At 63.2% G+C, this 225910-nt stretch carries 219 protein-coding genes, 1 tRNA gene and 6 pseudogenes (2 of these 226 running past the window's edge); 109 read left to right on the plus strand and 117 right to left on the minus strand.

The annotated features are described in order from the left end of the window. Both hpnC and AB3X86_RS08670 read left to right on the plus strand, forming a co-directional pair. Positions 1 to 102: the final stretch of a squalene synthase HpnC gene (gene hpnC / locus AB3X86_RS08665; RefSeq protein ID WP_368595629.1), read on the plus strand. Its footprint begins 765 nt before the window's first position; only the last 102 of its 867 coding nucleotides appear in the window; the start codon falls outside the window, past its left edge; its stop codon occupies positions 100 to 102. Next, positions 102 to 1274 carry a glycosyltransferase gene (locus AB3X86_RS08670; protein ID WP_368595630.1) on the plus strand — a complete coding sequence of 391 codons (1173 nt, stop codon included), beginning with the start codon at positions 102 to 104 and terminating at the stop codon, positions 1272 to 1274. The genes hpnC and AB3X86_RS08670 overlap by 1 nt, the downstream gene beginning before the upstream one ends. Positions 1275 to 1366: 92 nt before the next feature. Here AB3X86_RS08670 and AB3X86_RS08675 read toward each other — a convergent pair whose 3' ends face one another. Both AB3X86_RS08675 and hpnA read right to left on the minus strand, forming a co-directional pair. Continuing rightward, positions 1367 to 1921 (minus strand): hypothetical protein, encoded by a 555-nt coding sequence (locus tag AB3X86_RS08675; RefSeq protein WP_368595631.1) that lies wholly within the window; start codon positions 1919 to 1921, stop codon positions 1367 to 1369. Positions 1922 to 2020: 99 nt separating this feature from the next. Beyond that, positions 2021 to 3031: a hopanoid-associated sugar epimerase gene (gene hpnA, locus AB3X86_RS08680; RefSeq protein ID WP_176107060.1), complete on the minus strand. Its 1011-nt coding sequence runs from the start codon at positions 3029 to 3031 to the stop codon at positions 2021 to 2023. Between the two features lie 138 nt (positions 3032 to 3169). On the opposite strand from hpnA, the gene AB3X86_RS08685 reads away from it, so the two are divergent. After that, positions 3170 to 3463, plus strand: coding sequence for an acylphosphatase (locus tag AB3X86_RS08685; protein ID WP_013092809.1), 294 nt, complete (start codon positions 3170 to 3172; stop codon positions 3461 to 3463). Between the two features lie 104 nt (positions 3464 to 3567). Here the strand turns inward: AB3X86_RS08685 and egtD are convergent, their stop codons facing one another. Continuing rightward, positions 3568 to 4551 carry an L-histidine N(alpha)-methyltransferase gene (gene egtD / locus AB3X86_RS08690; protein WP_368595632.1) on the minus strand — a complete coding sequence of 328 codons (984 nt, stop codon included), beginning with the start codon at positions 4549 to 4551 and terminating at the stop codon, positions 3568 to 3570. Positions 4552 to 5107: 556 nt separating this feature from the next. Between egtD and rarD the strand changes: the two genes are divergently transcribed. Then, positions 5108 to 5998 carry an EamA family transporter RarD gene (gene rarD / locus AB3X86_RS08695; protein ID WP_368595633.1) on the plus strand — a complete coding sequence of 297 codons (891 nt, stop codon included), beginning with the start codon at positions 5108 to 5110 and terminating at the stop codon, positions 5996 to 5998. Between the two features lie 20 nt (positions 5999 to 6018). On the opposite strand, the gene AB3X86_RS08700 is transcribed toward rarD, so the two are convergent. From AB3X86_RS08700 to AB3X86_RS08800, 21 genes are all read right to left on the minus strand, one after another. Further along, positions 6019 to 6558 (minus strand): DUF962 domain-containing protein, encoded by a 540-nt coding sequence (locus tag AB3X86_RS08700; protein ID WP_368595634.1) that lies wholly within the window; start codon positions 6556 to 6558, stop codon positions 6019 to 6021. Between the two features lie 129 nt (positions 6559 to 6687). Continuing rightward, on the minus strand, positions 6688 to 7005 hold the full coding sequence (locus AB3X86_RS08705) for a hypothetical protein (protein WP_368595635.1): 318 nt from the start codon (positions 7003 to 7005) through the stop codon (positions 6688 to 6690). A 240-nt stretch (positions 7006 to 7245) separates the two neighbouring features. Next, positions 7246 to 7641 carry a hypothetical protein gene (locus AB3X86_RS08710; RefSeq protein ID WP_368595636.1) on the minus strand — a complete coding sequence of 132 codons (396 nt, stop codon included), beginning with the start codon at positions 7639 to 7641 and terminating at the stop codon, positions 7246 to 7248. 148 nt (positions 7642 to 7789) lie between these two features. After that, on the minus strand, positions 7790 to 9784 hold the full coding sequence (locus AB3X86_RS08715) for a putative bifunctional diguanylate cyclase/phosphodiesterase (RefSeq protein ID WP_368595637.1): 1995 nt from the start codon (positions 9782 to 9784) through the stop codon (positions 7790 to 7792). Between the two features lie 136 nt (positions 9785 to 9920). After that, entirely contained in the window at positions 9921 to 10646 is a 726-nt protein-coding gene (locus AB3X86_RS08720; protein WP_368595638.1) for a GGDEF domain-containing protein, read from the minus strand. A gap of 1 nt (position 10647) precedes the next feature. Next, positions 10648 to 11043 carry a DUF1987 domain-containing protein gene (locus tag AB3X86_RS08725; protein WP_176107051.1) on the minus strand — a complete coding sequence of 132 codons (396 nt, stop codon included), beginning with the start codon at positions 11041 to 11043 and terminating at the stop codon, positions 10648 to 10650. Positions 11044 to 11062: 19 nt separating this feature from the next. After that, entirely contained in the window at positions 11063 to 11626 is a 564-nt protein-coding gene (locus AB3X86_RS08730) for a SiaB family protein kinase (protein WP_368595639.1), read from the minus strand. 12 nt (positions 11627 to 11638) lie between these two features. After that, entirely contained in the window at positions 11639 to 12754 is a 1116-nt protein-coding gene (locus tag AB3X86_RS08735; protein ID WP_368595640.1) for a SpoIIE family protein phosphatase, read from the minus strand. Positions 12755 to 13063: 309 nt separating this feature from the next. Then, positions 13064 to 13324 (minus strand): hypothetical protein, encoded by a 261-nt coding sequence (locus AB3X86_RS08740; RefSeq protein WP_184225405.1) that lies wholly within the window; start codon positions 13322 to 13324, stop codon positions 13064 to 13066. Continuing rightward, positions 13317 to 14066: a DNA/RNA non-specific endonuclease gene (locus tag AB3X86_RS08745; RefSeq protein ID WP_368595641.1), complete on the minus strand. Its 750-nt coding sequence runs from the start codon at positions 14064 to 14066 to the stop codon at positions 13317 to 13319. Before AB3X86_RS08745 ends, AB3X86_RS08740 begins: the two co-directional genes overlap by 8 nt. A 319-nt stretch (positions 14067 to 14385) precedes the next feature. Continuing rightward, positions 14386 to 14745: a DUF3564 domain-containing protein gene (locus AB3X86_RS08750; RefSeq protein WP_013092796.1), complete on the minus strand. Its 360-nt coding sequence runs from the start codon at positions 14743 to 14745 to the stop codon at positions 14386 to 14388. Between the two features lie 216 nt (positions 14746 to 14961). After that, a complete protein-coding gene (locus tag AB3X86_RS08755; protein WP_368595642.1) occupies positions 14962 to 16674 on the minus strand; it encodes an acid phosphatase in 1713 nt (570 codons plus the stop codon). Between the two features lie 101 nt (positions 16675 to 16775). Then, positions 16776 to 17072 (minus strand): hypothetical protein, encoded by a 297-nt coding sequence (locus AB3X86_RS08760; protein ID WP_176378777.1) that lies wholly within the window; start codon positions 17070 to 17072, stop codon positions 16776 to 16778. 192 nt (positions 17073 to 17264) lie between these two features. Then, the gene (locus AB3X86_RS08765; protein WP_184225400.1) at positions 17265 to 17726 is read right to left on the minus strand and encodes a GNAT family N-acetyltransferase; all 462 of its coding nucleotides are present in this window, start codon (positions 17724 to 17726) and stop codon (positions 17265 to 17267) included. 142 nt (positions 17727 to 17868) lie between these two features. Then, a complete protein-coding gene (locus tag AB3X86_RS08770) occupies positions 17869 to 18072 on the minus strand; it encodes a DUF3562 domain-containing protein (RefSeq protein WP_176120895.1) in 204 nt (67 codons plus the stop codon). Between the two features lie 236 nt (positions 18073 to 18308). After that, positions 18309 to 19607, minus strand: coding sequence for a TAXI family TRAP transporter solute-binding subunit (locus AB3X86_RS08775; protein ID WP_368595643.1), 1299 nt, complete (start codon positions 19605 to 19607; stop codon positions 18309 to 18311). Between the two features lie 346 nt (positions 19608 to 19953). Then, positions 19954 to 20388, minus strand: coding sequence for a hypothetical protein (locus AB3X86_RS08780; protein WP_368595644.1), 435 nt, complete (start codon positions 20386 to 20388; stop codon positions 19954 to 19956). Beyond that, positions 20389 to 20901, minus strand: coding sequence for an STY0301 family protein (locus AB3X86_RS08785; protein ID WP_368595645.1), 513 nt, complete (start codon positions 20899 to 20901; stop codon positions 20389 to 20391). It abuts the gene before it with no gap. After that, on the minus strand, positions 20828 to 21298 hold the full coding sequence (locus tag AB3X86_RS08790; RefSeq protein ID WP_368595646.1) for an Hcp family type VI secretion system effector: 471 nt from the start codon (positions 21296 to 21298) through the stop codon (positions 20828 to 20830). The genes AB3X86_RS08785 and AB3X86_RS08790 overlap by 74 nt, the downstream gene beginning before the upstream one ends. A gap of 264 nt (positions 21299 to 21562) precedes the next feature. Then, on the minus strand, positions 21563 to 22045 hold the full coding sequence (locus tag AB3X86_RS08795; RefSeq protein WP_184225399.1) for a DUF2778 domain-containing protein: 483 nt from the start codon (positions 22043 to 22045) through the stop codon (positions 21563 to 21565). A 146-nt stretch (positions 22046 to 22191) separates the two neighbouring features. Continuing rightward, positions 22192 to 23118 carry a LysR substrate-binding domain-containing protein gene (locus AB3X86_RS08800; RefSeq protein ID WP_176366437.1) on the minus strand — a complete coding sequence of 309 codons (927 nt, stop codon included), beginning with the start codon at positions 23116 to 23118 and terminating at the stop codon, positions 22192 to 22194. 125 nt (positions 23119 to 23243) lie between these two features. On the opposite strand from AB3X86_RS08800, the gene AB3X86_RS08805 reads away from it, so the two are divergent. Together AB3X86_RS08805 and AB3X86_RS08810 are read left to right on the plus strand one after the other, a co-directional pair. Further along, positions 23244 to 24338, plus strand: a complete 1095-nt coding sequence (locus AB3X86_RS08805; protein WP_368595647.1) for a tartrate dehydrogenase — start codon at positions 23244 to 23246, stop codon at positions 24336 to 24338. A 178-nt stretch (positions 24339 to 24516) separates the two neighbouring features. Then, positions 24517 to 25827, plus strand: a complete 1311-nt coding sequence (locus tag AB3X86_RS08810; protein WP_368595648.1) for an MFS transporter — start codon at positions 24517 to 24519, stop codon at positions 25825 to 25827. An 82-nt stretch (positions 25828 to 25909) separates the two neighbouring features. Here AB3X86_RS08810 and AB3X86_RS08815 read toward each other — a convergent pair whose 3' ends face one another. Continuing rightward, positions 25910 to 26521 (minus strand): hypothetical protein, encoded by a 612-nt coding sequence (locus AB3X86_RS08815; RefSeq protein WP_368595649.1) that lies wholly within the window; start codon positions 26519 to 26521, stop codon positions 25910 to 25912. A 589-nt stretch (positions 26522 to 27110) separates the two neighbouring features. On the opposite strand from AB3X86_RS08815, the gene AB3X86_RS08820 reads away from it, so the two are divergent. Next, a complete protein-coding gene (locus AB3X86_RS08820) occupies positions 27111 to 27389 on the plus strand; it encodes a hypothetical protein (protein WP_368595650.1) in 279 nt (92 codons plus the stop codon). Positions 27390 to 27515: 126 nt separating this feature from the next. Here AB3X86_RS08820 and AB3X86_RS08825 read toward each other — a convergent pair whose 3' ends face one another. From AB3X86_RS08825 to AB3X86_RS08835, 3 genes are all read right to left on the minus strand, one after another. Then, on the minus strand, positions 27516 to 27851 hold the full coding sequence (locus tag AB3X86_RS08825; RefSeq protein WP_368595651.1) for a DUF4148 domain-containing protein: 336 nt from the start codon (positions 27849 to 27851) through the stop codon (positions 27516 to 27518). A gap of 217 nt (positions 27852 to 28068) precedes the next feature. Further along, positions 28069 to 29604 carry a M81 family metallopeptidase gene (locus tag AB3X86_RS08830; protein ID WP_368595652.1) on the minus strand — a complete coding sequence of 512 codons (1536 nt, stop codon included), beginning with the start codon at positions 29602 to 29604 and terminating at the stop codon, positions 28069 to 28071. 74 nt (positions 29605 to 29678) lie between these two features. Next, positions 29679 to 30968, minus strand: a complete 1290-nt coding sequence (locus tag AB3X86_RS08835) for an MFS transporter (protein WP_368595653.1) — start codon at positions 30966 to 30968, stop codon at positions 29679 to 29681. A gap of 183 nt (positions 30969 to 31151) precedes the next feature. On the opposite strand from AB3X86_RS08835, the gene AB3X86_RS08840 reads away from it, so the two are divergent. Continuing rightward, positions 31152 to 32075 (plus strand): LysR family transcriptional regulator, encoded by a 924-nt coding sequence (locus AB3X86_RS08840; RefSeq protein ID WP_176120901.1) that lies wholly within the window; start codon positions 31152 to 31154, stop codon positions 32073 to 32075. Positions 32076 to 32086: 11 nt separating this feature from the next. On the opposite strand, the gene AB3X86_RS08845 is transcribed toward AB3X86_RS08840, so the two are convergent. Together AB3X86_RS08845 and AB3X86_RS08850 are read right to left on the minus strand one after the other, a co-directional pair. Next, positions 32087 to 32698, minus strand: a complete 612-nt coding sequence (locus tag AB3X86_RS08845; RefSeq protein ID WP_368595654.1) for a hypothetical protein — start codon at positions 32696 to 32698, stop codon at positions 32087 to 32089. Positions 32699 to 32705: 7 nt separating this feature from the next. Then, a complete protein-coding gene (locus AB3X86_RS08850; RefSeq protein ID WP_368595655.1) occupies positions 32706 to 33725 on the minus strand; it encodes a helix-turn-helix domain-containing protein in 1020 nt (339 codons plus the stop codon). Between the two features lie 199 nt (positions 33726 to 33924). On the opposite strand from AB3X86_RS08850, the gene AB3X86_RS08855 reads away from it, so the two are divergent. Then, positions 33925 to 36192: a glycoside hydrolase family 3 C-terminal domain-containing protein gene (locus AB3X86_RS08855; protein ID WP_368595656.1), complete on the plus strand. Its 2268-nt coding sequence runs from the start codon at positions 33925 to 33927 to the stop codon at positions 36190 to 36192. Between the two features lie 105 nt (positions 36193 to 36297). Here the strand turns inward: AB3X86_RS08855 and AB3X86_RS08860 are convergent, their stop codons facing one another. Next, the gene (locus AB3X86_RS08860) at positions 36298 to 36702 is read right to left on the minus strand and encodes a DUF3224 domain-containing protein (protein WP_368595657.1); all 405 of its coding nucleotides are present in this window, start codon (positions 36700 to 36702) and stop codon (positions 36298 to 36300) included. 64 nt (positions 36703 to 36766) lie between these two features. After that, positions 36767 to 37717: a LysR family transcriptional regulator gene (locus tag AB3X86_RS08865; protein ID WP_368595658.1), complete on the minus strand. Its 951-nt coding sequence runs from the start codon at positions 37715 to 37717 to the stop codon at positions 36767 to 36769. An 82-nt stretch (positions 37718 to 37799) separates the two neighbouring features. Between AB3X86_RS08865 and AB3X86_RS08870 the strand changes: the two genes are divergently transcribed. Further along, a complete protein-coding gene (locus tag AB3X86_RS08870) occupies positions 37800 to 38519 on the plus strand; it encodes an SDR family oxidoreductase (RefSeq protein ID WP_368595659.1) in 720 nt (239 codons plus the stop codon). Between the two features lie 32 nt (positions 38520 to 38551). Here AB3X86_RS08870 and AB3X86_RS08875 read toward each other — a convergent pair whose 3' ends face one another. The 3 genes from AB3X86_RS08875 to AB3X86_RS08885 form a co-directional block, all read right to left on the minus strand. Further along, positions 38552 to 39952: a DHA2 family efflux MFS transporter permease subunit gene (locus tag AB3X86_RS08875; protein ID WP_368595660.1), complete on the minus strand. Its 1401-nt coding sequence runs from the start codon at positions 39950 to 39952 to the stop codon at positions 38552 to 38554. A gap of 55 nt (positions 39953 to 40007) precedes the next feature. Beyond that, positions 40008 to 41270, minus strand: a complete 1263-nt coding sequence (locus AB3X86_RS08880) for a multidrug effflux MFS transporter (protein ID WP_368595661.1) — start codon at positions 41268 to 41270, stop codon at positions 40008 to 40010. Positions 41271 to 41457: 187 nt separating this feature from the next. Then, positions 41458 to 41661, minus strand: a complete 204-nt coding sequence (locus AB3X86_RS08885; protein ID WP_368595662.1) for a hypothetical protein — start codon at positions 41659 to 41661, stop codon at positions 41458 to 41460. Positions 41662 to 41663: 2 nt separating this feature from the next. Between AB3X86_RS08885 and AB3X86_RS08890 the strand changes: the two are divergent. Next, positions 41664 to 42005 (plus strand): annotated as a pseudogene (locus AB3X86_RS08890) (LysR family transcriptional regulator substrate-binding protein); the annotation flags it as partial. 9 nt (positions 42006 to 42014) lie between these two features. Here AB3X86_RS08890 and AB3X86_RS08895 read toward each other — a convergent pair. Further along, the gene (locus AB3X86_RS08895; RefSeq protein WP_368595663.1) at positions 42015 to 42659 is read right to left on the minus strand and encodes a glutathione S-transferase C-terminal domain-containing protein; all 645 of its coding nucleotides are present in this window, start codon (positions 42657 to 42659) and stop codon (positions 42015 to 42017) included. Between the two features lie 143 nt (positions 42660 to 42802). Here AB3X86_RS08895 and AB3X86_RS08900 point away from each other — a divergent pair, with 143 nt between their 5' ends. Next, a complete protein-coding gene (locus AB3X86_RS08900; protein WP_368595664.1) occupies positions 42803 to 43435 on the plus strand; it encodes a TetR/AcrR family transcriptional regulator in 633 nt (210 codons plus the stop codon). 21 nt (positions 43436 to 43456) lie between these two features. Here AB3X86_RS08900 and AB3X86_RS08905 read toward each other — a convergent pair whose 3' ends face one another. Continuing rightward, on the minus strand, positions 43457 to 44440 hold the full coding sequence (locus AB3X86_RS08905) for an aldo/keto reductase (RefSeq protein ID WP_368595665.1): 984 nt from the start codon (positions 44438 to 44440) through the stop codon (positions 43457 to 43459). Between the two features lie 179 nt (positions 44441 to 44619). Here AB3X86_RS08905 and AB3X86_RS08910 point away from each other — a divergent pair, with 179 nt between their 5' ends. The 6 genes from AB3X86_RS08910 to AB3X86_RS08935 all read left to right on the plus strand — a co-directional run bounded on the left by AB3X86_RS08910 (position 44620) and on the right by AB3X86_RS08935 (position 50110). Beyond that, entirely contained in the window at positions 44620 to 45597 is a 978-nt protein-coding gene (locus AB3X86_RS08910) for a LysR substrate-binding domain-containing protein (RefSeq protein WP_368595856.1), read from the plus strand. Positions 45598 to 45717: 120 nt separating this feature from the next. Further along, a complete protein-coding gene (locus AB3X86_RS08915) occupies positions 45718 to 46317 on the plus strand; it encodes a cytochrome b (RefSeq protein WP_368595666.1) in 600 nt (199 codons plus the stop codon). Between the two features lie 63 nt (positions 46318 to 46380). Next, a complete protein-coding gene (locus AB3X86_RS08920) occupies positions 46381 to 47832 on the plus strand; it encodes a glycosyltransferase (protein WP_368595667.1) in 1452 nt (483 codons plus the stop codon). 225 nt (positions 47833 to 48057) lie between these two features. Continuing rightward, a complete protein-coding gene (locus tag AB3X86_RS08925; RefSeq protein ID WP_368595668.1) occupies positions 48058 to 49248 on the plus strand; it encodes a Rieske 2Fe-2S domain-containing protein in 1191 nt (396 codons plus the stop codon). Between the two features lie 230 nt (positions 49249 to 49478). After that, positions 49479 to 49604, plus strand: coding sequence for a hypothetical protein (locus AB3X86_RS08930; protein WP_368595669.1), 126 nt, complete (start codon positions 49479 to 49481; stop codon positions 49602 to 49604). Between the two features lie 71 nt (positions 49605 to 49675). After that, a complete protein-coding gene (locus tag AB3X86_RS08935; RefSeq protein WP_368595670.1) occupies positions 49676 to 50110 on the plus strand; it encodes a rubredoxin in 435 nt (144 codons plus the stop codon). A gap of 33 nt (positions 50111 to 50143) precedes the next feature. Here the strand turns inward: AB3X86_RS08935 and AB3X86_RS08940 are convergent, their stop codons facing one another. Both AB3X86_RS08940 and AB3X86_RS08945 read right to left on the minus strand, forming a co-directional pair. After that, positions 50144 to 50998 (minus strand): oxidoreductase, encoded by an 855-nt coding sequence (locus AB3X86_RS08940; RefSeq protein ID WP_368595671.1) that lies wholly within the window; start codon positions 50996 to 50998, stop codon positions 50144 to 50146. A gap of 216 nt (positions 50999 to 51214) precedes the next feature. Continuing rightward, positions 51215 to 52153, minus strand: coding sequence for a LysR family transcriptional regulator (locus AB3X86_RS08945; protein WP_368595672.1), 939 nt, complete (start codon positions 52151 to 52153; stop codon positions 51215 to 51217). Between the two features lie 119 nt (positions 52154 to 52272). On the opposite strand from AB3X86_RS08945, the gene lysA reads away from it, so the two are divergent. Further along, the gene (gene lysA / locus AB3X86_RS08950) at positions 52273 to 53529 is read left to right on the plus strand and encodes a diaminopimelate decarboxylase (RefSeq protein ID WP_368595673.1); all 1257 of its coding nucleotides are present in this window, start codon (positions 52273 to 52275) and stop codon (positions 53527 to 53529) included. A gap of 10 nt (positions 53530 to 53539) precedes the next feature. Here lysA and AB3X86_RS08955 read toward each other — a convergent pair whose 3' ends face one another. After that, positions 53540 to 54460 (minus strand): LysR substrate-binding domain-containing protein, encoded by a 921-nt coding sequence (locus AB3X86_RS08955; protein ID WP_368583390.1) that lies wholly within the window; start codon positions 54458 to 54460, stop codon positions 53540 to 53542. Positions 54461 to 54574: 114 nt separating this feature from the next. Between AB3X86_RS08955 and AB3X86_RS08960 the strand changes: the two genes are divergently transcribed. From AB3X86_RS08960 to AB3X86_RS08970, 3 genes are all read left to right on the plus strand, one after another. Next, entirely contained in the window at positions 54575 to 55342 is a 768-nt protein-coding gene (locus AB3X86_RS08960; protein ID WP_368595674.1) for a transporter substrate-binding domain-containing protein, read from the plus strand. 36 nt (positions 55343 to 55378) lie between these two features. Then, on the plus strand, positions 55379 to 56494 hold the full coding sequence (locus AB3X86_RS08965; protein WP_368595675.1) for a succinylglutamate desuccinylase/aspartoacylase family protein: 1116 nt from the start codon (positions 55379 to 55381) through the stop codon (positions 56492 to 56494). Positions 56495 to 56819: 325 nt separating this feature from the next. Further along, entirely contained in the window at positions 56820 to 57737 is a 918-nt protein-coding gene (locus tag AB3X86_RS08970; RefSeq protein WP_368595676.1) for a dihydrodipicolinate synthase family protein, read from the plus strand. 75 nt (positions 57738 to 57812) lie between these two features. Here AB3X86_RS08970 and AB3X86_RS08975 read toward each other — a convergent pair. Both AB3X86_RS08975 and AB3X86_RS08980 read right to left on the minus strand, forming a co-directional pair. Further along, positions 57813 to 58133: pseudogene (locus AB3X86_RS08975) on the minus strand (phospholipase domain-containing protein); the annotation flags it as partial. Continuing rightward, positions 58120 to 58326: a twin-arginine translocation signal domain-containing protein gene (locus AB3X86_RS08980; RefSeq protein ID WP_368595677.1), complete on the minus strand. Its 207-nt coding sequence runs from the start codon at positions 58324 to 58326 to the stop codon at positions 58120 to 58122. The gene AB3X86_RS08980 and the pseudogene AB3X86_RS08975, both read right to left, overlap by 14 nt. A 210-nt stretch (positions 58327 to 58536) precedes the next feature. Here AB3X86_RS08980 and AB3X86_RS08985 point away from each other — a divergent pair, with 210 nt between their 5' ends. The 5 genes from AB3X86_RS08985 (at position 58537) to AB3X86_RS09005 (ending at position 66609) form a co-directional block, all read left to right on the plus strand. Then, positions 58537 to 60507: an amylo-alpha-1,6-glucosidase gene (locus tag AB3X86_RS08985; protein ID WP_368595678.1), complete on the plus strand. Its 1971-nt coding sequence runs from the start codon at positions 58537 to 58539 to the stop codon at positions 60505 to 60507. 52 nt (positions 60508 to 60559) lie between these two features. Continuing rightward, positions 60560 to 63331, plus strand: coding sequence for a glucosidase (locus AB3X86_RS08990; RefSeq protein ID WP_368595679.1), 2772 nt, complete (start codon positions 60560 to 60562; stop codon positions 63329 to 63331). A gap of 110 nt (positions 63332 to 63441) precedes the next feature. Further along, positions 63442 to 65061, plus strand: a complete 1620-nt coding sequence (gene zwf, locus AB3X86_RS08995; protein ID WP_368595680.1) for a glucose-6-phosphate dehydrogenase — start codon at positions 63442 to 63444, stop codon at positions 65059 to 65061. 65 nt (positions 65062 to 65126) lie between these two features. Next, complete coding sequence (locus tag AB3X86_RS09000; RefSeq protein ID WP_368595681.1) at positions 65127 to 65951, plus strand: ROK family protein; 825 nt, start codon at positions 65127 to 65129, stop codon at positions 65949 to 65951. A gap of 91 nt (positions 65952 to 66042) precedes the next feature. After that, a complete protein-coding gene (locus tag AB3X86_RS09005; RefSeq protein WP_368595682.1) occupies positions 66043 to 66609 on the plus strand; it encodes a YbhB/YbcL family Raf kinase inhibitor-like protein in 567 nt (188 codons plus the stop codon). Positions 66610 to 66656: 47 nt separating this feature from the next. On the opposite strand, the gene AB3X86_RS09010 is transcribed toward AB3X86_RS09005, so the two are convergent. Further along, positions 66657 to 67652: an aldo/keto reductase gene (locus AB3X86_RS09010; RefSeq protein WP_368595683.1), complete on the minus strand. Its 996-nt coding sequence runs from the start codon at positions 67650 to 67652 to the stop codon at positions 66657 to 66659. Positions 67653 to 68127: 475 nt separating this feature from the next. Here AB3X86_RS09010 and AB3X86_RS09015 point away from each other — a divergent pair, with 475 nt between their 5' ends. The 5 genes from AB3X86_RS09015 (at position 68128) to AB3X86_RS09035 (ending at position 72965) form a co-directional block, all read left to right on the plus strand. Then, positions 68128 to 70332 carry a TonB-dependent receptor gene (locus tag AB3X86_RS09015; protein ID WP_368595684.1) on the plus strand — a complete coding sequence of 735 codons (2205 nt, stop codon included), beginning with the start codon at positions 68128 to 68130 and terminating at the stop codon, positions 70330 to 70332. Positions 70333 to 70411: 79 nt separating this feature from the next. Next, positions 70412 to 71095, plus strand: coding sequence for a Fe2+-dependent dioxygenase (locus AB3X86_RS09020; protein WP_368595685.1), 684 nt, complete (start codon positions 70412 to 70414; stop codon positions 71093 to 71095). Then, positions 71092 to 71814 carry a PepSY-associated TM helix domain-containing protein gene (locus tag AB3X86_RS09025; RefSeq protein WP_368595686.1) on the plus strand — a complete coding sequence of 241 codons (723 nt, stop codon included), beginning with the start codon at positions 71092 to 71094 and terminating at the stop codon, positions 71812 to 71814. Before AB3X86_RS09020 ends, AB3X86_RS09025 begins: the two co-directional genes overlap by 4 nt. Positions 71815 to 71924: 110 nt before the next feature. Beyond that, positions 71925 to 72614 (plus strand): nitroreductase, encoded by a 690-nt coding sequence (locus tag AB3X86_RS09030; protein ID WP_368595687.1) that lies wholly within the window; start codon positions 71925 to 71927, stop codon positions 72612 to 72614. A 36-nt stretch (positions 72615 to 72650) separates the two neighbouring features. Then, positions 72651 to 72965, plus strand: a complete 315-nt coding sequence (locus tag AB3X86_RS09035) for a high-potential iron-sulfur protein (RefSeq protein ID WP_368595688.1) — start codon at positions 72651 to 72653, stop codon at positions 72963 to 72965. Positions 72966 to 72991: 26 nt separating this feature from the next. Here the strand turns inward: AB3X86_RS09035 and AB3X86_RS09040 are convergent, their stop codons facing one another. After that, positions 72992 to 73342, minus strand: a complete 351-nt coding sequence (locus tag AB3X86_RS09040; protein WP_176110502.1) for a DOPA 4,5-dioxygenase family protein — start codon at positions 73340 to 73342, stop codon at positions 72992 to 72994. A 48-nt stretch (positions 73343 to 73390) separates the two neighbouring features. Beyond that, a complete protein-coding gene (locus tag AB3X86_RS09045; RefSeq protein ID WP_368595689.1) occupies positions 73391 to 73876 on the minus strand; it encodes an N-acetyltransferase family protein in 486 nt (161 codons plus the stop codon). Positions 73877 to 74223: 347 nt separating this feature from the next. Between AB3X86_RS09045 and AB3X86_RS09050 the strand changes: the two genes are divergently transcribed. The 5 genes from AB3X86_RS09050 (at position 74224) to AB3X86_RS09070 (ending at position 78219) form a co-directional block, all read left to right on the plus strand. Continuing rightward, positions 74224 to 74496, plus strand: coding sequence for a DUF1488 domain-containing protein (locus AB3X86_RS09050; protein ID WP_176107001.1), 273 nt, complete (start codon positions 74224 to 74226; stop codon positions 74494 to 74496). 697 nt (positions 74497 to 75193) lie between these two features. Continuing rightward, positions 75194 to 75667: a hypothetical protein gene (locus AB3X86_RS09055; RefSeq protein WP_176366462.1), complete on the plus strand. Its 474-nt coding sequence runs from the start codon at positions 75194 to 75196 to the stop codon at positions 75665 to 75667. A 315-nt stretch (positions 75668 to 75982) separates the two neighbouring features. Continuing rightward, positions 75983 to 76336, plus strand: coding sequence for a YciI family protein (locus AB3X86_RS09060; RefSeq protein WP_176106999.1), 354 nt, complete (start codon positions 75983 to 75985; stop codon positions 76334 to 76336). Positions 76337 to 76514: 178 nt separating this feature from the next. Further along, positions 76515 to 76928, plus strand: a complete 414-nt coding sequence (locus AB3X86_RS09065) for a YciI family protein (RefSeq protein ID WP_176106998.1) — start codon at positions 76515 to 76517, stop codon at positions 76926 to 76928. A 16-nt stretch (positions 76929 to 76944) separates the two neighbouring features. Beyond that, positions 76945 to 78219, plus strand: a complete 1275-nt coding sequence (locus tag AB3X86_RS09070; RefSeq protein ID WP_368595690.1) for an RNA polymerase sigma factor — start codon at positions 76945 to 76947, stop codon at positions 78217 to 78219. A gap of 25 nt (positions 78220 to 78244) precedes the next feature. Here AB3X86_RS09070 and AB3X86_RS09075 read toward each other — a convergent pair. The 8 genes and pseudogenes from AB3X86_RS09075 to AB3X86_RS09110 all read right to left on the minus strand — a co-directional run. Then, a pseudogene (locus tag AB3X86_RS09075) lies at positions 78245 to 78367 on the minus strand (LysE family translocator); the annotation flags it as partial. 17 nt (positions 78368 to 78384) lie between these two features. Continuing rightward, positions 78385 to 78972: a DUF4337 domain-containing protein gene (locus AB3X86_RS09080; protein ID WP_368595691.1), complete on the minus strand. Its 588-nt coding sequence runs from the start codon at positions 78970 to 78972 to the stop codon at positions 78385 to 78387. A gap of 149 nt (positions 78973 to 79121) precedes the next feature. Beyond that, complete coding sequence (locus AB3X86_RS09085; protein WP_368595692.1) at positions 79122 to 80090, minus strand: zinc-binding alcohol dehydrogenase family protein; 969 nt, start codon at positions 80088 to 80090, stop codon at positions 79122 to 79124. 95 nt (positions 80091 to 80185) lie between these two features. Continuing rightward, positions 80186 to 83254 carry an efflux RND transporter permease subunit gene (locus AB3X86_RS09090; RefSeq protein ID WP_368595693.1) on the minus strand — a complete coding sequence of 1023 codons (3069 nt, stop codon included), beginning with the start codon at positions 83252 to 83254 and terminating at the stop codon, positions 80186 to 80188. 16 nt (positions 83255 to 83270) lie between these two features. Further along, positions 83271 to 84422 carry an efflux RND transporter periplasmic adaptor subunit gene (locus tag AB3X86_RS09095; RefSeq protein WP_368595694.1) on the minus strand — a complete coding sequence of 384 codons (1152 nt, stop codon included), beginning with the start codon at positions 84420 to 84422 and terminating at the stop codon, positions 83271 to 83273. Positions 84423 to 84476: 54 nt separating this feature from the next. After that, positions 84477 to 85994, minus strand: a complete 1518-nt coding sequence (locus tag AB3X86_RS09100) for an efflux transporter outer membrane subunit (protein ID WP_368595695.1) — start codon at positions 85992 to 85994, stop codon at positions 84477 to 84479. Between the two features lie 290 nt (positions 85995 to 86284). Beyond that, positions 86285 to 86947: a VC0807 family protein gene (locus AB3X86_RS09105; RefSeq protein ID WP_368595696.1), complete on the minus strand. Its 663-nt coding sequence runs from the start codon at positions 86945 to 86947 to the stop codon at positions 86285 to 86287. Positions 86948 to 87155: 208 nt separating this feature from the next. Beyond that, complete coding sequence (locus AB3X86_RS09110) at positions 87156 to 87890, minus strand: GNAT family N-acetyltransferase (RefSeq protein ID WP_176378728.1); 735 nt, start codon at positions 87888 to 87890, stop codon at positions 87156 to 87158. Between the two features lie 93 nt (positions 87891 to 87983). On the opposite strand from AB3X86_RS09110, the gene AB3X86_RS09115 reads away from it, so the two are divergent. The 3 genes and pseudogenes from AB3X86_RS09115 to AB3X86_RS09125 form a co-directional block, all read left to right on the plus strand. Continuing rightward, positions 87984 to 89585, plus strand: a complete 1602-nt coding sequence (locus AB3X86_RS09115) for a PLP-dependent aminotransferase family protein (protein WP_368595697.1) — start codon at positions 87984 to 87986, stop codon at positions 89583 to 89585. Positions 89586 to 89778: 193 nt separating this feature from the next. Next, entirely contained in the window at positions 89779 to 90114 is a 336-nt protein-coding gene (locus tag AB3X86_RS09120) for a hypothetical protein (RefSeq protein ID WP_368595698.1), read from the plus strand. A 46-nt stretch (positions 90115 to 90160) separates the two neighbouring features. Next, a pseudogene (locus tag AB3X86_RS09125) lies at positions 90161 to 90466 on the plus strand (flavin reductase family protein); the annotation flags it as partial. A 39-nt stretch (positions 90467 to 90505) separates the two neighbouring features. Here the strand turns inward: AB3X86_RS09125 and AB3X86_RS09130 are convergent. The 4 genes and pseudogenes from AB3X86_RS09130 to AB3X86_RS09145 form a co-directional block, all read right to left on the minus strand. Next, positions 90506 to 91003, minus strand: coding sequence for a GNAT family N-acetyltransferase (locus AB3X86_RS09130; RefSeq protein WP_176121093.1), 498 nt, complete (start codon positions 91001 to 91003; stop codon positions 90506 to 90508). Between the two features lie 142 nt (positions 91004 to 91145). After that, the gene (locus tag AB3X86_RS09135) at positions 91146 to 92072 is read right to left on the minus strand and encodes a PQQ-binding-like beta-propeller repeat protein (protein WP_368595699.1); all 927 of its coding nucleotides are present in this window, start codon (positions 92070 to 92072) and stop codon (positions 91146 to 91148) included. A gap of 92 nt (positions 92073 to 92164) precedes the next feature. Continuing rightward, positions 92165 to 92731 (minus strand): annotated as a pseudogene (locus tag AB3X86_RS09140) (PQQ-binding-like beta-propeller repeat protein); the annotation flags it as partial. Positions 92732 to 93040: 309 nt separating this feature from the next. Then, positions 93041 to 93424, minus strand: coding sequence for a hypothetical protein (locus tag AB3X86_RS09145; protein WP_176110499.1), 384 nt, complete (start codon positions 93422 to 93424; stop codon positions 93041 to 93043). 149 nt (positions 93425 to 93573) lie between these two features. Here AB3X86_RS09145 and AB3X86_RS09150 point away from each other — a divergent pair, with 149 nt between their 5' ends. Beyond that, on the plus strand, positions 93574 to 94446 hold the full coding sequence (locus AB3X86_RS09150; protein WP_368595700.1) for a GyrI-like domain-containing protein: 873 nt from the start codon (positions 93574 to 93576) through the stop codon (positions 94444 to 94446). A gap of 355 nt (positions 94447 to 94801) precedes the next feature. Further along, a complete protein-coding gene (locus tag AB3X86_RS09155; RefSeq protein WP_368595701.1) occupies positions 94802 to 96166 on the plus strand; it encodes an MFS transporter in 1365 nt (454 codons plus the stop codon). A gap of 48 nt (positions 96167 to 96214) precedes the next feature. Here AB3X86_RS09155 and AB3X86_RS09160 read toward each other — a convergent pair whose 3' ends face one another. From AB3X86_RS09160 to AB3X86_RS09225, 14 genes are all read right to left on the minus strand, one after another. After that, complete coding sequence (locus tag AB3X86_RS09160; protein WP_368595702.1) at positions 96215 to 97048, minus strand: GyrI-like domain-containing protein; 834 nt, start codon at positions 97046 to 97048, stop codon at positions 96215 to 96217. A 45-nt stretch (positions 97049 to 97093) separates the two neighbouring features. Further along, positions 97094 to 98587 carry a DHA2 family efflux MFS transporter permease subunit gene (locus AB3X86_RS09165; protein WP_368595703.1) on the minus strand — a complete coding sequence of 498 codons (1494 nt, stop codon included), beginning with the start codon at positions 98585 to 98587 and terminating at the stop codon, positions 97094 to 97096. Between the two features lie 317 nt (positions 98588 to 98904). Further along, a complete protein-coding gene (locus tag AB3X86_RS09170) occupies positions 98905 to 100128 on the minus strand; it encodes a dienelactone hydrolase family protein (protein ID WP_368595704.1) in 1224 nt (407 codons plus the stop codon). A 33-nt stretch (positions 100129 to 100161) separates the two neighbouring features. Next, on the minus strand, positions 100162 to 101802 hold the full coding sequence (locus tag AB3X86_RS09175) for an AMP-binding protein (RefSeq protein ID WP_368595857.1): 1641 nt from the start codon (positions 101800 to 101802) through the stop codon (positions 100162 to 100164). Positions 101803 to 101886: 84 nt separating this feature from the next. After that, positions 101887 to 102282, minus strand: coding sequence for a RidA family protein (locus tag AB3X86_RS09180; RefSeq protein ID WP_368595705.1), 396 nt, complete (start codon positions 102280 to 102282; stop codon positions 101887 to 101889). Further along, entirely contained in the window at positions 102282 to 102722 is a 441-nt protein-coding gene (locus tag AB3X86_RS09185) for an acyl-CoA thioesterase (RefSeq protein WP_368595706.1), read from the minus strand. The genes AB3X86_RS09180 and AB3X86_RS09185 overlap by 1 nt, the downstream gene beginning before the upstream one ends. After that, positions 102719 to 103930, minus strand: coding sequence for an acyl-CoA dehydrogenase family protein (locus AB3X86_RS09190; protein ID WP_368595707.1), 1212 nt, complete (start codon positions 103928 to 103930; stop codon positions 102719 to 102721). Before AB3X86_RS09190 ends, AB3X86_RS09185 begins: the two co-directional genes overlap by 4 nt. Position 103931: 1 nt before the next feature. Then, on the minus strand, positions 103932 to 104783 hold the full coding sequence (locus AB3X86_RS09195; protein WP_368595708.1) for an enoyl-CoA hydratase family protein: 852 nt from the start codon (positions 104781 to 104783) through the stop codon (positions 103932 to 103934). Between the two features lie 19 nt (positions 104784 to 104802). Beyond that, positions 104803 to 105345: a MarR family winged helix-turn-helix transcriptional regulator gene (locus AB3X86_RS09200; RefSeq protein ID WP_368595709.1), complete on the minus strand. Its 543-nt coding sequence runs from the start codon at positions 105343 to 105345 to the stop codon at positions 104803 to 104805. 8 nt (positions 105346 to 105353) lie between these two features. After that, positions 105354 to 106127: an SDR family NAD(P)-dependent oxidoreductase gene (locus AB3X86_RS09205; protein ID WP_368595710.1), complete on the minus strand. Its 774-nt coding sequence runs from the start codon at positions 106125 to 106127 to the stop codon at positions 105354 to 105356. Continuing rightward, positions 106124 to 108508, minus strand: a complete 2385-nt coding sequence (locus AB3X86_RS09210; RefSeq protein ID WP_368595711.1) for a bifunctional salicylyl-CoA 5-hydroxylase/oxidoreductase — start codon at positions 108506 to 108508, stop codon at positions 106124 to 106126. The genes AB3X86_RS09205 and AB3X86_RS09210 overlap by 4 nt, the downstream gene beginning before the upstream one ends. 257 nt (positions 108509 to 108765) lie before the next feature. Beyond that, positions 108766 to 109380 (minus strand): hypothetical protein, encoded by a 615-nt coding sequence (locus AB3X86_RS09215; protein WP_368595712.1) that lies wholly within the window; start codon positions 109378 to 109380, stop codon positions 108766 to 108768. Positions 109381 to 109429: 49 nt separating this feature from the next. Next, complete coding sequence (locus tag AB3X86_RS09220) at positions 109430 to 110224, minus strand: molybdopterin-dependent oxidoreductase (RefSeq protein WP_368595713.1); 795 nt, start codon at positions 110222 to 110224, stop codon at positions 109430 to 109432. Between the two features lie 3 nt (positions 110225 to 110227). Further along, positions 110228 to 110809, minus strand: coding sequence for a cytochrome b/b6 domain-containing protein (locus AB3X86_RS09225; protein ID WP_368595858.1), 582 nt, complete (start codon positions 110807 to 110809; stop codon positions 110228 to 110230). Between the two features lie 442 nt (positions 110810 to 111251). Between AB3X86_RS09225 and glnH the strand changes: the two genes are divergently transcribed. Genes glnH through AB3X86_RS09250 form a run of 5 tightly spaced genes read left to right on the plus strand, consistent with a single transcriptional unit; the run spans position 111252 to position 115446 of the window. Next, positions 111252 to 111998 (plus strand): glutamine ABC transporter substrate-binding protein GlnH, encoded by a 747-nt coding sequence (gene glnH, locus AB3X86_RS09230; protein WP_368595714.1) that lies wholly within the window; start codon positions 111252 to 111254, stop codon positions 111996 to 111998. Between the two features lie 27 nt (positions 111999 to 112025). Beyond that, a complete protein-coding gene (glnP, locus tag AB3X86_RS09235; protein WP_018438276.1) occupies positions 112026 to 112682 on the plus strand; it encodes a glutamine ABC transporter permease GlnP in 657 nt (218 codons plus the stop codon). Next, on the plus strand, positions 112679 to 113416 hold the full coding sequence (gene glnQ, locus AB3X86_RS09240; RefSeq protein ID WP_018438275.1) for a glutamine ABC transporter ATP-binding protein GlnQ: 738 nt from the start codon (positions 112679 to 112681) through the stop codon (positions 113414 to 113416). The genes glnP and glnQ overlap by 4 nt, the downstream gene beginning before the upstream one ends. Before the next feature lie 10 nt (positions 113417 to 113426). Beyond that, complete coding sequence (locus AB3X86_RS09245) at positions 113427 to 114512, plus strand: C45 family autoproteolytic acyltransferase/hydolase (RefSeq protein WP_368595715.1); 1086 nt, start codon at positions 113427 to 113429, stop codon at positions 114510 to 114512. Then, on the plus strand, positions 114448 to 115446 hold the full coding sequence (locus AB3X86_RS09250; protein WP_176106948.1) for a MurR/RpiR family transcriptional regulator: 999 nt from the start codon (positions 114448 to 114450) through the stop codon (positions 115444 to 115446). The genes AB3X86_RS09245 and AB3X86_RS09250 overlap by 65 nt, the downstream gene beginning before the upstream one ends. A gap of 53 nt (positions 115447 to 115499) precedes the next feature. Here AB3X86_RS09250 and AB3X86_RS09255 read toward each other — a convergent pair whose 3' ends face one another. Beyond that, on the minus strand, positions 115500 to 116714 hold the full coding sequence (locus tag AB3X86_RS09255) for an MFS transporter (protein WP_368595716.1): 1215 nt from the start codon (positions 116712 to 116714) through the stop codon (positions 115500 to 115502). A gap of 234 nt (positions 116715 to 116948) precedes the next feature. On the opposite strand from AB3X86_RS09255, the gene AB3X86_RS09260 reads away from it, so the two are divergent. Continuing rightward, positions 116949 to 117902, plus strand: a complete 954-nt coding sequence (locus AB3X86_RS09260; RefSeq protein ID WP_368595717.1) for a LysR substrate-binding domain-containing protein — start codon at positions 116949 to 116951, stop codon at positions 117900 to 117902. On the opposite strand, the gene AB3X86_RS09265 is transcribed toward AB3X86_RS09260, so the two are convergent. Beyond that, the gene (locus AB3X86_RS09265; protein ID WP_368595718.1) at positions 117863 to 119845 is read right to left on the minus strand and encodes a phosphatase PAP2 family protein; all 1983 of its coding nucleotides are present in this window, start codon (positions 119843 to 119845) and stop codon (positions 117863 to 117865) included. The two genes, AB3X86_RS09260 and AB3X86_RS09265, sit on opposite strands and share 40 nt — an antisense overlap. A gap of 652 nt (positions 119846 to 120497) precedes the next feature. On the opposite strand from AB3X86_RS09265, the gene galU reads away from it, so the two are divergent. The 3 genes from galU to AB3X86_RS09280 all read left to right on the plus strand — a co-directional run bounded on the left by galU (position 120498) and on the right by AB3X86_RS09280 (position 123556). Next, entirely contained in the window at positions 120498 to 121397 is a 900-nt protein-coding gene (galU, locus tag AB3X86_RS09270) for a UTP--glucose-1-phosphate uridylyltransferase GalU (RefSeq protein WP_368595719.1), read from the plus strand. A 377-nt stretch (positions 121398 to 121774) separates the two neighbouring features. Further along, positions 121775 to 122431 (plus strand): peroxiredoxin, encoded by a 657-nt coding sequence (locus AB3X86_RS09275; protein WP_176120989.1) that lies wholly within the window; start codon positions 121775 to 121777, stop codon positions 122429 to 122431. A gap of 57 nt (positions 122432 to 122488) precedes the next feature. Next, the gene (locus AB3X86_RS09280; RefSeq protein WP_368595720.1) at positions 122489 to 123556 is read left to right on the plus strand and encodes a rhodanese-like domain-containing protein; all 1068 of its coding nucleotides are present in this window, start codon (positions 122489 to 122491) and stop codon (positions 123554 to 123556) included. A gap of 30 nt (positions 123557 to 123586) precedes the next feature. On the opposite strand, the gene AB3X86_RS09285 is transcribed toward AB3X86_RS09280, so the two are convergent. Together AB3X86_RS09285 and AB3X86_RS09290 are read right to left on the minus strand one after the other, a co-directional pair. Continuing rightward, the gene (locus AB3X86_RS09285; RefSeq protein WP_368595859.1) at positions 123587 to 124591 is read right to left on the minus strand and encodes a DMT family transporter; all 1005 of its coding nucleotides are present in this window, start codon (positions 124589 to 124591) and stop codon (positions 123587 to 123589) included. A 445-nt stretch (positions 124592 to 125036) separates the two neighbouring features. Beyond that, complete coding sequence (locus AB3X86_RS09290; protein ID WP_368595721.1) at positions 125037 to 125981, minus strand: LysR family transcriptional regulator; 945 nt, start codon at positions 125979 to 125981, stop codon at positions 125037 to 125039. 124 nt (positions 125982 to 126105) lie between these two features. Between AB3X86_RS09290 and AB3X86_RS09295 the strand changes: the two genes are divergently transcribed. Then, a complete protein-coding gene (locus AB3X86_RS09295) occupies positions 126106 to 127323 on the plus strand; it encodes an FAD-dependent monooxygenase (RefSeq protein ID WP_368595722.1) in 1218 nt (405 codons plus the stop codon). Positions 127324 to 127484: 161 nt separating this feature from the next. Here AB3X86_RS09295 and AB3X86_RS09300 read toward each other — a convergent pair whose 3' ends face one another. After that, positions 127485 to 127817: a hypothetical protein gene (locus AB3X86_RS09300; protein WP_176106930.1), complete on the minus strand. Its 333-nt coding sequence runs from the start codon at positions 127815 to 127817 to the stop codon at positions 127485 to 127487. 73 nt (positions 127818 to 127890) lie between these two features. Next, positions 127891 to 128109 carry a hypothetical protein gene (locus AB3X86_RS09305; protein ID WP_368595723.1) on the minus strand — a complete coding sequence of 73 codons (219 nt, stop codon included), beginning with the start codon at positions 128107 to 128109 and terminating at the stop codon, positions 127891 to 127893. A gap of 40 nt (positions 128110 to 128149) precedes the next feature. Between AB3X86_RS09305 and AB3X86_RS09310 the strand changes: the two genes are divergently transcribed. Then, positions 128150 to 129367, plus strand: coding sequence for a TIGR03118 family protein (locus AB3X86_RS09310; RefSeq protein WP_368595724.1), 1218 nt, complete (start codon positions 128150 to 128152; stop codon positions 129365 to 129367). 55 nt (positions 129368 to 129422) lie between these two features. Here the strand turns inward: AB3X86_RS09310 and AB3X86_RS09315 are convergent, their stop codons facing one another. Beyond that, on the minus strand, positions 129423 to 130160 hold the full coding sequence (locus AB3X86_RS09315; protein WP_368595725.1) for a transporter substrate-binding domain-containing protein: 738 nt from the start codon (positions 130158 to 130160) through the stop codon (positions 129423 to 129425). Then, positions 130157 to 130375, minus strand: a complete 219-nt coding sequence (locus AB3X86_RS09320; protein ID WP_368595863.1) for a hypothetical protein — start codon at positions 130373 to 130375, stop codon at positions 130157 to 130159. Before AB3X86_RS09320 ends, AB3X86_RS09315 begins: the two co-directional genes overlap by 4 nt. Here AB3X86_RS09320 and AB3X86_RS09325 point away from each other — a divergent pair. From AB3X86_RS09325 to AB3X86_RS09335, 3 genes and pseudogenes are all read left to right on the plus strand, one after another. Next, a complete protein-coding gene (locus tag AB3X86_RS09325) occupies positions 130299 to 130880 on the plus strand; it encodes an RNA polymerase sigma factor (protein ID WP_176106926.1) in 582 nt (193 codons plus the stop codon). The genes AB3X86_RS09320 and AB3X86_RS09325 overlap by 77 nt on opposite strands. Positions 130881 to 130892: 12 nt before the next feature. Then, entirely contained in the window at positions 130893 to 131201 is a 309-nt protein-coding gene (locus AB3X86_RS09330) for a hypothetical protein (protein ID WP_176120997.1), read from the plus strand. An 82-nt stretch (positions 131202 to 131283) separates the two neighbouring features. Beyond that, positions 131284 to 131418: pseudogene (locus tag AB3X86_RS09335) on the plus strand (SAM-dependent methyltransferase); the annotation flags it as partial. Between the two features lie 130 nt (positions 131419 to 131548). On the opposite strand, the gene AB3X86_RS09340 reads toward AB3X86_RS09335, so the two are convergent. Beyond that, positions 131549 to 132097, minus strand: coding sequence for a carboxymuconolactone decarboxylase family protein (locus tag AB3X86_RS09340; protein WP_368595726.1), 549 nt, complete (start codon positions 132095 to 132097; stop codon positions 131549 to 131551). A 324-nt stretch (positions 132098 to 132421) separates the two neighbouring features. Between AB3X86_RS09340 and AB3X86_RS09345 the strand changes: the two genes are divergently transcribed. Beyond that, complete coding sequence (locus tag AB3X86_RS09345; RefSeq protein WP_176121000.1) at positions 132422 to 132838, plus strand: plastocyanin/azurin family copper-binding protein; 417 nt, start codon at positions 132422 to 132424, stop codon at positions 132836 to 132838. Between the two features lie 120 nt (positions 132839 to 132958). On the opposite strand, the gene AB3X86_RS09350 is transcribed toward AB3X86_RS09345, so the two are convergent. Together AB3X86_RS09350 and AB3X86_RS09355 are read right to left on the minus strand one after the other, a co-directional pair. After that, on the minus strand, positions 132959 to 134374 hold the full coding sequence (locus tag AB3X86_RS09350; protein WP_368595727.1) for a UbiA family prenyltransferase: 1416 nt from the start codon (positions 134372 to 134374) through the stop codon (positions 132959 to 132961). A gap of 147 nt (positions 134375 to 134521) precedes the next feature. After that, the gene (locus AB3X86_RS09355) at positions 134522 to 134692 is read right to left on the minus strand and encodes a hypothetical protein (protein WP_368595728.1); all 171 of its coding nucleotides are present in this window, start codon (positions 134690 to 134692) and stop codon (positions 134522 to 134524) included. A 574-nt stretch (positions 134693 to 135266) separates the two neighbouring features. Between AB3X86_RS09355 and AB3X86_RS09360 the strand changes: the two genes are divergently transcribed. Next, the gene (locus tag AB3X86_RS09360; RefSeq protein ID WP_368595729.1) at positions 135267 to 136871 is read left to right on the plus strand and encodes a hypothetical protein; all 1605 of its coding nucleotides are present in this window, start codon (positions 135267 to 135269) and stop codon (positions 136869 to 136871) included. 189 nt (positions 136872 to 137060) lie between these two features. On the opposite strand, the gene AB3X86_RS09365 is transcribed toward AB3X86_RS09360, so the two are convergent. Together AB3X86_RS09365 and AB3X86_RS09370 are read right to left on the minus strand one after the other, a co-directional pair. Further along, the gene (locus AB3X86_RS09365; RefSeq protein WP_368595730.1) at positions 137061 to 137327 is read right to left on the minus strand and encodes a hypothetical protein; all 267 of its coding nucleotides are present in this window, start codon (positions 137325 to 137327) and stop codon (positions 137061 to 137063) included. A gap of 194 nt (positions 137328 to 137521) precedes the next feature. Next, positions 137522 to 138433, minus strand: a complete 912-nt coding sequence (locus AB3X86_RS09370; RefSeq protein WP_368595731.1) for a CHAD domain-containing protein — start codon at positions 138431 to 138433, stop codon at positions 137522 to 137524. Positions 138434 to 138672: 239 nt separating this feature from the next. Between AB3X86_RS09370 and AB3X86_RS09375 the strand changes: the two genes are divergently transcribed. Beyond that, positions 138673 to 139041 carry an NUDIX hydrolase gene (locus tag AB3X86_RS09375; RefSeq protein ID WP_176121004.1) on the plus strand — a complete coding sequence of 123 codons (369 nt, stop codon included), beginning with the start codon at positions 138673 to 138675 and terminating at the stop codon, positions 139039 to 139041. Between the two features lie 66 nt (positions 139042 to 139107). On the opposite strand, the gene AB3X86_RS09380 is transcribed toward AB3X86_RS09375, so the two are convergent. After that, positions 139108 to 140349 carry a cystathionine gamma-synthase family protein gene (locus AB3X86_RS09380; protein ID WP_368595732.1) on the minus strand — a complete coding sequence of 414 codons (1242 nt, stop codon included), beginning with the start codon at positions 140347 to 140349 and terminating at the stop codon, positions 139108 to 139110. Positions 140350 to 140551: 202 nt separating this feature from the next. Here AB3X86_RS09380 and AB3X86_RS09385 point away from each other — a divergent pair, with 202 nt between their 5' ends. After that, a complete protein-coding gene (locus AB3X86_RS09385) occupies positions 140552 to 142177 on the plus strand; it encodes a DHA2 family efflux MFS transporter permease subunit (RefSeq protein WP_368595733.1) in 1626 nt (541 codons plus the stop codon). Positions 142178 to 142187: 10 nt separating this feature from the next. On the opposite strand, the gene AB3X86_RS09390 is transcribed toward AB3X86_RS09385, so the two are convergent. Together AB3X86_RS09390 and AB3X86_RS09395 are read right to left on the minus strand one after the other, a co-directional pair. Then, positions 142188 to 142586 (minus strand): hypothetical protein, encoded by a 399-nt coding sequence (locus tag AB3X86_RS09390; RefSeq protein ID WP_368595734.1) that lies wholly within the window; start codon positions 142584 to 142586, stop codon positions 142188 to 142190. A 93-nt stretch (positions 142587 to 142679) separates the two neighbouring features. Further along, complete coding sequence (locus AB3X86_RS09395; protein WP_368595735.1) at positions 142680 to 143675, minus strand: aldo/keto reductase; 996 nt, start codon at positions 143673 to 143675, stop codon at positions 142680 to 142682. Between the two features lie 233 nt (positions 143676 to 143908). On the opposite strand from AB3X86_RS09395, the gene AB3X86_RS09400 reads away from it, so the two are divergent. The 8 genes from AB3X86_RS09400 to AB3X86_RS09435 all read left to right on the plus strand — a co-directional run bounded on the left by AB3X86_RS09400 (position 143909) and on the right by AB3X86_RS09435 (position 152053). Next, the gene (locus tag AB3X86_RS09400; protein ID WP_368595736.1) at positions 143909 to 144505 is read left to right on the plus strand and encodes an isochorismatase family cysteine hydrolase; all 597 of its coding nucleotides are present in this window, start codon (positions 143909 to 143911) and stop codon (positions 144503 to 144505) included. Positions 144506 to 144589: 84 nt separating this feature from the next. Continuing rightward, on the plus strand, positions 144590 to 145111 hold the full coding sequence (locus AB3X86_RS09405) for a hypothetical protein (RefSeq protein ID WP_368595737.1): 522 nt from the start codon (positions 144590 to 144592) through the stop codon (positions 145109 to 145111). Between the two features lie 117 nt (positions 145112 to 145228). Beyond that, positions 145229 to 146074 carry an AraC family ligand binding domain-containing protein gene (locus tag AB3X86_RS09410; RefSeq protein WP_368595738.1) on the plus strand — a complete coding sequence of 282 codons (846 nt, stop codon included), beginning with the start codon at positions 145229 to 145231 and terminating at the stop codon, positions 146072 to 146074. A 45-nt stretch (positions 146075 to 146119) separates the two neighbouring features. Beyond that, complete coding sequence (locus AB3X86_RS09415) at positions 146120 to 146527, plus strand: DUF2000 domain-containing protein (protein WP_013092622.1); 408 nt, start codon at positions 146120 to 146122, stop codon at positions 146525 to 146527. 616 nt (positions 146528 to 147143) lie between these two features. Continuing rightward, positions 147144 to 148535: a class I SAM-dependent methyltransferase gene (locus AB3X86_RS09420; protein WP_368595739.1), complete on the plus strand. Its 1392-nt coding sequence runs from the start codon at positions 147144 to 147146 to the stop codon at positions 148533 to 148535. Between the two features lie 22 nt (positions 148536 to 148557). Continuing rightward, the gene (locus tag AB3X86_RS09425) at positions 148558 to 149913 is read left to right on the plus strand and encodes a sensor histidine kinase (protein ID WP_368595740.1); all 1356 of its coding nucleotides are present in this window, start codon (positions 148558 to 148560) and stop codon (positions 149911 to 149913) included. 8 nt (positions 149914 to 149921) lie between these two features. Further along, positions 149922 to 151046 (plus strand): hybrid sensor histidine kinase/response regulator, encoded by a 1125-nt coding sequence (locus AB3X86_RS09430; RefSeq protein WP_176366341.1) that lies wholly within the window; start codon positions 149922 to 149924, stop codon positions 151044 to 151046. Further along, complete coding sequence (locus tag AB3X86_RS09435) at positions 151046 to 152053, plus strand: response regulator (protein WP_176366340.1); 1008 nt, start codon at positions 151046 to 151048, stop codon at positions 152051 to 152053. Before AB3X86_RS09430 ends, AB3X86_RS09435 begins: the two co-directional genes overlap by 1 nt. 130 nt (positions 152054 to 152183) lie before the next feature. Here AB3X86_RS09435 and AB3X86_RS09440 read toward each other — a convergent pair whose 3' ends face one another. Beyond that, entirely contained in the window at positions 152184 to 153074 is an 891-nt protein-coding gene (locus AB3X86_RS09440) for a 2OG-Fe(II) oxygenase (protein WP_368595741.1), read from the minus strand. A gap of 439 nt (positions 153075 to 153513) precedes the next feature. Between AB3X86_RS09440 and AB3X86_RS09445 the strand changes: the two genes are divergently transcribed. The 13 genes from AB3X86_RS09445 (at position 153514) to AB3X86_RS09505 (ending at position 172635) form a co-directional block, all read left to right on the plus strand. Beyond that, complete coding sequence (locus AB3X86_RS09445; protein ID WP_368595742.1) at positions 153514 to 154785, plus strand: efflux RND transporter periplasmic adaptor subunit; 1272 nt, start codon at positions 153514 to 153516, stop codon at positions 154783 to 154785. Positions 154786 to 154800: 15 nt separating this feature from the next. Beyond that, the gene (locus tag AB3X86_RS09450; RefSeq protein ID WP_368595743.1) at positions 154801 to 157926 is read left to right on the plus strand and encodes an efflux RND transporter permease subunit; all 3126 of its coding nucleotides are present in this window, start codon (positions 154801 to 154803) and stop codon (positions 157924 to 157926) included. After that, positions 157923 to 161237 carry an efflux RND transporter permease subunit gene (locus AB3X86_RS09455; protein WP_368595744.1) on the plus strand — a complete coding sequence of 1105 codons (3315 nt, stop codon included), beginning with the start codon at positions 157923 to 157925 and terminating at the stop codon, positions 161235 to 161237. The genes AB3X86_RS09450 and AB3X86_RS09455 overlap by 4 nt, the downstream gene beginning before the upstream one ends. Further along, positions 161234 to 162862 (plus strand): efflux transporter outer membrane subunit, encoded by a 1629-nt coding sequence (locus AB3X86_RS09460; protein ID WP_368595745.1) that lies wholly within the window; start codon positions 161234 to 161236, stop codon positions 162860 to 162862. Before AB3X86_RS09455 ends, AB3X86_RS09460 begins: the two co-directional genes overlap by 4 nt. Positions 162863 to 162871: 9 nt before the next feature. Next, positions 162872 to 163495, plus strand: coding sequence for a chromate transporter (locus AB3X86_RS09465; RefSeq protein ID WP_176106903.1), 624 nt, complete (start codon positions 162872 to 162874; stop codon positions 163493 to 163495). 44 nt (positions 163496 to 163539) lie between these two features. Further along, positions 163540 to 164076 (plus strand): chromate transporter, encoded by a 537-nt coding sequence (locus tag AB3X86_RS09470; protein ID WP_368595746.1) that lies wholly within the window; start codon positions 163540 to 163542, stop codon positions 164074 to 164076. Between the two features lie 234 nt (positions 164077 to 164310). Then, entirely contained in the window at positions 164311 to 165708 is a 1398-nt protein-coding gene (locus AB3X86_RS09475; RefSeq protein WP_176378678.1) for a PLP-dependent aminotransferase family protein, read from the plus strand. Between the two features lie 182 nt (positions 165709 to 165890). After that, complete coding sequence (gene eutB / locus AB3X86_RS09480) at positions 165891 to 166922, plus strand: hydroxyectoine utilization dehydratase EutB (RefSeq protein WP_368595747.1); 1032 nt, start codon at positions 165891 to 165893, stop codon at positions 166920 to 166922. After that, complete coding sequence (locus AB3X86_RS09485) at positions 166919 to 167923, plus strand: cyclodeaminase (protein ID WP_368595748.1); 1005 nt, start codon at positions 166919 to 166921, stop codon at positions 167921 to 167923. The genes eutB and AB3X86_RS09485 overlap by 4 nt, the downstream gene beginning before the upstream one ends. A 53-nt stretch (positions 167924 to 167976) precedes the next feature. Further along, a complete protein-coding gene (gene doeB, locus AB3X86_RS09490) occupies positions 167977 to 169002 on the plus strand; it encodes a N(2)-acetyl-L-2,4-diaminobutanoate deacetylase DoeB (protein ID WP_368595749.1) in 1026 nt (341 codons plus the stop codon). A 7-nt stretch (positions 169003 to 169009) separates the two neighbouring features. After that, positions 169010 to 169501, plus strand: a complete 492-nt coding sequence (locus tag AB3X86_RS09495) for an Lrp/AsnC family transcriptional regulator (protein WP_013092605.1) — start codon at positions 169010 to 169012, stop codon at positions 169499 to 169501. A gap of 168 nt (positions 169502 to 169669) precedes the next feature. Next, positions 169670 to 171193: an NAD-dependent succinate-semialdehyde dehydrogenase gene (locus tag AB3X86_RS09500; protein ID WP_368595750.1), complete on the plus strand. Its 1524-nt coding sequence runs from the start codon at positions 169670 to 169672 to the stop codon at positions 171191 to 171193. Positions 171194 to 171237: 44 nt separating this feature from the next. Next, the gene (locus AB3X86_RS09505; RefSeq protein ID WP_176121028.1) at positions 171238 to 172635 is read left to right on the plus strand and encodes an aspartate aminotransferase family protein; all 1398 of its coding nucleotides are present in this window, start codon (positions 171238 to 171240) and stop codon (positions 172633 to 172635) included. Between the two features lie 56 nt (positions 172636 to 172691). Here the strand turns inward: AB3X86_RS09505 and AB3X86_RS09510 are convergent, their stop codons facing one another. From AB3X86_RS09510 to doeA, 5 genes are all read right to left on the minus strand, one after another. Further along, positions 172692 to 173096: a hypothetical protein gene (locus tag AB3X86_RS09510; RefSeq protein WP_368595751.1), complete on the minus strand. Its 405-nt coding sequence runs from the start codon at positions 173094 to 173096 to the stop codon at positions 172692 to 172694. Positions 173097 to 174267: 1171 nt separating this feature from the next. Further along, a complete protein-coding gene (locus AB3X86_RS09515; RefSeq protein ID WP_176366328.1) occupies positions 174268 to 174831 on the minus strand; it encodes a paar repeat-containing protein in 564 nt (187 codons plus the stop codon). Continuing rightward, positions 174824 to 175273, minus strand: coding sequence for a hypothetical protein (locus AB3X86_RS09520; protein WP_368595752.1), 450 nt, complete (start codon positions 175271 to 175273; stop codon positions 174824 to 174826). Before AB3X86_RS09520 ends, AB3X86_RS09515 begins: the two co-directional genes overlap by 8 nt. A 224-nt stretch (positions 175274 to 175497) precedes the next feature. Continuing rightward, positions 175498 to 176589, minus strand: coding sequence for an alcohol dehydrogenase family protein (locus AB3X86_RS09525; RefSeq protein WP_368595753.1), 1092 nt, complete (start codon positions 176587 to 176589; stop codon positions 175498 to 175500). A 65-nt stretch (positions 176590 to 176654) separates the two neighbouring features. Then, positions 176655 to 177875, minus strand: a complete 1221-nt coding sequence (gene doeA / locus AB3X86_RS09530) for an ectoine hydrolase DoeA (RefSeq protein WP_368595754.1) — start codon at positions 177873 to 177875, stop codon at positions 176655 to 176657. A 330-nt stretch (positions 177876 to 178205) separates the two neighbouring features. On the opposite strand from doeA, the gene ehuA reads away from it, so the two are divergent. The 5 genes from ehuA to eutA all read left to right on the plus strand — a co-directional run bounded on the left by ehuA (position 178206) and on the right by eutA (position 182208). Further along, positions 178206 to 179108, plus strand: a complete 903-nt coding sequence (gene ehuA, locus AB3X86_RS09535; protein WP_368595755.1) for an ectoine/hydroxyectoine ABC transporter ATP-binding protein EhuA — start codon at positions 178206 to 178208, stop codon at positions 179106 to 179108. An 82-nt stretch (positions 179109 to 179190) separates the two neighbouring features. Further along, entirely contained in the window at positions 179191 to 180033 is an 843-nt protein-coding gene (gene ehuB / locus AB3X86_RS09540; protein WP_176121034.1) for an ectoine/hydroxyectoine ABC transporter substrate-binding protein EhuB, read from the plus strand. Positions 180034 to 180107: 74 nt separating this feature from the next. Next, on the plus strand, positions 180108 to 180767 hold the full coding sequence (ehuC, locus tag AB3X86_RS09545; RefSeq protein ID WP_368595756.1) for an ectoine/hydroxyectoine ABC transporter permease subunit EhuC: 660 nt from the start codon (positions 180108 to 180110) through the stop codon (positions 180765 to 180767). A 4-nt stretch (positions 180768 to 180771) separates the two neighbouring features. Beyond that, the gene (gene ehuD, locus AB3X86_RS09550) at positions 180772 to 181431 is read left to right on the plus strand and encodes an ectoine/hydroxyectoine ABC transporter permease subunit EhuD (protein WP_368595757.1); all 660 of its coding nucleotides are present in this window, start codon (positions 180772 to 180774) and stop codon (positions 181429 to 181431) included. Between the two features lie 3 nt (positions 181432 to 181434). Next, positions 181435 to 182208 (plus strand): ectoine utilization protein EutA, encoded by a 774-nt coding sequence (eutA, locus tag AB3X86_RS09555; RefSeq protein ID WP_368595758.1) that lies wholly within the window; start codon positions 181435 to 181437, stop codon positions 182206 to 182208. Positions 182209 to 182235: 27 nt separating this feature from the next. Here the strand turns inward: eutA and AB3X86_RS09560 are convergent, their stop codons facing one another. Beyond that, entirely contained in the window at positions 182236 to 182955 is a 720-nt protein-coding gene (locus AB3X86_RS09560; RefSeq protein WP_368595759.1) for a poly(3-hydroxybutyrate) depolymerase, read from the minus strand. Here AB3X86_RS09560 and AB3X86_RS09565 point away from each other — a divergent pair. Further along, the gene (locus AB3X86_RS09565) at positions 182954 to 183121 is read left to right on the plus strand and encodes a hypothetical protein (protein WP_368595760.1); all 168 of its coding nucleotides are present in this window, start codon (positions 182954 to 182956) and stop codon (positions 183119 to 183121) included. The two genes, AB3X86_RS09560 and AB3X86_RS09565, sit on opposite strands and share 2 nt — an antisense overlap. Before the next feature lie 485 nt (positions 183122 to 183606). Further along, the gene (locus tag AB3X86_RS09570) at positions 183607 to 184962 is read left to right on the plus strand and encodes an MFS transporter (protein WP_368595761.1); all 1356 of its coding nucleotides are present in this window, start codon (positions 183607 to 183609) and stop codon (positions 184960 to 184962) included. A gap of 126 nt (positions 184963 to 185088) precedes the next feature. Here the strand turns inward: AB3X86_RS09570 and AB3X86_RS09575 are convergent, their stop codons facing one another. The 7 genes from AB3X86_RS09575 to coxB form a co-directional block, all read right to left on the minus strand. Continuing rightward, a complete protein-coding gene (locus AB3X86_RS09575) occupies positions 185089 to 185427 on the minus strand; it encodes a hypothetical protein (protein WP_368595762.1) in 339 nt (112 codons plus the stop codon). An 18-nt stretch (positions 185428 to 185445) separates the two neighbouring features. Beyond that, positions 185446 to 186027 (minus strand): arabinofuranosidase catalytic domain-containing protein, encoded by a 582-nt coding sequence (locus AB3X86_RS09580; protein WP_368595763.1) that lies wholly within the window; start codon positions 186025 to 186027, stop codon positions 185446 to 185448. Between the two features lie 80 nt (positions 186028 to 186107). Next, positions 186108 to 186806, minus strand: a complete 699-nt coding sequence (locus AB3X86_RS09585) for a hypothetical protein (RefSeq protein ID WP_368595764.1) — start codon at positions 186804 to 186806, stop codon at positions 186108 to 186110. 20 nt (positions 186807 to 186826) lie between these two features. Beyond that, the gene (locus AB3X86_RS09590; protein ID WP_368595765.1) at positions 186827 to 187597 is read right to left on the minus strand and encodes a tetratricopeptide repeat protein; all 771 of its coding nucleotides are present in this window, start codon (positions 187595 to 187597) and stop codon (positions 186827 to 186829) included. Between the two features lie 192 nt (positions 187598 to 187789). Beyond that, entirely contained in the window at positions 187790 to 188125 is a 336-nt protein-coding gene (locus tag AB3X86_RS09595; RefSeq protein ID WP_176366321.1) for a hypothetical protein, read from the minus strand. Further along, on the minus strand, positions 188122 to 190659 hold the full coding sequence (gene ctaD, locus AB3X86_RS09600) for a cytochrome c oxidase subunit I (RefSeq protein ID WP_368595766.1): 2538 nt from the start codon (positions 190657 to 190659) through the stop codon (positions 188122 to 188124). The genes AB3X86_RS09595 and ctaD overlap by 4 nt, the downstream gene beginning before the upstream one ends. Further along, on the minus strand, positions 190656 to 191342 hold the full coding sequence (gene coxB, locus AB3X86_RS09605; RefSeq protein WP_368595767.1) for a cytochrome c oxidase subunit II: 687 nt from the start codon (positions 191340 to 191342) through the stop codon (positions 190656 to 190658). The genes ctaD and coxB overlap by 4 nt, the downstream gene beginning before the upstream one ends. 51 nt (positions 191343 to 191393) lie before the next feature. Between coxB and AB3X86_RS09610 the strand changes: the two genes are divergently transcribed. After that, entirely contained in the window at positions 191394 to 191906 is a 513-nt protein-coding gene (locus AB3X86_RS09610; RefSeq protein ID WP_368595768.1) for a DUF2231 domain-containing protein, read from the plus strand. On the opposite strand, the gene AB3X86_RS09615 is transcribed toward AB3X86_RS09610, so the two are convergent. The 3 genes from AB3X86_RS09615 to yfcF form a co-directional block, all read right to left on the minus strand. Then, positions 191870 to 192382 carry a CopD family protein gene (locus AB3X86_RS09615; protein ID WP_176121045.1) on the minus strand — a complete coding sequence of 171 codons (513 nt, stop codon included), beginning with the start codon at positions 192380 to 192382 and terminating at the stop codon, positions 191870 to 191872. The genes AB3X86_RS09610 and AB3X86_RS09615 overlap by 37 nt on opposite strands. Beyond that, positions 192379 to 193104 carry a cytochrome c oxidase assembly protein gene (locus AB3X86_RS09620; protein ID WP_368595769.1) on the minus strand — a complete coding sequence of 242 codons (726 nt, stop codon included), beginning with the start codon at positions 193102 to 193104 and terminating at the stop codon, positions 192379 to 192381. The genes AB3X86_RS09615 and AB3X86_RS09620 overlap by 4 nt, the downstream gene beginning before the upstream one ends. Before the next feature lie 593 nt (positions 193105 to 193697). Continuing rightward, entirely contained in the window at positions 193698 to 194330 is a 633-nt protein-coding gene (gene yfcF / locus AB3X86_RS09625) for a glutathione transferase (protein ID WP_368595770.1), read from the minus strand. A gap of 534 nt (positions 194331 to 194864) precedes the next feature. On the opposite strand from yfcF, the gene AB3X86_RS09630 reads away from it, so the two are divergent. After that, positions 194865 to 194949, plus strand: a tRNA-Leu gene (locus AB3X86_RS09630). A 121-nt stretch (positions 194950 to 195070) separates the two neighbouring features. Here the strand turns inward: AB3X86_RS09630 and AB3X86_RS09635 are convergent. The 5 genes from AB3X86_RS09635 to AB3X86_RS09655 all read right to left on the minus strand — a co-directional run bounded on the left by AB3X86_RS09635 (position 195071) and on the right by AB3X86_RS09655 (position 200253). After that, a complete protein-coding gene (locus tag AB3X86_RS09635; RefSeq protein WP_368595771.1) occupies positions 195071 to 196090 on the minus strand; it encodes a D-cysteine desulfhydrase family protein in 1020 nt (339 codons plus the stop codon). A 73-nt stretch (positions 196091 to 196163) separates the two neighbouring features. Continuing rightward, positions 196164 to 197360 carry an aminotransferase class V-fold PLP-dependent enzyme gene (locus AB3X86_RS09640; protein ID WP_368595772.1) on the minus strand — a complete coding sequence of 399 codons (1197 nt, stop codon included), beginning with the start codon at positions 197358 to 197360 and terminating at the stop codon, positions 196164 to 196166. Between the two features lie 27 nt (positions 197361 to 197387). Then, the gene (locus AB3X86_RS09645) at positions 197388 to 197861 is read right to left on the minus strand and encodes a RidA family protein (protein WP_368595773.1); all 474 of its coding nucleotides are present in this window, start codon (positions 197859 to 197861) and stop codon (positions 197388 to 197390) included. 104 nt (positions 197862 to 197965) lie between these two features. Then, positions 197966 to 198877, minus strand: a complete 912-nt coding sequence (gene gcvA / locus AB3X86_RS09650; RefSeq protein WP_368595774.1) for a transcriptional regulator GcvA — start codon at positions 198875 to 198877, stop codon at positions 197966 to 197968. Positions 198878 to 198957: 80 nt separating this feature from the next. After that, positions 198958 to 200253, minus strand: coding sequence for an L-fuconate dehydratase (locus tag AB3X86_RS09655; RefSeq protein ID WP_176121051.1), 1296 nt, complete (start codon positions 200251 to 200253; stop codon positions 198958 to 198960). Positions 200254 to 200446: 193 nt separating this feature from the next. Between AB3X86_RS09655 and AB3X86_RS09660 the strand changes: the two genes are divergently transcribed. The 9 genes from AB3X86_RS09660 (at position 200447) to AB3X86_RS09700 (ending at position 210560) form a co-directional block, all read left to right on the plus strand. Continuing rightward, entirely contained in the window at positions 200447 to 201208 is a 762-nt protein-coding gene (locus AB3X86_RS09660) for a GntR family transcriptional regulator (protein ID WP_176106845.1), read from the plus strand. Between the two features lie 90 nt (positions 201209 to 201298). Continuing rightward, positions 201299 to 202816 (plus strand): sugar ABC transporter ATP-binding protein, encoded by a 1518-nt coding sequence (locus tag AB3X86_RS09665; protein ID WP_368595775.1) that lies wholly within the window; start codon positions 201299 to 201301, stop codon positions 202814 to 202816. A 13-nt stretch (positions 202817 to 202829) separates the two neighbouring features. Then, positions 202830 to 203858: an ABC transporter permease gene (locus tag AB3X86_RS09670; protein ID WP_013092574.1), complete on the plus strand. Its 1029-nt coding sequence runs from the start codon at positions 202830 to 202832 to the stop codon at positions 203856 to 203858. A gap of 119 nt (positions 203859 to 203977) precedes the next feature. Next, the gene (locus tag AB3X86_RS09675; RefSeq protein ID WP_176382976.1) at positions 203978 to 204919 is read left to right on the plus strand and encodes an ABC transporter substrate-binding protein; all 942 of its coding nucleotides are present in this window, start codon (positions 203978 to 203980) and stop codon (positions 204917 to 204919) included. Positions 204920 to 205237: 318 nt separating this feature from the next. Further along, positions 205238 to 207187: a putative bifunctional diguanylate cyclase/phosphodiesterase gene (locus AB3X86_RS09680; protein WP_368595776.1), complete on the plus strand. Its 1950-nt coding sequence runs from the start codon at positions 205238 to 205240 to the stop codon at positions 207185 to 207187. Between the two features lie 29 nt (positions 207188 to 207216). Further along, positions 207217 to 207639: a hypothetical protein gene (locus AB3X86_RS09685; protein ID WP_368595777.1), complete on the plus strand. Its 423-nt coding sequence runs from the start codon at positions 207217 to 207219 to the stop codon at positions 207637 to 207639. A gap of 115 nt (positions 207640 to 207754) precedes the next feature. Further along, on the plus strand, positions 207755 to 207979 hold the full coding sequence (locus tag AB3X86_RS09690) for a hypothetical protein (RefSeq protein WP_176121057.1): 225 nt from the start codon (positions 207755 to 207757) through the stop codon (positions 207977 to 207979). Positions 207980 to 208212: 233 nt separating this feature from the next. Continuing rightward, positions 208213 to 209919: a fibronectin type III domain-containing protein gene (locus AB3X86_RS09695; RefSeq protein ID WP_368595778.1), complete on the plus strand. Its 1707-nt coding sequence runs from the start codon at positions 208213 to 208215 to the stop codon at positions 209917 to 209919. A gap of 200 nt (positions 209920 to 210119) precedes the next feature. Further along, positions 210120 to 210560, plus strand: coding sequence for a hypothetical protein (locus AB3X86_RS09700; RefSeq protein WP_368595779.1), 441 nt, complete (start codon positions 210120 to 210122; stop codon positions 210558 to 210560). Between the two features lie 66 nt (positions 210561 to 210626). Here AB3X86_RS09700 and AB3X86_RS09705 read toward each other — a convergent pair whose 3' ends face one another. Continuing rightward, the gene (locus tag AB3X86_RS09705; protein WP_368595780.1) at positions 210627 to 211778 is read right to left on the minus strand and encodes a peptidyl-alpha-hydroxyglycine alpha-amidating lyase family protein; all 1152 of its coding nucleotides are present in this window, start codon (positions 211776 to 211778) and stop codon (positions 210627 to 210629) included. A gap of 264 nt (positions 211779 to 212042) precedes the next feature. On the opposite strand from AB3X86_RS09705, the gene AB3X86_RS09710 reads away from it, so the two are divergent. Next, positions 212043 to 212336, plus strand: coding sequence for a DUF1330 domain-containing protein (locus AB3X86_RS09710; protein WP_176106837.1), 294 nt, complete (start codon positions 212043 to 212045; stop codon positions 212334 to 212336). A gap of 47 nt (positions 212337 to 212383) precedes the next feature. Here the strand turns inward: AB3X86_RS09710 and AB3X86_RS09715 are convergent, their stop codons facing one another. The 3 genes from AB3X86_RS09715 to AB3X86_RS09725 form a co-directional block, all read right to left on the minus strand. Further along, complete coding sequence (locus AB3X86_RS09715; RefSeq protein ID WP_368583022.1) at positions 212384 to 213235, minus strand: carbohydrate ABC transporter permease; 852 nt, start codon at positions 213233 to 213235, stop codon at positions 212384 to 212386. Next, on the minus strand, positions 213232 to 214122 hold the full coding sequence (locus AB3X86_RS09720) for a carbohydrate ABC transporter permease (protein WP_176121060.1): 891 nt from the start codon (positions 214120 to 214122) through the stop codon (positions 213232 to 213234). Before AB3X86_RS09720 ends, AB3X86_RS09715 begins: the two co-directional genes overlap by 4 nt. A 167-nt stretch (positions 214123 to 214289) precedes the next feature. Continuing rightward, positions 214290 to 215522, minus strand: coding sequence for an ABC transporter substrate-binding protein (locus tag AB3X86_RS09725; protein ID WP_368595781.1), 1233 nt, complete (start codon positions 215520 to 215522; stop codon positions 214290 to 214292). Between the two features lie 316 nt (positions 215523 to 215838). Between AB3X86_RS09725 and AB3X86_RS09730 the strand changes: the two genes are divergently transcribed. The 4 genes from AB3X86_RS09730 to AB3X86_RS09745 all read left to right on the plus strand — a co-directional run bounded on the left by AB3X86_RS09730 (position 215839) and on the right by AB3X86_RS09745 (position 220350). Then, on the plus strand, positions 215839 to 216612 hold the full coding sequence (locus tag AB3X86_RS09730; RefSeq protein ID WP_368595782.1) for an SDR family oxidoreductase: 774 nt from the start codon (positions 215839 to 215841) through the stop codon (positions 216610 to 216612). A gap of 64 nt (positions 216613 to 216676) precedes the next feature. Then, on the plus strand, positions 216677 to 217759 hold the full coding sequence (locus AB3X86_RS09735) for an ABC transporter ATP-binding protein (RefSeq protein WP_368595783.1): 1083 nt from the start codon (positions 216677 to 216679) through the stop codon (positions 217757 to 217759). A 70-nt stretch (positions 217760 to 217829) separates the two neighbouring features. Continuing rightward, positions 217830 to 218693 (plus strand): MurR/RpiR family transcriptional regulator, encoded by an 864-nt coding sequence (locus AB3X86_RS09740; RefSeq protein ID WP_176106831.1) that lies wholly within the window; start codon positions 217830 to 217832, stop codon positions 218691 to 218693. Positions 218694 to 219114: 421 nt separating this feature from the next. Beyond that, positions 219115 to 220350, plus strand: a complete 1236-nt coding sequence (locus AB3X86_RS09745; protein ID WP_368595784.1) for a YbfB/YjiJ family MFS transporter — start codon at positions 219115 to 219117, stop codon at positions 220348 to 220350. 23 nt (positions 220351 to 220373) lie between these two features. Here the strand turns inward: AB3X86_RS09745 and AB3X86_RS09750 are convergent, their stop codons facing one another. Genes AB3X86_RS09750 through AB3X86_RS09765 form a run of 4 tightly spaced genes read right to left on the minus strand, consistent with a single transcriptional unit; the run spans position 220374 to position 223872 of the window. Next, on the minus strand, positions 220374 to 220748 hold the full coding sequence (locus AB3X86_RS09750) for a GtrA family protein (RefSeq protein WP_176121064.1): 375 nt from the start codon (positions 220746 to 220748) through the stop codon (positions 220374 to 220376). Further along, positions 220745 to 221494 carry a class I SAM-dependent methyltransferase gene (locus AB3X86_RS09755; protein WP_368595785.1) on the minus strand — a complete coding sequence of 250 codons (750 nt, stop codon included), beginning with the start codon at positions 221492 to 221494 and terminating at the stop codon, positions 220745 to 220747. Before AB3X86_RS09755 ends, AB3X86_RS09750 begins: the two co-directional genes overlap by 4 nt. Positions 221495 to 221511: 17 nt before the next feature. Next, positions 221512 to 222573 carry a glycosyltransferase family 2 protein gene (locus AB3X86_RS09760; protein WP_368595786.1) on the minus strand — a complete coding sequence of 354 codons (1062 nt, stop codon included), beginning with the start codon at positions 222571 to 222573 and terminating at the stop codon, positions 221512 to 221514. Positions 222574 to 222594: 21 nt separating this feature from the next. Then, positions 222595 to 223872 (minus strand): glycosyltransferase family 87 protein, encoded by a 1278-nt coding sequence (locus AB3X86_RS09765; protein WP_368595787.1) that lies wholly within the window; start codon positions 223870 to 223872, stop codon positions 222595 to 222597. A gap of 673 nt (positions 223873 to 224545) precedes the next feature. Between AB3X86_RS09765 and AB3X86_RS09770 the strand changes: the two genes are divergently transcribed. The 5 genes from AB3X86_RS09770 to cpaB form a co-directional block, all read left to right on the plus strand. Further along, the gene (locus AB3X86_RS09770) at positions 224546 to 224755 is read left to right on the plus strand and encodes a hypothetical protein (protein WP_368595788.1); all 210 of its coding nucleotides are present in this window, start codon (positions 224546 to 224548) and stop codon (positions 224753 to 224755) included. Positions 224756 to 224865: 110 nt separating this feature from the next. Continuing rightward, positions 224866 to 225036, plus strand: a complete 171-nt coding sequence (locus AB3X86_RS09775) for a Flp family type IVb pilin (RefSeq protein WP_368595789.1) — start codon at positions 224866 to 224868, stop codon at positions 225034 to 225036. 67 nt (positions 225037 to 225103) lie between these two features. Next, on the plus strand, positions 225104 to 225274 hold the full coding sequence (locus AB3X86_RS09780) for a Flp family type IVb pilin (RefSeq protein ID WP_368595790.1): 171 nt from the start codon (positions 225104 to 225106) through the stop codon (positions 225272 to 225274). A 30-nt stretch (positions 225275 to 225304) separates the two neighbouring features. After that, positions 225305 to 225847 carry a prepilin peptidase gene (locus tag AB3X86_RS09785; RefSeq protein WP_368595791.1) on the plus strand — a complete coding sequence of 181 codons (543 nt, stop codon included), beginning with the start codon at positions 225305 to 225307 and terminating at the stop codon, positions 225845 to 225847. A 36-nt stretch (positions 225848 to 225883) separates the two neighbouring features. After that, positions 225884 to 225910, plus strand: the 5' portion of a protein-coding gene (gene cpaB, locus AB3X86_RS09790) for a Flp pilus assembly protein CpaB (protein ID WP_368595792.1). It continues 798 nt past the right edge of the window; only the first 27 of its 825 coding nucleotides appear in the window; the start codon lies at positions 225884 to 225886; its stop codon lies beyond the right edge, outside the window.

A 225910-nucleotide genomic window follows, 5' to 3' on the forward strand; every position in this document is an offset into this window, starting at 1 on the left:
CTCAATCTGTTCGACTGGTGCGTGGTGGCGGCACGCACCCTGACAATGCAACTATCCAGGCGCGTCGGCATGGCGGCGCGCTCAATCGAGGGTAATGCTTAATGGCGGCGGTCCTGTTCATTCTTTCGTGTGTTTCCCTGCTGATCTGGTGCGTGCTGCTGTTCGCGCGCGGCGGCTTCTGGCGCGCGCGCCCCGCCGCGCCGCTGACCATCGCGGCGCGCGAAGCATGGCCGGCCGTCGCGGCCGTCGTACCGGCGCGCAATGAAGTCGACGTGATCGCCGTGGCGGTGACGTCACTGCTCAAGCAGGACTATCCGGGCGCGTTCCACGTGATCGTCGTCGACGATCACAGCACCGACGGCACCGCCGACGCCGCGCGTGCCGCCGCGCTGCAGCTGCAATGTCCGGAGCGCCTCACCGTGCTGAGCGCTAAGCCGTTGCCGCCGGGCTGGTCCGGCAAGGTGTGGGCGCAGTCACAGGGCATCGAGGCGGCGCGCACGCTCGATCTGCCGGCCGAGTTCCTGTTGCTGACCGATGCCGACATCGGCCACCCCGCCGAGGCGTTGACGCAGCTCGTCGCGCGCGCGAATGCCGAAAAGCGCGACCTCGTCTCGCTGATGGTCAGGCTGCGCTGCGATTCGTTCTGGGAAAAAGCGCTTATTCCGGCCTTCGTGTTCTTCTTCGCGAAGCTGTATCCGTTCGCGTGGGTCAACAATCCGCGCAACCGTACGGCGGCCGCGGCGGGCGGCTGCATGCTGGTGCGCCGCGCGGCGCTCGAGGAGGCGGGCGGCATCGAGTCGATCCGTGGCGAACTGATCGACGATTGCAGTCTCGCCGCGCGCATCAAGCATCGCGGCACCGGGCGTCATCCGATCCGCCTCGACGTGGCGGCGAAGAGCGTGTCGCTGCGTCCGTACGATAGCTGGCGCGACATCTGGAACATGATCGCCCGCACCGCGTTCACGCAGTTGCGCTACTCGCCGCTGCTGCTCGCGGGCACGCTGGTGGGAATGGCGATCATCTATCTGTTGCCGCCGGTCGCGGCGTTGATTCTCGGGCCGCTCGGCTGGCCGGCCTGGATCGCGTGGGCGGCGATGTGCTGCGCGTATGCGCCGATGCTGGTCTACTACCGGCGCTCGCCGCTGTGGGCGCCGTTTCTGCCGCTCGTGGCACTGTTCTATGTCGGCGCAACGTTCGCGTCGGCGGTGCGTTACTGGCGTGGCAAGGGTGGACAGTGGAAGGCGCGCGTGCAGGCGCCGATGCAGGAGCGGTGAATTCGTTTGGCGCAGGCCAATGCTGCTCCCGGCAGAATGCAGACGTAAAAAAAGCGGCTCCTGGCCGCTTTTTTTACGTCACGCGCTTCTCATCACGCGTTCGTCAGCATCATGTACATCCGGATCACGACGTCCGGCGAGAACGTAAACGGCACCCAGCCGTGGCCGGTGTGGCGCATCACGAGCAAACGGTCGCCGCTCGACTGCTTCTGCACGGCCATCATCGGATTCTTTGTCGACACGAATTGCCAGCCCGGCGGGATGCCCTGCGGCTGCTCCGGCGTCATCGACGCGCGCGCGTTCGACAGTTCCTCGATCAGCCGGCTGATCTGCTCGGGGCGCAGCGCGACGGTCTGGTTGCCGATCGTCATCGTGATTTCGTCACGCGCCGGGCGGTTGATTTCGAGCGTCGGCTGCAATTGCGGGGCGGCCGGTTTATCGATCGCTGCGGCGTTTGCTGCGGGGCTCGCGGGCTGTTCCGCTGCCGCTTGCGCCGCTGTGTCGTGCGCGGCATGCTCCGCCGCCGCGGGCGAGGCCGCCGCGTCAGCGTTTGTCTCGGGAGTGTTCTCGGCCTCCGTGGCCACGACAGCCTGAATGAGCTGATCGACGCCCATTTCCAGCGCGCCGAGCTGTTCGTGAAGATTCATGCGAGGTTTCTCAGGTAGGACCCGCGATTTTACCCGCTGCACGCGGGCTTGGACCCGTCGCCGGCGCGGGACTTGTAACAAATTGCTTACCCCTGTCGCTTACCGCTTCAGATACCCCGCCTGCCGGAACCATTCGAGCGCATCGCCGAGACCCTCGCGATAAGGCCGCGCGCGATACCCCAGCTCGCGTTCCGCCTTCGCCGACGTGAAATACATCTTGTTCTTCGACATCTTCAGTCCGTCGACGGTGACGAACGGTTCGCGCTTCGTGAACTTGGCGACCGCTTCCGCGCCCATCGCGAGCGGATACAAAGGCCAGCGCGGCAGGCTCAGTGTCGGTGCCTTGCGGCCCGTCAACGCCGCGATGTCGGCGAGCATCTGCTGCAGCGGCAGATTTTCGCCGCCGAGAATATAGCGCTCGCCGATCTTGCCGCGTTCGAGCGCGAGGAAGTGGCCGGCGGCGACATCGTCGACGTGCACGAGGTTCAGCCCGGTATCGACGAATGCGGGAATCTTGCCGAGCGCCGCCTCCAGGATGATGCGGCCGGTCGGCGTCGGCTTCACGTCGCGCGGGCCGATCGGCGTCGACGGATTGACGATTACCGCGGGCAGGCCGTCCTCGGCGATCATGCGCTCGACTGCGCGCTCGGCGAGCACCTTGCTGCGCTTGTAGACGCCGATCGCCTGGTCGGCGCGAAGCGGCGAGGTTTCGTCGGCGGACTGACCGGAGCTCGTCACCTTCAGCGTCGCAACGCTGCTCGTGTACACGATGCGTTCCACGCCTTCCTTCAACGCCGCGCGCATCGTCGCCTCGGTGCCTTCGAGGTTCGCGCGCTCGATCTCGCCGGGGTCCGGCGCCCACAGCCGATAATCGGCGGCCACGTGCAGCAGATAGCGCACGCCGCGCAGCGCGTTGCGCATCGATGCTTCGTCGCGCATGTCGCCGACGACGATTTCCGCATCGAGCGATTCGACGTTCTTGCGCGGACTCGTCGCGCGCACCAGCACGCGCACACGAAAGCCTTTGCTCTGCGCAATGCGCGCCACCGACGAGCCGACGAAGCCGGACGCGCCGGTCACGAGCACGAGATCGCGATTCTGTTCGGTCATTGTGTTTCCATTTCCTGCGTGACGGTCGACGGATTGTACGTGGCGCACGCGAGGGATGGGTGTTGTCGAGCACGCTCGCCGCGACACGACTAGAATGCCGGCTTGAAAGACTGTCAGGCATTAAAAGGAGGTAGCGGCATGGCCCCGGATCTGGATGAGCGGATCGAAACGTATTACGCGCGGGTGCGCGGCACCGTGCAGGGCGTTGGCTTTCGCCTCGCGACGGTGCGCCAGGCGCACGCGCTCGGCATCAAGGGATGGGTCGCGAATCTCGACGATGGTTCGGTCGAGGCGATGTTGCAGGGACCGGCCAATCAGATCGACCGGATGCTGTCCTGGCTGCGTCATGGACCGCCGGCGGCGCGCGTGACCGAGGTGAGCGGCGAGGAGCGCGCAACCGACAAGCGGTACGAGCGCTTCGAGCAGCATTGAGTGTCGAGCCAAGCGGGTTAAAAAAGCGGCGCGCCGTCCAGAGGAGGGCGCACCGCTTTTTCGTTGATGCCTTGATCGGCCGTGGTTCACCGCGTGCTCAGCGCTTAGCGCGCCACCAGCAAACTCTCCGCGAATCCCCACTCATCCTCGATCCATTGATGGCTGCACACGAAGCCGGCGTCATCGGCGATCGCGGGCAATTCGTCCGCGCGATACTTGTGGCTGCTTTCGGTCCAGATCGTCTCGCCTTCCTTCAGCGACACCGTCAGCTTTGCCGCGCGCACGTGAGCGGTGATATCGCGCTTTGCGCGCAGATGCATCTCGATGCTGCGCGCGTCCGGATTGAAGCGCGCGACGTGCTCGAACTCATCGAGCGGAAAGTCGCCGCCGAGTTCGCGGTTGATGCGCGCGAGCAGGTTCAGATTGAACGACGCGGTCACGCCGACCGCGTCGTCGTAGGCGGCGATCAGCACGGGGGTCGGTTTGATCAGATCGGTGCCGAGCAGCAGCGCGTCGCCGGGCGCGAGCATGTTGCGGATGTCGCGCAGAAAACGCGTGGCCGCGAGCCGGCCGAAGTTGCCGATCGTGCTGCCGAGAAACAGCACGAGCAAGCGGTCGCCGGGCGCGCGCTGCCGGCTCACCTCGGCGAGACCGGCCAGATAGTCACGTTCATAGCCGACGATCGAAATCCGCTCGATGTCGCCGAGTTCGCGCCGGCACAACTGCAAAGCACTGCGCGATATTTCAATCGGGCAGTAAGAAGTAGGGCGCTTTTTACACAGCGCCTCGAGAATGCGCCGCGTTTTGCGGCCGCTGCCGCTGCCGAGTTCGGCGACCGTCACGTCATGCGGCAAATGCTCGACGATGTCGGCCGCGTGCTTCGTGAGCAGCCGTTCTTCGGCGCGCGTGACGCCGTATTCGGGCAATACGGTAATCACTTCAAAAAGTGCGGAGCCGACTTCGTCGTACAGATACTTCGACGGCAGCTCTTTTTGCGGCGTGTGGGTGAGGCCGGCGTATACGGCGGCGGCGAAGGCGCGGCGCAGTTCGGAAGGCGAGTTGCTAAGCGATAGGGCTGGCTGGGTCATGCTGGCTCCAGTAGTCACATTCGATGAGCGGGATTGCTGCCGGGTGGTGGCATGCGCGGTGAAACGCGGTTGACGCGTGCCGTGGGCGAGATGCGCGGACGTCGGTTCATGGCGCCCTCCAAGACTATGCTCGGAGTTGCATTCGCCGACCCGGCTCGTGGGTGCTGCTGGTTTCGTGCCGCTGTGGCCGTCGTTGTCGTGGGTGATGCGGCCACAGCGTGCAAAACTGGTAGCAAGATTCGCGCACGGCGCTGACGAACGTACATGGGTTCGTCGGCCGCGCGCATGAAATTATGTTCTAGTGCATTGACGCGCAATGCGCACGACTAATTGCAGCCGATTGACGAAAAAGCGCAGGCCCATCGGCGACTAACCCGTCTAGAATGCCCGTTTTCCGGCTTTTTTGCAGAGCCGCTTCAGAACAACAATGCAGCGTCGGCCGCTTTGCCCGCATGCCTGCTTGCTCACGAGACATCATATTCATGACGACAACGAACGCCGCGAGCCTGGGTCGCGCGCCACAAGCCCAAGCGTCACACCGATTCCGGACCGCGTAATGACTCACAACGACTTCAGGCGCGGGATCGCATTGTCGGTCGGTGCGTCGGCGATGTTCGCATTGCTGTCCGCTTACGCGACGCTGCTGAAACCGCTTTCGGGCCTCGACATCTTCGCGTGGCGCATCGTGTGGACCGTGCCCGGCGCGCTGCTGCTCGTCGCGGTGCGCAAGCGTCTGCCGATTCTGCGCGCGCTCGTTGTGCGGATGATGAAGCAGCCGAAGCTCGGCATCGCGATGAGCGTGACCGCGGGCTTGCTCGGCGTGCAGCTCTGGCTGTTTCTGTGGGCGCCGCTGCATGGGCGCATGCTCGAAGTGTCACTCGGTTATTTCCTGCTGCCACTCGTGATGGTGCTGGTCGGGCGCTTCCACTATCACGAGCGGCTCGACGCGTTGCAGTGGCTCGCGGTCGCCTGCGCTGCGGTTGGCGTCGCGCACGAGCTGTGGGTGACCGGCGCGTTTTCGTGGCCGACGCTCGTCGTCGCGCTCGGCTATCCGCCTTATTTCATGCTGCGCCGTCAGATCAATCACGATTCGCTCGCGATGTTCACCGTCGAAATGGCCTTGCTGCTGCCGGTGGCGATCGTGTTCATTCTCGTCGGCGGTTCGCTGCAAGCGATCGCCGGACGCGCGGAAATGTGGTTTCTGCTATTGCCGGGCCTCGGCGCGTTGAGCACGCTCGCGCTTGCTTCGTATCTGAAGGCGAGCCGCCTGCTGCCGGTCGCGTTGTTCGGCATCCTCGGCTACGTCGAGCCGGTGCTGCTCGTGTTCGTATCGATCACGCTGCTGCGCGAAACGCTGAGCGTCGCGCAACTCGCGACCTATGTGCCGATCTGGATCGCCGTTGCGCTGACCGCGCTGCACAGCGTGCGCTTCGTACGGTTTGCGTAGAGCTGAACGGCGACGCCCGCTCAGCGATGCGCTTCGGTCCGCTGCGGATTGATGCGCGTCGGGCCTACCTGCGCCTCGATCGCGTCGCGCAGTTCGGGACGCCAGCCGACACCGAACAGCGCTTCGGCGAGCACGAATAGCGGGCCGATCAACAGGCCGATCACGTCGTCGACGAAGGCCGGCTTGCGATGTTCGTACGCGACGTGACCGACGAACTGGAACCCCCAGCCGATCACGAAGAAGCCAATGCCGGTCGCGAGCCACACGAGCGTCGTTTGCGCGGCGATCCACTCGCCGAATCCGACACAAAGCGCCGAGATGCAGGCCATCAGCACGCCGAGCGGCACGTCGAGCGCGAGGTAATAGACGGTCGCCGCCACGAACAACAGCCACGCTGGCGACAACGTGATCGGAAACATCCCGGCACCGAACGACGGGCGGCTCAGCAACACCGCGAGCGCGAGCACGATCATCGGAATGCCGACGAAGTGCGTGGCGATATTGCGCCGGTCGCGGTGGTAGGCCGCGTATTGCGCGAGTTGCTGCGTCAGTGTTCTCATCAGTGCCGCTCCTGTGTCAACGTCAGCATAATCGCGCGCAGCGGATTTTCAAATCATCGGGTAGCCGGCGATCAGCGACGATCGCCCGCGGATGCTGTCCATGGTTTGTACTGTCCTCGTCGAGCGCGTTTAACGCGCACCCGGGTGACCGACCCGACGGTTCAATGCGCCGATCGTCGCGGCGGGCAACGTGGTGAGCAGCGTGTGCAACGTGAAGTCGAGGTCTTCGCGCGCGATGTCGAGTTGCACGCGGACTTCTCCGCGCACGGTTTGCGTGTTGATGACATAGACGCCGAGCGGCGAATGAAGCAGTGCGCGCAGGTGAGGGCGCGGCAGCGTCACGAGTAGAAGCGAGCGCGCCGACGGAAACGGAATGACGTTGCTGTGTTGAACCTGCTTGCTGGCAGGTTGCGCAGAGAGCGTGTCGAGCGATTGCGTGAGAGCCATGTGATGCGGCGTTCGTGTAACGCGATGGTGAATTGGAACAATTCGAGCGTAATCGCCCGCGGGTAAAGACGGTGCAAAAATTCGCGGCTCTGTCGACAAAAAGATACGACACGGCATGGCACACGGCGTAAAAAAAGCGAGTCATAAGACTCGCCCTCCCTGAACGGCACGGCCCGGCTTCGATCAGCTTCTATTTGAACAGCACCTGGATGGCCGGTCAGCGCCGAAACCGATCACGTGTTATTGCGTTTTGGTCGTGTCGGCTTGTGCGCTGTCGGCTTTCGCCGGGGCAGTGCTGGCCTCTTTCGCACTCTCCGTTTTAGTCTTCGCGGCGCTCGTTTCGACGGCATGTTTGCCCGTGGACTTGTGGGCCTTCTTCGTATGGGCGGAAGTCTTTTTCACGTGCTTTTGCGTGGCGGCTTCGGCGGGCGCTTTCGCTGCGGCCGCGCTGTCGTCCGTCGCACCGGCTTGTACCGCGGTGCTTGCTTTCAGACTCGCCTGGCCGGCAGTCGGCAGCTGCGTGGCTTGCGCGGGTTGCGCGGGTTGTGCGGGTTGTGCGGCGGACGGTGCGGCCGTTTGAGCAAATGCGGTCGACACGAGCAGTGCGGAAGCAACAGCGGCGAAAAGCGTCTTCATGATGTGACTCCTGGTTGAATCGGTGGATTCGTTTGTCGCGGCTGAATTATTTCAGCGCTGCCGGTTTAACGTAGGGCGGAATACAGGAGTTGACGCTGCGCTGGTGACAAAACGTAAGTAGTGCGTCAGCGCGGATACATCTTGCGGCTCACAAAGCGAATCCACGGAAAGTCGCCACGCTCAATGAAGACGCGACCGCGGTCTTGCCGAGCAATTGCGCTAAAGCCTCCGGCGAGACCGCCGGGCTAAACAGGAAACCCTGGGCCACCGTGCATCCGTGGCGGACCAGAAACTCGCGCTGGACCTCGAGCTCGACCCCTTCCGCGACCACATCGAAGCTCAGCGTTTCAGCAATCGCGATGATCGCAAGCGACAGCGCTTCGAGCTCCTTGTCTCTGCCGATTTCGCAAACGAAGGCGCGATCGATCTTGATGCGATCGACGCTAAAGCGTTTCAGATAGCTGAGGCTCGAATAACCGGTGCCGAAGTCGTCGATAGCGATGGAAACACCGAGTTCGCGCAGCTCGCGAAAAGCCCGTTGCGCTTCTTCCGCGTTGCGCATCAGCGTGCCCTCGGTGACTTCGAGTTCCAGCAGTTCGGCGGGCCAGTTGGCGTCCTCGAGTGCCGAGCGCACCACGCCGGGGAGGTCCGCCCGTTCGAGTTGAAGTGGCGAAACATTGACCGAGATGCGCACGGGGGGAAGCCCCGAGTGCACCCACGCGCTCGCCTGCAGGCACGCCTGCCGCAATACCCAGGTGCCGATGCTCTGAATCAGACCGGTTTCTTCGGCAAGCGGGATGAAGACGGCCGGCGACACCTCACCGAGTTCGTCGTCGTGCCACCGCAACAGCGCCTCGGCACCGACGATGCATCCGGTTTTCATGTCGATCTGCGGCTGATACGCCAGATACAACTCATTGGCCTTCGCCGCGCGCCGCAGTCGCGTCGTGAGCCGCAACTTCTCGGCGGCCGCCCGGCTCAACTCCGGCTCGTAGAATTGATAGCCGTTTCGCCCGCGCGATTTCGCCACGTACAGCGCGGCATCGGCATTGCGCGTGAGCAAATCCGGCTTCGCGCCGTCTTGTGGAAACGTACTGACGCCGATGCTTGCTTCGAGATAAAGCTCGTGCTCGCCGATGCCATACGGCTCGCTCATCTCATGAATCAGCGAGTCCAGCATTTCGGTGAGTTGCGTCGCGTCGGCTCGTTCCGCGACGATGACGAATTCATCGCCCCCGTAGCGCGCGACGAAATCCGTCGCGCGCAGCAGGCGCTGAAGCCTTCGCGCCACGGCTTGCAGCAGCAAATCGCCGATGCGGTGTCCGAGCGAATCGTTGACGTCCTTGAACCGGTCGAGATCGAGGAACAGGACGGAAACGTTCTGGCCTGTCGACGCCGCGCGCGCCAGCGACGCAGAAAGATGTTCGCCGAGCAGCACCCGGTTCGGCAGCTCGGTCAGGGCATCGTATCTGGCTTGATGCTCGAGTCTTTTGAGCGAGCGGCGAAGATGCGCTCCAATGCGGCCGTTCCAGTGAATCAGCGAAAGCAGCAACAAGGCCGAAGCGACGCCGCAGCCCAACAGCATGCGCGTAAACCACTTCACGTCCAGCGAGGATTTGCTGACGACTGAAGCGACCTTGGCATCGGCCGCGAGTCGTACGTCGACTACCCGTTCGAGGACGCTATAGAAATAGGCGTCGATTTCCTCGAGTCGGGGGTCGCCCACTGCCACGCTGCCGGGATGCTCCGCGATCATGCGCGCAAGACCGAAGCTCTGCTCGCTGAGTCTGCCGATCATGTCGTCCAGGTCCGACAGCCGCGATATGCATTCCTGATTCTCGCTGCAGCTCTCGCGCGCGTCGCGCGTCAACGCGAGCAGTTCCAGCATCGGAAAGCTATAGGCCGCGCGGTTGTATAGCGGCACCGTGGCTATCGAGGTGTAGAGCGTCGCATGCTCATCGAGCATGACATGCTGAACCTGGTCGAGGTCGTGGCGCAACCGACCGGAAGCCTGGATCGTCCGAAGCGAACTGTCCTGCTCGCTGCTCTGGCGGATTGCGAGGAAGGTACTCGTCGCAATGACAGCGAGAATGGCAAGCACGGCTATGACAGTACCGGCTTTGCGCGTTGCTTCCTGTCCCAAGGCGCTTCCTTTCCGTCAACCCGGCGCGGGCGAAAACCGGCCCGCCCGGATAGTGAATGTTCAGGTGGCTGCATGACTTGCCTTAGGGCGCTGGGGATCTACCCGGTAATGGCGCGCTATGGCTCTGCTTATCCGCCTATCGATCGGCAAATTCCACGCGGTTGCGACCGCTTCGCTTGGCGCGGTACAGAGCCGCATCGGCGAGACCGTATGCGGTGTCGAAACAGGTTCCGACTGCGTTGATGCTGACGCCAAAGCTGGCCGTGATGCGGCGCTCGACCGGCGGAACGACCAGCGAGTCACTGATGGCTTCTCGCATGCGCTCGGCAAGAATGGCGCCACTGGCCGGTTCATGACCGGGCAGCAGCACCGTGAACTCCTCACCGCCCACTCGCCCGATGAAGCCTTGTTCCCCCACGATTCCGCGCAGACAATCGACGACCCCCGAAATGACCGCGTCTCCAGTGGGGTGGCCGTAGTCGTCGTTGATCCGCTTGAATTCGTCGATGTCGAGGATGATCATCACCGCGCTGTTGGTGCGCAAGACCTTGGTGGTCCGCTCGATCACGGCGCTGCGGTTCAGTACGCCCGTCAACGCGTCGTGCGAGGCGCGATACGCCAACTGCTGAGCCAGCACCTGCATCTCGCGTTCTGCCCGGTCGCTGCGGCCGATCAGGCGCCGTGTTTCGCGCATCAGGCGCTGGAAGTGCTCGATCAGTTCGCCCAGCGACTGGCGATACTCCGCGGCATCCGCATCGATGATCGAATGCATCGCGCGGGCCTTTGCCAGCGCCGTGCTCTCGTTCTGGAACAGATCGGGTGCGCCGCCCGAGGACACGTCACGGGAAGAGGTCGAACGCACCTTATTTTCCTTGCTGCGCGATGGGACGATCGGTGAACTCGATCGCGCGGAAATCGGCCTTCAGTTCTTCACCGAATTCGGCAATGGTCTCGTCTTCCTCGTCGCGATACCAGTTCATCGACACGCGGCTCCCCGATTCCGCCGCCTGATCGAGCGCGTCGAAGATGCTGAACAGCATCTTGGTGCTCGAGCTGTTGAAGTACGTCAACGCGACGTCGATGGTGATTTCGGCCCCGGTGTTCGCTGCGAGGTACTTGCGCATCTGCTCGATGATCGGCGCGTAAAAAGCGGCTGCATTTTCCGGGTAGGACTCACCCTTGATCGACAACGCGTGTTGGTCGAAGCGAAAGTCGACTTCGGGCGACGTCGTCGTCGCGGGGATGTGTAGGTTTTCCATTGTTCTTGTGCCTTCCTGCTCAGATGATGGCCATGAGGCAAAACAGCGTGGTGCCGGGTTCGTCGGCACGCGGATGAAAAGCGAATTCAAGCGGCGCGCTCGCATCGCGCGCCATCGTCAGGAAGCCAAGGCCGGCGCCCTTGCTGTCCTTCGGCGCGTCGGCGCGCAATGTCACCTTGTACGCCTGCTTGATTTCTTCGAGCGACATGCTGCGCAGAGGCTCCAGCCTGTTGCGCAGGCCCTCGACCTCGTCGGTCGCGATGGGATTGACGCACAACATCACGTGATGCTCGCCGTGCCTGGAGATGCACACCGCGCCCTCGCGTATCGCGCCCGTCCCTTCGCCGCCTGGCTCCAGCGCGTTCGACGAGTAATGAACGATGTTCTGTGCCAGCTCGATAAAAGACGAGAAGAGTTTGCGGCGGGTCGGACCGCTGACGCCGGCGACTTCGAGTTGCAGTTTCACGACTTCGCCCATCGACGCGACGATGTTATGGGAGAAGTAGCCCTTGTGATAGAAGAGCACATTGCGCCGCTGCGCGAGTTCGAAAAAGGCGCTGTCTTGTTCTAGTAGTTGAGACATTCTGGGAATTCACTAAATGCGGGCACAGAAAAGCGTGACGTCGTCACGGCGCGGTTGATTGCCTTGCCATTCCGCGAGCGCGAGCCGGACGCGCTCGCAAATCGTCGCTGGGGTTTCGGCGCGGTTTTCGAGGATCACGTCGAGCGCACGGCGCCGGCCGAAAGAAATGTTGCGCGGACCGCCGATCTGATCGGCGAGGCCGTCGGTATAGATGAACAGCAGGCTACCCGCCGTGACCGGAATCGAGCGCAAGCTCCACGCATAGTCGGCGCGACTGTCCACGTAACCGACGCCCATGCGGTCGGCGCTGATCGTCTCGAACTCCGCGGCATGGGGTGACAGGATGTGCAGCGCGATCCTCGCGCCGGCAAAACGCAGCATGCTCTCCGTCGCATCGAACCAGAAGAGTGCCGTGTCCAGGCCGTCGTTGGATTGGGTTCCTTCCTCGGCACTGTTCACTTGCCCCAGCAAGGCCTTGACGTTGCGATTGACGGCCGCCAGCAGCGCGGCGGGGTCGCGCGGCCCGATCTGTTCGAGCGCCTTCGACAGTGAAGCCGAAGCAAGCAAGGTCATGAAGGCGCCGGGAACGCCATGTCCGGTGCAATCGGCAACTGCGCCGAACCAGCCGGTCGGAAAGGCCGCGAAATGATAGAAGTCGCCGCCGACTACGTCGCGAGGTTCCCAGACCATCGCCGCGTCGCGCAGCTTCATCGACAGCGTCTCGCTGGAAGCGCGCAACATGGCGCGCTGGATCACGCTGGCGTACTCGATACTCTGCATGATCTGGCGGTTCTTCTCCGCCTGCATTTCCGCGACCGCGCTGATCAGTTGCAGACCACTGCCGAGACCTGAGAAGAGTCCGTCGCGCGTCACGATGAAACCATCGACCAGTGCTTTTTCTCCGGCCTCGACGGTCCTGAACGTCAGCGCTTCGATGCTCACGTCGGCATCGACAATGAGCGGGTCCTTGTCCATGAACGCGATGCAACTCTTCTTGTCGTAGAGCTCGCGATGGAACGGCTTGCTCATCTGCGACATGAAGATATCGCGGTTGATCAGGCCGATTGGACGGTGGTCATTGATGACAGCGAGACTCTGCATGTCGCGGCGCGCCGAGAAGATCTCCATGACCACGGAGTTGGGGTCTTCAACGTCTACGGATGGAACTTCGTGGCACAAGTCTCCGGCTGTGCGCGGATTCCCCTGTGCGGAAGAACGGCGAAATCTCGAGAACGCTGGATGCATGGCGACGCCAGTCGATGTATGAGGAAACCTCGCAAGCTAAGGTTTCTCCATGTACTTTATGTGACAGAGCGGAGGCGATCCACTCGATTGGCGCGAGATTAGAAAACGAGTGGTCACGCAAAGGTTTGCGTGACCGACATCAGTAAAACTTGCGGGCTGCGAGTTGCGCAAATGCAACGCCGACGGGTCCGGTTATTCAAACGGATTCCGCACGACACCCGGCTTGGCATCCGGCTCGTCCTGCACCTTCGCCGGCAAATCCTTCTGCGCCTGAAGACTCGCGACGATCGCATCGAGCGCTTCCTTCAGCGCGAGCGCCGCCTTCAATCCGCGTTGATCGCGCGTCAATTCGAGCGTGCCGTTCAGCACGACACGCGTCGTGCCGTTGCTGAGCGTGAGCGCATCGCCCTGAATGTTGAGCACGTCGTCATCGTTCGAATAGGGCTTAAACACCTTTTAGTCCTCCTGGCCGCTGGTCCTTCAGGTTATCCGGAATGCCCGGAAAGCGGATGCCCGACATCGCTTCGAGCTCGTGAATCGTGCGCATGTCGTAGCGGTTGGTCGCTACATTATCAACCACGACTGCGAATGCCAGTTGACGCGACGGCACATAGACGACCTTGTACAACTGGGTCGGCACGAACACGCGCGTCGGTCCGATCGTCTGCAATTGCTGTCCGGTGAACAGCGGTCCGGTGACGACGTACGTGTCGTCGTAGGCTAGTGCGATCTTACGCACCGCGGTTTCGATGCGCGCCCACAATCGTTGGTTGTTCTGACGGTCTTGCGGCACGATGTTCGCGAGCGAGAACGATTGCGCCATCGCCTCATTGTTCCAGCGATTGCCCGCCGGACTCATATGGCCGCGATCGAAGCCGCTGCGTTTGTAGTCGGCGAGTGTCGCGCCTTCGCCTTCGGGCAGACGCGAGTCTTCGAAGAACTTGTTGGTACGTACCATGTCCTTCGCTTCTTCGATGTGCTCGCGCGTCAGATGCTCGGCCGACCACAGCGGACCGTGCGTGATACCCGAATGCAGCACCGCGAAATCGCTATAACAAAGCATGCGCGCTTTGGGCGCCATCTTCTGATTGGTGAGGATGGGCCATTGCGCATTCGGCGTGAAACTGGTGCAGGAGGGCGCCGCGCCCGCATGAGCGGCGACGGCGAGGAACAGACAGGCAAGCCACTTCTTCATGTGTCGGTGGTTCGATGAAAGGGGACGCAAGTATAGCGTCGCGGCCCGCATCGAGCGACCGCACCAAGCGAATCAAAGAAAGGGGATGGGAAACAGAAGAGGCAGCGTGCGCCGCACAAAAAAGTGGGCCGCTTTGCAGCGACCCGAATGCGTGGACTTCCGACTCTACTCACGCAATCTTAAGAAGGTCTTAAGACCTGCGTTCTCGCGGTACGTTATGTTCGTTTGCGCACGAACAGATTTACGCGCCCGAGCAGTGCTCGCACAACGAGCCGGAAGTTTCGACCGGAAAAGAGAGCGCGGCGAAGCGCGCCGGAGATTAATTACCGAACACGCTGTTTTCAGCGCGAGTTTTTTGACGATCCACCGCCTGCAAACGCCAGAAGCCGCTAGTCGCCTTGCGGGTTCGCAGCGCGGTCCATGCTGCGGCGCCTTGCGCGGCGCTCACTCGTTCCTTGCGATCGACGTGCAGACCGCGCAACGTACAGAGCGGCGCGTCGGCGCTCGGTGCGCACAGCGTAGTCACGCCGTTCTCGTCGCGCAGTTCACCCCAAGGGGGCAAGTCGATCCCTTGATGCGCTTCTCTCGACCACCGATGTTCATCAGTATCGAGCCAGAGCACAGCGTAATCATGGCTTACGGTGGGATCGGAACCGTTGATCAGGATGGTCAGTCGCATAGCAGTTCCGTTCATAATTTGCGAAGGGCTTTACCAGTCTAGGCGGCGCGGCGCTTTATGCAAGACAAAGGCATGATTTGCGAATGGAAAATAATTCGCCAAACCGTGGGGGGAGGTATGGGGCATGCTCAACGCCGCGCGGCGCACGCGATAGGCATGCTGTAACGACCACATGCACATCGCGAGCCGCGCCAAATCAACGCAGCCGACAGGCGTTCAAGCGAGATCGAGCGAAGCGGTCAGATCGCCGAGCGGCGCGAGTCCGTTGCTGGCGAATGCCTTGTCGCGCGCGACCACGCCATCGAGCGGAACGAGTCCATGCACACGACTAATAAAACGCAGAATTGAGTTCGTGTCGTACACCGTGTGATCGACGTAACCCTTCTTCGCGAGCGGCGAGATCACCAGCGCGGGAACGCGCGAACCCGGCCCCCAGCGATCCCCGATCGGCGGCGCGACGTGGTCCCACCACCCGCCGTTCTCGTCGACGGTGACGATCACGACCGTGTTCTGCCATTGTGGCCCGCGCTGAATATGCTCGATCAGCGTCGCGATGTGACGGTCGCCCGAGGCGACGTCCGCATAGCCCGCGTGCATGTTCAGGTCGCCCTGCGGTTTGTAAAACGTGACGGTCGGCAAACGTCCCGCGTCGATGTCGGCGATCAGGCGATTGGTCGACGCGTCGTTGCCCATCCCGCCGTCGCGCAGATAGCGGCGGCGCGCGGCCGTGCCCGGCGCGTAATTGGCGAAGTAGTTAAACGGCTGATGGTGATACTGAAAGTCGGGCATCGATCCCGTATCGCGATGATCGAGCGCGAATTGCCATGCGCCGCTGTACCACGCCCAGTCGATGCCCTTGGCGGTCAGCCGGTCGCCGATCGTCGCGTAATTCTGCGGCGGCATCACGCGCGGGTCCGACGGATCAGCAAATGCCGGGTCGCCGCCTTCGGCCGGACGCACGCTGCTCGGCTGATACGGCGGAGCCATCGTGTTGACTGCGTAGCCGTCGGCGGTGAAAGCGCCGTCATTGACGAACTTTGGCGGACCGTCGAGCGCCGACGCAGGCGAATTGGGCGCGAGCTTCAAACGGGTGCCGGTCGGATCGTCGCCTTCCACGACCGACACCATCTTCCTCGCCGGGCTGTTGTGGACGTCCGGGTAGTACGGCGCCTGCGCCGAGATCAGGAAGATGTGGTTCAACCACGAGCCGCCGAAAGCGGCCATGAAGAAGTTGTCGCACAGCGTGTACTGCTGCGCCAGATTCCAGAGACGCAGTGAGTCGGCGGAATTGCGGTAGTGCCCCATCACAAGCCCGCCCGAATCGCCCCACGCGGCGAACTGGTTGTTGCGCCCCGCGTTGATCTGCATCTGGTTCTGATAGAAGCGATGGATCAGGTCGCGGGTGATCACGCCGGTCGGCAGCGGCGCGCCGTGCGCATCGACGATCTCGAACGGCCGGTTGCGCAAATGATCGAGATCCTTTTCGCCAATCATATAGCGCTTGCCGTCCACTTCCTGCGCCTGCGGCACGAGCCCGCCCCAGATCGCCGGCAGCCGCGGCAGCGGCGTCTTGCCATCGCGGTCGAGCTGGACGTACTGCTCGGCGGTGACCGCGTCGAGCGGATGCTGGACACCCGGGTAGTTGCCGTACAGGTTCGCGAAGCTGCGGTTCTCGGCGTAAATCACCACGATGTTCTTCACCTGATCGTGCAGCGCAGCGTCGAGCCGCAAGTCGGCGGCGCTGCGCGGCGGGCCGTTGCCCGCGAGTGCCTCGCCCGTTTTGCAGCCGGGCAGCGCGAGGCCGAGGCCGACTGCCGCGAGACCGGTCAGGACGCGCCGGCGTTCGGGATCGTCGGGGGCGTCGTTGGTGTTGTCGATTGAATCGGGGTTGTCCAGTTTCGGCGGCAGGTGAGGATCGTGGTCGGTCATCGGTGAGTTCCGAAGGAGACGTGACGGTCGCTTCGGCGCCGCTGGAGGCGGCGCGCGCGACACCGGTTATGGGTCCGCCGAGGCCGGCAGGCCTCGCGGCTTTACGGCAGCCGACGCTTCACGCGCCAGCTGTGATGCGTGGCATCGACAGCCAATAGTAGCCAGTGCCGTGCGTCGACCGGATGACGCTTTTGCGTCGCGTAACGGTCGACGGTCAATTCGAGTTCGTCATGCGCGCGCCGATGATAGGTGGCGTGCGCGCCGGAGCCATCCGCGAACTCGACGCGCGCCTCGGCGAAGTTCGGCGCGCCGGCCGGTTCGGGAAGTTCGGCGATGCGCACCGCGCAGCCCGGATAAAGATGCGAGTCGGCAACCTGAATCTGGATCGCGTTGGGCATGACGTGGCCTCCTACGCTTGGACGGCGCGAGCGCGCGGCTGGGACACACCGCGCCGCTGGACCGGATCAAAGGATAGCACCGCGCGGCCGAATCGCCGCATGCTTCGCGCTATCGTCCTGAATTGAATCGGATGAACCGCATAGCGCGACGCGATCGGGCTCGGCACGCATCCGCTGAGCCGCGATCAGGCGTCAAAGCGTTTTCCGATAAACCACGAAGCCGGACTTGTCCGCTACCTTGTCATAGAGCTGCATCGCGGTGTGGTTCGTCTCGTGGGTCTGCCAGTAGACGCGTTGCGCGCCGTCGGCTTTTGCCCGCGCATAGACGGCCTCGATCAGCGCACGGCCGACACCCTTGCCGCGCTCGCTATCGAGCGTGTATAGATCCTGCAGATAGCAGATCGGTCCCGCCATCGTCGTATGGCGGTGATACAGAAAATGCACGATGCCCTGCAATTGCCCGGCGCGTTCGGCGACGAACGCATGCATCGGCTCGTAGCCATCGAAAAAGCGATTCCAGGTGATTTGCGTGATCTCGCGCGGCAACGCGGTCTCGCCCGAGCGGCCATAAAACGCGTTGTAGGCGTCCCATAGCGGCAGCCATGCATCGAAATCGTCACGGGTGACGGCGCGAATCTGCAGCGGGGCGGACATGTGGGCGGCTCCTGTGGAAAGCTGTGGAACCGCCAGCATAGAAAATTTGCGACGTGATTGTTAGCTCCACCATGAACGCCAAATCTGGAGCCACGACGCTTGCGGCAGTGCGGTGAGCCGATGCATCACCGCCTGCAGCGAGTCAGTGCTTGCGAGGATGCTTCTGGCGAAGCTCGTTGCGGACCTTCTTCGCGGCGAACAGCGGCACGTAGTCGAACACGCGCGCCTCGCTCCGGAATTCGGCGAGCGAATCGGCGTACATGCGGGACACCGTTTCGGTCGGCGTGTCGGTTTCTTCGGCGATGCTGCGGACTATTTCGTCTACATTCGGCTCGGGCTGCGACATGGACGTTCTCCGGGTAGTGTGCGGCAGACTGGATGGACGGTACGCGCACGGCAGGAGTCCATTACAGGATGCGATTCGCGAGCATGCCAATTAAATTGGCCTATCGTCCGACCGATTTCACAGAGATTATCTTCTTGCGCTGCGGCAAGCGACCCTGCGGCGAGGGCGCGCGGAAAATCAACCGGTACGGCGGTGGTGAATACCCGGGAAACGCGCAGGGGTAAGGAGCGGCGTCTCTACTTCTCCATCTTCTGCGCTACGTGCGCGATCCGGTCGCGCACGACGCCGATCGCCTGCTTCAGCGCGTAAACGTCCTGAAAGTAGCGGTACGGAATCCGGATCTGGCTAGCGTTCGCGTCGATGTTTTCGATCTCGTCGCTCCATTGCGCGACCTGCGCGCGAGTCGGCTCGGCGTTCTTCCATACTTCGTCCTCGAGCGCCTTGATCGCGCGGTACCACACGAACAGGCGTTTCTTCATACGCGCTTCGAGCACGCGCGGCAGCGCCTGGGCGAGGCCAATCAGCAGCGCGAGGAACGGCACGAGGATCAGCAGCCGTCGCTCGATCAGACTCGCGAGCCAGAACGGCAGGTAGCGATACAGAAACGGCCGGCCCGATTTGAAGTAGCGCACGCTTTCGTCGGAGATCGGGAATTCTTCGGTGTTCAGGTTCGGGAACGTGCCGAGCGGCGTGAAGTAGTCCTCGCCGCCGTGCACCGTGCGCGCGGCGTCGAGCAGCAGATAGACGAGCGCCGGATGCAGCGTGTCCTTCGACACCAGCAGCGCCGTCGCCGCGAGCAGCGTGACGTCGCTGCGCGGCAGATCGTCGGCGACGCTCGTCGAGGCACGCGGCAATACGATCTTCGACAGCGACGGGAATTTTTGCGCCAGTGCATCGGCCTGAGCGAAGCTCATCAGCTTCAGGTTGCTGGTTAGCAGCGCGTGCTGCATGTCGGCGTCGGGCCGGCCGATGAAGAACGCCGCGTCGATCTGACCGCTTTCGAGCCCTTCGTATGCGGCGTTCGCGTCCATCTGCAGCAGCGTCGAGTTCTGGCTCGTGACGCCGCTGTAGCCGAGCAGCACCTGGGAGACGTTGAGCAGCCCGCTGCCCGGCACGCCTATCGAAATGCGCTTGCCGCGCAGTTGCGACAGCCGGTCGATCGTCGCGTCGCCGCGATAGAACACCCAGATCGGCTCGTACGACACGGCGGCGATGGTTTGCAGATTGTCCGTGTCTTTCGGACTGGTCGTGCCCGACTGGATGAAGCCGACCTGATAGGCGCTGTCCGGGTCAGCGAGGCGCTGGTAGTTTTCGACCGAACCCGACGAGCTGCGGATGTCGAGCTTGATGCCTTCGCGCTTGAGCAGCGGCGCGTAGCGATCTGCAAAGCCGCGATAAATGCCGCCGTCTGCGCCTGAGGTGATGACGATCGTGCGCTGGAACGCGGGCTCGAGAATCAGCGCGACCATCCAGCCGAACGCGGCGACCAGCACGATCGCGCCGATGATCAGAAGACGCCGGCGCCGCCGTGTCATCGGTGTTCTCGGGCTGCGGTACGGCGCGGGGTCTGGTCTCGGCATCGTTGCCCGGTTTGGTCAGGTCCGGCCTTGGGGAGTGGGATCGGGGTTTGGTTCCTCAACTTTACGATATCAGGGAGTTTTATTCGATAGCCAGTGATGTGCACTGAAAAGAGGCGGGGTCTGTTACAGACTGTGGGGATCGCGATTTTCGTGCTACAGATTCCAGTCGTACAGGCCGTTCCGGCGCACGAACACGCGCGTCGTTCGTTCAGTCAGAGGGAGTTGCGGTGTTGGAGGCACCTTCGATCCCATTAGCAAGGCGCAGCACATATGCACGCACGCGTAGCCGTCGCAGCGGTTACTAATCGGCCTGCGACGCGGCATTGGCCAATGCTGTACACAGTGGACTTATGCCTTTGGGACAAGATCTCGTAGAAAGCGTGATGATTTTTGCGAGGTCGTCAGTATCAAGCGTTGAGTTAATGTGACGTCGCACGAACGATTCTAGCGGCGGATTGAGCTTAATTTGTTTATCAAGTTCTGGTAACGCTTTCCAGTGGTCAATCAGCAATCGCGCGATTGCCTCAGAATAGCCTTCAGCAATCCCGCCATCGTCGCATTGTCCATACTTGCTGAATGCGCTATTGATCTGAGCCCAGCCATGAAGATGGTCCACCATCGCGTCCGCCGCAGCAGCATCCTTTTCCGTGCAAACTTTGCCGTGTGCCAACGGCATCCACGCAGCAACCGCAGCGACTATAAGCCGGGTCGCCATTTTGCGGTTATCCCAGTCCATTTAACGAGAGGTGCAGTGAACAGCAAAGGGTTTACTGGTGGCTTCGCAGGTCCGAGCACCAACAGCATGAATCACGAAAGTGCTGTTAGTGCCGTGATAGCGGCATACCAGATAGGGGTCGACGCCCGTTAAATCCCACTGGTCAGACGTTTTTCCTGGCTCAGGAACAAGGTCCGACTCCTCCTCTGGAGGGCCATCGAACAGGGATGCGTTATTCAGAACATGATGTTGCCGTCCAGCAGAAAGGACGCTTGGGCATTTGAACCGGACCCGTGTTGGCGACGCACACGCGGCGCTTGTTGCCACGAGGCAAACTGCCAGGAAAAGCGCCTTATTCGACAACATGGTTTCGGCTGCCGTTATTATCGGGTGTGCCAATGCAGGTCCGGCCTTGGTGAGTACGGGAGCGGGCCCGGTCTTTAGTTCCACTTTACGACTGTCATCGAGAAACAGCCCGGTTGCCCCTGATGTCGAAGATCCCGGTAACCACGCCGTTGCTGCCGCCTTGGGCATTTTGAACGATGTATTCCTGCTTGATCCTAGCGAAAGAGAGGCGAACCTGTTCGTGTTGCGCGGTCATCTCTACGCCGGTGATGAATACATCGCTCATCGTGAGCCTGAGGAAATCGAGGGGGCTGCCACCCGCCCTACGCATGGTAAGAACCGCTTTCGAAACGTGTGTGCCGGTCAGGCAATAGGACATCAGGCTGGGACTCGCCCGGTCGACGTTGTGAAAGAACACGAGATCGTCGACCGAGGCGCTGCCGACGCCACTTCCTGTTCCGGACATAATGGAAAGCCGCTGTGCCATCTTCCACGTCCAGTTGATTACCTCGATTTCGTTTGGATGTGCCGTGTCCTGCGACTCACCCGTAATCCCGTCGATTTTTATGAAAACGTCATTTGACATCAAGGCGACTCCTCGTTCTAACTAAAAGCACAGACCCGCCCCACGAGAGCCACCAGCAAAATAGGAAACTGACTACGAGCAGCAGCGTAACCACCACGTCCTCTTCGCCCTCCATACCAACGGCACCAACGAGCTTGAAGAGGGGGCGAAGCCTTTCTGACGTGGACTCGCTGCCAACCCAGCGTGCAAGCGGGTCGATCGTCGACAATGCGAGACAGACTGGGACAGTCAGCACGAGGGCCACAAAAATCCGCAGGACATTTTTCATTGCACCAGTACCGTGCCGTAGTACTGCAGTGTTGTGCCGGGTATCGTCCGGGTCGGGTGCGACAGCAAGAACGAGCGTAAGCGATCGAACTGGGACTGGTCCGTGACCGTGATGCATCCTTCACTTTCGCCCCAACGACCTGTTGGATGCAGGCGGAAGTTGCCTCGCTTCACGCCATTGATAAATGTCCAGTCGTCAATCGCACCGTCGTTTCGATAAAGCGCGAACCAGGTCGAATGATCGACATTTGACCACGCGTCCTTGACAAGGTCATACAGCCATCCCAGATGACCGCCACTCTGTCGGTCCACGATGTAGTACAGGCCTTGCGGAAGCGGACCGCTTTCGGCGATCGCCGTGTCTGCGGGGTTGTTGACATGGGCGGGTTTGCCAGAAAAGGCAGACACGTTGCCAAAGCCTTTGCAGGTCAATACAGAGATGAGTCGGCGGTTGAGCGTGAAATAGCACTCGGCGGGCATGGTATCCAGATCGAAAAGGCGATCACTCCGTGGTGCGACGAAGCGAGCCGCCGAGACCGAGGAGACAGGTGACGCGAGGTAACGTTCGTGACACCGACAGCTTCGCCGAAGACGCGACCATGCTCAATCAGACGACTCGGAAAACGCTACCCAACCACCCCCACCTCACCCCCCAACTCCCGCGCAATAAACTCGACAAACGCGCGAATCCGATTCGACATCTGATGCCGCGGCGAATACACCGCGAAGATGTCCGCATTCGGCGTGTCGTGATCAGGCAGCAACTGAACGAGCGACCCCTCCGCCAGATACTGCCGGATATCCCATTCCGCGCGCATCAGGATGCCGTGTCCTTCGAGCGCCCATTTGACGGCGATCTCGCCGTCGTTGGTGGTCAGCGTTCCCTTGATGCGCACCGCCTCGGTCTTGCGCGCGGCGCCGCGACCCGACGTCAGCCGCCACACGCCATACGCTTCGTCTCCCTGCCGAATGCCGATGCAGTTGTGGCGCGTCAGATCGTGCGCAGTGAGCGGCGTGCCGTGCGCCGCGAGATATGACGGCGCCGCGCACAGCAGACGCCGGTTCGGCGCAAGCCGGCGTGCGACCACGCGCGTATCGGGCGGCTCGCCGAAGCGGATGCAGACGTCGAAGCTGTCGTCGGTGAGCGGCGGGGGCGTGACCGACAACTGCAGTTGAACCGACACTTGCGGATACCGCGCGACGAAGCGCGAAATCGCCGGTCCGATATGGCTGCGCCCGAAGCCGAGCGTCGCGTTCACGCGCAGCAAACCCTTCGGTGTCTTCTTCGCCGAGCCGAGCAGTTCGGCCAGCTCGTCGATCTCGTCGAGAATCCGCCGCGCGCGTTCGAGGTATAGCTCGCCTTCGGGCGTCAGCATCATGCGGCGCGTCGTGCGGTTCACGAGCGCGACGCCCGCGCGCTGCTCCATCTGCGTGAGGCGCTTGCTGACGGCGGCCGCGGTCAGCCCCAGTTCGCGGGCGGCCGCGCTGAGGCTGCCGCTCGCGGCGAGCGTCGAGAAAAAGCTCAGATCCGCTGGCTGCACGGTGTCGCGCATCGTCTTTTCCACGCCTTCGCATTTGTGAATGAAAGTTAAAGATGCTTTGAGTTTAGCACCGGTTTTTACCCAGACGATCGCGCTAGAGTCCCACTGACGCCATTCACCAAGCACAGGACGCAGACATGAAGACCTATCGCATCGCAACCATTCCCGGCGACGGCATCGGCAAGGAGGTCGTGCCGGCCGGCGCGCAGGTGCTCGAAGCGCTCGCGAAGACCACGCGCGCCTTCACGTTCGAGTTCGAGAACTTCGATTGGGGCGGCGACTACTATCGCCAGCACGGCCTGATGATGCCGGCCAACGGGCTAGATGCGATCCGCAACAAGGATGCGATCCTGTTCGGCTCGGCGGGCGACAAGGACATTCCCGACCACGTCACGCTGTGGGGTCTGCGTCTGAAGATCTGCCAGGGCTTCGATCAATACGCGAACGTGCGCCCGACACGCATCTTGCCCGGCATCGACGCACCGCTGAAGTACTGCAAGCCCGAAGACCTGAACTGGGTCATCGTCCGCGAAAACTCAGAGGGGGAATACTCGGGGGTTGGTGGCCGCGTGCATCAGGGCCATCCGATCGAAGCCGCGACCGACGTGTCGATCATGACGCGCGCCGGCGTCGAGCGCATCATGCGCTTCGCGTTCCGCCTCGCGCAGTCGCGCCCGCGCAAGCTGTTGACCGTGATCACGAAGAGCAACGCGCAGCGTCACGCGATGGTGATGTGGGACGAGATCGCGCGCGAAATCTCGAAGGAGTTTCCGGACGTCACGTGGGACAAGGAACTCGTCGATGCTGCGACCGCGCGCATGGTCAATCGCCCCGCCACGCTCGACACGATCGTCGCCACCAATCTGCACGCCGATATTCTCAGCGACCTCGCAGCCGCGCTCGCGGGCAGCCTCGGCATCGCGCCGACCGGCAACATCGATCCGGAGCGCCGCTATCCGTCGATGTTCGAGCCGATCCACGGCTCCGCGTTCGACATCATGGGCAAGGGGCTCGCGAATCCGGTCGGCACGTTCTGGTCGGTCGTGATGCTGCTCGAACATCTCGGCGAATTCGACGCGGCCACGCGCGTGATGCAGGCCGTCGAAGCGGTTACCGCAAATAAGTCGCTGCATACCCGCGACCTCGGCGGCACGGCCACGACCGCGCAGGTGACGGCGGCCGTATGCGCGTTTATCGAGCAGGCGGCGACGCCCGCGGAGAACGCGGCTTGAACGCCGGCTTCGCTTGAATTGACCGGCACCAAGCGGGAACCGCGCGCCATCCAGGCGCACGGTCTACGCCCCGGCCACCACGTGGCCGGCACCCAACCTTGACTCGACTAGCTCGGCCCAACGTCGGCCGGCGCGAGGCTCGCGTGCGGTCCACTGCCGCGCGCAAGAGGAGGAGACAATGACTTCGGAACTCGAAAGCCGGGTGTCCCGCAAGCTGATGCTGCGGATCATCCCGTTCGTCATGCTGTTGTACTTCGTGAGCTTTCTCGATCGCGTGAATGTGGGCTTCGCCGCGTTGACGATGAACAAGGCGATCGGTCTTTCGCCGACCGCGTTCGGCCTCGGCGGCGGGCTCTTCTTTATCGGCTATTTTCTGTTCGAAGTGCCGTCGAACCTGATCCTGCACAGAGTCGGCGCGCGCCGCTGGATTGCTCGCGTGATGGTGTCGTGGGGGCTCGTGTCGCTCGCGTCCGCGTTCGTCGTCGGGCCGAACAGCTTCTACGCGCTGCGCTTCATTCTCGGCGTCGCGGAAGCGGGCTTCTTTCCCGGCATCATCCTGTATCTGAGCCTGTGGTTTCCGACCCGGCAGCGCGCGGTCGCGGCGGCGTGGTTCATGGCTGCCGCACCGATTTCGACCGCGATCGGCTCGCCGATTTCCGGCGCGATCATGAAACTGCCGCCGATCGCCGGACTCGCCGACTGGCAGATCCTCTACATAATCGAAGCCTTGCCGGCGATCATCCTCGGCTTATGCGTGCTCAAGTATCTGACCGACAAGCCCGCGCAAGCCGAGTGGCTGCATCCCGAGGAGCGCGACTGGCTGATCGCGAAGCTGAAGCTCGAAGCCGACGCGCGGCACGCGCATGCAGGCCACACGGCCGGCGCACTCAGCGCGTTGCGCGATCCGCGCGTGCTCGCGCTCGCGCTGATCTACTTCGGCACCTCGGCGGGACTTTATACGCTCGGCTTGTGGGCGCCGCTGATCATCCGCCAATATGGTTTCGGCACGTTCGAAACCGGCCTGCTTGCCGGTGTGCCGAGCGTGCTCGCGGTGATCGCGATGGTGCTCTGGGCGAAGCACTCGGATCGTACCGACGAACGTACATGGCACGTCGTGATTCCGTGCGCGCTTGCGTGCGTAGGCTTCGTGTTCGCCGGCAATGCGAGCACCGCGTTGATGATCGTGCTTGCGCTCGTCGTCGTGAACGTCGGCATCAGCGCCGCGAAGGCGCCGCTGTGGGCAATGCCGAGCATGTTCCTGTCGGGCGCCGGGGCGGCCGCGGGGATTGCGATGATCAACTCGATCGGCAACCTCGGCGGCTTCGTCGGGCCGTTTGCGATCGGCTGGCTCAAGAACGTGACGGGTGGCTATACGGCGGGGCTTTATGTGGTCGGCGCGACGTTGGCGGTGTCGGCGGTCGTGACGCTGATGCTGAGCCGCCAGACCAGGCATGCGCCGGCCGCGGTGGGCGAGCGGCAAGGTCACTGAGCGAAAGATCGATGATACGGGAGCGACGCCGGCTGAAAGGCCGGCGGCGAACGTGAACTCCATCCGATGCGTTAGCACTCGACTACCGGAACCCGTAGACCAGAACCTTCTTCCCTTCAAAGTGTTCCTGCACACCTTGCACGCAATTCATCGGACAGCTGTAGTCGGGAGTCGACGAGGCTGTCGGGACACTCGCCCGATAGACCACGGATTCGATCTGCGTCCCGTCCGAAGTGATCACGATGTTCAGGTCAGTCTCGACGCCAGCCGCCACAGGTCCTCCGGTAATGTAGCGGACCGACATCGTTCCGGTGCAATCGGAGTTCACCGTGTAGGTGCCGGTCTGGTGAGGATTGAAGGTAGTCGAGCCGGCTTTCGGCACGCCGTTGATGTTCCCAACGTCAGTGCGCGTGAAACCACCGCTGCCGTCGAACGTCACCAGGGCGACGTCATCGTAAATCAACGGGCTCGTGAACGGATGCAGCGTGTTCGTCGAATCGAGCAATCCAAGAATCTCTCCGTGACCGATGAACCCATAGGGTCCCTTTAGCGTTGCCTTGGAGCAGAGGCCCTCGCGACCACCACCGTCGCCATCACCGTCACCATCACCCCTGCCGCCGGCCTGCGCGGTGCCGCTCAGCGACAGAATTGCAACGGCTACCGCCGACCAAACGCTTATATGCTGGGTCTTCATCTTCATCTCCTTGTTAGCAAATCAGGCGCATGAAATCGCGGCGTGCAACAGTCCTTCGGCTGCCGGGATCGGGGCCTGGATCAATCAAACGAAAATAGTCGATATGAAATGGCCGAAGCGATGCCTGGTCGCCGTCGGTTGAAGGACCAGAGGTGGGGCCAAAGTGGTGAATGACGAAACGTTTTCGCCGGGCAGTCGTGTTTCGCCCGGTGTCGGCGGATACGTGCGGAAAGGATGCACGAAAGTCCGCGCAATGGTGACTTCGTGAGTCAGCCACGCTTTAAAGTCGCACGGCGAAAACCAGTGTAATCCACGCTATTTGCGCAGACCTGATGAATATCGGACAAAAGGAAGGCACATTCAGATCGCGCGCCGCGAATGATTGCGCTTTCTTTGGGGTTCCGCGTGGCTAATGTGCAACGTCGTCACGCCCGGCAAAAGAGCGTGCGCGACAACGAGACGACAGAGCGAGGTGGCGTTTCACTTTCTGGTGCCGCACGCGGCGGTGCCGCTGATGAGATTCTCCGAGCATGTGATTACGGCTGATCTCGCGAGGAGCTCACCGGCATGGTCGACGGTGATTGCGGCGATGCCGGCGATCGTCGCGCTTGCGATCTACCTACTGGTGAGTCTGCCGATGGCCGGATATATGGTGCGCAGCGGCCTGGCCGCGCATGGTTTCGCCGGCTCCGAACGTTTCGGCTTCTGGCGCGCGATGTCGCTCGGGCTCACGACGTATCTCTGGTCGGTGCCTGGAAGCCTCGCGATTGCCGATGTCGGAATTTCATTGCCCGGTCATGCCGCGGATGCGCTGCGCGCGATTCTTGTCGTGGCGTGGGGATGTATATCGTTTTGCCGAGGCAGGTGAACAGGGTAGAGAGGTTTGCGGCGGGTTGAACATCGTCGAAGCGACTAGATGGTGCATGCGCAACGGCCCGCTCGAAGCGGGCCGTCTTCCATTGCCGCTGCCCACATGGTCAGCGCTCGCCAAACATCAATGATGCGCGTAGACCGAGGCGAGACCGGCAACGTCCTGTTGCTGCGACAGCGCCGAGATCTTAACCGCGCCAGCTCCGGCCGCCGACGACCCGTTCGCCGACCCGCCATATGCGGACGTCGCCGCGCTATTCAGCGCGCTCACGCGTGCCTCGGCGGCCTGGATATCCTGCGGATAGGTGTTGTAATCCGCAGCCGGGTTGTAACCCGCCTTTTCGAGTTGGACCAGTTCCGCGCGAACCTGGGCACGCGTAACCGGCGCGTTGGACTGCGCGAACGAAACGACGGGGACAGCGACAACAGCGGCAACGATCAGCGACTTGACGAGTTTCATGGTATCCACCTGAGAGCAATTGAGTTGGTTCAGACCACGGTTGCGTGGCCCGTGCATCCAGTCGCGTCGATGTCCGCTTTGCTTTGCGGCACCGCCGACTGGCATGGACGTATTTGAACCCCCTCATGTATCCCGCCTGTTTCCGCGAACCCCGACTTTTGCAACGGTGTTTGTCGGTCAGCCCGATGGATACATAACGATACGAAACTCGTCGAAATCACCGCGCACCGTTACTGGCCGGGCGCTCGGCACTACCGCGCAGTTCGCCCAACGACGCGCCGTTCGGCCGCAGCCGCAGGCGCGGATCGAGCCTCTGCCACGGCAGGTCGGCGGGATCGGCGGCCATCGGGCCAGGCGCTTTCGCGACCAGATGGGCGGCGGCGATCGCGTCGAAGTCGGCGCGATAGTGAACAGAACTCTTGTTGACGAGGATCTTCATCCGTTCGGGTTCGATGCCGGCCGCGCGATAGAGATTGCGATCGAAGATCTGCATCTTGACCGAGCTGACCGCGATCCTGACGCCGTCGATGCGCAGGCACGCCACCGGACCGATGTCGGTCCACATGCCGTTCATCATCGGGCCATCGAAGCGCACTCGTCCGTGGGAGAGGTGCTCGACCACGAAGCGCCCGGCGAGCGGCGCGTCCCCAGGTACGCCGGAGCCGCCCGCGAGTTCGAGCTTGATCGTCGCACCGAGCCCTGCTTCGTGTGCCTTCGCCGCCGCGCGTGGGTCCCAGATCAGGCCGACGGCGGCGTCGCTCGCACCGTGACGCAGCAGCGCGCGCACGAGACCCATCGTGTTCGAATCGCCGCCCACGCCCGGGTTGTCCTGCGTATCGGCGATCACGACGGGGCGAGTCGCATGTTCGGCAAGCCGCATCGCTTCGCGCACGGCGGCGTCTGGGTCGAGGAAGCGCACTTCCCAGTCGCGCTCCTGCGCGACGATGGTCGAGGCCAGCGCATCGACGGCGGCGCTCACGGCGGCCTCGTCGAAGCCGTAGCCCCAGACCGCCGCGCCACATTCGGGGAAATCGGACGCCGGAAATCCTGGCGCGAACGACAGCGAGACGACGCCGTCGCGTTCCATTGCCGCGAGACGATCGTACGTGCCGCGCGCCGGTTGCGCGAGCGTGCACATGCCGTTGACGGGGATCAGGAACGGAATGCGGCGCACGACGTGCTTAAGGCCACGCTCCGGCTCTTTTGCGAGGCGCATCAGGATTTGCGCGGCGCGAGCGCCGGTCTCGGCCATGTCGACATGCGGATAGGTGCGGTACGCGACCATCGCATCCGCGTGCGCGAACATCTCTTCGGTTACGTTGGCGTGCAGATCGAGCGAGACCACCACCGGGATTTCGCGGCCGACGATCGCCCGCACGCGCGCGAGCAGTTCGCCTTCGCCGTCGTCGAGATGCTCGGCGACCATCGCGCCGTGCAGGTCGAGATAGATGGCGTCGAAACCGCCACGCCGCACGGCCTCGACGATTTCGCCCGCGATGCGCTCGTAGGCGTCTTCTGTCACATGCGCGGAGGCGCTCGCGCCTGCCCAGATCACCGGCACGAGCGTATGGCCCGCCGCTTCCGCCGCCTGAATGAAGCCGCCGGCGGGGATGTTCACATCACGCAGCGCCAGCACGCCGGAGCCGCGCGCGAGCGGCGGAAAGCCCTCGCCCTGAACGAAGCTCTGCCAGCTTGCTTTGGTCGGGGCGAACGTGTTGGTTTCGTGCTGGAAGCCTGCGATGAGAATCTTCATTTCCCGTTACCTCGTTGATAAAGGATGGCTAATCGAAAGGATTTCGTGGCGCTCCTTGAAAGCGCGGCACAAGGTCAGGGCTTCGTGGCAGCGAGCCGGAGCGGAAAGATCAGCAGCGCGGCAAGCAGCGACACGCCAGCCATTGCGAGCAGCGCCGGCTGAAGACTGCCGGCGGCCGTCTTGATCCAGCCGATGGCCGCGGGCCCCCAGAAGCCGCCAGAAAGCCCGATGGTGTTGATGAGTGCGATGCCGCCCGCGGCGGCCGGCCCCTTGACGTACTCGGGCGGAATCGCCCAGAAGACCGTGTAGGCCATCCACAGCGCCATCGTCACGAGTGTGAGCAGCGTCAGCGTGAGCGCGAGATGATTGCCCGCGGCCGCGCAAGCTGCCAGCAGCAACGCGGCGGCGGCCGCAGGCGCCGCGCAATGCAGGCGTCGCTCGCCGAGCCGGTCCGAACGTGAGCCCATATAGAGCATGCCCACCGCCGCGGCAACGTACGGAATCGACGTGTACCAGCCGAGCGTGATCAGGTCGCTTACGCCCTGGGCCTTCAGGATGGCGGGCAGCCAGAAGCTGATCGCGTAGATCGAAGCAATGATGCAGAAGTAGGCGAACGCCAGCACATAGACCTTGCGGTCGCGCAGCACATGCCGAAACGAAGTGGCATGAGCCTGCGCCACGCCGACTTCGGCCTCGAGCTGACGCTTGTCGGCGTCGTTGAGCCAGGCGGCGTCGGCCGGGCGGTCAGGCAGATAGAGGAAGGTCGCGATGCCGAGCACGATGCACGGCAGGCCTTCGACGAGAAACATCCATTGCCAGCCGGCGAGCCCGGCCTTGCCCGCGAGCGTGCTCATGAGCGCCGCCGAAACCGGCCCGCCGACTATCCCGCCGATCGGCCCGGCCAGAAACACCATCGCAATCGCGCGCGCCATGCGCGACGGCCCGTACCAGCGTGACAGATAGAAGATCATGCCCGGCGCGAAGCCGGCCTCGAACACGCCGAGCAGGAAGCGCATCGCGTAGAACGCCGGCACACTGCGCACGAACAGCATGCAGGCCGATGTAATGCCCCAGAGAACGAGAATGCGGCCGAAAGTCTTGCGCGCGCCAATGCGCGGCAGCAGCAGATTGCTCGGCAGCTCGAACAGCACATAGCCGATGAAGAAGATGCCCGCGCCCACACCGTAAGCGGCATCGGAGAAGCCGAGATCGGTCTGCATCTGCAGCTTCGCGAAGCCGACGTTCACGCGATCGAGGTAAGCAAACAGATAGCAGATCAGAAGAAACGGCAGCAAACGCGCGTTGATCTTGCTATAGAGCGCCGAAGCGTCGCCGCCTCGCGCGGTCGGAACAATGGCCGCCATGTCTGTCTCCGAATGTGTGTCGACCGGGGGCAGCGCTTTGGCGCCTGCTCTGGCCGCATGCAATAGATGTGATGCGCATCGTGCGCAACACCATCCTGACCAGGGCAATCCTTGCTAGCAAGAGCAACAAAGTTCACATATCGTTCCTGAAAGAGCAACGGGCCAAAGGCTAACGAGGATGTGATGCGCGAAATCAATCAGCAGCGGCTGCGCTATTTCCATGAGGTGCTCGGGCACGGCACGATCCGCGGCGCCGCGGACAGCCTCAACACGTCGCCCTCGGTGATCACGCGGCAGATCAAGCTGCTCGAAGACGAACTGGGCGTGCAGCTGTTCGAGCGGCAGGCGCGCGGCGTCCGGCCCACCGAGGCCGCCGCGCATCTGCTGGAGTTCTGGCGCGGCTATCGCGCGCAGCAGGAGAAGTTCGAGGACCAGCTGCACGCGTTGCGCGGCTTGCAGCAAGGCCGCGTCGATCTGGCCGTGAGCGAGGGTTACGTGGATGCGCTGATTGCCGAGGTCATCACGCCGTTCTGTGTGCAATACCCGAAGGTCGATATCGGCCTCACCGTGCTGCCGGTCGACGACGTGCTCGACGCGGTTGCGGAAAGCCGCGCCCATATCGGGCTCGCGTTCAATCCGCCGCCGCATCCGCGCGTCGAATACCGCGCGAGTTCCGCGCAGCCCGTGGTGTTGCTGGTGCGCCGCGACCATCCTCTCGCGCGGCGCGGCAAGCCCGCCACGATCGACGATCTGCTCGCGTGGCCGCTGGCGTTGATGCCGAGCACGTTCGGCATCGGGCACCTCGCAACGATGCTCGCGTTCGTCGAACACGTTGAGATCCGCGCGACGCTCACCACCAATTCGCTAACGGCACTCAAGCGGTTTGTCGCCGATGAAAACTTTGCGACGCTGATCGGAGAGTTCGCGGCCTCGCGCGAGATTCAGGCTGGCGAGCTGGTGACCGTGCCGATCGACCACGCGCTGTTTTTAGGCACGAAGGCGCGCGTGCTGGTGAAATCCGGGCGGCCGCTCGTCGCGGCCGCGCACGAACTGCTCGCGTGGATCTTGCAGCGCATGACGATGTTTGGGGGCGGCGCGCAAAGGTGAATCGGGTTGATTCACTGCGACCGCGCGCAATAGGCCCCCACCTGCCGCCTGCGCACCATCATCAACGAACAGACCCCGATGGACGCCACGATATTCACGGCCGGATAAAACGCCACGGCCACACTCCATTTCGGCAGCGCAAGAATCGCGAGCGCGTATTTAAGAACGCATAGCGCAAAGTACAAAAGACTCTCACTCCACGGATCAAGAATGGTCTTGCGCACCGTCGGCCCCAGGCCGACGAGTTCGATCAGCGTGACAAGACAGATCGACCAAGTCGGATCATTGGTGAGTATCCAGAGCGGAATAGCCGACAACGCAGCGACGAGGCAAAGCCAATCGAAAGCGGTGCGCCGCCGTTCACCCCGAAAGACGCTCGCGACGAGAACAAAGAAGCAGGTGGCCGCGATCGCCGCGGTAGACCACGCCGAAGGGCCTGCACCGGCGACGAATTGCCCGACCGCCGCAATCGCCGTGACGACCGACCAGACCAGCCACGTGAACAGATGCGGACGTACGGTGCCGCGCCAGATCGCAAGTCCATAAGGCAGAAACGCGACCAGCGAAACGATCGCCCCCATGACGCCGAACAGTCGGGTCATGTCCTGAAAGATGCGCATCATAGGAGGATCACACGCGGCACTGTCCTCGATATCGTGCCGGCGGTGCTCCACATGCGCGCGTAAAGAACCGCGTAAACGCGGTCGTCGATGCAAAGCCGACCCGCTCGCTGATCTCGCTGATCGGCATCGGCGTATGCGCGAGCAGCGCACGTGCTTCGTCGATGCGCGTTTGCGTCAGCACCTCGCTGAAGGTTTTGCGCTCCGCGGCGAGCTTGCGTTGCAACGTCCAGCGCGTCAGCGACAACCGCTCGCAGACGATCGTCTGCAGGCTCTTGGGATCGATCGCATCCGCCTGCTCGCGCAGCACGTCACGCAGACATCGCGCGACCGTCGGAGAAAAGCGGCCCTCCTCGCGAATCCGCTGCAAGATGCCGTCCGCGGCATGCATGTGAATTTTCGAAAGCGGCGCGTTGTAGACCTCGAACGCGCGGTCCAGCGCCGACGACTGCAACACCATCCGATTGCATGCCTGATCGAGTTGAACGCGCACGCCCAACGTCCCGCACAGCGCGCCGAACGCACCGAGCCGCGCATCGGTGATGCCTGCGTCGCGCACGCGCAGGCGCGCGTCGTAGAGCTTCGCCACTCTGGCGATCAGCGCGAAATTGCCGAGCGCGCTCGATGCGTTGCGACCTTCGCCTTCCGTCACGTATTCGAAAGCGACTTCGTCGCCGTGCTCCTGCACGACGAGCCAGTCGACATTACCGATCAGGTCGCGGTAGGTGACGTAATTGCGCAACGCATCGCGCAGCGTCGGACTATTGCAGAGCACGCCGGCGAGCTCGGGGAAATACAGCAGACTATCCAGCACGTCGCCCTCGGGCGCGCCGCGCATCAGACAGCTTTCCGCAAGCCGCAGCGTTGCGACGTGTTTGTCGCCCGGGACCCGCGCATCCGCTGCGGCGATGTCTGCCTCCGCGATGCCGATATCGTGAGCCACTTTGGTGCGATCGAGACCCTCACGCTCCGCCGCGTCGAGCAATCCTCGATAGATGCGCGCTGAAACGGACTTCTGACGCAAATCCACTGTGCCTCCTCCGGTCGAAACCTGTCTGCGGGTTTTCCTGACTCTTCATCGGTCAAGTGCTGCACCCATCGGTCAAGCGCGCTTCGAGCGCATCCCTAGAATTTCTTTCGGCGCATTACCGCGAGCGCTAAGCGTAACAGGACGACAACGTTATGCAATGCAAATCACATGACCGACAACGACAACCCGGAGCGAGACGATGAGAAGCAAGCTGACGATACCTTTTGCCGCAAGCGCCATCGCCTGCGGTGTCGCGGTGGTACTCGCCGCCTGCGGCAATGGCAGCAGCCTCAGTGACCCGCCGTTGCCGAGCGATCCCGGTGCACGCGCCGATGCGCGTGCCGCCGCGCTGGTCCAGCAAATGACGACCGCCGAAAAGATCCAGCTCGTGCACGGCGTCGGCATCCCCAACGCGGGACTCGGCGGTCCGTATCCGGCCGGCGTCAACGGAGCCGGCTACATTCCCGGCATCGCGCGGCTTGGCATTCCGGGCCTTGCAATGGCCGATTCGGCGGGCGGCGTCAATGTCGTCAACTCGAATGCGACGGCGCTGCCCGCGCCGGTGGCGCTCGCCGCAAGCTGGGACCCGACGCTCGCGAACGAATACGGCGCGCGTATCGCGACGGAGTTGCGCGTGCTCGGTTATGGCGAAGGTCTCGGCGGCGGCGTCAATCTCGCGCGCGAACCGCGCAATGGCCGCACCTTCGAGTACATGGGCGAAGACCCGGTACTGACCGGCACGCTGAGCGCCGCGCGCACGATCGGCACGCAGGCGCAGAACGTCATCGCGACGATCAAGCACTACGCGATGAACGACCAGGAAACGAACCGCATGACGAGCAACTCGGTCGTCGACGAACGCACGATGCGCGAGACCGAGCTGCTCGCCTTCGAACTCGGCGTCACGCAGGGCACGCCCGGCAACGTGATGTGTTCGTACAACCGGGTGAACGGCGTGTATGCGTGCGAAAACCCGTATCTGCTGACCACCGTGCTGAAGAACGAGTGGGGCTTCAAGGGCGTCGTGCAATCGGACTGGACCGCCACGCACAGTACCGTCGCGTCGGCGCTGGCCGGCCTCGATGAAGAAGAGCCCGGCGATCTCGGCGGCGGAGCGTCGATTCCAGGCTTCACGCTGACGTCCTATTTCAACACCGCGCTGACGAGCGCGGTCAATGCCGGCAGCGTGCCAATGTCGCGACTCAACGACATGGTTCAGCGCAAGCTTCGCACGATGATCCGCTATGGCGTCTTCGATTCGCCGCCGACCACCGGCGGAAGTGTCGACCAAACCGCGGGCAATGCGCTGGCGTTGCAGGTCGCGCAGCAATCGTCGGTGTTGTTGAAGAACGCGGTGGCGAGCGGCGATTCGCAGGCGGTGCTGCCGCTGAACGCGGCGGGGTTGTCGTCGATCGTGGTGATCGGCGGTCACGCGGATGCGGGCGTGCTGTCGGGCGGCGGCTCGGGCGCCGTGCCGGCGGCCACGGGCAACGCGGTGTCCGGCTGCGTGTCGCCGTCGCCGCTGTTGAGCACCTGCGCGACGTGGTACAAGTCGGCACCGCTAGCCGCGATTCAGGCAAAGGCGCCGAACGCGAGCGTGACCTTTGCCGACGGCACGAACGCGGCGGCGGCGGCCACCGCGGCCGCGAAGGCGGACGTGGCGATCGTGTTCGCGACGCAATGGGAAAGCGAAGGCGCGGATCTGCCAAGTCTGAGCCTGCCGAGCAATGCGACCGACAGTTATAACCAGAGCTACGATCAAAACGCGTTGATCACCGCGGTCGCGGCGCAAGCGAAGCGCGTGATCGTCGTGCTCGAAAACGGCAGCCCGGTGCTGATGCCGTGGCTCGGCAACGTGCATGGCGTGCTCGAAGCCTGGTATCCGGGCGTGCAGGGCGGCCAGGCGATTGCCGATCTGCTGTTCGGCACCGTGAATCCATCCGGCAAATTGCCGATTACGTTCCCGATGCAGGACCCGGATCTGCCGCAGCCGACGATCTCGGCCACCGATACGACCGTCAATTACAGCGAAGGGCTCTTCATGGGGTACCGCTGGTATGACGGCAAGCAGATCGCGCCGCTGTTCCCGTTCGGTTATGGGCTGTCCTATACCAGCTACAGCTACTCGGGCCTCAACGCGCAAGTGGATGCCAGTGGCAATGTGACTGTGACCTTCAACGTCAAGAATACGGGCTCACGCGCGGGCGCGGAAATCGCCGAAGTTTATGCCGCGTTGCCGAGCGGTCTGGGCGAACCCCCGAAGCGCCTGGTCGGCTGGCAAAAGGTCGCGCTGGAGGCGGGGCAGTCGCAGCAGGTCAGCGTATCGATTGCGCCGAAGCTGCTGTCGACGTGGGACGCGACCAACCACGCGTGGAAGCTCAACGGCGGCGTCTATCAGATGATCGCGGGGGCTTCTTCGCGCGATCCGAATGCGTTGACGGCATCGGTGACGATCGCGGGGCATTGAGCGCCGAGGTGTTGAACCAGAAAGCCGCGAAGCAGGGTACGGGGTCTCGCTCCGTGTCCTGCCTGCCCGGCTAGCTCGTGTCGTGGCCGTTCCGGGTTCGGCACGTCAACCGCCAGGCAGCCGATAAGCGAACTCGTACGAATGCGCGCCATCGACGATGTCGATCTTGAACTCGCCTTCAATGCCGCTCAGCTCGCCCGTGCCCGAATCGGGCACGACCGTCACCGCCAGTGACGCAGCACCGCGATTCATCACGCCGATATGCTGCAGCACGAACGTACCCTGCTTGCCCGCCAGCGTGCCCCTGACCTGTTCGAGCGCGACATAGCCAGCCGAGCCTTTGACGTTCGTCATCGCGCTCAGCATTTGCCCTTGGGTGGTCGCGGCGAGATCGCCGGAGATCTGCTTGTCGATCGACATGCGGCCTAGCTTCGATTCGGCCTCCGCGTTTTCGAACGGCATCGGTTGAAGGGAGACGATGAAGGTGCCTTTTGCGATGTGCTGAGTCATCGGGATTTCCTCCTGGCTTGAACGGGCGAAACGTGACGTTTCCGAACCGTAGCACACGTCGCTGTCAATTAGCCGCAGGCGCCGTGCTGTCAGCCGTGCCGAACGCATCCGCGAACTCGCGCTTCAACCACACCAACGCCGGGTCCTGATCGTGCGCCGCGGCCCACATCAACGAAACCTCGTAGCCCGGCACTTCGAATGGCAACGGACTGAGCGCGAGACCGAGCGTATCGCGCCAGACGCGGCCGATGAACTCCGGCACGGTCGCGATCGCCGCCGTGCGTTGCACGATGAACGGACTGGTCGCGAAGTTCGAACTCGAAAACACGACCTTGCGCTTCAGTCCCTGCAGCTCCAGTCGTTCATCGATGAAGCCGCGCAGCTCGGCGCTGAACGAAGTCAGCACGTGGCGGTGGCGCAGAAATTCGTCCATCGACAGATGCTTGCGACGCGTCTTGACCAGCTTCGGGTTGTAGACGCTCACGAAGCGCCATGAAAACAGCGGCATGAGTCGCTGCCACGGCACGCACTCGCGGAACACGCCGACTGCGAGTTCGATCGCGCCATCGTCGAGCATCGCGGCGGCGCGCGTCGAATCGGTGGAGCGTGCGATCAGCTTCACGCCGGGCGCTGCGACGGCGAGGCGCGCCATGAGCTCTGGCATCAGCAGCAGTTCGAGCGAATCGCTGAGGCCGATGCGGAAGACCCGCTGCGCGCGGGCCGGATCGAACACGGACGGCTGCGTGAGCGCCTGATGCAGCGATTGCAGGAATGGCTCGATCTGCCGCGCGAGTTCGAGCGCGCGCGGCGTCGGCGTCATGCCCTGCGGCGTGCGCACGAACAGCTCGTCGCCGAAGGTCTCGCGCAAGCGTTTCAGTGCGCCGCTGACGGCCGGTTGGCCAAGAAACAGCCGCTGCGCGGCACGCGTGACGCTGCGCTCTTCCAGCAGCGCGCGGAAGGTCAGCAACAAGTTCAGGTCGAAGCGCCGAAAATCATTTTCAATGATGTTGGCCATGACGTTAAACGATTTGAATGATGGGCACGCACCGCGCATTCTACTGCCACGGGGTCTTCCGTTCACTCTCAGGAGCAATGAAATGGACTGGCAAAATCAGAAGGTCGTGGTGTTGGGTGGTTCATCGGGTGTCGGGCTCGCGACGGTGAAGCGGCTCACGGCGGCTGGCGCGAGCGTCGTCGCGGTGGGGCGCGACCGCGCCAAGCTGGACGATGCGCTGAGCGGCATCGGCGCACAGGTGACGGGCGACGCGCTCGATTGCACCGATCGCGCGGCGCTCGAACGGTTTTTCGGCGGCCTCGGCCGGATCGATCATCTGGTGATGACGCTGTCGGGCGGCGAAGGCGCGGGGCCGTTTGCGGAGCTGGATATGGCCGCGCTGCGGCGCGGCTTCGAGGCCAAGTTCTGGCCGCAGCTCGAAGCGGCGCAGACCGCGCTGCCCGCGTTGCGTCGCGATGGCAGTGTGACGTTTCTGACCGCGATTTCGGCGCGCATCGCGAATCCGGGTACGGCGGGTCTGGGCGCGATCAACGGCGCACTCGAAAGCATGATCGGCACGCTCGCGCGCGAGCTGGCGCCGCTGCGCGTGAACGCGGTGTCGCCGGGGGTGATCGATACGCCGTGGTGGGGCAGATTTCCGGCGAACGTGAAAAACGAGCTGTTTCGGCAGCAAAGCGAAACGCTACCGGTGCGGCGCGTCGGCCGGGCCGACGATGTCGCGCACGCGCTGCAGTTTCTGCTGGAGAACACGTTTATGACGGGGGCGGTGATCGAGTGTGACGGCGGCTTGCGACTGCTGTGAAGCACGGGCGCGGGAATGTGCGCTCAGGCGTCCTACGCCCTCCGAACCCGAACCGGCAGACACATCGTCGCCACGAAGCACAGCAAATGCAGTGCGGCCAGCAGCACGAACATCGGCAGAAATCGGCTGGGCTGTACATCCGAAGCACCGTGCAGCGTCAACGCGATCGCCATCGAAAGCAGCGTCGCGGCGAACGGGCCACCCACTCTCTGCGCGATGTTCAACGCCGTATTCGCGACCGCGAGGCGTTCTCTCGCGATCGACGAATACGCGGCCGAGATCGATGGCACGCTGATCGTCCCTTGACCGACGCCCGCAAGGAATAGACTGACAGCGGCCCATCCGGTGGAGAACGAAGCGATGCTCATCCACAGAAACACGAGCGTGCTCAGAAGCGCCAGCAATGCGCCGCCCGCCGCGAGCGCGCGGCAACCGAGCCGCTCGGTCAACCAGCCGATTGGTGGGAAAGAGCACATCATGCCGACGCCGGTTGCCGCGAGCAGCCCGCCCGCGTGCGCGGCCGACAAACCGCAGCCCGCGATCAGAAACAGCGGCACTGCAAGCTGTCGTCCGTACATGATCCCGTTCGCGGAGAACTGCGCGAGTGCCGCGACCGAGAACGTACGCCTTGCAAACATGCGCACGTCGATCAGCGCGGCATCGCCTTTGCGCAACGCGTACAGCACGAACCCGGCGAGAAACACGACGCCCGCAAGCAGCCACGCGAGGCCCACCGCGCGCAACGCGTTCTGAAGTCCATAGACGAGTGCGACCAGCCCAGGGGAAATCAGCGCAAAGCCGGTGAAATCGAACGGCCGCTTCTGCGACGCAGGGGCATCGCGCGGCAGCAGCAACACCGCCATCGCGATGCCGACAGCGCCCACCGGCGCATTGATGAAGAACAGCCACGGCCAACTCGCGTGCGCGAGGACGAGCCCGGCCAGCACCGGGCCGAGAATGGGACCGAGCAGAATGGGCAGCGCGGTGAAACCCATCACGCGCTCGAGGTTCCTGCCGGCCACTCGTCCGATCATCATCTGCGCCATCGGTACGAGCACACCGGCAACGAGGCCCTGGAAGATGCGCGCGCCGATCAGCTCGCCGATCGTCTGCGCCGCGCCGCACAGCATCGACGCTATCGTGAACGTCGAAAAGCAGAACAGGTACAGCCGCTTCGCGCCGATGCGGTCGACCAGCCAGCCGTTGAGCGGCAACATCAACGCCATCGCGAGCAGGTAGCCGCTGACGATCCACTGCGCGGTGGCGATCGACGCGTCGAGCGTATGGCCGATCGTCGACAGCGACACGTTGACGAGCGTCGAATCCATCTGCGACATGAACGAACCGACCGACACGACCGCCGCGACCTTCCAGACGGTGGGATCGATCCGCTCGGAAGCGGACGCGGAGATGTGCTCGCGCATGCCGCTCATCGGTCCGCGCGTGTATGGATAAAGGTCTGGCGCTCGGTCAGGCTCATGTACCGGCTCACGCTGCGTTGCCGCTCGCGGTCGCCGCGGCCGCGGGCTGTACCTGCTCGAGATGGCGCAGCAGTTTCGTCACCATCGCGACGACGACGAACGCGAGGACCACGAAGAACAGCGCGAGCGGCGTGAGCACCTGCACCGACACGAAGCCGGCCAGCCCCATCATCGCCGAGGACACCAGCAGCAGCGCGCAGCCGAGAATCGCGCTCGTCAGGCCCGCGATGTGCGGGAACAGCGAGTTGCCCTTCGCCATCAGCGTCGGATACATCGCGCCGGCGCAGAAGCCCATCACCAGCACGGGCGTCGCGAGCGTCCACACGCGCAGGCCGACCGTCAGCGCGAGCAGCAGCATCACAACCGACGCGGCCGCCATCAGCCGCGCGCCGATGCGCAACCGCTGCTCGGCGCTCGGCAGACGCGGACCGTGCAGCCGATTCGACAGACCGCCAAGGAAGTACATCATGCCGATGCCGAGCGCGAGATAGCCGAAGAAGGTCGGCGGCTTGTGCAGCGTGGTCTGCACCATGAACGGCCCGACGATGTTGAACACGAGCAGGATGCTGTAGCACAGGCCCTGCGCGAGGAAACAGCTTTGGAACACGGGGCTCGCGAGCACCTTGCGCGCGTTCACGGTCAGCGTGCGCGGTTCGAGATGCACGGGCTTCGGCAAGGTCTCGCGATAGCGCCACAAGAGCGCCCACATCACCAGCGAATAGATCAGCAGGAACACGAGGCACGCGCGCCAGCCGAACGCCGTCTGCAGATGCGCGCCGATCACCGGCGCGACGATCGGCGCGAGCCCCCATGCGATCGACATGTACGTGAACGCATGCAGCAACGCCTGACCCGCGAACGAATCGGTGATGATCGCCTTCGCGAGCAGGTTCGTGCTCGCGATGCCGAAGCCCTGCAACGCACGGGCGAGGATGAACGTCTCGAGATTCGGCGCCGCGAGCGACAGCAGACAGCCGACCGTGTAGACGGTCAGGCCGAACGCGAGCACGCGCTTGCGGCCATACGCGTCGGCGATCGGACCGAAGATCAGCTGGCCGAACGCGTAGGCGGCCATGTAGCCGGTGACGCTGGTCTGGATCGCTTGCGGCGAGGTACCGAAGTAGTGCGCCATCGCGGGCAGCGCGGGCACGTAGATGTCGATGGCGAGCTGTCCGGCGGATGCGAACAGGCAGATCAGGAACAACAGGAAGCGCGGCGAGTTCGGAGCGGAGTCGGCGGAGGCGGGTTGGTCGGCGGTAGCGTGGCTCATGGGTGCATCGAAAGGGAACACTGGCGGCGCGGGCAATCGGCGCGTTCGGTTATCGAACGGAAAAGACGCGGGTGCCCCGGCATTATCGCCGGGTATTGTGCCCGTGGTATCGCGGGAAGTGGGATATTCCCTGGCGAGGGTGTGGGATGGCGCGGCCGACCGGCGCGCTATCCCGCCGCAACGACGCTCATCTCGCGCAATCTTCGATCGACCGCAGCAACGCTCCGTGGTCCGCCGGGTCCTGGAAGAACGCGACGAAGCTCGCGTGTTCGCCGTTTGCGATGCGGTCCGAGCAGTCCTTCCCTTTGAGCGGGGGGCGAGACGCCGTCCAGATCACCGCCATCACGGCGAGGGCCAGCACGACGCCTGTAAAGACGAAGCCGAGCAGCAACGCGCATCACGCCGCAATGGATCGCCGCGAAGCGGCTGATCCTGAACGACGCCACCACGCGGCTTTCCCGTTTGACGACGGAATGGTTCAGCGCGGCGGGGCAGCATCCCACGCCGCGCATCCAGCTCAACTACTCGGATGCGATCAAGAGCCTCGTGGCGGCGGGATACGGCGCCGCGCTGCTGCCGCAGGAAGCGGGCCGCTCAACGGCCGACACTCGCATCGTCACACGTCCGCTGCGCCCGGCGTTATGGCGGCAGCTGGGCCTGGCCTTTCGCGCGGGTACGGTGGAGCGTCCGACTCAGTATGTGCTCGACGCATTGCGGAGTTTGCGGTTGAGCTAGTGAACAAGACTACATGGCCGCGGCTTTGCGTCTGTCCTGTTCTTCGCGGTAAAGCACGTACTCCTCCGCCATCGCTTTTGCAACGGATGGCCTACGCGCGGTGCGTTCGTAGTACTGCTGCACCGATGGCCACTGCGCGAGCTCGACGCCACTGTAGCGCGCCCAGTTCAACACAGTGACCAGATAAGCATCCGCGACGGAAAACCGCTCCAGCAAAAACTCGCGTCCATGCAAATGCTGCTCCAGCAGATTCAATCGCAACGCCACCTTCTTGTGTGTATAGCTAAGAACGTCGGCGGCCGCGTCCGGATCGAGCAGCGGCACGAATACTCCCTTATGCAGTTCCGTGCTGATGAAGCCAAGCCACTCCTGCAATTTCGCGCGTTCCGCCGTGCCGGCAAGCGGCGCGAGCGCGGCCGCCGGAAAGGCATCGGCGACATAAGGCAGGATCGCGGTGTTTTCGCGCAGCAGCCAACCGTCGTTGGTGCGAAGCACGGGGACCTGGCCGAGCGGATTGATCGGATAGAAATCGGAGCCGTCTCGCAGCCGCTTCGATTTCGTGTCGACTTCGACAAAGCGCGCATCGGCGCCGGCCTCGTAAAGTGAAATGCGCGTGGCGAGCGAACACGCGAGCGGCGAAAAATAAAGCTCCATGCAGATGTCTCCGGTCGTCTGTGAAGGTGTTTTTGTACTATAGTGAACAAAAATGGATGACGCCAGAGAATTTTATGCATGCCGGTACAAAAACGGAAAAACGCTCGCGCGGACGACCGCGTAGCTACGATTCGCAACAGGCCATGAACGATGCGCGCGACGCGTTCTGGCATGGCGGCTACTCGGGCACGTCGCTCGACGCGTTGAGCGAGGCGACCGGCATGAACCGGCCGAGCCTGTACGGCGCTTTCGGCGACAAGCACGCGCTGTATCTCGACACGCTCGATCGCTACATCGCGTTTGGCCGCGATGCGATGCAAGCCGCGCTGCATGGTGAGCGGCCACTCGCCGAGGCGTTGCTGGCCGTATACGAAGGCTCGCTCGCGCTCTACTTTCCACCGGGCCAGGTGGCGCGCGGGTGCTTTCTGATCGGCACGGCGGCGGTGGAGTCGAGAGCGGATGCGCAAGTACGTGACAAGCTCGCGCACGGTCTTGCCACGTTCGATGCGGAGTTCGAGCGACGGTTCGAACGCGCGCAAGCGCAAGGCGAACTCGATGCGGCCGCGAGTCCCGCGCTGCTCGCCAAAGTCGCATCGGCGATTCTGCATACTCTCGCGCTGCGCTCGCGCGCGGGCGACTCGCGCGAGTCGCTGCGTGCGACGGCGCAGGCTGGCGTCGCGCTGATCTGCGGGGCGCCGGGCAAAAAGCCAGGCAAGCCATCGAGCAAAACGCCGGCTAAAAAGCCAGGCAAACCGCGGCACAGGTCCAAAACCTGAAGCGCCGCGACCGCGCACCGCCTAGCGGTTGATGAACCGCTGAAGCTGCGCCGGATAGCGCTCGCCCACCACCTTGATCTGCTCGAGCGCCGCTTCGATGTCGGCGAGATCCGCCGGCGTCAGCACGACACTGGCGGCGCCGACGTTCTCCGCGAGGCGAGGCAGCTTCGTCGTGCCCGGAATCGGCACGATCCATGACTTCTGCGCGAGCAGCCACGCTAACGCGATCTGCGCGCGCGTCGTGCCTTTGCCATCTGCGATCCGCCCGAGCACGTCGACGAGCGCGGCATTCGCCTTGCGGTTCTCTTGCGAGAAGCGCGGCGCGATATTGCGGAAATCGCTCTTGTCGAAGGTCGTGCGCTCGTCGATCGCGCCGGTCAGAAAGCCCTTGCCGAGCGGGCTGAACGGCACGAAGCCGATACCGAGTTCTTCGAGCGTCGGCAGCACGCTGGCTTCGGGCTCGCGCCACCACAGCGAATACTCGCTTTGCAACGCCGCGACCGGCTGCACCGCGTGTGCGCGGCGGATCGACTCCACGCCCGCTTCGGACAGGCCGAAGTGCCCGACCTTGCCCGCGGCGATCAGATCTTTCACCGCACCGGCGACGTCCTCGATCGGCACGTTCGGATCGACGCGATGCTGATAGAACAGATCGATGCGGTCGGTTTTCAGACGCTTCAACGCAGCCTCGGCGACAGCGCGAATGTTTTCGGGCCGGCTGTTGAGCGGCTTTTTGGTGTCGCCATCCTGAAAGCCGAACTTGGTCGCGATCACCACCTGATCGCGAAACGGCGCGACCGCTTCGCCGACCAGCTCTTCGTTCACAAACGGACCATAGACCTCGGCGGTATCGAAGAACGTGACGCCTTGCTCGAAGGCCGCGCGGATCAGTTCGATGCCGGCCGCTTTTTCCGTGGCAGGGCCGTAGCCGAAGCTCAGGCCCATGCAGCCGAGGCCGAGCGCGGATACTTCGAGGCCGCTTTTACCGAGTTGACGTGTTTGCATACGACGCTCCAGTTGATGCGCCCGGCCCCGGCTGCTACCGGGACCACGACGCTTTGAATGCGACACGAGCCACGCGAGTCGTGGCACTGAAAGCGAGTTTAGGTTGCTGTGTGCGGCTCAACAATATCTCTATACTTGCATGGCGTATTGAATTGAATTCACAAATGGCGAATTCCCGACTGCCGCGCGCGGGCCTTGCCGAACTGACCGCCTTCATCACGATAGCCGAGCAGCGCAGCTTCAGCGCCGCCGCGCGCGTGCTCGGGCTGTCGCCGTCGGCGTTGAGTCACGCAATGCGCAACATGGAGTCGCGTCTCGACGTGCGGCTCTTCAATCGCACTACGCGTTCGGTCGCGTTGACGGAAGCTGGCGAGCGATTGCTACGGCGCGTGCGTCCGGCGCTGGCGGATCTCGAGGACGCGGTCGGGGAAGTCACGGCCGCGCGCAACCGGCCGTCGGGCACGATCCGCATCAGCGCTTCGGAGGCGTCCGCGAAACAGCTCGTGCGGCATGTGCTGCCTGATTTCTTCGCGCGCTATCCGGAGATTCACGTCGAGTTCGTGGTCGATTCGAGGCTCGTCGATATCGTCGCCGAAGGATTCAATGCGGGCATCCGCGTGCTCGAGGACGTGCCGCGCGACATGATCGCGGTCCGCTTCGGGCGCGACATGCGTCTGGTGGCGGCCGCGTCGCCCGAGTATCTCGCGCGTCATCCCGCGCCCGAGGCGCCGCACGATCTGATGCGGCACCGTTGCATTCGCTTTCGCTTTGAAAGCGGCACGCTGTATCGCTGGGACCTCACGCATCGCGGCAAGAGCGCGAGCATCGACGTCGATGGACCGATGACGCTCGGCAATGTGAACCTGATGGTCGAAGCGGCGCTGGCCGGTATCGGCATCGCCTGGGTGCCGCTTGATCATGTGGCCGAACACGTCGCGAGCGGCCGGCTCGTGCAGTTGCTGCCGGAGTGGAGCCCGACCTTCGCGGGCTTGTGCCTGTACTACCCGGCCAACCCTCATCCGCCGACCGCGCTGCGTTTGTTCGCAGAAGCAGTGCGCGCTTGGGGCGAGCGGCAGTTGAGCGATGAGCGGAACGAGGACCCGCGTCATCCCGTGAAACGAGTCGGTGCGCGAAATCAAAAGCCCGAAACAAACTGAAACATGCACGTTAAGCGCTTTGCGGAATAAGACGGCAAACTTGGGCGTTTGCCTGATACCCGCAGCGTCGATTTTCAAACATCTTTCGCGCCTTTCATCGCCTTCGTGAACGGAACCCCTATGAACACCCAAGCGAACTCCCTGGCCGATTCGACCGATGCGACTTGCCCGCCGCATTACACGCGCACCGCGATGACATTGCACTGGCTGATCGCGTTGCTGATGATCGTCAACGTCGTGCTCGCTCTGTCCGCTGATTCCCTGCCCGACGACTGGGTGCGTCCGGTGATCGACACGCACAAATCGATCGGCATCACGGTGCTCGGGCTCGCGCTGCTGCGCATTCTGTGGCGCGTGTCGCACAAGCCGCCGCCGTTGCCGCGCGAGTTTCCGTCGTGGGAAAAGATGGCCGCGCATCTCGCGCACTTCGCGCTGTATTTGCTGATGATTGCGTTGCCGCTGTCCGGCTGGCTGCACGATTCCGCGTGGAAGGACGCGGCCACGCATCCGATGCAGTGGTTCGGCCTGTTCCAATGGCCGCGTATCGGCTATGTGATGCACCTCGACCCGACGCTGAAGGAGACATTGCACGATCGCTTCGGCGCGCTGCATACGTGGCTCGGCTATACGCTTTATGCGTTGCTGGCGATGCATATCGGCGGCGCGCTCAAGCATGAATGGCTCGATCGCAAATCGGTGTTGAACCGCATGAAGCCGTAAAGCCGCGGCACGAACACGATTTCATCAAACAACCGCCACCAGCCCCAACCTTAAATATTCGCTTTGAAGAAGACTCTCGAACAGGCACTCGCGGCCGCGTCACCACGCATCCTGCCGCGTCGCGCGACGCTTTGGAGCACGCTGATCCATTCCAGCGTCGTCGTGCTGTGGGCGCTGCTGTTTGCGCGCGCGTTCTTTCTGCGCGGTGCGCTTGCGTGGTCCACCGGGATTGCATATGTCGTCTATGACACGTTGCTGCTCGCGTTCGTCACGTGGAAATCGTTGCCGCTCACGCGCCGCGCGGCGCCGCTCGAAGCCGACTACGAACGGCGCGAACTGCCGGGCATGGGTGTCATCGTCGCGTCGCATAACGAGGCCACCGTGTTGCCGGTGACGCTCGCAGCGCTGCTGAGGCAAACGCACGGCCCGGCGCAGATCGTGATCGCCGACGACGGCTCGACCGACGCCACTGCCGACCTGCTCACGCAACGCTTCGGCCTCACGCCCGCCGCCGAAGGCGTGCTGAGCGCGCCGAGTTCGCTGCATCCGAATCTGTTCTGGCTGCGCGTGCCGCACGGCGGCAAGGCGCGCGCGCTGAACGCCGCGATCACCGTGATGACGACCGACACCGTGATGACCGTCGACGCCGACACGCTGCTCGACGACGACGCCACCTACGCGATGCGCGCCGCGTTCGCGAGCGAACCGTCGCTCGTCGCGGCGGCGGGCATTCTCGTGCCGGTCTGCGGCAAGTCGCTGTCGGGCCGCGTGTTCCAGTGGTTCCAGACCTACGAGTACATGCGTAACTTCATCGCACGTTTCGCGTGGATGCGCGCGGACAGCCTGCTGCTGATCTCGGGCGCATTCGCGTCGTTCCGCCGCGATGCGCTTGTCGCGGTCGGCGGCTTCGATCCGCAGTGTCTGGTCGAGGACTACGAGCTGATTCACCGGCTGCGCCGCTATTCGGTCGATCACGAGCTCGGCTGGGACGTGCGCGTGGTCGGCGAAGCGCATGCGCGCACCGATGCGCCCGACACCCTCGCAAGCTTTCTGCGCCAGCGTCGCCGCTGGTTCGCGGGCTTCCTGCAGACGCAGTACTGGAACCGCGACATGACCGGCAATCCGCGCTACGGCACGCTCGGCATGCTGATGCTGCCGATCAAGGCGGTCGACACGATGCAGCCGATCTACGGCCTCACGGCATTCGCATTGCTACTCGGTTTTCTATTCGGCGGACATGGCGCGATCGTCGTGTCGATCTTCAGCGTGATCGGTCTGAAAACGGCGATCGATCTGGCGTTTTACCTTTGGAGCATCCATTTGTACCGGCGCTGGACCGGCGAGCGCAGCGGCAACAGCCTCGGCATGGCGATGCTCGCGGCCGTCGCCGAGCCGTTCACTTTCCAGCTCGCGCGTCATCTGGGCGCCGCGCTCGGCTGGCTGCACTTTTTGCGCGGCGGCCGCGCATGGGGCGTGCAACGGCGCACCGGGCTCGTCGCTGGCGACGACGATTGAGCACGTCGATGGACAGCTCACAACCCAGGTCAATGTATCTGTAGGGCGGGTGTGGTAAAGGTAGATCCTTCACGCCGATGCGGCTGATGCGCAATGTGTGCTGCGACGCATCGCGCCTGCCCGCCACAGTGCCATGCGCCGGCTGCATCAAGTAGACTGGTAAAGATGCCGCACTGCCATGCAGCGCGGCAACCTTCTATCCGCTCGTGCACGGAGGCTTGACCTATGCATGCAGTTCCCCCGCTAGATCAGGAACAGGAAATCGCCGGCGCCGCGCTTGCCGCCGCGCCTGCTCAAGCCACTCACGACGCGCCGGTGCGTGATCTGCGCCGCGTCGCCATTCATCCCGATTACTGGTACCCGCTCGCGTGGTCGCATGAAGTGAAGCGCGGCAAGACGCTCGGCGTGACCTTCGCCGGCGATCCGATCGTGCTCGCGCGCACCGAGAGCGGCAAGGTGTTCGCGCTCGAAGATCGCTGTGCGCATCGGCAGGTGCCGCTGCATCAGGGCGTGGTCGACGGCGAATCGATTCGCTGCGGCTATCACGGCTGGACCTACGACTGCTCGGGCACCTGCATCGATGTGCCCTACCTCGGGCGCGAGCGTCTGCCGAACGGCGTGCGCTCGTATCCGTGTCAGGAAGTGGCGGGACTGATCTTCGTGTTTCCCGGCGATGCCGCGCTCGCCGAGGAACGGCCGCTGCCGGACTTTTGCTCGGTGTCGGACCCGAAGTACAAGACGCGCCGCTTCGGCCGTCCGGTCAAGTGTCATTATTCGTTCATGCACGAGAACCTGATGGACATGAATCACCAGTTCCTGCATCGGCGCCAGATGGGGCAGATGCGCGCGCGTTCGCTCGGGCGGCGGCGCGGTGAGGGCTGGGTCGAGATCGACTATACGTTCGCGCGGATGGCGGGCCAGCAGCCGATTGGCGAGGCGATGGTGTTCGGCGAGCGGCGCAAGACCGGTGGCTTCAACCACAAAGACGTGATGACGATCCGCACCGAATACCCGTACCAAACCCTGCAGATCCGCAACAACGACAAGACGCTGGTGATGGACCTGTGGATCGTCTATGTGCCGCTCGATCGCGAGCAGCGCACCAACCGGACCTTCGGGCTGCTGTCGATCCGCAAGCCCGGCATTCCGGGCGTGATGAATCTTGCATGGCCGCTGCTGGTGTGGTTCACCGAGCGCATTTTCAAGGAGGATCGCGAGATCGTCGAGGCGGAGCAGCGCGCCCACGATTCGCAGGGAGCCGACTGGAATCACGAGGTGTTCCCGGTCATCAACGACCTGCGCGCGCTGCTGCGCGAGTGCGGCGCGCCGGACCGGGTGGTCGGCGCGGGCACTGGCGATACCTCGGTGATCCGCTTCTGGGATTCGCGTCACGGCAATCCGCTCGCGAAGACCTGAACGCAGCGCGGCGCGGCGCGGGTGTGTTCACCGGCGCCGCGCAATCCGTCCCACCACGGCTTTCTCCCCCGCTGGGAATTAATCCATCTCCGCACGGTAGGCAATGCGCGGCGTGCAAGCGGCGATAATGTCGCACGGTACTGTTATTGCTCGCGAGTTTGCGCCAATCGACATTCGTCGCGTCCGCACCCGTGTACCATTGCGCTTTTTCCAAACTTCAAGACTCGCTCGTGACCACGCAACAAACCCCCACCGCCTCGCGTAAATCCCTCACTCTGCTGCAACTGCTTGGCCTGATCGGCGCCGCGGGCCTGATCGCGTCGTACGCGCTGAACCTGCTGGTACAGACGCACTGAAGCAGCGCCCGCGTCGCGCGGGCAGCCTTACGCCGGCGCGCGTCGCCGGCTTTCTCGAGATTCCGATTGCCATGTACAAAAAGGGCGTAGCCGTAGAAATCCAGTTTTCCCCCGAGCGGCTCAACGATGGCGCCGGCGATCCGTACTGGATCGATCTGACCCACGACGAAGCGCAGCGCCTGCTCGACAGCCTGCAGGCGCGGCTCGCGGGAACCGGTAGCGGCACGGTCGCTCCGCTCGTCGTGAGCTTCGATGCGACGGCGCGCACGACCGCGGCGGATGCCGCCGCGTCCGCTACGCCCGATGCGCCGTCGGCCGCGAACGCCGCCACGGCCGAGGAGTTCAAGCAATGGGTCTGCGTAATCTGCGGCTGGGTCTACGACGAAGCCGCCGGCGTGCCGGAAGAGGGCATCGCGCCGGGCACGCGCTGGGCCGATGTGCCGGCCGACTGGCGCTGCCCGCTGTGCGATGTGGGCAAGGACGATTTTGCGCTGGTGGAGTTTTAAGGGGCGCGCCGAGGCTCGCCTGATAAATCTGCTCTACGCCGTCCCTTCCGGATAGTCCGCGCCCTCGGTCGTCGCTCGCCATGTGTCGAAATCGCCGCGCATGAAGTCGAGCTTCTTGTACGCGAGATCGAGCGCGGCCTTGCCGAGCAGCAGACGCAGCGGCGGCGTGTCCGACAACGCGGCATCGATGATCGCCTGCGCGGCGCGCACCGGGTCGCCGGCCTGCTTGCCGCTGCGCGCTTCTGTCTGCTTGCGGCGCTCGCCGGCGGTCGACGCGTAGTCGTCGATCAGCGTCGCCGACTGCTTGATCGACGGCCCCGCCCAGTTGGTGCGGAACGGCCCCGGCTCGACGATCAGCACGCCGATGCCGAGCGGCTTCACTTCCAGCGCCAGCGATTCCGACAGCCCCTCGACCGCGTACTTGGTCGCATGATAAAAGCCAGTCGCCGCGAAACTCGTAATGCCGCCGATCGACGACACGTTGACGATCAAACCGCTGCGCTGCTCGCGCATGATCGGCAGCACGGCCTTCGTGATGTCGATGAGACCGAACACGTTGGTCTCGAACATCGCGCGCACTTCGCTGTCGTCGCCTTCCTCGATCGCGGCCAGATAACCGTAGCCCGCGTTGTTGACGAGCGCGTCGATACGGCCGAAATGGCGCTTCGCCTGCGCGACCACGGTTTCGATCTGCGCGCGATTGGTCACGTCGAGCGGCAGCACCAGCGCGCGCTCGCCGTGCCCCTGGGCAATGTCCTTCACTTTCGATGCATCGCGCGCGGTGACGACCGCGCGCCAGCCGCGTTCGAGCACGAGCTTCGCGAGCTCGCGGCCGAAGCCGGTGGAACAGCCTGTGATCAGCCAGACGGGATTGTCTCGATTCATCATGTGGAACACTCCTGTTGAGGGTCTATGACGTGAGGACTCGAAAACGGCGCGCCGATGCGGCGCGAACGCGCGGCGCGTCGGCAATCGGTATGCGGGTGATGTCCAGCTTGCAGCGTGCCCGGTTCGCGCGGCGGACGGTTCGGGCGGTGGCCCGCGTGAGCGCGCGTGCCGCTGCGCGGATTCGACGGGTGATGACGACGGGCGCCGCCGTAACTGCTATGACTGCGAGGACCGCGTGGGGCTGATGTGACGTTTCAATTCTAATCGCAGCGCGGCGGCTTCGCTTTGCAGCGCGCCGACGAACGCGTCCGCGAGCGGATGCGCGGGCCGGTGCTCGGGACGGATCACACTGACGCGAAAAGGCAGCGATAGCGCGAGCGGCCGGATATGCAGATTGCGGCCCGCGAAATCGAGCGCGGTCAGCGGATTGACGATCGCGATGCCGAGCCCTTGCCGGACGAAGCTGCACACCGATACCGCGGTCGGGGTTTCGATCAGCAGGCGGCGCGCGATGCCAGCCCGCGCGAACGCTTCGTCGATCTGCAGCCGGTACGGATCGTTGGCGGACAGGCTGATGAACGCCTGATCGGCGAAGTCTTTCAACGCGATCACGCGTTTCGCGAGCAGCGGGTGAGCGTCGGGCAGCACGCACACTTCATCGACGGCGACGAGCGGCGTGAGCCGCGTGCCGGGCGGCGGCGCGTCGTGCTCGGTGAGGCCGAGGTCGTAGCGCTGCGCGGTCAGCCATTCTTCGAGAAACGGCGACTCCTGCGTCGCGATCGATACGCTGACACCCGGCTGCGCATCGTGAAAGCGTTTGACGGCGCCCGGCAGGATCGAATGCGAAAACACCGGCAGCGCGATCACGGACAGCTGGCCGCCCTTGAATTCGCGCAGCGCGGCCGCCGTCGACGCGACGCGCTCGAGCCCGACATACGCGCGCTGAATCTCGTCGAACAGCGTCAGCGCGGATTGCGTTGGACGCAGCCGGCCCTGCGCGCGCTCGAACAATGCGAAGCCGATGCTCTGTTCCATGCGCGCCAGTTCGCGGCTCACGGTGGGCTGCGACGTGAACAGCATCTCGGCTGCCTTGGTGACGCTGCCGGCTGTCATCAGCGCGCGGAAGATTTCGATGTGCCGGTGCGTGAGCGCCATAGTGGTCCGGGGTATATCAGAAGTGAATAGATCAGCGATGGATCGGTATTTTACTGAATGATCGCCGCGGCTCATCATATCGGCTATCGCTTTCACACAGCTTCGACATGCAACCGACCATGACGCGATTCAACCCACATCAACTCGCCGACCTCGCGCGCCAGCACGGCACACCGCTATGGGTCTACGACGCCGACACGATCCGCCAGCACATCGCGCAGTTGCGCAGCTTCGATACCATCCGCTACGCGCAGAAGGCCTGTTCGAACGTGCACATCCTGAAGCTGATGCGCGACGAAGGCGTGATGGTCGATGCAGTCTCTTTGGGCGAGCTAGCGCGCAGTTTTGCGGCGGGGTTTGCAGCTCAAGCTGTGTCGCACGACGCACCCGAAGGCGTGGTATTTACCGCCGACTTGCTCGACCACGCGACGCTAGCCACCGTGCTCGACGAGCGGATCACGGTCAACGCCGGCTCGCTCGACATGCTCGAACGGTTCGGACGACATGCGAGCGAAGGCCATCGCGTGTGGCTGCGGATCAATCCCGGCTTCGGTCACGGCCACAGCAGCAAGACCAACACCGGCGGCGAGCACAGCAAGCACGGCATCTGGCGCGACGACCTGCCACGCGCGCGTGAATTGGTGCGGCGCTATCGGCTGAAGCTCGTCGGGCTGCACATGCATATCGGCTCCGGTGTCGATTACGCGCATCTCGCGAAAGTTTGCGACGCGATGGTCGATGCAGTGTCGCAACTCGATCAGGATATCGAGGCGATTTCCGCGGGTGGTGGTTTGTCGGTACCGTATCGCGATGGCGAGCCGAGCGTCGATACCGCGCATTATTTCCGGCTGTGGGACGATGCGCGGCGGCGCATCGAAGCACAGGTCGGGCATCGTGTTCGGCTCGAAATCGAACCGGGGCGCTTTCTGGTCGCGCAGGCGGGGGTGCTGGTTGCCGAAGTTCACGCGCTGAACCGGCGGCCGTCGCGGCAATTCGCGCTGCTCGACGCGGGCTTCAATGACCTCGTGCGGCCGTCGTTCTACGGCAGTCATCACGAGATCAGTGTGCTTCGGCACGACGGCACGCCGAGCGATGCACCGGTCGGCTCGTTCAGCGTGGCGGGGCCGTTGTGCGAGGCCGGCGACGTGTTTACGCAGGCGCAAGGCGGTGTCGTGACGAGCCGCTCGATGCCCGCGCCTCAAGTGGGCGACCTGCTCGTGTTTCATGATGCGGGCGCGTACGGCGCGTCGATGTCATCGAACTACAACAGCCGGCCGCTTGCTCCCGAGGTGCTGATCGAGCGCGGCAATGCGCGGCTGATCCGGCGCAGACAACGCATCGAAGAATTGATCGCGCTCGAAGAAACGGCGGGTTGAAGTTCAAGGCTCAACGCGCCCGCACCGTGCGCGTGTACGACGCGATCATCGTCGCGAACTCCTGCGCGGCTGGCGTTAGTGGAATCGCCGCGCGTTGCAGCAGACAGACGTTTTGCTGCAACGCGCGCTCGCGCACCGGGATCGTCGTCAGCATGTCCGCGAACGGCCCGCGCTTCGTGATGACCGACGATTCGAGCGACAGGCAATCGGTCGCGCCTACCAGATGCAACGTTTCGTATAAGCCCTCGACGGTCGCGACGATCTTCGGCGGCGGTAATCCGTGGCTGTCGAACAGATGACTCAAGCGGTTGACGTGCGGCTCCTCGGTCAGATTCGGCGAGCGCGTCGTCACCCACGTGCAATCGACGAGCTCGGCGAGCGACTTCGCGCCCGCCTTCGGATGACCGCGCCGGCACACGATCACCGGGTCGGACGGATAGAGCGGCGTGACCGACAGATCGGCGGTATCGGTCTGCTTCGAGACGAGCGCGACCGCGAAATCCAACGTGCCTTCACGGATCCACGAAATCATCATGCGCGACGTGCCCGTGCGCAGATGCACGGCGACGCGCTCGAAGCGCGCACGAAACTCCATCAGCACCGGCGCGAACGCGTCGACGAGCGGCTCGGTCGTCATGCCGAACGTGACCTCGCCCACGTAGTCGCCGCGCAACTGACGCACGTCCTCCTCGGCCCGCTCGCATTCACCGAGGATCGCGCCGGCCCGCTGCAGCAGCCGCTGGCCCAGCGCGGTCAGCGCAATGCCGCGATTGGTGCGCGTGAACAACGTCGCGCCGAGCATCGATTCGAGGTTCTGCAACTGCTGCGTGATGCCGCTTTGCGCAATGCCGAGCGCGCGCGACGCCGCGCGGATGCTGCCATGCTCGGCGACCGCCGTGAACGCGCGCAACTGCGAAATCGTCAATGCCATGGCGTCAGGGTCTGGTGATCGGTAAAAGTGATCATGATAGTCCGAACGGGACTTCTTTGAGGCACGGCGGCAGCTTACGATCGCGCTGTCCTGATCCGCTCCCCGTCGCCGTCCATGAAAACTTCGCTGATGATTCTTTGCGCCGCGCTGGCTTTCAGCAGCGGCGCGTTCGCCGCTGACGCCAACACGTTGCGCCTCGGCATCGACCCGACCTATCCGCCGATGGACTCGAAGGCCCCCGACGGCAGTCTGAAGGGCTTCGACGTCGATCTCGGCAACGAGATTTGCCGGCGCATCCACGCGCATTGTCAGTGGGTCGAACTCGAGTTTTCGGGCATGATTCCGGCGCTGCAGGCACGCAAGATCGACGCGGTGCTGTCGTCGATGGCGATCACCGAAAAGCGCGAGCAGCAGATCCTGTTTTCGTCGAAGCTGTTCCAGTTCAAGTCGCGGCTGATTGCGCGGCAAGGCTCATCGCTCGCGCCTACGGCGAGCGGACTTGCCGGCAAGCAGATCGGCGTGCAGTCGGGCACGCAGTTCGAGGGCTACGCGCTGAAGAACTGGACGCCGCTCGGCGCGAACGTGGTCGCCTACAAGAGCCAGGACGAGGTGTTCGCCGATCTGCGCAACGGCAGGCTCGACGGCGCGTTGCTCGGCACCGTCGAGGCCGATTACGGCTTCCTGCGTACGCCGGCGGGCAAGGGCTTCGCGTTTGTCGGCGAGCCGCTTTCGATGGGCGATCGCGGCGTCGGCATCGGCTTGCGCAAGGATGAAACCGAAGTGCAGGCATCGATCAACGCGGCGATCGCGTCGATGCGCGAGGACGGCACCTATGCGCAGATTGCGAAGAAGTACTTCGACTTCGATCCGTACGGCAATTGATCCAGGTTTCCAACTTTCCTTCACGGCTTTCCCTTCATGAACAGGCAATCGATTCCGCTTCTGTCGCCGGCTATCGGCACGCACCGCGAGCTGGTGTCGTTTCATTTCGGCGCGGCCAATAGCGGGCAGAAGATCTACATCCAGGCGTCGCTGCATGCCGACGAAACGCCGTCGATGCTGACCACGGTGCTGTTGAAGCGGAGATTGCTGGACCTCGAACAGGCCGGCGCGCTCAATGCGGAAATCGTGCTCGTGCCGGTGTCGAATCCGGTCGGGCTCAGTCAATACGTGCTCGGTCAGTTCGTCGGCCGCTTCGATCTCGGCAGCGGCAAGAACTTCAACCGGCATTTCGTGCAGTTCACGAAGCTCGTCGAGGATGCAAAAGAGGCGCTGGGTGCCGACGCGAACGCGAACCGCCGCATCGTGCGCGCACTGCTCACGGCCGAACTCGCGCGACAGAAGCCGCTGACCGAATTCGACTCGCTGCAACTGGCGCTGCTGAAGCTGTCATGCGACGCGGACGTCGTGATCGATCTGCATTGCTCGCTCGAAGCGGCGATGCATGTGTACACGAGCGAGGCCGCGTGGGCCGAGTTCGAGCCGCTGTCGCGCTACCTCGGCGCCGAGGCCTCGTTGCTCGCGACGGATTCGGGCGGCGGCGCGTTCGACGAAACGCACAGCCTGCTGTGGTGGACGTTGCAGCAGCAGATGCCGGCGAGCAAGCCGGTGCCGACCGGGTCGATCGCGGTGACGGTCGAATGCCGCGGCCAGCGCGACGTGTCTTACGAAGTCGCGCAGCAGGATGCCGACGCGCTCGTCGACTATCTGGTGTGGCGCGGTGCGATTCGCGGTGAGGCCAAGCCGTTGCCGCCGCTTCTGTCGCCGGCGACGCCGCTCGCGGGCAGCGAGCAGTTCTATGCGCCGGTAAGCGGGATTCTCGTGCACCGCGCGAAGATCGGCGACACGATCCGCGTCGGCCAGCCGCTGTTCGATATCGTCGATCCGCTGACCGACGAGACGACCACGATCGCGAGCCAGACCGAAGGGGTGCTGTATATGCGACGCGCGATCCGTTTCGTGACGGCCGGTGCGCCGCTCGGTCGCGTGAGCGGCACGCGGCCGATCAGAACGGGCGTGTTGCTGGGCGCCTGATCGATTGACAGAGGGCCCGCGCTCTTCGTCGCACCGCCTACGCGCTTGGCGGCACGAGTCACGACGCATCGGATGCCGCTATGCCGGACTCGGCATCGAGGACCGCGTCAACGCCTCGCGCGACGGCGCTGACATGCGCCGCAGCCGCGTTGCCGTGAAGTTGGATGGCGCGATCCGACGCGGCCATTGCGCGTCTCGCCGACTGTGCGGATTTAATCTCTTTCAGCCGCGAAAAAGCCCAAGCCCGCTTCCGGACAAAGGCCGATACTCGTCGTCATACTCAACGTGTGTCGGCGCGGCCGGCTTTTTGAAGGGGACGGATAAAGTGAGCAAGGCTATCCAATGGAGCGGGGTGTTTCCCGCCGTCAGCACCCAGTTCAAGCCGGATTTCTCGCTCGACATCGACGCGACGCACCGCGTGGTCAGCAGTCTCGTCAAGGACGGCGTGTCGGGTCTGGTGGTCTGCGGCACGGTCGGCGAAAACACTTCTCTGAGCACGTCGGAAAAGCTTCAGGTGATCGAGGCCGCGCGTGACGCGTCCGGCGGCAAGGTGCCGGTCGTCGCGGGCGTCGCCGAGTTCACGACGGAGTTCGCACGGCAGACGGTGCGTGAAGCCGCCCGTGTCGGCGTCGACGGTGTGATGGTGATGCCGGCGCTCGTCTATTCAGCGAAGCCGCACGAAACCGCCGCGCATTTCCGCTCGGTCGCGACCAGCACCGACCTGCCGGTGATGATCTACAACAACCCGCCGATCTACAAGAACGACGTGACGCCGGACGTGCTGATCGCGCTGCAGGACTGCGAGAACATCGTCTGCTTCAAGGATTCGTCGGGCGATACGCGGCGCTTCATCGATCTGCGCAACGCGGTGGGCGACCGCTTCGTGCTGTTCGCCGGCCTCGACGACGTGGTGGTCGAAAGCATCGCGGTGGGTGCGGAAGGCTGGGTGTCGGGCATGTCGAACGCGTTCCCGAAGGAAGGCGAGACGCTGTTTCGCCTCGCCACCCAAAAGCGTTTCGATGAAGCGTTGGCGCTGTATAGCTGGTTCATGCCGCTGTTGCACCTCGACGCGCGCCCCGACCTCGTGCAATGCATCAAGCTATGCGAGGAACTGCTCGGGCGCGGCAGCGCCGTCACGCGTCCACCGCGCCTTGCATTGCAAGGCGATACGCTCGCCGAAGTCAAAGACATCGTCGCAAAGGCGCTCGCTACGCGTCCGACGCTGCCGGACGTTGGTCTATAGAACGCCTGAAAGACATCGGCATCCTGTCCGCCTGGTAGGGGGACAGGATGCCGAACCCAACCGCGAGCGCAGACATCAACTCGCCGTCGGCACCGGCGCCACCGCAGCCGGATCGCTGATACTCGGCCGGCCGTTCTCGATGTGACCGGCAAAGCGGCGCGAGAAGCGTGCGTCGTCGCTGCTCGTTACCGTCAGGTCGCACCAGTGATGGCTCGACGCAAGCATCCAGCCTTCTTCGATACGCGCATTGGCCGGCACGACCACGGTGCGCGGCCGCGCGCCGTATGCGTTGTCGATCACCGTCAGATGCGCGATGCCACCACTGCTGTTGGTGAACTTCAGGAACACGTTGCCATTCGCGACGTCGTATCGTGCGGTCACTTCAGGCTGAGCCGGCGCTCAGGTCGAACGAGCGATTCTCCTGCATCAACCCGACGATGTGCTCGACATCGCGGATCGTGCCCGTGCGCGAAAACGCGGGCACTGCCTGCGCGTTGCGGATCGACTCGGGCAATGCGGTCATCGCGGCGGCGGCGCCTGCGGATGAAGCCAAGGTTTGCAGGAAACGGCGACGGCCAATTGATGTCATCGAATATCACGTTCTGCGTAAAGGAAGAATAGCGGGTGAACGCGCCGTTGGGGTGTTTCGCCGTCGGTGACGCGTTGCTCTTGCCGATCAGTTGCGGGCCAGTCGTCGGTTGATCGAAAGAAAATGGAAAGTATTGGGAAGGTCAATGTTCATGGCGCTGCCATCTGCGCTATGTTTGCTGCATTACGGTTCGCGTATAAGCACGATTCAATGACTCGCATCGATCCGCCCATCGACATGTCGCGACTCGAAGACGAATGGCTCGAAGCGGACGGCTTCGGCGGCTTTGCGTCGGGCACGGTCGGTATGTTGCGCACGCGCCGCTACCATGCGCTGCTGCTAGCCGCGACGCGCGCGCCGGGCGGACGCATGGTGCTCGTCAACGGGATCGAGGCGTGGGTCGAGGCGGGCGGCGAGCGCTTCCCGTTGACCATGCAACGCTATGGGCCTGACCTGATCTATCCGGATCTGCGCGGCAACCTGCTCGGTTTCGATACCGCGCCGTGGCCGACGTGGCGCGTTCAACTCGATGCGCATACTGCGATGATCGCCGACGTGTTCGTCAGCAAAGCGACGTGCGAAACGGTATTGCGCTGGCGGCTCGAAGGGGGCGAACTCGATGCGCCCGTGCTGAAGGTCAGACCGCTGTTGTCGGGCCGCGATTATCACGCGCTGCATCACGAGAATCCGGCCTTCGACTTCAGCGCGCAGGTCAGCGCCGATCAATCGTGCGCGAGCTGGCAGCCTTATGGCGGACTGCCGGTCGTGCGGGCGGCGACGAACGGCACCTATGCGCATGCGCCCGATTGGTATCGCAACTTCTGCTACGTGCGCGAGCAGGAGCGCGGTCTCGATTGCAGCGAAGATCTCGCGGCACCCGGCGTGTTCAGCTTCGATCTCGCCGAGGTCGAAGCGGTGATGATTCTGAGTGCAGCGAGCACGGCCGCCACCCAGAACACCAACGACAATCCCAGGACCACCGCCCGCGCCTCCCAACTCGCCGACACCGAACAACGGCGCCGGGCCGCACTCGGCTCGCGCCTGCAACGCTCGGCCGACGCCTATGTCGTCACCCGCAACGAAGGCCGCACGATCCTCGCAGGCTTTCCGTGGTTCACCGACTGGGGCCGCGACACCTTCATCGCGATGCGCGGCCTGCTGATCGCGTCGAACCGTCTCGACGACGCCGAAGCGATCCTGCTCGAATGGTCGGGCACGCTGTCCGACGGCATGCTGCCGAACCGCTTCCCCGACTACGGCGACGCGCCCGAATACAACTCGGTCGATGCGTCGCTATGGTTCATCGTCGCCGTTCACGACTATCTGGCTACGCCCCATGCAAGCGCGCGGGCGCGCGCGCATCTGCAGCAAGCCGCCGAAACGATCCTGACCGGCTACACGAACGGCACGCGCTTTAACATCGGCTGCTGTCCCGACGACGGTCTGCTGCGCGCAGGCATCCCCGGCGTGCAACTCACGTGGATGGACGCGAAAGTCGGCGACTGGATCGTCACGCCGCGCATCGGCAAGCCGGTCGAAGTGCAGGCGCTATGGATCAACGCACTGCGAATCGCGTCGGCATGGAACCCTCAGTGGCGGCAGGCTGCCGAGCGCGCGGCGCTCGCATTTCACCGGCGCTTCGTCGATCCGGCCACGCAGACGCTGTTCGATAACGTCGACGTCGATCATGTGCCGGGCACGGTCGACCGCTCGGTCCGGCCGAACCAGATCTTCGCGATCGGTGGCCTGCCGTTTCCGCTGCTCGAAGGCGTGGCGGCGCGCGCGGTCGTGGCGCAGGTCGAAGCGCAATTGCTGACGCCGCTCGGCCTGCGCTCGCTCGCGCCTTCCGATCCGGCCTATCGTGGCCACTACGGCGGCGCGCCGCTCGAACGCGACGGCGCTTATCATCAGGGCACCGTGTGGGTGTGGCTGATCGGCCCGTTCGTCGAAGCGTGGCTGCGAGTGAATGGCGCAAGCGCCACCAATCTCACACAGGCGAGGAGGCGTTTTCTCGCCCCGCTGTACGCGCATCTCGATCACGCGGGCCTCGACCACCTGTCCGAGATCGCCGACGGCGACGCGCCGTACGCGCCCGCCGGCACGCCGTTCCAGGCCTGGTCACTCGGTGAAATGCTGCGCGTCGAAAGTCTGCTTGCCCGATTCGAGCGCGACGGCGCGTAAACCGCGCTACGATGTTGGGTCCTACCGCCAGGCTTGTTGCAAGGACGTTCTCATGCCACCGCTGCGCGCTGCCAATCTGCTTGCCACAATCGAAGGTTCCCGGCTGCATTCGCCCGAATGCGGCCACTGGCAGCGCTGGGGGCCGTATCTGAGCGAGCGCCAGTGGGGCACGGTGCGCGAGGACTACAGCGCGAACGGCACCGCCTGGGACTCGTTTCCGCACGACCATGCGCGCAGCCGCGCCTACCGTTGGGGCGAAGACGGCATCGCCGGGTTCGGCGACGACCGGCTCAGCTGGTGCGTATCGCTCGCGCTGTGGAACCGCAAAGACCCGATCATCAAGGAGCGCCTGTTCGGCCTGACCAACGCGCAGGGCAATCACGGCGAGGACGTGAAGGAGCTGTACTTCTATCTGGACGGCACGCCCACGCACTCCTACATGCGCATGCTGTACAAGTACCCGCATGCGGCTTATCCGTACCAGAACCTGATCGACGAAAACGCGCGCCGCGGCGGCGACATGCCGGAGTACGAAGTACTCGATACCGGCGTGTTCGACGATCTGCGCTATTTCGACGTGCAGGTCGAATACGCGAAGCACACGCCCGACGACATCGTGATGCGCGTGACGATCGAAAATCGCGCGGACGAGGCGGCGTCGCTCGATGTGCTGCCGCAGATCTGGGCGCGCAACTCGTGGTCGTGGAAGGAGAACAAGGACAAGCCGAAGCTCGTCGCCGGCACCGACCACGACGGCGCGGTGAGTCTGCTTGGCCATCATCATGTGCATGAGCCGATCGTCGTGACCGCCTGGTCGAAGGACGCACCGCAACTCGCGTGGCTGTTCTGCGAGAACGACACCAACGTGAAGCGGCTGTTCGGCATGGACGGCGCGGGCCCGTTCAAGGACGGCTTCAACGATTACCTCGTGCACGGCGACGCGAACGCGATCCGTCGCGACGCGGGCACCAAGGCCGCCGCACATGCACCGCTGGAACTCGGGCCGCATGGACGCGCGGTCGTGTATCTGCGCTGGCACCCGCAAGCGGTGAGCGATGAAGCGCCATTCGATGCGGACGCGTTGATCGCGCGCCGCGTCGCCGAGGCCGACGAATTCTATGGCGCATTGCAGCACGAGATCACCGACCCCGATGCGCGCCTCGTGCAACGTCAGGCGCTCGCCGGCATGCTGTGGTCGAAGCAGTACTACCAGTACGACGTGCAGCGCTGGCTCGACGGCGACCCGCTGCAGCCGAGCCCGCCCGCCGCGCGCAAGCAGGGCCGCAACAGGGACTGGCGACATCTGTGCAACGCGGACATCGTGTCGATGCCGGACAAGTGGGAGTACCCGTGGTACGCGTCGTGGGACCTCGCGTTTCACGCGGCCGCGTTCGCGCTGATCGATCCGGCGTTCGCGAAGAAGCAGTTGCTGCTGCTCGTGAAGGACCGCTATCAGCACCCGAACGGTCAGTTGCCGGCTTACGAATGGGCGCTCAGCGATGCAAACCCGCCTGTCCATGCGTGGGCCGCATGGCGCGTGTACGAGATCGATCGCGCGCTGACCGGCAAGGCGGACCGTGATTTTCTGGAACTCGTGTTTCACAAGCTGCTGCTGAATTTCTCGTGGTGGGTGAACCGCAAGGACGCCGACGGCCACAATATTTTTCAGGGCGGTTTTCTCGGTCTCGACAACGTCGGCATCTTCGACCGCTCATCGCCGCTGCCGACCGGCGGCCACATCGACCAGGCCGACGGCACCGCGTGGATGGCCGCGTATGCGCTCGACCTGATGCGTATCGCGCTCGAACTCGCCTACGCGAATCACGTGTTCGTCGATATCGGCGTGAAGTTCTTCGAGCACTTCCTGTACATCGCGGAAGCGGTCAGTTGCGACGACGGCTGCGACACGGGCCTGTGGGACAGCGCGGACGAATTCTTCTACGACAAGCTGCGCTTGCCGGACGGCAGCAACATGCCGATGCGCGTTCGCTCGATCGTCGGATTGATACCGCTGTTCGCCGTGCACGTGCTCGAAGAGCGTTTGCATGGCGGCTTGCCGGGCTTGCGCGAGCGCCTCGTATGGTTTCTCGAGCATCGGCCCGATCTCGCGAAGCTGGTGTCGCGCTGGAACGAGCCCGGCAAGGGCAACGCGCTGCTGCTGTCGCTGCTGCGCGGGCATCGGATGAAGGCGCTGCTGCGGCGCGCGCTCGACGAAAGCGAATTTCTTTCCGATCACGGCGTGCGCGCGTTGTCGCGTTGCCATCGCGACCATCCGTTCGTGTTCGAGCACAACGGCAACAGCTTCTGTGTGAAATATCTGCCGGCCGAATCCGATACCCGTGTGTTCGGCGGCAATTCGAACTGGCGCGGGCCGGTGTGGATGCCGGTCAACTATCTGCTGATCGAATCGCTGTACGAGTTTCATCGTTACTACGGCGATGAATTCCGCGTCGAGTATCCGACCGGGTCGGGCCAGAAGTTCTCGTTGAGCGAAATCGGCGACGAACTCGCGCGCCGCGCGACCACGCTGTTCCTGAAGGACAAGAATGGCGAGCGGCCGGTGATGGGTGCGTATCCGCTGTTGCAGGCGGACCCGCGTTCGCAGGATCTGATCCTGTTCCACGAGTATTTTCATGGCGACAACGGTCGTGGCGTCGGGGCTTCGCATCAGACCGGCTGGACCGGGCTCGTCGCGTTGCTGTTGCAGCCGCGCGCGATGGCGGCATCGGGCAACGTGCCGCTGGCGGGGGAACCGGCGCCGGCGCCCGCGCCGATTCCGGTGAAAGAGCCGGTACCGTCGCTCGCGGCCGCGACGACGAAGTAAGCGCGCCGCGCGCTCGCGCGCGAAGGCGATTGAACTGTGCGGCAGCGCGCGTGGTCTTTCATGTATCGCCACGTTCGTTCTCTCGGCTTTCCAAGTTCCAGGTGAATCTCATGTCGACTACACCGAACTCTTCCGCCTCTTCCGATCAACCCAACGCAACGCCCGCCTCGAGCTGCAAGCTCAGTTCGAACCGATACGACACGCTGTCGTCGCCGGCCGGCAAGAAGCCCGCGCCGCCGTGCACGCTCGTGATCTTCGGAGCGGGGGGCGATCTGACCAAACGTCTGTTGATGCCGGCGCTGTACAACCTCTCGGTCGATGGCCTGCTCGATGACAGCATGAAGATCATCGGCGTCAATCACGGTGAGCGCGAAACGCGCGAATGGTGCGACGAACTGCATACGTCGCTGCAGAAATTCGCCGCCGACAAAGCGAGCACCTTCCACGCCGGCAAGCTCGACGACAACGCGTGGAGCTGGGTCGCGCAGCGCCTCGAATACATGGCGGGCGAGTTCGAATCCGACGACACCTTTGCGAAGCTGAAACAGAAGCTCGATCAGTCGAAAATCGGCAACGTGATTTTTTACCTCGCGGTCGGCGCGCGTTTTTTCAAACCGATCGCCGAGCGGCTCGGCAAAGCCGGTCTGCTGAAGGAAGGCGACGGCGCGAACGGCGGCTTTCGGCGTCTCGTGATCGAGAAGCCGTTCGGCGCCGATCTCGCATCGGCGCGCGATCTGAACGCGCACATACTGTCGCATGCGCGGGAGTCGCAGGTGTACCGCATCGATCATTTTCTCGGCAAGGACACCGTGCAGAGCATTCTCGCGGTGCGCTTCGCGAATGCGATGTTCGAGCCGGTCTGGCGGCGCGAGTACATCGACTGCGTGCAGATCACGGCGGCGGAAACGATCGGCGTCGAAGGGCGCGGCAGATTCTACGAGCAGACCGGCGCGTTTCGCGACATGGTGCCGAACCATCTGTTCCAGCTGCTCGGCATCGTGGCGATGGAGCCGCCGAATTCGTTCGACGCCGAAGCCGTCCGCGACAAGAAGGTCGAGCTGTTCGACGCAATCCAGCCGCTCAAGCCCGACGACGTCGTATTCGGCCAGTACGAAAAAGGGGCCGCCGGTGCGGGCTATCGCGAGGAGCCCGACGTCGCGCCCGGCAGCACGACCGAAACCTACGCGGCGGCGCGCGTGTTCGTCGAGAACTGGCGCTGGGCCGGCGTGCCGTTCTATCTGCGTACCGGCAAACGGCTCTCAGTGCGCCGCACCGAAATTTCGGTGCAGTTGAAGCCGGTGCCGTTCCGCCTGTTCCGCGACACGCCGGTCAACGCATTGACGCCGAACGTGCTGACGTTGCGCATCGATCCCGAGCACGGCTCGAGTTTCGATTTCAACGTGAAGGCGCCGGGACCGGTGATGCAGGTCGGTGCGGTGCAGTCGTCATTCAACTATGGCGACTTCTTCGACGAGCGCGCGAACGTCGGATACGAGACGCTGCTATACGACTGCATGCTAGGCGACGCGACGTTGTTCCAGCGCGCCGATGGCATCGAGACGGCCTGGTGTGCGGTCGACGACGTGCTGCATCCGAAGAACGGCGGTGCTCTGCCCGTGCACGGTTATGCGGCAGGCAGCGACGGGCCGGCCGGAGCCGACGCGCTGCTCGCGCGCGACGGCCATGCGTGGCGACCGTTGCAGCAGAAAGCGCCCGGTGGCAAGTCGTAGCGGCACCTTTGAACCGACCCGCAGTTCGCGCATCACAACCGCCTCACCCACAATCGGGAGACATCGTGCCAACACGCAACAAGAACGCAGTGAAACGGAATGCGCCGAAAAGCGGCAGCGAGCACATCCTCGCGATCGACGTCGGCGGCACCGGCCTGAAGGCCGCGATCATCGACGCCAACGGGCAGATGAAAACCGAGCGCGTGCGCGTTGCGACGCCGCATCCGTGCACGCCGGATCAACTGGTGGACGCGCTCGCGCAACTCGTGGCTCCGCTCATCGAGCAGGTGCAGCCCGCTTGTATCTCGATCGGCTTTCCGGGTGTCGTGCGTAATAACCGCATTCTGACCGCGCCGCATTTCGGCATCGAAGGCTGGCACGACATTGCGCTCGCGGATTCGCTCGCGCAGCGCCTGGGCGATCTGCCGGTGCGGATGATCAACGACGCCGAGATGCAGGGCTTCGCGGCGATCGAAGGCCGCGGCCTCGAATTCGTGCTGACGCTCGGCACCGGCGCCGGCACCGCGATGTTTCGCGATGGCGAGCTGATGCCGCATCTGGAGCTCGCGCATCATCCGGTCAGCAAGAAGGGTGTCGCGTACGACGAATACATCGGCGAGGCCGCGCGCGAGCAGGTCGGCAACAAGCGTTGGAGCCGGCGTGTCGAGAAGGTGATCGGCATTCTCGAGTCACTGGTCAATTACGACAAGCTGTGGATCGGCGGCGGCAACGCGGCGCGCATCAAGTTCAAGCTGCCGGCGAACGTGGCGACCGTATCGAACGACGCGGGGATCGAGGGCGGTGCGAAATTGTGGCATCCGCTGTCGGTGCGCGAGACGCGGCAGTTTCCGGAGGCCACGGAGAAGACGGGGCGGTTTAAGCCGAAGTGAGGGGGTGGGCGGTTGCTGCTTGATGGGCTTCTCAGCGCTGCCACGCTCCTTCCAAGGCCCTCAGTAACCTTCCCGAACCCAGAGACTCTCAATGACTCGCATTCAACTGAACATCGCGCGGCACCTCCTCTCCGCTGTCGCGTGCGCGCTGCTCGCTTACGCGAGCGCGCATGCCTACGCGGCACCGGCCTTCGCAGTGTCGTCACCGGGACTGGCCGACGGCGGCACGCTCAACGCGAGGCATGCGGCGAGCGCGAACAACTGCGGCGGCGGCAACGTGTCGCCCGCATTGCAATGGCATAACGCGCCGGCCGACACAAAGAGTTTCGCGGTGACGATCTTCGATCCCGACGGCGCGAAAGGCCTCGGCATCGTGCACTGGATCGTGTACGGCATCGCACCGGGTACCACCGGACTCGCCGAGGGCGAAGCCGCGCCGGCGGGCAGCGTCGCCGGCACGAATCGCACCGGCGGGCCCGGCTATTACGGCCCGTGTCCGGCAGTCGGCGATGTGCCGCATCACTACGTCGCGCAGCTCTATGCGCTGGATCTGCCGCCCGACGCATTGCTGGCCGGCTTGACGCGCGATGCGTTCCTCGCCGCGATCAAGGATCACGTGCTCGCCGCGACGAGCACCGTGCTGCGCTACGGACGATGAAGTCGCGCGGCCGAACGCCGGGCCGCGCTTGATCTGCAGAAGGGCGCTTAGCGCGCCGCATCCCCCCATCGATACTGCACGCTCGCGTCATCGAGCTGAGTCTTGATTGCGTCGTCGAGCGTGAACTCGGCCGCCGAGAGCGTATCGCTCAACTGCTCGGCGCGACTCGCACCAATGATCGCCGACGTGATCAGCGGATTCGCGAGCACCCACGCAAGCGATACCTTCGCCAACGATTCGCCGGTCGGCGCGGCGATCGCCTTCAGTCTTTCGATCGTGTCGAATTCGCGCTCGTGCCAGTAGCGCTGTTGATACATCGCGCCAGCCTTGCCGACGCTTTCAGTGAAGCGCCCCTCGGTGGGCGTCGCATCGAGCCGATGCTTGCCCGTCAGCAGTCCGCCCGCGAGCGGGTTATACGGCATCACGGCTAGCTGCTCCTCGGCGGCCAGCGGCAGCAGCTCACGCTCGATCTGGCGAAACAGCAGGTTGTAGCGCGGCTGAACCGACACGAAGCGCGCGACGCGCAGCACGTCCGCGCGTCCCAGAGCTCGCGCGAGCCGGTACGCAAGGAAATTCGATACGCCGATATAGCGCGCCTTGCCCGCGCGCACGATCGTATCGAGTGCTTCGAGCGTCTCGTCGAGCGGGGTTTTCGGGTCGTCGGAATGGAGCTGGTACAGGTCGACGTAGTCGGTGCCGAGGCGCTGCAAGGACGCATCGATCGCATCGAGCAGGTGTTTGCGCGACGCGCCCTGATCCCACGCGGCGGGCCCCATCTTGCCGACTGCCTTGGTCGCGACGATGAAGCGCTCGCGTTTGCCCTTCAGCCAGCTTCCGACGATTTCCTCGGTGCGTCCGGACAGGTCTTCGCCGGCGCCGAGCGGATAGACGTTCGCGGTATCGATGAAGTTGACGCCGGCGTCCGCAGCCGTGGCCAGGATGCGGTGCGATGCGGCTTCTTCGGTTTGCAGGCCGAAAGTCATGGTGCCGAGACACAGGCGCGAAACGGTCAGGCCGGTGCGGCCGAATTGGCGATATTGCATAGAGTCGACTCCAGAGGGGACGAAAGCGTTTGCCGGAAGGGTGGGACTTTCATGTTGTACGGTGTTGTAAAAAGGATAAACGGATTCGCGATTCGATGTGCATCACCGCCGCGATGGGATGTTATTTAAATGAAAGAAATGGCGTAAGCTGAATTGGCTCTCGAGCGCGCCGCTCATAAGCCTTTTGCAAGCAATAATTACAAATAGTAATGAATCTGCGCAACTAGAGCCCTAATTTTACGTATTGCTTTCGAAAAGCAAAAAACAGAAACAGAACCATTACGCGAACTAATGTACGCCGCGATTGATGCCTCCGTGTGCGTATGAAATGATAGCGATTCTCATTTAAACCAGCCAGCCATCCCGTCATCTCCATCTCATACAACGGAGAGCGTCAGCCAGCCATTTGCGCTTTTGTCATGAATTCGACGTCATTGATGCCAATTCGACAAAGCGCATTTCTGACGGGATTTCCATGCTCAATCACACGCCGCTGGCGACAGCGCTGGCGCTCGCGTTTACCGTTCCTTATGCGACGCCTGCGCTCGCGCAAAGCGCGTCGCAACCGGCCGCCTCCAGCGCGCCGCAGAACGCACAAACCAACGCCCAGAACAACGCACCTGCCGCCGCGCAGACGCTGCCGACCATCGGCGTGCAGGCTCAGACCGTTCAGCAGGACTTTCAGGCCGAGCGCGCGAGCGTCGGTGCCAAGACCCCGACCGCGCTGCGCGACATTCCGCAGACCGTCACCGTGATCAATCGCGACCTGCTCGCTTCGCAGGGCGCGACGTCGTTTACGGACGCGCTGCGCAACGCACCCGGCGTGACCATCGGCGCGGCCGAGGGCGGCCAGATCGGCAACAACATCAACCTGCGCGGCTTCACCGCGCAGAATGACATCTATCTGGACGGCTTTCGCGACCGCAACCAGTACTACCGCGATACGTTCGACCTCGAAGCGCTAGAGGTGCTATATGGTCCGTCGTCGATGCTGTTCGGCCGCGGCTCGACGGGCGGCGTGATTAATCAGGTCAGCAAGAAGGCGAACCTGACGGACTCGGCGGAAGTCTCCGGCATGATCGGCACCAACGACCGCTACCGCTCCACCGTCGACGTGAACCACAAGCTCACCGACACCTCGGCGATCCGCCTGAACGCGTTCGGCCAGAGCCTTGGCTCGACGCGCGACGTGATGAAGAACAAGGATTTCGGCGTCGCGCCGGAGCTGCGCTTCGGTATCGGCACCCCTACCGAGATCACGCTGTCGGCGCTGATCCAGCGCAACAACGACATGCCCGACTACGGCATCCAGGCGCTGAACGGCCGCCCGTCGCCGGTGCCGAAAAACACGTTCTACGGTTTGACCAGCGACCGCACGATCCAGAACGTGCAGATCTTCACCGGGGCGATCAAGCACAAGTTCTCCGACGACCTGACGCTGACGAACCAGACGCAGATCTCGCACTCGTTGACCGACGCGCGCGAAACCGCGCCGCAAGCGGTGCTGACCGGACCGCTGTCGTCGAGCACTGCGCTGAGCAACGGCAACTTCACGACGCTACCGCCGTCGGCCCTGTTCATCAAGCTGCAGAGCCATGACCGCGTGATCCAGAATCACGCGATCTACAACGACACGATGGTCGAATACAAATTCGACACCGGGCCGGTCAGGCACGACGTGATTGCCGGTGTCGAAGTGGGCCACGACAGCTATACGAACCAGGCATACACGCGCAACAACCTGCCGATCGTGCCGATGCTCAATCCGCCGATCATCGGCACGCCGTCGAACGTGACGACGACGGTCGGCAACTACGCCGATTCGAGCGCGAACGAAATCGCCGCCTACCTGAACGACACGATCACGCTGACGCCGCACTGGAAGCTGATTGGCGGTGTGCGCTGGGATCGCTTCTCGGCCGAGATCCACAACACCGTCAGCGCGCCGGCTTTCGCGAGCCAGACCAACTACTTCACGAGCGTGCGCACGGGCCTCATCTATCAGCCGACCGACTGGCAGTCGTACTACGTGTCGTACGGCACGTCGTTCAACCCGTCGCTCGAAAACCTGACGGTCACGAACCTCACGCAGAACCTCGCACCGGAATCGACGAAGTCGTATGAAGTCGGCGGCAAGTGGGATCTGCTCGGCGGCAACATCTCGCTGACCTCGGCATTGTTCCGCGAGGAGAAGGACAACGCGCGCACCCAGGTCTCGCCGACCGAATACGAGCTGGCCGGCGACATTCGCGTCGACGGCTTCCAGGCGAGCGTGACCGGGCACATCACCGACAAGTGGCAGATTTTCGGCGGCTACACGTACATGGACGCGAAGATCCTGAAAGCGGCCGACGGCACGCAGGGCCACACGCCGGCCAACACGCCGCGCAACACGTTGACGTTCTGGACCACATACGCGATCACGCCGCACTGGGAAATCGGTGGCGGTCCGATCTATATGTCGTCGCGTTATGCATCGAATACCAACTTCGTGAAGGTGCCGGGCTACACGCGTTGGGACGCGACCGCGGCCTATCACGCGAAGAAGTATGACGTGCGCCTGAACCTGCTGAACCTGACCGACAAGTACTACTACGACGCGTTGATTCCGTCGGACGGCGGACGTTCGGTGCCGGGCATCGGCCGTACGTTGCTCGCGACGTTCGATTACCGCTTCTGATGGCCGCTTTTGCGACGCACTGAGCGCATCCGTTAGGCTTGCCGCTTTGCAAACGGCAAGCCGACTCGAAGGACACACTATGCTGCTGCACATTCCGAAGGTACTGGACGCCGGGCAATTGCGCTTCGTGCGCGAGCGGCTCGATCGAGCCGGCGACGCGTGGGTCGATGGCCGCGCGACCGCGGGCTATCAGGGCGCGCCGGTCAAGCGCAATCAGCAGATCGCCGAGCACTCTGCGATCGCGCGCGAACTCGGCGACGTGATTGTCGCGGCGATCGAGCGCAATCCGCTGTTCATCAGCGCGGTGCTGCCGAACCAGGTGTATCCGCCGCTGTTCAACCGCTACGAGGGCGGCATGCAGTTCGGCAGCCACGTCGACGGCGCGGTGCGCGTGCTGCCGAACGGCGTGAAGCTGCGCACCGACGTGTCGGTGACGCTGTTTCTCAGCGGGCCCGACGAATACGACGGCGGCGAACTCGTGATCGAAGACACCTACGGCGTGCAGCAGGTAAAGCTGCCGGCCGGCGACATGATCGTTTATCCGGCGACGAGTCTGCATCAGGTGACGCCCGTCACGCGCGGCGCGCGCGTGGCGAGCTTCTTCTGGGTGCAGAGTCTCGTGCGCAGCGACACGCATCGCGCGCTGCTGTTCGACATGGACACCGCGATTCAACGGCTCAATGCAACCCATGCCGACGAGGCTGCGCGACGCAGCCTCGTCGGTTGTTATCACAATCTGCTGCGTACCTGGAGCGAAACGTGAGCGAATCGGATACCCTCGACATGCAACCGCCGGCGGCCGGCCAATATGGCGCGCACGAACCGCGTCGGCTCGATGGCGATGAACTGAAGGCGCGCCAGCAGCGCTCGCGTCGCGCGACTTTCATCAAGTGGCTGCGCAACGTGCATGGCTGGGTTGGATTGTGGGGCGCGGCGCTCGGTCTGCTGTTCGGCACGACGGGTTTCTTGCTGAACCATCGCGGCGGTCCGCTGCGCGTGTCGACCGGCGAGCCGCAGGTCTCGGTGATGCAGGTGCCGCTGCCGCAACCGGCACCGGAAACCCCGCGCGAACTCGCGAAGTGGCTCAAGCAGGAGCTGAAGATCGCCGGCAATCCGGGGCGTGTGCAGAAGGAATCCGAGCATCCGGTGGCATGGGGCGATCGCAGCGTCGTGCAGCCCGAGCACTGGCAGCTGAACTTCGCGTCGCCGAAAGAAAATACCTCGGCCGAATACTGGGTGGGCAATAACACGGTGACGGTCAAGCGCAGCGCGAACACCTTTCTCGCGATGCTGACGAACATGCACAAGGGCGTGGGCTTGAGCGTCGGCTGGGTGCTGCTGATCGATACGCTCGCGGGCAGTCTGATCGTGCTGTCGCTGACGGGCGTGCTGTTGTGGACCGAGTTGAACAAGCGCAAGACGGTGGGGCTCGTGCTCGTGGCGGGTTCGATTGCGGCGGCGGTGGCGTTGGGGACGATGTAAGGGCGCAGCACAACGCCCTGGACGAAGCCTGCGCGCTGGCAGGCAGGCTTGGAGCGGTACGCGCTAGAATCGTCGCAGACCTACTTCGCTGGCTCTGCCGCCATTCGCCGATGACCTCTCCCGCGAACCCCGTCGACACCGCGCTGACCACGCGACGCGCGGTGCGCGCCTTTCTGCCGACGCCGGTGCAGCGCGCCGACATCGATGCCATTCTCGAAGCCGCCAGCTATGCGCCGTCGGGCACCAACACGCAGCCGTGGAAGGTGTACGTGCTGACGGGCGAATCGCTCGCGCGTCTGTCGCGCGATCTGCTCGCGGCCTACGACGATCCGCAGCGCGACCAGCTGTACCAGGAGGAGTACGCGTACTACCCGCGCCAATGGCAGTCGCCGTACATCGATCGGCGCCGCAAGATTGGCTGGAATATGTATGGCCTGCTCGGCATAGAGAAGGGCGACAAGGCGCGCATGCACGAACAGCACTCGCGCAACTTCCGTTTCTTCGACGCACCCGTCGGCCTGCTGTTCACGATCGATCGCAGCCTCGAGCGCGGCAGCTGGCTCGACTACGGCATGTTCCTGCAGGCGATCATGACGGCCGCGCGCGGACGCGGCCTCGACACCTGTCCGCAGGCCGCGTTCATGCAGTTTCATCGGCTGATTGCCGAATATCTCGGCCTGCCCGAGAACGAGCAGTTCCTGTGCGGCATGTCGCTCGGCTTCGCCGACCCCAATGCGCCGGTCAATACGCTGCGCCCCGAGCGCGAGCCGGTCGAGCGCTTCACGCGTTTTCTCGATTGACCGCGGACCTCAGTCCCCACCCAGAGGCAAACGAAAATGAAAACATCGCGCCGCCATTTCCTGCTGGTCAGCGCGGGCATCGGCTCGTCGCTCGCGCTGTCTCACGTCGGGTTCGCCGCGACCGTTCCCAATGCGCTGAGCGAGAGCGATCCGCAGGCGCAGAAAGTCGGCTATACCGAAGATGCGTCGAAGGTCGACAAGGCCAAGTTTCCGAACTTCGCGGCCGGGCAATCGTGCGCGAACTGCTCGCTGTTCCAGGGCAAGGCGTCGGATGCGTACGGCGGCTGCACGCTGTTCGGCGCCAAGCAGGTCGCGTCGCGCGGTTGGTGCAGCGCGTACACGAATATGTAAGCACGCCGCCGCATCGTTCGCGGCTGCTACAGCAGTGCCTTCAACACCAGCTCGTGCGAGTGCCCGATCCACACGGCGGCGTCGCGATGATCGCGCAGCGCGTCGCCGGTATTCGGATGCAGAAAGACATCGAGCGCGCCGTGATTGAGCGTGAGCCAGCTGACCACGTCGGCGAACTGCTGGTGCGCGAACGCAAGCTGATACGACCACATCGGATGCGGGCCGACCGGCCGTTCATGGAAGCGCCCGATCTGCAGTTTGTCGCCCCAATGCGCGTCGATCTGCTCGCGAAACGCCCACGCGGCGTCGCGGCTGGCTGCGTCGAAATAAATGTGCGCGTGCCAGCTTTGTATTGCTGAAGCATCGCGAAAGTTCATATCAGAGTCCATTGCCAGGCTCGTTCCGTATCAGTCTTTATCCGACATTCATTCTGCTTCGTTTTCCGCCGGCGCGCGCGCTGCAACGCGCATGTGAAACTGTGTCTGATCCTCGCCGACGATCGCGAAGCCAAGACGATCGTACAGCCGTTTGGCGGGATTGCCCTTGAGCACCTGCAAGCTGACCGGCAGCGCTTCGGCCGCGGCGGCGCGCAGGATCGTGCGCAGCACCTGCTCGCCGATACCGCGGCCGTGTAGCGCCGGCGCGATCTGCAACTGCGCGACGAACCATTCGTCGTTGTTGCGATGCGCCTTCAACAGGCCCGCGGGCGCGCCGTCGATGCAGATCACCTGCGCGGCGTCGTAGCGATGCCGCAGGCGCGCGCGATGGGCGTCTTCGTCGGTCGGCTCGCCGGCGCGCGCCAGGTGTTCGGTCATCGTCGCCTTGCGCAGTTCGAGCAGGAAGGGTTCGTCGTCGGGTTGCGCGGGGCGCAAGGTCAACCCGGATCGTTGGTCGGGCAGTTGGGCGGACATGTCGGCAAGGTGGTAGCGCGCGATGGCGCACGCGATGATCGTGCGAAGCGCGAGTAAGAATTTTCGTCGATTGTCGCGTCCGCTGCGCTTTTTTTACCACGCGGCTATGTTGCGGTCTTCCCACTTTGCGATGCGGTCATCGTTGCCGGTGCCCGTGAGTGCCTGTGTCGCTATCGGCGTTGGGTGGCATGCGCTTTGCTCTAACGTCTGGCTCCATCGCGGCCGCACTATCCGCACCACCGTACGAACAGACAAAACGGGCCTCGCGATGCGGCGAGCGTCAGATGATTTTCCGGGGACGTTCGCGTCGTACGGCGAACGTCGTAATCAACGTTGCGAGGTGTGCTATGGCGATGATCGAGGCGGTACCCAGCGTCTCGGCAGACGGACGGGCGGTGATTTTCCAGCTTTCGTCGCGGGGACGAGACCTTGAATGCGCGGTCACGCGCGAGGCGCTCGAACAGCACTTCTGGCTGCAACGCGGCGCGGGTGAGGCGCGCATTTTGAAGACGTTCGCCGATGGGCGCCAACGCATTACCGCGATCGCCGAACGAAAAATGCTCGCGCGTCCCGGTGAGAAGGTCTTGCTGACGATCGACGATTTCTCTACACGCGGTTGACGTGCGTGGCGCGGCGGGCCGAAAAGCCCGTTGTTACATCGATTCGCCAAATTAAGCCGCCAAAGTCCCTCGCTTCGCGCAATTGCATTCGCGGGTGCGCGCCTACACTCTTTTCCATGGAGCGACAAATCACCGAACTCCATCGATGCGACTTCCCCTCGTGTCGGATTTGAACCGTACCGTTGATGAAGTAGTCTGCAGTTCGCAGTTCGCAGTTGACGCAATACGAAGCGCGCAATGCATCGAACACGCGCGCGAAGCAAAAGGGGTAGCGGCCAGCAGTAGGAAATAACGAGGACCGGCCCACATGCAGTGGTATTTGGAAGTGAATTGAATCGACAGTTTGAAACTTGCTGTCGAGCGGTAGAAATTGCCGTTGCAGTACGCGTAAGCAATAGCTTTGCAGGTTAGGTGGTTATAGGTTTGCAGGCACTCCACGCGCCTGCTCGACTGTTCCATCCTGTCAGCCCTGTTCCCTCACGGAACAGGGCTTTTTTTCGTCGCAACGAAACGCGCTGCTTGTTTCCGGCGGCTTCGAACCGATATGGGGACAGTGTGTTCTTCGATACGTTCGAAGAACGGCGCGTCGCAGAGCGTGAACTGTCGGGCGCGAAATGCGTCGGACGTTCGAGCGCGGCGTTTGCCGCCGTCGCGTGCCGAAGTCCGGGCGCGCTGCCGAAAGAAGGAGGTTGAATCGATGTCCAGCAAATCGCGAGTTCGCAAGCCCGGCCGCACGGCCATGTCCCCGTTGTTGCGTTCCCTCACGCAGAGCCGCACCGCGCACGCGCCGGTCACTCAGACCATGCTGTTGCAGGCCTACGCCGCGCTCGATGCCTTTCGCCGCGGCCACGGCGCACGCATGCTGCACACGACGCTGAGCCGGCATCTGCTGGCGTCGCAGGAACTGACCCGCGCCGGACTGGGCGCCGACGCGCTCGCGGACATCGAAAGCGCGCATGCGGCGATGGTGCGGCTCGACATGCGCGAGCGCAAGACCGGCCGCTGGTCGCTCGAAGACGACGACTACGCACGTCTGTGCACGGCGCTCGCGATCTTCGACGGACAGCTGTCGGCGGCGTCGCTGAGCGAGCTGGCGAGCGCGGAAGCGAAAATGATCGAAGGTCTGATGCGCTCCGCGCGGCTGAGAGCGCTGGCGGAAGCGCCAGTTTGAGCGTCCCGCAACATGCAAAACGCCCCACATAGGGGCGCTTTTCACATTCGGCGAGGACGTAAATTGATTCCGGAGAATACTTGATGCGGCATCGACGTGTCGCGCGCGGCCGGCTGAGGCGCGCCGCGTGGCTCGTTACGAGTGTCCGTAGAAGTCCGGCCGGGCGCGTTTGCCGCTGAGATTCCCGCTTGCTAGACTGGCTGCGCCTGACTGCCACCTATCTGCCTGCCTACCTGCTATGCCGCCGAGGCCGGGCGTCGCTGTCGTCGTTGCGATGCCGACCCGCGCATACAACCGAGCCCTGTCGGAGACTCCATGTCCTACATGCTGCTGATCGTCGAACCCACGGACCAACGCGAGGAGCGCGGCGAAGCCGCCGGTCGCGACCTCTATGACCAGATGGTGCGGTTCTCCGAGAACCTGAAAGCGCGCGGCAAGCTGCTCGCGGTCGAATCGCTGACTTCGCAGAAGGACGCCGTGCGCGTGCAGGTCCGCAATGGCCAGTCGAAGCTCGTCGACGGGCCGTTCGCCGAGGCGAAGGAGATGATCGGCGGCTTCTTTCTGCTGAACTGCGACAGCCGCGAAGAGGCGGTGGCGATCGCGCAAACCTGTCCCGCGGCGGCGTGGTGCACGGTCGAGGTCCGCAAGCTCGGCCCGTGCTTCATCTAGCCACGGGTGGCTCTCGCGTCATCCGCTTCGTGTTTTCCCTGGGATGGCGGGAGCGCCGCGGGTGTCGATCTGACCTTGCATCGCGCGTCGTGTGAGTAAGGGGCTTGCCCGAGTGGCCTCTTCAAGCGATTCACGCGAATCCACTCACCACGAACCACTAACAACAAGGAGCAACGACATGCGATTCATGATCATCGTAAAAGCCACGGCCGCGAGCGAAGCCGGCGAGATGCCCGAACCGTCGCTGATCGCCGCGATGGGCGCCTACCACGAAGAACTCTCGAAGGCCGGTGTCCTGCTCGACGCAACCGGCCTGCAGCCGAGCTCGAAAGGCTGGCGCGTGCGCTATAGCGGCGGCAAACGGAGCGTCGTCGACGGACCGTTCGCGGAGACCAAGGAGCTGATTGCCGGCTACACGCTGATCCAGGTGCGCTCGCGCGACGAGGCGATGGAATGGGCGCGGCGCTTCCCGGCCCCGTTCGGTGAGCACGCCGATGGCGAAATCGAAGTGCGGCAGCTGTTCGAGATCGACGACTTCGAGCCGGGGCCGGAAGTCGAGCGCTTTCGCAAGCTCGAAGAAGATCACCGCTGAGGTGAAGGCTGACGCCGTGACGATACAGGCCACCCATCGTGCGATCGACGCTGTCTGGCGGATCGAATCCGCGAAGGTCATCGCTCACGTCGCGCGGATCGTGCGCGACGTGGGGCTCGCCGAGGAACTCGCGCAGGACGCGCTGGTGGCCGCGCTCGAGCATTGGCCGGAGGCGGGCGTGCCCGACAACCCCGGAGCCTGGCTGATGACGGCCGCGAAAAACCGCGCGCTCGATCGCCTGCGCCAGGAAGCGCTGCATGCGCGCAAGCGCGAGGAGTTCGGCCACGAGCTCGACGCGATCGAGGCGCACGTGGTGCCTGATTTCGTCGATGCGCTCGATGCCGCGCGCGCCGACGACATCGGCGACGATTTGCTGCGGCTCATCTTCACCGCATGCCATCCGGTGTTGTCGACCGATGCACGCGTCGCGCTGACGCTGCGCCTGCTCGGCGGCCTCACCACCGACGAAATCGCGCGCGCGTTTCTCGTGCCGGAACCGACCATCGCGCAGCGGATCGTGCGCGCGAAGCGCACGCTGTCGGCGGCGCGCGTGCCGTTCGAGGTGCCGCAGGCGGACGCGCGCGCGGCACGGCTCGCGTCGGTGCTGCAGGTGATCTATCTGATTTTCAACGAAGGGTATTCGGCCACTGCCGGCGACGACTGGATGCGCCCGGCGCTATGCGAGGAGGCGCTGCGGCTCGGGCGCGTGTTGAGCGGACTCGTCGCCGACGAAAGCGAGGTCCACGGTCTGGTTGCGCTAATGGAGATCCAGGCGTCGCGCACGCATGCGCGCACCGATGCGCAGGGTCGGCCGGTGCTGTTGCTCGATCAGGATCGCAGCCGCTGGGACCCGCTGCTGATTCGCCGCGGCCTCGCGGCGTTGGACAGCGCGCATGCGCTCGGCGGCGCAAGCGGGCCGTATGCGTTGCAGGCGGCGCTCGCCGCGTGTCATGCGCGGGCACGCCGCGCCGAGGACACTGACTGGGCGCAGATCGTCGCGCTCTACGATGCTTTGGCGCAGGTCGCGCCATCGCCGGTCGTGGAGTTGAATCGCGCGGTCGCGGTGGGGATGGCGTTCGGGCCGGCGGCCGGACTCGAGATCGTCGATGCGCTTGCGGCTGGTTCGGCGCTCGAGAATTATCACTGGCTGCCGAGCGTGCGCGGCGATCTGCTGGTCAAGCTCGGACGCATCGACGAAGCGCGCGCGGAGTTCGAGCGCGCCGCGGCGATGACGCGCAATACGCGCGAGCGCGAGCTGTTGCTGGAGCGTGCGCGCGGGCTTGCGCATTGAATTTTGGGCACCTCCGAGTGCCGCCTCAACGAATCAACTGCCGCACTCCCAACGCAACGATCAACCCGCCGCACACGCGATCGACCCACATCTTGCCGCGCCGATACGCCGACGCGATCCGCGCATGCGACAACGCCAGCGCGACGAACAACCGATACACCTCGCTCATAGCCCGAAAAACGCCGCGCCCGCGGTCAGGACGCCTGCTCCCGCGACGAGGTACGACACATTGCGCAGCCAGTTCTTGCGCGTGAGAAGCGTGATGGCGCACAGCGCAATCGCGACCTGAATCAGCAGCGTCGCCTGAGCCCAGCGATGATGGCCGTGCAGCAGCGTTTCGCTGCGCGTGTCGGCGGCGACGACCTGTTTTTCGATCGCTTCGGCGTTCGCGCGGATCGGCTCCTTCTGCTGCTTGTATTTCTCGACGTCGGCGACGAATTTCGCGTGCGCATCGGTATTGGGCGCCGACAGCGCCGCGCCGAGTTCGGCGAGGTTCTCCTTCTCTCCCTTCGCCTGGTAGTAGCTCCACTGGTTCGACGCTTCGGTCTTCTTGATCGCGGCTTCGTTCTTGAAGAACAGCGCGAGGTTTTCGGCGTTGCCGCTCTGGTACGCGCACAGCGCGCCGATCGTCGCGAGGATCGCGGTCATCACGGCCATCCGGCTCGCGAACGGATCGGCGTCGTGATGCGCGGCGTGGCCGGCGTGTTCGACGGCGTGGTCGTGCGGACCGTGCACTTCATATTCATCAGACATCAGATTCTCCGAGGCAATGCTTTTGTCGTTCTCGCCGGGCGGCGCGGGCGCCCGGCGGCCTCAATCTTAGCGTGTTGCGGGCGGCCTGAGGCCGCGGCTTCAATGCAGCGTCGGCGCAGCGCGCTGGGGAGAGCTGTGTCGGAGGACGGCTATTGCATGCGGATCACGACGCGCCCGCGCGTACCGGCGGCGACCGCCTCGTAGGCTTCGCGCGCGCGGGCGAGCGGAAATTCCTGTGCGATCGCCGGGCCGCTCAGCTTGCCGCTGTCGAAGCCCTCGACGAGCGACGTCATCAGCGGCGCCGATTGCGCGACGCCGAGCTTCGCGCTGTCGACACCGAGCAATTGCGTCTCGTTGTGATAGAAATCGATCAGATCGAACTCGACCCGGCGCTTGCCGGTCGCGCTGATTTCGAGCACGCGGCCGCGCCGCTTCGCGAGACTCAGCGCGGTCTCGAACGCGACACCGCCTACCGTGTCGTAGACGACTTCGGCGCCTGCGCCGCCGGTCAGCTCGCGCACACGTTCGGCTGCGTGTTCGTCGAACGGCACGTAGGCGTCGATCAGGCGGCCCGCGGGCGTGGCCGGATCAAGCGGCCGGCGGTCGACGGCGATCACGCGCGCGCCGCGTGCCTTCGCGATCTGCGCGACCGCGCCGCCGACACCGCCGCCCGCGCCAAGCACCGCGACGGTCTCGCCGGCCTGCAACCTTGCGTATTCGACGGTGCCGAGCCACGCGACCACGAAGTTCACGCCGATTGCCGCCGCCTCGACATGGCTCAACGCAACGGGCTTGCGTGACAGCGCCGCGACCGGAATGCGGAGGTACTCGGCGTGCGTGCCGTCGCGCGTGAAGCCGATGTCGCCGCCGGTGCCCCACACTTCGGCGTCACGCCACGCGGCCGGGCCATCCACCACCATGCCGCTGAAGTCGCGCCCCGGTATGCGCGGCAGCACCGTATGTTCGAAACGGCCGGCCACGTTCTTCACGTCGCTCGGATTGACCGAGGCCGCCATGACCCGCACGACCGCATGGTCCGCGTCGGCCTGTGGCGTCGGCAGATCGACGTATTCGAGCACTTCGGGGTTGCCGAAAGATTTGAACTGGATCGCTTTCATCGTGCGTGGCTCCGGTTGGTCTTGCGCCGCGTTGCGCAGCGAATGCTCCGTAGTCTAGGTGACGAACGCGCAGCGGGTAAGCGAACACCCAGGCCCTAACCCGCCTGACCCGCCTCGCCGGCTTTCGGCGCCTGTCCATGCCGCTGATGATCGGCGGCCAGAAACATGTACATCGCCGGCACGACGAACAACGTGAACAGCGTGCCGATCGACATCCCCGTGAAAATCACGAGCCCCATCGCGTTGCGGCCCGCCGCGCCCGCGCCCGACGCGATCACGAGCGGCACCACGCCGAGCACCATCGCGGCGGTCGTCATCAGGATCGGACGCAGCCGCACGCCGGCGGCTTCCTCGACCGCTTCGCGCTTGCCGCGGCCCGCGCGCTGCAATTCGTTGGCGAACTGCACGATCAGGATGCCGTGCTTGCTGACGAGTCCCATCAGCGTGACGAGGCCGACCTGCGTGTAGATGTTCAGCGTAGTCAGGCCGATGTTGATGAAGATCAGCGCCCCGAACAGCGCCATCGGTACCGAGATCAGGATCACGATCGGATCGCGGAAGCTCTCGAATTGCGCCGCGAGCGCGAGGAACACGATGATCGTCGCAAGCAGCAGCGTAATGACGAAGCCGCCCGACTCCTGCACGAACTGGCGCGACGCTCCCGAGTAATCGGCCGAATAGCCGGCCGGCGCGACCTGCGCGGTCGCCTTGCGCAGAAAATCGAGCACCTGGCCTTGCGACACTCCCGGCACGGTCACGCCGGAGATCGTCGCCGAGTTCAACTGCTGGAAGTGATTGATCGATTCGGGCACGACGCTGTGCTTGATATGCGCGACCGTCGAGGCCGGAATCACGCTGCCGTCCGGCGTGCGCAGATAGTAGTCGAGCACCTGCGACGGATTGAGCCGATCGGTCTGCAGCACCTGCGGAATCACCTTGTACGAACGCCCCGCGATCGAGAAGTAGTTGACGTAGCCGCCGCCCAGCGCCGAACCGAGCGCCTGTCCGACGTCGCTTTGCGACAGCCCGAGCGAGGCCACCTTGTCGCGATCGACGACGAGCACCGCTTCCGGCTTGTCGATTTTCAGGTCGGTATCGACGAAGAAGAACATGCCGCTCTCGCGCGCTTGTTCGAGCACCGCTTGCGACACCTCGTTGAGGTTTTGGAACGGCTCGGTCGTGCTGATTACGAACTGCACCGGCAAGCCCTGCGAGCCCGGCAGCGGCGGAAACTGGAACGCCGCGACGCGTGCGCCCGCGATCTGATTCCACTTCTGCTGCAATTCCTCCTGCAGTACGGTCGCGTTTTTGCCGCGCTGATCCCAGGTCTTGAACAGCACGCCGCCGATGCCCTGATTGATGGTCGGCGAACCCGTCAGCTGGAACATCTGCGAGTACTCGGGCAGCGATTCCGAGGCGTCGAACACCTGGTCCGCGTAGGTCTGCATCTGCTGGATCGTCGCGTTCGGCGGCCCGATGATCTGCGACAGCACGACGCCCTGATCTTCCTGCGGCGCGAGTTCCGACTTCGAGGTCATGAACAGATACACGGTGCCGCACAGCAGCAGCACGCCCATCACCACGAACACGGGCCAGGTATCGAGCGTCGCATGCAACAGGCGGCCATAGCCGCGATGCACGCGCTCGAACTGGCGGTCGACGAAACGCGCGAAACGTCCCGACTCCTGCTCGGCGCGAAAGAAGCGCGAACACATCATCGGCGACAACGTGAGGGCGATCACGCCCGATACCGTCACCGCGCCCGCGAGCGTGAACGCGAATTCGGTGAAGAGCGCGCCCGTCAGCCCGCCCTGGAAGCCGATCGGCGCGTACACGGCGATCAGCACGACGGTCATCGCGACGATCGGGCCGCCGAGTTCGCGCGCGGCGATCAGCGCCGCGTCGAACGGCGTCTTGCCTTCGTGCTTCATATGCCGATCGACGTTCTCGACGACGATGATCGCGTCGTCCACGACGAGCCCGATCGCGAGCACGAGCGCGAGCAGCGTCAGCAGATTGATCGAATAGCCGAGCGCCTGCATCACGAAGAACGTGCCGATCAGCGACAGCGGCATCGCGATCAACGGCACGATCACCGCGCGGAAACTGCCGAGAAACAGGAAGATCACGATCGTGACGATCACGAGCGCTTCGACGAGCGTCTTGATCACTTCCCTGATCGCGGTGTTCACGAAGTCGGTCGCGTCATACACGATGTCGCCCGTCATGCCGGTCGGGAACTGCCTCTGCAGATCGGGGAACACGGTTTTCACGCGTTTGGCAACGTCGAGAATGTTCGCGTCCGGCGCGACCTTGATGCCGATGAACACAGAGCGCTTGCCGCTGAACGCGACGTTGAAGTCGTAGCTGTCGGCGCCGAGCACGACGTTCGCGACATCCTGGAGACGCACGATCGAGCCGTTCTTCTGCTTGACGACGAGTTGCTTGAAATCGTCGACGGTATGCAGGTCCGTGCCCGCTTCGAGGTCGACGCTGACCATCTGCCCCTTCGTCGTGCCGAGCGTCGCGAGATAGTTGTTGTTGCCGAGTGCGGTGAACACGTCGCTCGCGCTGACGCCGTGCGCGGCGAGCCGCGCCGAATCCAGCCACGCGCGCATCGCGAACTGCCGGCCGCCGAGCACTTCGGCGGTCTGCACACCCTGGATCGAGTCGAGCTTCGGCTTGACCACGCGCAACAGGTAGTCGGTGACGTTGTTGCTCGGCAGCACGCTGCTGTAGAAGCCCATGTACATCGCGTCGGTGGTCTGCCCGGTCTGCACCGTCAGCACCGGCTGCTGCGCCTGCGGCGGCAACTGGTTGCGCACCGAGCCGATCTGCGTGTTGATCTCGGTCAGCGCGCGGTTCGCGTCGTAGTTCAAACGCAGCGTCGCGACGATCGTCGACACGCCCGTGATGCTCGTCGACGACATGTAGTCGATGCCCTGCGCCTGCGCGATTGCCGCTTCGAGCGGCTGGGTGATGAAGCCGGCGATGGTGTCCGGGTTCGCGCCATAGTAGGCGGTCGTGATCGTGACGACCGCGTTCTCGGTCTGCGGATACTGGCTGACCTTCAGCACCGCGAGCGCGCGCAGCCCGAGCACGAGGATCAGCAGGCTCACGACCGAAGCGAGTACCGGCCGGCGGATGAAGATGTCCGTGAACATGATCGGGCGGCCTCGCTTATTGTTCCTGCGGCGTCGGATTCGGACTGTCCGACGGCTGGACGCGGTTATCGATGATCAGCGGCGTGCCATTCTTCAGCTTGAGCTGGCCGCTCGTCACGACCTGCGTGCCGTCGTCGACGCCCTTCAGAATCGCCACCTGGTCGCCGCGCGTCGGGCCCGGCGTCACGAACACCTGCTGCGCGACGGGCAGCGTTTTGCCCTGCGCGTTGGGCTGCGTGCCGGGCTTCACGATGAACACGGTCGCGCCATACGGGTTGTAGGTGATCGCCGTTTGCGGCAGCGTCAGGTGACGCTCCTCGGCGCCCGAGTCGATCTTCACGTTCGCGTACATGCCGGGCAGCAGCTTGCGCTCGCGATTGTCGACACTCGCCTCGATCTGCACGTTGCGCGTCGCGCTGTCGACTTTCGGACTCATCGACTGGATCTTGCCGGTGAAGCTTCGTCCGCTGTACGCGTTGGTATCGACGCTGACGGTCGCGCCGATCGCGAGCTGGCCGAGCTGCTGTTGCGGCACCGAGAAGTCGGCGTAGATCGGATCGATGGCTTGCAGCGTGACGATCGTATCGCCCGGATTCAGGTATTGCCCCGGATTGATCGTCGTGATGCCGAGGCGCCCCGCGAACGGCGCGCGAATCGTCTTCTTGTCGACGAGCGCCTGCTGCTGCGCGACCTGCGCCTTCTTGCCCTTGAGGTCCGCCGCATCGGCGTCGAGCTGCGCTTTCGCGATCGCCTTGATGTCGTACTGCGCGCGGTCGCGCTCGTAAACCGTCTGCGCGAGGTCGGCCGCGGCCTGTAGCGATTGCAGCAGCGCGATGTCGCTGTCGTCATTGAGTCGCACGAGGATCTGCCCGGCTTTCGCTTCCTGCCCCGACACGAACGCGACCTGGCGCACGAGGCCGGCGACTTCGGTCGTCACGTCGACGCCGCGCACCGCGCGCAGGCTGCCGACCGCCGCGAGCTGCGGCTGCCACGACTGATAGTGGATCACCACCGCCGACACCGTCGCGGGCGGCGTGGTGTTGGCCGCCATGAACTTCGCGAACATGTGCGCGCGGAACAGGTTGAAGCCGACCAGCCCGGCGAGCAGCAGGCCGACGCAGATCAACATGATCACCATGCGCTTCGTCATCGGTTTTCTTTCGGCCATCGTGATGTCCTTGCTCGGCTTGGGGCGAGGGCTGAGGGTTGTGTCAGGGCACGGTCAATGTGGCGTTGCGGCGGCGGGCGCGGCGGCCGACTCGGGCGCCGCGCCATTCCACCAGCCGCCGCCGAGCGCCTGGAACAGCGCGGCCGTGTCGGCGTAACGCGCGGCCTGCGCCTGCGCGAGACTCACCACTGTCTGCTGATACTGGCGTTGCGCGTCGAGCAGCGCGAGGTAGCTCACGCCGCCGACGCGATACTGCCCGCGCGTCAGTTCGAGCGAATCGCTCGCGGCGCGCGACGCGTCGGTCTGCGCCTTGAGGCCGGTCGCATCGTGTTCGAGCGCACGCAGAGTGTCCGCGACGTTCTGGAACGCAAGCAGCACCGTCTCGCGGTATTGCGCGCCGGCCTGCTCATAGGCGGCCTCGGCCGCGCGCTTCTGCGCGCTCAGCTGGCCACCGTGAAAGACCGGTTGCAGCAAGCCCGCGCCGATGCTCCAGATCGTGCTGCCCGCCCTGAGCACTTGCGCGGGCGTCAGCGCCTCGGCGCCGTAGCTCGCGGACAACGTGATCTGCGGATACATCGCCGCGGTCGCGACGCCGACCTGCGCGCTCGCCTGATGCAGCGTGGCGTCGGCGGCGAGGATGTCGGGGCGCTGGCGCACCAGCGACGACGGCAGGCTCACGGGCAGCGTGTCGGGCAGCGAGAACATGTCGAGTGTGAATTCGGGCACGCCCGTGTCGCTCGGCAGTTTGCCGGCGAGCACCGCAAGCTGGTGGCGCGCCTGGTCGAGTTGCTGATAGAGCGGCGGCAGCGTCGCGCGGGTCTGCGCGAGCAGCGTTTCCTGCGCGAGCACGGCCGCGCGGCTCACACCGCCGAGCGAGAGTTGCTGGTCGAGCACGTTCAGCTGCTGCTCTTCCTCGGTGGCGATCCGCTCGGTCGCGTCGATCTGTGCGCGCACCGACGCTTCCTTGACCGCCGCGGTCACGATGTTGGCCGATATCGTCAGATAGGCGGCCTGCAGCTGGAAGCGCTGATAGTCGATCTGCGCATGCAGCGCTTCGAGTTCGCGCCGCGCGCCGCCGAACACGTCGAGCTTGTACGAGACGTTGACCGACGCGTTGTAGAGATTGAATTCTTCGACGAGGCCGGGCTGACCGAACGCGATGCCGTTGATCTTTTCGCGCGTGGCGTTGAGTTGCGCGTCGACGCTCGGCAGCAAGGTGCCGCCCGCCTGCGCGATGTAGTTTTCGCGGGCCTGGCGCAACGCGGCCTGGGCCGCGGTCATGTTCGGACTATTGGCGATGGCCTCGCGGATCAGCGCGTCGAGCGGCTCGCAATGAAACAGCGTCCACCACGCGGCGGGAATGTCCTGCGCCGGCGCGAAACGCTGCGGCAGGCCGGCGGGGCCGGGCGCGGAGGCGGTCTGGTCGGGCAGTGGCGTGGGGGTGAAAGTGTTCGTGGCCGGCGCTGGCGGCGCGTGGTAGTCGGGGCCGACCATGCAGCCGGCCAGCGCGACGCCGCTGCACAGCGCAACGAAGAGGCGCCGCCAGACAATACGCTGACTCACGTCGATCATCGATCTACCTTGTACGCCAGTGGCGGGTGGACCGGACGGAGATGTTCAGGGCACCCGAACGTTCTTGGAGTTGTCTTGCCGACGCTGGAATTTACCATGCACGGCGCGAGCCGCGCTTGGCCTCGCGTACGCTAACCGCCGAAGGCGGATACGAGATCACGTAGGAGGGCGGTGATGACGGGTGGAGCTGCGCGCTGTCTGCGGCGGTGCTCGCCTGGTGGCCGGCGAACCGGAATCCTTGTTTGGCCAGGGTCCAGGAGTTGGCATGAACGGACCGCCGGCGCGGTCATTCACGCATCAGCCGTCGAACTCTCCGCCGCCGCCTCATCCGCCGGATAGCGCTGCGCGTCCCTCTTGATACGCCGGCGAATCAGGATCGTCCACAGCGTCAGCGACACGTACACACCATAACGCAGCGCAGTGGATGCAAGCGCCGAGCGCGGGTCGTTCGGCCAATGCAGCACGATTGCGCTTCGCACGATGTTCTCGCCGATCATGCCAATCCCCCACACGAGTGTCATCAGGCGAATATAGGCGGAGAGCATCGGACGATCGCGCCAATGTCGCTCGAACACTTCCACGCTGCGATGGTCTTCGCGCGACATCGTCGAGCGCGCCAGATAGAACACCATCGGCTTGCGCAGCGTGAGCGACGCGAGAAACGTGATGCCGATAAAACCCGACACCATAGGATCTTCGATCAACAGCAGACGCGCGTCGCTGAACACGAGGCTCGTGGCGAGCGCTGGCAGCACGCCCGCGAGCACGAGTGCGCTCAGCGCGTCGAAATGCCGGTAACGCAGCAGATCCACCGTCATCCATGCGATCAGCGGCAACGCCGACGCGGCGAGCGCGCCCGTCTGCCCCCAGTGCGGAAACGCGAGCCGGTAGACAAGCAAGGGCAGCGCGAGATTGACGAGCAATGCGCTCAGGTAGCGCAGACGGGATTTCATCGGCTGGGCTGTAACGGCATGGACGGAGGCACGCGCGGCACATGCTGGTGCGCTGTGACAATCGCGCTTCGGCAGCGGCGCACGAACGTATGGAGCCAGTGTAGGGCGAAGTTGCGCGCGTTGCCGGGGTTGGCGGCGCGCAGCGAAAGGCTGGCGCAAGCGCGCCGCGTGCGGGGCATCGGCGGCGCGCCGATGCGATCGCCTGGTTTTACCGGGCCTCGTCCGCCGCTCGCCGCTGCGCGATCAGATCGGCAAGCCGCTCGACCTGCTGCCCTTGCGCATCGAAATTGCCCGCGTCCAGCCACCGCTGATAACACGAACGCAACGCCGGCCATTCGCTGTCGATGATCGAAAACCACGCCGTGTCGCGATTGCGCTCGCGGTAGACGATCGCCTGCCGGAAGATCCCCTCGAACGTGAACCCGTAGCGCAGCGCAGCCTTGCGCGACGGCTCGTTCAGCGAATCGCATTTCCATTCGAAACGGCGGTAACCGAGCTTGTCGAACACTTCGCCGAGCAGCAGGTACATGGCTTCAGTTGCGATGCGCGTGCGCTTGAGCCGCGGCGAGTACGTGACGTGGCCGACTTCGATCACGCCGTTGGCCGGATCGATCCGCATCAGCGACAGCGTGCCGACCGGCTTGCCCGTCGCGAGGTCGATCACCGCGTAGTGCAGCGGATCTTTCGATGCCGCCATCCGCGTCAGGTGCTCGCGATAGGCCGCGAGGCTGTCGAACGGGCCAACCGCCAGATAGGTCCAGTCGCGGCCGTCGGTGGCCGAGCGGTACGCGTCGAACAGGTCGGCCGCGTGGCGCTCGACGTCGACGGCTTCGAGCCGGCAATAGCGGCCGCTCAGCGGCTCGCGGCCCGGCGGCTGCGCGCCGTGCCAGCCGGGCATGGGCGCGCCGATCGGCTGGCCGTAGGCGTTACGTGTGGGTTCCATGTCCTTTCTCCTCGTCGTCGATGCAGGAACGATACGGCAAACGTGGTATGTTCAAAAGATCCACGACACGCTTATTCGATAGGTCCAGCCACCATGATCGAAATTATCGGACCGCTCGTCCATGCGAACGACGTTTCCGCCGCGAGCGGCGCCAGCGGGGCCACTCGGCCCGCGCCGCTGCAAAAGCAGCTGATCGAACGTCTGCAGCAGGCGATTCACGCTGGCCGTCTGCCGGCCGGGTCGTTGCTGCCGTCGTCGCGGCTGCTCGCCGCCGAAATGGGCGTGTCGCGCAACACCATCGTGATCGCTTACGAACATCTCGCCGCGGTCGGCTACGTCATCGCCGATCGTCAGGGCACGCGCGTGAGTCCGCTGTCGAGCCCCGCCGCGCGCGGCGAGCGGGCGACGGCGCCGGCCGCGCCGGAGGTCGTGTACGCGACGCGCGTCGAGCAGTTCGCGGCGACGCACAAGCACGCCGACAACACCTATGCGCTGACCCCCGGCACGCCCGCGCTCGACCGCTTCCCGCTGGCCGCGTGGCGGCGCGCGCTCGAACGTGCGATGGAGCGCGCCTTACCGCACGCGCTCGGCTACGGCCCGCCGGCCGGCGAACCGGCGTTGCGCGACGCGATCGCCGCGCATCTGCGGATGGCGCGCGGCGTGCGCTGCGACGGCTTGCAGGTCGTGATCACCGAGGGCGCGCAGGAGGCGCTGAACCTGTGCGTGCGGCTACTGACCAATCCCGGCGATATCGCATGGACCGAGGACCCCGGCTACCGCGGTGCGAAGGCCGCTTTCAACGCGGGCGATTTGCGCTTGCTGCCGATTCCCGTCGATGCCGAAGGCATGGCCGTGCCGGCCGACGCGTGGCGCACGCATCCACCGAAGCTGATCTACACGTCGCCCGCCCATCAGTATCCGACCGGCGCGGTGTTGTCGGTGGCGCGGCGGCTCGAACTGATCGCGGAGGCGCGGCGTTGCGGCGCGTGGCTGATCGAGGACGATTACGACGGTGAGGTGCGCCACACCGGCGAGCCGATCGCGAGCATGCAGGGCCTCGTCGACGAGGCGCCCGTGCTGTACGTCGGCTCGTTCAGCAAGACGATGTTTCCGGCGCTGCGCATCGGCTTCGTCGTGCTGCCTCGGGCGATCGCCGCGCATGCCGCTGTTGCGCTGCAAGAGATGCTGCGCGGGGGGCACCGGCTGGAGCAACTAGCGCTCGCGCATTTCCTCGAAAGCGGCGAATTCGGGCGGCATCTCGGGCGGATGCGGCGGCTGTACCGCGAGCGCCAGCAGGCGCTGCGCGACGCGCTGGCCGAGCATTTTCCGGCGGCGACGATTCTTGGCGGCGATTGCGGGATGCATCTGACGCTGCGCCTGCCCGCGTCGCTCGACGATCGCGCGCTGACGGCGCGGGCGCAGGCGTTGGGGCTAGGTCCGCGCGCACTGTCGGGGTTCGCGATCGGGGCGTCGGAGCAGACCAACGGGCTCGTGATCGGGTATGGCAATACGGAGGCGGAGCGCTTGGGGCCGGCGGTGAAAGCGCTGGCGGAGCTGGTGCGTGAGATGCAGAGCGAGGCGCGACCGGCTGCGAAGCGCGCGGCAAAATCCGCCGGAAAACCCGCTGAAAAACCCTCCCGCTCCCGCAAAAAGCCCACCCCGCAACGTCGTACGCCCGCCACCCAGGATATGTAAGTTTTACGTTTGTCCGCCCGGACCATGTCGCGCTATCGTGTCGTATGCGCGGCGACTTCGCTCCGAAGTGCTGGGTCTGCCCGCATGTGCCGTGGTTGCTCGGCCCGCCGCGTCGCAGGTGTGGCGCCGGCGATGGGCACGAACAATGCATTGAGTGTGGTTTTCGATGACGATTTATCCGACCGGAGACGATATGAAGGAAATCGAACCGACCCCGTGGTTTGAGCTGGCCATCCATACGCCCGTACGCGAAGGCTGGTACGAGGTGCAGTTGGCGAGCGGGGACACGGCGTTTGCGAAATTTGGCGACGGCGTATGGACCGAAAAGCCGTTGCTCGCGTTCACGCATTGGCGCGGCCTATCCGCCGATCCGTCGAAAGCCGCGGACGGCGCGGCCGAGTCGGTCAGCGCCGAGGCCACCGCGGCGCAGGGCGTGCGCGCCGCCTGGAACGCGTTCTTCCCGGGACTCGGCGAAGAGCAGCACAAGCCGCACAATGTGGTGCCGAACGGCAAGGCGCCGCATCATTGAGCGGCCATTGAAGTTCGCTTGAAGTCTGGTCGGGCGGCGGCTCGTGGGCTGCCGCCTGGCAGCTCGATTCGCCCGCCCATCGCTCCACGCTGCGGCTGCGCACGCGGGCGTCGAACTCGACAAGTTCTCCGCGTTCGATCTCGAGACCTTCCGCGCGCAAAAAATCGACGTGCCGATGCTGGCCGGCTGCATCACGTGGATGGAATGCAAGGTGATTCCGGATGACAGCCAGCGGCATGATCTGATCATCGCAGAAGTGGTCGCCGCGTATGCGGATAGCCGCGTGTATTCGCACAACCGCTGGCATTTCGGTGACGATCCCGACCTTCGCACGTGCCATTACGTGGCAGGCGAGGTGGCGCCCGTCGCGGCCTTCGCGCAGTGATCGCGCTTAGGTGTTCGGTGCGGTTTCGCCTTCGGCGAATGCCTTGAGCGCGTCGCCCGCGAGACGGTAACGCACCCATTCGCTTTGCGGATTCGCGCCGATCGACTTGTAGAAGCCGATGGCCGGCTCGTTCCAGTCGAGCACGCTCCATTCGAAGCGGCCGCAGCCCGTTTCGCAGGCGATTTGCGCGAGATGGCGCAGCATCTGTTTGCCCGCGCCGCTGCCGCGCGATGCGGGCGACACGTACAGGTCTTCCAGATAAAGCCCCTGCTTGCCGAGCCATGTCGAATATGAAAAGAAGTACACGCAAAAACCGACGGGCTCGCCGTTCATTTCGCAGATCAGCGCTTTCGCGGGCACGCCCTCGGAAAACAGGCTTTTCTCGATGTCTTTGATACCGGCGACGACTTCGTGCTCGGCTTTCTCGTAGATCGCAAGTTCGGTGATGAAGCGCAGGATCAGGGGGGCGTCGGAGGCGGTGGCGGGGCGGATGTGGATCGTCAAGGTCTAGTGCTCGGTGAGTTCGGTGGTGATTCCGGTCCGGCTGGCGGTACGCACGCGCCAAATGCGCCGGCCTCGGAACAGACTCACATCGTAGCAAAGAGCCAAAGGCCCCGTCGTGAAAGGACGAGGCCTTTGGCGTTTTCTACAGACCGAAGGCGAACAATTTTTTCGGCCCCGGTCCGTTCGTTGAACCAGAACCCCAGAACACCACGCCGTCCGCAACGGCCGGTCCGGCATTGCACGCGCCGCCGCTATCGAATGACCACAGTACTTTTCCGTTGGAAGAATCGAGCGCGTACATCGTGCCTTTCGTGTAGTCGAGATTGCATCCGAACACCACGCCATTCGCGACACTGACCGCTGCCTCCGCGCGGCTTCCGAGTGGGTCCGGCGTGGTCCACTTGACCGCGCCGGAATTCGCGTTGAGCGATGCCCAGCCGCCCGACGTGGTGGTGCCGCCGCCGTTCGCCAACTGCCATACGCCTGGCGTCGTGCCCGAGCCGGTCATCCCGCTGTTCGATGCCGCAACGTAAATAAACTGGCCGTCGTTGGCCGATCCCCACTGCAGACCGCCTGTGAGTCCGCCGGGGGCGACCTGGGTGGACCAACGCAGTGCGCCCGTTTCTTCATCGAAGGCCCAGAACATCCCGCTCTTTTGCCCTGCGCCGACCAGTCGGCCGGCATTGCCATTGCCATTGCCATTGCCACCGAAGAGCATCGGTCCTTGCGCGAAGTCCCAGTCCGGACCCTGCGGATTGGGGCAGTTGGCGTTCGGCGGAAGAGTGAAGACGCCCGGCACGTTGAGGCCGCAGCCGACATTCCACGTGTCGTACGGCAGTCCGCGCGCGGACCATTTGACTGCGCCCGTCGTCATGTCCAGCGCGAGAATCGAGTCGAAGTGGTCGTTCGGGTCGATGCACGATGTCGGCGTGCCGCCGCTGTTCATGCAGTCGAGTACGGCCTGAGGTACTGCCCAGTTGTTGCCGGAACCCATGAACACCGTATTGCGATCGACGTCGACGGCGCCCGTGCTTCCCCAGACGGAGCCGCCGTAATAACCCGTCGGCATCGTGTATGTCTGCCACTTGATTGCGCCGGTCGCGACCTCGAGCGCGACGACGCTGCCGCGGAAACTCCACTGCCACGCAGGCGGGGGATATAGGCGGCCATCAATTCTTCGTTCGATGTCGTTCCTACGAAAGCCGTACCGTTCGCGATGACGGCAGACTGCGTGACCATTGAATACGTGGTTGGATCGACTTGCGTGTGCCAAAGCCGCAGCCCGGTGTTCTTGTCGACGGCAAAGACCTGGGCCGGTTGCGGACTCGACAGTTTGCCGCTTTGATTGCCGAGTATCAGTACGTTTCCGGAGATAGCGGGCGTTGCACGCGCGTAGTCGTTAGGGATGTCCGTGTAGGACGATACGAGGTTCTTCCAGACAACTTGACCGGTCTTCCTGTCGACTTTGTAGAGATAGCCCGCGGAATCCGGGAAATAGGCATAGTTGTCATCGAGAGCAGGGGTCGCCGTCACGTTTCCGCTCGTATCAGTTGCCCAGAGCTTGTGAAGGGAGCCCGCTGTCTTCGGACCAATCGCCGATTCATTCGCCTGATTTCGGGAGTTCATCAGGTCGTTTCCGGAGGTCGTCCAATCGGTCGCGTAGGCAATGCTGCCCGTTGTCAAACCGAATAGCAGCGCACACGTTAAATGCAACGTGTCAGTTCTCATGTCGTCTCCTCAGTGATTATTTGGAAAGCTGCGTTTGCGCTTTTTGCGAAGCCTGAATAAAGACTGTTAATAAGACCGACTAACTAAACAATCTTTAACCGTAGCGTGGCGGGGCAATCGAAAATATAGTGAACGTCTACTCAGGGCGCATTGGCGTAATGTGCGGAATCGCACAGAGTGCTTCATGTCAGGCACACCGAATCAAATGGTGATTTCTACATTGCGAAGTTATTTCGAGTATCTATGCTATTTGAATAAAATGAGTTCTCGGGATCGTTGCGACATTCGATGTACGTTGGTCGAGGCGCTTCAAGCCTCCGGCAATACCGACTTTCCGCGCCGCTTTTTCGGCTTTGGTTCCACCCCCACTCGCGGGTCCCGCTCCAGAACGAGCGCCGTCAACTGCTCGACGGTGTCTTCAAACGCAGGGTCCTCCTGCGGCACATAAAGCCACTTCCCGAGTACAGGGTGAGGCCGCAATGCAGGCAGATCGGTAATCAGCGCAGCATGGCGTTCCTGCGACGTACAGACGAGCAGCCCATTCCACGGCTTATCGCGATCGGCCGCAACCAGACACAACAGGCCGTCGATATACGCGGCATCGCTGCCAAACATCCGCCGGCGCAGATAAGTCGGATCGCGTTCGAACGCGTCGAAGATCCAGAGGAGCGAATTGCTGATCGAAGAGGGCATCGGCGGATAATCTCAGGAAGCGAGGCAAAGGAATGAGTTTACGCAGATTCTCCAGGCTCGGCTGCGAGCCGATCGAAGATCGAGCAAGTCCGGCTAGGTAAGATGTGTCCAACCTCGGCGACCATATCGGAACTCGCACGATCCAGACCATGCTAACTCAAACAGACGCCACCGCCGCTTACGCTAAACGCTTCGAGGCCGTTCTCGCCTATATCGACGCAAACCTCGTGGGCGATCTGTCGGTCGACGCGCTAAGCCGTATCGCAAACTTCTCGATGTTCCATTTCCATCGACAGTTTGTCGCGTATGTCGGCGTGCCCGTCGCACGCTACGTGCAGTTGATGCGCTTGCGTCGCGCGGCTCACCGCCTCGCGTCGCGGGCGTCGTGCTCGGTTCTCGATGCCGCGCTCGACGCCGGCTTCGACAGTCCCGAAGCCTTCAGCCGCGCGTTCAAGCGTGCGTTCGGCATGGCGCCGAGCGCGTTTCGACGGCATCCAGCATGGCAGTTCTGGAGTGCGAGTTTTATTGTTCCCTATCTTTCGAGGAGACTGACCATGCAAGTGAAAATCGTCGATTTTGCGGAAACCCGGGTTGCCGCGCTCGAGCATTGTGGTTCACCTGGACTCGTCAACGAGAGTGCGCGCAAGTTCATCGATTGGCGTATTCAAAGCGGACAATCGCCGGTGGGGTCGAGCAGGACCTTCGGCATCCCGCACGGCAACCCGGACACCGTGCCAGCGGAGGAATTCCGCTTCGATATCTGCGGAGAGATCGACGAGCCGGTCGCACCGAATCGCTATGGCGTGCGCGAACTCGTCATGCCGGGCGGACGGTGCGCAGTGGTGCGACACACGGGATCGACCGATCACATCGGCGAGACGATCTACCCGATCTATCGCGACTGGCTGCCTTCGAGTGGAGAAGAGTTGCGAGATCATCCGCTGTTTTTCCACTACCTGAGCGTCTATCCCGAGACGCCACTCGATCAATGGCAGACGGATATCTACATTCCGTTGGTGTGATTAGGGGAACGGAGGCGATTAGCATATGAGATGCCTAACCGTTCTGCGCGAGGTCTCCGAAGTTTTGGTTCATTCGGGCTCCGATCCAATTTTCGCGTCGGTATCAATTGCATGGAATCGATGATTGCCGGATTGTAGATGCGGCAAAAAATGCAATAGCGGAATCTACGTTTGAAACAAAGCCCCGATCTCTGCGAATAATGGTTCAGATACGGGTTTTCATCGATCCAGGCTCTTAGCCATGACAGAAGCCGAAAGGCGGTTCCGCTTTCGGCATCTCGCCGAATCACCGGAACCACCCAATACCCTAAGTGTCAACTGAGGATGTCACCCGTCCATTTTGGGGAGATATCAAATGGCTGCCACGCAATCTGGGGCTATGCCCCTCTCCGATGAGGAGGCACGGCGCCAGTTGCGCCGCGCTGTCATCGCCAGCACAATTGGTACTACGATCGAATGGTATGACTTCTTCCTGTACAGCACGGTCACTGGTCTGGTATTCGCGAAGCTGTTTTTTCCTGAATCGGACCCACTTGTCGGCACACTCCAGGCTTTTCTGATTTACGCCGTCGGCTTCATCGCGCGGCCGGTGGGCGCGGCGATTTTCGGCCACTATGGTGATCGCATCGGACGTAAAGCAACGTTGATCGTGACGCTATTGCTGATGGGACTCGCGACATTCGCCGTCGGCTTCGTTCCGACCTACGCGTCGATCGGCATCTGGGGGGCCATCGCGCTCACGGCTCTGCGCTTTATTCAGGGTGTGGGCGTGGGAGGCGAGTGGGGCGGTTCGGTGCTGATGTCGATGGAATGGGCACGCACCAACAAGCATCGTGGTTTCATCGCGTCGTGGCCGCAGTTCGGCGTACCGGCGGGATTGTTCCTCGCGAATCTGGTGGTGCTCGCCACCAGCCAGATCTCCGGTAGCGCGTTTCTCGCGTGGGGCTGGCGAGTGCCGTTTTTCCTCAGTATTGCGCTGGTCGCGATTGGCCTTTATATCCGCTTGAGTATCCTCGAGACGCCGATCTTCGCGAAGCTTCTCGCTGAGCGCAGGATCGAAAAGGCGCCAATGCGTGAAGTCTTGCGCCGGCAGCCGAAAGACATCCTTCTGTCGGCTCTTGCGCGTATGGCCGAACAGGCGCCTTTCTATATTTTCACGGCTTTTATCTTCACCTATGGCGTGATGAGTCTCGGCGTTACACGCGATCTGTTGCTCACCGCGGTGCTGGCTGCTTCGGTGCTGGAATTCTTCACGATTCCGTTGTTCGGTCACGTGTCCGATCTGATCGGACGTCGACGCATGTACGTAATCGGCGCCGCTGCAGTCGGGCTATTCGGCTTCCTGTACTTCTTCATGGTCGGAACTCATAACCCGGGATGGATCTTCGCGGCGATCGTGCTTTCGCTGGTGCCGCACGCGATGATGTATGGTCCCCAAGCCGCGTTGATCGCCGAATCGTTCACGGGGCGCTTGCGCTACAGCGGCGCGTCGATGGGCTATCAGTTGGCTTCCGTCATCGCTGGCGGTCCCGCGCCGTTGATTGCGACCGCGCTTTATGCCTACTTCCATTCGGGATTCGCGGTGGCGTGGTATGTGTTCGCGTGCGCGGTGATTAGCGTGGCCGCTGCCTTGCGACTCGGCGATTACACGAATAAGGACATTTCGCGGGAATACGACGACGTGCATGCATTGCATGACCAGGGACACGCCACTCCGTGATCGATAAGGCGGATGGCCGGTCGCAGCGGCCATCCGCCGAATCAGGCATCAGCTTTTCAGCGGCAACCAGACTTCGACTCCACCCATTCCCGTCACCGGATCGAACTGCTCGCCATACCGTTCGAAATGCGGTGCATCGGCAGGCACGTGCCCTGATGCGGGCAACCACTGATTCCAGATCGTATTCATCGTGCGACGAATGCCCGAGATGTGCTCGCGATGACTGAACACCGCATAGCGTTGCGCCGCGATGCGTACGCGACTCAGCTCCGGCGGCAATGCGGAAAAATCGCTGACTTCGACGCCGCACATATAGTCGAAGTTGCCCGATTCGTCAGCGTTATAGCCAACGCCATAAGCCACCTTGCCGACCTGTCCCGGCACCCTGCCGTACCAGGCGCCAAAGCGCTGCCACTGAGAGGGAATCGCCTTGCTGGTCTCGCACGTATAGCGCTCGCTCAGTCCAGCGATGAGAAGCGGCTTGCCGTCTTCGAAGCGCGGCGGTTCCAGATGGGTCAGAAGGGTTTCGTCCATTTTGATCGGCTCCACGATGCTCAGGTTGTCGAGATGACCCCGCGCGCGCAGCGCATCGGGTGTGAGCCCGAACTGGTCGCGAAACGCGCGCGTGAATGCTTCGTGAGAGCCGTAGCCGGCGTCGAGGGCGACCGCGAGGATGTCGGGCGCACCATCCGCGAGACGTCGTGCGGCCTCGCTCAAACGCCGTGCGCGAACGTAGCGCATCACCGGCATCCCGGTGGCCGCTTCGAACGCGCGGGCGAGGTGAAAGCGCGATACGCAGCCACCGCGGGCGATGTCGTCGAGCGTCAATTCGCCCCCGAAGTGGCTTTCGATATACCAGAGCGCTTTTCCAACCGGGTTCATGTCAGCTCTCATGTCAGCATGAAGCCAGCATAGTCAGCGGCGAACTCAGGCATTTGATCGCGCTTGCTGTTTTGCAGTCGCGGCGGAGGGCCGGGGCGACTCCAGCACGTCACTCCGCGCGCCCGCAGCGCCGCCCGCTTGCCCCGGCCTCAGCAACAGCCCACCCAGCACGCCGGCCGCCGCCGCAAAGACCGCCCCAAACAGAAACGCGACGTGATACCCGCTGTTCAGCGCGGCCGCCGCGCTCGACGACGCCTGCATTGCCTCGCTACGCGCCGCGGCAAGACTCGCGAGCACCGCGAGCCCGAGCGCCCCGCCCATCATGAACGACGTATTGACGATGCCCGACGCGAGGCCCGAATCGGCGGGATCGACATCGCTCATCGCCGCGAGCAGCAGCGGATTGAATGCGATGCCGGCGCCGAAGCCGAGCAGCAACATGCCGGGCAACACGTCGGGGACGAAGCTGCCGTCGACGGGCGCGCGCGCGAACAGCGCGAGCCCGCATGCAGCGATCAGCAGGCCCGCCGCGAGCGGCCCGCGCAGCCCGAAACGCATCACCACACGCGCCGACAATCCCAGCGAAAAGAGTCCCATGATCAGATTCGCGGGCAGAAACGCGAGCCCCACCTGCAACGGCCGGTACCCGAGCACGCGCTGCAGATACAGCGCCGAAATAAAGAACCACGCGAACATCGCGGCCGCCCACAACACGCCGACCACGTTCGCGGTCGCGACATTGCGCAAACGCAGCAGACCGAGTGGCATCAACGGATGTTCGACTCTCGCCTCGATTGCGAGGAACACCGCAAGCAGCGCGAGCGCGACGCACAGCAGGCCGAGCGTTTGCGCAGAAGTCCAGCCCGCTTCGTTGCCGTTGACGATTGCATAGACCGCCAGCATCAGCGATGCGGTCACGCTGAGCGCACCGGCCACGTCGAGCCGTTCGCCGTGCGCGTGTCCGCGCGCAGCGGGCAAGAGCGCGAGGCACAGCGCGTACACCGCAATGCCGATCGGCAGGTTGACCAGAAAGATCCAGTGCCAACTCAGCAGATTGGTGAGCAGTCCGCCGAGCAGCACGCCGATGCTGCCGCCGCCCGCGCAGACGAAGCCATACACGCCCATCGCTTTCGCGCGTTCGCCGGGTTCGGTGAACAGATTCATGATCAGCGACAACGAGACCGCCGAGACGATCGCACCACCCAGGCCCTGCACGCCGCGCGCGGCGACCAGCAGCACTTGCGAATTCGCGAGGCCGCAGGCGAGCGAAGCGAGCGTGAAGAGCGTAATGCCGCACAGGAACAGCTTGCGGTGTCCATACAGATCGCCAAGCCGTCCCCCGAGCAGCAGACAGCCGCCGAACGTCAGCATGTAGGCGTTGACGACCCATACGAGGGAGGTTTCGCTAAAGCCGAGATCGGCGGCGATGGACGGCAGCGCGACGTTCACGATGGTCGTGTCGAGCACGATCATCAGCACGCCGAGGCAGAGCACGATCAGTGCGAGCCAACGTTGCTTGCCGTGGAGGGAGTGGGTCATGCGGGTGCCCCTTTACGCGGAATTACGCGGATTCGGTCGATCACCGACGATGGGTTTTCGAGTCTAGCACCCGCGCATTTCGGGTCCAACTACGAAATCCTGGGCGGCGGCTCTTCGGATCGCGCCCATAACGCTTGATCTGGTAGGAGCGCCGTGTTTCTTCGAGCCGCCCGCGGTGATGGTTGGCAACGTGTACTACCCGGTTCAGAAGGCGTTTCATTTTCTCGTGGCGGCGACGACGCGTCGTTTATAAAGCTGCCGCCGTCATTCGATGACCGGATGATCGCCCGATTTTCATTGAGGGAATGACCACATCCTCAAACCTTCGACTTACCCCCCATCAATCCATTCGACGGCAAAGTCTCATCCAGCAACTTCCTCGCGCTCTCAATCCCCGCCACCGGCAAACCCTCCGGATCGAGCAACCCCACCTGCACGAGCACCGAAGCCTGATCCCAATAGATGTGCTCGTTATAAAGCTTGTCACCGCGGAAGCACACCACGGCGAGCATCGGCACCTCGAAGTACTTGCCGGTCGGCGCGACGCCCGGCAACAGCCAGTCGATCTCGCAGCTATGCGTGCAGCTGAAAATGAACTCATCGACGACGCGATCCGAGCCGATCGTGCGCGAAATCGGAATCAGCTTCGTATCGGGCGGATTCGAGTTGACGAAATGATGCGTGTAAAAGCGCTTCAGATTGTCATGCCCGACACCGCCCGTCATCGTCGGTACGTGATTGACGTAGGGCTCGGCGACCATCGTCGGCATCACCGCATCGACGTCGCGTGTCGCGAACTCGTGATAGCAATGCGCTTCCCACAGCGCGTTCAGATCGTAGACTGGACCGAGCACCTTGCGCAGCAGCGCGAGGGTGCGCGAGTACGCCATCATCGCGGCGGGCTTGTCGTACTGCTTGCGCTGCGGCGCGGCGAACGCGTGATCGCAGCCGGGATACACATATTGCTCGATCTGCGGCCGCGTACGCAGTGCGGCGCCGATGCGTTCGCGCGTTTCGGGCGGGCAGTGCGCGTCGTTTTCAGGGAAGTGGAACACCATCGGGCAGTTGATTGCCGATACTTCGTCGAGATGCGCGTCAAGCCCCACGCCGTAATAGCTGACCGCGCAATCGACTTCGGTGCGCGCCGCGCTCAGAAACGCGAGTTTGCCGCCGAGGCAGTAGCCGACCACGCCCACCTTGCCGGCCTGCTCGGGCAGTTCGCGCAACGTGGCGATCGTGGCGGCGATGTCCTTCACGGCGACATCCGTATCGAACTGCCCCAGATAGCCGAGCGCCTGTTTCATATCGGCGTCGCCGTAGCCAAGCGAAATGCCCGGCTTGATGCGCCAGAACAGATCGGGCACGAGCACCACGTAGCCTTCTTCGGCGTAGCGATCGGCGGTCGCCTTCATCGTGTCATTGACGCCGAAGATTTCCTGCAGCAGCACGAGCCCCGGGCCCGAGCCCTGCGCGGGGCGCGCGACGTAAGCGTTGAAACGGCCGCCATCGTGGGCGAGGACTTCGATGAAAGAGCCGGCCATGCGGTCTGTCTCCAGTCTTATGGTAGATACGGGTTATGTCATCATGCGCAACTCGAAACGTTTGAGCTTGCCGGTTTCGGTGCGCGGCAGCGCGCCGACGAACGTGATGACGCGCGGATATTTATACGGCGCGACGTTATTCTTAACGAAATCCTGCAGTTGCGCGACCAGTTTATCGTCGGCCGTGTAGCCGGGGTTCACCACGACGAAGGCCCGCACGATCTGCCCGCGCGTTTCGTCGGGCACGCCGATCACGCCGCATTCGGCCACCGCCTCGTGCTGCATCAGCACGCTTTCCACTTCGGGACCGGAGATGTTGTAGCCGGCCGACACGATCATGTCGTCGGCGCGCGCCTGGTAGAACACGTAGCCGTCCGCGTCCAGATAGACCGAATCGCCCGGCAGGTTCCAGCCATCGCGCACGAAGCGCAACTGCCTGTCGTCGGCCAGATAGCGGCAGCCAGTCGGACCGCGCACCGCCAGTTTGCCGATCGTGCCGGGCGGTACGGGGTGCATGTCGTCATCGACGGCTTGCACGACGTAGCCCGGCACCGCGCGGCCGATCGCGTGTGGGCGGATCTCCGCGCCTTGCGACGAAACGAAGATGTGAATCAGCTCGGTGCCGCCGATGCCGTCGATCATGTCGATGCCGGTCGCGAAGCGCCACAGACTCCGCGTCGAATCGGGCAGCGCCTCGCCGGCCGACACGGTCTTTATCAGCGACGACACGTCGTGTTGCGCGACGAGCGGCGCCATCTGCCGATAGAACGTCGGCGCGGTGAACATCACGGTCGCATGAAAACGTTCGACCACGTCGAGCAAGGTCTGCGGCGTGAGCTTTTCGACGAGCACCGTCGACGCACCGACGCGCAGCGGAAAGCACAGCAGGCCGCCGAGCCCGAACGTGAACGCGAGCGGCGGCGTGCCGCAGAAGATGTCGCTCGCGGAAGGCTTCAGCACATGACGCGGGAACAGATCGCACATCGCGATCATGTCGCGATGGAAATGCATGCAGCCTTTCGGCGCGCCGGTCGTGCCGCTCGTGAACGCGATCAGGCAGACGTCGTCGGCGGCGGTGTCGCATGCGGTGAAGTGCTCGGGCTTGTTGACGGCGAGCGTCTCGAGCGAATCGGCGGAATCGTCGTGAAAGCGGCGCGTCTGCTTCAGCACTGCGCAGTAGAACGCGTCGCGCGGATTCGTGCAGCGCTCGAGTTCCGCGCTCAGGCGCGCGTCGCAAAGCGCCGCGCTGACCTGCGCTTTCTCGATGATCTGCTTGAGTTCCTTCGCGCGCAGCAGCGGCATGGTCGGCACGACGACGAGCCCGGCCTTCAGCGCCGCGAGCGTGGCGACGGCCATCTGCAACGTGTTCGGTCCACGCAGCAGCACGCGGTTGCCCGGGCGCAAGCCCATTTCATCGACGAGCACATGCGCGCTGCGGTTGACCAGCGCGAGCAGTTCGCCGTACGTGGTCGCTTGTGGCTTGCCGTCCACGTCGGACCAGATCGCCGGCCGGTCGCGATGCCCCGCCTCGATGGTCCGCTCCAGCAGTTCCGTCGCGCAGTTCAGCCGCGGCGGATAGGCGACGTCCGGATTGTCGAGCAGAAAGACGGGCCATTGATCCTGCGGCGGAAGATTGTCGCGCGCGAAAGTATCGACGTGTGCTGACGGTTCCATCATGGTCTCCCGGGGCGTTGAGCCGGAAAATGCGCTTCGTTCGGTGTGAAGGGCTTGCCTGTGCGTTCGGTACCTGTATGACGTTCAGTGCGGAATCACCGCAGTGGCTTCGATCTCGACCTTCGCGCGGTCTTCCATCAGCGCGACCACCTGCACCGCGCTCATCGCGATGTCGTAGTCGCCGATCAGCTCGCGAAACACGCGGCCGACGTCCTTCAGCGATGCGAGGTACTCGCGCTTGTCGGTCACGTACCAGGTGAGGCGCACTAGATGTTCGGGCTTGCCTCCCGCTTCGCGCAGCACGGCGAGCAGATTCTTCAGCGCCTGCTCGGACTGCAGCGCGAAATCATCGGAATGGAACTGCGCCTGTTCGTCCCAGCCGATCTGGCCAGCGATGAACACCTGTGTGCCGCTCGCCGCGACGCCGTTCGCATAGCCGCGCGGTTTGACCCAGCCGGCGGGAAGGAGAGCTTTTTTCATCAGCGCTGAGCCTCGATGGGGGAGGTCGATGGAGCGTACGCCGCGAGCGCGCTCGCGATGTCGCCGGGAATATCGATCGATTTCGCGCTGTCGAACGACATGAACACGAGCACCTGTTTCGAACGAAAGCGCGTTTCGCCGTTGCAATGCCCGTGAATCTCGATGCCGATAGAACTGCGGCCGATGGTGTGGACCTCGAGCGTGAGCAGGATCGTTTCGCCCATCTGGCTCGGCCGCGAGAACTCGCAGTCGAGCTTGACGATCGGCAGGCCGATGCGGCGCCGCGCGATCATGTGCGCGTAGTCGATGCGCAGGCCCTCGTTGAACCAGTCTTCGACGAGCACGTTGGTCATCACGAGGTACTGCGGAAAGTACACGATGCCCGCGGGATCGCAGTGCGAGAAGCGGATGCGGACGGGCCGCTCGAACGATGTACTCATTGCGCGTTACCGTTCGCGGCGGCATGCGCCTTCAACAGATCGCGGCCGACGATCAACTGCTGCACTTCGGTCGCGCCTTCGTAGATGCGCAGCGCGCGGATCTCGCGGTACAGCATCTCGACCGCGCTGCCGCTTTGCACACCCATGCCGCCGTAAAGCTGTACGGCTGCGTCGATCACCTGCTGCGCGCCTTCGCTCGCGTGCCACTTCGCCATCGCGGCTTCGCGCGTGACGTTTTCGCCCTGGTCGCGCAGCCACGCGGCGCGATAGACGAGCAGCGCGCTGCTGTCGATCGTCAGCGCCATCTGCGCGAGCTTCGCCTGCGTCAACTGGAAGTCGCCGAGCGTCTGGCCGAACATCTTGCGCGACGCCGCGCGCGCGAGGCCTTCGGCCATCGCATGACGCGCGAAGCCGAGCGATGCGGCCGCCACCGACGTGCGGAAAATATCGAGCGTGCGCATTGCGATCTTGAAGCCTTCGCCGGGCGCGCCGAGTATCTGGCTCTTCGGCACGCGCGCGTTCGTGAAGCTAAGATGCGCTAGCGGGTGCGGCGCGATCACGTCGATGCGCTCGGCGATATCCAGGCCCGGCGTTTCTGCATCCACGATGAACGCGCTGATGCCGCGCGCGCCCGGTGCCTCGCCGGTGCGCGCGAACACCACGTAGAAGTCCGCGATTCCGCCGTTCGATATCCACGTCTTTTCGCCGTCGAGCACGTAGTGGTCGCCCTCTTCGCGTGCGGCCAGCGCCATCGCCGCGACGTCCGAGCCCGCTTGCGGCTCCGACAGCGCGAACGCGGCGATCGCCGTGCCGCTCGCGACGCGCGGCAGATACCGCGATTTCTGCTCATGCGTGCCGGCGAGCGAGATCGCGCCCGAGCCGAGGCCTTGCATTGCCAGTGCGAAATCGGCGAGGCCGGAATAGCGCGCGAGCGTTTCGCGCAGCAGACACACCGCGCGCGTGTCGATCGTGTCGCCGTGGCCGCCATAAGCGACGCCACCGACACCGTATTTCAGCCAGCCGGCCTCACCGAGTTCACGCACCAGCAGGCGGCAGGTCGCGTCGGTGTCGCCATGATCTTGATGCTTGAGATGCTCGCGGCACCACGCGTCGATGCCGGCCGCGAGTTGGCGATGACGCGGCTCGAAAAACGGCCACGCGAGCGGACTGTGCAAATCGATCGAGGTGGTCTGATGGTCGGCGCTCAACTCAGTCTCCTTCGAACACCGGACGTGTCTTCGCCGCGAACGCGTCGTACGCGCGCTCGAAGTCGCGCGTGCCCATGCAGATCGCCTGCGCCTGCGCTTCGGATTCGATCGCTTCGTCGATGCTCATACTCCATTCCTGGTGCAGCATCTTCTTCGTCATGCCGTGCGCGAAGGTCGGGCCGGACGCGAGATCGGCGGCGAGCTTGTGCGCTTCTTCGATGAGCGCGGCCGGGTCGCACAGGCGGTTGTAAAAGCCCCATGCGCGAGCTTCGTCGCCGCTTGCCGAGCGGCCGGTGAACAGCAGCTCGGCGGCGCGTCCCTGGCCGATGATCCGCGGCAGCATCGCGCATGCGCCCATGTCGCAACCGGCGAGGCCGACCCGCGTGAACAGGAACGCGAGCTTGCTGCGCGCAGTGCCGAGGCGCAGATCGGAAGCCATCGCGAGGATTGCGCCGGCGCCCGCGCAGACACCGTCGACGGCCGCGATGATCGGCTGCGGGCAATGGCGCATGGCCTTGACGAGGTCGCCGGTCATGCGCGTGAACAGCAACAGCTCGGGCATCGGCAGATCGATCAGCGGCGCGATGATGTCGTGCACGTCGCCGCCCGAGCAGAAGTTTTCGCCCGCGCCGTGCAGCACGACGGCTTTCACGTCGGTCGCGTACGCGAGGTCGCGGAACAGGTCGCGCAACTCCGCATACGATTCGAAGGTCAGAGGGTTCTTGCGCTCGGGGCGGTTCAGCGTGATCGTCGCGACCTTGCTGGTCACCGACCAGCCGAAGTGCTTCGCCTCGTAGCCTGCCAGGGTCAGGCGGTTGCCGGCCAACAGTGCGTCGGCGTTGGATCGTGTCATGGATTCCTCCAGTGCGAAGTCAGCCTTTCAGGCTGTCGAGCAGATGCCGTTTGAGTTTGCCGAGGTCCTGATGGGTCTTCATCTTTTCGTCGAGGCTCAGGCCGCCGAACATCTCGACGACCCATTGCTCGTGCGCGACGGCCATTTTGTCGAACGCCTTGCGGCCAGCGGGCGTCAGGCACACGCTGATCGAGCGGCGGTCGTTCGGGTCGGTATCGCGCGTGACGAGCCCCTCTTTTTCGAGCTGATCGGTGATGCCGGTGACGTTGCCGCCCGTCACCATCAAACGACGCGACAGCTCGGTCATCTTCAGGCCTTCGGGATGTCGTTCGAGTTGCGCCATCAGATCGAAACGCGGCAACGTGGTGTCGAATTCGGTGCGCAGACGTTTGCGCAATTCGGCCTGCACGAGGTTGGTGGTGGTCAGCATGCGCAACCACAGACGCAGGCCCATATGGCTGTCCGCACCGGTGCTCATTTCGAGGTCCACGACGTTCTCCGCGGGTTGGGCGACGCCTTTGCGCGACGGTTTCGCATCCGCCGCCGACTTCTTTGCTTGCATTGATTTGCTCACGTTACTTCCCCACCCGAAATGGAAATGGATTGCCCCGTGATCGCGTCCGAGCCGGGGCGGCACAGCCACAACACCGCGTTCGCGACCTGCTCCGGACTCACGAAGCGGCGCTGCGGATTCGAGCGCAGCAGCGTGTCGCGCGCCTCGGCTTCGGTGCGCGAGGTCTTGCTCGTGATCTGTTCGAGCGATGCATGCAGCAGCTCGGTTTCGGTGTAGCCGGGGCACACTGCGTTGACGGTGATGCCGAGCGTCGCGGTTTCGAGCGCGAGCGAGCGCGTGAGACCGATCACGCCGTGCTTCGCGGCGCAATACGCGGCGACGTACGCATAGCCGATCTGCCCCGCGGTGCTTGCGACGTTGACGATGCGGCCATAGCCACGCTCGAGCATGTCCGGCAGCACAGCGCGGGTGCCGAGAAACACGCCGGTCAAATTCACGTCGAGCATGCGCTGCCAGAGCGCGAGATCGGTGTGCGTGAACGGCGCGGCCTGCGCCTGCCCCGCGTTGTTGACGAGGATATCGACGGCGCCAGCCTCACCGAATGCGCGCGCCACCGACTCTTCTTGCGTGACATCCACGCTGATACACGCGACATCGCCGAGTGCCGCGCATTGTTTGCGCTGCGCTTCGAGGCGTTGTGGGTTGCGGCCCATCAGCGTGACGCGCGCGCCGGCGCGCAGCAGCGCCTGCGCGATGGCCGCGCCGATGCCGCTGCCGCCGCCGGTGACGACCGCGTGCTGGCCGGCGAGAGAGGTGTCTGACGTGTTCACACGGTTCCTTCGGCGCGTTGCGCGCGTTGTTGCGCCGTCAGGCCGGCGTTGGCGATGGCCTGCGCGCGCTCGCGTTCGAGGTTGCGTTCGAGCTGCATTTTCGCGGCGGTGTAGGGCTTCGGCCACGCGATGTCGAGATAGCCGATCTTCGCCGCTTCGTTCAGCGTCCACGACGGATTCGCGAGATGCGGACGCGCGATCGCGCACAGGTCCGCGCGGCCAGCCGCGATGATGCTGTTCACGTGGTCCGCTTCGGAAATCGCGCCGACCGCGATCGTCGCGATGCCGGCTTCGTTGCGCACGCGGTCGGCGAACGGCGTCTGGAACATGCGGCCGAACACGGGCTTTTCTTCCTTGCTGACCTGGCCCGACGACACGTCGATCATGTCCGCGCCGGCCGCCTTGAACGCCTGCGCGATCTTCACGGCGTCGTCGGGCGTGTTGCCGCCTTCGACCCAGTCGTGCGCGGAAATCCGCACCGAGATCGGCTTGTCCTGCGGCCACACCGCACGGATCGCACTGAATACCTGCAGCGGATAACGCAGACGGTTCTCGAGCGAGCCGCCGTATTCATCGGTACGGTGATTCGTCAGCGGCGACAGGAAGCTCGACAGGAAATAGCCGTGCGCGCAGTGCAATTCGAGCCAGTCGAAACCCGCTTCGATCGACATGCGCGTTGCCTTCACGAACTGCTGCTCGATTGCGCGCAGCTCTTCGTGCGTGGCTTCCCGCGAACGCTGGCTGATGCCGCGCAGATACTGCTGCGGCGACGCCGAAACGAGCGGCCAATTGCCTTCGTCGAGTGGCTGGTCGATGCCTTCCCACGCGACGCGCGTCGAACCTTTCGCACCGGAGTGGCCGAGCTGGATGCCGATCTTCGCATCCGATTGCAGATGCACCAGATCGACGATGCGCTTCCATGCGGCCAGATGCTCGGGCGCGTACATGCCGGGGCATCCCGGCGTGATGCGCGCTTCGGGCGACACGCAGGTCATCTCGGTCATCACGAGCGCGGCGCCGCCCATTGCGCGCGCGCCGAGATGCATCAGGTGGTAGTCGCCCGCCACGCCGTCTACCGCCGAGTACTGCGCCATCGGCGACACCATCACGCGATTCTTCAGCGTGACGCCGCGCACCTTGAAGGGCGTGAACATCGGCGGAATCGAATGTTTGTCCGCCGCGCGCTCGACGCCCGCGCGCTTCGCGAGCCAGTCTTCGAAGCCGGACAGATATTGCGAATCTCTCCCGCGCAGGTTCTCGTGCGAGATGCGCTGCGAGCGCGTAAGCAGCGAATAGGCGAACTGTTCCGGCTCGAACGACGTATAGCGATCGACGTGCTCGAACCATTCGGTCGAATTGCGCGCGGCGTTCTGGATGCGCAGCACGTCGACGCTGCGTACTTCGGTGTAGTGCTTCAACGCTGCGGCCAGGTCGTCGGGATGAGAACCCAGATGCGCGCTGATGCTGTTCGCGAGTTCGATTGCGTCTTCGAGCGCGAGCTTGGTGCCCGAGCCGATCGAGAAGTGCGCGGTATGCGCGGCGTCGCCCATCAGCACGATCGGCGTTCGTGTGCCGTTCGCGTTGCGGCGCCAATGCACCCACTCCTTGTTGACGACGCGCGGAAAACGGATCCATTGCGACGAGCCGCGCAGATGCGCGGCGTTCGACATCAGCGCATTGCCGTCGAGGTACTTCGCGAACAGCTTCTCGCAGAACGCGATGCTGTCTTCCTTGCTCATTTCGTCGAGACCGGCGGCGCGCCACACGCGTTCCGGCGTTTCGACGATGAACGTCGAGGTTTGATCGTCGAAGCGGTAGGCGTGCGCCTGGAACCAGCCGAATTCGGTTTCCTCGAACGCGAACGTGAACGCGTCGAACAGCTTCTTCGTGCCGAGCCACACGAAGCGGCAGTCGCGCACGTCGATGTCCGGCTGATAGGTGTGCGCGTATTTCTGGCGCACGGCGCTGTTCAGGCCGTCGCTCGCGATGATCAGGTCCGCGTCGTATGCGCTGTCGTCCACGACCTGGGTTTCGAACACGAGCTTTACGCCGAGTCCTTCGCAGCGCGCCTGCAGGATATTCAGCAGGCGTTTGCGACCGATGCCGCAAAAGCCGTGGCCCGACGAACGCACGCTGCGGCCGCGGAAGTGGATCTCGATGTCGTCCCAGTGATTGAACGCGTCGAGGATCGCCTCGGCGCTCGGGGCGTCGGCGGCGCGCAGATTGCCGAGCGTCTGGTCGGAGAACACGACGCCCCAGCCGAAGGTGTCATAGGGGCGGTTGCGCTCGATCACCGTGACTTCATGGCCGGGGTTGCGTTTTTTCATCAACAGACCGAAGTACAAACCGGCCGGGCCGCCCCCGATACAAACTATGCGCATGCTGGTTCCCCAAAATGAACTCCGCGTTGAAATTAATTTAGGTTTTGATAGTTTAGATGTCAAGTAAATTTCGGGAGTGCCGGCATGGAGGAATTTAGCCCGCATGAATCCGCAGACGATGCTCGTGCGGCTGCGCGGTCGGCGGGCAGCGAGATGAATGCACCCCATCCAGGCAAATCAATCGTGACGATGCGTCGGCACGCGCGGCGTCGACATATGACGCCGTGCGTGGCGCTCGCCGAGGCGAAGGTCAGCGGTCACATCGGCGGCACTACGCCGTCCTTTTCAACCACGACGCGTTGCGCAACGTAGCTTCCCTGCGACGCAGGCGTTGCGACAATGAACACCTTTTTGCCGGCCGTAAGATCGCTGTGGTCCGCCGGCGTGAACGTGACGACGGGCACGTTTGGCGGCACCGTCACCACATTGCTGCCGCCCTTGTACGACAGCTTAAGGTCGCGGCCGTTAGTGCTCTGCACGACGGAGTCGACGTTCGCGTTGGTCATCGAGCTTTTCGGGCCCAGGTCCCACGGGTAATGCCCTTCGCCCGTGCCGCGCGCGGACTCGGGGAACACCACCACTTCCGTTGCCGTCAGCTTGCCGTCGGTGCCCGTGGTGGCAGCCGTGCCAATAAACGTACCCGGCTTGATATCCGATAGCTGCATCGTTTTCACAGCCGAAACACGCACATCCGGCTTAACATCGACCGACACGGTGTCGCCGCTGCGGCGATGGACCTTGAGCGTCTCACCGTTTTGCGACACGATTTCGCCACGGATGCGCGTGGGCGTCGTGGCGGGCGCCTGCGCGAAAGCAGCGCTCGCGAGCGCGGCAGCCATAAAGGCTGCGCCAAGTTTGATGCGGAGTGTCATAGAACCTCCCAACTGGATGGTTGAAGGACGGGGAAAAGACATCATTGCTTCACGAGCCGCTGAACCAGTTGTAGCCCTGGTTCTCCCAATAGCCGCCCGGATACTGGTTCGTGATTTCGATTGCGACGACATGCTTGGGATTCTTGAAGCCGAGCTTGGTCGGCACGCGCAGTTTCATCGGAAAGCCATACTTCGGCGGCAGCACGTCACCGTCGTAAGTCAGCGTGAGCAGCGTCTGCGGGTGGAGCGCCGTCGGCATGTCGATGCTGGTCCAGTAGTTGTAGTCCGCGCAATGCAGCGACACGTACTTTGCAGTCGTGTCCGCACCCGCGCGACGCAGAAATTCGGAAAAGCGCACGCCGCCCCAGCGGCCGATCGCGCCCCATCCTTCGACGCAGACAAGCCGCGTGATCTGGCTTTCCTGCGGCAGCGCATGCAGTTCGTCGAGCGACCAGGTGCGCTTGCCGTGCGCGAGGCCGGTGACTTGCAGACGGTAGGTCGCGGCATCGATCTCGGGTACATCGTCGATCTCATAGAACGCGTTGAACGGAAACGGCCGCGTGATCATCGATTCCGGATACGTGGGCGCCAGCTTGTTCGGATCGAACAGCAGCGCCTGCACGCGGTCGTTGAAGAGCGAGATGCGGCGCAGCGCGGTGTTCACTGCCTTATCGTTGGTCAGATCGCAACCGGAGAGCATCGCGATGCCGCCCAGGGTCAGCAGACGCCTGCCGAACAGGCGGCGCGCGGGCGATTTGAGTTCGCGCTGTGCGTCACGGATGATCGATTCGCCATGCGTCGCGAGAAAAGTGCCTGGTGGCGCGGTGCGTTTGCGGATCGTCACGATTTACCGTCCCCGTATCATCAACAGTAACGAGCGCGGCACGAGCGCGGCCATCGCGACGTGAACGATGAAAAACGCCACCAGTACGCTCATGCATACGAAGTGCACGACGCGCGCATTGTCATATCCGCCCATCAGCGTGCGCAGCAGCGGGAACTGCACCGACTTCCATATGACGAGCCCCGACAACACGATCAGCACGATGTCGGCGATCACGACGAGATAGGCGAGCTTCTGCACCGAGTTGTAGTGCGCGAGGTCGTCGTGTTTCAGGCGCCCGCGCAGCGCGGCGATCAGATCGCCGGCCAACTGTTTCGGCCTGATGGGCAGCAGTTTGCGTCGCAAGCGTCCGGACGCCAGATTCAGCGCGAGATAGACCAGAAAATTGGCGACCAGCAGCCACATCACGGCGAAATGCCATAGCAGCGCTCCGGCGAGCCAACCGCCAAGTGTGATCGAAGGTGGAAACTGAATGGCTGGAAAGATTGGCGACGCATCGTAAATCTGCCAGCCGCTCATGACCATCAGCACGACCGCGACAGCATTGATCCAGTGTGTGATCCGTACCCAGCCGGGTTGAACCATGTTGTGACTCAAAATCACTCCAGATTCGGTGACATTCATGCCAGTAGCGCGGGAGCAAGCCGGTCGACACCGAATCGCGCTCCGACCGTCAGGCTGCCATCTGCAACACAAGGGCTAACGCGATCGATCGACCGTTATTCCGTCGCGCGTGAAGATTTTTCCCTTGCAATCGACTTTCAATAGCGACACACACCGCGCGCGAAAGCCGTCCCGCCGCAGGGGATTCGCAGCATCCGGCATGCCCTATTGCGCCGGGCACAAGCGCTTCGGCGCAAAGTCACGCTTCGGCACCCAGCGCCTTCCGTCCGACATCTCCTATCGGGGTATACCCGACTCGCAAGCAAATTTGCACGCCAAACTATTGCGCAAATAAATTTGCAGAAAGATACTCATCGCAAATCGGTTTGCTGTCGTTCCTCAACCCCACCTCGAAGAGGTCATCATGAAACTCGTAGCAAAGCTCGCCGCGGCTGCACTCGTCGCCGTCTCCGTCCTCGGTCATGCCGCGCGGGCCGAGACCTTGCTGGTCGCCTGCGACACGGCGTTCGTGCCGTTCGAATTCAAGCAGGGCGACAAATACGTCGGCTTCGATATCGACCTGTGGGAAGCCATCGCGAAGGACCTGAAACTCGACTACAAGCTGCAGCCGATGGATTTCAGCGGCATCCTGCCGGCGCTGCAAACCCATAACGTCGACGTCGCGCTCGCGGGCATCACGATCAAGGACGAGCGCAAGAAAGTGATCGACTTCTCCGATGGCTACTACGACAGCGGCTTCACGCTGATGGTGCCGGCCACCAGCGCAATCAAGGGCCCGGACGATCTGAAGGGCAAGTCGCTCGCGATCAAGACGGGGACGTCGGCAGCGGATTACGCGAAGGCGCATTTCGCGGGCACCGATCTGCGCCAGTTCCCGAACATCGACAACGCGTATCTGGAGTTGCAGACAGGACGCGTCGATGCAGCGATGCACGACACGCCGAACGTTCTCTACTACATCAACACGGCGGGCAAGGGCCACGTGAAGGCGGTCGGTGCGCAGATGATGGCGCAGCAATACGGCATCGGCTTTCCGAAGGGCAGCCCGCTCGTGCCGAAGGTCAATGCGGCGCTCGCGAAGATCAAGGCTGACGGTCGCTATGCAGCGATCTACAAGAAGTGGTTCGGCGTCGAGCCGACGAAGTCCTGATAACGCAACGGCAGCAGGAGGCAAGTCATGCAGTTCGATCTGTCAGTCGTCGTCGATGCGTTACCGGCACTATTGCAGGGCGCGAAGCTGACGGTGCTCATCACCATCGCGGGCCTTGCGGGAGGCCTGGCGGTCGGCTTTCTGTTCGGCTTGATGCGCGCGTACGGCAACGCCTTCATGCAGAAGATCGCGTTCGCGTACGTCGAGTTCGTGCGCGGCACGCCGATCGTCGTGCAGGTGATGTTCATCTACTTCGCTCTGCCCGTGCTGCTTAACGTGCGCGTCGATGCGTTGACGGCCGCGATCGTGTCGATCATCGTCAATTCGGGCGCGTATATCGCCGAGATCGTGCGCGGCTCGTTCCTGTCGGTGCCGCGCGGATTGAAGGAAGCGGGACTCGCGCTGGGCATGCCGATGTGGCGCGTGCTCGGGTTCGTCGTCGGGCCCGTTGCGATTCGCCGCATGACGCCGGCGCTTGGCAACCAGTTCATCGTGAGCCTGAAGGATACGTCGCTGTTCATCGTGATCGGCGTCGGTGAACTCACGCGTCAGGGTCAGGAAATCATGGCGGCGAATTTTCGGGCCGTTGAAATCTGGACGGCCGTGGCCGCAATCTATCTGTGCATGATCGGTGTGCTGACGTTCTGTCTGCGCACGATGGAAAAGAGGATGCGGATACTATGAGCGCGCTCGATATGGTGCAGTTCAAGCAGGTCACGAAGCGCTTCGGGCAGACCACCGTGCTGGACGGCGTCGATCTGAACATTCGCGCGGGCGAAGTCGTGGTGCTGATCGGTCCGTCGGGTTCGGGCAAATCGACGCTGCTGCGTTGTATCAATGCGCTGGAGCATATCGACGGCGGCGATCTGATCGTCGATGGCATCAGCGTGCACGGCGGCTCGAAGAAAGTGCGCGAGATTCGCCGCGAAGCGGGCATGGTGTTTCAGCAGTTCAATCTGTTCCCGCAACTGACGGCGCTCGAAAACGTCGCGTTCGGTCCGCGTCAGGTGCGCGGCATGAGCAAGTCCGACGCGGAAACGCTCGCGCACGAGCTGCTGACGAAAGTCGGCCTCGCGGGCCGCGTCGGGCACTATGCAAGCGAGTTGTCGGGCGGTCAGCAGCAACGCGTCGCGATTGCGCGTGCGCTGGCCGTCAAGCCGAAGCTGATGCTGTTCGACGAGCCGACTTCGGCGCTCGATCCCGAACTGCGGCAGGAAGTGCTGCGGGTGATGCAGTCGCTGGCGGAAGAGGGCATGACGATGGTCGTCGTGACGCACGAAATGACGTTCGCGCGCAAGGTCGGCACGCGTCTGATCTTCATGGAACACGGCCACATCACGGTCGACGGGCCGCCTGCGCAGTTGCTCGACAATCCGCCGAATCAGCGCCTGCGCGATTTCCTTCAACACGTCGAATGATCTCGAACTCATGTCTGCAATTGGATTCATCGAAATCTCCGGCTCGCCGTTCGACGTGGGCAAGGCGCTAGGCCGCTTCGGCGCGTTGGCCGTGCATCGCCACTTGGTGCAATCGGCCGCCTGGCGCGACGTCATGCAATGGCATGGCACGCCGCTCGCGGCCGCGCTTTCCGCACATACGCGGCAGCGCTTTCCGCGTATCTGGGCGGAATTGCAGGGGCTTGCCAACGGCCTCGGACTGCCCTTCGACGATGTGTTCCTGTGGAACTGCCGCGGCGACCTGTGGGCTGCGTCGCCCGACGGTTGCACGACGGTGCAATTGCCATCGGTTGATGGCAAGCGCATCAGTCACAACGAAGACGGCGACCCCGGCTTCGCGGGGCATTGCGCGATTGCCGCGTGTCGGATCGACGACAGTCCGGGCTTTGCGGCGTTCGTGTATCCGGGCTCGCTGCCGGGCCATACGTTCGCCGTGACGGACGCGGGTCTTGCCGTCACCGTGAACAACCTGCGGGTGCGCCAGACCGAGGCGGGCGTGCCGCGCATGGTGCTTACGCGCGCGTTGCTGGATGCGCGCGATCTCGATGCGGCCGTCGCCGTGGTGCGCGACAACCCCCGCGCGGGCGGCTTCCATCTGACGCTTGCGCATCAGGCGAGCGCGCCGTTGCTGAGCGTCGAGTACAGCGCGCACGGTTGTTCCGTGCAGGAGATCACGCAGCCGTCGTTGCATGCGAATCACGCGATTCATCCGCCGATGCGGGACTTCGCCCAGCTCGTGACCGATTCATCGCGTAGTCGGCAGGCGCGCGGCGACCGGCTGTTGCGGGACGCACGCGAAGCGGGGCATGCGCCTGAGCCGCTCGCGATCCTCGCCGACACGCACGACGCATCGCTGCCGATCTACCGCGCCGATCCTGCCGATCCCGACGACGAAAACACGCTCGCAACCGCTGATATCGTGATCGGGGCGTCTCACATAGAATGGGACGTTTATGAACAACCAGGGACGCCGCCGCGATATCGATTGATCAATGGACACAAACCTACGCACGAAGCGCCGCAAGCCGGCGAACAAGGACGAGGCGAGCGCGCCTGAAGCCGTCGCTGGCGCGCCGCGCAGCGTCGATGCGCTGCGCGAACTGGTGGTGCGCATCGGTCGCGACGAGGCGGGCCTGTCGCTCGGCGGTAAGGCGCACGCCGTGCTGGCCTGGCTGCTCGAACGGCCGGAGGAAGTGGCCGTGCGGACCATCACCGATCTGGCGACGGCACTCGACGTCAATGCGTCGACGCTGACGCGGCTCAGCACGAAGCTCGGCTATACAGGGTTCGCGGATTTTCAGAGCGTGTTTCGCGATTCGCTGGCGGAGCGTCACAGGCATTTCTATACGAATCAGGCGGAGCGGCTCGTTGCAGGGAAAAAGCAGCGTGCGCACACGCCCGTCAATAGCGGAACGTCGCCCGAAGTCGAGGTCGTCGTGCAACTCGCGCACGAATCGATCGTCAATGTGGAGACGTTTCTCGCGCGGCTATCGGCTGACGATCTGCGCGGCGCGGCCGCGCTATTGGCGGGGGCGCCGCGCGTGCGCGTGCACGGCTTGCGGCAGTTCAGCGCGCTCGCCAGCTTTCTTTGCTATGGGCTCGGGATGATCCGCACCGACGTCGCACTGCTAGATGCGCAAGGGCTCGGCGTGGCTGAAGGACTCGCGCAGTTGCAACCGGGCGATGTGGTGGTCGTCACGAGCGTTTCGCCTTATACGCGCAGCGTCGCTGAAGCTGCGAAGGCAGCCGCCGAGGCGGGTATGACGGTCATCGCGATCACGGATACGCTCGCGTCTCCACTGGTGCCGCCCGCACGGCACGCGTTTCTGATTCCGCATGACAGCAGTTTCTTCAGCAATAGCATGGGCGCGTATCTGATCTTTTGCGAAGGCCTGCTCAATCTGGTCGCGACGCATCTGGGCAAGCGCTCTTTGCAGGCGCTATCGCGGCGCGAACGATTGATTACCGCGTTGGGGATCGAGACGGACTAAGCTCCGGTCAGTCCGCGCCACGCGGCGCCGAGTCGGGCGAAACGCGCTTGGGTCTAGCGCTTGCCGACAGCGTGCGGTCGTCCAATCAGCAGGAAGTGGACGAACGCGATCAGCGGGAACGCAAGGCCCACGCCAGCTACCAACGGCCATCCGCCGCGCTCGAAGAGCGTGCTCGCAAGTGCGGACCCGATCGCGCCGCCAACGAAGATGCTTGTCATGTACAGCGCATTGAGACGGTTGCGGCTGGCCGCGTGCAGCGCGTAGATCTCTCGCTGGCCGAGCACCATGTTCATCTGCACAGCGAAGTCGAGCGCAATTCCGGTAACCACGAGGCCGAAGACTCCGGACGCGGGATGGACGAGCGCCGGCAGATAAGACAACGCGGCCACGATCAGCGCCACAAACGTGGCGCGAATGGAATGTCCAGCGTCCGCGAGCCGACCTGCGACGGGAGCCGACGTCGCACCAATTGCGCCAACCAGTGAGAACAGCGCGATTGCGGACTGTGACAGGCCGTACTGGCGCGTGAGCTCAACCGGAACCGCAGTCCAGAAGAGGCTGAACGACGCGAACATCAAACCTTGATAGAGCGCACGATGGCGCAGTACCGGCATGGTTCGCACGAGCACCAGCAGCGAGCCGATGAGCTCTAAATATGTGGCGCTATGGTCCGGTTGCCGGCGCGGAATCGTCAGCGCGAGCACGGTCGTCACGAGCGCCATCACGACCGCGGCCGCTGCGAACACGACGCGCCAGCCGAAGTGGTCCGCGACGATACTCGACAGCGGTCGGGACAGCAGGATGCCGAGAAGCAGGCCGCCCATGATCGTGCCGACGATACGGCCTCGGGAATGATCGGGAGCAAGGTGCGCCGCGAGCGGGATCAGGATCTGCACGGCCACGGAACTGAAGCCGATCAGCAACGACATCAGCAGGAACCAGCTGGGCGTGTGCATCAGCGATGCGATCGCGAGACTCGCGACCGACACGACTGCGGTCGTAATCATCAGCTTGCGGTTCTCGAGCAGGTCGCCCAGCGGCACGATGAAAAACAGACCGAGCGCGTAGCCCATCTGCGTGAGCGAAACGATCAGGCTCGCCGTGCCACCCGACATGTGCAACGACGGACCGATCAACTCGGTGATCGGCTGCGCGTAGTACAGGTTTGCAACGATCGCGCCGCAACTGAATGCGAATAGTGCAATGAGTCCCTGGGTGAGCTTGACGGGCCGTTCGTTGCCGCCGAGCGTGCGCGAGGGAGTGGACATGATGGCTCCTTGAGCGATGAAATTATTTGACGACTACGCCGTTCGACTTCTATGCAGTGCGCGAATTGGCGTCGGCTTGTACGACAGCGAAACTGTTGTTCGCGACTGCACCAAGGTTAGGCGCAAGCCGGTGCATGCGGAATACGATCGGCGCGCAATCCCCCGTTGCGCTGCACGCAACGCGACGAGCGTCGGTCGTCAGCCATGGGGATTTCCGCTGGCATAATCTCCCGCATGGACAAATTGCTCGCCCTCAACACCCTGCTCGAAGTGGCTGATGCCGGCGGCTTCGCGAAAGCCGCCCAGCGTCTGGGCGTGGCAACGTCGTCGGTCACGCGTTTGATGGACGCACTCGAAGACTCGCTCGGCACCGCGCTGCTGACGCGAACGCCTCGGCGTGTCAGCCTGACCGATGCTGGCGCAGCGTACGTCGAACAGATTTCCAGGCTGCTCGACGAGCTCGCTGAGGCCGACGAAAGCGTGCTGGACAGCGGCGCGGCGCCCGTTGGCGCATTGCGCGTGACGGTGCCGTCCACGTACAACCGCATCGTGCTTGCGCCGCATCTCGCCGCTTTCCTGCGTGAATATCCTCGCGTTGCGCTGGACGTCGTCGTTGCGGATCACTTCGTGGATCTCGCGCTCGATCGCATCGACGTGGCGGTGCGCATTGGGCTGCCCAGCGGCGATCCGAATCTCATCGTCAGGAAGATGGCCGACAACCCGCGCTTCGTGGTTGCGGCTCACGGGTACCTGAAAAAAGCGGGAATGCCCGAGGAACCAGCCGACCTCGCCGAACACGAATGTCTGCGCATCGCCTATGGCGGAAGCTATCGGGCACGTCAGATCTGGACGTTCGCGCGCGGGGAGGAAATTGAAAAGGTCAACGTGCGCGGACGACTGATATCGAACAGCCTCGATATGCTCCTGCAAGCAGTGCTCGCTGAGCAGGGGGTCGCTCTATTGCCCGACTGGCTGGTGAACGAACACATCGATGCGGGCCGCCTGATGCGATGCTTCGCGGACAGGAACGTGACGCCGCAGAGCGGCGATGTCGTGGTCCATGCGGCATACCTGCCCAATCGCAGGCATTCGACGAAAGTGCGGGCCTTGTTGCAGTTTCTCGAAGCGCGCATCGGCACCCGCCCGGCTTACGAATCGATGTGCACCGACACCCCGGTCGCCGAATAGACGGGCGTCGCCTTGTGGCCGTCGACCGTGATCGTCGTGAACTGCGTGGTCGCTCCGTTGCCATCGATCAGATCGATGGTGTCACCGACCTTGGGCGCATAGCCGTTCACGAACTTCACGTGCAGCGTGCCGCCTGCGATGGTGAGTTGATTGCCAACGTGCAGTTGGCCGGCGCCTTTACCGTCGATGTCGAGTTCGAGCGTGGTGCCGGCGAGCTGCGTGTACTTGCCGACGATGGACACGGGCGAAGACGCCGCGATAGTGACGCCGCCCGCACCCACATACACGTCGCCCGTGCCGAACGCATTCGGAGAATCCGCCTCGAGCACACCGCCGCTTACCTGTGAACCGCCCGACCAGGTGTTGTTGCCACCGAGCTTCAGCGTTCCACTGCCCTGCAGCGTCAACTTCCCCGCGCCGGAAATGTCGTTGCGCCACAGATCCGACGCGTTGAATCCGCCTTGGGACACATCCATCGAAACGATGACGCTGCCATTGAACGCACCATATCCGTCGCCGGCCGCAAACATGTTGAGGCGGCCCCAACCTTCCGCGTCGTCCATGACCGGATAGCCGGAAGGAAGCTCGGTCGTCTTGAGCACCACGCGGCGCTGGGCTGCGCTCAGATACGGAAAGCGCGTCTCCAGCAATCCTTCCGCACCCTTCGGCACGACGGGAGGCGCATCGGTCGATTCGATCGGAGCAAAGCCGAACGTCATACGACGGGTGAAGTCTGCTTTGTTCGTCGCATAGTCGGCAAAGCGGTCCGTCGCTGCCGTGCCGGAGTGGGCGAAAGCGGCGAAGTTCGTCGAATTGGTGTTGGTCGACTGCATCAGGGCTGCGTGCGCCTGACTAAGTGCGGCGCTCTTCAAGGTGGCGTTGCTGGGATCGGAGAGATTCGCAGCAGTCGCCGCAAGTGCAAACATTCGACCAGCAATGACGTCGAGCGGCGAATGCATACCGGCAAAAATGCGGTTTTCGCCAAGTTCGAGGCCGCGGCTCGCCATCTCCTGGAACCGCTCCGGCAGCACGTAGGCCATTGTCATCGCGTCGCGCATCGCCTCCGCCTCGTGACCGCTGATATATCCGCCATCGGTCGAAGGCGTGGTGCTCTCGGCCGGCACCAGAGTCGGAGCTACCACGACACTCGTGCTCCAGCGGTATGGCCGCGCGTATTTGTAGAAGCGCTTGGCCGGCTCGGTCGATGCGTTGTTGCCCATGTTGCTGAGCAGGTCGACGACCTGGCCGAAATTGCTGTTGCCGCCACTGCTGCCGACGCCGATGTTGTTGCCGGCGTCGTTGTACAGCACGGTCGTCGCATCCGCCGGGATCGACGTGATCGTCGTCGTCTGCTGCGCCGCCGTGCGCCACGCGTTGGTGAGCGGGCCCATGCCGTCGGTCACGCTGTAGCCTTTGCCGCGGCGGTCGTCGTAGTAGGCTGCATCGGCCTGCGCCTGGGTGCGGTTGGTCGTTTCGGTGACCACGAATTGAATATTTGCGGCATGGACGGCGCTGTTCACGACAGCCCCACCAGGCGTACCGTCATTGGGTAGTCCGGTCCACGTGGACTGCACGACAGCCGGAAACGAACCATTGGCGGGGGCGGATACGCCCGCATCGACGATCTCGGTCAACGGTTGCCAGATATCGAGGAATCGCGAGACGACACGCACGCCCGCATTCGTGGCGAGCGTCGCATATCGAGCGTCGCCGCGCTGGTTGGTCGCGATCGTGTCGACGAACGCGGGCACGTCGGGGATTGCGGCGTTGTCGACAAAACCAGGGTCGGCAGGTGGAGCCGGGATCGAGGCCGTCGCCGTTGTCGTCGAAGTATTCGAGGACGTCGGCGTAGAAGAGTCATTGCCGCCACCGCACGCGGCTAGTGCCGCTACGCTTGCGAGAATAGTGAGGCGCAGCGGAAGAGAGACGCGAAGATGAGTCATCACGAGACTTTCTTGTCGTTGTCGGTGGCGTCGAATTGTGCGGATGAATTATTACGGCATTGTTGCGACCTATTTTCGGGCAACGGGGACATGCATCGCAGACGTCTGAGCGCAGAGAGGGAGAAAGCCAACCCCTAAAGCCAACCCCTAAAGCCAACCCTTTACCGTCGCCACTCGCCAGACGACGAACATGACGAGGCCCACCGACGCGGCGGTCAACAGAATGAAGTCAATCGAGCGCGCTAGCTTTTTCATATCAAAGTCGGATCGGACGTGCGACGTCCGCATGTGAGCAGGGAGTCAGGCGTGCGTGAGCATTCAGCGTGGGTATGAAGTTACGCCCTGCAAGCTTAAAAGCCGCTTATCGCGAGCCTGTCCTCTTGACGACCTGGGTTCCCCGAGTCGCCCGCCTCTGCGGATTGACGCGCCGCAACGGCGAATATCCACACCCGCCGGCAAACCGTGCCATCATGGCGAGCATTCAGCAGATGTTTGCGAGCGGACGGAAGCCACGTTTGTTGCAAGCGCTTCATCAGTACCGCACGCTCCGACGCGCAGCACTGGCCAGCCGAAGCGGGAGCCCAGCCCGGCGGCATCCGGCCATGCTCCACAGCCGTGCTGCTCCGTCTACCAGCCGGACGAGGAGTTCATCATGCTCGCAGTTCACAAGGCGGTGTTTCCGGTCGCGGGAATCGACACGCGCTTTCTGCCGGCCACGAAGGCGAGTCCGAAGGAGATGCTGCCGGTCATCGACAAACCGCTGATTCAATATGCGGTCGAAGAAGCGGTTGCCGCGGGTATCACCGAGCTGATCTTCATCACGGGCCGCGGTAAGCGCGTGATCGAAGATCATTTCGACAGATCCTACGAAGTCGAACACGTGCTGCGGGCGCGCGGGCTGCAAAACCTCGCCGAACTCGTGCAAAGCATCAAACCGCCCAACGTCAACTGCATCTATGTTCGGCAAGCCGAGCCGCTCGGACTCGGGCATGCGGTGTTGTGCGCGCAAAAGCTGATCGGCGACGAGCCGTTCGCGGTCGTTCTCGCCGACGATCTGCTCGAGGGTCAGCCGCCGGTTCTCGAGCAGATGGTGCACGTCTTCAGCCATTACGACTCGTCGGTGATCGGGGTCGAGGAATTCGAAGCGGACGGCGCTTGCTCGCATGGCGTGGTCGGCGGACGACATTGGGACGCGCGCGTGATCAACGTGTCGAGTATCGTCGAGAAGCCCGCCCCGGAAAAAGCGCCTTCGTGCTTCGGCGTCGCGGGCCGTTATGTGTTGATGCCAGCGGTATTCGACCACTTGCGCGCGCAGCCGCCCGGCCCTCACGGCGAGATTCAACTGACACCCGCCATTCATTCGATGCTCGAGGAAGAGCAGGTGCTCGCGTATGAATTCATCGGCAAACGCTACGACTGCGGGACCAAACTCGGTTATCTGCAGGCGACCGTCGACTTCGCGCTGCGGCATAACGAAGTGCACGATGCATTCGGCGCCTGGTTGCGCAAGCGCGTAGACGGCGAGACGGCCGCGCCGCGCACCACGCATTAGCGCCGCCCATTGGACGACGGCACGGTCCGATCAAAGCAGGGTCCGGTAAATCTGTGCGCTATCGCACACACGCCGGCGCATCGAATGTCCATGATTTACCGATCAACGTCATTCCTCTCGGCCATTCCGGAGTGGCCAGCCGGACAGAATTCGATGGGTGTCAGCATGGGCTTGCGCGTAACGCGCTATATTTGAGTTCTCACTGCGCGATGCGGCGATGCGCTACTTGCCGCGCGAGTATGCGCCGCGAAAGCTTCATCTATCGTTGTGAGCCTTGGTGATTTTCAATCCCCGAGATTAACCGGGCTCGTGTTGGACCGTTGCAGACAGGCCTCGCTCGGGTCTTCCGCTTAACCACGACTTCACAGGACGGCAATATGTCACTTCGTATCAATGACACCGCGCCCAATTTCACCGCGCGGACCACGCAGGGCACCATCGATTTCCACGACTGGATCGGCGACCAATGGGCGATCCTGTTTTCTCACCCGAAAGACTTCACGCCGGTTTGCACGACTGAACTGGGCTACATGGCGAAGATCGAGCCGGAGTTCACCAAGCGCAACGCGAAGCTGATCGGGCTATCGGTCGATCCGGTCGAAGACCACGAAAAATGGGCCAAGGACATCGAGGAAACGCAGGGCGCCGCCGTCAAGTACCCGATGATCGGCGACACCGACCTCGCAGTCGCCAAGCTGTACAACATGCTGCCGGCCGACGCGGGCGATACCAGCGAGGGCCGCACCGCAGCGACCAACGCGACCGTGCGCTCGGTTTTCATCATCGGTCCTGACAAGAAGATCAAGCTGACGCTGACCTACCCGATGAGCACCGGCCGCAACTTCGACGAAATCCTGCGCGTGCTCGATTCGATCCAACTGACCGCCAAACATAGGGTCGCGACGCCGGTCAACTGGAAGCAGGGCGAAGACGTGATCATCACGTCGGCGGTCAGCAACGAAGAGGCGCAGCAGGTGTTCCCTGGCTTCAAGACCATCAAACCGTATCTGCGCACCACCAAGCAACCGCGCTGACAGATGCGGCACGGCGGCTGTTCGCGGCCGCCTCGCCGATCTTCTCGAGAGATACAGATGATTTTTCGTCAGCTGTTCGATCCTGTTTCGTCGACCTACACGTACCTGCTCGGCGACAGCGGCGAGGCAATGCTGATCGACCCCGTCTACGAGCAAGTGCCGCGCGATCAGGCGCTGCTGCGCGAGCTGGGCCTCTGGCTGCTTACTACGCTCGATACCCACGTGCACGCCGATCACGTAACCGGCGCATGGCGCATGCGTTTGCGTTGCGGCAGCGAGATCGGGCTTGCCGCGGTCGTGGGGGCGAAAGGCGTGACGCGGCCGCTCGCGCATGGCGATCGGATCGACTTCGGCACGCGTCACCTGACCGTGCGCGCGACGCCTGGCCATACGAATGGCTGCCTGACCTACGTGCTCGACGATCAGAGCATGGCCTTTACTGGCGACAGCCTGCTGATTCGCGGCTGCGGCCGCACCGATTTCCAGCAGGGCAGTCCGCAGCAGTTGTTCGCGTCCGTGCGCGAGCAGATCCTGTCGCTGCCAGACGGCTGCCTCCTCTATCCCGCGCACGATTATCGCGGCATCACCGTGACGAGCGTGACCGAGGAGCGGCGCTTCAATCCGCGTCTGGGCGGCGACGTCGACGTCGGTGATTTTGCCGGGTACATGAACAACCTGAATTTGCCGCATCCGAAGCAGATGGCGGTCGCGGTGCCCGCGAACATGCGTTGCGGGCAGCCGGAAGGCGGCGCCGAAGTTGCGACCGAAACACCGGATTGGGCACCGTTGACGCTGCGCTTTAGCGGGGTGTGGGAAATCGAGCCGATGGCGCTGCTCGAGCATGGCGCGAAGTTTCAGATCGTCGATGTACGCGAGGCGCCGGAGTTCATCGATCGTTTGGGTCATCTGCCGGACGCGAAGCTGGTGCCGCTGTCGCAATTGACAGCGCGGCTCGAAGAACTGGATCGCGAGCGGCCGGTGGTCGCGGTGTGCCGCTCCGGCGTGCGCTCGGCGCAGGCGAGCGTATTGTTGACGAAGGCGGGGTTCGGCAAGGTGGCGAATCTTGCCGGTGGGATGCTGCGGTGGCGGACGGAGGGGTTGCCGGTTGCGTCGGACAGCGTTTGACGGGAAGCCGACGCTACGGAACCCGCGAACTCAGCCGCGACCCTGAGGGCCCACGGCGACCCCGGCCTTCGAACAGCCAGCGCTCCGTCGCGCCGAGCGCGTAACCAGCCAGATTCCTCCGCATACCAGCACCAGCGCGACGAGATTCTTCAATTCCATGATGTTCTCGTTCAGGCAAATCGCGGACAGCACGGTACCGAACACGGGCACCAGGAAATTGAAAACGGTAACTTTGCCGACCTGGTTATATTTCAGCAGAAGACTCCACAACGTGAAGGCCGCCGCAGACAGCAACGCCAGGTAGGCCAGCAAAGCCATCGATCCCAGCGTGAACGCGTGCAACGAACCACCGGTCGCGTACCCCGCCGCAAGCAGAACGGCGCCGCCAAACCCGAGTTGATAACCGGTCATGACCATCACGTCCATACTCTGCGAAATGCGCTTTCCGTAAATCGATGCAGCGGATAGCACGAATGCGGCAATCACGATAAAGCCTTCGCCGGGCAAGGTGAATGCAAATTCAAACAGACCGTCGCCGAAATTGACGACCATCACGCCGACGAATCCCAGCAGGCATCCAAGCGCTTTGCGTGGCGAGACCTTATCGTTCTTATAGATGAAATGGGCAAGCAGCACGCTGAAGAAGGTCGTCGTGGAGTTCAGGATCGAACCGCGAACGCCGGTCGTGTAGGCGAGACCGATATAGAAGAAAACATATTGAATGGCCGTTTGCGTGAAACCCAATAGCATCAGCTGTCCGCTATTGCGTCGATTCAATTCGAAAACAGGCTTCTTTGAAAAGGCAGCAAGAATCAACAACAACAGTCCCGCGAGCACGAACCGGTAGCCCGCGAAGATCAGCTTCGAAGGAATATCGTTTTGTGTGATTCCGAGTAACGCGTAGCCAATTTTAATTGCCGGGTATGAACTGCCCCAAAGCAGGCAGCATAGCGTCGCCACGATGACGAGCACTTTCGGTTGCGTGAAAAACCGCGCGGAATCGCGCGATCCGGTTGTGGCTGAAGGCACGGACATTTTTCGGGTGATGTTGTCTTTGTGCACTATGTGGGCAGGCCACAGCAGTGCTTTTTTATTGCGGTATCGCTTATTTGCTTTTCAGTGATACCGCATGAAGGCTTCGCGAAATTATACGCAAATGCAATTGTAATGTCAGGGAGGAGCGGCTGCCTCGCGCTAGCCATGCGTCGAACGTCTACGCGAATTAGGCCGCGAATACTCATCGGCCATTGCGCGAAAGGCCACGGGCGACCGGACGTTACGCCGGCTGCTATGTGCGCATCACTGTGTCGGGCGATCTTCCGACCATACGCTGGCGAGTGGTGCGCACCTTCACACCTGCGGCGCAGGCACCCGTGGGTCCAATCATTCTGCGCCGATCGCGCGATGCCCGCTTGCGCGGCTTCACGCGGTCCGCACGCCGATTGTCGATCCGCGTGCGAGTCGCGTTTGCAAAAAAGCCCTATTTCTTCCTCACGTCCCGCGCTCGCCTGCCACTCGTCGCCGTATCCGCGAACAGGTCGATCACGACCTCGCGCAGCCAGCGATTGCCTTCGTCGTGATGGACCCGTTCGTGCCACAACAAATGGATCGGCGCGGCGGGCAGCGTCATCGGCAGCGCGCGCAGGCTGAGCGAGAACGGCGTGGCCAACTCCAGTGCGAGACGCTCTGGCACCGTGGCGATCAGGTCGGTACGTTGCAGGATGTAGCCCACGCTCATGAAGTGCGGCACCGTCAGTCGCACCTGACGCCGCACGCCGCGCCGTTTCAGCCACTCGTCCACCTGACCGTGGCCGGTACCGGCCGACACCACCACCAGATGCTCGGCTTCGCGCCACGCGGAAAGCGTGAGCGGCGCCTCTTCGAGTGGATGGCCGCGTCTGAACAGACAGACGTAGCGCTGATCGAACAGACGTCGCTGATAGAAACCGCCCTTCAACTGCGGCAACAGTCCGATCGCCAGATCGACGCGGCCGTCGGCCATCTCCTTGCTCAGATTGATGCTCGTATTGCGGACCGTATTCATCGCGACGCCTGGCGCGACGCGCGACAATCGTTCCAGCAATGCCGGCAAAAACACGACTTCGCCGATGTCGGTCATACCGATCGTCATCGTTCGCATTGCGCGCAGCGGATCGAAGCCCGTCACCGGATTGAGCGCGGCGTGCAAGGTGGCGAGCGCCTGCGAGACCGGTTCCGCGAGACGCAGCGCGAACGGGGTGGGCACCACACCGCCCGGCGCGCGCACGAACAGCGGATCACCCAGCAGGCGGCGCAGCTTCGCGAGCGCATTGCTGACGCCCGGCTGGCTCATGTTCATTTGCTCGGCGACGCTCGCCACGCGCCGCTCCTGCATCAGCCGCTGGAAAAGCAGCAGCAGGTTGAGGTCGAGATCGCTCAGTTCCATGGCTTCGACATGACTAAAAGGCCATTCACTTCGGTGATGAAGGAGATTCATTTCATCTTATTGAGCAATGACGGTCTAGTGCTGAAAATACCGACACGATAAACCCGCATATGGAGACACAATCATGACCCGGATGGACCTGAGCATCGCGATCGTCGGCGCCGGCATCGGCGGCCTTACGCTGGCGCTCGCACTACGCGAGCATGGCATCGACGCGCAACTCTATGAGCAGACCGACGAGTTGCGCGAAGTGGGCGCGGCCGTCGCGCTGTCGGCCAACGCGACGCGCTTTTACGAGCGCATGGGACTACGCTCCGCGTTCGACGACGTGTGCGCCGAAGTACCCGGGCTCATCTATCGTGACGGCCGCAGCGGCAGCGTGATTGGCCATCATCGCGGCATGCCCAGCTATCGCGAGCAGTTCGGTGGCTCATACTGGGGCGTCCATCGCGCCGATCTGCAGGCGGTGCTGTCGAAGGCGGTCGGTCTCGAGCACATCGAGCTCAGTCATCGGCTGGTCGATCTCGTGCAGCATCCCGATCGTGTGAGCCTCGCGTTCGACAACGGTCGGCGCATCGATGCCGATCTCGTGATCGGCGCCGACGGCGCACGCTCGATCACGCGACGCTGGATGCTCGGCTACGACGACGTGCTGTATTCCGGTTGCTCGGGCTTCCGTGGCATCGTGCCGGCCGAGCGCATGGACCTGTTGCCCGATTCGGAGACGATCCAGTTCTGGGTCGGGCCTGGCGGCCATCTGCTGCACTATCCGATCGGCGACAACGGCGATCAGAACTTCCTGCTGGTCGAGCGTCATCCGTCGCCGTGGCCGTCGCGCGACTGGGTCATGCCGTCGACCGAAGGCGAACAACTGCGCCTCTTCAAGGACTGGCATCCGGCCGTCGTGCAGATGATCACGGCGGTGCCGATCAGTCAGCGCTGGGGCCTGTTTCACCGTCCGCCGCTCGGCCGCTGGAGCAAGGGTCGCGTGACGCTGATCGGCGATGCCGCGCATGCGCTCGTGCCGCATCACGGCCAGGGCGCCAATCAATCGATCGAAGATGCCGTGGTGCTGGCCGCGCAACTAGCCAAGGCGGGCCCAGGCAACTGGCGGGAAGCGCAGGAGGGCTACGAGCGTCTGCGACGGGGCCGCACGCGCAAGGTGCAGTACGCGTCGATCAGCACCGCGGACGTGCTGCATCTGCCGGACGGCCCCGCCGCGCAGGAACGCAACGCGCGGCTTGGGGCGCGCGATAGCATGCTGCATCACCTCGACTGGATTCACGACTTCGATGCGCTCGCGCAGGAGCCGAGCGACCGGCAAGGGGGCACGTGGCTTTGAGCCCGTCCGTGACGCTTCGATAGCCAAGCGGTTGGCCGCGTGTGACGGCCATGCCTCTGCTATTCGACAAACTGGGCGCCGGTCGCAATTACACCTACGCCGCTGCGAACGGAGCGTTTGTGCCGCACTCGTTCGCAGCCGACGGTCATTTTTGCCAGCTGTTAATGGCCGGTAGCGGCCGGCGATACCACGCTCGGGGTCGCCAGCGTATTGTTGGTTTTGGGCGCGGGGGTGGCGGTCGTCGAGCCGGTGTCGTTGCTCGGCAGGCCCGAATTCGGCGCCTTGGCGCCCATGCCGCTGTCCGAGTTGGTGTTGCCTGGCATGCCGTAGCCGCCTGACGTTGTGCCATTCATCTGATTCGACGGACTGGCGGTGCTGCCTGCGTTTCCGGTCGAACCGCTGCCGCTCTGACCTCCGGCCATCTGCGCAAAAGCGCCTCCCGACAGCGAGAGTGCGGCGACGGCCGCGACTAGTGTGATGGTTGCCTTGCTCATGATCCGCCCCTCCTTGATTGGACTGGAAGATAGACGCAGACAGTTGTCGCCTGCGCTACAGGAAATGTCGCAATCAGCGTGCCGCGCGTTTTCTCAGGTGCTGAATCGACGGTGGAACTTCACGCAATGACGGCTCGATACAAGTTTTTGGCCGCACGCATGGAATAGTCACGCCCCATGTTCGTTGCGTACCAATCGCTTTTGTCTGGACGAACTCGACCATTGCGATCGCACGAGATCTGCCGCGAATCAGCCGCTCCGCCGGAATAAACCCCATGCCGTGCTCGTTCATTGAGCGTTAGGTCCTTTGGGGCAGAACAAGGAGTGCGGTCATGAAGTCTCTACTCGCTATATTCGGCGTCGTTGCATGCGGCGCGGTCGTCGCGACTCTGGTGTCATGCGGCGGCGGGGGCGGCGGTAGCTCGAATTCGAGCAGCACGAGCACGCCGGTTCAGTCGTCGTTCACAGCGACGGCGCTCGTATCCGATGGCGCGGTGCCGGCCGCACACACCGACGCAAATCTGAAAAACCCTTGGGGCGTCGCGTTCAATCCCAGTGGTTTCGCGTGGGTCGCGGACAATGGCACCAATGTCGCGACGCTCTATGACGGCAATGGCGTGCCGCAATCGCTGGTCGTCACGATACCCGACGGCAAGAATGGGTCGGCATCGCCGACGGGCATCGTGTTCAACGGAACACAAAGCTTCCTCGTCACGGAAAACGGCAAGTCCGGAGTCGCCGCATTCATCTTCACGGGCGAAGGCGGCACCATCACCGCTTGGGCGCCCGCCGTCGGGCCGACCAATGCGTTCGTCATGTACGACGATGGTGCCGGTGGTGCCGTCTATAAGGGCCTCGCGCTCGCCGCCATGAACAATGGCAACTTCCTCTACGCGACGGACTTCCATAACAACAAGATCGACGTCTTCGATACCTCGTTCACGAAGGTCTCGATGCCCGGCGCCTTCACGGACCCGGCGATGCCGGCGGGCTTTGCGCCGTTCGGCATTCAGGCGATCGGCTCGAATCTGTTCGTCACCTATGCAATGCAGGACGCAGCCAAACACGACGATGTCCCGGGCGCGGGGCTCGGCATGGTCGATGTGTACGACACCGCGGGCAATCTGAAGCAACGCTTCGCAACAGGCGGTCCGCTGAACGCGCCGTGGGGCATTGCGCAGGCGCCCGCGAGTTTCGGCTCGATGAGCGGCGCAATCATAATCGGCAATTTCGGTGATGGCATGATCAATGCGTTCAACGCATCGAGCGGGCAGTCGATGGGACCGATCAGTGGACCGAACAACAGCCCGACCGTCGAACACGGCATATGGGGCATCGCGTTCGGCAACGACCTCAGCAATCAGCCTTCCAGCACGCTCTTCTTCGCGGCAGGCCCGAATAGCGAAGCAGATGGCGTCTACGGAAGAATCGATCTGAATACGGCAACGTCGAGCTCAGGCACGGGCACGGGCACGGGTACGGGCACGGGTACGGGCACGGGCACGGGTACGGGCACAAGCGCGGGCGGAGGGATGAGCGTTGGAATGTAGCGCCAAGCGCGCAATGGACAAGCGCCGCTCTTGATGCGAGAGCGGCGGGATTTCTTTATCCTCGACCCGCGAGAGCGGGATCGATCTCGTTGTGTGTCAGGCCGAAAGCCGCCATGCGAGCACGATGATCCGGTGAGCCCAGATATGAACGAAGGGCCTGGTTTACCGCCTGGATCAGATCGCTGTTACTTCTATTGAACGAGAATGCCCCGAGCGGCGGCTTCTGCTGCTGGCCCTTCGTTCCCGGTTCGTGCGCGACGGCCTCGAGCATTGAGCCTCCGATCCGGTTTGCCACTATCCGATTCCCCAAGGCCGTGCTCGCATAGGCATCGATGGCGCCGGAGAGCACCGCTTCGATAGCATCGGCCTGATGCTCGAAGACGCTAATCTGATCCTCGCTTACGCCAGATGCTCTAGCTGAGGCGTGCTGAACCTGTCCGGCTATGATGCCAACGCGCGCGTCAGCGCGTTTGGCGAGTGACGCGTAGCTGTCGAGCGCTTTCGGGTTTCCACTCCGAACCAGAAAACCGTCTGCGATCCCCCATACGGGGACGCTGAACGCGACCCTATCGGCGCGTTCGCGCGTGACGAACAGCGGAACGTTCATATCCCATCTGCCTGCTTCGACGCCGGGCAGGAGTTCACTAAACGATGTCAGATGGTGCTCGATCCGGGTGGCACCGATCGCCCGAAGGACCGTGTCGGCCAGACCGATGTCGGCACCGGTGGCAGTACCATCTGTTTCCATCCAACCGAACGGGGGCTCTTCGATGTACGCAATCGTGACCTTCATGGCTGGGTCTCCCACTTCTTGCCGTTACGTAATGGTCGCAAGCCTGCTACGCATTGCATCGCGCGAATCGGCAGTTTCTCAGGGAAAAAATTTTCGCGCTCGCCACAATATTCGCGCTGCTGAAACGTCTTCAGGCGCATGGAACCGCCACCCACCTCGCACCCGATGACCGACCGAGACAGCGACATCACCGCGACCGTGGTGCGCGAGCGCACGAGGCTCGTCAATTTTATCCGGCGTCGGATACGCGACCCGGACGATGCCGAGGACATCCTGCAGGATGTGTTCCACGAATTCGTGCAGGCTTACCGGCTTCCGGCTCCGATCGAACAGGCGAGCGCGTGGCTTTTTCGCGCGGCGCGCAATCGCATCATCGATCGTTTTCGCAAGAAGAAAGAGCAACCGCTGGCCGATCTGTCCGAGGCCGAGGACGACGCCAGCGGCGAGTATCGCCTCGACCTCGCGCTGCCGGCGCACGATGCCGGTCCCGAAGCCCTCTACGCTCGCGCGGTATTGCTCAAGGCTCTGCAGGATGCGCTCGATGAATTGCCGCCGAATCAACGTGAGGTATTTATCGCGCACGAACTGGAGGGGCGGTCCTTCAAAGACATGGTGGCGGAAAGCGGCGTCGCGCTCAACACGCTGCTCGCGCGCAAGCGCTACGCGGTCTTGCATCTGCGCGCCCGACTGCAGGCCATTTACGACGAACTGGATATTTAGAGGAGTCGACGGATGAAGTTTCGAATCAGATGCGTGGGTAAAGCGCTGCTCGTGGTGGTCGCCATAGCGGTGCTCGGGTTGGTGGTGATGACGCTATGGAATTGGGTGATGCCGGCGCTATTCGTTGGCGCCCGCGCGATCGACTTCGCGCATGCGTTGGGCTTGCTGGTTTTGAGCCGCATCCTGTTTGGCGGATTCCGCGGACATGGCGGCTGGCGCGGACGGCGTCACTGGCGAAAATGGGAAGCGATGACGCCTGAAGAGCGCGAGCATTTTCAGGCGGCATGGCGATCGGGCCGCGACCGGCGCGACGGAGATTGAACACGCGCAAGGAATCGACGGTCGACTGCAAACAGCGGTCGGGCGTGATTGCGCCGGTCGTGCGGTCTTTGTGTGGCGGCGTGTTCTCGCCGACAATATGTACACAGCCGAGGACGCCGTTCGGCCATACAAGCGCTACCTCGACGGCGATTCGCGCTTTTCCACCACGACGCTGAACTTTGAATCGGGAGTCAAATTTACCGTTGTCGTGTCTTAGGCAGAATTCGGTTCATGTGCTTGACCGAAAAGGCATGCAGGCGAAAAGGCCCTTTCCCCGTGAGGAAAGGGCTTTACCAGGCATTCCGCGGCAGCGGGCTCTATTGCTATTCACGCCGCCCCAACTTGCATCAAGCCTTCCATTCGTAGGGCTGCAAGAGTTCTTCGAGCGGCGGCTGGGTGACGTTCGCGGTGTAGTTCGTCATCGTCGAGGCGGCGACCACGAGGACGACATCAAGCACCAGCGCCTGATCGAAGCCGGCCTCGGTGAACGCAGCGATGTCGTGGTCGTCGATGCGGCCGCGCTTTTCGATCAGCGTGCGCGCGAGGCGTGACAGCGCCGCAAGCTTGGCGTCCTGCGGGAAGCGGCGTTCGCGGATCGCCTGCACGTCGGTCTCGCTGAGGCCCTCCTTAAGCCCGAGGAATGAGTGGAATGCGACCGGCCAGGCGGAGCCATTGGTCACCGCATTCGTGAGCAGCAGTACCTGCATCTGCTGTTCGTCGAGGTTGCCGCCGTGCGCCTGATTGAACACACCCACGAGGGCGGTGATCAGTCTCGGTGAGCCCGCCATTTTGGCAGGCATATTGGGCACCATACCGAAGATCTCGGCGAGGCTGTTCAGCGCGGGCTTCGATTGTGCGGGTGCGGAGTCGAGCGTATAGGTGGCAAAGTTGGCCATGGTATTTCCTTGAGGTTCGGGGGATATCGCTGGGTACGTTCGGGCGACATGCACAGATTAGTCAGAGGCGCGAGTCCCGCCAATTACATGGCAGGTAATAAACGAACCACAATATTCACGGGGCGCGGCGAGCAAAGCGATATGCCGGGCCTCAGCGGACTTACGGAATAAGCCTTCCGCCGCGCACGTTTACTGCACGTATCGCGCAATTCACGAAGCGCTAATGCCATCGCACAGGCAGGGGTATCTGTTTGTCCGATGAATTGGCTGCGGCAATCGCTCGACGCCAGACACGCGCGATATGTCGATTCAAAGGAGGGCGTCATGTATGCCACTTACAGAATCACCATCCTCGCAGGTGTGATCGCGCTCGGGATGACATCGCATGCAAGCTGGGCGGAGCAAACCGTTGACGCAACATTGCTATCGGACTCGATCCAGCTCGGGACGCACACCGTCAAGGCGGGTCCCATCACGCTTGAAGTCAAGAATGCTGCGGACAACAACATGGAACACGAACTCGTGGTGCTCAAGACAGATCTCTCGGACGATGCACTGCCCGTCAGCAAAGGACAGGTGCTGGAGCGCAGGCTGAAAAAGATCGGCGAAGTGGAAGACATCGCGCCGGGCAAGAGCAAGCGCGTGTCGTTCAAGCTTGCGCCCGGCCACTACGCGTTAATCTGCAACAAGGCGGGACACTATGCAGCGGGAATGCACACGGCGCTCGTCGTTACGCCGTAGAGCATGCTTACTCACAAGCGAGCCACCGCAAACGGTGTTCGCCTTCACCAGGTGGCAGTCGCAGCGGAGCGTGGTTCTGTGCATGCATGGCTGGGCGCAGAATAAAGAGCTAGCGTTTGATCAAATCGCAAAAAGGACTGCGGCTACGCAAAGCATCATGATGACCAGGCTAGAACGGTTCCTGAACGCATATACGATCGGGTCGTCATGCATCTGGCCTCGGAACGCTACCATCCAGACGCGGCTGATCCAGTACAGCACGAGAACAAAGAAGATCCAAAGCCTGTGGGGATGACGATACAACCCCGTCACGGCAGCAGAATTCATGTAGAGCGCAAGAACGAGCACCGCGACATAGCCCGCAGCGGGTCCAAACGAGCGCACGATGCTCATGTCCGCCGTCAGATAACCTCGGCCAGACGTGGAGTTTTTGCCCTCCCGCTGCATTTTGTCGAGTTCGGTATAGCGCTTCACCAACGCGAGACTGAGGAATATCATCACCGAGAACATGATTAGCCAGTCTGACGGCACGACATCGACCGCCGCGCCCCCGGCCACGATGCGGGTGGTATAGAGCGCAGCCAGCGTGAAGACATCTACGAGCATCACCCGCTTCAGGTGGAAGGAATAAGCGAGTGTCATTGCGACGTAACACGCCAGCACCAGCTGAAACGCCGGCGGCAGGAAAACCGCCAGGCTCGCCGATGCCAGCAACAGGACGAACAACATGCCAATGCCGCTAACTAGCGGCAACTCGCCTGACGCAAACGGACGTTTGCACTTGCGACTATGGCGCCTGTCCGCGTCGAGATCGAGCATGTCATTCAATATATATACCGAAGACGCACACAAGCAGAACGAAAGAAATGCGATCCCGGCAACCTTCAGTGCGTCGACATTCGTGAAGCGATGCGACGCAAGAAGCGGCACGAAGATCAACAGGTTTTTCACCCACTGATAGACGCGCATTTCCCGTACGGCCAGTCTGAAGAGAGACCGTTTGTTATCGAAGATGACCGTGGTTTGATTCACCTTCCGCGCGGCCGCCTGGATGCTCTTTCCTCCAACGACGATCGCCGTGCGCGACTGCTTCCACACCGGCAGATCGGCTCGCGCGTTTCCGCAATAGTCGAACCCTTGCACGCCAAACTCCGCCGTTAAAACCGACGCCTTGTTCGTGCCTGACAGATTGATCGACTCGTTGCTCGACATCACCCCTTTGAAGAATCCGAGGTGACGCGCGATCTGTTCGGCAAACCGTTGATTCCCCGCAGTGCAGAGATAGAGGTCGCGGCCGGCCGCGCTCTCTTTCTTCAGGAAGTCGATCAGGCGTCGGTTGTATGGCAGCAGTGACACGTCGATTGCGGCGCGTTCGGCTATTTGCGCTTTTAGATAACCCTTTCCACGCAGCAACCATTCCAGACAATAAAGCAGATAGAGCGGATTTCGCTTGACGAGGGCGAAAAACGACTCGATCAGAAGATCGCTGGACGTCAGTGTCCCGTCCAGATCAACGCAAAGTGGAATGGCAGCCATAGTGACCTCGATGTACCTGAATCGTCGTCAAACCTTCCAAAGTTTGAGCAATGCAAAGCCGCATTGAGCCGCTGGATCAGCCCGCGAGCGCACGCGCCGCTGCCGCGACCCATTTCTGCGTCGTCGGCTCGGTCGGGTTCTCAACTTTCATGGCGTTGCAAAAGGAGTCTGGCGAGCGCAATCGCCGGCTCTTCCAGCCACGAACATCTCCTGATTCCAGTGAATTTTTCTACTTGAGAAGCGCAACTTCGCCAGGAACGCGCCATGCTGTAGTGAAGGGTGCGCGCACGCTCCCTGCATGAAGATCGTGATCGTCATGCACTCGATCCTTGTCTGACCGCATCGATCTGTCGATAGGGGTAGCACGACAGATTCATGCGCGGACAATGAGGCCAATTGCTGGCTATCGCCTGTTCGCTGCGCAGCAGCGAAACGTTAGAACCTGCAGCGAGCATAGACCTGCCGGCTCTAAGCGGTGTCACAGGGGCTTGGAATGTGGTGATCTTGGCCGATAACGTTGAACACTCACCACGTCAGGGTGCACGCCTCGACACTCAAAGCACCACCCATCGAGCCGCGTTATTTGCGGCGCTCCGACAGCAGAAAAGTGCCTTGGCGGTTCGCGCAATGCGAGCTTGTGCAACGCCACACAAATGCACATAATCGGCAGTAGTGTTCGACATCGCTATCGTTCCTCCTCTACTTCGTTCATCCCAACCCCGGCCGTGCGTTGTGTTGTCGTGGGCATGCTTCGATGGTCAGAGCGGTGACCTGATAGAGGGCGGGCATGCGTCGACGGACGAGGGGTCTCCATCAACCAGAGAAGGCCCGCTTTTCTACGATGACGAAAGACGCCATTCAGCGCGTGAACTCCACGCGGAAATCGATGAGGATGCAAACAGCCCTCGAGCGTGTGAACTGGACGCAGTTGTGCGACCAGATTCTCATCTTCGTATTCGGCTCGTCGCTATATGCCGCAATCCTCTACAACTTCGACATCAATAGCGGCGTGCTGGCGGGAATCTGGGCGTTCGCGATCGTTGTAGCCGTCGTCATCTATGGCTATGTTTCCCGTTTCGAATGGCGCACCACGATCGTTACGGTACTATTCATCGCAGTGGTGTTGTTTGCTTTCGGATTCCTGCGGGAATTCAGTTTCGACGGCTTGAACTACCACGTCGCGACACCGCTATCGATAGACCACACCCTAAACGGCATCGCCGATACCGACGCACTGGGCGGAAGTTTCTGGGCCGAACACTACCCCAAGGCATTTGAATATTTTGCATACACGGCCAAGGTTCTGGCTTCACGATTCAATAGTGGAAAGTCATTTACGCTATTGCTCAGTGTTCCTGCCTGTGTTGCTCTAATGCGTGTGCTCCAGTCAGCGGGAATATCTGCCAGAGCTTCACTGATTGCTTCGGCTTGCTGCGTTTATAACCCGGTGGTGCTCGGCCAGGTGACGAGTTTTTATGTCGACGCTGCGCATTACTTCTGCTGGGTCATCTTTTCTGTCCATTTGCTTTTCGCCCTCAAGCGTAGGCCTTATTCCAGAGTTCAACTAGGTATCGCACTCGTGCTTCTGATCGGCTCGAAGCTGACGGGACCGGCCTTCGCCGCCATCTCGATCGCTGTTCTCTTCACAGCGGCGTTCATTGGTGGCGAAAAGAGACGCTTTCTAACTCAGAACCGGGGAGTTATCGTAGAGCTGGTCATCTGGTCTTTTGTTGCTGTCGCAGTGATCGGCTATTCGCCGTACGTGGAGAACATAGTCGCTGGAAAACACCTTTTCTACCCCGTGCTGGGCAGCGACAAGGTCGATATCATCGGTGGAAGAGTGTCAGCAGACTTTCTTGCAATGAATCCTTTGCAAAGGATATTCCTCTCGTATTTCTCGCTGCCGCTGGATTGCAGGCCGTGCGAGAACGCGGAGCCTACCTTCGTCCCGTCATACGCACACTTGCGCGACGCGTTTATCGCGCTGCACACGGCTGCTACGCGTTTTGGCGCATTCGGGCCCTTCTTCGGGGTTATGTTTATTGCGTGCATCGCTTCTTTGTTCTGGAGGAGGAGAGGCGGCGGTGAGATTGCGAAGATATTTCTTCTCGCGACGTTAGCGAGCGTCCTGCTACATCCGCAATCTTGGTGGGCCCGCTACGTCCCGATGTTTTATATGGTCCCTTTTCTGGTGATTGCGGGCTTTTCATCCGCTCGGAAACTATTCCATGTGGTAGTCGCCGTCGCCATCGCGAACTCGGTTCTCGCTGCGGCAAGCGTTACCGGCTACCTCCTGCTGAAGGAAACGCACTACAAAAACCAGGTGGCTGCAGTGCGCACCATGTGCGGTGAAGAACCAATATTGCTAGCATCTTCGGAGATGAATTGGGAAGCGGATTTGCGCGACGACCGTCTCGTTGTTGTTGCGGCGGGGAGGCATCCGGCCAATTCGAGTTGTCCCGTGAACTTCGACGAGATGATGGTAATGAAGAAGTAGGCGTCTAGCGCGTAATCCTCTCTATTGCTCAAGCGACAGAATGGGTCGTCATTGTTCTGCAGGACTGCGGCGGGTCTGCTCGCTGAAGACCACTGTCGAGTGGCACCGATCTATTTGAGCCCCAAACGCTGCCTGACCAACCTGTGCAACTCGGGAAGAGCTTTCCGGCGCACGAAGGATTCTGGGTCCTCAATGTCGATTTCGTGAAGAGTCTGATTGGGCGCGGCTAAGGGGACTGAAATCGGCACCCCAGATCTTGCGTTCTGCGGCGGTATCCAGGTTCCTACCAATTTCCTGATTGACGGTCACAAGCACGTCGCTGCCGATCACATCGTCGATGATGTTTGGCGCTTGAACAACGACACCTCCGTCGAGCCCGCCAATTGCCGTGGTCCAGCTGACCGTTTGCTCTGGCTCCAAAGTAAAAAGCCCGCCTACTGAACGATATTGAGCCATGGTGTTAGGGCCTCCAATGCTCATCTTGCGGATATGCAAAGATCATAGGTCATTCCAGCGACAATCAGCAGGCATATGCGCTCGCCGCCAAACCCGGCAATGCCCACATCAAAGACGCATTTGCGGTGTAGCGCAAAACGAAGCTATTCGGGAGATGACGCAAAGCGAGCGTCAACGAACTGATCCGGCCCGTCTCAGCCAGAGATGGCTCGAACCTGTCGCGATGCCGCCTGCATCCGTTGGGACTTCTGTTTTTCCAACCATTGCAGCGATTCCTGCACGACCTCGGGCGGAACTTCATTGAAAGACGCGTTGCGAATCAGCGCCTCGCTTGCGGCAATGTCGTTGAACTGCCCCAGCTTGTTCTGCACGGACGTCAGTTCCTTGATGGTGCGACCGTGTCTGCCTTTGATAACGGGTTGAAAAAACTCCAGCAGGTACCTCAGTTTTTTGCCTGCTTTTCTGACATCGTGGAGATCCTCCTCGTGGGGGTCCACGCTACGTGCAGCGCGTTTGCTGCGCTTTTGAAGTGCGCGTTGCGCTAAACGGACCCGCTTTTCGGCGAACGCCCGAATGGCTAGACCGTCGCAGCGCGACAGCAGTGTGGTTTGCGCGCGAAGCAGGGCATCGTTCAGGAACGCCTCGACATCGTCGCTTTTGATCGTCGTCTGACTATGCACGACCGCCTGCGCTCGCCTCTCGCGCGCCGCGGCCAACAGCGGTTCGATCGAGGCGCCGGACTGCTGGGCGGCTTTCAGCAGATCGGCTGCAATGTCCCAGTCACGCGTTCCGCCTGCGACGGCCGCAAGACGCTTGAATTCTTCCGTGACTTGGGCGGTCGATTCGTCTCCGAGGTATGGGGAGTACGCCCAGTACAAAGCCCGAAGCTTTCTGAAAGCAACGCGAAGCTGATGAAACCCTTCGGCGTCGCTCTGCGTGGATAGCTCTTTTGCCCTTTGCACGGCTTCAGCCACCACCGGCGCCGCGAGCGACGAGAAGGTACTGGCAATGGAACTCGATTTAGACAGTGATGAACCGGCCGTCCGGCGGTTGACCTTGAAGAGCGCATTTGGCCGTGGCAAGGACCAGTCACCATCCATATCCATTGAAGCCTCGAATCGGAAAAAATATACTGCCGAGACCTTACCACAGGAGTTTCGATCGCCGCGATTGTGACGCGCTGATGACAGGCTTTAACGTGCCGCGCGTTCATGGTCCGCGCTTCGAAAACATCACCGCATTCTGCGGTTCTGTATTAGCATGCTCAACTATGTCTGATAACGCCCGATACGCCGCCGCGTCGTGAGCGTCTTGAGAGCATCCAGGGCATAAGTGGGAGTTCGGTTTGAAGAAACGCGCCACCGTGATCTGTCGCAGAGGTAAGCGAATCCTTCTGGTCGCACGTAGTGCATCAAAGTGGGCTTTGCCGGGCGGGATTCTCAAGCGTGGCGAACACCGCACTGACGCCGCACTTCGGGAGCTCAAGGAAGAAACACAACTCTCCGGGAAGTCAGCCAAGCACCTTTTCGACTTCCGCGGCAAGCAGAAGCACCATCACGTGTTTTCCTGCGAAATTCCGAATCGCGCCAAAGCTCGCCCGAGTAACGAAATATCCAGGTGTCGCTGGTTTCACCTGGATGACATTCCTCGCCTCGTGACCAGCGGGCCGACAACCGATATCGTGAAGCTGATGAATCAGCGGCGCAGGAAGTAGCACTGCCAGCGGTGAGACGAGCGAGACCGGCGCACCAGTCTCGCCCCAATTTCAAAGTCCCGCCAACTACGCCGCCAACTTCAACGCCTGCGCAAAATCGGCAATCAGGTCGTCGATGTCCTCGATGCCCGCCGAGAGCCGAAGCATGCCGTCGGAAATTCCCATCGCCTTGCGCGTTTCCGGCCCGGCTTCGAAAAAGATCGTCGGCGCAACGGGAATGATCAGCGTGCGCGTGTCGCCGAGACCGGTCGCCTTGACCGGCAGCTTGAGCGCGTTGACGACTTCGACCATGCGATCCGCGTTGAGCAACTCGAACGACAACAGCCATGACGCGCCCTTGAACAGCGTCTGGGCGATCTCGTATTGCGGATGGCTTTTCAGGCCAGGATAGAACACTTTGCCGATCGCTTCGTGCCCTTCGAGAAACTGGGCGAGCGCGAGCGCATTGTCGCTGCTCTGTTTCACGCGCAAGGCAAGCGTTTCCGCGCCCATCGCGATCGAGTGCGCCTGCTCGGACGACAATGACGCTCCCATGTCTCGCAGGCCCTTCTTGCGGATCTGCAAATGCCCCTGATCCTTCGCCGCCGAGCGCCGATAGTCGTCGGCGATATTCGGATACGCGCTCCAGTCGAACAGGCCCGTATCCGTCACCGCGCCACCGAGCGCGGCGCCATGACCCGCGATGGTCTTGGTCAGCGAGTTGATGACGAGGCTCGCGCCGACCGCCTTTGGCTTGAACAAGGCAGGCGAGGTAATCGTGTTGTCGACCACGTACGCGATGCCGCGCTCGCGGCACACGTCACCGATACCTTGCAGGTCCGGAATCTGCGTGCCCGGATTCGCGATGGTTTCGACGAACACCATGCGCGTATTCGGCCGGATTGCGTTCTCCACGTCGTCGAGGTTGCACGCGTCGACGGTCGTCACTTCGACGCCGAGCGCCCGCAATGTGCCGAACAGACTGTTGGTGTTGCCGAACACGTAACGGCTCGACACGAGATGATCGCCCGCGCGCAGCAGCGTGAGGAACGTCGCGGTGATGCCTGCCATGCCGGTGCTGAAGCAGACCGTGCCGACGCCTTCTTCGAGGCTGGTGATCTTGCGCTCGAGCGCGGCGGTGGTGGGGGTGCCTTGCCGTGCGTAATTGAAGCCGCCTTTCTTCGTGCCCTGGAACACGCCGATCAGGTCCTCGACGCGCTCGAAACCATATTGCACGGACGTATGAACTGGCTGACGCAAGGCGCCGTGCTCAGTGCCCGCGGTTCTGTCGCCGTGAACGATGCCAGTGGTGAAACCTTGCTTGTCCATTCCTTCTCCGCTTTTTCAGATCGATTGCTTCCGACCGATTATCGCCTGTAACCGTCCGCCGGCGAAGTCCTTAGCGTCCCGCCGGGCGGCGCCGGGCGCTCCGAATGGGCAAAACGCGCTCCGCGATGTTGCGCTGCGGGGTTGACTAGCCTCGGTGGCACGCACAGGCTCTAAGTCTCCATCGACCAGCACTGGAGGAAACGTGGCCAAGCCGAATACGGCGCGCATCATTGCCGCGCAGGCGAGTCCGTGCGACGAGCTCGTCATCCGCACACAGCCCCTCATGATCGACCGCCCGTGCCGGCGCAAGCGGCTCGCGCTCGCCGCGACCATCGCTGGTTCGAGCATGGCGTTCATCGATGGCTCTGTCGTCAACGTCGCGCTGCCGTCCATTCAGAGCGAACTCGGCGCGAGCGTCGCGGCGATGCAGTGGGTCGTCAACGCGTATCTGCTGTTTCTCGGCTCCCTCGTGCTGGTCGGCGGATCGATGGGCGACAAACTCGGCCGACGCACGGTGTTCATTGCGGGCGTCGGGCTTTTCACGCTGGCGTCGGCCGCTTGCGGGTTTGCACCGAATGCGTCTGCGCTGGTCGCCGCGCGCGCGGTGCAGGGCATTGGCGCGTCGCTGCTCGTGCCCAGCAGTCTCGCGATCATCGGCGCGGTGTTCGACGACGCCGCGCGCGGCCGGGCGATCGGCACCTGGGCGGGCGTCGGCGCGATCACGTCGGCCGTGGGGCCGGTGGCGGGCGGCTGGCTCGTCGATGCGTGGTCGTGGCGCGCGATCTTCTTCCTGAACGTCCCCCTCGCGGCGCTGACGATCGCGCTCGCGATATTGGCGGTGCCCAACAGCCACCGCGCCGATGCGCCGCGACAGCTCGACTGGCCCGGCGCACTGAGCGCGGCCACGGGACTCGCCGCGCTGACGTTCGGCCTGACCGAAGCATCGGCGCGTGGCTTCGCGCATCCGCTCGTATTCGGTGCGATTGGCGCCGGCGTGCTGATTCTCGCCGCATTCGTGATCGTTGAAGCGCGCAGCCCTAACCCGATGGTGCCGCTCGATCTGTTTCGCTCGCGCGACTTCACCGGTGCCAATCTCGTCACCCTGCTGCTTTACTTCGGCCTTGGCGGCGCGTTCTTCTTCCTGCCGTTCACGCTGATCCGCGCGCATGGCTTCAGCGCGACCCAAGCGGGCGCGGCGCTGTTGCCGGTGCCTTTCATCATCGGTCTGCTATCGCGCTTCACCGGCGGTCTGACGAGCCGCTTCGGTTCGCGCGCGCTGCTGACCGTTGGCCCGGGCGTCGCCGGAATCGGCTTCACGCTGCTGGCGCTGCCGTTCGTGCGCGGCAGCTACTTGACTGGATTTTTCCCCGCGCTCGTCGTGCTTGGGCTCGGCATGACGATCACCGTCGCGCCGCTCACCACGACCGTGATGGGCGCGGTGCCGAGCGACCGCACAGGCGTGGCGTCCGGCATCAACAACGCGGTTGCGCGCGTGGCGGGCCTGCTGGCGATTGCGGTGCTCGGCATCGTCTTCCTGTGGTCGCATCACGCGGCGCTATCGGCGCGCCTCGACGAACTGCACATACCGCAAGATGTGCGCCAGAGCGGGCAACTGCTGGCGCCGGTCGAGCAAGCGGGAGCGGCAGCGGCAGCAAGCGCCTCGCCTGCGCCGCGCGACACAGCCGTGGCGCGCGCGCAAGCCGATTCGATGACCGACGCGCTGCGCGCCGTCGCGCTCGTCTGCGCCGCGTGTGCGTTCGCTGGAGCGGGGCTGGCGATGGCCACCCTCCAGCCGATGAATCGGGCGGCGGTAGCGCGCCCGCAGTGAGAGACGAAACTCAGTGGTGAACGGGCCGTACCGGCGACCCCGTCGGGCGGATCACCGCGGCCGCTCGTGCCTCGATTCTTTCCGCGGACGAAGTAGGCTGATGCGGAATGGTTGCGCTGTCGTACCCGTTCATTTGTTCATCGATGACGAAGTCCGCGACTCTCATCGCGTCTATCGCGTTGCCGTCCACGTCGTTCCACTCGCGAATCGCGCGATTGATCTTGGTTAGCGCGGTGACGGCGAGCAGGATCGCGTCGGTCTCGGTGATCTTGCCTTCGAGATCATCGACGAGGTAATCCGCAACACGTAGCGCCGCGCCGATCAGATTGCTGTCGTCGCTCAAGTCCGTCAGTACCGCATGAACCACTGCGAGGCAAGCATCTTTGCGTGCAAGTGCGATGTCCGTCATGAGGTTCTCCAGAGTCGAGGTGCCAGCACAATTTACTCCGAGTGCTCCCTGCATGTCGAATGCGCCCGCGGCGAAGCCGCCACCGCGTTGCCTTTACCAGCGCTGGTGGACGTGGGGCGCGATATGGTGCTGATAGATTTCCCGGACCCGCTGCATGAGCTCGTCGGACAGCGGCGCGAGGCTCGCGGCCGATACGTTCGACGCCGCCTGGGCGGCGTTTTTACTGCCAGGGATGATGACGGAGACGGCATCCTCCATCAGGATCCAGCGCAGGGCCAGTTGCGCCATCGAGGCGTCCACGGGTACGAGGCCGCGCAGTTCGTCGACCGCCTTCAACGCGACGTCGTAGGGCACGCCGGAGAACGTTTCGCCGACATCGAACGCCTCGCCATGCCGATTGAATGCACGATGATCGTCCGACGCGAAAACCGACTCCGCGGACAGCTTGCCCGTGAGCATGCCGCTGGCCAGAGGCACTCGCGCGATGACCGCAACGTCTTTCTTTTGCGCCTGCCTGAAGAACAGATCGGCGGGACGCTGACGGAACATGTTGTAGATGATCTGGACCGAAACCACATTCGGATATTCGATCGCCTTCAGCGCTTCTTCCACCTTTTCGACCGACACGCCGTAATAGCGGATCTTGCCGGCGGCGACGAAGTCGTCCATTGCGTCGAACACTTCGGGACGGTAGTACACCTCGGTCGGCGGGCAATGCAGCTGCACCAGGTCGAGCGTGTCGACGCCGAGGTTCGAGCGGCTCCGGTCGATGAACGCGTCGAGCTCGCGCCTGTTCAGATAGCCGCTGGTCACATGCGGGTCGAGTCGGCGCCCGAGCTTCGTAGCGACGATGGGACGTTCGCCGCCTCGTTGCCGCAGCACGTCCCGGATGATCCGTTCCGAGCGACCGTCGCCGTAGACATCGGCCGTGTCGATGAACGTCACACCGTTATCGAGCGCGGCGTTCAGCGCGGCCTTGGCGTCATCTTCCGCAACACTGCCCCACGAGCCGCCGATCGCCCATGCCCCAAAACCGATTTCCGACACATTCCAGCCGGTACGACCAAATTTTCTCGTCGAAAGCGTCATTTGGATGTTCATCCTCTGTATTTGCGAAGTTACGTCGCAGGTGCTTCATTGTCCTTGCAGGAGTGCCGGCGACCTTGGTACGTAGTGTAGCAAGCCGGCACGGACGTTGAAGCGGATGGAGCATGCGTCGGGCGGAGCCGGGGCTCGCCCGCGCGATGCGATGAAGTATGATTTCCGCGGCATCGAAACAGCCGCTCTGACACAGGAAGTGGAACCGGGATAAAGGTGGCGCAATGACAAGCAACGCAGGTTCTGACGACATCGCGAACGAGGCCATTGCACCATCGCGAACCGCGCTTATCGTGATGCACTACCAGACCGATATTCTCGGACTGTTTCCATCGGTCGCGCCGGCGTTGCTCGCCAATACGCGCAGATTATGCGACGCGGCCCGGGCCAAAGGCGTCAGCGTCTATTTCGCCAATCTCCGGTTCAGTCCAGGCTATCCGGAAGTCAGCCCGTTGAACAGGAATGGGCAGGGAATCAAAAAACTTGGCCTGTTCCTCGAAGACCAGACCGCGCCCGAGTTGGGCCAGCAGGCCAACGAACCACTCGTCATCGCGCATCGTGCGAGCGTGTTCTTCGGCACCGATCTGGAGGCGCGACTCTCCGCGCAAGGTATCGATTCGCTGATGATGGTCGGCATCGCGTCGACCGGAGTCGTGCTCTCCTCGGTCGCGTACGCGAGCGACGCGGACTTTCGCCTGTACACGGTCAAGGATTGCTGTTACGACCCGGACGAGGTGGTCCATGAACATCTGTTTGCTACCGCATTCGATTCACGCACCACGGTGCTGTCACTGGCGGACGCGTTGTTACTGCTCGCATAGACCGATACCGACGACTCGACCCGTTAGCCTCGGCATGCCATTTGCTGACTGAAACCGGAAGACAAACTCACCAGGCGACAAACCGTGGCGCCGAAAGCAACGGACATCAGCTCGTTTCAGATTTTCGAGCGCGTCGTCATCCGCTTGTACGACGGCGGGGTGCTGTCGCCGGCGGTGCTTGAACGTGTCGTCGGCGCTTTCGCGCAAGCGAATGTGGACTGGCATGGCCCCGTGCAGGGCCGTTCAGTGGATGACCGTTCACTCCACGAAATCGTCGCGCTGACGATGCTGCCCGGACAGCCGCTGCGATCGGCATCGGCATCCTTCATGTCCGTGATCGAACACATCGCGGGCGTCGCCTCGCAAGCCGAACCGAAGCCCGCGAGACGGGGCAGAAAAGCCGTACCGCCGGTGGACGAAACAGAAGCGGAAGCGGAGACGGAAACGGAAACGGAAACGGAATCGCAAGAACTGCTTGCGCAATTGTCCGGCAACGAGCCACCCGGCAAGCGCCGCCGCGCGAACCAACCACAGGATCGGCCGGCGAGCCCGCACGGCTATAACCCGTTCGTCAACGCCCGGCCGCCGCGCTCGAAGAAGCCGTGAACCCGGTCGCGGCTCGCTTCGCATGCGCCAGGCGCTGGCGAGCCCGCCGATCCCGATTCCCACGCTGCCGTACACTATCCGCTGGCCGCATCGCCCGCGGGCCGTCAGCTCCAACCCATGCCCACTCCACTCGATCCCGCCAACTGGCTAACCGCCCGCCGCGATGCCGAAACCGGCATCGAAAGCCTGCGCGCGCATTTCAGCGGCCACGCCTACGATCCGCACGATCACGACGACATGCTGATCGGCTACACGGAGCAGGGCGTGCAACGCTTCCAGTGTCATCGGTCGTTGCACACGAGCGTGCCGGGCCGCGCGATCCTGATCGAGCCCGGCGCGCTGCACGACGGTCACGCGCCCGAGGCGGGCGGCTTCACCTACGCGATGCTGTATCTGCCGCAAGCCTGGGTCGAGCGCGCGGCGCGCCGGCTCGACCTGCCGGGACTGGCCGGCGTCGAGGCGGCGTTCGGCCATACGCTCGTCGACGACCATGCTCTCGTCGATGCGATCCGCCAGGCGTTCGTCGCGATTCATGGCAACGAGGGTCGGCTCGCGCGCGACCAGACGCTCGATCGTCTGCTGCTGCGACTCGGCGCACAGTTGCGCGACGCGCCGCTCGCCGGCGACCCCGCCGCGTCGCCCGCGATCGCGCGGGTGCGCGATCTGCTGCACGAACAGATGGACGGCAATCCCGGGCTCGACGAACTCGCCGAAGTTGCCGGCATCGACCGGTTCAGGCTGACGCGTCTGTTCCAGCGCGCGTTCGGCACGTCGCGGCACGCGTATCTGGTGCGCTTGCGCCTGCGCGCCGCGCGGCGCCTTCTCGCGGCCGGCCGCACGCCCGCGCAGGTCGCCGCCGAAGTCGGCTTCGCCGACCAGAGCCATCTCGGCCGCTGGTTTCGTCGCGCGTACCGGATGACGCCAGCCGCGTACCGGCAGATGTGCACAAACGTTCCAGACTGATCGCGCGGCATCGTCGATCATGAGCGGCTCAACGAAGGAGTCGTCATGTTCGATACCAAAGTGGCGCTGATCGTGCGCAGCGATCTCGCGGTCTGGCAGAAGCTCAATGTGGTCGCGTTTCTCGCGACCGGCGTCGCGGCCGCGGCGCCCGATGCGCTGGGCGAGCCCTACGAGGATGCCGCCGGGCACCGCTACGGCCGCATGCTCGGCCAGCCGATGATGGTGTTCGCCGCCGACCGCTCCGGTCTGCAGGGTGCGCACCGGCAGGCGCTGTCGCGCGAGCTCAGAATCGTGCCGTATGTGCACGCGATGTTTTCGACGGGGCATGACGCGGCGAACCGCGCAGTGTTTCGCGCGGAGGACGCGGCCAATCTCGACCTCGTCGGTCTCGCGCTGCACGGACCGAAGAAAGCCGTCGACAAGGCCGTGAAAGGTTTGGCCTTGCACGAGTGAGTCGACGAGTGCGCGAGCCGCTCGATTGTCGACGGCACTCGCGCCGAAGCTTAAAAGAGAAACGTTTGCCGCGCCGGACCTGAATTGCGTTAAAACAAAAAAAGCTTATTCGGCGAATGCACGAGGCATCAATTGCCGCTTCATTTCACATCGTTTCGAGTCTCGAAGCGGTAATGCGTCAAAGCGCAGATCTATCCAACGGGCATAGATCGGAAAGGCACAAGTAACGCTCTCCCTCTATAGCGGATCGTGTCGCCGTCGCGGTGATGCTATTGCAAGTCTTTGTCGGGAAACGAATTGTTGGCGATTGCGCCGACGCGGTCGCCAACTCGTTTCAAATTATTCTTTGCAAAAACGGCTTTCTATAGCATGGACATGCTCGCAAGAAAACCTTGCGTATACGTTTCAACCTAAATTGAACCTCATTCAGAATTGAATCTGTTGATGTTACACTGCAAGCCGCTGGAGCCATTCTGGCAAAGGGCTTTGGTGTTTCCAGCTCAACTGTGGTTTGAAACGCGTCCACGACTTGTCGCTGGTGTCGTGCGTGCGGCAGCCATTCACTGGACTTCTCCAACACCCTGCTGCGTTCCCGGATTCCTCAGGTACTAATACCGTGTACTCTCAAACGCAAATCGACCCGGTGGTCAGCTTCCGCAACTCGCAGCGCGAGCATGTGCGTGGGACGATCATTAACCTCCAGAGAAAGTCTTTGGTCATGGAGGTCTATAACCCCTATTCCATCGTGCAGGTCAGCGAGGTCTTAAGCGAGCTGAGCGTGCGCATGGGCACCAAGAATGCCTATCTCGGCAAGGCGGTGGTGGTGAGTCTGGTGAACACCGGTCTGACCGCGGTGGTTTCACTGGCACTCATCGACGAATGGCGCGAGCTTAGCGTTCTGCCCAATGAAGCGAAGTCGGTCGGGCGGGAAGCAGAACTCTTTATTAGCGACTGGGACGCGCGCTTCAATATCCGCCGCGACTATCAGATCGTCGTGAACGAGATGCGCGCGTTCCTGTCGGAAGTGTCGCGCTGGGTGGAGCAGGTCGATCTGACCGAGAGCTTGCCGAAGACCGAAGGCGGCCGGCTGCGCGAGGACCTGTTCTACGAGCTCGCCACGCCGATCATGCTCAAGATGAAGTCCTACCTCGACCGTCTCGAGGAAGAAGCCGAGCGCGTCGACGCGGAGATCGCACCCGTGCATCGCACCTATGCGCAATCGGCGCTGCATCCGTTGCTGCTGCGCGCGCCGTTCGTCTACCGCACGTTCACCAAGCCGCTCGGCTATGCCGGCGACTACGAGATGGTCAATCAGATCCTCAGCGATCCACAGCAGGGGCCGACCACTTACTTCCAGATCGTCAATACCGCGTTCCTGCAGGCGGCGGTCGCGACCGCGCACCGCAACCGCATCACGCTGCTGATCGACTTTCTGACGCGGCAGGCCGAGGCGGCGCGCGCGGCCGGCAGGCCGTTCCGCATCCTCAACGTCGGTTGCGGGCCCGCTTTCGAGATCCAGCGCTTCGTGCGTGAATATCCGCATCCGGAGCTGCTGTCGTTCGAGCTGGTCGACTTCAGCGAGGAAACGCTGGCGTTTACCAAGGACGCGATCGACAGCTCGGCACACGCCGCGGGCCATAAGGTCTCGGTGCAAATGGTGCATCAGTCGGTGCACGACCTGCTCAAGCGTAAGATTTCCACGGACCCCTCCGCGCGCGAATTCGACGCGGTGTACTGCGCCGGTCTGTTCGACTATCTGTCGGACAAGGTCTGCGCACGTCTGCTCAGTTACTTCGCCGCTCGCACCCGACCCGGCGGCCACTTGCTGGTCACCAACGTCCATTCCGCGAATCCGGAGAAGTACGGGATGGAGCATCTGCTCGAGTGGTACCTGATCTATCGGAACGAGAGCGGCATGAGCTCGCTGCTTCCCCCCAACTCCACTGACCAGAAGCTCTACGTCGACCAGACCGGGGTGAATGTGTTCGCGGAAGCAACGATCCTCTGAAACCGTGTCGACATCCCTGTCCATGACTACCAGTCCCCTGCAGAGCGGCTATCAAACCGAGCTGGCCGACTTTCGCGTCACGTTCAGCCGGGGCGGCGCGTGCACCGCGATTGCGCTCGTGCTGCTCGGCGTGGGGCTGGATTACGCGCAGTATCCGCAGTATCAGACGTCGTTCGCGCTCGCGCGACTGCTCGTTTCGTTGATGATCGGCGGTATCGTCGCCTTGCTCGACACAGACATGGGGCGACGGCTTACTCCATGGCTGACGCTGTCCTGGCTGCTGCTGCCGCAGGTGATGATTTCATGGATGATCTGGCGCACCGATGGCGTGCTGTCGCCCTACTATATGGGGCTGAATCTGGCCATCTTCGCGTCCGGCATTGCGTTGCCGTTTGGCTTGTGGCAAAACCTCGTGTTTGGCGTGTTGTCGTGCCTTCTGTATCTGCTGGCCTGCCTGTTGCCTCCGCATGACGGCTTGCCGCTCGGCACGCTGACCGTCAATGTTCTGCTGCTTCTGTTCGCCGCGGCCGCGAGTGCGGTCTACACGTTCTTCAATGAACGCGTGCGCTTCATGCTGTTTCGCCTGAAGGCCGAGGTTTCCGAGAAAAACGCGGAGGTCTCGGCGAAGAACGCCGAGCTCGAAGTGATCAATCGGCAGCTGCTCGACATCAAGGGCCAACTGCTGCAGCAGGAGAAAATGGCGGCGATCGGTACGCTCGCGGCGGGCCTGCTGCATGAAGTGAACAACCCGGTGAACTTCTGCCTGATGGCGATCGAGGTTGCGCTGGAAGAGCCGATCTCGAAGAAGGAGCCGACGCTGCAGGAATGTCTGGTCGATGCGCGGCAGGGCATGCAGCGCATCCAGCACATCGTGTCGGACCTGAAGACGTTCGCGTATCGCAAGCCCGGCGCCGAGGCGGAACTGGGCACGCCGTTCCTGTTCGAAAAGGCGCTCGATTCGGCGATCCGGCTCGTCGGGCATGAATTGCGCGGCGTCACCGTGACGCGCGAGCTGCCCGCGGATACGCTGGTGCAGGGCGACGAGGCGGCCATCATCGGCGTGCTGATCAACCTGCTGTCGAACGCGGTGCTGGCGATGCGCAAGGCGGGCACGCCCGCGCCGGCGATTCACGTCAACGTCAGATGGTCGGAAGAGCGCCTGCACGTGACGGTGAAAGACAATGGGCCGGGCATCGCGCCTGAGAATATCGCGCGCGTGTTCGAACCGTTCTTTACCACCCGCGAAGTGGGACAGGGCCTGGGCCTCGGACTGTCGATCAGCTATGCGGTGATCGAGCGCCATGGCGGCCTGCTGTTTGCCGAGAGCGAGCTGGGAAGTTGGGCGGCGTTCAGTTTCGATCTGTCGCCCGCACCCTGAGAAACACCATGAATGACATCCGTCAGACACAGCCCACTCTCCTCTACGTCGATGACGAAGAGTTGGCGTGCAAATATTTCGCGCGCACCGTCGGTGCCGATTACGAGGTCCTGCTCGCGACGAGCAGCGACGAGGCCATCGCTATCCTCGAGCAGGACAGTGCCCGCATCGCGGTGCTGGTCACGGACTTTCGCATGCCGGGGCGCGACGGCGGCGACCTGCTGCGCCAGGTGGCGCTGGAGTATCCGCACATCGTGCGGATTCTGGTCACTGCTTACGCAGACGTCGAGATGCTGTTGCAGACGGTCAACACCGGCGAGGTGTTCCGCATCCTCGAAAAGCCGCTGAAGCCGGCGGCGGTGCGCGATACGCTGCAACTGGCATTTGACCGCTACCACGAACGCGCGATGCAGAATCAGCGTCTGATCGCGATCGACGAAACCCTCGCATTCATCGCGCACGAACTGAACACGCCGCTCGCGGCGATCGCGTTGAACGCGCACAGCATCGAAGATCGCACCGACGCGGAGCGCGATGCCGAAGGCGAAATTCTCGGCGCCGCGAAATCGATGCGCGAGAGTGCGCAGTACTGCATGGCGGTGGTGTCGTCGTTCTGGCGCTCGGTGCACAACGGGCGGCGCCGGCAACAGGAGGGCGACGAGGCGCGTATCGAGAGCACCGCGCATGGGCTGATCTCGGCGTTGCTCGATACGTATCCGTTTACGACCGCGCAGCGCTCGTGGGTGCATGTCGATGTCGAAAGCGACTTTGCGGTGCTCACGCAGCCGAATTGCGTGGCGCTCGTGCTGTCGTCGCTGTTGTCCAACGCGTTGCGCGCGCTCGCGGATGTGCCGTCGCCGTCGGTGCGCTTTACCGTAACGACGGAACCCCACCCGAGCATCGGCATCTGCGACAACGGGCCCGGAATTCCGCCCGAGATCAAAGACCGCCTGTTGACGGACCCAATTACAACGCACGCGAAATCCGGGGGGAACGGCTTGGGCCTGATTCTATGCAACCGTGTCATGCAGTCCTGTGGCGGCGGACTCAGGATCGAGTCCACGCCGGGGGGAGGCACCACCGTAGTGCTGGATTTCCCCCATATCAAAGGTCAAACGCACAGGAGTTGTTGATGAACGAAGCAAAAGCCACAGAGGAGTTGGCGCCGGCGATCATCTTCGTCGATGACGAGGCTACCGCCGTAAAGTACTTCCAGCGTGCCATCGGAAGCCTGGCGCCGGTCCTGACTGGCGGCTCGGTGGAAGAGGGCAAGGCGCTGCTCGACGAGCACGGCGACAGGGTCGGCGTTCTTGTCTCCGACCAGCGCATGCCGGGCGAGTTCGGCAACGAGCTGCTGCGCTATGCGAGCGAGCGCTTTCCGCATGTCGTGCGGATTCTGACCACCGCGTATTCGGAAATCGATCAGACCGTCGCGGCCGTCAACCTCGGTCACATCCATCGCTATATCAAGAAGCCGTGGGACATCACGGCGCTGCGCATGGAGCTTAAGCAGGCGCTGGAACTCGCCGAGCTGCGCAAGGAGCGCGACACGCTGGTGCGCGAGAAGCTGGGCGTGCTGCAAAAGCAGGTGGTCGCCACCCGCATTGGTCTGGTGCGTTCGCTGTCGGCTACGCTGATCGGGCCCGAGCGCTTCCAGCCGGTCGAGACGTATCTTGCGGCGGCGGTGCTCGCCGAAGTGCCGAACTCCGAGCCGGACTGGCTGCTGCAGGACTACTCCGACCTGATCGCGGCCGAGAGTGCCCGCAGCGGCGCGTTCGGTCATGCGGTCGCGGCGCATCTCGCCACGCTGCGCAACCGGCACGGCGGCGCGAGCGTGACCGCGAGTGACGCGCTGACGGCGCTGGCCGGGGCGTTTTCCGAGGCTGGCATCAATGTGCGCCGCGCAGGCGATGGTCTCGTGTGCGACCAGCCGGCCACGCTCGCGGAGTTTCTCGCGGAGCCGGGCAACAACGCGGTGTCGAGCGGCCACGCGGCATGGCTGGCGAGCCTGCTGTGGCTCGACGGCACTGACGGTGCATTGCAGCCGGCACGCGAAGGCAATGCGGTTGTTTTCCGGCCGGCGCAACGCGGTAGCGAGTTCGCCGCTGACCGCCTCGCCACGTGGATCGAGCAGTTCTGATTACCTTGCTTCGAGGGCGCGCGTGTGACGCGCCCCCTCTCGCCCTGCATTCGCGCTGCAGCCCGCCACGGCTAGCAGCGCGAAGCTGACCAAGGCTCGCGCGAGCCGTGCCGACTTCGGTCGATCCTTCTCAAGCCTGAATGCGCGGCACGAAGCGCCGCGTTCGAATCCATTTGGTTGCCACCCACTTGTCGCCGCTGCGCAGCGGCGTGCTCGCGTGCAGCGAGCTCGGATCGCACATCCCGTAGCGGTTGCCGTATTCGAAGTAGAGCGCATGCCCGCGCTGCGGCACGACCGACCAGCCGAGCTGCGGAAACACCGTCTCACCGCCGCCTTCCACGTCTTTCAGATACATCAGCAGCGTGCCCATGCGCTGACCGCTGCGCGCGATCGACTCGCGATTCGCTGCGTTGCCCGTCATCAGATAGTCGACGTGCGGCGTCGACTCCGCGCCTTCCTCATAGTGAAGCATTTGCAGGCCTTCGCCGTTCTCGACCGGGCTCGCCGTCAGTTCCGCGATGCGCGCCTCGATGCGCGCGATCAGCGGCGTCTCGCCCAAACGGAAAAACATCCCGTGACTACTGCGATGAGCGGCGATCACATCGCGGCCGGTCACCGGATCGACGACGGCCGAGCGGTCCAGCCGCGGCTGTGCGAGCGCGATCAGCTGCTCGCATTCGTCGGCACTCAGGAAGTTGGCGAGGTGCACGGCAGCCGGTCGTTGCAGCCGCGACAGCACGCGCACCTTGCGCTCGCCGAGCTGGATCAGCGGCCCTTCGGGCACGCGCAGCGGCTCGGGCTGGTAGCTGAGCGGCGCGCCGCCGACTTCGAGCTTGTCGCCGGGCAGCGCCATGCCGTACAGGAACGCCGACGCAACCGCCTCGACCATCGCCGCGGCCAGCTCGGCCGCGTTGTTGCGGCTCACCAGTTCGTTGACGATCGCTTGCGGCGCGACGCCGCGCGAAAGATTGGCGGCGATCCAGTCGCGGACTTCGGCGGGGAAATTGACGGTGATGGACATCGGGGCGAGCTTGTGGGGTGTCGTGACAGTCGCGGCGCGCGACGCTGGCTCGCGATGATATCGGACGAATGTGACGACTCTGGACGGACGGCCCGGTTTTCATTTGGCTGTCGTCTGTTACCGCATGTTGCGATGTCCCGCCGCGCTCAAAACTCGACCCATGCGGATGTCCGCCGCCCGCGCGCCGCCTGATCGACACCCCAACCCTTTCACCCGCCAACATGTTGCACCCCCTGTAACTCAAGCCCTGCGCAAGCCGGCTACATTCACGCATGCCCGACACCAAAGTCGCGTCCCGCTTTCTTACGTCTTCATAACAACAGTACCGAGGGCTTCGACTGATGACAACGCGCGCGAACCGTGTCACTTTTGCGCAGTCCCGTCAGAGGACGAGCTTCCAGCCGAGTCTCGACACCAATATCCGTTCCCGGAGATCAACATGAGCGAAACCGTGTCCCCGCCGCCAAAGCGCTCGCGACGCGGGCTCATCATCTTCGCGGTTGTCCTGCTCGTGCTGGTCGCGCTCGTCGTGGTTCATCTGCTGACGCGCAAGAAGCCGGCGCGCGAGAACGCGGCGATCGTCGTCACCGTTGCGCAGGCGACGCTCGGTTCGATGCCGGTCACGCTGAGCGAGCTCGGCACCGTCATTCCGATCGCGACCGTGACCGTGCTGCCGCAGCTGAGCGGCTATCTGACCGAGGTCGGCTATCACGAAGGCCAGGAGGTGCAAAAAGGACAGTTCCTCGCGCAGATCGATCCGCGCCAGTACCAGATCAGCAAGCAGCAGGCGGAGGCGACGCTCGCGAAAGACCGCGCTTTGCTCGCGCAGGCGCGCGCCGATCTCGAGCGCTATACCCAACTGAACGAGCGCAAGTCGATCGCGCAGCAGACCTACGCGGATCAGCAGTTTCTCGTGCAGCAGGACGAAGCGGCGGTGAAGGTCGATCTCGCCAACATCGCCCAATTCGATCTCGACCTCGCGTATTGCCGCATCACCGCGCCGATCGCGGGCAAGGTCGGCTTGCGGCTCGTCGATCCGGGCAACTACGTGACCGCGTCGTCGACGACCGGCATCGTCGTCATCACGACCGTGAAGCCGACCACGGTGCAGTTCACGGTGCCGCAGGATTCGCTCGCGTCGATCGTGCAGCGTCTGTCCACCGGCGCGAAGCTGCCGGTCACCGCGTATTCGAGCGACAATTCGCGCGAGATCGCGACCGGCACGCTGTACGCGGTCAGCAACCAGATGGCGACCGCGACCGGCACCGTCACGTTGCGCGCGACCTTCGCGAACGACGACGAAGCGCTGTTCCCGAACGAGTTCGTCAACGTGAAGCTGCTCGTCGACACGATGCAGAACGCGGTGCTCGTGCCGAGCGCCGCGGTGCAGTCCGGCGCGCCGGGCGACTTCGTCTATCTGGTCAATCCGGACAGTACGGTGTCCGTGCACAAGGTCAAGCTGGGCCCGAGCGACGGCAGGAATACGGTGATCGAGTCGGGTCTCGCGGCCGGCAACCAGGTCGTGACGGACGGTACGGATCGTCTGAACGACGGCGCGAAGATCGAGCCGGCGCATCCGAAGTCCGCCGCCGCGGCAAGCGGCGCGGCCGCCGCCGGCCCGAAGGCGCCCGCCGCGGCGTCCGAAGCAGCGCCGGCGTCGAGCGCGGCGGCATCGCCCGCGGCGGCCGCGTCAGAAGCCGCTTCGTCGTAACGGACCCCCGCGCCGATGAACATTTCCCGCCTGTTCATTCTTCGCCCGGTCGCGACGCTGCTGTTGATGATCGCGCTCGTGCTCATCGGTCTGATCGCGATGCGCGTGCTGCCAGTGTCGTCGCTGCCGAACGTCGACTATCCGACGATTCAGGTGCAGACCTTCTATCCGGGTGCGAGCCCGACGGTGATGGCGACCACCGTGACGGCGCCGCTCGAAGTGCAGCTCGGGGAGATTCCGGGCCTGCAGCAGATGACCTCGTACAGCTCGGACGGCGCGTCGGTGATCACGCTGCAGTTCGATCTGTCGCTGAACCTCGACATCGCCGAGCAGAACGTGCAGCAGGCGATCAACGCGGCGAACAGCTATCTGCCATCGGGCCTGCCGGCGCCGCCGACGTACGCGAAGGTCAATCCCGCCGACCAGCCCATTCTGACGCTCGCGGTCACGTCGAAGTCGATGTCGCTGACGCAGCTCGAGGACGTCGCGAACAATCGCCTCGGCACGAAGATCTCGGAGGTGGCGGGGGTCGGCGTCGTGACGACGAGCGGCGGCAACGTGCCCGCGATCCGCGTCGAGGCCGACCCGCACAAGCTCGCCGCCTACGGCCTCAATATCGACGATCTGCGCACGCTGCTCAGCTACGTGAACGTGAGCCAGCCGAAGGGCAATTTCGACGGCCCCGATCTCGACTACACGATCAACGGCAACGATCAGATCACCGACCCGAAAGACTATCTGGACACGGTGATCGCCTATCAGAACGGCTCGCCGGTCTACATGCGCGACGTCGCGCGCGTGAGCCAGGCCGCGCAGGACGTCGAGCGCGGCGCGTGGTACAACGGCTCGCCCGCGATCGTGCTGAACGTGCAGCGCCAGCCCGGCGCGAACGTGATCCAGACGGTCAATCAGATCATGAAGGTGCTGCCGCAGCTCGAATCGACGCTGCCGGCCGGCATGAAAGTGACGGTGGTGTCGGACAGTACCGGCGTGATTCGCGCGTCGGTCGCGGACGCCGCGTTCGAGCTGATTCTCGCGATCGTGCTGGTCGTCGCGGTGATCTTCGTGTTCCTGCGCAACGTGCCCGCCACCGTGATTCCGAGCATCTCGGTACCGGTCTCGCTGATCGGCACGCTCGCGGTGATGTACCAGCTCAACTATTCGATCGACAACCTGTCGCTGATGGCGTTGATCATTGCGACCGGCTTCGTGGTCGACGACTCGATCGTGATGATCGAGAACATCGTGCGCTATCTGGAAGAGGGCATGTCGCCGCTCGAAGCCGCGCTCGAAGGCGCGGGGCAGATCGGCTTCACGATTCTGTCGCTGACCATTTCGCTGATCGCGGTGCTGATTCCGCTGCTGTTCATGGGCGGCGTGATCGGGCGCCTGTTCAGCGAGTTCGCGGTGACGCTCGCGGTCACGATCGTGATTTCGGCGGTCGTGTCGCTGACTGTGGTGCCGATGCTGTGCGCGCGGATGCTGCGCGCGCAGGCCGAGCGGCATCCGAGCCGCTTCGAGCGCATCAGCGAGCGCCTGTTCGACAAGACGCTTGCCACCTACGAGCGTGGCCTGCGCTGGGTGCTCGACCATCAGACGCTGACGCTGATGGTCGCGCTCGCCACCGTCGTGTTGACCGGCATCCTGTATGTGGTGATTCCGAAGGGGCTATTTCCGGTGCAGGACGTCGGTGTGATCCAGGGCATCAGCGTCGCCGACAACTCGGTGTCGTACGCGGCGATGGTGAAGCGGCAGAGCGCGCTCGCCGATGCGGTCCTGAAGGACCCGGACGTGGTGTCGCTGACATCGTACGTTGGCATCGACGGCACCAACGCGACGCTGAACAACGGCCGCTTCCTGATCAATCTTCGCGACAAGGACAAGCGGTCAGACAACGCGCAGGAAATCGCGCGCCGGCTGGCGCAGGAAGTCGCGCATGTGCCGGGCGTGAAGCTTTTCATGCAGCCCGAGCAGGACCTGACACTCGACACGACCGTGTCGCCGAACCAGTACAGCTTCGTGTTGCGTGGACCGAGCCAGCAGGCGTTCCAGAAGTACGTGCCGGAACTCGTCGCGCGTCTGAAGCAGATTCCGTCGCTGTCCGACGTGCAGAGCGACCTCAACACCGACGGCCTCAGCGTGAACGTCGAAGTAAACAGGCAACTGGCCGCGCGCTTCGGCATCACGCCCGCGACGATCGACAACGCGCTGTACGACGCGCTCGGCCAGCGCATCGTGTCGACGATCTTCGAGCAGTCGAGCCAGTACCGCGTGATTCTGGTCGCGAAGCCGGAGTCGATGCCGACCGTGCAATCGATCGGCAATCTGTATCTGCCGAGCCAGACCAGCAGCACGGGTCAGGTGCCGCTGTCCGGCATCGCGAAGATCGAGATCAGGAAGGCCCCGCTCGTGATCAGTCACCTTGCGCAGTTCCCGTCGGTGACGATCTCGTTCAATCTCGCGAAGGGGGCGTCGCTGAGCACCGCGGTCAAGGATATTCGCGAGGCCGAGCAGGCGATCGACCTGCCGCCGTCGATCACGTCGTCGCTGCAAGGCGCGACCGCGGCGTTCGAGGATTCGCTATCGAGCGAGGTCTACCTGCTGATCGCCGCGCTCGTTGCCGTATATATCGTGCTCGGTGTGCTGTACGAGAGCTTCATCCATCCGGTCACGATCCTGTCGACGCTGCCGTCGGCGGGCATCGGCGCATTGCTGTCGCTGATGCTCGCGGGGATGGATCTCGACGTGATCGGCATCATCGGTATCGTGCTGCTGATCGGCATCGTCAAGAAGAACGCGATCATGATGGTCGACTTCGCGCTCGACGCCGAGCGCAATCACGGCAAGGCGCCGCGCGAGGCGATCTTCGAGGCGTCGCTGCTGCGTTTCCGCCCGATCCTGATGACGACGCTCGCGGCAATGCTCGGCGCGCTGCCGATGCTGCTCGGCACCGGCACCGGTTCGGAACTGCGCCGCCCGCTCGGCCTCGCGATCATCGGCGGTCTGACGCTGAGCCAGGTGCTCACGCTGTTCACCACGCCGGTGATCTATCTGTTCTTCGACCGGATGGCCACGCGCGTGAACCGCTGGCGCGCCGAGCGCGCTAGGCGCAACGCAGGCGGCGCGGAGGGCACGCGGTGAACATCCCGGCGCTCTTCATCCGGCGACCGGTCGCGACGACGCTGCTCGCGATCGCGATTCTGATCTCCGGCACGCTCGCCTATTTCCGCATGCCGGTCGCGCCGCTGCCGAACATCGCGTTTCCGGTGATCGTCGTGCAGGCCAACATGGCCGGCGCGAGCCCGAACATCATGGCGTCGACGGTGGCCGAGCCGCTCGAACGGCGGCTCGCGACGATCGCCGATGTCGAGGAGCTGACCTCGATCAGCTACGTCGGCTCGTCGATGATCATCGTCGAGTTCGGTCTGAAGCGCGACATCAATGGCGCCGCGCGCGACGTCGAGGCGGCGATCCAGGCCGCGCGCGCCGATCTGCCCACCACGCTGCGCAGCAATCCGAGCTACCGCCAGTACAATCCGGCCGACGCGCCGATCGTGGTGCTGTCGCTGACCTCGGACACGCTGACCAAAGCGCAACTCTACGACTCCGCCGATTCGGTGATCCAGCAGCAGTTGTCGCAGGTGCAGGGCGTCGGCCAGATCACGCTCGGCGGCGGCGCGTTGCCGAGCGTGCGCGTCGAGTTGCAGCCGGGCAAGCTCAATAGCTACGGCATCGGCATGGAAGACGTGCGCGCGGCGATCAGCGCGGCCAATGCCGACAGCGCGAAGGGGCATATCGACGTCGGCGATCAGCGCTACGTGGTCACCTCGAACGATCAGATCACGCACGCGGCGCCGTATCGCGACCTCGTGGTCGCGTATCGCGACGGCGCGCCGGTGAAGTTGCGCGACGTCGCCCAGGTGCGCGACTCGAACGAAAATATCCGCAATGCGGGGCTTTTCAACGGCAAGTCGGCGATTCTGGTGATCGTCTATCCGATGCCGGGCAGCAACGTGGTCAGCACCGTGCAGCAGATTCGCAACGTACTGCCGGCGATCGAAGCGACGTTGCCGAGCAGCGTGCACGTGGATGTCGCGATCGATCGCTCGCAGTCGGTCACGTCGTCGGTCGGCGATACCGAGCGCACGCTGTTCATCGCGGTGCTGCTGGTGGTCGGCGTCGTGTTCATCTTCCTGCAGTCGCCGCGCGCGACGCTGATTCCGGCGGTCGCGTTGCCGCTGTCGATCGTCGGCACCTTCGGGCCGATGTATCTGCTCGGCTATAGCATCGACAACCTGTCGCTGATGGCGCTGACCATCGGCACCGGCTTCGTCGTCGACGACGCGGTCGTCGTGCTCGAAAACGTCGTGCGGCACATGGAGCTGGGCTTGAGTCCGAAAGAGGCCGCGGTGAAGGGCGCGGGCGAAGTCGGCTTCACGGTGATTTCGATGAGCCTGTCGTTGATCGCGGTGTTTCTGCCGATCATTCTGTTTCCGGGCATCGTCGGACTGATGTTTCATGAGTTCGCGATCACGCTGTCGATCGCAATCCTGATCTCGCTGGTGATCTCGCTGACGGTCACCCCCGCGATGTGCGCGTACGTGCTGAGCCGCGACAACACGGGTCATTCGAAATCGCGCTGGGCGCAGTGGATCGAGCGGCAGTTCGATCGCTTCAAGGATGTCTATGCGCGCTCGCTGACGGCCGTGCTCGATCATTCGCTGCTGGTGATCCTGCTGTTGTTCGCGCTGCTGGTCGGCAACGTGTTCATGCTGAAGCTGGTGCCCGCCACCTTCTTCCCCGAGCAGGACACCGGCATCGTGATCGGGCAGATCATCGCCGACCAGAGCATTTCGTTCACGGCGATGCAGAAGAAGCTCGCGCAGTTGCAAACGATCGTGCAGAGAGATCCGGCGGTGCAGTCGGTGGCGGGCTTTACCGGCGGGCGCGCGCTCAATACCGCGAACGTGTTCATCGAGTTGAAGCCGCTGTCGGAGCGGCACGCGACGGCCACCCAGGTCGTGAACCGCCTGCGTCCGAAGCTCGACGAAGTGTCGGGCGCGCGGCTCTTTCTGCAGGCGCAGCAGGACTTGCGCATCGGCGGGCGGCAATCGGCGGCCGAGTACCAGTACACGCTGACGAGCGACGATTCCGCCGCACTGTTCGCGTGGACGCCGAAACTCGCCGCCGCGTTGTCGAAGGAGCGCGGGCGGCTGCTCGACGTGAACTCCGACTTGCAGCAGAACGGCCTGCAGACCTACCTGACGATCAATCGCGCGACCGCCGCGCGCTTTGGCTTCGCGCCGAACCAGATCGACAATGTGCTGTACGACGCGTTCGGCCAGCGCACCGTGTCGACGATCTATAACCCGCTGAACCAGTACTTCGTCGTGATGGAGGTCGCGCCCGAGTATTGGCAGTATCCGGAGACGCTGAGCCAGATCTATCTGAGCGCGTCCGCGGGCAATCCGACCGGCACGGCCGCGACGCAGATGCCGCATGGCACGGTGTCGGCGACGACTAGCGCGACCAGGGCCAGCGCATCGTCGAACACGAACTCGCGCAACTCGGACGCGCAGTCGAACGCGACCAACAACAGCATCGCCAATAGCAAGGGCGGCAGCTCGACCGGCAGCGCAGATAGTACGGCTGCCGAAACGATGGTGCCGCTTTCGGTGCTGACGTCGTACCGGAACAGCCATACGTCGACGCAGGTGAACCACCAGAGCGGGCTCGTCGCCGCGACGATCTCGTTCAACCTGCCGGCCGGCGGGTCGTTGAGCCAGGCAGGCGCGGCGATCAACGAGACGATCCGCGACATCGGCATGCCCGCGAGCATTCACGGCTCGTTCGCGGGCGCGGCGGCGGCCTATTCGCAGTCGATGGGCGTGGTGCCGCTGCTGATTCTCGCGGCGCTCGGCGTCGTCTACATCGTGCTCGGCGTGCTGTACGAAAGCTCGATCCACCCGCTGACAATCCTGTCGACGCTGCCGTCCGCGGGCATCGGCGCGACGCTCGCGCTGCTGATCTTCGGCACGCCGTTCTCGGTGATCGCGATGATCGGCATCATCCTGCTGATCGGTATCGTCAAGAAGAACGGCATCATGATGGTCGACGTCGCGATCCAGTTGCAGCGCCACGAACGGATGCCCGCGCGCGACGCGATCCACGCGGCCGCGCTGATCCGTCTGCGGCCGATCATGATGACGACGTTCGCGGCCGTGCTCGGCGCGGTGCCGCTCGCGATCGGCATCGGCCAGGGCGGCTCGCTGCGCCAGCCGCTCGGTATCACGGTGATGGGCGGGCTGATTCTGAGCCAGATGTTCACGCTCTATACGACGCCGGTGATTTATCTGTATCTCGACCGTCTGCGCGCACGGCTCGTCAGATGGTCCGCGGGGCTGCGCTGGAACCGCGACGCGACGCCGGGACAACCGGATACGAAGGCATGACGATGAAGATTTCTTCTGAGCGAATGACGGGGCCGCGCGCCGGGTTGCCGGGCGTCACGACGCTCGCCGTCGCGCTGCTCGCGCTGTTCAACGCCGGCTGCATGGTCGGCCCGGACTATCACCGGCCGCAGGTCAGCGTTCCCGCCACGTACTCGGAGCTGCCGGGCTGGACCCAGGCCGAGCCGAACGCGACCGGCCCGAAGGGCACGTGGTGGACCTCGTTCAACGATCCGCTGATCGACGAACTCGAACCGCTCGTCGCGGTGTCGAACCAGACCGTGCGCGCGGACTACGCGAACTACCAGCAAGCGCTCGCCGAAGTGCGCGCCGCGCACGCGGCGCTGTTCCCGACGATCGGCGCGACCGGCTCGGCGACGCGCGAACGCGCGAGCAGCGGTTCGGTCAGTGCAGCGGGAAGCTTCGTCAATGGTACGTCGACGCGCATCGTCAATTCGGGTTCGCTGGAAGGCAACGTGAGTTGGGCGCCGGACCTGTGGGGCCAGGTACGCCGCACCGTCGAGGAAAACGCCGCGAGCGCGCAAGCGAGCGAAGCGACGCTCGCGAATGCGACGCTCTCCGAGCAGGTCGCGCTCGCAACGGCGATCATCGAATTGCGCACCAGCGACGCGAACATCGACCTGCTGCAGCAAACGGTCGTCGCATATCAGCATGCTCTCGACGTCGTCACCGAGCAGGATCGCGCGGGCACCATTCCGCCGAGCGACGTGATCACCGCGCGCAGCCAGCTGAATACCGCAAAGTCCGATCTGATCGCGCTCGGCGTCGCGCGCGCGCAGCAAGCGCATGCGATCGCGGTGCTGGTCGGCAAGAACCCGGAGGAGCTGTCGATCACGCATAGCACCGCGATGCCGGCGCTGCCGTCAGTGCCGGTCGGCGTGCCGTCGACGCTGCTCGAACGCCGGCCCGACATCGCCGCCGCCGAACGCAAGATGGCCGCGCAGAATGCGGCGATCGGCGTCCAGGTGGCCGCGTATTACCCGGACATCTCGCTGTCGGCCGCGGCGGGGTTCACGCAGTCGCCGCTGTCCGGTCTGCTGAAGGTCGCGAACTATGTGTGGTCGCTCGGCGGCAGCGCGACCCAGACGCTGTTCGACGGCGGCCTGCGCAGCGCCGACGTCGATGCGGCGAAGGCGGCCTACGACTCGGCCGTTGCCAACTATCGCGGCACGGTGCTGGGCGCGTTCCAGAACGTCGAGGACGATCTGTCCGGCCTGCGCATTCTCGCCGAGCAGGCGGCCGTGCTCGAAACGGCGGTGCGCGATGCGGACCGAGGCGCGGAGATCGCGTTCAACGAGTACCAGGCGGGCACCGTCGATTACACGACGGTCGCGACCGCGCAAGCGACGCAGCTGACCACACGGCAGACCGCGCTGAACGTGCAGGAATCGCGCTTGCTGCACGCGGCGTCGTTGTTTGGCGATCTGGGCGGCGGGTGGTCGACCGGTGATCTGCATGATCCGCGGCATCCGGCGGCGGCTGCATCGTCGGCTGCGTCTGCGGCTTCCTCGCCTTCGGCTGCGTCTGCTCCATCGGCTGCGTCAGCGGGGACATCTGCGGCTATCATGCCGGGCGCGCGGCAAGCGCGGCACGATCAAAACGACTAAGGACGAGCATTGGCCAAAGGCATCCACGGGCACCACGTCAGCGGCCCTGTATCGGCACCCGAAGATGACGCGCCACACCACACACCGCCTCGCGATGTGACCTCGCTGGGCCTCTTTCTGATCTTCGCTCGCATCGGTCTGACGAGTTTTGGCGGCGGCTTGAGCGGCTGGTTCATGCGCGAGTTCGTGCACGACCGGCACTGGATGAGCGAAGACGAATTTCTCAACGGCCTCGCGTTGTCGCAGGCGCTGCCCGGCGTCAACGTGAAGAATCTGGCGATCTGGATCGGTTACCGGCTGCTCGGCTGGCGCGGCGCCGTCGCGGGATTTTTCGGCATCATTTTTCCGGCTGCCGTCGTGATCATTCTGCTGGGCGCGTTCTTTTCGGCGATCGCGTCGTTTCCGCTCACGCATATCGCGCTCGCTGGCGCCGCGGCCGGTGCGATCGGGCTGTCGCTGTCGATGGCGATCACCGCGGCGCGCCGCTTGCCGCGCCGCGTGTTCCCCTATCTGGTGCTGCTCGCGACGTTCGCGGCCGCCGCGGTGTTTCGCGTGTCGCTGGTGTGGACCGTGCTGATCGCCGGCGCGTTGAGCGTTGGCTACGAGTACGTGCGCGAGGCGCGCCAGCCCTGATCGGCTTGTGTCGCCACAACTCAAACTCCACTAAAGCTTCCGCCGTGCTCAGAACTCTTATCGCGCTGTTTTCGGTTTTCGCGCCGCTGTCGATCGTCACCGTCGGTGGCGGGCAGGGGATCATCCCCGAAGTGCAACGCCAGGTCGTCGACGTGCATCACTGGATGACCCATGCGCAATTTCTCAGCGACTTCGCGATCGCGCGGCTCGCGCCCGGTCCCGGCTCATTGCTCGCGACGCTGATCGGCTATCAGGTCGGCGGCGTCGGCGGCGCGCTCGTCGCGACCGTCGCGCTATTCGGGCCGACGGCGTTTCTGATGTATGGCGTCGTGCACGTATGGAATCGGCACGAAGGCGCGCGCTGGCTGAATGCGTTGCAGGCTGGATTGCGCCCCGTGGCCGCCGGGCTGATTCTCGCGGCCGTCTATGTGCTGATCAAGGACCTCGAAGGCGGATGGATTGCGTGGCTCACCGCGGCAATCGCGACCGTGCTCGTGATGAGGACGCGTATCAATGCATTGGTGCTGATCGCGGGAGGGGCGATCGTGTTTGTGCTGATGCATATTGCGGGTTTGCTATAGCGCGGGGGGAACACAACGACCTGCGCCAGTCGAGACGTTCAGTATCTGACGCGATTTCCCGCGGTGACTGTGCTCAGGCGATGAACCAAATCGCCTGCATCCCACCCCACATTTTTTCGCCCCAATTGCTCTAGGACAATTATTTTCCGCCCCGTTTTTGCCTCACTATTGGAGATCAGGCAAGACGACACGACTCCAAACGGAGCCGGCGTCGCGATAAACGGAGGAGCAACGGTGATCGAGCAATGGCGCGAGGCCGTGCGCGCGGTGCACGGCGTGGAGTCGAAATACAAGCGGCTGGTCAAGGCGATTGCCGGCGACATCGAGAACACGTCGCTGCCGCCGGGCGCGCGCCTGCCGCCACAGCGCGACGTCGCCGCCGAACTCGCGATCAGTGTGCAGACCGTGACCAACGCATACAAGGAACTGGAGCGGCAAGGGCTGATCCGCTGCGAGGTGGGGCGCGGCAGCTTCGTCGCGGCGCGTGTCACCGAAACGATGTCGAGCTACATGCTCGATACGGCCGAGCGCTCGGTGGTCGATTTTTCGATCGCGCGCATCATTCACACGTCCGAGCACGATGCGATGTGGCGCAAGGTCTGCGCGACGCTCTCGACGCTCGACGATCAACCGTGGATTCGCGCGTTCCGGCCGATCGCGGGCTTCGAGCATCATCGCCAGGCGGGCATTGCGTGGCTCGCATCGCTCGGCATGCCGGCTTCGGCCGATACGCTGCTCGTCACCAACGGCGCCGCGCACGGCATCTTTCTCGCGCTTGCTTCGCTGGTGGGACCGGGCGACACCGTGCTGTGCGAAAGCCTGACGGATCACGGCGTGATAGGTTCGGCCAACGTGCTCGGCTTCACGCTGAAGGGCCTCGAAATCGACGAGTACGGCATACACCCCGAACACTTCGAAGAGATGTGCGACAGCGAGCGCATCTCCGCGCTCGTCTGCACGCCGACGCTGAACAACCCGACCGTCGCGCTGATGCCCGATTCGCGGCGTCGCGCGATTGCGAAAATCGCCGAACGCTACGGCGTCTACGTGATCGAGGACGACGTGTACGGCCCGTTGCCCGCCAAACATTCCACGCCGATTTCGAGCCTGATTCCCGAGCTGTCGTTCTACTGCACGAGCTTGACGAAGTCGGTGATGGCCGGTTTGCGCATCGGCTATATGACGACGCCGCGCCGGCTCGCGCTGCGCGCCGAGAGCGTGCTGCGCGTGAGCAGCTGGATGGCGACCCCGCCGATGGCCGAGATCGCCACGCGTTGGATCGTCGACGGCACGGCCGCGCGGCTCGTCGAAATTCAGCGTGAACGGCTCGGGCGGCGTCAGGCGCAATTGCAGCAGACGCTCGGTAAATATGTCCTGGGCGCGCATCCGCAGGCATTGTCGGCATGGTTGCGGGTGCCCGATCACTGGCGCACCGACCGGCTGGTGCGCGAACTGCGCAACCGCGACATCGCGGTGACGTCGCCCGATCCATTCCTCGTGCGCGACGCGGACCGGCCTAATGCGGTGCGCGTTTGCGTCGGCGCCGAGGTTAGCGAAGACACCTACAAAGCCGCGCTCGAAACGATGCACGATGTGTTCGAGCAATACCCGCAGGTGCACGATTTCACCTGATCGCGCGGGTGCGCGAATTGCGTGGGCGCTGACCGAAATGAACTAGGACAATAAAAATCCTTTTTTAGAACACTAGACTGGGCTGCATGGAAAACGATGCGGCCGCGAATCACTGCGTTTATCTGCGACAGCCGTGCCCGCATCGAATAGCGAATCGACCACTTTGATGCAGGGCCTCGCGCATGTCCGTTCCACCGTCAGCCGATCTGTCGTTAGCCGACATTTACCGCGCGCGCAGCCGTATCGACGGCCGCGTGTGCCGTACGCCGCTCGTCGAATCACCGAGCCTGTCGGCGCACGCCGGCACGCCGGTCTATCTGAAGCTCGAAACCGTGCAGCCGACCGGCAGCTTCAAGCTGCGCGGCGCGACCAATGCGCTCGCGCAACTGGCCGAGCGGGGCTGCACTCGCGTGGTGACCGCATCGACCGGTAATCATGGCCGCGCGGTTGCGCATGCGGCGCGCGCGCTCGGTATCGATGCAACCGTGTGTCTGTCGCGTCTCGTGCCCGCCAACAAGGTCGATGCGGTCCGCGCACTCGGCGCGCACGTACGGATTACCGGCCAAAGCCAGGACGAGGCGGAGCACGAAGCATTGCGACTCGCGCGCGAAGAAGGTTATGCCTACGTGCCGCCATTCGACGATCCGCGCGTGATCGCTGGACAAGGGACGATCGGGCTCGAAATCGTCGAGGCCTTGCCCGATGTCGCGAACATCGTCGTGCCGTTGTCGGGCGGCGGGCTGTTTGCCGGCATCGCGCTCGCCGCGAAAAGCACGAGTGCCGCGATCGGTTTGACCGGCGTGACGATGGCGCGCGGCGCCGCGATGCACGCGAGTCTCGCGGTCGGTCAGCCGGTGCTGGTCGAGGAAGTCGATACGCTCGCCGATTCGCTCGGCGGCGGCATTGGACTCGAAAACCGCTACACGTATGCGCTGACGCGCGATCTGATCGACGAAACCCTGCTGCTGAATGAGGCGTCGATCGCGCGCGGTATCGCGCATGCGTATCGGCAGGAACGGCTCGTCGTCGAAGGCGCGGCGGCGGTGGGGATTGCCGCGGTGCTCGATCGCGCGCTGCCGGCTGAGCGCATCGCGCGCGGGCCGCTCGTGCTCGTCGTGACGGGCGCGAACATCGATATGGATCTGCATCGGCGGATCGTCGGCAACGAAACATCGCAAGCCGAACCGCCACCGAACCCACATACCGCATCATGACCTCGATCACGCTCCTTGGCGAAGCCGAGCTTCGCAATCTCGTGCCGCTCGATCTCGCGGCTATCGACCAGATCGAAGCCGCCTTTGTCGCGCTCGCGACCGAAGCGGTCGCGATGCCGCCGATCCTGCGGCTCGATCTGCCAGCGCATAACGGCGAAGTCGATGTGAAGACGGCCTGGCTGCCGCGCCTCGACAGCTTCGCAATCAAAGTCAGTCCGGGCTTTTTCGATAACCCGTCGCTTGGTTTGCCGAGCCTGAACGGCCTGATGCTGGTGCTGTCGGCGAAGACCGGATTGACCGAGGCGGTGCTGCTCGACAACGGCTATCTGACCGCGATACGCACGGCGGCCGCCGGCGCGGTCGCGGCGCGCTGGCTCGCGAAAGCCAACACGCCGCACGTCGCGGTGATCGGCGCGGGCGAGCAGGCGCGCCTGCAACTGCGCGCCCTGATGCTGGTGCGCCGCGTCGAACACGTACGAGTGTGGGCGCGCGACGCGGCGAGCGCGCTACGTTTCTCAGCAGAAGCGAACAACACGCTCGGCGTGCGCTGCGACGTCGCGGCCAGCGTTTACGACGCGCTTGCCGAAGCGGACGTCGCGATCACGACGACGCCGAGCCGCACGCCGCTCCTCGAAGCCGCCGATCTGCATCCGGGTCTGCACATCACCGCGATGGGCTCGGACGCCGAACACAAGAACGAAATCGCGCCGGCCGCGCTCGCGGCGGCGCGCTACGTGTGCGACCGCGCGCAGCAAACGCGGGTGCTCGGCGAACTGCATCACGCGATTGCCGCGGGCACGATGCGTGACGATGCGGCGATCGTCGAATTGGGTCAGGTGATAGCCAAACAGGCGGCGGGCCGCACGAGCGACACCGACGTGACGATCTGCGATCTGACCGGAACCGGCGCGCAGGACACCGCGATTGCCGCGCTCGCCTTGCAGCGCGCGCGTGCCGCGAAGGCGGGGACGACATTTGGCAACGGCGCGCCGCTGAAATGACGCGCGATCAACGGTAAAACGCCGCACAAGCGGCTCACGAAGGAGTAGCACAGATGCGGGCATCCCCGATTCAACCGACGGTCGATTTCAACGCCGACGGCGAACAGCATGGTTTCCTGAAGCTGCCTCATTCTCACGATGTCTCCGCGTGGGGCGCGGAGATGATCCCCATCACCGTGATCCGCAACGGCGAGGGACCGACCGCGCTGCTAACGGGCGGCAATCACGGTGACGAATACGAAGGGCCGATCGCGCTGTCGAAGCTCGCCGCCACCTTGAAGGCGAGTGAGGTACGCGGGCGCGTGATCATCGTGCCGTTCATGAATTTTCCGGCGTTTCGCGCGGGCACGCGCACGTCGCCGATCGATCGCGGCAATCTGAATCGCAGCTTTCCGGGCAAGCCGGATGGCACCGTGACCGAGAAGATCGCCGATTATTTTCAGCGCTATCTGCTGCCGCTCGCCGACTATGTGCTCGATCTGCACGCGGGCGGCCGCACGCTCGACTTCGTGCCGTTCGCCGCGATTCACGTACTGCCCGATGCGACGCAGCAGGCGCGCTGCGAAGCGGCGATGCGTGCGTTCGGCGCGCCGTACTCGATGCGGATGCTCGAGCTAGATAGCGTCGGCCTTTACGACACGGCCGTCGAGGAAGCCGGCAAGGTGTTCGTGTCGACCGAGCTTGGCGGCGGCGGTACCGCAACGGTGCAGAGCGTGGCGATCACCGAGCGCGGTGTGCGCGGCTTTCTGCAGCATGCGGGGATCATCGAGCAGGACGAATCGAGCCGTAACGCACCACGCACGACCACGCTGCTCGATATGCCCGATGGCACCTGCTACACGACGAGCGAGCACGATGGTCTGCTCGAATTGTGCAAGGATCTCGGCGAGATGGTCGATAGCGGCGAGGTGATCGCGCGGGTTTACGATGCGAATCGCACCGGTGCCGCGCCGATCGAATATCGCGCGCGACGCGCGGGCATGCTCGCCGCGCGGCATTTCCCGGGGCTCGTGCGGAGCGGCGATACGGTTGCGGTGGTCGCCGACGTGCTCGAACGTGGCATACCGGTAACGGTCTGAACGCGCGATGAAATTCGACCGCTACGATCTCGCGATTCTGCGCATTCTCGCGCGCGACGGACGCATCACGAAGTCGCGCCTCGCCGAAGAAATCAATCTGTCGATTTCGCCGGCATGGGAGCGCGTGAAGCGCCTCGAAGAAGAGGGCGTGATTCGCGGGTATCGCGCGGATATCGATTGGGTGCGCGCGTTCAAAGGCAGCCGCGTGGTGGTCGAGGTGACGCTAGCGCGTCATACCGCTCCGGACATGCGGCGCTTCGAGGAGCGCATCGCGGCCGCGCCCGAAGTCGTGCAATGCCTCGCGACGGGCGGCGGCGTCGACTATGTGATGCACGTGCTGTCGCGCGATATCGACCACTATCAGCGCTTCATCGATACGTTGCTCACCGACGAGTTGGGCATCGAGAAGTACTTCACCTATATCGTCACGAAGGTGGTGAAAAGCGGCGCCGAAGGACTGCCTGATTGGGCGGAACAATCGATTGGCGAGAACGGTTGAATGGCGCGATAAGTGCGGTCCAAATACGGTCAAAAGTCCCGCCCGAAAAAACATCAATCACGCGGCGAATTGCAGAAAAAACGCAGTCTTCCAACCGCGACAACAAAAAAATCCGCAGTGCCCGAGGACCTACAGTGATAGCAGAGACATCGCACACAGGAGGTCGTCATGTTGCTGGGTCATCCGGTCCTATTCAAATCGCTGTGCTACGTGGATGGACGCTGGGTTCATAGCGCGAGCGCCGCGAGCGTCGCAGTGCAGAATCCCGCGAATCAGGAAGTACTCGGCCATGTGCCGATGCTCGACGCGGCGCAGATCACCGCCGCAGTCGATGCCGCGCAGCGCGCGTTCGACACGTGGCGCTGGGTGCCGGTCGCCAAACGCTCGGCGCTGCTATTGCGCTGGCATGAACTGATCCTGCGTCATCAGCAGGATCTCGCTGCGATCCTGTCGCTCGAACAGGGCAAGCCGCTTGCCGAAGCGCGCGGCGAAATCGCGTATGGCGCGAGCTTCGTCGAATGGTTCGCGCATGAAGTGCGGCGCCTGAATGGGCGCACGATTCCGACGCATATCGATGGCGCGCATCTTGGCACGATCATCGAGCCGGTCGGCGTCGCCGCACTGATCACGCCGTGGAATTTCCCGTGCGCAATGCTCACGCGCAAGGCCGCTGCCGCGCTGGCCGCAGGTTGCACGGTAGTCGCGAAGCCCGCGCACGAGACGCCGTTCTCCGCACTCGCGCTCGCGCAACTCGCCGAAGAAGCCGGCTTTCCGGCAGGCGTATTCAACGTGGTGCTCGGCGAGCCGCAAATGGCGATGGAAACGCTGGTTTCGGATAGCCGCGTGCGCTCGGTCAGCTTCACCGGATCGACGCGCGTCGGTGCACTGGTGATGCAAACGGCCGCGCAGGCAGGCATCAAGAAGACCGCGCTCGAACTGGGCGGCAACGCGCCTTTTATCGTGACCGAAGATGCGGACCTCGCACAGGCCGTGCGCGTGGCGGTTGCTGCGAAGTTCCAGACCTCGGGCCAGGACTGCTGCGCGGCGAACCGGATCTTCGTCGCGCGTCCGTTGTATGAAGCGTTCGTCGCGCAATACAGCGATGCCGTGAAGGCCTTGAAAGTGGGCAGCGCCTTCGACCCACACGTAGACGTGGGCCCGCTGATGCACCAGGCCGCGTTCGACACGACCGTGCAGCGCGTCGCCGACGCGCGCGAGAAGGGCGCACGCATCACGGTGGGCGGCTCGGCGCACGAGCGCGGCGGCTGGTTCTTCGAGCCGACCGTGGTGGCCGATGCTGCGCCCGGCATGCGCATCTACGACGAAGAGAACTTCGCGCCGATCTCGGCGGTATCGCCGTTCGATTCGCTCGACGAAGTGGTCGAACGCGCGAACGACACCGAGTACGGACTCGCCGCCTACGTCTGCGCGAAAGAGCTGAACACCGTGTTTCAACTGATCCGCCGACTCGACTTCGCGATGGTGTCCATCAACGGCGCGAAGTTTACCGGCGCGCCGATTCCGTTCGGCGGCATCAAGTCGTCGGGGCTTGGACGCGAAGGCGGCGTCGAAGGCTTCGAGCCGTTCGTCGAGACACGTTATTTCTGCCTTGGCCAGCTCGGCTTGCCGGTCAGCGACAGCGCCCCAGCTCGTGCCGCGGCACACGCGATGGCGACGGACGCAACGGCCTGAACCTACTGATTCATTCATCAAGACATCACACGAAGGAGCGACCCATGACTAAATTCGATCAACTGCTGAGCGCCGATCGCGCGCACTTCATGCATCCGTCGACGCACGCGCACGATCACGCGAGCGGCGCGCTGCCGGGCCGGATCGTGACCGGCGCGAAGGGCATCCGTATCGAGGACCATCAAGGCAAATCGTTTATCGATGCATTTGCCGGCCTTTACTGCGTGAACATCGGCTACGGCCGCACCGAAGTGGCAGAGGCGATTTACGAGCAGGCGAAGAAGCTCGCGTACTACCACACGTATGTCGGCCACTCGACCGATACGATCATCGAACTGTCGTCGCGCATCATCGACTGGTCGCCGAAAGGCATGAAGAAGGTGTACTACGGCTTGTCGGGTTCGGATGCGAACGAAACGCAGATCAAGCTCGTCTGGTACTACAACAACGTGAAGGGCCGCCCGAACAAGAAGAAGATCATTTCGCGCGACCGTGGCTATCACGGCTCGGGTATCGTCACCGGTAGTCTCACGGGCTTGCCGAGCTTCCATCAGTTCTTCGATCTGCCGGTCGAGCGCGTCAAGCACACCGTGTGTCCGCACTGGTATCGCCGCGCGCCCGCGGGCATGAACGAAACGCAGTTCGTCGCGTACTGCGTCGACGAACTCGAAAAACTGATCGCGCGCGAAGGCGCTGATACGATCGCGGCCTTCATCGGCGAACCGGTGATGGGCACGGGCGGCATCGTACCGCCGCCGGCCGGTTACTGGCCCGCGATCCAGCAGGTGCTGAAGAAGCACGACATTCTGCTGATCTGCGACGAAGTGGTGTGCGGCTTCGGCCGGCTTGGCTCGAAGATGGGCGCGCAGCACTACGGCATTCAGCCGGATCTGATCACCGTCGCGAAGGGTTTGACGAGTGCGTATGCGCCGCTGTCGGGCGTGATCGTCAGCGAGGGTGTGTGGGATGTGATCGATAAGGCATCGCAGGAATCGGGCGCGCTGGGGCATGGCTGGACCTATTCGGGCCATCCGATCTGCGCGGCCGCGGCTCTCGCCAACCTCGACATTCTGGAGCGCGAGAACCTGACGCAGAACGCGGCGCAAACCGGCGCTTATCTGCTCCAGCAATTGCATGCGGCGTTCGACTCGCATCCGCTCGTCGGCGAAGTGCGCGGCGAGGGTATGCTGGCCGCGCTGGAGTTCATGGCCGACAAGGATCTCCGCACGCCGTTCGATGCGGCGCTGAAGGTCGGACCGCGTGTGTCGGCTGCGGCGATGCAGCGCGGACTGATCGCGCGGGCGATGCCGCATGGCGACATCCTTGGCTTTGCGCCGCCGTTGGTGACGTCGCGCAGTGATGTCGACGAGATCGTCAAGTTGACGCGCGAAGCGGTGGATGAGGTGGCGTCGCAGGTGTTTGCGCCGGCTGCTTCGCTTTGATGAACTGAGGAGTGAGAAAGCCCCGGCTGCTGGGATGTGGTTTGTGGTTGGGGCTTTTATTTACTTCGGGCGGAATTGGTGTCAGGCGGTTCAATTTCGATAGAATCCAAGGTTTCGATGACCGATCGTGTTTCGCGCAGATCACCGCCCACGATTTCGTGCTGGTGTCTGTCGAGAAATCGGATCTTCGTGTCGATTATCAAGGTAACTGGGACGTCACCGTGGGAGCTATGCCACACGGCTTGAAATTTATACGGTCCCATCCGAGCACCGCCCATATGCGGCATTGTCGCGCTATCTATCCTGTCTCCCCATCCCGTATCTGTAACTGAAAAGTTGTCAGTTATGAACTGTTCAAATTGAGCGCGCGCCTTGAGCATTGGAACAATGTCGCCGTAAAAACTGACCGATCCATCCGCATGAGCGGTCGGAATCAATAGCGCTCCGACGAGCGTAGCCATAAATCTTTGAGCACAGATCCTTTTATTCACGATTCAAGATCTAGAAGATCTGGAAGAGCATGCGTTTAAATCTATGCCGTGCTTTAGTCCTCCCGGAACGGACTCCGGTTGCCCTTGTTCCGCAGGTCCTATCGTCACGCTATCGATATGCTCTTCAATGCGGACTGCCTTAAGCAAACTTCCATCGACCTTCCTGCCGCGCGAGTCGATAAAATCTATACGCGTGTTTATCGTCAGAACTACTGGTTTTGAACCTGAATTCCCGCGCCAGTTTGCCCACATCGAATAAGGCCCGATTCGGGAACCCCCTAAAGCTTTCGATTGAACGTCTCCAATTCGCGTTCCCATTGGATCGCTGACGATATCGAAGTTGCAGAGAACGAGTTCTCTTGAGTCTGCGTTCTGATTTAATAGCGGCATGATAGATGAATCGAAATCGACTGAGCCCGTACCATCTAGTGCGAAAGCAGTAAGCGGGAGACACGACAAGAGCGGAAGCAGTCTTTTCATTTCATAGCCCAGAAAATTTGACCCGGCGAGAGCCGACAGCGTTGTGACGATGCATTGGCACGCTCCTCCTCGGATGGCGGCGGCTTCGCGCCGCATTGTCACTGACGGCTATAGGTACATGGACCCGCATCAGAACCGCTGGAAATTGTGCTTGCACGGCAAGATGCTGCTTCGTAGCGACCGCTTCTCTGATTGAAGCGAAACTGGGTTGTGTAACACGTTATCGCCGTACAAGCCGTCTCTGCGATGTCTCGCATTCCACCATGCTCCACTTGCAAGATCTGAAAAACATCAGCGTTCCCTTCATGCAGGATGCGCCCGTTAGAAACAAGCCAGTGCTGGAATTGATGGGCGCCATAGAAAGGTGCGAAATATGGGTCCAAGGTAGGCCGCACGAATCGGATTTCCCGCCCCCTAAGGCTAATTGGGACGGTCTTCCATACGAGCCTTGTGCTTGGGTCTTTCGGTATCTCGCCCGCTTGTGCATAGCCAGTTAAATCCTGCGCTCGCTCTTCATGTCTCATCAATGCGCTTGCGAACGCATGAGTGACGTGATCCCATCCGCTCGTTGAGTCTTCAGTTCGATTCTCGAACAAGATTTCTGAGGCAACTGCATGACCAGTCGTAAGGCCTGCGAGTAGTAGCGCGATAGCAGTATTTTTCATTTTGGTGTCCCACCGCCCGCAATAAACCACGCCTTTAGAGTCGCAAAGTCATGAACCTGAAATGACACCCATTCATGAGGCTTTAGCTTCTCAATGGCATGCTTAATGTTCCCGGCTATCACCGAGTCAATTACATTGTGGACGCGAACGTCTTCAACCGCGATCAGGTCCTGAGTGTGCGGGGAAAAATCGTCGAGACCCATCGCCTTCTTGCCATGTTCGGTCCACGCGGCTCTGTTAATCTGGTACAGACCGGCAGCGGTAGTGTGTCCATCTTTACCCGGCCCCGGGTGAGTTGATTCGTCGGTAAAGGTCCACGTCGTATTTCCCGGATACCACCCGTACTTCGCGTGATAGTCGCCGCCTTCAGATTTCCCAATCATATAGAGGAACGCCTTGACGTTGGCATCTTTGAAATATTCCTCGTTCTCTTCGAGGCGCGTCTTCTGCCGTGACGCAACGCGAACCTGTTTCGCGGCGCTGTCGGCGGTACTCGTCGTCGTTCTTCGCGCGGCATGGTTGAGATGCTTACCCGACGGGGAGATTACGGTCTTAGGCATGTTTCGCCCCGTTGCAATAGATATTGATTTCTTCAGCCGAACTGGTCATGGAAAGACGGTGCGTATAGCCGCTCGCGTCGGTCATTCCATGTTCTATATCGCCGCTTGCCCGTTCGACGGCATATTCAACGTTGACTAAAGGCTTACCCGTGTGAGCGTCGAGAAGTTGGAATTGCTCGTTGTAGTTGATACGCCTGGTGACCGGGGAGCGTCCGCGACAATCACACGCCCATGCGTAACCTAGCGCTTTGGCCATGTCGTAACCGTTTGATAGCGAACGCAGCCGATCAAAGGGAAAGAACTCTCCGGTTTCTGCATTCATAGCCTGTGCCGACGGCATCGGCGGGAAGTTGGCGTAGATCGAATAGGTAATGCGACAAAGGTCACAGACCTTCTCGTCCGGCATCTTCTTTCCAGTGCCATCCTGATTCCGTTTCTCCATTGGATTCCTCATGAATTTCCAGGCGATGTCGGATACTTACCCATCGAAACGAACCACGTCAACAGCTTTAAATCGAGATAAGACTGTCTTGAAAAACATTGACGACGACTGCTACGCGCGAAAAAGAAAGCCCGCCATGAGGGGCGGGCTCGGAGGGTGACAGTGTGCGGCTAGAGCTGCGAATGGCCGTAATACATCGGCCAGTGTTTTAATCGCAATAAGAGTTAATGCGAAGCTTCGTCGCCGTAATGCCGATCCGGAATCACAACGATATTCCCCACGAAGCGCTTTTCCATAAACCGCGTCTGCGCCTCAGGAAACTTCGACAGCGGATAAGTCGCTGCGAGAACCGGCCGAATCGTACCGCTCTGGATATAGTCGAGCACGCGTTTGAACGCGCCGCGCGTGCCCTGCGACGATCCATTCAACTGCAACTGCTTCAGATACATCGTGCGCAGGTCGAGTTGCACGACCGGCCCGGCGATCGCGCCCGCGGTCGTGTATCGCCCCTCTGGCCGCAGCACGTTCAACAGCTTGCCGAACAGCGCCCCGCCAACCAGATCGGCCACCACGTCGACGGGCCGGCCGTCGGTCATCCGTTCGACGTCCGCGATGAAATCGCCACTGTCGCGCAGCATCACGCCTTGCGCGCCGAGCGCGAGCACCGCTTCTTCCTTGCCCTTGCTGACCACCGCATACGGAATTGCGCCGCGCGCGCGGCACAGCTGAATGATGGCCGAGCCGACGCCGCCGGACGCACCGGTAATCAGCACCGCTTCGCCGCGCTTGACGGCTGCGCGCTCGATCATCTGCTCGCCGGTGTGATAAGCGCACCAGAACGTCGCGAGCTCGGCGTCGGAATAGCTGGAGTCGACGCGATGCGCGTTTTCGGCGGGCACGGCCGTGTATTCGGCGTAGCCGCCGTCGCGGCCGTGGCCGATGTAGTCGATATCGGCGAGGCTGTCGTCGTCGCGGTTGTAGATCGACGCGTCGACGATCACGCGCTCGCCGATACGCGCATCGCTGACGCCGCGACCCACCGCGACCACGCGGCCGACGATATCCGCGCCCTGAATGCGCGGAAACGTCAGCGTCGAGCGGCCGCGTCGCCACGTCGAAACCGCTTGCGGGTCGTCGTCGGTGCCGTAGGCGCCCTCGCGGACCCACACGTCGGTATTGTTGAGACCGCATGCGGTCACATCGATCAGTACTTCGCCGGCCGCACAGGACGGCACCGGCACGTCGTCGCGATAGACCAGTTTGTCGAGGCCGCCGTGCCCGGTCAGCACGACGGCCTTCATCGTTTTCGGAAGCATGCTTCCCCTCGTGTTGAGACGGGCATCGTGCTCCGCGAGTCGATGCGGGCACGACGCCCGTGCGCTTACGGTTTGACGAACAGCTTGCGTGGCGTGCGGCAGAAGGTCTCGACACCGGTCCTGGTGATCAGGATGCTCTCGGTGATTTCGAGGCCCCAGTCGTCGAGCCACAGGCCCGGCATGAAGTGGAACGTCATGCCGGGTTCGAGGACGGTCTTGTCCCCAGGACGCAGGCTCATCGTGCGCTCGCCCCAGTCCGGCGGATAGCTCGCGCCGATCGGATAGCCGCAACGGCTGTTCTTCTCGATGCCGTATTTATGCAGCACCGCGAAAAACGCATTGGCGATGTCCTCGCAGGTATTGCCCGGTTTCGCCGCGGCAAGACCGGCCTCGATTCCTTCGACCACCGCGCGCTCGCCCTCGATGAAATGCTTCGGCGGCTTGCCCAGATACACGGTGCGCGACTGCGGGCAGTGATAGCGCTTGAAGCAGCCGGCGATTTCGAAGAACGTGCCGGCGTCCTTCGCGAACGGCGTGTCGTCCCAGGTCAGATGCGGCGCGGCCGCGTCGGCGCCGGTCGGCAGCAGCGGCACGATCGCCGGATAGTCGCCGCCATGACCGTCGATGCCGGTAATGCCTGCCGAGTAGATCTCCGCGACGAGGTCATTCTTGCGCATGCCCGGCTCGATTCGCTCGAGGATATGCGCGTGCATCTTCTCGACGATGCGCGCGGCCACGCGCATGTACTCGATCTCGCGTAGCGATTTGACCGCGCGCTGCCAGTTGACGAGGCCGGTCGCGTCCTGCCATTTCGCGTCCGGCAGATGCGCGACGAGCGAGCGATAAGCAGCGGCGCTGAAATAGTAGTTGTCCATTTCGACGCCGATCTTCGCGTTGGCCCAGCCGCGCGCCGCGATCACCTCGCGCGCGAGATAGTCCATCGGATGCCGCGCGGTGGATTGCACGTAGTGGTCCGGATAGCCGACGATCTGATCGTGCTGCATGAAGACGGTGCGCTTTGCACCATTCGCGTCCTGACCGCGGCCGAACCAGACCGGCTCGCCATCGAGCGCGAGCAGCACGCACTGATGCACGTAAAACGACCAGCCGTCATAGCCGGTGAGCCAGGCCATATTGGTCGGGTCCGACACGATCAATAGCTCGATGCCGGCCTCCTGCATGGCCTTGCGCGTCTTGGCAAGACGCGCGGCATATTCGTCGCGTTCGAACGGCAGGCGCACGACGGGCACCTCAATTCGCGATTCCTGTTGCGTCGTATCTGACATCTTCCCCTCTCTCTGAGCGTGACGTCGTTGCGGGAAGTGGCGCACGGTGCACGTGAATGCGGCGCCACGGGTATTTCTCGCCGCAGTCTAATGCCGCGAAAAAACGCCTCCGAATGTGCTAGTTCAATCTTGGTGACGTCATCGGAGCATGCTGTGGTCTTGTTGCAGCGCACCCTTGGGCCGCATTCGCCGGCGCGGAAAAAGAATTGTTCTAGAGCAATCCGGTTTGCAAATATGGCTGCGTATTCTGGTCCGCATCACTGGCATTTCCGGCGCCGCAGCCGCATTCCATTGACTCAAATCACGTACGACGAACGGGATCGAATCGATATGAACACTGCGCGAGTTACCGATCTATTGAGCGCTTCAGGCATCGCCCCGGCAAGTCTTTCCTCCGAACGCACGGCCACGCCCGCAGGCACTCAGGCGCGCCGCGAACAAAGCCCCGCGAATAAGCCATTGATCCGACTCGACCGGATCACGAAACGATATGGCGCGCTGACCGTGCTCGACGAACTATCGCTCGACGTGATGCCCGGCGAGAAACTGGCGCTGATCGGTCCGTCGGGATCGGGCAAGACGACGATCCTGCGCATCCTGATGACGCTCGAGACGATCGATGGCGGCCATATCGAGGTGGACGGCGAACAACTGTTCCATATGCCGCGCGGCGGCCAGATGGTGCCCGCGAACGAAAGGCATCTGCAGAAGATGCGCGAGAAGATCGGCATGGTGTTTCAGCACTTCAATCTGTTTCCGCACAAGAGCGTGCTCGACAACGTGACGCTCGCCCCAATGCTGACGAAGGGCGAGAGCCGCGAGTCGGCGGAGAAACGCGCGCTAGAGCTGCTCGACATGGTCGGCATGGCCGATAAGGCGAAAAGCCGTCCCGCACAACTGTCGGGCGGCCAGAAGCAGCGCGTGGCGATTGCGCGGGCGCTCGCGCTCGCGCCGCGAATCATGCTGTTCGACGAAGTGACGTCCGCGCTCGACCCCGAACTCGTCGAGGAAGTCCTGAACGTGATGCAGCGGCTCGCGCGCGAAACCGATATGACGATGCTGCTCGTCACGCACGAAATGGGCTTCGCGCACGATTTCGCCGACCGCGTGCTGTTCTTCGATCGCGGCAGGATCGTCGAGGAAGGCAAGCCCGAGGACATCTTCACTCATCCCGTGCATGAGCGGACCCAGACCTTCCTGCGCAAGATCCTCGCCGCGGGGCATCGAATCTGAGCCGAGCCGCAACAGATTGTTTTTCCATGCTGCACATCACCCACTACTACGTCATACCACTACGCCAAAGGAGCCAGAGATCATGAAGCTGAAGAGGATTCTGATTGCGGGAGGGTTGTCTCTGCTGACGCTCGCGAGCCTCGCATATGCCGCCGACGACAAGCTAACGCAGCTGCGCCAGCAAGGTTTCGCGCGCATCGCGATCGCGAACGAACCGCCGTTCACCGCAGTCGGCGCCGACGGCAAAGTGACGGGCGCGGCGCCCGATGTCGCGCGCGCGGGGTTCAAGAAGCTGGGCGTCAACGACGTCGTCGCGTCGGTCTCCGAGTATGGCGCGATGATTCCGGGCCTCGCGGCCGGGCGGCATGACGCGATTGCGGCGGGGCTGTTCATGACGCCGCAGCGTTGCGCGGCTGTCGCCTATTCGCAGCCGGTGCTGTGTGCGGTCGAAGCGTTCGCGGTCAAGAAAGGCAATACGAAGAGCATCAAGACGTACGAGGAAATCGCGAAAGATCCGAAAGCGGTGATCGGTGTGGAAGGCGGCACGACCGAGCAGAAGCTCGCGACCGCCGCGAATATTCCGACCGATCGCGTGATCATCGTGCCGGACGGGCAAAGCGGTCTGAAGATGCTGCAGGACGGCCGCATCGACGCATTCGCGTTGCCGCTTCTTTCGATCACCGATCTGCTTTCAAAGGCGAAAGACCCGAACCTCGATTCGATCGCGCCGGTGCAGAACACGCCGGTGCAATGCGACGGCGTCGCGTTCCGCAAGCAGGACACCGCGCTGCGCGATGCGTTCGATGTCGAGCTGAAGAAGATGAAGGATTCCGGCGAGTTCGCGAAGATCGTCGAGCCCTATGGCTTCTCGGCGAAGGCGGCGATGTCGGCGAGCCGCGAACAACTGTGCACGGCGAAGAACTGAGGCCGCGATAGCACGCCATGCGCGCGGCACGGTCGCGCGCATGGCCCCCGATACATTGCGCGCGAGGTGCGTCGATGAACCACTGGTCCGGTTATTTGCAGCTGATTTTGCAGGGGGCGCGGACAACCGTCGAACTGACGCTGATGGGCGCGGTACTCGCGCTCGTAATGGCGTTCGTCGCGGGGCTCGGGCGTCTGTCGCGCTTCTTCGTGGTGCGCGCGTTGGCCACGTCATATATCGAGTTCTTTCGCGGCACGTCGATATTCGTACAGCTGTTCTGGGCGTACTTCGTGTTGCCGATGGCCGGCCTCACGCTGACGCCGCTGCAGGCCGGCGTGCTCGCGCTTGGGCTTAACGTCGGCGCGTACGGCGCCGAAGTGGTGCGCGGCGCGGTCGCCGCGATCGGCCACGAGCAGCGCAGCGCCTGCATTGCGTTGAATCTTTCCCGCTATCAGCGCATGCGGCACGTGATCCTTCCACAGGCCTTGCCGCTGATGCTGCCCACCTTCGGCAACAACGCGATCGAGCTGCTGAAGGGCACGGCCGTCGTGTCGCTGATTTCGCTCGGCGACATGACCTTCCAGGCGCAAGTGGTGCGCTCGCAAACCGGCAATACGTTGATCCCGTTCGCGACGATTCTCGCGCTGTACTTCGGCATGGCCTGTCTGATCTCGTTCGGTATGCGCAAGCTGGAAAGCCGGTTGAGTTTCGGTCTCGACCGCATCAGGAGATAGACGTATGGAATGGGACTGGAGCTTCGTGCGCGAGATTCTGCCGCTGCTGCTGCAAGGGTTGGAGATCACCGTGCTGGCTACCTTGCTGGGCGCGGTAGTGGCCGCCGTGGTCGGCATGGTGATAGCCATCTTGCGGCTCGCACCGAATCGCGTGGTGTCGCGCGGCACATCGGCGATTGCGAGCTTTATTCGCGGCACGCCGCTGCTGGTGCAGCTGTATTTCGTGTTCTACGTGCTGCCCGACATCGGCATCCGGATGCCGGCGCTCGCGGCCGGTGTGCTCGCAATCGGCGCGCATTACGCGACATATGCGGCCGAGGTCTATCGTGCCGGCATCGAAAGTATTCCGCGCGGGCAATGGGAGGCCGCGAAGGCCTGCAATCTGAGCCCCGCGCAAACCTGGCAGCACGTGATCTTGCCCGAAGCGGTGCCGCCGATGGTGCCGGCGCTCGCCAATTACCTGATCTCGATGTTCAAGGAAACGCCGTTGCTGTCGGCGATCACGGTCCTCGAATTGATGAATCAGGCGAAGATCATCGCGAATACGGATTACCGCTATCTGGAGCCGATGACGCTGGTCGGCGTGCTGTTCCTGATCATCAGCCTGATCGCGGTGGCCTGTGTGCGCCTCCTTGAAAAGCGTTTTCCGGCTCCGGGACATTGAACGATGCAAATAACTATTCGGCAGTTCGAGCGCGCGCCGAATTTGCTCGAACGCGCTTTCGAAAAACGTATCGGCCTCGTGATTCTCGCGACCGATCACACCACCGAGCCGGATTTCGCGGCACTCGTTGCGAGCGAGCGGATCGGCATCTACGTGAATCGCGTGCCGTATGCGAACCCGGTCACGCCCGACAATCTGCGCGCGATGCAACCGTCACTGACCGCGGGTGCCGCGCTGATCCTGCCCGACGAAACGCTCGACGTCGTGATGTATTCGTGCACGTCGGCATCCGTGATGATCGGTGATGCGCAGATCGAGCGCGCAATTCATGCAGCGAAGCCATCGGCCAGAGTGGTCACTCCAACGACTGCCGCGGTCACAGCGCTCGACACGCTCGGCGCGCGGCGTATCAGTGTGCTGACGCCGTACACCGCCGCAACGAGTGGGCCAATGGCGGAGTACTTTGCCGCACAAGGCTTCGCGATCGATCGCTTCTCTTGCGTCGGTTTGACCGACGACCGGGAGATGGCACGGATTTCGCACGACGATATCGTCGCCTTTGCGCGCGAAGCGACGGCGCGGGACTCCGACGCGCTGTTTATCTCGTGCACCGCTGTGCGAGCCGCGCGGATCATCGCGCGAATCGAAGAGGCTACGGCCAAGCCGGTGGTCAGCAGCAATCTCGCGACCGCATGGATGTGTTTGCGGCTGTGCGGCGAGAACGACGCGAGGCCGGAGCAGGGGCGTTTGATGACGCTGCCGTTGCTGATGCGCTGATACGAATGACGTTGGGCTTTCAGCCACTCAGTGGCTTGCGCCCGACGTGAGCCGTTCGATCATGTTGCGGATCGCGCGCATCTGAACGCCTTGCTGATCGGCGAAATGTCGGCCGGTATATCCCCACCAGTCCCAGCATCCATTCGGGTTGGTTATTGGAATCGATACCGCCTGCGGATATAGCACGACGATCCGGTTGTTGTCCGCCCACTGCGTATAGCCGGCGTGCCGGACGAACGTGGTTCCGTAGGAGAGCCCAGTCGGTGAGCCGAGCGGGACATACGCCTGCCCCTGCCGGCAGCCGTGCAGCGCAACGTGCAGCCGGCACAGTGCTCCGGCATTGCATGCGCTCGGTACATACAGCCATCCGGTGGCGTCCATGCCCGTCCTGCGCAAAAAGCTCGCTGGCTGGCTGGCCGGTAGATAACGGCTCTGATCGAAGCGGATGAAGCGTCCCGGTGGCGTTGCCGCGGCAGGCGGCGCGAGCGGAGCAGGTCCGTAGATCCAGCCCAGTATCTGCTTCGCGCCATCGACATCGCACTTGCCGATGAAAGGCGATTCGCTTTTTGCGCAGGCCACGCCATAGTCGATGGTGGGCATCGTGTGGCCTGCATCGGCAATGCCGATTTGAGTCATGTTCTGTGCCGGCACGCCGAGTGCCGCATAGAACGCCTGCAACTGGGCGACGATGGGCGCAGGCACGGTCGCGTCTTTCGCTCCCGATATCGTGACGATTCGTTGGCGCATGATCCTGGCGACATCGTCGATCAGGCGACTGGCCGAAAACGTCCTGGCCATCGAGACGAGCCGTGGCACATTGGTGCTGTCAGGCGAGACCCGGCAGGCGCTCGCCGGTCGGATGGTGCATGAGCACCGGGTGGTGGCGATCAGAAGGCTGTTTCGCGAGCAATAGTACGGACCGGCCGCAACGACGCCCACGCCCTTGATGATCGACGAGTACGCGACCGCCAGTTGCACCGCCATGAACCCTCCCGCCGAGAGGCCGGAGACGGAGGTCTGCGAGATATCGATGTTGAGCGCCGGCAATGGCGGATAGCTGGCAGCGTCGGCGTAACACCCTGCCGATGACATCGACAAAGCGGTGACACATATGCAGAGCGCTGCTTTCACCGGTTGGCCTCGCACTCGAATGCTTATCGATAGAACGAACGACGGCTTGAAATTTTAAAGCGTGCATTGCACCCGAATCGTGTTGTTTTTCCCGATCGCGCACGACGTATCGCCGACGCACGCGTACGGATTACCGCATCCAGTGCGGGTTTTATGGAAAACCCCGATGCCTGCATCGTCCTAGAACATCGTTGCAGACGCGTGCCGCCGGTATCTTGGATTCGGGCGACATTGCCTGTGTCGCATAGAGACATCCCAGGAGGAGACATGCATTACGCACATTCATGGACCGCGCAGGGCGCGCAACCGCAGGCGCAAGCGCGCAGCCTGCTGCGACGCGCGATCGCCGCATCGGCGCTCGGCAATGCGACCGAGTGGTTCGACTATGGTATCTACGCCTATGGCCTCAGTTACATTTCGGCCGCGTTGTTCCCCGGCAGCACTTCACAGGCTACGTTATTCGCACTCGCGACGTTCGCCATTTCGTTTCTCGTGCGTCCGTTAGGCGGCCTGTTCTGGGGGCCGCTCGGCGATCGACTCGGCCGCAAGCACGTGCTCGCCTTGACGATCATCCTGATGTCGGTCGCAACGCTGCTGGTCGGACTCGTGCCGACTTACGCAAGCATTGGCTGGTGGGCGCCGACGATCCTCGTCGTGCTGCGAATGATCCAGGGCTTTTCGACGGGTGGCGAATATGGCGGCGCGGCGACTTTCATGGCCGAATACGCGCCCGATAAGAAGCGCGGCTTTTGCGGCAGCTTCCTCGAATTCGCGACGCTGTCGGGCTTCTCGCTCGGCGCGTTTCTGATGCTCGGCTGCTCGGTCGCGCTCGGCAACACGGCGATGCATGCATGGGGATGGCGTTTGCCGTTTCTGATTGCGGCGCCGCTCGGCCTGATCGGCTTCTATCTGCGCTCCAAGCTCGAAGACACGCCGGTCTTTCGCGAGCTCGAAGAAACGATGCATAAGGAGCAGCATAGCTGCGTCACGCTGAAGGCATTGCTGAGCGACTATTGGCGACCGCTGATCCAGCTCGGCGGACTCGTGGTTGCTTTGAATGTCGTCAACTACGTGCTGCTCGCCTATATGCCGACCTTCATGCAGAAGCAGCTTGGCATGAGCGACAACATGTCCCTGCTCGTGCCGCTGATCGGCATGCTCGCGATGATGGTGTTCCTGCCGTTTGCGGGCACGTTCTCGGATCGCGTCGGACGCAAGAACGTGTGGTGGTTTTCGCTCGTCGGCCTGTTCGTCGCGGCGATTCCGATGTTCCTGCTGATGAAGCTCAGCGTGACCGGTGCGTTCATCGGCTTTGCGGTGCTCGGGCTGTTGTACGTGCCGCAATTGGCCAGCATCTCGGCGATGTTCCCCGCGATGTTCCCGACCCAGGTCCGTTACGCGGGGATGGCGATCGCGTATAACGTGTCGACGTCGATTTTCGGCGGCACGGCGCCGATGGCGAACGAATGGCTGGTCGCGCATACGGGCAATGCGCTGGTGCCCGCTTACTACATGATGGTGGCGTGCGTCGTTGGTGCGATTGCGCTGGTCTTCGTGCCTGAAACGCGCGGGTGTTCGTTGCGCGGGCAAGGCATTCCGGGGAAGCAGGAAGTGGTTGGTTGAGGTGACATGGCGTGGCCGAGCGCATATCGATGCGGTTCGGCCGCGCGTGTTCGATTGAGTGTTTACTTCAGCTGGCTTTCCGCGAGCCTCGACTTCAGCAGTTCATATTTCTCCCGCGACGTGTGATTACGACTTCGTGCCGCTCAGAATCGCGAGGCTCGGGCAGTAATGTGTCGCGCTCAAATACGCGGCCTGCTGCGAACGCACGCCTGCACTGTTCGACGTCGGCGGATCGATGAACACCTGCGCGTTGTTCGATCCCGCCGGTGCGGTCAGCGTCATCGTCACTTTCCACCAGTTGCCGGCTTTCACCGCGCTCAGCGCCGTCGCTTGTCCCGCGCCCCACGTGCCGCGCACGATCGCGCCGGTGTTCGTGTTCAGCACCCAGCCGAACTCGGTGCCGCTCGGGTCGTCGGTCTGGATCGAGCCGCCGGGGAATACCGTTGCGTTGGTGGTGGCGAGCACATAGTCGGTGAACGTGTACTACTGGCCGCCCTGTACCCGGATCACTTCGTGGATGTTCGACACGGACGAATCATTCGTGCTCGTGACCGTCGCGGCGCCAAGATTGACGCCGGAGATGTCGGTGGCGGGCACGGCGGTGCCGCCGTTCGACTGGAACCACACATCCGGCGTCGCGAGGCTGAGCGGCGAATTGATCAGGTTGTTCGCGTAGCCGGCCGACGCGGCGGCGTCGGCCGGCGGTCCGTAGAAGCTTGCGATGCTCGACTGGATCGCGTTGTCGGTCGTATCGGACGTCGCCTTCGTGATGATCGCGCCTTCGAAGAACTGGATCGGCGCGGCGCTGCCGTCGCCGCCTCCGCCGAGCGACAGACCGCCTTGCCATTGGCCGTTGAATGCGTGACCGGCATCGTTGCCGAAGATCAGCGCTTCAGGCGGCGCCTGATCGTACAGCGCTGTCAACACGCTTTGCGAAGCGGAGCCGCCTTTGACCGCAAATAGATTCAACGCGTTGACCGGCGAGTACTTCGACAGCACCGTGACGAACTTCTCTGTCGCCGGCTGCTGCGGGCCGTACAGATAGACGCCGGCTTCGGCATCCAAGGGGAATGGAAATGAAAGTGACGCGCGGCGAATCATAGCTTCGACCGCGCATCGCTTGCGCCGATGTACTTCAACGCAATTCAACCACCGGACAGAATCGTGTCCTCGATTTCATAGCGTTCGTTGCCGACCGAAATCAGATTGATGCCGGCATGTTTGCTCGTAAGCGTGTCGCCGGGCGTCGGCTGATCGTTCGCGGACGCAGCCGTGCCCATCACACGGCCGTTGACGGCGAAGAAAATGGCTCGCGTCGTGCCGTCCGGCCAATACACCACGACCGTTGTCGATCGATCGCTGTGATGCACGACGCCGAACTTGCACATCGTTCTGGTCTGTCCGTTGCCGCGCTCGCATGGCAGTGTGCCGCTCGCGCTGAGCGGCGATTCCTTCACGGGCGCGTGACCATTCTGCGAACTGCTCTGAGCGCCTTCCGTCGAAATGGAAATCAGCGTCACGCCATCCGCTTCGCCGACCACGCGCGCGCGCCGCTGGTGCTCGACGATCGCGCGCACGGCGGCGCTGTCGCGCGGGCCTGGGCAACCGACCAGCATCGCCATATGGTCGAGATAGTTCGCGGTCGCGGCCGACTCGCCGAGCCGCCGGCAGACATCGCCCGAGTGCGGATAGCCATTGCCGAGCACGACGAACGAGGCGGGCCATTTGAACGGCTTCTCCGTGCCAGCGGCCTGCGCGGAAGTCGAGGCGCCGCCGCTACCGAAAGCCATCGCCGCCATCGCGGCATACAGCGCCAAAGCGAAAGACCGGGTTGCGCGTCGCATCGATGTTCTCCTCGGCATCCTCAGGTTCGAGCCGCACCGGACGCCAACGCGGCCTGCGCCCGCTGCAGCCACTCGCGATTGTGTTCGCGCGCGTGACGCGGCCAATGTTTGGCGTCCTGCACGATTTCCGCGTAGAGGGCACCGGCGCGGCGGCGGTCCGCGTCTTCCGGTTGCGCGGCGAGCCAGTCGGCGAACAGGCAGCGCGCCGCGACGTCGGTTGCGCAGGTCAGCGAGCGTTCGAATGCGGCGCGCGCGCCGGGCGCGTTCAGCGCGGCCAGCGTGCGCGCATACAGCAGCGCCGGTTCGCCCTGATTGCGCGCGTGCGGATTGACCGAGAACAGATTTGCCAACGTCGTATCGGCGGCCGTGTAGTTGCCGAGGCCGAACTGCGAACGCGCAAGACCTAGCAGTAGCGCGGGATCGTTCGCAAAGGGACCATTCGCCGCGGCCTGGAAATGTTCGAGTGCTTCACGCGGATTGCCAGCCGCGAGCAAGGCCTCGCCGAGCCGCATCCGATGCTGTACGGTCGGCGCGCGCTCGAAAGCGGCGCGCGCTTCACGCAGCGCACGATTCGGATCGACGAATTGCGTGATCGCCTGCGTGGCCACTCGCGCGCCGCGCGTATGGCGCAGACCCGGCAGATAGATCGCGAAGAAGTACACGACGCTGCCGAGCAGCGGAAAGGCAAACAGAATGAATAGCCAGTAGATGCCCTGGTTATTGCGCATCGCGTGGATGGCGAAAAAGATCGCAATGAAAACGTGAAGACCAATTCCAAAGAAGTAGGGCATATCGATTCAACCTTCGAGCATGAGGAAAAGCGACGAAACCGTAGCGCTCGGAATGGTAGCGGATGCGCGGCATCTTCAGTTCGCCGAGCGTCAACGAGTCCCAGGTCTTGCCGCCAAACAGTAGCACGAGCGGGCTGCGTCGGTGCTGGTCCATGCCGGGGTGCGGCGGCCGGCCTCGCGCTCAGTGCACGTTCAGACGCAGGTGGTGAGCAGCAGCGCGGGCCCGAACGTGATCACGGTCGCGACCAGCGCCGCGATCAGGGTCCAGACGACGACGGTATGCACGAACGAGCTGATACGTTCGGGCCCAGGGTCGCGGGTCGCGGCGCGATAGCGCCATAGCCAGCCGATTGCGACCAAATGCAGCAGCAGAATGATCGCGAGACTCGCGCGCAGCGGGCCGGCCGGCCAGGCGAACGCGCAGCCAATTGCATGCAGCGCATACAGGATCACGAACGCGAGACACCAGATCGTGAAGCCGACGGCGAGCCACCACAACCGATGCGGCGAAAGCGGACGCGCGCTCATGGTCTGGCTCCCAGCATGGCGACGAGGCTCGGCAACGCGAGCACGAGTCCGAGCGCGATGACGCCCGTCGCCAGCGTGTAATCGACCCACACGCGCGTAAGGCGCAGATCGGTCAGGCGTCGCGCGGAAACGAAGCCCGCGCCGACCCGCAGCACGTTGCTGATCAGGAACAGCAGCCCGACGCCCGCGTGAACCGCGGTATACGTGAGCAGCGCCGCCGCCGTCGCGCCGAGCGCATGCTCGCGCGGATTCGGTGTCACGCCGTCGATCAGCATCACGCAGGCGACCAGCGCGACGATCAGCGCGATCGCGCAGAGCCCGATCGTGACGTGCGGTTTGCGCTCGGCGGCGGCCGCGCGCAACGAGCCACGCGTGGCTCCTGCGGCCACCGCGAGCGCGACGACCGCGACGAGCGCGAGCAGACGGTTCGGATGCGGCGCGACCGCAGCCGGCCAGTTCGGCGCGGCGATCCACAGATAGAACGTGCCGAAGACCAGCGACGTGAACAGCGTGCCGTCCGCGACCAGCGCGCAGATCATCGAAAGCCATGACGGCGCACCGGCCACCTCGGTATGCGGCGGCACGCTGACGCCGCGGCCGACCGGCAGCGCGCCGTAATCGCGCGCGTGCCCCGCGCTCTGGCCCGCGTAGATGAAGAGACCAAACGTCACGAACGCGAATGCGACCGACAGCAGATAGAACTTGAACAGCATCGCGAGCACCGCCGCGGCCGTCACGAGTGCAGTGACGAGCGGCAGATACGTCGAGTTCGGCAGCACGATCAGCTGTTCGGCCTCGCCCGAAGTCATATGCACGCCTAGCGCCTCCTGCCAGCCGTTGCGCGTGAAGCCGAGGTAGCCGTCGCCGCGTGCGAGCGAGGTCGCCAGCTGGCCCGGGGACACCTTTTCGGTTTCGGCGTCGATGTGCGGGATCGACGCGAATGCGTACGGCGCGGGCGGAATCGGCATCGCCCATTCGAGGGTGGTCGATTGCCACGGGTTGCGCCGCACGCGTTGGCCGAAACGCAATTGCACGATGATGTCGATCACGACGAGCGCGAAGCCGATCGTCATCACGAAGCTGCCCACCGACGACAGCAGATTGAGCCCGTTCCAGCCTTCGTCGCCGCTATAGGTGAAGACGCGTCGCGGCATGCCGAGCAGGCCGGTCAGGTGCATCATGAAGAAGGTCATATTGAAGCCGATGAACACGAGCCAGAATGCCGGCACGGAAAGCTTATGAACGGCGGTGCGCCCGGTCAGCAGCGGCAGCCAGTAATAGAATGCGGCGAGCATCGGAAACGCCAGCGCGCCGGCCACCACGTAGTGCATGTGCGCGACGACGAAGTAGGTGTCGTGCGCTTGCCAGTCGAACGGCACGATCGCGAGCATCACGCCTGTGAGCCCGCCGCATGTGAACACGAAGAAGAAGCCGAAGATGTACAGCATCGGCACATCCCAGCGCGGGCGGCCGTGCGACAGCGTGGCGAGCCACGCGAAGAACTGGATCGCGGTGGGCACCGCGACGATCGCCGAGCCCGCCGAGAAGAACGCGAGCGCCAGATGCGGAATGCCCACCGTGAACATATGGTGCACCCAGATGCCGAAGCTCAGGAACGCGAGCGCGATGATCGCGACGACGATCGCGCGATAGCCGATCAGGCGGCGTCGCGCGAACACGGGAATCATCGTCGACAGCACGCCGGCCATCGGCAGGAAGATGATGTAGACGTCCGGGTGGCCGAATAGCCAGAACAGGTGCTGCCATAGCAGCGGATCGCCGCCGCGCGTCGGATCGAAGAACGGCAGGTTGAACGCGCGCTCCACCTCGAGCAGGATCGAGCCGAGAATCAGCGGCGGAAACGCGACGATCATCATCATCGCCGTGACGAGGATGTACCACGCGAAGATCGGCATCCGATCGAGCGACATGCCCGGCGCCCGCATCTTCAGGATCGAAACGACGATTTCCATCGCGAGCGACAATGCCGAAATCTCGACGAACGTGATGCCGAGCAGCCAGACGTCGGCGTTCAGTCCGGGCGTGTACACGTTGGAGCTGAGCGGCGTGTACATGAACCAGCCGCCGTCGGGCGCGCTGCGCAGAATCAGCGCCACGGTCAGGATCGTGCCGCCGAACAGATAGCACCAGTAGCCGTAAGCCGTCAGGCGCGGAAACGCGAAGTCGCGCGTGCCGAGAATCTTCGGCGTCAGATAGACCGCGAAGCTTTCGACCATCGGGATCGCGAACAGGAACAGCATCATCGATCCATGCATCGTGAAGACCTGGTTGTAGGTCTCGACATCCATGAAGGCCGCATGCGGTGTCGCGAGTTGCACGCGCGTAAGCATGCCGAGAATACCGGCGATCGCGAAGAACACGAACGACGTGATCATCATGCGCATGCCGAGAACCGTATGGTTGACCGCGGCGAGCTTCTGCACGCCCGGCCCGGTGGCCCAGATTGCGGCAAGCTGGCGATGCAGCCGCAGCGCGGTGATGCCCTGTGATGGCGGCTCGACGGGCACACTCATTTCTTCACCTCCCCGTTGGCGGCGGCGTTTTTGACAGCAGCCGGAAAATCTTCCGGACGATCGACGATCACGGTGAAGTGCATCCCCGCGTGACCGATGCCGCAAAACTCGTTGCATTGTCCGGCGTACCGGCCGGGCTCGTCGGCCTCGATGCGCAGCAGGTTGTGGTGGCCCGGTACCGCGTCGATCTTGCCCGCGAAGCGCGGAATCCAGAACGCGTGCACGACGTCCATGCTGGTCACGACGATGTCGACCGGCGTGCGCGCGGGCAAATGCAGCACGCTGTCGGTTTCGACGTTGCCCAGTTCCGGATAGCGGAAGGTCCATCGCCATTGCAGCGCGATCGCCTCGATGCGCGCGGGCGCGTGCGCGCGCAACGGCAACAGCAACTCGCCCGCGTATAGCGCATAGCAGATCAACGGGATCAGGATCACCGCGGGCAGCACGAGACCGCCGAGCACGATCCAGCACGCGGGTGACACATGCGAGCCCCAGCCGGGCCGAAACACCGTCAGCAGAAACAGTACGAGCACCATCGCGAACAGGATCGCGGCGCCGGCCAGCATCACCCACCATAGCCCGGCGATCGATGCGGCGGCCGGGCCTGACGGCTCGAGCGTCGACAACGGCCCGCTGCACCCGGACAACGCGGCGAGCGATCCGGCTTGGACCGTCAGACGCAAGCAGCTATGATGGTTTGCAGCACCAGGCATTCGATGCGAGGGCACACCACGATGGCAAACAAACGTAATCCTGGAAACGAGACGCGAAGCGAAGTGATGCTCGAGCTGTTGCGGCTCGACAAGGGCTCGGCGGTGGCGCTCGTCGGTCATCCGATTCACGTGATGATGGTGCATTTCCCGATCGCGTTCGTCGTCGCGACGTTGGGCGTCGACGTGATCTACTGGTGGACGGGCGACCCGTTCTGGGTTCGCGCCGGCTTGTGGGCCGCCGGCTTCGCGTTCTGGAGCGGCGTGGCCGCGAGCGTGGTCGGTACCGCCGAGTTGCTGCTGGTGCGCGGCATCCGCGTGAAGGAAGCGAGCTGGTCGCATGCGGTCGCCGCGATGACGCTCGTCGCGCTCGCGGAAGCGAACTGGGGTGTGCGTCTTTACTACCCCGATGAGATCCTGCCGCATGGGCTCGTGCTGTCGGTGCTCAGCTCGGTGATGACGGGCTTCGCCGGCTGGCATGGGGGCAAGCTCGTGTTCGATCATGGCGTGGGGATTCTCGTTTCGCCAAAGGAGTGATGCAGCCATCGGCCAAGTCCGCCGGGCTCGAACAGATGCGGGGCCAGCAGGTTCGAGTCGATGTGGGGCTTGGCCAGCACGATCCAGATGATCGCGACGATCACGATCAGATAAGCGATGGTCAGCGCGATCGCCGAGGCACGGCTGAAGCGGCCGTCGGGCAGATACAGATCGTGCAGTACGAGGCCGGCCAGCACGTGCAGCATCGCCATGATGCCGACGAACACCATCTTCGCGGTGAACCATTCGACGAAGGTGGCCTGCAGAAAAATCAGCGCGGTGCCGCTCGCAATCGCGACGAAAGCGGCGGGCGAGGTCAGTTCCACGAACACGAGACGCGTGATGCGGTGCAGCCGGTCGAGCTCGCTGCCGGCCGCGAGCCCGCGACGCTGCCAGAACAGATACGGCAGCACGAGCAAACCACCCGACCAGATCGCGATCGCGGCCAGATGAACGAACTTCAGAAGGGTCGTCACAGCGCGGGCTCTCTAACGCGCAGGCTTGACCAGACGAGCGAAAGTCCTGCCGCGAGATAGGGGATCATCGCCAGTACCCACATCAACAGTCCGGCGAGTTGCTGGTCGGCGAGCGGCGTGAGTCCCCACGCGGCGGTGGTCGCGAAGTGCGCGACGTAGAGCGGCACCGGCGCGAACACGATCAACGCGCCGAGCAAGCCCATATGGCCGATCGTCGCGACCAGCGCCATCAGCGCGGGGCCGGTCGGCAGCGACGGCGAGAAGATGCTGCGCCACATGAGCCATGCACTGCCAAGCAAAGTGATCTGCATCAGCCAGTAGCCGGGTACGCTCGACAGTCCCCACGCATAGGGCCCCGGTGCATGCCACAGCCAGATGATCACGGCATGCGCTGCGACCACGGGTACAAGCGGCGGATACGCGAGGCGCGGCAACGGAAACGCAAGGGCGAGCAGTGGAGCTACTGCAGCGATCAGAATGACGTGATGAGTAACGCGCGCGGAGAACAATGCCGAGGACAACGCGCAAAGCGGCGACACGAACACGAGGGCCATCAGCGCGACGGCGCCCCATCCCGCCCGTGCATTCGCCGAGCGGCCGCTCGCCACGACCCATGCGAGCGCCGCGAGCGCGACCAGCAATGGCGGATCGGTATTCCAGCGCAACCACAAGCTCTCGGGGACAGCCGCGGGACCACAGTAGGCGACAGGAAAATATGGCATGGCGCGATGTCTTCAACGAGTCCAGGTGCTTCTTTAGTACACGCAAGCAAAAGCGTGACAAATAACACCCTTGAAATGTCGGGGACGGCTCACGATCCAACTGATCGCTTGTGTACTCTAGCGCAAATAAGGTGTTTAGGGACGGCTATCTGACTCGTGAAAGTTTTTGCGTGACAGAATGTTTTCAATTTGTCGCTCGCACTCTTTTTCCAAGGGGGATAAACGCTAATGTAACGGCGGCGATAAGATTGCAATGGTGCGGCGCAATACTTCAGGCGCGGCCTGCCCAGCATACTATGATGAAATCATGTGACGGAGGCCCGCCATGTTTCATGATCCCATTCGAATTCCCGCAATTATCGAATTGTCATTGCTTGCGATCGTGCTGATTGTTGTAAGCATCCTGCGGGTGAGGCAGCAAAGGGAGAGGGCGCGAAATCGGGCAATGGCGGAGAAGCGACGGTCTGATAAAACGCGAATGTAATATTCGCTTTTACTGCATCTTTTAATGCTTCTCTATTCAGATATGTTGCTGGTCTTTGCCACTTCTATTGACGGTTTTTTCAGCGTGGCATGCAGCCGCGCCGATCGAGTTATAGCGCTGGACGCTCCAATTGGACCCACTGCTGCACGCTAGCGCGCTGCCATTGTTGTGTGGCGTAGTCCTTGAGCTTGTGCGGAACGGGATCCCCATTCAGCACGAGGCGATTGAGCATCAATGCGAGGTCCATATCGGCGATGCACCACTCGCCGAACAGATTTGGCGAATCGGCTGGAAGCAATGCATCGGCGGCGGCGAAGAGTTTTTGAGCCGCTTCCTGTGCGCGCGACGAAAGCGGGCCGCCGCGCGATCCGTAGAAGATGACTTCGGTGGAACGCTCTTCGCGAATCGGCAGCAGATCGCTGCGCAGCCAGGCTTGCACCTGGCGCGCTCGTGCGCGCAGACGCCGATCTTGCGGATAGACCGGAGTGTCCGGGAAAGTCTCGTCGAGGTACTCGGTGATCGCCGAGGACTCCGATAGCGCAAAGTCTTCGTGTATCAGCGTCGGCACGCGCTGCGTCATTGAAAGGGCCGCGTAGTCGGAGGCGAGATTTGCTTTGCTCGCGAGATCGATGGTCGAAAGGTCGAACGGCAAGCGCTTCTCGCGCAGCGTCACGAAGACGGACATCGCGTAGGGGCTCGCGAATTGCGCGTCGGTGTACAGGTGAAGGCGGTCTTGTGGCATACGGGCTCCGTTTCGTTAGTCAACGATGTCGAAATTGGAATACTAACCGCCCGTTGCGCGCCGTGCGGCGTTTCACCAGTGCGGATTGGCCATCTCGCAGGCCAGCAGGCAGCCTAACGCCGACACGGTGCCGACTGCGCCGAGACCAAAGCCTACGGCAAGGTTCTCTGCCGTCGTGGCGCAGCCCTGCAGCATGGATAGCGACGTCAGCAGCGACGCGAGAAGAAGACGATGCCGAAGTCGCGAAGAATGTGTGCGTCGTGGTGACATGGTTGTGTTCGCTGTGGAAGGCGCTCTATCAGCGCATCAGCGTGCGAGCATAGCGGCCCACCATTTGCCGCATTCCCCGGAGTAGCGGCCCACAAACGTCAAACCTTACTAGCTGTTGCGAGACGACGGGCAGCGCTTGAATCGGTCGCCGGGGAGCGTTACTGCGTGGGACCACATCGTTTCTTCCTCCGGTATCTCAGCCGCCGAACAAAATCACGCGAGGGCTTCAAAAAAAATTTTTAGCTGATACAATGGCGCCCCTCTGCCCAGGTGGCGAAATTGGTAGACGCACTATCTTGAGGGGGTAGCGCCGAAAGGCGTGTGGGTTCAAATCCCGCCCTGGGCACCATTTCGAATCGTTGGTTCGAATCTTCAAGCGCTTCGCGCTTTCTTCAGACAACGGCGGCCCATACCAGACCATCGCGTTGTCTCCGCTTCTTCTGCGACTCACTTTCGTCGCGCTTCATCGCTCAGAACTCGTTCCGATAGGCAAATAGCCCCGGAAGTCCGCCGCTCATCACGAATAGAATTTTCTGTCCGACCGGATACTTGCCGGTAGTCACGTTTTCGACGAGCCCGGCAAAAGCTTTGCCGCTATACACGGGATCGAGCAGCAAACCTTCCGTCGATGCCATCAGCCGAACGGCAGCGCGCATGTTATCGGTTGGAATGCCGTAACCGGGTCCAAGCTGCGCTTCGTCGATCGAGATCGCGTCATCATTCACGCATAGGCTTGGGTCGATCAATCGAACCGTCTGATTCGCTTTATCCAAAGTAACCGTGCGCGCATGCCCGGCATTCCCATACACCGTGAATGCGGCAATACGTGACGGATCGAGTACCAGCGCAACCAAACCCGCAACCAGTCCCGCATGCATGCCGCCGCTTCCGTTCGGCACCACGATGCGATCGAAAGCCACGTTTTGCGCCTGCGATTGCGCGACGATTTCAGCGGCGCAGTCCGCATAGCCGAGGCGACCGGCCGGGCTCGAACCGCCCAACGGACACACATACACGTTACGGCCCTGCGCCCGCAACTCGTTCGCGCGTTCCTCGGCGAATTGCAGTGCGTTGGCCGTGCCGGGAAGATCGTGCACGCGAGCATCGAATAGCGCATCGAGCAGCACGTTGCCGTTCTCCATGTAGTCGTGATCGGAACGGGGCACGGTTCTCGTCAGTACCAGCTCGCATTGAAGTCCGACGCGAGCCGCCGCGGCCGCCGTCAGGCGCGCATGGTTCGATTGACGTGCGCCGACGGTAATGATGGTGTCCGCGCCACGCGCGAGCGCTTCGCCAATCAAAAATTCGAGCTTGCGCAGCTTGTTGCCGCCGCCACCCAATCCCGTCAGATCTTCTCTTTTGACGTAGATGTCCGCGCCGCCGAGGCGAGCGCTCAGACGCGCAAGGTGCTGAATTGGCGTCGGGCCTTCGAGAAGCGCGTGCCGCGGAAACCTTGATAAATCGAGGCGGTGCGATAAGGCGGAGTTCATGGTCGTGGGCGGGCGAGAGAGTTGAAAGAGACGCTTCTATTCATTTGATTGACGCAAAACTCGCTTTGAGTACTTAATGCGCCAACGTCCGTATTCCAGCCAGCAATTTATCAACTTCGGCGTCAGTGGTCAGATAGCTGACCGATGCGCGCGCGATCTGCGTCAGCCCTCTGATCGTCATATCGAACGGTGTATATGCGACGCCATTCGAGCCGATCGTGATGCCCTGTGCCGCCAATGCGCGTCGCACCGACATGGCGTCGAGTCCGGCGACGTTGAACGACACCAGACCGGATCGCTCGCCACCCTGGTCGAGTACGGACACGCCCGGCGTCGCGGCCAACCGCTCGCGCAATAGCTGCGCGGTCCGATCGATCCGCGCGCGGATATTGTCGATGCCGATTTCCAGCGCTTCGTCCAATGCATTCGCCAATCCGCAATGCAGTGCAATCGACGCTTCCGATGATTCGAGACGCGCGGCATCGTCGCGCAGTACCGGCTCGCCGTTGGCGTCGAGCGGCGCGGAATAGGTGTCGACGAAGGCTGGTATCAAGCGGGGCAGAAAATCCCGCCGCACGAATAACAGCCCGGTGCCACGCGGTCCGCGCAGTGCCTTGCGGCCCACGCCCGTCAGCGCGTCGCAGCCGAGTTCGACGACGTCGATCGGCAGTTGTCCGATGGCCTGCGCCGCATCGATGAAATACGGAATGCCGTGACGGCGCGCTATCTGCCCAACCGCTGCAGCCGGATTGATCAGTCCGCCATTGGCCGGTAGCCACGTGAGTGCAATCAGTCGGACCCTGTCGTCGAGCATCGCTTCGAGTGCGCCAGGATCGACCCTGCCGCTGGCATCGGAAGGAATCGTCTCTATCGATGCACCCGCTCGCTGCGCCAGAAGACGCATCGTCGCGAGATTGCCGCCCCATTCGTGCCGCGCAACGAGGATGCGTTGCCCCTCGCGCCACGGACCCAACGCCGCGAAAGCTGCGCCCCAGCCCGGCGAGTTGCCGGTCGTCAGCGCGATCTCGGCAGGCTGGGCGTTCAGCAGTCGCGCGGCGAGCGTGCGGGCCCGCTCGGTTTGATCGCTAGCAGCCGCGCCCGCTTCCATGGGTCCCATCGACGCTTCGCGCAACAGATGCGCGTGAATCGCTTCGAGCGTGGCGGCCGACGGCAGCGACGCGCCGGCGTGATTGAAATGCGTGGTACTGAGAACACCGGGTGTGCGGGCACGTAATGCATCGATGACTGCGGGCGACAGCGGAGAAGACATTGGCGGCTCCGAGTGTATGAGTGGAATTCAGGCGTTCTTCAATGCGACAACCGCTTCGACTTCGACGGCGACTCCCGCCGGAAGCGACGCGACACCGACCGCGCTGCGCGCGTGACGGCCGGCGTCGCCGAAGATCTGCACCATCACGTCCGACGCGCCATTGGCGACCGTGCTCTGCGCACTGAACGCCGGCGTGCTCGCGATGAACACGTTCAGGCGCACGACGCGCGCCACGCGCTCGAGCCGGTCGCCTGTCGCCGCGACGATCTGCGCGACGACACCGAGCGCCGACAGCCGCGCGGCCTGAGCGCCTTCGGCGTCGCTGATATTGTCGCCGAGACGCCCGAGATATGCAGGCTGTCCGTGGTTGCGCGAAATCTGACCAGAAATGTGAAGCAGATTGCCTTCTTGCACGAATGGCACGTAATTGGCAGCGGGTGCGGACGCGGATTCAAGCGTCAGGCCGAGGCTGGCGGCGCGGGAGGTAATCGAGGAGGTCATCGGAAGGATACCGTTTTAGTGACGGGAAAGCTTCGATGCTATTGATTCGCGCTGCATGCGACCAACGAATTATCGCGCTCGACGTATGAGCCAGACTAATGCGTTCAGCCGAGCCGGTCCTGCTGCGCCGTTTGCATGATCCAGGAGCGGAATGCGGTCGCGGCGGCGTCGAGCTTGCCCTTGCGCGTGACGAGCCACCAGCCGATGCGGGGATCGTCGAGCATCGTGTCGGGCAACGCAGGCACCAGCGAGCCTTGCGCGAGCTGCTGCGCGATCAGCCGATGGCGGCCCATTGCGATGCCCTGTCCGGCCAGCGCCGCTTCGACGACGATGTTGTAGTCGTGCAATTGCACGCGTTGCGCGTCGCCGAGATCGAGGCCGGTATGACGCGACCATGCTTCCCATTCGAACGAATGCGTCGAGTAAGAAATCAGCAATGGGAAACGCAGCAGGTCCTGTGCTTTGCGCGGACGCTTTCTGCCGGCAAGCAGCGACGGACTGCACACCGGCGAAAGACGCTCGGACATGAGCCTTTGCGACGCGACACCCGGCCAGCCGCCGCGTCCATAGCGAATCGCCACGTCGACTTCGCCGCCCGGCACATCGGCGAGTGCGATGTCGGGCCGCAATTGCAGTTCGATATCCGGATGCGCGAGCGGGAACGTATGCAGACGCGATGCGAGCCAGCGACTCGCGAATGAAGACAGCAGGCCCACGTTCAGCGTTTTGCGTTCGGTGGAGAACGCTCGCACTTCGCTGGTGCCGAGCCGCAGCAGTTCGAAAGCGGCGTGGACTTTCGCATAGTACGCGCGGCCTGTCGCGGTGAGTTCAATCGCGCGCGTTTGGCGCTCGAATAGCGCGATACCCAGATCGGCTTCGAGCTTCTGGATATGGTGGCTGACCGCGCTTTGCGTGACGAACAGTTCTTGCGCCGCGCGGCTGAAACTCAGGTGGCGCGCGGCGGCTTCGAAGGCGCGCAGCGAAAGCAGAGGCGGTAAGGGGCGGGCGGTGCGCATCGAATCGGGCGATAACAGCGTGAGCGAAGTCTGCCGTTATACGCCTGAAGTGACGCAAATAAAACCCTTACCGTCCGGCTTCATTCCTGCCACGCCGCTCCTTCCGGATACCAGTACTTGTCCAATGTCCCTTCCAGCATCTCGATGCTATAGCCCGGCCGTTGCGGCGGCATGTAGTGCCCGTTGCGGATCACCACGGGGTCCACGAAATGCTCGTGCAGATGATCGACATATTCGAGCACGCGATTTTCGAGCGACGCCGACACGCAGATATAGTCGAACAGCGAAATATGCTGCACGTACTCGCACAAGCCGACGCCACCCGCATGCGGGCACACCGGCACACCGAACTTCGCGGCCATCAGCAGTACGACGATCACTTCGTTGAGTCCACCGAGCCGACAACTGTCGATCTGGCAAAAGTCGATGGCTTGCGCCTGCAGCAGTTGCTTGAACATCACGCGATTGTGGCAATGCTCGCCGGTTGCGACGCCAATCGAACCGAGCCGCCGGCGAATCGCCGCATGACCGAGGATGTCGTCGGGACTGGTGGGCTCCTCGATCCACCACGGGTCGAACTCGGCGAGACGACGCATGTTCGCGATCGCCTCATCGACGTCCCACACCTGGTTGGCGTCCATCATCAGCTTCAGGTTCTCGCCGATCTCCTCGCGCAGAATGCGCGCACGCCGCACGTCTTCTTCCAGGTCGCCACCGACCTTCTGCTTGAAATGCGTCCATCCCTGCGCGACGCCTTCGCGCGCGAGCCGGCGAATCTTGTCGTCGTCGTAACCGAGCCATCCTGCGGATGTCGTATAGGCCGGATAGCCGTGCGCGAGCATTTCCTTTTCTCGCTCGCCTTTGGTCTTCGCATGACGATGCAGCATCGCGAGTGCTTCGTGCGGCGTGATCGCATCGGTCACGTAACGAAAATCGAGGCAGCGCACGAGTTCTTCCGGACTCATGTCGACCAGCAGCTTCCAGACCGGCTTGCCGACGGATTTCGCCCACAGGTCCCACACAGCGTTGACGACCGCCGCGGTGGCAAGATGAATCGCGCCCTTGTCCGGACCGATCCAGCGTAGTTGGCTATCCGAAGTGAATGCGCGCCAGAAAGCACCCATATTCGCGGCGATATCTTCGAGCTTCTTGCCGACGATCAATGGCGTGAGTGCATTCACGGCAGTCACGCAGATTTCATTGCCGCGGCCAATCGTGAACGTGAGACCGTGGCCGATCAGGTTCGGCGTGTCGGTTTCGAGCGTGACGTAGGTGGCGGAGTAATCCGGCGCGGCATTCATCGCGTCGGAGCCGTCCAGTGAACGTGAGGTGGGAAACCGGATGTCCCGAACGGACAGCCTTGTGATCGTCGTCATCTGCGCACCCTCCGGGGCTATGGCTATCGGCTTGTCGTCTGCGGACGCAGACGGGATCGGCTACATGCGCACGTTCTCCATGTGCGCGTTCCTGCCGCGTGTACGGGTAAGCCCTTGGTTCCCAGATACCAGGCATCCCTAGGTATTCCCCAGGCATTTGTACGCGTTGACAACACGGCATTCCCTTCCTAGCATGCTAGCATGTTCTCTTGAAATCAAGGCCTCCGTGAACTCGTCAGCCGAACTGGAGAATGCCGCTGGCAATCCTTATGTCGCACTGCAAAAAGTTGGCGGTGGCGAGCGCGGCAGTTTGACCGACGCGGTTGAGGCGGCGTTGCGAGAAGCGATCGTTACGTTGGCGTTGGAACCCGGCATGATGATCGACAAGATGGCGGTGTGCGAACGGATGGGGGTGTCGCGCTTTCCGGTGTCGTCCGCGTTGGCAAGGCTTGCGCATGCGGGTCTCGTCGAGGTATTGCCGCAGCGCGGCACGCGCGTCAAACCGATCGCGCTCGACGACATCCGCCAGCATCTATTCATCCGCAGCGCACTGGAGGTCGAGACGGTGCGCGGCGTGGCGCGAATGCACGACCGGGCCACGCTCGACGCATTGGCCAGCAATCTCGACCAGCAGCGCACTCTGGCTGGAAGTGGCGAACGTCTGGCGTTTCATGCGCTCGATCTGGCTTTCCATGAAATCCTGCTCGACGCGGTCAACCTGCCGCGCGTGAAGGAAATCGTCGCGGTGTCGCGCAATGCGCTGGACCGCGCGCGGCAATTGCTCGCAAGTCCGGAACGGCTCGTGCATACGCTGGAAGAGCACGAGAGCATCTTCAAGGCTCTTTGCGCCGGCGACGGCGATGCGGCCGCGAAAGCGATGCACGATCATCTCGACCAGGTCGTCGCCGAATTGCACCGGTCCGCGAAAGAGCGGCCCGACCTGTTCGCGCCTTGAATGAAAGCTGCAATGAAAGCCGTTGTCGAGTCGTAAAAAGCTCCATCGTAAAAGCGTTGGTGATATAGGCAGCCGTCGACAGATCAGCACATGAACCCACTCATTTCCGTCAACAAGCTTTGCAAGAGCTTTCCGGGCGTTAGAGCACTTCATGACGTCCGCTTCGAACTCATGGCCGGCGAGGTCCATGCGCTGATGGGCGAGAACGGCGCCGGCAAGTCTACGCTGATGAAGATTCTTGCCGGCGTCTATACGCGGGATTCCGGCGAAATTCTGTTCGACGGCAAACCCGTCGACTTTCAAAGCCCGCGCGACGCGCAAGCCGTCGGCATCGGCATCATTCATCAGGAACTGCAACTGATGAATCATCTGAGCGTCGCGCAGAACATCTTTATCGGCCGAGAGCCGCGCAAGGGTCTGGGTCTGTTCCTCGACGAAGACAAGCTGAATGCGCAGGCACGCGAGATCCTGGCCCGCATGCACGTGAAGCTCGATCCGCGCACGATAGTCGGCACGTTGACCGTCGCGAGTCAGCAGATGGTCGAGATCGCGAAAGCCCTGTCTTTCGATTCGCGCGTGCTAATCATGGACGAGCCCACCTCCGCGCTCAACGATGCCGAGATTGCCGAGTTGTTCCGGATCATCCGTCAATTGAAAGAGCGCGGCGTCGGCGTCGTCTATATCTCGCACAAGATGGACGAGTTGAAGCAGATCACCGATCGCGTCACGGTGATGCGCGACGGCGAGTATGTGGCCACCGTTCCGACCGAGGGCACCAGCGTCCAGACGATCATCGGCATGATGGTCGGGCGCACGCTCAGCGACATCGCGCCGGTGGAGAGCGCGCCGGCGAAAGGCGAACTCGCGCTCCAAGTGAAAAATCTCGTCGCGGGTCCGCTCGTGCGCGACGTCAGTTTCGAATTGCGCAAGGGCGAAATACTCGGCTTCGCCGGCTTGATGGGCGCGGGCCGCACGGAGCTCGCGCGTGCGGTGTTCGGCGCCGATCCGGTCGAATCGGGCGAGATTTTTGTGAAGGGCGTGAAGGCGTCGATCAAAAGGCCCAGTGATGCGGTCAAGCGCGGCATCGGCTATCTGTCGGAAGATCGCAAGCGCTTCGGTCTGGCCACCGGAATGGATGTCGAATCGAACATCGTAATGTCCGATCTCGGCAAGTTCCTGTCGCTCAATATGTTCCTGCGCAGCGGGCAGATTCGCAAAAGAGCGCAGCACTTCATCAAGCTGCTGGCGATTCGCACGCCTTCGGCGACGCAGCAGGTTCGGCTCCTGTCGGGCGGCAATCAGCAAAAGATCGTGATTGCGAAATGGCTCGAGCGCGATTGCGATGTCCTGTTCTTCGACGAACCGACGCGCGGTATCGACGTCGGCGCGAAAAGCGAAATCTACAAGCTGCTGCGCTCGCTGGCGGCGCAAGGCAAGGCGATCGTAATGATCTCCTCCGAGCTGCCCGAAGTTCTGCGCATGAGCGACCGCATCGTCGTGATGTGCGAGGGCCGCATTACCGGCGAGCTGTCCGCCAGCGAAGCGACGCAGGAGCGCATCATGCATCTCGCGACGCAGCGCGAATCCCTGAAAACGGCACAAGCCTGAAGAGGTCTATGACATGACAATGCAAACGGATACCGCGGCGCTGGACAACGAACGGCGCACTTCCGGGCTGAAAGCGCGAATTTTTGCGCCGACCGCCGTGCAAAAGATGCTCGCGTTCGCGAGCCTCATTCTGCTGCTGGTGTTCTTCAGCTTCGCGTCACCGGCCTTCATGCAGATGGACAACATCCTCGGCATTTTGCAGGCGACCGCTGTGAACGGCGTGCTGGCGATCGCGGCCACGTTCGTGATCATCACTGGGGGTATCGATCTGTCGGTCGGTACGTTGATGACGTTCACCGCCGTGATTTGCGGTGTATTTCTCACCTACTGGCATCTGCCGATGTGGATGGGCGTACTCGCGGCACTGGCGACTGGCGCGGTATGCGGCACGATATCGGGCACCTTGACCGCGAAAATGAAGATTCCGCCATTCATCGCGACGCTCGGCATGATGATGCTGCTCAAAGGGCTTTCGCTCGTCGTGTCGGCCGACAAGCCGATCTATTTCACCGATACCGAGAACTTCTACCGTATTTCCCAGGACTCGCTGATCGGCTATTTCCTGCCGAGCGTGCCGATTCCGAATGCGGTACTTATTTTGTTCTTTCTCGCGATCGTCAGTTCCATTACGCTCAATCGCACTGCGCTCGGCCGCTACACATTCGCACTCGGCAGCAATGAAGAGGCGGTACGGCTTTCGGGCGTGAATGTCGATCGCTGGAAGATCGCGATTTACGGCGTGGGCGGCGCGATCTGCGGCATCGCGGGTCTCCTGATCGCGTCGCGGCTCAATTCCGCGCAGCCGGCGCTCGGTCAGGGCTACGAGCTCGATGCGATCGCGGCGGTCGTGATCGGCGGCACGTCGTTGAGCGGCGGTTCGGGCACGATACTCGGCACCATCATCGGCGCTTTCATCATGAGCGTGCTGACCAACGGGCTGCGCATCATGTCGGTCGCGCAGGAGTGGCAGATCGTCGTGACGGGTTTGATCATCATTCTGGCGGTGTATGCGGACATTCTGCGGCGCAGCCGGGGAAGTTGATGTAGGAGCAAGGAAGCAGCAAATAAGCAGGGAACGCAGGAGCAGCAGAGAGAGGGCACGTGAAGGCTCCCTCGAAAGCTCGATAGCGGCTTGATAGCCCAACCATTGGAGGAGGCCCCATGTTGAAGAGAAGACTAATCGGTATCGTGGTCGGTGTCGGTGCGCTCGTTGGCGGAAGCAGTCTCGCGTATGCGGATGAGCCGTATATTCCGCTTATTTCGAAAGGCTTCCAGCATCAGTTCTGGCAAGCCGTCAAATCGGGTGCCGAGCAGTCCGCGAAAGCGAACAACGTCAGGATCACGTTCGAGGGACCGGAAACCGAAGCGATGGTCGACAAGCAGATCGATATGCTGTCGGCCGCGCTCGCGAAGAAACCGCAGGCGATCGGTATTGCGGCACTCGACAGCAAGGCGGCCATCCCCTTGCTCAAGCGCGCGCAGAACGACAAGATTCAGGTGATCGCATTCGACTCTGGCGTCGACAGCGATATTCCGTTGACGACCTGCGCAACGGACAACCTCGCCGCCGCCGCGCTCGCCGCCGACAAGATGGCCGAGTTCATCGGCAATTCCGGCGAAGTCGGCGTCATCGTGCACGACCAGACCAGCCGCACCGGTGTCGATCGTCGCGACGGTTTCGTCAATCAGATCAAGTCGAAGCATCCGAACATCAAGATCGTGTCCGTGCAATACGGCGCCGGCGATCACCTGAAGTCGGCGGAAATCGCCAAGGCCATGATCCAGGCGAATCCGAACCTGAAGGGCATCTTCGGCGCGAACGAAGGTTCCGCGGATGGCGCAGCGATTGGCATCAAGGAGTCGGGCAAGAAACTCGTGCTGATCGGCTTCGACTCCGGCAAGGAGCAGAAGGACAACATCATGTCGGGCTTGATGGCCGGCGCGATTACGCAGAACCCGGTCGGTATCGGCAAGTGCACGGTCGACTCGGCGGTCAAGGCGCTGCATGGCGAGAAGCTGCCGAAGAAGATCGATACCGGTTTCTACTGGTACGATAAGACCAACATCAACGATCCGAAGATCGTAGCCGTGCTGTACGACTAAGCAAGGCCGGCGATCGCGACTCGGAAGCCGGGCACGCGGAAATCGTCAAGGAGGAAGAGCCACGCTCTTCCTCTTTTTTATTGCCTTTGCGCAACATCGGAATGACTCCACACCGAGCGGGGCGCTGCGCCGCAAACGCTCGCACCGGGTCGAGCGACTGCGGATTAGCGGCGGTCCAGTGCCATAAAAGCGCGGCTAATAGTCATTTCACGCCATTGCCCGCATTAATCTGATATTTTACATACGTTTATGTAATCGTTGCACGAGCCGTCCATTCGCATGCCGATTCGGACCCACCAACCGTCGAATGCGCAGGTCATGGCTTTTACCGAACCAAGGTCTCCATTTTTCAAGTGGCTCGTGTCCTCGGCTCAGAACCTGAGTCCGGACAACCGGCAGATTCTGCTCGCCAACCTGTTTACGCGAACCGCTTCTATCATATTCGCATCGATTTGCGAAATCAGCGTTTGCGCGACTGCGTATTATCTTTATCCGATTCCGCTGTATGCCGCGTGGGGCATTGCGGTCGTCGCATTGCTGATCGTGCGGCTCCTGTTGATCTGGCTATGCCGCACGCGCGCCGCGAAAGGGCTGCCCACACCGACTTCCGCGTTTCTTTTCGCGAGTCTGTTGTGGAGCGCGCTATTCGGCTTCGGCACATTTCTGTGCAATATCAGCGGAAGTCCCACGCTTTTCCTGCTTGGAAACGTTTGCGCGGTCGGTGTAATCGGCGGGTTGGCCGGACGTAATGCGAGCACGCCGCGGCTTGCGTTATTGCAAATCGTTTTTATTCTGAGCTTTCTGAGTATCGGGGCGGCGATGTCGCCGGGCAATGGCAAGCTCGTGTTGCTATTTCAGGCACCGTTTTGCGCGGCCGGCTTTTTCACGGTTGCGCTGCGCAGCAATCGCGACACCGTCGCGTTGCTGCTCGCGCGCGAAAACAGTCATCGCCTCGCGCGCCAGGACAGCTTGACCGGTTTGCCGAATCGCGCGCGCATCAGCGAGCTGCTGCTCGAGCGCACCGGCGAGAGTTCGACCGGGCAGGGCGGGGCGTTCGCGGTGCTGCTGATCGACCTCGATGGCTTCAAGGCGATCAACGACAGTCTCGGCCATGCCGCCGGCGACCGGATTCTGCAGGAAGCGGCGACGCGTTTGCGCGACGTGCTGCCAAGCGGCGACCAGGTTGGCCGCCTCGCGGGCGACGAGTTCGTGGCGATTTCGGACGGCGCCGGGCAGCTTCGCGACGTGCGCGTGCTGGCTGATCGCATCGTCAGAACGCTGGCGCGGCCGTTCGTGCTGAGCGAAGCGCTCGTGCATATCGGCGCGAGCGTCGGCATCGCGCTGTACCCCGAACATGCGAATACCGGTCCGCAATTGCTGATCTGCGCCGACCGCGCGCTGTATGGCGTCAAGCGCAGCGGCAAAAGCGCATTTGCGATTTTCGATGCCGAGAAGCACGTATCCGACGAAAGCCTGAGCCTGCTGCGCAGCGACCTCGAAGGTGCGCTGAAGTCGTTCGATGGTTTGCGCATGGAGTATCAGCCGATCATCGATCTTCACACCGGCGCGATAGCGGGTCGCGAGGCGCTGATTCGCTGGGCTCATCCGACGCGCGGCGAGTTGTCGCCGTCGGCGTTCATTCCGACCGCCGAGCGCACCGGCCTGATTCTCCTGTTGGGCGAATGGGTGCTGCTGCAATCGTGCATGTCGGCGTCGACGTGGCGCGACAAGGTGATCGTCGCGGTCAACGTATCGCCGGTGCAGTTGCGCGAGGAATCGTTCGCATCGACGGTGACGGCCATACTTCGGAAAACCAGGCTGCCGCCGACGCGGCTCAATCTCGAGGTCACGGAAACGGCACTGCTGAACGACGATGAAGTGACCCGCCGCAACATCACCCGGTTGCGCGCCTTGGGCATCGGGCTGGCGCTCGACGACTTCGGCACCGGCTTTTCGACGATGTCGACGCTGGTGCGCTTCTCGTTCGACAAGCTGAAGATCGACAGCTCGTTCGTGCGCGAGGCCGTGCATGGGCGCGAATCCGCGGCCGTGGTGCGCGGCATCGTCGCACTTGCGCGCGAGATCGGCATGCCGACCACGGCCGAGGGCATCGAAACCCAGGAGCAGCTCAATTTCGTGCGCGTATGCGGTTGCACGCATGCGCAGGGTTATCTGCTGGGCAAGCCGATGAGCAGCGAAGAAATCGAGCAGTGCGAAGCCGCGCTCGACGCGCCTGTCGCCGACAAGGCGGCGCCCGCGGACTTTTGATAACCGTTACCGACGCGATCGAGGTCCTGATGTCATCTCCCCTGCAATTCCAATTGCGGATCACCGCATCGGCGGAACTCGCCAACTCGCTGCGCGCGGACCCTTCGTGCGCCGCGCATCCAGCACTTCGTAACGTTTTGCAAACGCATCACGCAACGCTCAAATGCCAGTTCGATGCATTCGCCGACTACGTGAGCGAAGCGGAAAGAATGGGCGTCGAGAACTACCCGCTTTATCAATGGACGCGGCAGACCATCGAGAACCCGGAGAAGAAAGCGAAATACCTTCAGTCGTTCACGCTCTACGTGAATGACGACGAGGTGTATGGCAAGGATGTCGCCGATGCGCTCGAAGTCGGCTTGTCGAAGCTGATCGACGCGAACGGCATCGTTCGTGTGTCGAGGTTCGACACGAATCCCGCAAACAATCCACAGCCGCCCGCGCGCATGTGAGGCGGGCAATTAAATTTCACTCTGAAAGCTTCACGGTCAAGCGGCTTAACATTTGACGACACGCGACGAAGTTCGTGAGACGATGCAATTTCACTTATTTTTGTGGGAGTGCGACATGGGACTTCTGGACGAAGTGGGCAAGATCGCCGGCGCGGTCGCCGCCGTTGAAGCCGCGGAGAAAGTCGATCCGCAAGCGGGTCTGCTGACCAAAGGCATCGCCGCTATCGCCGGATTCGAAGGCGCCGGCAAGCTCGAAGAGCTGGTGGAAAAGAAAGAAGAAGAGAAGCAGGACGACGCCGACAACGCTCAAGCCGCGGACGATACGAGTTCGCAAACCTGAGCGGCGCTCGGGCGGATTGCCGGATGCATGCGCGTGATCGAATTGCGCGCTGCACCGGCAATTCGTTTTTATGAGCGTTTCGATCTCAATTCCCACCTTCCGCTGTTCTCCCGATGTTTTCATCGGGCTGTCATCGCCGTCCGGCTACGATCGTCCGTCACTTTCCTTCCGCGCTCGCCCCGCGGGGCGTTGTTTTGCGCCGGCGTTCTTCCACCCGAACAACCATACCGGACATGTCGAACAGAAAAATCGTCAAGACAACGCCTGCCGATGAGCACGGCGCATCGATCGTCTCGCGTCGCGGCTTTCTGAAGTTCGCCGGCGTATCGAGTCTCGCGACGGCGGCGGGCGCGCTCGCATCGACCGCGCGCGGCGCCAATAGCGGCACGCCCGATGGCACGCCCGAGCAGATCCTTCTGACCTGGGGCAGCGACCCGACGAGCGAAGTGACCGTGTCGTGGTCGTCGCTCGCGCCGGCGGTCAATCCGCAAGTGCGCATCAGCGGCACCCATCACGGCGACCACGCCAAACATACGGTGCACGCGGTGCAAAGCACTTACACCGACGGCCTCAACGGCGAGGTCGTGTTCAACTATCACGCGCGCGTGCGCGAGCTGAAGGCCGACACGACCTATCAGTACGAAGTGACAGCCGATAACGACAGCAACGCATCGCAACCCTTCGCCGCGAGTTTTCGCACCGCGCCGCGCGGCCGCGCGCCGTTTCGCTTCACGAGCTACGGCGATCTCGCGACGCCGAATACGAACTGGGTGCTGTCGTCGCCCCAAAGCCGCTTCGCGGTGGCGGCCGTCGAGAGCTTCCAGCCGCTGTTCCATCTGCTGAACGGCGACCTCTGCTATGCGAATCTGAACCCGATGCAGCAACCCGAGGTGTGGCGCGACTTCGGCAACAACGCGCAGACTTCGGCGTCGAACCGGCCGTGGATGCCTTGTCCCGGCAATCACGAGCTCGAATTCAACAACGGCGAGCAGGGGCTTGCGTCGTATCTGTCGCGCTACATGCTGCCGGACAATCACACGCGTTTTCCGGGCCGCTGGTACAGCTTCCGGGTCGGCTCGGTGCAGTTCATTTCGCTCGATGCGGACGACGTCGTCTATCAGGATGCCGCCGCGTTCGTCGCCGGGCCCGCGCCGTTGACGCCGGTCGCGAGTACCGGCAATCCGCCGATTCCGGCGGGCACGTCGCTGTACGTGCGCGGCTATAGCAATGGCGAGCAGACGCGCTGGCTAGAGAAAGTGCTGCAGCATGCGTCGCACGATAACGACGTGGACTGGATCATCGTGCAGATGCATCAGGACGCGCTCAGTTCGTCGAAGACCGGCAACGGTTCCGACAAGGGCATTCGCGAAGCGTGGCTGCCGCTGTTCGATCGCTATGGCGTGGACCTCGTGCTGTGCGGTCACGATCACGACTACGAGCGCAGCTATCCGGTGCGCGGTTGCAATCACAACCGGGGCACCGACATCGCGACGGGGCGCCCGGTCGATACGTTGCAGCCCAAGCCGATCATGTCGGCGGTATCGGCGGGTGCATCGACGTTCGATACGAGTCACGGCACGATTCACTTGATTCTCGGCGGCGGCGGCACCAGCGCGCCGCTCGACGTGTATGGCGTCGATGCCGGCACTGGCCTGCCGCAGGCGCGCATCTTCACGAAGCCGAATCGCCCGGTGCCGGCGACGACCGCGGGCGCGTTCGTGCGCGCGAGCGCCGACGCGGTCGAAGACGCGATCTGGTCCGCGCAACGCGACACTGGCACCGGCTACGGCATCGCGGTGTTCGACTACGATCCGGGACAGCCCGGCGGCGACACGACGATCACGATGAACTACTACCATGCGCCTGGCGCGGATCAGACGCCGACACCGGAATATGCGCTGTTCGAGACGATCGAATTGAAGAAGAAGCGGCGCGGCTAGAAGAGTAGATTCAAACCGCTAACCGGCATTCGCGCGAGGGGCCGCTCACCACGAGCGGCCCTTGTTTTTCGCGGTCACCGCAAAAAACAATACCCCATTCATTTTGTTACACGTCTTACCGGGATGGACTGCCGCAGTTACAAAGGCCTTTCGCAAGCCCCGCTATACTCGGCGCCGTCTCACTAAAACAAAGACCCGATATGTCCAAGAAGATCATCCAGATGGTTGCCGTGGCTGCATTGAGCGCCGCGGCGTCGTTGCCGGCCTTCGCCGGTGATATGAACAACATGCTCGGCGGCGCGCTCGGTGGCGTGGCCGGCGCGGCAGTCGGCGGCGCGGTGGGCGGCAGCACCGGCGCGGTGATCGGTGGCGCGGTGGGCGGTGGTGCGGGCGGCGCGGTCACGTCGAATCGTCGCGAACGTACCGGCGCGATCATCGGCGGCGCGCTCGGTGGCGGCGCGGGCACCGCGGCCGGCAACGCAATGGGCGGCCGCACTGGCGGCCTCGTCGGCGCGGCGCTGGGCGGCGGCGCGGGTTCGGCGCTCGGCGGCAACATCTCGCGCTCGAACTCGTACGCCGACGACTACTCGCGCGACTACCACTCGGGCAAGCGCCATCACAAGCATCGTCATTACGACTGAGATGGCTTGACATAGACGGGGCTGGTCCGCGTGCGCATCACAGGCGAACGCGGCGGCCCGCGTCCATCACGCATGCAAAACCAGTTTCTGAATGCGCCAGTTCAGCAACTCGGCAACGAATAAGACGTTTTCCGAAGGGCACGCCATCTCGTGAATCCAGCCGAACTGTTTCGGCTGTTTGCCCGCTTTGCCGAGTACGCCGAGCACTTTGCCGTCGAGCGTCATCTTGTAGATGCGGCCCGGATACGCGTCGGCGCTATAGAGCACCTGATTCGGTCCCGGCGAAATGCAGATCGCCCAGGGTGAGCCGGGCGCGAATGTGCCCGCGGCGAGTTCCGCTTCGCTTGGCATGTTGCCGATCGCGGGACGCGCGTCCGGCGGCACCGGTACGTCGATCGTGAACTGCCGCAGGAACGTACCCTCGCTATCGAACACCTGGATGCGCCGGTTGCTGCGATCGGCCACGTACACGTGGTCGTGCGCATCGACTGCGATGCTATGGGGTGTATGGAACTGCCCCGGTCCCGTGCCGCGATCACCCCATGACTTCAGCCAGTTGCCGTCGCGATCGACCTTCGCGACGCGCGAGTTGATGTATCCGTCGCTGATATAGGTGTTGCCCGCCTTGTCCCACGCGACGTCGGTCACCTGGCGAAAGCGTCCGGGTTCGGACGGCAGCGGCGGATTCGGATGCTTGAGCGGCGCGGTCTCTTCGTCCGATGCTTCCTGCTTGCGGCCGAACACCATCGCGACGCGTCCTTCCGGCGTGAACTTGATCACCATGTCCGAGCCCTTGTCGGTGACCCAGATGTTGTCGTGCCGGTCCACCTTCACCGTGTGCGCGAACGACCACGCATACAGGTTGTGGCCGATCTCACGCACGAAGCGTCCATCGGGCGCGAACTCGAGCAGTTGCGCGGCGGCCGCGCCATACGCGGGGCCGGTGGTGTTGCCGCGCGACAGCACGAAGATATGGCCACGCGAATTGAGCGCGACGCCCGAGCATTCGCCGAAATACGTGTCGTTCGGCAAACGTACGGGGTTGGCAATCGAGTCATAAGCAATCGTGCGCACGTCGGGTGCGTCCGCGGCGAACGCGGACGGCATCGCGAGTCCGGCGGCGCTGCCCGCAAGGAGGCTCATGAAAGTCCGGCGGTTCATCGCCCGATGGTCGGGACTGCCGCAGCACGCACAAAACGACTCGTATCGCTCGTTCATTCGTTGTCTCCTTTGATCCATCGCTTGAAGTGTGCAAAGGCAAGCCTAGTGCACAAAACGCTTAATAGCTAAGTCGTTTTGCGATGCTGGAAGAGACACTTCCGTTATGCGCGTCACATGCTCTTTCGCGACCGGCTGACAGGCAGATGGAATGTGCGGTGACGGCAGGGCATCGCGAGCCGGCCCGCTTTGCTACCATGCAAGACAGCGACCGCCATGGTCCGCTTTCATCCCCGCGTTGGTCCCTCACACAAGGAGATTCGAATGAGCAAAGGTTATTGGGTGACGTCGTACCGCAAGACGAACGATCCGCAGAAACTGGCCGCGTACGCGCAACTCGCCCCGGCCGCGGTGGCGGCGGCAGGCGGCAAGTTCATCGTGCGAGGCGTGGCGGACGAGGCGCGCGAGCAGGGCCTCAAGGAGCGCACGGTCGTGATCGAATTCCCGACCTACGAGGCGGCGGTCGCCGCTTACGAAAGCGACGAGTACAAGAAGGCGCTGGCCGCATTGGGCGATGGCGTGGAGCGCGATCTGCGCATCGTGCGCGGCGCCGACTAACGCGCGAGCCGCATGTGCATACTGCGCGGCGCTCGCCGCGCAGCCGCTTACTTCACCGCGCCGAGCGCGAGCCCCTTCACCATATAACGCTGCAACCACGCAAACACGATCGAAACCGGCAGCGTCGCGCCCAAGGTCGCGGCCATCACCAGATGCCATTCGACCACGTACTTGCCCGCCACCATATCGGTCACCTGGACGGTCAGCGTCTTGTTTTCCGGCGAACGGATCAACGTATAGACCACCGCGAACTCGTTCCACGCATTGATGAACGTGAAGATCGCAGTTACGACGATCGCCGGCACCGCGAGCGGCAGAAACACCTTGAACACCGCGCGCGTACGGCTGCAGCCTTCGAGCCACGCGGATTCCTCGAGATCCTGCGGCACGGTCTGAAAGTACGACGACAGCATCCACACCGCGAACGCGATATTGAACGCCGCGTATGACACGATCACGCCGATCCTCGAATCGACCAGGTTGCCGTCGCCCCACGGAATCATCGCAGCGAGCCGGAACAGGCCGACCACCAGCAGGATCGGCGACAGCATCTGCGTGACGAGCAGGAACTGCCTGTACAGACCGCGTCCGCGAAACGGAAAGCGCGCGAGCGCGTAAGCGGCGGGCAGGCTCACCGCGAGTGCGAGCGCGGTGGACAGGCAACTGATGATCGCGCTGTTGCGCAGCGCGACGCCGAAGTTGGCCGCCTCCCACATGTCGACGAAATTGCGCCACTGCCACTGCACCGGCAGCCAGCGCGCCGGATAGACGAAGATCTCCGACGCGGGCTTTACCGAAGTGAAGAACATCACCGCGAACGGAAACAATATGACGATCACGAGCGGCGTCAGCGCGATCCAGCACCACAGCGAGCGTTTGGTCTTCGCGCTCAGACTCATGACGGCACTCCTTCTTTCGTGCGTTGCAGACGCAGATAAGCGATCGAGAACGCGAACAGCATGACGAGCATGATCAGCGAAACGGCGGCCGCCTCGCCGGGGCGTCCGAGCCGGAAGCCGAGTTCGTACAGATAGGTGACGAGGATGTGCGTGCTGTTGTCGGGCCCGCCTTGCGTCATCACCCAGATGATCGGAAACGAGTTGAACACGTAGATCACGTTCAGCAGGATCGCCATGTTGATGAACGGGCGCAGCAGCGGCATCGTCAATTGACGGAACTGCTGCCAAGCGCTCGCGCCGTCGATCCGCGCAGCTTCGTAGATATCGCTCGGCACCGAAGACAGGCCGCCAAGAAAAATCGTCACCGTGAACGGAATCGACACCAGAATGCCGACCGCGATTTCGACGGGAAACGCGAACTCGGGCGTCGCGAGCCAGTGAATCGGGCCGCTGATCAGGCCGAGCCGCTGCAGCGTCACGTTGACCATGCCGTAGTCGTCGTTGAAGGCCCAGCGCCAGACGACGGCGGTCATCGTCAGCGAGACGGACCACGGCAGCATCACGATCGTGCGCGCGACACCGCGGCCGTGAAAGTCCTGATTCAGAATCAGTGCGACAGGTACCGAGATCAGCACCGTGCCACCCACCACGCACACGGTCCAGATGATCGTGCGGCGTACCGAAGCGACAAACACCGGATCCTGGAATACGTTGATGAAATTCTGCGCGCCGGTGAAGTCGCGAATCGCGCCGAAGCGCGACACCTCATGCAGCGATTGCCACACGATGTTGAAAATTGGATAGCTGATGATGAACAGCGCGAGCACGAGGCTCGGCGCAATCAGCAACCAGGGCGCATGCGCGCGCGGAGAAACGGAGCGGCTCATGCGTGCTCGATCGTAAGACGCGCCCGCTTTCTGGCGGCGGGCGCGACGGAATGGGCCGGTGGGTGCGTCGTGCTGCATAGGCTCGAATATTGGGGGTGTGCGCAACGCGCGGCGCTTTAACTACGGCGCCGCGCGTCCCCTGTTCGTCTCGTTACTGAAACCGCGTATCAATGACCGAGCGACTTGTTCGCCTGCGCAGCCGCCGCATTCAACGCGTCAGCCGGTTGCGCCTTGCTCAGATATATCGCTTGCATCGAGTCGGTCACGGCCTTCGCGGTGTCTTCCCAGCCGGTCACGGTCGGCGCGAAGTGAGCCGTGGGCAGCAACGCGATGAACGCCTTGATGTCCGGATCGTTGAACGCCGGGTCCGCCGCTTCGGCCTTCGTGGTCGGCAGGAAGCCTTCGGTCGTCGTGAACTCGACGCGCGGTTCCTTCGTGAACAGATAGTCGAGGAACTTCCACGCGGTCTTCTTCGCCTTCGAGTTCTTGAACATCACGATTGAGTCGGTGACCGCGTAGGTGGCATGCGTCGTGCCCATCGGCACCGGATCGATGCCGTACTTCAGGTTCGGCGCTTCCTTCTTGATCTGCTTCGCGAGGAACGGCGCGGAGATCACCATCGCGACGCGGCCCTGCTTGAACAGGTTCTGCACGTCTTCGCGGCTATAGCCGGTGACGCCCGGTTGCGTGAGACCCTGGTCGATCATCTGCTTGTACATCGTCCCGGCCTTCACGCCCGCCGGCGAATTGAACGCGGCCTTGCCGTCCTTGCCCACCACGTCGCCGCCCATCGTCCACAGCGCGTAGTAATAGTAGACGTCGGTTTCGATTTCCTTGCCTTGCAGGCCGAAGCCGGCGATGCCTTGCGCCTTCAGCTTCTTCGAGGCATCGATCACGTCGTTCCAGGTCTTCGGGCCGTCGGGATAGCCGACCTTCGCGAGCATGTCCTTGTTGTAGTACAGCGCGCGAGCGGAAGCGGCGATCGGCAGCCCGTAGGTCTTGCCGTTGATCTGGCCGGGCGCGAGGAACGGACCGATGAAGCGGGCCTTGAAGTTCGCGTCCATATAGCCGTCGAGCGGCTCGGCGACGTCGTCCTTCACGAAGTCGAGCAGCCACCGCGTGCCGACGATCGCGAGGTCCGCGTTGGCGCCGCCGGAGATGTCCGTTTGCAGCTTCTGTTGCAGCGTGTCCCAGTTCACGTCTTCGATCTTGATGGTCGTGCCGGGGTTGGCCTTCTCGAAGTTGCGGGCCATTTTCTCGAAGTACGGCGCGGTCGCGTCGCTGTAGTGCGCGACCGTCACGCGGACCGTTTCGGCGTGGGCCGACACGGCGATACCTGCAAACGCGAGCGCCACGGCGACTTTGCCTAGCGCGAGGGAAGCACGGGCATGCAACGACATTTTTCTCTCTCCTGGTGGTTTGCTGCCGTCGCCGGCCGCCTTAGGTAAATTGTTTGAAAAAATCCTACATGACGCAAAATAGCTTGTCACGTAGGGTCTGCGATATTTTTTCCTCGGTGATTTTGTGCATAAGATGCTGGAAAGCATGGGGCATTCTGCACTGCGCGATGTTACGGAAACCCACTCTTCGGGATGGCCGGGCAGTCCTCGCAAACGCTTTTTGTAGGAAATTTACAGCGAGGCGCGCGGCGCGGGCCGGGTGGCGGAAGGCGACGGCAAGACGGCCGAATCGGCCGGGCGAACGAGCGAGGAACACATGGATCGTGTCGTATTGGTAACCGGCGCATGCGGCGGTATCGGCAGCGTGTTATGCGAGCGCTTCGTCGAGGCGGGCGACACCGTGCTCGCGCTCGACATCGACGCGGCCTCGCTGCAAGCGCTGAGCGCGCGACTCGGCGCAAGCAGGATCGTGCCGGTCGCGGTCGATCTCGGCGACGCCGCCGCGGTGCAGCAAGCGGTGGCCGCGGCGGTCGCGCAGCGCGGACCGGTCGACGTGCTGGTCGCGAACGCGGGCGCGGCGCTCGGCGCGTCGCTCGCGACTACCGACGCCGCGAGCTGGCAGCGCGACATCCATCTGAATCTGAACGGCACGTATCACACGGTCGAGGCGGTGCGCGCGTCGATGATCGAACGGCAGCGCGGCGCGCTCGTGCTGATCGGCTCCGTGAACGGTCTTGCGGCGCTCGGTCATCCAGCATATAGCGCCGCGAAGGCCGGCCTGATCAGCTATACGAAGGCGCTCGCGATCGAGCTGGGCCGCTATGGCATTCGCGCGAACATCGTATGCCCGGGCACTGTGAAGACGCAGGCGTGGCGGGCCCGCGTCGACAAGAATCCGCAGGTGTTCGAGGAGCTGAAGAAGTGGTACCCGTTGCGCGACTTCGCGACGCCCGACGACATCGCCGACGCGGTGCTGTTTCTCGCGTCGCCGCAAGCGCGCGTGATCACCGGTGTCGCGTTGCCGGTCGACGGCGGCTTGATGGCGGGCAACCGGCTAATGGCGCAGGAGCTGACGCTCGAGTCGTTCTGAGCCGCGCACGGCGCGCGCATTACGACACCCGCACTACAACACGCAGCAAGACGATGAGGACAGCATGGCAGCAGTGCAACTGAGCGGCATCTTCAAACGCTATGGCGACACCCAGGTCGTGCACGGCATCGATCTCGACATCGACGACGGCGAGTTCGTCGTGCTGGTCGGTCCGTCGGGCTGCGGCAAGAGCACGCTGATGCGGATGGTGGCCGGGCTCGAGGAAATCAGCGGCGGCGATCTGATGATCGGCGGCACGCGCGCGAATACGCTCGCGCCGCAGCAGCGCAATATCTCGATGGTGTTCCAGAGCTACGCGCTGTATCCGCATCTGTCGGTGTATGAAAACATCGCGTTCGGTCCGAGAATCCGCAAAGAGTCGTCGGAGAAATACAAGCCGCGCATCGATGCGGCCGCGAAGATGCTGAACCTCAGCGGCTATCTGGACCGTTTGCCGCGCGCGCTGTCGGGCGGTCAGCGGCAACGTGTCGCGATGGGCCGCGCGGTGGTGCGCGAGCCGTCGCTGTTCCTGTTCGACGAGCCGCTGTCGAACCTCGACGCAAAGCTGCGTGTGCAGATGCGCACCGAAATCAAGGCGCTGCATCAGCGCTTGAAGAACACGGTGATCTACGTCACGCACGATCAGATCGAAGCAATGACGATGGCCGATCGCATCGTCGTGATGAACGCGGGACGGATCGAGCAGATCGGCCGTCCGCTCGAACTCTATGACCGGCCGGCGAATCTGTTCGTCGCGAGCTTCCTCGGCTCGCCGTCGATGAATTTCGTCGAGGGCGTGATCGTCACTCGCACCCAGGGTGCGGGCCTCGTATTGAAGCTCGCGGACGGCAGCGAGGTCGCGCTCGAAAGTACGCCTGCGTCGGCCGTGGTCGGTGCGCAGGCCACGCTCGGCGTGCGGCCCGAGCACATCGAGATCACGGCGCAGATACCGGATGCCGCGCTCGACGTCGAAGTGATCGAGCCAACTGGCGCCGAGACGCACTTGTACGGGAAAATAGGCGGCTCCGCGTGGTGCGTGACAACGCGCGAACGCTCGAAGATCGAGCCCGGTCAGCGTGTTGCGCTGCGTCTGCCGGCCGAACACATTCATCTGTTCGATACGGAGAGTGGACGCAGGCTGGTTTGATCAGGCCGATTGAAGCGAAGAAGCTGCGAGCGACGCGGAACCATATGAAACAGCCCCTAAGGAACACCGGGTGTCCGCACCGAACTTGATTCCCCATATCCGCAACGCACTCGCGAGTCTGCGGCCCGCCGAGCGCAAGGTCGCCGACATGGTGCTTGCCGACGTCGACTTCGCGATGCGCGCGAGCATCACCGATCTCGCGCAGCGCGCCGACGTGTCCGAGCCTTCCGTCACGCGTTTTTGCCGCGCGATCGGTGCGCACGGTCTGCGCGACTTCAAGATGCAGCTCGCGCAAAGCGTGGCGGGCGGATTGCCGTATGCGTCGACCGCGGTCGCGCGCGACGACGACGTGCAGACCTTGATGGACAAGGTCGGGGAAGCGGCGATCGACGGCATCACGCATGCGCGCGGAGCGCTCGATCCTGCGGTGGTCGAAAGCGCGATCGCGGCGCTCGTGAGCGCCCGGCGCGTGTTTTTCTTCGGCGTGGGTTCAGGTTCGGGGCTCGTCGCACAGGATGCGGCGCTGCGGTTCTTGCGCATCGACATCGCGGCGGCCGCGTTCACCGATGGTCATTTGCAGCGTCTTTACGCGGGCCTGATGGAGCCGGGCGACGTCGCGTTTGCGATCTCGCATTCGGGGCGCAGCGTCGAAGTCAACGAAAGCATCCAGATCGCGAAGGAGCGCGGCGCGACGACGATCGCGCTGACCAACGTCGGCTCGCGGCTCGCATGGCTCGTCGATATTCCGCTGCTGCTGCGCGTGGCGAGTCCGATCGATCCGAATACGCCGGGCGTATCGCGGCTCGTGCATCTGTGCATCATGGATGCGCTCGCGATCGGCGTCGCGCTGAAGGCCGGGCCCGAGACGCTGGAAAAGATGCGCCACGCGAAAGCTCGGCTCGTGCCGCATGAGCCGGAAGGGGCGGGCGGGTAGAGCGCTCGAAGCGCTGGCGCGCCGTCCTCTTCGGCCAGCCGATCATTGACACCTTGTTCACCGGCTGCGCGACCGTTGCCGCCGCGCGACCCTTGCCGCCCATCGGCAGATCGGGCAACTGCCACTTGCCATACCTCGCGAGTTGGAGCGAGAAGCTCGCGGCTTCATCCGACCACAGCAACCGCTCATCGATATCGACCGACGTATCGCGCAACGCGCAACGCAGGCGCTTGCGCAGCGTCGTGTTCGGATGCAGCCGCGCGCGCGCTCGCGCTCGGCCACAACTGCAACTTGCGTTGCTCTGCAACTAACCGTCAAGCCGAAACGTTTCTCCCGGCTATCATGGCAATCTGCCGCATTCGTCCGACTCATCATCCAATCAGAACCGGCTCGCAGCGTTCTCGTTCAGGTCCGTCCGCCCATGTTCTCCCGTTCCGCCGACACCGCATCGCACGCTCCAACCACGATCACCGCCCGCCGTCGGCCGACACTGCTGCTGGCCGCCGCGCTATCGCTCGGCAGCGCAACAGCGCTCGGCCTCGCGCGCTTCGCCTACGCGCTGCTGTTGCCGTCGATGAAGCTCGACCTCGGCTGGAGCTTCGCGCAGGCCGGCGCGATGAACACCGCGAACGCGCTCGGCTATCTGCTCGGCGCGCTGGTGTTTCCGCGCCTCGCGCGCCGCTGGTCGGCGGGCGCGCTGTTCGCGGGCGGTTGCGTGCTGACCGCGCTGTTGATGGCCGGCAGCGGCCTCACCGCCAGCACGGATGCGCTGCTGACACTGCGCGTAATCACTGGCGCGAGCAGCGCGGCGATCTTCATCGGCGGCGGCGTGCTCGCGGCGCGGCTCGCGTCGGCGCGCCCGCGCGACGCGGGGCTCGTGCTCGGTCTGTATTACGGGGGCACCGGCTGGGGGATCGTCGCGTCGTCGTTGCTGGTGCCGGTGACGATCCTTGACGCCGCCCACGGCTGGCAGTTCGCGTGGTTCGCGCTCGCGGCGGCCTGCGCGCTGTTCGCCGCGGTCGCGATCGGCGCGTCGCGCAGAATCGAGCGCGCGCATACGAGCGCGGCGGCTGCCGCGCATGCAGCCGGCGCCACTTCCGCGCCGGGTTGGCCGCAGTTCGCAGCCGCGCTCGCGGGCTACGGACTGTTCGGCGTCGGCTATATCGGCTACATGACGTTCATCGTCGCGCTGCTGCGCAACGCCGGCATGAGCGCGGCGGTCGTCACCGGCTTCTATCTGCTGCTCGGCGCCGCGACCGTGGTGTCGGCGCGGATCTGGTCGACGCTGCTCGATCGCATGCGCGGCGGCCAGGCGCTCGCCGTGCTCAACGCGCTGCTGGCGATCGCGACGCTGCTGCCCGCGCTGTTCACGCAGCCGTGGGTCGCGTTCGTTTCGGGCACGCTGTTCGGCGCGACGTTCCTGTCGGCGGTCGCATCGACGACCGCGTTCGTGCGCCACAATCTGCCCGCGAGCCACTGGGCGAAGGGCATCAGCGCCTTCACGATCGTGTTCGCGTTCGGGCAGATCGTCGGGCCGGTAGTGATCGGCTGGGTGTCGGATGGCGCCGGGCTCGCGCGCGGGCTCGTGTATTCGGCGCTGCTGCTGGCGGGCGGCGCGGTACTCGCGGCGTGTCAGAAGGCGTTGCGCACGGCGTGAGCCGCGTTACGCGCACTTCGTATTCAGCGATAGGTCCAGCACCGATGCGCGATGAACGTGAGCGGCGGCACCACGCACACGACGAGCCCGATACCGAGCGCGGGCGGGCCGCCCGCGAGCTGCGTCAGGCGCGATACGAGCGCGGTCAACGTCAGGCCGCCCAGCGATACGAGCACGAACCGCCCAGCGTTCATCAACGCGGGCAGCGCCGAAAAACTCCAGAACGTGTTCAACAGATACGAGGCCGCCGTCGCCCACGTGAACGCGATCGCGTTGGCCCACGGCGGCGACATGCCGGCGTCCGCGATCAGCGTCAGCGCAATGCACACATGCAGGCCGGTCGCGATGACGCCGCTCGCGCCGAAGCGCATCAGCTTGACTCGATCGACCAGCATCATCGCGGCGCTCCTTCGCGCTTGCGCAGGACCGCGAACAGCGATACGCCATAAGGCAGCGGCGCATGCGCGAGCCAGTGGCGCTCGGCGCTGAAAATGCGGTACAGCGCCGCGTTGAGCGGCCACGGCGGAATCGCGTCGCCGCTCGAATGCTGGCGATGCAGCAGCCGATCGGCCCAGCGTGCGACCACCGCGACCGGATAGAGCAGCGTGTTGAAATAGCTGACGCGTTCGACTTCGTAGCCGGCCACGGCCGCGCAGCGCATCAGCGAAGTGCGGCTATAGCGGCGGTAGTGATGCAGGAAAACATCGTGCGCGCTCCACAGATGTTGTCCGGCCGGCACCGTCACGACGATGCGGCCTCCCGGTGTCAGCAGATCGCGCATGCCTGCGAGCGAGCCGGCGTCGTCGGCGATATGTTCGAGGCAGTCGAAGAAGCAGATCAGGTCGAAGCGTTCGCCGTCGAACGGCACGTCGTCGGGGCAGTGGCCCGCGCGGATGTCGAACTGCTTGCCGGTCTTGCGCGCGCTCAGCGCCCGAGCGGTCGGGTCCATCTCGAGGCCGCTGATGGTGCCGAAGCCGGCCAGCATGTCGAGGTTGCCGCCGGTGCCGGAGCCCACTTCGAGCACGCGCGCGCAGTGCGGTAACGCGAGCCGTTCGAGCAGCGTGCGCAGCACGTCGCGCCGCGCGCGAAACCACCAGTGCCCGGCTTCGGTTGCGGCCATTTCGAGGTATGCATCGGGAGACATGGTCAACTCCTCGGCTTTCAGTGGCCGACTACGCGAAACCGCGGCGCGGCCCGCCTGCGTGTCGGTTCGACGCGCCCCACATGCGCCGCGCGCGCATCCTCGCGCACGCCCGGCAATGTGCTGACCTTGCTCTTCGCCTGATAGCGACGCCGCACCAGATAAACGGGCCGTTCCTTCGACTCGTGGTAAATGCGGCCGACGTATTCGCCGATCACGCCGATGCCGATCAGCTCGATGCCGCCCATGAACAGCATCACCGAGATCGTCGACGCGTAACCGGGCACCGGATTGCCCGACCACAGCGTGCGGCCGATGACGAAACCGCCGTAGACGAACGCGAGCGTCGCGATGGATAGTCCGATATAAGTCCAGCTGCGCAACGGTACCGTGCTGAAGCTCGTGATGCCTTCGAGCGCGAAGTTCCACAGCCGCCAGCCGGAGAACTTCGAGTGGCCGGCGCTGCGCGGCTCGCGTTCGTATTCGACGATCACGGTGCGGTAGCCGACCCACGCGAACAGGCCCTTCATGAAGCGACGGCGCTCCGGCAGGCTGCGCAGCGCGTTGACCACCTGACGATCGATCAGCCGGAAGTCGCCGACATTCTCCGGCAGCTTCACTTCGGATAGCGCATTGTGCACGCGATAGTAGAGCGCGGCCGCCGTGCGTTTGGCGAGCGTATCGCACAGGCGGTTCGTGCGTTTGGCCGCGACTACTTCGGCGCCCGCGCGCCAATGCTCGACCATCACCGGGATCAGGCTCGGCGGGTCCTGCAGGTCCGCGTCGATCGGAATCACCGCATCGCCGAATGCTTCGTCGATGCCGGCGGTCAGCGCCGCTTCCTTGCCGAAGTTGCGCGTCAGGTCGATCACGCGAATGCGCCGGTCGCGGCTGCTCTGCGCGACCAGCCGATCGAGCGTCGCGTCGCTGCTGCCGTCGTTGATGCAGACGATCTCGAAGCGCGTGCGCTCGATTGATTCGAGCACTGGCACGACTGCCGCGAAGAAGCGGTCCACGGCGTCCTGCTCGTTGTAGAACGGCACGACGAGAGAGATGAGTGGCGTGGGTGTATTAGTTGGCATGACGCTTTCCCGTTTATCGAATTACTTGAGTGGGAACGAATAGGCGAGGGCGGCGTGCTCGTCACGCCCCCAGGTGCTCACGCGCACGCGGCGCAAGACGATCAGCAGCATCAGCAGCAGCACGATCGGGCCGATTTGCGGCAGTTGCGTCACGCGATTGAAGAGTTCGTAGACCGGCAGTAGCCACGCGAGCGCGATCACGCTCTGCTCGCCGCGCAGCCAGCCTTTGTCGATGCCTAGCGCGCTCAGGCTTGCAATCGCGATGCCGAGCCATGCGAGTTCATAGTGCCAAACGTACGGGTTCGCGAGCAGCGTGCCGATCACGAAGCTTGCCGCGCGCAGGCGTGTGTCGCGCGTGTTTCGCCATACGTGCCATACGGCTGCCGCGGCGACGAGCCCAACGCAGGCCTGGGCCGCGAAGGCCGCGACGATCGGCGCGCCGCCTTCGCGCAGCACTGCGAAGGTTGTCGGCGACGCGAGCCAGTATCCGCGCCAGTGTTCGAGCAGCGTCTCGCGCGCGATGCCGGTGTTGACGAAGAAGAGTCGCACCGATTGCACGCCGCACACCAGCACACTGAACGCGCCGAACAGTGCCGCGCTGAGCGCGGCGGCCGCGAGCGTGCGCCATGCGCGCGCGGCAATCAGAACGAGCGGAAACAGCACGGCCATCTGCGGTTTGATTGCGAGCAGGCCGAGGCACAGCCCAGCGCGTACCGGATAGCGGCGCAGCCAATGCAGCGTGAGCGCGGCGATGGCGGCTGTCAGCAATGAGTTCTGGCCCATCATGGCTGGCACAAACGCGCATGGCGACGCCGCGACAACGAACCATGCGAAGCGCGATCCTCGAAAGCTGTTGGCCAGGCCCGACACGCGCACAGTGCTCGCGCTGAACAGAGCGATGCCAATCCCGACAAACACCAGATACATGAAGAACGGCGGCAGCAGCGCGAGCGGCGAGATCAGCACAAGGAACGTGGGCGGATATAGCCACGGCATCAGGCTGCCTCCGCGCAGGTCAACGAAGAATGTCTGCTGGATTCTGTCAAACGACACATGGTCATAGACCTGCGCCGCCGAGCCGTGCAGCAAACCATACGATGCCGACCAGAAAATCGAAAAATCGTAGCCGGGGCGCGGGGCTTTGGGGACAGTGAAGCCGTGACTCGTATAGGCCCACGCCGTCAAAAGCACCACGTAGAGCAAGCACATTGCGGCGCCGTAGACGACGATGCGCTCGGGTGTGAGCCAGCCGTGAATCTCCCTGTCGTCACTGCGCATGCGCCATTGTGGTATGTCCATGATCCCCGCCCCCGTGTGATCCGGATCGGGTCTGTCGACCCGCCGTTCGCTCTGCTTATTGATTCCATTTTCTTAATGTCCGCGCGACATCGATTCAAAAGCTGTGCCGTTGCGCCGACCTGGTCAGCGCATTGTTGGCGGAAATTTATTGGACTTTCAAGCTCGCGTTTTCGAGGCCGCACGCCGCGCACTGCCGATCCCGCCAAATAGCGGGCCAATCGACGGGCGTTATGTGTGCCAACGCACCAAGCGGTCTCGCCGATGAGACGCTTTGGACCGGCGTACCCTTCGCAAAGGGCGGTTTTCGGGGTGAATTTCGTTTTTACCGAACTAGGGAATGTCCTGGGAAAAAATTGCCGAGCCTTGCGTGGCGCGCCTCTACGCGATTTGCGAAATGTTCGTCTGGCCACATAAGGCGTCGCGTCATTTGCACATTTCGGACGCGAACACGGCGCGACACCGCAGGCCACCCGGCCCAAACCCGCGTCGTTACGTTGTTTTCGCAAAGCTGGCCCCGTCTTTGCAATAGGGAGTGCGCGGAAGTCGACAACACGATGCTGCCGATCAGAACAGGCAGTACACCGTGGCGAGGTAGAGAGAACCCACGTCGACTGACTAGCGAGTGCCGGCCTCGAGCCGACGCCAAGAAAAAATCATGAAATGCGGGGGATGTATGAAGAGCCAGCTCAAGCGATTGCGCGACGATAACAAGCCTACGTGCGGCACACCTCTTTCGGCCATGCTGCGCCCGCGGCTCGCGGCCACATTTCGGCTTGCCCGGCGCGAGCCGCATAACTTTCCCCGTTTCCTCCAGTTCGTCTCGTCCAGCGTTGCGATCGTGTGGCTCGACAGCCGCACGATGCTGACTGGGCGGCGAAGCTAGTCAGCAGCTTCACACAATTCGTTGCAGCATCCCGCAGTGCCCGTAGTGCCACCACCCGCGCCAATTCCGGTCAAGGGTTTAATCAGTCAGTTATCCAGAGGAGTAAAACCATGAAGAAGATCATCGCTACCGCAGTCCGTTTCGTTCGTGACGAAGATGGCGTGACCGCCATCGAATATGCCCTGCTCGGGAGCCTGATCGCTCTCGCGATCATCGCTGCGGTCAAAGGGCTGGCCACCAACCTGTCAACGGTTTTCGACAGCATCGCATCGTCGATCTAAGTTCCGGCGCGACGGGCGAACATTGCCATTCGTCCGTCGCCTTTCTTCCGTAAGAAAGGAGCCAGTCATGAAGGATTTGATTGCCCGCGTCACGCGCTTCGTGGCCGACCAAGACGGCATAACCGCAATCGAATATGGACTGCTCGCGGGGCTGATCTCCCTCGCGATCATCGGAGCCGTTCAGCTGCTCAGCGGCAGCATCAGCTCGGTCTTTACCAACCTCGCCTCGTCGATCTGACGCGGCTCCATCATGCATCACGAGATCATCATGACGCTGCCACCTCTGCCACCACATCCTGTACCGCTGTGCGTGATCGTGCTGGCGATCGTGGCCGCGAGCACCGATCTCACCGCGCGGCGCATTCCGAATCGCCTGATCGCACTCGGACTGTGCGTCGCGCTGATCGTGCAGATGTCGATTCACGGTCCGCTCGCCGGCGCGCTTGAATGGCTGATCGGCGCCGCGTGCGGCTTCGCGGTGCTGTTGCCGTTCTATCTGGTGCGCGGCATGGCCGCCGGCGACGTGAAGCTGCTGATGACGATCGGCGCGTGGGTCGGACCTTCGCTGACCTGGCGGATCGCACTCGCCACTTTTCTGATCGGCGGACTCTGGTCGCTGCTGATCGTGCTATGCCGCGGCAGATTCGCGCGCTTGCGCGCGAATCTGCGCCAACTGATCGGCGGGCTCGTCGTCGCGCCGCTCACACAACCGAGCCTGATCGATGCGCAGTCCGGATCGGTCGGGTCGATTCCCTACGGCGTCGCGATCGCGGCCGGAACCCTCGGCATGCTGTTCGCGGCCGCGCTATAGCTGGACGTTTCCACTGAACGATGCGGGAGTATTGCCATGAAAAACAGTCGGGCTTTAGTGATG

Source organism: Paraburkholderia sp. BR14374 (assembly GCF_040948685.1).
Taxonomy (GTDB): domain Bacteria; phylum Pseudomonadota; class Gammaproteobacteria; order Burkholderiales; family Burkholderiaceae; genus Paraburkholderia; species Paraburkholderia youngii.

Coding starts and splice junctions, on each gene's coding strand:
- AB3X86_RS08670 (WP_368595630.1), top strand. CDS start 102: ATGGCGGCGGTCCTGTTCATTCTTTCGTGTGTTTCCCTGCTGATCTGG.
- AB3X86_RS08675 (WP_368595631.1), bottom strand. CDS start 1,921: ATGAATCTTCACGAACAGCTCGGCGCGCTGGAAATGGGCGTCGATCAG.
- hpnA (WP_176107060.1), bottom strand. CDS start 3,031: ATGACCGAACAGAATCGCGATCTCGTGCTCGTGACCGGCGCGTCCGGC.
- AB3X86_RS08685 (WP_013092809.1), top strand. CDS start 3,170: ATGGCCCCGGATCTGGATGAGCGGATCGAAACGTATTACGCGCGGGTG.
- egtD (WP_368595632.1), bottom strand. CDS start 4,551: ATGACCCAGCCAGCCCTATCGCTTAGCAACTCGCCTTCCGAACTGCGC.
- rarD (WP_368595633.1), top strand. CDS start 5,108: ATGACTCACAACGACTTCAGGCGCGGGATCGCATTGTCGGTCGGTGCG.
- AB3X86_RS08700 (WP_368595634.1), bottom strand. CDS start 6,558: ATGAGAACACTGACGCAGCAACTCGCGCAATACGCGGCCTACCACCGC.
- AB3X86_RS08705 (WP_368595635.1), bottom strand. CDS start 7,005: ATGGCTCTCACGCAATCGCTCGACACGCTCTCTGCGCAACCTGCCAGC.
- AB3X86_RS08710 (WP_368595636.1), bottom strand. CDS start 7,641: ATGAAGACGCTTTTCGCCGCTGTTGCTTCCGCACTGCTCGTGTCGACC.
- AB3X86_RS08725 (WP_176107051.1), bottom strand. CDS start 11,043: ATGGAAAACCTACACATCCCCGCGACGACGACGTCGCCCGAAGTCGAC.
- AB3X86_RS08730 (WP_368595639.1), bottom strand. CDS start 11,626: ATGTCTCAACTACTAGAACAAGACAGCGCCTTTTTCGAACTCGCGCAG.
- AB3X86_RS08735 (WP_368595640.1), bottom strand. CDS start 12,754: ATGGAGATCTTCTCGGCGCGCCGCGACATGCAGAGTCTCGCTGTCATC.
- AB3X86_RS08745 (WP_368595641.1), bottom strand. CDS start 14,066: ATGAAGAAGTGGCTTGCCTGTCTGTTCCTCGCCGTCGCCGCTCATGCG.
- AB3X86_RS08750 (WP_013092796.1), bottom strand. CDS start 14,745: ATGCGACTGACCATCCTGATCAACGGTTCCGATCCCACCGTAAGCCAT.
- AB3X86_RS08755 (WP_368595642.1), bottom strand. CDS start 16,674: ATGACCGACCACGATCCTCACCTGCCGCCGAAACTGGACAACCCCGAT.
- AB3X86_RS08760 (WP_176378777.1), bottom strand. CDS start 17,072: ATGCCCAACGCGATCCAGATTCAGGTTGCCGACTCGCATCTTTATCCG.
- AB3X86_RS08765 (WP_184225400.1), bottom strand. CDS start 17,726: ATGTCCGCCCCGCTGCAGATTCGCGCCGTCACCCGTGACGATTTCGAT.
- AB3X86_RS08770 (WP_176120895.1), bottom strand. CDS start 18,072: ATGTCGCAGCCCGAGCCGAATGTAGACGAAATAGTCCGCAGCATCGCC.
- AB3X86_RS08775 (WP_368595643.1), bottom strand. CDS start 19,607: ATGACACGGCGGCGCCGGCGTCTTCTGATCATCGGCGCGATCGTGCTG.
- AB3X86_RS08780 (WP_368595644.1), bottom strand. CDS start 20,388: ATGGACTGGGATAACCGCAAAATGGCGACCCGGCTTATAGTCGCTGCG.
- AB3X86_RS08785 (WP_368595645.1), bottom strand. CDS start 20,901: ATGCCCAAGGCGGCAGCAACGGCGTGGTTACCGGGATCTTCGACATCA.
- AB3X86_RS08790 (WP_368595646.1), bottom strand. CDS start 21,298: ATGTCAAATGACGTTTTCATAAAAATCGACGGGATTACGGGTGAGTCG.
- AB3X86_RS08795 (WP_184225399.1), bottom strand. CDS start 22,045: ATGCCCGCCGAGTGCTATTTCACGCTCAACCGCCGACTCATCTCTGTA.
- AB3X86_RS08800 (WP_176366437.1), bottom strand. CDS start 23,118: ATGCGCGACACCGTGCAGCCAGCGGATCTGAGCTTTTTCTCGACGCTC.
- AB3X86_RS08805 (WP_368595647.1), top strand. CDS start 23,244: ATGAAGACCTATCGCATCGCAACCATTCCCGGCGACGGCATCGGCAAG.
- AB3X86_RS08810 (WP_368595648.1), top strand. CDS start 24,517: ATGACTTCGGAACTCGAAAGCCGGGTGTCCCGCAAGCTGATGCTGCGG.
- AB3X86_RS08815 (WP_368595649.1), bottom strand. CDS start 26,521: ATGAAGACCCAGCATATAAGCGTTTGGTCGGCGGTAGCCGTTGCAATT.
- AB3X86_RS08820 (WP_368595650.1), top strand. CDS start 27,111: ATGCCGGCGATCGTCGCGCTTGCGATCTACCTACTGGTGAGTCTGCCG.
- AB3X86_RS08825 (WP_368595651.1), bottom strand. CDS start 27,851: ATGAAACTCGTCAAGTCGCTGATCGTTGCCGCTGTTGTCGCTGTCCCC.
- AB3X86_RS08830 (WP_368595652.1), bottom strand. CDS start 29,604: ATGAAGATTCTCATCGCAGGCTTCCAGCACGAAACCAACACGTTCGCC.
- AB3X86_RS08835 (WP_368595653.1), bottom strand. CDS start 30,968: ATGGCGGCCATTGTTCCGACCGCGCGAGGCGGCGACGCTTCGGCGCTC.
- AB3X86_RS08840 (WP_176120901.1), top strand. CDS start 31,152: ATGCGCGAAATCAATCAGCAGCGGCTGCGCTATTTCCATGAGGTGCTC.
- AB3X86_RS08845 (WP_368595654.1), bottom strand. CDS start 32,698: ATGATGCGCATCTTTCAGGACATGACCCGACTGTTCGGCGTCATGGGG.
- AB3X86_RS08855 (WP_368595656.1), top strand. CDS start 33,925: ATGAGAAGCAAGCTGACGATACCTTTTGCCGCAAGCGCCATCGCCTGC.
- AB3X86_RS08860 (WP_368595657.1), bottom strand. CDS start 36,702: ATGACTCAGCACATCGCAAAAGGCACCTTCATCGTCTCCCTTCAACCG.
- AB3X86_RS08865 (WP_368595658.1), bottom strand. CDS start 37,717: ATGGCCAACATCATTGAAAATGATTTTCGGCGCTTCGACCTGAACTTG.
- AB3X86_RS08870 (WP_368595659.1), top strand. CDS start 37,800: ATGGACTGGCAAAATCAGAAGGTCGTGGTGTTGGGTGGTTCATCGGGT.
- AB3X86_RS08875 (WP_368595660.1), bottom strand. CDS start 39,952: ATGAGCGGCATGCGCGAGCACATCTCCGCGTCCGCTTCCGAGCGGATC.
- AB3X86_RS08880 (WP_368595661.1), bottom strand. CDS start 41,270: ATGAGCCACGCTACCGCCGACCAACCCGCCTCCGCCGACTCCGCTCCG.
- AB3X86_RS08895 (WP_368595663.1), bottom strand. CDS start 42,659: ATGGAGCTTTATTTTTCGCCGCTCGCGTGTTCGCTCGCCACGCGCATT.
- AB3X86_RS08900 (WP_368595664.1), top strand. CDS start 42,803: ATGAACGATGCGCGCGACGCGTTCTGGCATGGCGGCTACTCGGGCACG.
- AB3X86_RS08905 (WP_368595665.1), bottom strand. CDS start 44,440: ATGCAAACACGTCAACTCGGTAAAAGCGGCCTCGAAGTATCCGCGCTC.
- AB3X86_RS08915 (WP_368595666.1), top strand. CDS start 45,718: ATGAACACCCAAGCGAACTCCCTGGCCGATTCGACCGATGCGACTTGC.
- AB3X86_RS08925 (WP_368595668.1), top strand. CDS start 48,058: ATGCATGCAGTTCCCCCGCTAGATCAGGAACAGGAAATCGCCGGCGCC.
- AB3X86_RS08935 (WP_368595670.1), top strand. CDS start 49,676: ATGTACAAAAAGGGCGTAGCCGTAGAAATCCAGTTTTCCCCCGAGCGG.
- AB3X86_RS08940 (WP_368595671.1), bottom strand. CDS start 50,998: ATGATGAATCGAGACAATCCCGTCTGGCTGATCACAGGCTGTTCCACC.
- AB3X86_RS08945 (WP_368595672.1), bottom strand. CDS start 52,153: ATGGCGCTCACGCACCGGCACATCGAAATCTTCCGCGCGCTGATGACA.
- lysA (WP_368595673.1), top strand. CDS start 52,273: ATGACGCGATTCAACCCACATCAACTCGCCGACCTCGCGCGCCAGCAC.
- AB3X86_RS08955 (WP_368583390.1), bottom strand. CDS start 54,460: ATGGCATTGACGATTTCGCAGTTGCGCGCGTTCACGGCGGTCGCCGAG.
- AB3X86_RS08960 (WP_368595674.1), top strand. CDS start 54,575: ATGAAAACTTCGCTGATGATTCTTTGCGCCGCGCTGGCTTTCAGCAGC.
- AB3X86_RS08965 (WP_368595675.1), top strand. CDS start 55,379: ATGAACAGGCAATCGATTCCGCTTCTGTCGCCGGCTATCGGCACGCAC.
- AB3X86_RS08980 (WP_368595677.1), bottom strand. CDS start 58,326: ATGACATCAATTGGCCGTCGCCGTTTCCTGCAAACCTTGGCTTCATCC.
- AB3X86_RS08985 (WP_368595678.1), top strand. CDS start 58,537: ATGACTCGCATCGATCCGCCCATCGACATGTCGCGACTCGAAGACGAA.
- AB3X86_RS08990 (WP_368595679.1), top strand. CDS start 60,560: ATGCCACCGCTGCGCGCTGCCAATCTGCTTGCCACAATCGAAGGTTCC.
- zwf (WP_368595680.1), top strand. CDS start 63,442: ATGTCGACTACACCGAACTCTTCCGCCTCTTCCGATCAACCCAACGCA.
- AB3X86_RS09005 (WP_368595682.1), top strand. CDS start 66,043: ATGACTCGCATTCAACTGAACATCGCGCGGCACCTCCTCTCCGCTGTC.
- AB3X86_RS09010 (WP_368595683.1), bottom strand. CDS start 67,652: ATGCAATATCGCCAATTCGGCCGCACCGGCCTGACCGTTTCGCGCCTG.
- AB3X86_RS09015 (WP_368595684.1), top strand. CDS start 68,128: ATGCTCAATCACACGCCGCTGGCGACAGCGCTGGCGCTCGCGTTTACC.
- AB3X86_RS09020 (WP_368595685.1), top strand. CDS start 70,412: ATGCTGCTGCACATTCCGAAGGTACTGGACGCCGGGCAATTGCGCTTC.
- AB3X86_RS09030 (WP_368595687.1), top strand. CDS start 71,925: ATGACCTCTCCCGCGAACCCCGTCGACACCGCGCTGACCACGCGACGC.
- AB3X86_RS09035 (WP_368595688.1), top strand. CDS start 72,651: ATGAAAACATCGCGCCGCCATTTCCTGCTGGTCAGCGCGGGCATCGGC.
- AB3X86_RS09040 (WP_176110502.1), bottom strand. CDS start 73,342: ATGAACTTTCGCGATGCTTCAGCAATACAAAGCTGGCACGCGCACATT.
- AB3X86_RS09045 (WP_368595689.1), bottom strand. CDS start 73,876: ATGTCCGCCCAACTGCCCGACCAACGATCCGGGTTGACCTTGCGCCCC.
- AB3X86_RS09050 (WP_176107001.1), top strand. CDS start 74,224: ATGGCGATGATCGAGGCGGTACCCAGCGTCTCGGCAGACGGACGGGCG.
- AB3X86_RS09055 (WP_176366462.1), top strand. CDS start 75,194: ATGTCCAGCAAATCGCGAGTTCGCAAGCCCGGCCGCACGGCCATGTCC.
- AB3X86_RS09060 (WP_176106999.1), top strand. CDS start 75,983: ATGTCCTACATGCTGCTGATCGTCGAACCCACGGACCAACGCGAGGAG.
- AB3X86_RS09065 (WP_176106998.1), top strand. CDS start 76,515: ATGCGATTCATGATCATCGTAAAAGCCACGGCCGCGAGCGAAGCCGGC.
- AB3X86_RS09080 (WP_368595691.1), bottom strand. CDS start 78,972: ATGTCTGATGAATATGAAGTGCACGGTCCGCACGACCACGCCGTCGAA.
- AB3X86_RS09085 (WP_368595692.1), bottom strand. CDS start 80,090: ATGAAAGCGATCCAGTTCAAATCTTTCGGCAACCCCGAAGTGCTCGAA.
- AB3X86_RS09090 (WP_368595693.1), bottom strand. CDS start 83,254: ATGTTCACGGACATCTTCATCCGCCGGCCGGTACTCGCTTCGGTCGTG.
- AB3X86_RS09095 (WP_368595694.1), bottom strand. CDS start 84,422: ATGGCCGAAAGAAAACCGATGACGAAGCGCATGGTGATCATGTTGATC.
- AB3X86_RS09100 (WP_368595695.1), bottom strand. CDS start 85,994: ATGATCGACGTGAGTCAGCGTATTGTCTGGCGGCGCCTCTTCGTTGCG.
- AB3X86_RS09105 (WP_368595696.1), bottom strand. CDS start 86,947: ATGAAATCCCGTCTGCGCTACCTGAGCGCATTGCTCGTCAATCTCGCG.
- AB3X86_RS09110 (WP_176378728.1), bottom strand. CDS start 87,890: ATGGAACCCACACGTAACGCCTACGGCCAGCCGATCGGCGCGCCCATG.
- AB3X86_RS09115 (WP_368595697.1), top strand. CDS start 87,984: ATGATCGAAATTATCGGACCGCTCGTCCATGCGAACGACGTTTCCGCC.
- AB3X86_RS09120 (WP_368595698.1), top strand. CDS start 89,779: ATGAAGGAAATCGAACCGACCCCGTGGTTTGAGCTGGCCATCCATACG.
- AB3X86_RS09135 (WP_368595699.1), bottom strand. CDS start 92,072: ATGCCGACGGGTTATTACGGCGGCTCCGTCTGGGGAAGCACGGGCGCC.
- AB3X86_RS09145 (WP_176110499.1), bottom strand. CDS start 93,424: ATGCCCTCTTCGATCAGCAATTCGCTCCTCTGGATCTTCGACGCGTTC.
- AB3X86_RS09150 (WP_368595700.1), top strand. CDS start 93,574: ATGCTAACTCAAACAGACGCCACCGCCGCTTACGCTAAACGCTTCGAG.
- AB3X86_RS09155 (WP_368595701.1), top strand. CDS start 94,802: ATGGCTGCCACGCAATCTGGGGCTATGCCCCTCTCCGATGAGGAGGCA.
- AB3X86_RS09160 (WP_368595702.1), bottom strand. CDS start 97,048: ATGAACCCGGTTGGAAAAGCGCTCTGGTATATCGAAAGCCACTTCGGG.
- AB3X86_RS09165 (WP_368595703.1), bottom strand. CDS start 98,587: ATGACCCACTCCCTCCACGGCAAGCAACGTTGGCTCGCACTGATCGTG.
- AB3X86_RS09170 (WP_368595704.1), bottom strand. CDS start 100,128: ATGGCCGGCTCTTTCATCGAAGTCCTCGCCCACGATGGCGGCCGTTTC.
- AB3X86_RS09175 (WP_368595857.1), bottom strand. CDS start 101,802: ATGGAACCGTCAGCACACGTCGATACTTTCGCGCGCGACAATCTTCCG.
- AB3X86_RS09180 (WP_368595705.1), bottom strand. CDS start 102,282: ATGAAAAAAGCTCTCCTTCCCGCCGGCTGGGTCAAACCGCGCGGCTAT.
- AB3X86_RS09185 (WP_368595706.1), bottom strand. CDS start 102,722: ATGAGTACATCGTTCGAGCGGCCCGTCCGCATCCGCTTCTCGCACTGC.
- AB3X86_RS09195 (WP_368595708.1), bottom strand. CDS start 104,783: ATGACACGATCCAACGCCGACGCACTGTTGGCCGGCAACCGCCTGACC.
- AB3X86_RS09200 (WP_368595709.1), bottom strand. CDS start 105,345: ATGCAAGCAAAGAAGTCGGCGGCGGATGCGAAACCGTCGCGCAAAGGC.
- AB3X86_RS09210 (WP_368595711.1), bottom strand. CDS start 108,508: ATGCGCATAGTTTGTATCGGGGGCGGCCCGGCCGGTTTGTACTTCGGT.
- AB3X86_RS09215 (WP_368595712.1), bottom strand. CDS start 109,380: ATGACACTCCGCATCAAACTTGGCGCAGCCTTTATGGCTGCCGCGCTC.
- AB3X86_RS09225 (WP_368595858.1), bottom strand. CDS start 110,809: ATGGTTCAACCCGGCTGGGTACGGATCACACACTGGATCAATGCTGTC.
- glnH (WP_368595714.1), top strand. CDS start 111,252: ATGAAACTCGTAGCAAAGCTCGCCGCGGCTGCACTCGTCGCCGTCTCC.
- glnP (WP_018438276.1), top strand. CDS start 112,026: ATGCAGTTCGATCTGTCAGTCGTCGTCGATGCGTTACCGGCACTATTG.
- glnQ (WP_018438275.1), top strand. CDS start 112,679: ATGAGCGCGCTCGATATGGTGCAGTTCAAGCAGGTCACGAAGCGCTTC.
- AB3X86_RS09245 (WP_368595715.1), top strand. CDS start 113,427: ATGTCTGCAATTGGATTCATCGAAATCTCCGGCTCGCCGTTCGACGTG.
- AB3X86_RS09250 (WP_176106948.1), top strand. CDS start 114,448: ATGGACACAAACCTACGCACGAAGCGCCGCAAGCCGGCGAACAAGGAC.
- AB3X86_RS09255 (WP_368595716.1), bottom strand. CDS start 116,714: ATGTCCACTCCCTCGCGCACGCTCGGCGGCAACGAACGGCCCGTCAAG.
- AB3X86_RS09260 (WP_368595717.1), top strand. CDS start 116,949: ATGGACAAATTGCTCGCCCTCAACACCCTGCTCGAAGTGGCTGATGCC.
- AB3X86_RS09265 (WP_368595718.1), bottom strand. CDS start 119,845: ATGACTCATCTTCGCGTCTCTCTTCCGCTGCGCCTCACTATTCTCGCA.
- galU (WP_368595719.1), top strand. CDS start 120,498: ATGCTCGCAGTTCACAAGGCGGTGTTTCCGGTCGCGGGAATCGACACG.
- AB3X86_RS09275 (WP_176120989.1), top strand. CDS start 121,775: ATGTCACTTCGTATCAATGACACCGCGCCCAATTTCACCGCGCGGACC.
- AB3X86_RS09280 (WP_368595720.1), top strand. CDS start 122,489: ATGATTTTTCGTCAGCTGTTCGATCCTGTTTCGTCGACCTACACGTAC.
- AB3X86_RS09285 (WP_368595859.1), bottom strand. CDS start 124,591: ATGTCCGTGCCTTCAGCCACAACCGGATCGCGCGATTCCGCGCGGTTT.
- AB3X86_RS09290 (WP_368595721.1), bottom strand. CDS start 125,981: ATGGAACTGAGCGATCTCGACCTCAACCTGCTGCTGCTTTTCCAGCGG.
- AB3X86_RS09295 (WP_368595722.1), top strand. CDS start 126,106: ATGACCCGGATGGACCTGAGCATCGCGATCGTCGGCGCCGGCATCGGC.
- AB3X86_RS09300 (WP_176106930.1), bottom strand. CDS start 127,817: ATGAGCAAGGCAACCATCACACTAGTCGCGGCCGTCGCCGCACTCTCG.
- AB3X86_RS09305 (WP_368595723.1), bottom strand. CDS start 128,109: ATGAACGAGCACGGCATGGGGTTTATTCCGGCGGAGCGGCTGATTCGC.
- AB3X86_RS09310 (WP_368595724.1), top strand. CDS start 128,150: ATGAAGTCTCTACTCGCTATATTCGGCGTCGTTGCATGCGGCGCGGTC.
- AB3X86_RS09315 (WP_368595725.1), bottom strand. CDS start 130,160: ATGAAGGTCACGATTGCGTACATCGAAGAGCCCCCGTTCGGTTGGATG.
- AB3X86_RS09325 (WP_176106926.1), top strand. CDS start 130,299: ATGGAACCGCCACCCACCTCGCACCCGATGACCGACCGAGACAGCGAC.
- AB3X86_RS09330 (WP_176120997.1), top strand. CDS start 130,893: ATGAAGTTTCGAATCAGATGCGTGGGTAAAGCGCTGCTCGTGGTGGTC.
- AB3X86_RS09340 (WP_368595726.1), bottom strand. CDS start 132,097: ATGGCCAACTTTGCCACCTATACGCTCGACTCCGCACCCGCACAATCG.
- AB3X86_RS09345 (WP_176121000.1), top strand. CDS start 132,422: ATGTATGCCACTTACAGAATCACCATCCTCGCAGGTGTGATCGCGCTC.
- AB3X86_RS09350 (WP_368595727.1), bottom strand. CDS start 134,374: ATGGCTGCCATTCCACTTTGCGTTGATCTGGACGGGACACTGACGTCC.
- AB3X86_RS09355 (WP_368595728.1), bottom strand. CDS start 134,692: ATGACGATCACGATCTTCATGCAGGGAGCGTGCGCGCACCCTTCACTA.
- AB3X86_RS09360 (WP_368595729.1), top strand. CDS start 135,267: ATGCAAACAGCCCTCGAGCGTGTGAACTGGACGCAGTTGTGCGACCAG.
- AB3X86_RS09365 (WP_368595730.1), bottom strand. CDS start 137,327: ATGGCTCAATATCGTTCAGTAGGCGGGCTTTTTACTTTGGAGCCAGAG.
- AB3X86_RS09370 (WP_368595731.1), bottom strand. CDS start 138,433: ATGGATATGGATGGTGACTGGTCCTTGCCACGGCCAAATGCGCTCTTC.
- AB3X86_RS09380 (WP_368595732.1), bottom strand. CDS start 140,349: ATGGACAAGCAAGGTTTCACCACTGGCATCGTTCACGGCGACAGAACC.
- AB3X86_RS09390 (WP_368595734.1), bottom strand. CDS start 142,586: ATGACGGACATCGCACTTGCACGCAAAGATGCTTGCCTCGCAGTGGTT.
- AB3X86_RS09395 (WP_368595735.1), bottom strand. CDS start 143,675: ATGACGCTTTCGACGAGAAAATTTGGTCGTACCGGCTGGAATGTGTCG.
- AB3X86_RS09400 (WP_368595736.1), top strand. CDS start 143,909: ATGACAAGCAACGCAGGTTCTGACGACATCGCGAACGAGGCCATTGCA.
- AB3X86_RS09410 (WP_368595738.1), top strand. CDS start 145,229: ATGCCCACTCCACTCGATCCCGCCAACTGGCTAACCGCCCGCCGCGAT.
- AB3X86_RS09415 (WP_013092622.1), top strand. CDS start 146,120: ATGTTCGATACCAAAGTGGCGCTGATCGTGCGCAGCGATCTCGCGGTC.
- AB3X86_RS09425 (WP_368595740.1), top strand. CDS start 148,558: ATGACTACCAGTCCCCTGCAGAGCGGCTATCAAACCGAGCTGGCCGAC.
- AB3X86_RS09430 (WP_176366341.1), top strand. CDS start 149,922: ATGAATGACATCCGTCAGACACAGCCCACTCTCCTCTACGTCGATGAC.
- AB3X86_RS09435 (WP_176366340.1), top strand. CDS start 151,046: ATGAACGAAGCAAAAGCCACAGAGGAGTTGGCGCCGGCGATCATCTTC.
- AB3X86_RS09440 (WP_368595741.1), bottom strand. CDS start 153,074: ATGTCCATCACCGTCAATTTCCCCGCCGAAGTCCGCGACTGGATCGCC.
- AB3X86_RS09445 (WP_368595742.1), top strand. CDS start 153,514: ATGAGCGAAACCGTGTCCCCGCCGCCAAAGCGCTCGCGACGCGGGCTC.
- AB3X86_RS09450 (WP_368595743.1), top strand. CDS start 154,801: ATGAACATTTCCCGCCTGTTCATTCTTCGCCCGGTCGCGACGCTGCTG.
- AB3X86_RS09460 (WP_368595745.1), top strand. CDS start 161,234: ATGACGATGAAGATTTCTTCTGAGCGAATGACGGGGCCGCGCGCCGGG.
- eutB (WP_368595747.1), top strand. CDS start 165,891: ATGTCCGTTCCACCGTCAGCCGATCTGTCGTTAGCCGACATTTACCGC.
- AB3X86_RS09485 (WP_368595748.1), top strand. CDS start 166,919: ATGACCTCGATCACGCTCCTTGGCGAAGCCGAGCTTCGCAATCTCGTG.
- doeB (WP_368595749.1), top strand. CDS start 167,977: ATGCGGGCATCCCCGATTCAACCGACGGTCGATTTCAACGCCGACGGC.
- AB3X86_RS09495 (WP_013092605.1), top strand. CDS start 169,010: ATGAAATTCGACCGCTACGATCTCGCGATTCTGCGCATTCTCGCGCGC.
- AB3X86_RS09500 (WP_368595750.1), top strand. CDS start 169,670: ATGTTGCTGGGTCATCCGGTCCTATTCAAATCGCTGTGCTACGTGGAT.
- AB3X86_RS09505 (WP_176121028.1), top strand. CDS start 171,238: ATGACTAAATTCGATCAACTGCTGAGCGCCGATCGCGCGCACTTCATG.
- AB3X86_RS09510 (WP_368595751.1), bottom strand. CDS start 173,096: ATGGCTACGCTCGTCGGAGCGCTATTGATTCCGACCGCTCATGCGGAT.
- AB3X86_RS09515 (WP_176366328.1), bottom strand. CDS start 174,831: ATGCCTAAGACCGTAATCTCCCCGTCGGGTAAGCATCTCAACCATGCC.
- AB3X86_RS09520 (WP_368595752.1), bottom strand. CDS start 175,273: ATGGAGAAACGGAATCAGGATGGCACTGGAAAGAAGATGCCGGACGAG.
- AB3X86_RS09525 (WP_368595753.1), bottom strand. CDS start 176,589: ATGCTTCCGAAAACGATGAAGGCCGTCGTGCTGACCGGGCACGGCGGC.
- doeA (WP_368595754.1), bottom strand. CDS start 177,875: ATGTCAGATACGACGCAACAGGAATCGCGAATTGAGGTGCCCGTCGTG.
- ehuA (WP_368595755.1), top strand. CDS start 178,206: ATGAACACTGCGCGAGTTACCGATCTATTGAGCGCTTCAGGCATCGCC.
- ehuB (WP_176121034.1), top strand. CDS start 179,191: ATGAAGCTGAAGAGGATTCTGATTGCGGGAGGGTTGTCTCTGCTGACG.
- ehuC (WP_368595756.1), top strand. CDS start 180,108: ATGAACCACTGGTCCGGTTATTTGCAGCTGATTTTGCAGGGGGCGCGG.
- ehuD (WP_368595757.1), top strand. CDS start 180,772: ATGGAATGGGACTGGAGCTTCGTGCGCGAGATTCTGCCGCTGCTGCTG.
- eutA (WP_368595758.1), top strand. CDS start 181,435: ATGCAAATAACTATTCGGCAGTTCGAGCGCGCGCCGAATTTGCTCGAA.
- AB3X86_RS09565 (WP_368595760.1), top strand. CDS start 182,954: ATGATCCTGGCGACATCGTCGATCAGGCGACTGGCCGAAAACGTCCTG.
- AB3X86_RS09560 (WP_368595759.1), bottom strand. CDS start 182,955: ATGCGCCAACGAATCGTCACGATATCGGGAGCGAAAGACGCGACCGTG.
- AB3X86_RS09570 (WP_368595761.1), top strand. CDS start 183,607: ATGCATTACGCACATTCATGGACCGCGCAGGGCGCGCAACCGCAGGCG.
- AB3X86_RS09585 (WP_368595764.1), bottom strand. CDS start 186,806: ATGCGACGCGCAACCCGGTCTTTCGCTTTGGCGCTGTATGCCGCGATG.
- AB3X86_RS09590 (WP_368595765.1), bottom strand. CDS start 187,597: ATGCCCTACTTCTTTGGAATTGGTCTTCACGTTTTCATTGCGATCTTT.
- AB3X86_RS09595 (WP_176366321.1), bottom strand. CDS start 188,125: ATGAGCGCGCGTCCGCTTTCGCCGCATCGGTTGTGGTGGCTCGCCGTC.
- ctaD (WP_368595766.1), bottom strand. CDS start 190,659: ATGAGTGTGCCCGTCGAGCCGCCATCACAGGGCATCACCGCGCTGCGG.
- AB3X86_RS09610 (WP_368595768.1), top strand. CDS start 191,394: ATGGCAAACAAACGTAATCCTGGAAACGAGACGCGAAGCGAAGTGATG.
- AB3X86_RS09620 (WP_368595769.1), bottom strand. CDS start 193,104: ATGCCATATTTTCCTGTCGCCTACTGTGGTCCCGCGGCTGTCCCCGAG.
- yfcF (WP_368595770.1), bottom strand. CDS start 194,330: ATGCCACAAGACCGCCTTCACCTGTACACCGACGCGCAATTCGCGAGC.
- AB3X86_RS09635 (WP_368595771.1), bottom strand. CDS start 196,090: ATGAACTCCGCCTTATCGCACCGCCTCGATTTATCAAGGTTTCCGCGG.
- AB3X86_RS09640 (WP_368595772.1), bottom strand. CDS start 197,360: ATGTCTTCTCCGCTGTCGCCCGCAGTCATCGATGCATTACGTGCCCGC.
- AB3X86_RS09645 (WP_368595773.1), bottom strand. CDS start 197,861: ATGACCTCCTCGATTACCTCCCGCGCCGCCAGCCTCGGCCTGACGCTT.
- gcvA (WP_368595774.1), bottom strand. CDS start 198,877: ATGCGCACCGCCCGCCCCTTACCGCCTCTGCTTTCGCTGCGCGCCTTC.
- AB3X86_RS09655 (WP_176121051.1), bottom strand. CDS start 200,253: ATGACGACGATCACAAGGCTGTCCGTTCGGGACATCCGGTTTCCCACC.
- AB3X86_RS09660 (WP_176106845.1), top strand. CDS start 200,447: ATGCTAGCATGTTCTCTTGAAATCAAGGCCTCCGTGAACTCGTCAGCC.
- AB3X86_RS09665 (WP_368595775.1), top strand. CDS start 201,299: ATGAACCCACTCATTTCCGTCAACAAGCTTTGCAAGAGCTTTCCGGGC.
- AB3X86_RS09670 (WP_013092574.1), top strand. CDS start 202,830: ATGACAATGCAAACGGATACCGCGGCGCTGGACAACGAACGGCGCACT.
- AB3X86_RS09675 (WP_176382976.1), top strand. CDS start 203,978: ATGTTGAAGAGAAGACTAATCGGTATCGTGGTCGGTGTCGGTGCGCTC.
- AB3X86_RS09680 (WP_368595776.1), top strand. CDS start 205,238: ATGGCTTTTACCGAACCAAGGTCTCCATTTTTCAAGTGGCTCGTGTCC.
- AB3X86_RS09685 (WP_368595777.1), top strand. CDS start 207,217: ATGTCATCTCCCCTGCAATTCCAATTGCGGATCACCGCATCGGCGGAA.
- AB3X86_RS09690 (WP_176121057.1), top strand. CDS start 207,755: ATGGGACTTCTGGACGAAGTGGGCAAGATCGCCGGCGCGGTCGCCGCC.
- AB3X86_RS09695 (WP_368595778.1), top strand. CDS start 208,213: ATGTCGAACAGAAAAATCGTCAAGACAACGCCTGCCGATGAGCACGGC.
- AB3X86_RS09700 (WP_368595779.1), top strand. CDS start 210,120: ATGTCCAAGAAGATCATCCAGATGGTTGCCGTGGCTGCATTGAGCGCC.
- AB3X86_RS09705 (WP_368595780.1), bottom strand. CDS start 211,778: ATGAACGAGCGATACGAGTCGTTTTGTGCGTGCTGCGGCAGTCCCGAC.
- AB3X86_RS09710 (WP_176106837.1), top strand. CDS start 212,043: ATGAGCAAAGGTTATTGGGTGACGTCGTACCGCAAGACGAACGATCCG.
- AB3X86_RS09715 (WP_368583022.1), bottom strand. CDS start 213,235: ATGAGTCTGAGCGCGAAGACCAAACGCTCGCTGTGGTGCTGGATCGCG.
- AB3X86_RS09720 (WP_176121060.1), bottom strand. CDS start 214,122: ATGAGCCGCTCCGTTTCTCCGCGCGCGCATGCGCCCTGGTTGCTGATT.
- AB3X86_RS09725 (WP_368595781.1), bottom strand. CDS start 215,522: ATGTCGTTGCATGCCCGTGCTTCCCTCGCGCTAGGCAAAGTCGCCGTG.
- AB3X86_RS09730 (WP_368595782.1), top strand. CDS start 215,839: ATGGATCGTGTCGTATTGGTAACCGGCGCATGCGGCGGTATCGGCAGC.
- AB3X86_RS09735 (WP_368595783.1), top strand. CDS start 216,677: ATGGCAGCAGTGCAACTGAGCGGCATCTTCAAACGCTATGGCGACACC.
- AB3X86_RS09745 (WP_368595784.1), top strand. CDS start 219,115: ATGTTCTCCCGTTCCGCCGACACCGCATCGCACGCTCCAACCACGATC.
- AB3X86_RS09750 (WP_176121064.1), bottom strand. CDS start 220,748: ATGATGCTGGTCGATCGAGTCAAGCTGATGCGCTTCGGCGCGAGCGGC.
- AB3X86_RS09755 (WP_368595785.1), bottom strand. CDS start 221,494: ATGTCTCCCGATGCATACCTCGAAATGGCCGCAACCGAAGCCGGGCAC.
- AB3X86_RS09760 (WP_368595786.1), bottom strand. CDS start 222,573: ATGCCAACTAATACACCCACGCCACTCATCTCTCTCGTCGTGCCGTTC.
- AB3X86_RS09765 (WP_368595787.1), bottom strand. CDS start 223,872: ATGGACATACCACAATGGCGCATGCGCAGTGACGACAGGGAGATTCAC.
- AB3X86_RS09770 (WP_368595788.1), top strand. CDS start 224,546: ATGAAGAGCCAGCTCAAGCGATTGCGCGACGATAACAAGCCTACGTGC.
- AB3X86_RS09775 (WP_368595789.1), top strand. CDS start 224,866: ATGAAGAAGATCATCGCTACCGCAGTCCGTTTCGTTCGTGACGAAGAT.
- AB3X86_RS09780 (WP_368595790.1), top strand. CDS start 225,104: ATGAAGGATTTGATTGCCCGCGTCACGCGCTTCGTGGCCGACCAAGAC.
- AB3X86_RS09785 (WP_368595791.1), top strand. CDS start 225,305: ATGACGCTGCCACCTCTGCCACCACATCCTGTACCGCTGTGCGTGATC.